Here is a 227,732-nt window from a genome sequence, read left to right on the forward strand (position 1 = left end):
CGCGCCGTCGGCGACGAACCCGACCAGGCCACGACCGGCCAGCGCGTCGCGCAGGGCACCCGCGTCCTCGACGGTCTCCACGAACTCCTCGGCCGCGGCGGTGTCGGCGGTCTCCCAGCGCAGCGCCCCGAGCACCGCGCGGGGCAGCACGACCGTCAGCGCGGCGGCCGCGGCCCGGCCGTCGATCCGGCGCCCACGGCCGGGCAGCGGGACCGACAGCTCGGCGACGACCGTGCCGTCGGGCCGGATGCGGACCGCGCTGCGGTCGAGCACCTCCTGGCCGCCCGCGTCGACCCGCAGGGTGCTGTGCTCCACGGCGCGGCGCAGGGCGCGGGCGAGGAACCCGCCGAGGGCACGCGCGCGGACGGCGCCGTGGTACAGGCCGGGCGGCAGTCCCGCGGTCCGGGCGGGCACGGTCACCCGCAGCCGCGACGGCGGCGCGAACGGGTCGGCCTGCACCGTCCGGATCTCGAGGTCGTAGCCGTCCTCACCCGTCCAGACGCCGGTGAGGCCCTTGTAGGAGCGGTACGAGGCTCCGTCGAGGTCCTGCAGCCGGTGGCCGAGCGTGGCGACGTCGCCACGCCGGCGGGGCGCGTCCGGGCGGTCGTGCGGGGTCATGCGGGGTTCCCTCCTCCACCGTCGTGGCGGCCACCCGCGGAGCCCGCCGGGCCCGGTCCGCGGCGGACCGGGCCCGGGCGCGGGTCAGCGCGCGGTGAACGCCTGGATCACCAGCTGGTCCCCGGGCGGGGTGGCGGCGCAGCCGGTGCCCTCCATCGGGACGAACAGCGAGTCGGTCTCGCCGGGCGGGTAGACGCGCAGGCCGCGCACGGCCGTCGGGCGGCAGGCCGCCTCGTCGAAGTTGCGCACGTTCACCACCCGCAGTGTCGCACCGGCGGTCCCGCCGGGGGCGAGGCGCACCGGGTCGCCGTGCCCGCCCTGCATCGCGGCGGCCGGGCCGATCTGGTGGCCGTCGTCGCCGCCGACGTAGGACACGCCGGGGAAGCCCCGCACGTAGCAGGTGCGGCCGCCCTGGTTGCGCAGCGTCAGCGTCACGTACGAGGAGCCCGCGGCGCCGCCGCCCGGGTCGGCCGCGACCGAGCCGGCGAGCTCGGAGGTGTGGCAGCGCTCGTCGCCGCCCGCCTCGGCGCCCCCGGTGCCGGTGTGGGTGCCACCGTTCCCGGCTCCCCCGGCCGATCCGGTGCCCCCGGCGTCGGACACCGGGGCGCTCGTCGTCGGCGCGGCGGCACTCGGGGTGGCGGAGCCACCGCCGGACCCGGCGGCCGCCGGCCAGTCTCCACCGCCCCCGCAGCCGGCGAGCACGGCGCCGCAGGCGGCGATGGTCACGGCCCAGCGGGCGGTGCGGTGCAGGACGTACCCGTCCATGTCAGTCCCCCGATCGTCATGGTGTGTACGTCTCCTCGGACGTATCGGCACGCAACCGGTTGCCCCGATCCTTCGTGATGCGAACGAGAGTTCACCCGTCCGTTCCCGACGGTCGCCCGGTCGGTACCGTCCTGCCCCGTGTTGTCGCGTATGTCCGGTATTCATCTGGCCCGTGGGGTCGCGATCGGCGTGGTCGAGACCATCCCGGGGGTCAGCGGCGGGACCATGGCGCTGGTCGTCGGGATCTACGAGCGCCTGATCGCCCAGGGGGCCCACCTCGTCGGCGCGGCCCGGGGGCTGCTCCCGGGCGCGGCGGGCGGTGACGTGGCGCCCCGCGAGGAGCTGCGACGGCTGGACTGGGGCCTGCTGCTGCCCGTCGCACTGGGCATGGTGCTGGCGGTCCTGGCGGCGTCGCAGGTGCTCCCGGGGCTGATCGAGGACCACCCCGTCGGCGCCCGGGCGGTGTTCCTGGGGATGGTCGCCGCGTCGGTGGCGGTCCCGCTGCGGATCACCGGGCGGCTGCGCGGGCCGCGCGAATGGGCGCTGGTCGTCGTCGCGTTCGTGGCGACGTTCGCGGTCAGCGCGCTCCCCCCGGCCGTCGGCGACGGCCGCCCGCCGATGCCGCTGGTCGGGCTGGCCGCGGCGGTCGCGGTGTGCGCACTGGTGCTGCCGGGCTTCTCCGGGTCGTTCCTGCTGCTGGTGTTCGGGCTCTACGAGCCGACCCTGCGCGCGGTGCGCGACCTCGACCTGGCCTACATCGCGGTGTTCGGGCTCGGCGCCGTGCTGGGGCTCGCGAGCTTCGTGTCGGTGCTGACCTGGCTGCTGGAGCACCACCGCCGCACCCTGATGGTGATCATGACCGGGGTGCTGCTGGGGGCGCTGCGGGCGCTGTGGCCCTGGCAGGACGACGCCCGCGGTGTCCTGGCGCCCGACCCGGGCTGGTGGTGGATGCTGCTGCCGGCCGCGGCCGGCGCCGCGGTCGTCCTGGCGATCATGGCCGTCGAGCGGCGGGTGGACGGGTCGGCGGCGCCGGCCGCCCCGGAGGACACCCCCGAGCGCGCCCCTGACCGGGCCGCGACCCGGGTCATGGACCGCGTCCCGGGCCCCGTCGCGGACCCGGGCGCGCACCGCGCCCTGGACCGGACCGTGGACGACGCCGACGTGACCCGCCCGATCCCCCGGGTGGAGCCGCCGCCGCGCCGCGACCGCTGAACGGCGGGCCCGGGATCCCGACGGCCGGGCGCCCGGTTCAGCGCTCCAGCCACTCCGGGCGTCCGGAGCCGCGCGGGACGAGCACCGTGCGGTACTCCCCCGGCGTCGCGCTCATCGTGACCTGGTCGGTCACCCCCTGGTAGTGCCCCAGCGGGGTCTGCGCGGTGAACGTCTCCGGGGCGGGGTAGGCGTGGCGCTCGCCGGTGCCCGCGACCTCGCGGGCGTAGCCGAGGTCGAGGACACCGAGCTCCAGCATCCAGAGCGCGGCCCGGGCCAGCGACACCTCCACCGCCCAGGAACCACCCTCCACCGCGCGGCGGCGCAGTGCCGCCGCGACCCCGGCGGCGGTCAGCCAGGACACGATGTAGTCGTTGACGACCAGGATCGGTGAGAGCCGGGGCGCCACCGTCGGGTCGGTGGCCGAGCCGCCCTCCAGGGTCATCATCCCGACCAGGGTGCCCGCGGACTGGTCGAACCCGACGCGGTGCGCCCACGGCCCGACCGGCCCGTGCAGGGTGTTCGAGGCGTGCACGATGCCGGGCCGCACCGCGGCGGCCTCCTCGGCGGACAGCCCGAGCCGGTCCAGGTAGCCGGGGCGGCGGTTGGCGTAGAACACGTCGGCGTCGGCGAGCAGCCCGCGCAGCAGCGCGGCGCCGTCGGCGGCGTGCGGGTCCACTGTGGCGGACCGGACGCCGACGTTCGCGGTGACGTAGGTGCTGTCGTGCTCGAACTCCGTGGGGCGCCAGATGTTGAGCACGTCCGCGCCGTGCAGGGCCAGTGCCCGGCCGGTCCCGGCGCCGGCGATGACGTGGCCCATCCCGAGCGCGCGCAGCCCGTCCAGCGGCAGGTCGGCGCGGCGGCGCTGCGGGAACGGCTCGGGCGGGGCGTCGCCGATGCGGCGCAGGGTGATCGGCGGGGTGCCGGCCAGCGCCGCGTGCTGCTCGGTCGCGAGCCACTCGGCGGGGGTGCGGGCCATCGGCATGACGATGCCGGCGTCGCTCGCGGCCGCCTCCAGCTCGGCGGCGTCCCACCGGGCGACCGCGTCGGCGACGCCGCTCTCGGGCACCCCGAGGAAGGTCTCGGCCCGGGCCCGCAGTGCCGGGTACGGGTTGAGCGGCATCACCCAGCGGTCGTCGCGGGTGCGGTGGAAGGAGAACCCGAGCGCCTGCGAGGTGATCGCCGGGCTGGCGGCGGGATGGCCGTTCACCAGCTCCCAGCGGCGGTCGTAGAACGGGCAGAGCCGGTGCGGGGCGCGGCGCACGTCGACGGTGACGTCCTGGCCGTCGCCGCCGCGGTCGCGGTGCATCGCGGCCATCCCGACCGACTTCGCGGCGAGCGCGACGGCCGCACCGCCGCCGAGGCGCAGCGCGCTGGGCACGACCGGGTCGGCGCCGACGAAACCGACCCGCCCGCCGGCGTCGGCGCCGCTCATCCCGACGCAGCCCAGCAGCCCGTCGAGGGCCGCGCCGGGGTCGAAGGCGTCGTCGGTGGCGGGGGACGCGACGTTCGCGAGGATGCGCTCGGCGGTGGCGTCGCCGGTCGTGGCGCCGGTGGTGCTCATGCGGTGGGTCCTTCCACGTGCCGGGCCCGCAGGTACTCGCCCACGGACTTGCCGATCTGGTCCACGCGCAGGTTGGCCGAGCCGCCCGAACCGAGCAGCCCGACGAGCACCAGGTGCACCGCGCGCAGGTGCGGGAACTCGTGGCGGACGATGCGGCCCTGTGCCTCGGGGAGCAGCGCGGCAGCCCGCTCGGTGGTCAGGGTGGCACGCAGCCACTCCCAGTGCGCGGGGTCGCGGCACCAGACGCCCACGCTGGCGTTGCCGCCCTTGTCCCCCGCCCGGGCCCACGCGTACTCGCCCAGCTCGGCGCGCGGGCCGGTCGGTGCGGGCAGGTCCGGCTCCGGGTGCACCGGCTGCGCGGTCTCCTCCGGGGTGGCGGTCCGGGTGGCGCGCGGGACCTCGACCCGGCCGCCGTCGTCGAGGACGGCGTGGTGGTCGAGCAGCGCGGACTCCAGCAGCGCGGGCCAGTACTCGATCCGCGGCCACGGCTGCGACGCCCGTGGCGCGTGCCCGTCGTGGTGGAAGCCGGGGAAGCCCTGCAGGTACAGCGACCCGACGGCCGGTGCGAACCGGAGCAGCGGTTCCTTCTCGCGGGCGGTCGCGATCACCCGGATCGGGACGGTCGCCGCCCACTGGGTCGGCGGGTCGACCGCGGCGACGCCGAGCGGGGTGACCTCGAGGGAGTCGACGTGCCCCTCCAGCGCGGCACGCAGCTGGGTGCGCAGCAGCTCCACCTTGCCCTCGACGTCCGGGGCGGTGCAGAACAGCATCGTGGAGATCTCGTAGCCGATCGGGGCGAACACCGCGACCTTCGCCGTGGGCGGCGGCGGGGACCCGGTGACGGGGCCGATCGCGACCCGGTCCGGGCCCTCCCGGCTCAGCCGCACGGTGTCGAGGTGCACGGTGACGTCGGGGTTCAGGTAGCGGGGGCCCTGGATCTCGTAGAGCAGCTGCGCGGTGACGGTGTCCACGGTGACGGTGCCGCCGTCGCGGGCGTGCTTGGTGATCACCGAGGAGCCGTCGGCGGCGACCTCGGCGATCGGGAAGCCGGGGCGCAGCATGCCGGGCACCGACCGGAACCCGGAGAAGTTGCCGCCGGTGGCGTGCGCGCCGCACTCGATGACGTGCCCGGCGGTGACCGCGCCGGCCAGCGCGTCGAACTCGTCGGGGCCCCAGCCGTGCCACCAGGCGGCCGGGCCGGCGGTGAGCGAGGCGTCGGTGACCCGCCCGGTCACGACGACGTCGGCGCCGGCGGCCAGCGCCGCGGCGATCCCGAAGCCGCCGAGGTAGGCGTTCGCGGCGATCGGGGCGAACCCCCAGTCCTTGAGCGGGGCGCCGGTGTCGAGATGCTCCAGCCCGTGGCCGTCGGTGTGGAAGTCGGCGAGCCGGTCGAACACCCCGTCCCCGGCGACGTGCGCGACCCGCAGCGGCAGCCCGGCCGCCGCGATCCGGCCGCGCAGCTCCTGCGCCATCCCGGCCGGGTCGAACCCGCCCGCGTTGGTGACGACCCGGATCCCGCGCCGGGCGATCTCGGGCAGGTGCGGGGTGAGCTGGTCCAGGGCGTAGGCGACGTAGCCGGGGCCGCCGCGCCCGGCGGCGGCGGCGAGCGCGGCGAGGGTGATCTCGGCGAGGTAGTCGCCCATCAGGACGTCCACCGGGTCACCGGCCATCGCCTCGTCGACGGCGGTGTACCGGTCGCCGAGGTAGCCGGAGACGTTCGCGATGCGCACGGGACGGGAGGCCATGCCGGTCACGCTAGGACGGCGGCCGGACCGGTGACCAGGACCGATGGATGCAGGCCGGCGTGACCTCTAGGGTCACGGTCCGTGGAGCTGTTCCATCTGCGGTACTTCCTCGCCGTCGCCGACGAGCTGAACCTGACCCGGGCGGCGGCCCGGCTGCACCTGGCCGCGTCGCCGTTGTCGCGACGGGTCCGCGACCTGGAGCGGGAGCTCGGCGCGCCGCTGTTCACCCGGTCCGCGCGCGGGATGGCGCTCACCGCGGCCGGACGCGCGCTGCTGCCGCGGGCCCGCGACATCGTGGCCCGGGTGGAGGCGCTGCCCGGCGCGCTGGCCGCCGCGGACGGGCACCCGGTCGTCGTGGTGGGGATGGCGCCGGACGTGACCGCGGCGGTCCGCGACGGGTTCCTGGAACGGCTGCGGGCCGCCCGCCCGGAGCTGGCGGTGCGGATCCGGCCGGGGACCAGCGCGGAGCTGGCCCGTGCGGTCGCCCGCCGCGAGCTGGACCTGGCGTTCCTGCACGGCGGGAGCGACGACCCCGCGCTGACCGTGCGGCGGGTGGACACCCGGCCGGCCGCCGTCGCCGTCGGGCACGGGCGCGGCTTCGACGACCGCACCGAGGTCCGCCTCGAGGAGCTGGCGGAGCTGCCGTACGTGTCCATCCGCTACGACGCCGCCCCGGCGGTCTACCGCGCCACCGGGGAGCTGCTCGCCCGGCACGGCGTGCACCGGCGGATCGAGCTCGACACCCACAACCCGGGCGACCTCACCCACGTCGTGGCGGCCGGGGAGGCGTTCACACTGGTCGGACTGGGGTCCGGCGCCACGCACAAGGCGTTCGTCGGGGAGCCGGTGCACGTGCTGCCGGTGACCGGGGCGCAGGTGCGGCTGGGCACCGACGCGGTGTGGCGCGGTGACCGGGCCGCCGACCCCGGCGACGTCGTCGGGGTGCTGGCGGCCGCGGCCGGGACGCCGAGGGGCCCCGTGGCGTGACGCCACCGGGCCCGCGACGCCCGGTCGGGAGGCTTCAGCCGGCCGCGGCTCCCCGCACCGAACCGATCAGGCACGCCCGTCCGGCCAGCCGCGGCGAGACGGCGGGGAAGCGCTCCAGCACGACGGGGTCGTGTCCCGGCACCACCAGGTACGGGGAGTCGGCGAGCTCGAGTGCCCGGTCGAACGCGGCGTGGGCGTGCGGCACCGAGTTCACGATCGGGAAGGCCCGGTCGAGCTCGATGTTCTCGGCGAAGTGCGCGGCGTCCGAGGCCAGCACCACCGGCCCGGCCGCGGTCGCCACCCGGACGATCTGCATGCCGGCGGTGTGCCCTCCCACCCGGTGCACCGACAGCCCGGGGGCGAGCTCGACGTCTCCGTCGACGAGGTCGACGCGTCCGGTCGTCGACGGGTCGGTGAGGAACCCCAGGTCGACCGCGGAGCACAGCCACTGCTCGCGGGTGAGCCGCTTCGCCCACGGCCCGGTCCAGTAGTCCAGCTCGTCGCGCTGGAGCACGAACCGGGCGTTCGGGTAGCGGGCCACCGTGCCGGTGTGGTCGTAGTGCAGATGGGTCAGGACCACGGTGTCGACCTCGGCCGGGTCGACACCGACCTCCCCCAGCAGCACGTGCGGGGCGGTCAGGTCCGCGGTGGAACCGACCAGGCTGCCCGGACGCTCCGGGTCGATGCCGGCGTCGACGAGGATCGTCCGGCCGACACCACGCACCAGCCACACGTAGTAGGCGGTCGGATGGGGCTCCGCCCAGTCCTCGGAGAAGCCGAGGAAGTGCTCCCCGCGCCGCGCCTCGCGGGAGGCGTAGCGCAGGGCGGTGACGGCGTACACCGGCGTCATCAGGCGGCGACCCTGTCCCGGACCGGGCGGGTGCCCAGCTCCGCGGTCGGCGTCCGGTAGTGGTCCGGGCCGGTGGCGACGGCGATGATGTTCAGCAGGCAGATCGCGGCGACGAAGCCGGCGACCGGGAGCCAGTTCGCGCCGTCCGGCCCGGCCAGTGCGGCGGCGATCGACGGGGCGAAGCCCGCGACGGCGAAGCCGATCTGGGTGCCGATGGCGGTGCCGGAGAGCCGGACCCGCGCCGGGAACATCTCGCCGTAGAACGACGGCCACACCCCACCGGTGGCGCTGTGCACCACCCCGAACATCAGCAACCCGACCACGAAGATCAGCACGTAGTTCCCGGTGGAGATCGCACCGAGATAGCCGAACATCAGCACCGCACACCCGACGGAGCCACCGATGAACACCGGCTTGCGACCGATCCGGTCGGCGAGCCGGGCGAACAACGGCAGGGCGAACAGGGCGAGGACGTTGGCGAGCACACCGACCCAGAGCATCGCGGAGCGGGACAGCCCCACGGTGTTGACCGCGTAGGACAACGCGTAGACCGTGAAGATCGTGCTGACCGTCGCGATGGTGGCGGCGGCGACCACGCGGACGACGCTGCCGAGGTGGTTGCGGCCGAGCTCGGCGAGCGGACTCACGCTCTCACCCTGCTCCTCGCGCTGCTGTTCGAAGACCGGGGTCTCGCGCAGGGAACGGCGGATGAACAACGCGACCAGCACCACGACGAAACTCAGCCAGAACGGCACCCGCCAGCCCCAGGACAGCAGGTCCTCCTCCGGCAGCAGCGCGATCGGCAGGAACACCGCCGTCGCGAGGATCTGCCCGAACTGTGTGCCGGACAGCGTGAAGCTCGTGTAGTAGGCGCGCTGGTGGTCCGGTGCGTGCTCCAGGGTCATCGAGTTCGCACCGGCCTGCTCGCCGCCTGCGGAGAAGCCCTGCAGCAGCCGCATCGCGACCAGGATGATCGGAGCCGCGACACCGATCGAGCCGTAGGACGGCAGGCAGCCGATCACGAACGTCGCGGTGCCCATGAGCATCACCGTCGCGACGAGCACGCGCTTGCGGCCGAACCGGTCACCGATGTGACCGAGCACGAAGGCCCCGAGCGGCCGGGCGAGGTAGCCGACACCGAAGGTCGCCAGCGCCAGCAGCGTGCCGGTGGCCGGGCTGGAGTCGGGGAAGAACACCTTGTTGAACACCAGCGCCGCGGCGGTGCCGTAGATGAAGAAGTCGTAGTACTCCAGGGCACTGCCGATCCACGCGGCCAGGGCGGCCCGTTTCGGCTGCGCCTGCGGCGCGCTCGGCGCGGCGGCGGACGGTTGCTGGCTCACGGTGGCTCCCGGCGTGTGCGACGTTGCAGGCACTGGTGTGGACGACGGCTCCCGGGCGGCGAGCCGCTCGCTTATGTACCGTCTGGTTACGTACCGAATAGTGAGTTGCGCAGCGACACCTGTCAAGAGCCGGAGGGACGCCGGTCCCGTCAGTCCTGTCCGACGCGGGCGGTCAGGTACTCCACCACCAGGTCACCGACCATGCGGCGGTAGTGCGCCCGGCGGGCCGGGTCCAGCAGGTCGCGGCCGAAGATGGCCGAGACGGTGTGCCGGTTGGCCACCCGGAACACGCAGAACGAGCTGATCAGCACGTGGACGTCGAAGGCGTCGACGTCGTCGCGGAACATGCCGGTCTCCCGGCCGCGGGCGAGGATCGGCTCCAGCACTCCGACCGCGGGCCCGGCCAGCCCCTCGCGCAACGGGGAGGACCGCAGGTGCTCGGCGTGGTGGATGTTCTCGATCGCCACCAGCCGGATGAAGTCCGGGTGCGCCTCGTGGTGGTCGAAGGTGAGCTCGGCGACCGCACGCACCGCCCGCGCCGGGTTGAGGTCCGACACCGACAGCTGCTGCTCCAGTGCCCGGATCCCGGCGTAGGCCCGTTCGAGAACGGCCAGGTAGAGGCCCTGCTTCGAGCCGAAGTAGTAGTAGAGCATCCGCTTGGTGGTCCGGGTGCGCGCGGCGATCTCGTCGACCCGCGCCCCGGCCAGTCCCCGGTCGGCGAACTCCGCGGTCGCCTCGTCCAGGATCTCGGTGCGGGTGCGCTCGGCGTCGCGCTGCCGGACGCCGTCCTCCGGTGCCGCTGCCACTGCGGTCCCCCTCCGCCGGTCCGCGCCGCCGGGATCCCGGCGGCGTCCCCGGACTCTACGGACCGCCGGCCGTCTCCCCTGGCCGATCCGTCCGCCGTCCGGTACAACTAACCGTACGGTACATAGATCCGAGGAGGGATCCGTGCGGAGCAGCAGCGAGACCCGGCGCGACACCGACGCCACCGGAACCGGCACACGGGTGCGGACGGGGCTGATCGGCGCCGGCATCGGTCCGTCGCTGTCGCCCGCCCTGCACGAGCGCGAGGGCGCCGCGCACGGCCTGGACCTGACCTACCGGCGCCTCGACCTCGACGTCCTCGGGGTCGCACCGGACGGCGTCGGCGACCTGCTCCGCCGGGCCCGCGCCCAGGGCCACGCGGGACTCAACATCACCCATCCCTGCAAGCAGCGCGTGATCGGCCACCTCGACGCCCTCGCCCCGGACGCCGCCGCCATCGGCGCGGTCAACACCGTCGTCATCGGCACGGACGGGTCGATGACCGGGCACAACACCGACTGGACCGGGTTCCGCGACGGCTGGCGGGCCGGGCTGCCCGGCGCCGCGACGGGCCGGGTCGTGCTGCTGGGTGCCGGGGGCGCCGGCGCCGCGGCCGCCTACGCCATGGCCCGCGAGGGCGTCGGCGTCCTGCAGGTCGTCGACGTCGACGGGGGCCGCGCCGCCGCCCTCGCCGCGTCGGTGACCCCGCACCTGGCCCCGGGCGCGCAGGCCACCGGCCACCCGTCGCCGGAGCTGGCCGCGCTGCTCCCCGGCGCCGACGGCCTCGTGCACGCCACACCGGTGGGGATGGCCGACCACCCCGGCCTGCCGTTCGACCCCGCGCTGCTCGCGACCCGCCCGTGGGTCGCCGAGATCGTCTACCGGCCGCTGGACACCGCGCTGCTGGGCGCCGCGCGCGCCGCGGGCTGCCGCACCGTCGACGGCGGCGCGATGGCCGTGCACCAGGCCGCGGAGGCGTTCCGGCTGTTCACCGGCGTCGCACCGGACCCGGCGCGGATGCTCGCCCACCTCGCCGAGCTGATCACCGCCGAGCAGGAGGCCGTCCGTGTCGCCTGAGACCGCACCCACCGGAACCGTGCCCACCGCAACCGTGCCCACCGGGACCGCTCGCCTGTCCCTGGCCACGGTCTGCCTGTCCGGCACGCTGGAGGACAAGCTCGCCGCCGCCGCGACCGCCGGGTTCGACGGCGTCGAGATCTTCGCGCCGGACCTGCTCGCCGACCCCGGGTCCCCGGCGGCGATCGGCGCCCGCTGCCGGGACCTGGGCCTGTCGGTGGACCTCTACCAGCCGCTGCGCGACATCGACTCGACCGACCCCGGCCGGTTCGCGGCGAACCTGCGCCGCGCGGACGCGACCTTCGAGGTCATGGCGGGGCTCGGCGCCGACACCGTGCTGGTGTGCTCCTCGGTGTCCCCCGACGCCGTCGACCCCGCCGCCGACGCCGACCTGCTCGCCGCCCAGCTGCACACCCTCGCCGCCCGCGCCCACGAGCGCGGGCTGCGCATCGCCTACGAGGCGCTCGCCTGGGGCAGGCACGTCGACACCTGGGACGCGTCCTGGGACGCCGTGCGCGCCGCCGACCACCCCGCGCTCGGCCTCTGCCTGGACTCCTTCCACGTCCTGGCCCGCGGCTCGGACCCGGCCCCGATCGCCGAGGTCCCCGGCGGGAAGCTGTTCTTCCTGCAGCTCGCCGACGCCCGGGAGCTGTCGATGGACGTGCTGTCCTGGAGCCGTCACCACCGGCTGTTCCCCGGTCAGGGCGGGTTCGACCTGCCCGCGTTCCTCGCCCCGGTGCTGGCGGCCGGGTACGGCGGGCCGCTGTCGCTGGAGGTGTTCAACGACGTCTTCCGCCAGTCCGACCCGGTCCGCACCGCCGTCGACGCCCGCCGATCGCTGATCGCCCTCGCCGAGGCCACCGCGCTGGCCGGTGCCGGGACCGACCCGGTCGCCACCGCGGCGCCGTCCCTCGACGGGACCGCGTTCGTCGAGCTGACCGCGGGCCCGGAGCTGGGCCGGGTGCTGCGTGCACTGGGGTTCAGCCGTACCGGGGTGCACCGCACCAAGCAGGTGGAGCGCTTCGAGCAGGGCGGTGCCCGGCTGCTCGTCAACGCGGCGGGCACCGGGTCCGGTGCGGTCGCGGCGATCGCCGTCGAGACCCCCGACCCGGACGCCTCCGCGCGCCGGGCCGCCCGGCTCTGTGCCTCCCCGGTCCCCCGCGCGACCGGGCCGGGGGAGGCCGAGTTCGCCGAGATCCCCGCACCGGACGGCACGGCGCTGTTCCTGTGCCGCACCTCCGGCGACGCGGGCCCGGACTCCACGCACGGCCCCGCCTGGCCGCACGACTTCGTCGGCGTCGACGAGGCGCCGGCCCCCGGGACCGGGATCACCGGGATCGACCACGTCGGCCTGACCCAGCCCTACGACGCGTTCGACGAGGCGGTGCTGTTCCACCGTGCCGTCCTCGGCCTGGACCCGGTCGGCGACGGGGAGTACGCGGCCCCGTTCGGGCTGGTCCGAAGCCGGGCGCTCGCCGACCCCCGGCGCCGGCTCCGGCTCGCGCTGACCGTGTCGGTGCTGCGTCGCGGGGACTGGAGCCCGGCCGTCGCCGACCCGCAGTACGTGGCCCTGGCCTGCGACGACGTGCTCGCCACCGCCGCCGCGGCACGGGCCGCCGGGGTGCCGCTGCTCGCGGTGCCCGCCAACTACCACGACGACCTGGCCGCCCGGCTCGACCTGCCCGCGGACACCGTCGCCGCCTACCGGGAGCTCGGGGTCCTGCACGACCGCGACGCGCACGGCGACTACCTGCAGGTCTGCACCGAGCTGCTCGGCGGACGGCTGTTCCTCGCCCTGGTGCAGCGCACCGGCACGCACGACGGGCACGGCTGGCCGGACGCCCCGGTCCGGATGGCGGCCCACCGCCGGTCCCGGCTCGCCCGTGGCTGAGCGGTCCCGCCGGCGTCGCGGCCGTCGTCGAGGAGGTCCCGGCCCCGCGCACGCCGCCCCGCTGCCGGCGACCTGATCGCCGGTCTCAGGTCGACTGCTCCGGCGACGGCTGCGCGGCCAGGCGCGCCGAGTAGATCGAGTACCCGTCGAGCCACCGGGCCACCGCGGTCGCCACCAGCGTCGCGGCGACCAGCGGGACGGCGATCCCGAACCCGGTGCCGGTCAGCTCCAGCACCAGCACGAGGCCGGCCAGCGGCGCCTGCATCCCGGCCCCGATCATCGCGGCCGCCCCGACCAGGGCGAACGTGCCGACCGGAGTGCCCGGCCACAGCGCCGACCAGGCCCCGCCGAGCGCGGCCCCGAGGACCGCGCCGGTGCACAGCGTCGGGGTGAACAGTCCGCCGGACGCGCCGCTGCCCAGGCACATCGCCGTCACCAGCGGCTTCAGCACGGCCAGCGCCGCGAACAGCAGCAGCGCCCCGCCGCCGAGGAAGGCCTGCTCGGCCAGGTCCGCGCCGTTGCCGTAGAGCTGCGGGAACGCCGGCCCGGCCACACCGAGCAGCCCGAACGCGACGACCGGGGCGGCGATCCGCCACCACGTCCGCCGGGGCCCGTGGTGCGACACGAACCCGATCAGCCGGACCCAGCCGGTCGCGAGCACCCCGATCAGCACGCCCGCGGGCACCGCCCACACCAGCAGCGACGGCGTCGTCGCCGGGACCGGGAGGCCGGGGTAGACCGGCCCGGCGGGCAGGTACAGCCAGGCGACGACGGTGGCGGTCGCGGTGCAGGCCAGCGCGGGCAGCACCACCGGCAGCCGCACGGTGCCGACGAGCACCTCGGCGGTGAACAGCGCCCCGCCCAGCGGCACGTCGTAGACGCAGGCCAGCCCGGCGCCCGCGCCGCAGGCGACCAGCAGCCGTCGCTGCTCGAGCGACAGCCCGCCCCAGCCGGCCAGGACCGCGCCCCACACCCCGCCCATCAGCTTGGGCGCGGCCTCCCGGCCGAGCGAGGCACCCAGCCCGACGACGATCTCCGACAGCGCCGCCGTGCCGGTGCTGCGGCGCACCCCGAGCCGCGCGTCCCCGGTCCAGATCGCGTCGTCGACGTCGGTGCGGCCGGGCACGAACCGGCGCAGCAGGTACCCGCCGACCCCGGCGACGAGCCCCGCCACCAGCAGCGGCCACACCCGCCCCCAGGTGTCGGCCCGCTCGACCGCCGCCTGGAACCCCTCCGCCGCCCCGGACCCCCAGGCCCACTCCGACACCGCGTGCAGCAGCGCCATCAGCACGATCCCGGACAGCCCGGCGGCGACCCCGGTCCCGACGAGCAGCAGCCAGAACCGGACGGTCAGCGGCGACGCACCGTCACCGGTGACGTTGGGCTGGTCGGTGGCGGCCCGTTTCGACCCGACGCGCGTCCGCAGGACGGGGGCGGGGACCCGGAGGCGCTCACTCGGTCGGCGTGACACGCCGCCATGATCCCCGCCCTGTCCGGACATTCGCCCGGCGGGCCGGTGCCGGCTCAGGCGAAGGCGTCCGGCGGCGGACAGGAACAGACCAGGTTCCGGTCGCCGTGGGCGCCGTCGATCCGGCGCACCGGAGGCCACACCTTGCGGTCGTGCACCCCCGGGGTGACCCCGGTCGGGTACGCGGCCAGCTCCCGCGGGTACGGGTGGTCCCACTTGTCGTCGGCCAGGCAGGCCGCGGTGTGCGGGGCGTTCCGCAGCGGGTTGTCCTCGGCGGGCCACTCCCCCGCGGCGACCCGGTCGATCTCGCCGCGGATCGACACCATCGCGGCGACGAACCGCTCGATCTCCGCGAGGTCCTCGGACTCGGTGGGCTCGACCATCAGCGTCCCGGCCACCGGGAAGGACATGGTCGGGGCGTGGATGCCGTGGTCGATGAGCCGCTTGGCGACGTCGTCGACGGTCACCCCGGTCTCCTTGGTCAGCGTGCGCAGGTCGAGGATGCACTCGTGGGCCACCGTGCCGTCGGCGCCCGCGTAGAGCACCGGGAAGTGCTCCCGCAGCCGGGTGGCGACGTAGTTGGCGGCCGCCACCGCGGTGAGCGTGGCGCGGCGCATCCCGTCCAGGCCCATCATCCGCAGGTAGGCCCAGGAGATCGGCAGGACGCCGGGCGAGCCGTGGCGGGCGGCGGACACCGGGCCGACGCCGCCGTCGGACCGGGGCGTGCGCCCGGGCAGGAACGGCGCCAGGTGCTCGGCCACCGCGACCGGGCCGACGCCGGGCCCGCCGCCGCCGTGCGGGATGCAGAAGGTCTTGTGCAGGTTGAGGTGGCTGACGTCGCCGCCGAAGGCCCCCGGGCGGGCGACCCCGACGAGCGCGTTGAGGTTGGCGCCGTCGACGTAGACCTGGCCGCCGGCGTCGTGCACGGCGGCGCACACGTCGCGGACCCCGGCCTCGTAGACGCCGTGCGTCGACGGGTAGGTGATCATCAGCGCGGCGAGCCGGTCGCCGTGCTCGGCGATCTTCGCGTGCAGGTCGTCGAGGTCGACGTCGCCGCCCGGTGCGGTCCCGACGACGACCACCCGCAGCCCGGCCATGACCGCCGAGGCGGCGTTGGTGCCGTGCGCGGAGGCCGGGATCAGGCAGACGTCGCGGTCGGTCGCCCCGCGGCTGCGGTGGTACGCGGCGATGGCGAGCAGCCCGGCGAGCTCGCCCTGGCTGCCCGCGTTGGGCTGCAGCGACACCGCGGCGTAGCCGGTGAGGTCGGCCAGCCAGGTCTCCAGCTGGTCGATCATCTCCCGGGTGCCGGCGGTGTCGGACTCCGGCGCGAGCGGGTGCAGGTCGGCGAACTGCGGCCAGGTCACCGCCTCCATCTCGGCGGCGGCGTTGAGCTTCATGGTGCACGAGCCCAGGGGGATCATCGTGCGGTCCAGCGCGAGGTCGGCGTCGGCGAGGCGGCGCAGCCAGCGCATCAGCGCGGTCTCGGACCGGAACTCGTGGAACGTCGGGTGCGTGAGGTACTCGCTCGCGCGGCGCAGGCCCGCGGGCAGCGCGTCGGCGGTGTCCCCGTCGAGCGCGGCCACGTCCACCCCGGTGACGCCGAACGCCGCCCACACCGCGTGCAGGTGCGCCACGGTGGTGATCTCCGAGGTGGCGACGCCGACCTCGTCGTCCGAGGCGCGGCGCAGCGCGATCCCGGCGTCGTGCGCGGCGGCGACGACGGCGTCGGCGCGGCCGGGGACGCGGGCGAGCACGGAGTCGAAGAACGCGTCGTGGACGATCTCCACCCCGCCCGAGCGCAGACCGGCGGCGAGCACCGCGGCCATCCGGTGGGTGCGGGTGGCGATGTCGCGCAGCCCGTCCGGGCCGTGGTGCACCCCGTAGCAGGCGGCCATGACCGCGAGCAGGACCTGCGCGGTGCAGATGTTGGAGGTGGCCTTCTCCCGGCGGATGTGCTGCTCGCGGGTCTGCAGCGCCAGCCGCAGGGCGTAGTGGCCGTCGGCGTCGCGGGAGACCCCGACCAGGCGTCCCGGCAGCTGACGGGCGTGGCGCTGCCCGACCGAGAGGTAGCCCGCGTGCGGGCCGCCGAAGCCGAGCGGCACCCCGAAGCGCTGGGTGGACCCGACCGCGGCGTCCGCGCCGAACTCCCCGGGCGGGGTGAGCAGGGTCAGGGCCAGCAGGTCCGCCGCGACGGCGACGAGTGCCCCGCGCCCGTGCGCGGCCTCGACCAGCGCCGACGGGTCGGCGACCCGGCCCGACGCGCCCGGGTAGGACAGCAGCACCCCGAAGAACTCGCCCTCGGGCAGCACGCCGTCGCCGAGGTCGGCGACGACCAGCTCGATGCCGAGCGGCTCGGCGCGGGTGCGCAGCACGTCCACGGTCTGTGTCACGGTGTCGGCGTCGACGACGAACCGCGGGCTGGTCGAGCGGTTGGCCCGGCGCAGCAGCGTCATCGCCTCGGCGGCGGCGGTGGCCTCGTCGAGCAACGAGGCGCCGGCGACCGGGAGCCCGGTCAGGTCGGACACCATGGTCTGGAAGGTCAGCAGGGCCTCGAGCCTGCCCTGGCTGATCTCGGGCTGGTACGGCGTGTACGCGGTGTACCAGGCCGGGTTCTCCAGCACGTTCCGGCGGATCACCGACGGGGTGCGGGTGCCGTGGTAGCCGTAGCCGATCATCGGGACGGTGACGGTGTTGCGCCCGGCCAGCTCGCGCAGCTCGGCCAGCATCTCGGCCTCGCCGACCGGCGCGGGCAGCGAGGCACCGACCGGTGCGTCGTCGCGGATGGTGTCGGGCAGCGCGCGGGCGGCGAGCGCGTCGAGGGAGTCGACGCCCAGCACCTCCAGCATCCGGGCCAGGTCATCGGGGCGGGGCCCGATGTGGCGCTCGGCGAACGGGAGCCCCCGCTCCAGCTCGGCGAGGGTGGGACGGTGCTCGGACGTCGGGCTCACGGCGCCTCCGGAGGTCGTCGGGCGGATCGGGGCAGGGCGACTGGCCCCTTCCCCTCTGTCCGTACCCGGAGACCGGGCGCCTGAGAGATTCACCGGAGGCTTCCGGCTTTCCCCGTCGGCGGACGGGCGCCCCGCGTGCGTGTGCGGCCCGTCGCTTTCCAGAGGCGCCTCGACCGCGCGGTCCGTGTGCCTGAGAGATTCCGGGAAGGGGTTGCTCCTTCGGCGCCCGGGCTCGTTCCCCGGGGCTCTCCCGCGCGGCGTCGACGACTACCGGGCCAGCCTACCTGCGTAGTTCTGCGGCGTCGCCGCCTGCGCCGGCTCGTCACACTTCCTGCCATGTCGAACACCAGCGCTCCGAACACCACCCCGGCCACCACCGCCGCGTTCCACACGCAGGCGATGCTGTCCTTCGGCGTGTCGCTCGCGGCCGTCGTCGTCGGAACCGTCTACCTGCCCGTCGACGGGTGGGTGAAGGCGTTCCTCGCCATCGCCGTGCTGTACGCGATCACCTCGGCGTTCACCCTGGCGAAGTGCGTCCGGGACCGGCAGGACAGCCTGACCGTGGTCAACCGGGTCGACCAGGCGCGGATGGAGAAGCTGCTGGCCGAGCACGACCCGTTCCGCGCCGTCGCGTAGGCCCGCCGGAGCGGGAGTCAGGAGATCGCGCGGCGTGCGCGGCGGCGGGCCAGCTCGTCCTCGGGGGCCTCGTCGACGGTGCCGCCGTCGGCCCGCTCGGCCGGGAAGTCCTTGATGACGCCGGAGATCTCGCGCATCGCCCCGGACACCGCGATCCCGAACACGCCCTGGCCGCCCTGCAGCAGGTCGACGACCTCCTCCGGGGAGGTGCACTCGTAGACGGTGGTGCCGTCGGAGAACAGGGTGATGCCGGCCAGGTCGCGGATCCCGCGCCGGCGCAGGTGCTCGACGGCGATCCGGATGTTCTGCAGCGAGACACCGGCGTCGAGCAGCCGCTTCACGATCTTGAGGACGAGGACGTCCTTGAAGGAGTACAGCCGCTGGCTGCCCGACCCGGCGGCGCCGCGGATCGACGGCACGACCAGCCCGGTGCGGGCCCAGTAGTCCAGCTGCCGGTAGGTGATGCCGACGACCTGACACGCGGTCGGCCCGCGGAAGCCGACCAGGCGGTCGGTCACCCCGTCGAGCCCCTCACCGACGAGCGGGTCCGGGAACAGCTCTCCCTGACCCGGCCCCTCGGGTGGTGGCGTCTGCACCGCGCGGTCTCCCTCGGTCGGGACCGTGGCCCTCCCCTACCATGTGACTCTGGGTAGTGGGTGAGTTCCACGGATGTCATCAGTCGTGATGACGGTAGGCCCAGTGGCCGAGGTGGTCAACGCGGCTCGCCGACCCGGGCGTACCGGACACCCGCCCGGGTTGCCGGGTACGGAGGGCGTACAGCCGCCGAACGGTCGGTGACGTCGGTGAACGGTCGGACCGCGGTCCATCCGGTTCCACCGCCGGGTGACGGCGGTGGTCACCCGGACGGGTCAGCCCGGCTGGGCCCCGCGGAAGTCCTCCGGCGACACGGAGTCGAGGAACTCGCGGAACTTCTCGACCTCGTCCTCCTGCTCGTCGGGGATGACCAGACCCGCCTCGGCGAGGACGCTCTCGTCGGCGTGCACCGGGACACCGGTCCGCAGCGCCAGCGCGATCGAGTCGCTCGGCCGCGCGGACACCGTGACGCCGCCGTCGAAGATCAGCTCGGCGTAGAAGGTGCCCTCCTGCAGGTCGGTCACCCGCACCTGCTCGAGCCGCCGCCCGAGTGCCCCGATGACGTCCTTGAGCAGGTCGTGGGTCAGCGGCCGGGCGGGCTTGACCCCCTGCTGCTCGAGGGCGATCGCCGTCGCCTCCACCGATCCGATCCAGATCGGGAGGTATCGGTCGCCGTTCGTCTCCCGCAGCAGCAGGATCGGCTGGTTCGCCGGAAGTTCGACCCGGACGCCCACGACGCGCATCTCGCTCATCAGCCCGCCTCCCCGGCCCTGTCGGGCCTGTCGGGCCGCCCGGGTGGACACGCCACCCCGGCCGCCCTGATCGCCTTGCTCGCCCTGACCCGTGCGGCGGACCCCGACGGGCTCCGTGTCGTTGTCACCGCACTGCCACCGACACCTGATGACGCTACACGGCGGTCCGCCCCGACGCGCGCCTCCGGACGGGGAGTGACGGGGTCCGTTCGACGATCGTCACACGCCCGTCGCGCACGGCGTGTCGGCTCGACACCCGCCGGCCCCCGTGCGCGCAGAAGGCCCGTCGCACCAGGGGGTACGGAAGCCCCCCGGCCGCGACGGGCCGGTCGTACGCGTGGGTCCGTGGGCGGCACCGGGGGCGCCGCCGCACGGAGCCGCGGTCAGCCCTGGGCGCCCGGCTCGCGGGGCCCGGTCAGGAAGACCAGCCGGAACTTGCCGATCTGCACCTCGTCGCCGTTGGCGAGCACCGCCGTGTCGACCGGCTCGCGGTTGACGTAGGTGCCGTTGAGGCTGCCGACGTCGACCACGACGAACTCACCCGCGTCGCGGCGGAACTCCGCGTGCCGCCGGGAGACGGTGACGTCGTCGAGGAAGATGTCGCTGTCGGGGTGCCGGCCGGCGCTGGTGGTCGGCACGTCCAGCAGGAAGCGCGAGCCGGCGTTCGGACCGCGCCGGACGACGAGCAGCGCCGACCCGGCGGGAAGCCCGTCGACACCCGAGACGGCGGGCTCGGCGGCCGGCTGCTCGACGTCGGCGAGGAAGTCCGCCCGGAAGACCGACGTGGTCTCCGGTGCGCGCTCCGGTGGCACGTCGCGCGGGTCGTTCGTGGTCACCTCGGGGACTCCTCCTCGCGGATGCGGTGCCCGGACGGCGTCCGGGCGGTCAGGGCTGTGCGGGGCCGGTGTCCCGGTCCCTTCCGGACGGCACGTCCAGGGAATGTGAACCTACCGGTCGGAGCGGCCGGGGCGATACGGAGGTCGGCGCGCCGTGCCGCGTGGTGCGGCGGGCGGGCCGGCTCAGGCGCCGTCGGACAGCTGGCGGTAGGCCTCGGCGTCGAGCAGACCGTCGAGCGAGGCCCCCTCGGCCAGGCGGATCTCGACGATCCACCCGTCGCCGTAGGGAGCGGAGTTCACCAGCTCCGGACCTGCGTCCAGCCCGTCGTTCACGGCGACGACCTCGCCGCCGACCGGGGCGTAGATGTCCGACACCGACTTGGTCGACTCGACCTCGCCCATGGCGTCGCCCGCGGCGAGGGTGTCGCCCACGGCCGGCAGCTGCACGAAGACGACGTCACCGAGCTGCGACTGGGCGTGGTCGGTGATGCCGACCCGGACCACCCCGTCCCCGCTGCGGCGCACCCACTCGTGGGCCTCGGTGTAGGACAGGTCCGACGGAATCTCCGAGCTCACGCCGGGGAGCCTATCCCCCGGCGCCGCCGTGATCGAACCGGGTCGACGGGGCCGGGACGCCCGGCGCCGGGCGCCGCATCGCCAGCCGGAACTGGACCAGGTAGAGCAGCCCGGACCACAGGTAGAGGGCCACGCCCCAGATGGCGAAGGCGTTCGCGACGACGCCGACCACGGCCTCGGCGGGCGAGGGACCGTCTCCGAGCAGGAGCAGCGGGAAGGCGTAGAGCAGGACGAAGGTGGCGGCCTTGCCGAGGTAGACGACCTCGAAGGGGCCGTAGCCGCGGTGGCGCAGCACGAACACGCAGACGGCGAGGACGACGTCGCGGGCCAGCAGGGCGACCACCGCCCACCACGGCACGATGTCGCGCGCGGCCAGCCCGACCAGCGCGGCCAGGATGTAGAGGCGGTCCACGGCCGGGTCGAGCATGGCGCCGAACCGGCTGAACTGGTCCAGGACGCGGGCGAGCTTGCCGTCGAGCCAGTCGGTGAACCCGCCGATCGCCAGCACCGCGACGGCCCAGCCGTCGGCCTCCGGGCCGAGCATCAGCCACAGGAACAGCGGTACCCCGGCCAGGCGCAGCATGCTGAGCGCGTTCGGGACGGTCCAGAGCCGGTCGTCGTCGGTGGGCGGGCCGACGGTGTCGTGCACCGAGTCCCGGACGGTGTCGCGCACCGTGTCCCGGACGGTGTCGCGGGCCTCGCGGACCGAGTCGGCGGCCTCGCGGGCGCTGCGGCGCACCGCTGCCGCCCGTCCGGTGTCGCTCTCCCCGCCCACACCGGGCACCCTAGTCGTCGGGTCGGGATGTGCGGGGCGCCCCGTCGGGGTGAGGATGGGGACATGACCGACACCAACATCTCCCTGCGCGACATCCAGGCCCCCCTCAAGCAGCAGTACCGCGACGACCCGGAGTCGGCGGTCATCACCCTGAAGGCGGACGGCGAGCTCGGCTCCGGTGTGGCGTGCAAGGTCTCGACCGGCCAGGCGATGGCCGAGGCGGGCCTGCACCCGGCCACCGGCGGCGACGGCACCCAGCTGTGCTCGGGCGACATGCTGCTGGAGGCGCTGGTGGCCTGTGCCGGGGTGACCCTGCGCGCGGTGGCCACCGCGCTGGAGCTCGAGGTGCTCGGCGCCGTGCGCGCCGAGGGCGACCTCGACTTCCGCGGCACCCTCGGCGTCGCGAAGGACGCCCCGGTCGGTTTCCGGGAGATCCGCCTGTCCTTCGACGTCGACATCCGCGACGGCGGCGCGCCCGCCGCCGAGGACAAGGTCGCGACCCTGGTGAAGCTGACCGAGCGGTACTGCGTCGTCCTGCAGACCATCCAGGGCAGCGCGACCACCTCGGTCGCGGTCAACCCGGCCGCCTGACCCGCCCGCAGCACGCCGGACGGCGACCACCCGGACACCGGGTGCGACCGCCGTCCGGCGTGCACCGGGCAGCGCCGAACGGCCGTAGGTCCTGGTCGGACCGGGTCTGCCGACCCCGGTCGCCCGCCGGTGGCGATCCGCTCGTCGCGCGTCACCGTCGGTTCGGCGCCCCACACGCTCCGAGGTCTCCGGTCCCCGCCGAGGGCCTCCGTACGGTTGATCCGTCCAGGAGTTCGTGACGGGGTGTGCCCGGCGCCGCGACGTGCGGCGGCGGGGGTGCGCGCGGCAGGTGAGACGTGATCAAACTGGCGGACGCGCTGACGTCCGGAGATCACGTGTGCGCGGTCCCGGACAGCACGGAGCACCTCGGCGAGCTCGCCGCCGCCTACGTCGCGCACGGTCTCGACCGGGGCGAGCGCATCCTCTACTTCGACGACGACGGCGCCGCCGACGTCCTGCTCCGCCGCCTCGTCGAGGACGGCGTCGAGGTCGACGACCCGCTGCGCCACGGCCAGCTGGAGATCCTGCCCCCCGAGCGGACCCGGCGCACCTTCCGCACCCCGCTGTCCGAGGTGCACGCCGGGATGTCCGGCGAGGTCGCCCGCTCCCGCGAGCTCGGCTGGAACGGCACCCGGATGACCGGCCAGATGCACTCGGTGCTCGAGGCGGGCGCCGCGGGCACTCTGCCCGAGTACGACGGCCTGCTGGCCCGGCTGGTCCGCGAGAGCGCGGGCGGGCTGACCGCGCTGTGCACCTACGACACCGAGCACTTCCCGGCCGAGCAGATCGACATCATGCGGGCGCTGCACCGCGACCACGTCCCCTGCTCCACCGCCTACGACGACGGCCTGCTCCGGATCGTGCGCCTCGGTACCGGCCACGCCCGGCTGGCCGGCGAGGTCGACCACAGCAACCGCTCGAAGATCACCTCGCTGCTGCACTCGGCACTGGACGCCGCGCTGCGGTCCGCGGACGCCTCCACCGACATCGGCCTGGACCTGGCCTCGGTGCGGTTCGTCGACGTCGCCACCGCGGTCGCGCTGGTGCACGCCGCCGAGGGCTTCCCGGCCACCCACCGCCTGGTGCTGCACCGGGTCCGGCCGCGGGTGCTGCGCGTGCTCGAACGCTGCGGCGCGGCCTTCTCCCCGCAGCTCGTGTTCGACGACCATCCCCCGGCCCCCGGGGTCGTGCACCCGGGAGGACAGCTCCGGTGAAGGTCAACCCCGCGCCCCGCCCGCCCGGCTTCCGGCACGCCCTCGTGCACGCCGACGACCCGGTCGAACTGCTCGCCGCCGTCGCCCCCGCCGCCCGGGCCGCGGCGCGGGACACCGGCGCCCGGATCGCGGTGGACCTGCCCGCGCCGCTGGAGCAGGCGCTGCACGACGAGCTCGGCGACGAGGTCGAGCTCGGCAGGCTCACCTCGCTGACCAGCTCGGCCCGGGAGTCCGGACAGACCGTCGCCGCCTGGCGGGCCCGGGAGCTGCGGGCGCTGACCTCCTCGGGCCGCCCGGTGTTCGTGGTGGGCGCGCACGACCCGGACCTCGACGGCGTCGACGGCGGGTTCTGGGTCGAGCTGGAGGCCGCGCTCAACATCTCCCTCGCGGGGCTGCCGGTCCTGCAGGTGTGCGCCTACCCCCGGCTGCCGCTGCACGGCGCGGTGGGCGAGTCGGCGGTGGCCAACCACCCGCTGCGGCTGCGCGCGTCCGGGCTCACCGAGAACCCGCGGCACCGCCCGCCCGCCGAGGTCCTCGCGGCCCTGCCGATCGCGCCGCCACACCTGCTCGGACCGCCGGACGTCACGTTGTCCTACAACACCTTCGAGCTGTCCCGGGTGCGCGACGCCGTCGAGGAGGCCGCCCGGGTGTGCCGGTTCGACCCCGTGCGCGGCGAGGACATGGTGCAGGCGGTCAACGAGGTCGCCACCAACGCGGTCGAGCACGGCTCCCCGGAGGCGGGGCTGTCGGTGTGGGCGCGCGACGGGGAGCTGGTCTGCGAGGTGCAGGACAGCGGGGCGATCGCGCTGCCGCTGATCGGGCTCGCGCCGCCGCACCCGTCGCAGGCACGGGGGCGCGGGACCTGGATCGCCCGGCAGCTCTGCGACAGCCTCCACGTGTGGCGGGCCCCGGACGGGACCCACGTCCGGCTGCTCTCCCGGGCCTGACGCAGATCTCACAATCCGGCCGTACCCGGATCCCACACCGTGGGCACTGCTGGGCTATCCTCGTCCCACGACACCACACGGAGACGCCGCCCGCCGTCCGTGTCGGTGCGGTTCCGTCGTGCCCGCTCCGCGATCCGAGGCCTCCCGCCCGGCGCGCCCCGGCTCCGTGCGGAGCCGATCGCGGGCCGCACGTCACGACCGATCCGGGGAAACGGCCATGTCCGACGATCACTGTCGATCCAGTGAGCAGAGCACTCCCACCTCCACCCCGCACGTGCGGGTGCTGGGCTCGTTCGGGCTGCGCGCGGGTGACCGCGCCGTCCCGCTGCCGGTCGACTCCCGTCGCCTGGTCGCCTACCTCGCCGTCCACCGGCGGCCGCAGCCGACCGCGGCGCTCGCCGCGACGCTGTGGCCCGGGGTCGGTCCCGTCCCCGCGGCCCGGCTGCTCGACGAGGCCGTCGCCGGCGTCGACGTACCGGGTCTGCTCGACGCCGACCACCTCGGCCGGCTGCAGCTCGGCGACGACGTGGTCGTCGATCTCACCGAGGCCATGCTGTTGATCCGCGGGCTGTCCGCGCCCAGCATGCTGCGCACCGTACGTGAGATCGGCGCGCCGGAGACCGCGCTGCTGGAGGCCGACATCCTCCCGTCGTGGACCGCGGCGTGGATCGCCGTGGAGCGCGAACGGTTCCGCCAGCTGCGCCTGTCCGCCCTGGAAGGGCTGGCCGGCACGCTCACCGCCGCCGACCGGCACGACGACGCCGTCGCCGTCGCGCGCCGGGCCGTCGTCACCGCGCCGAGCCGCGAGCGGTCGCGCCGCGCCCTGGTCGAGGCCCTGCTCGCCGGTGGGCAGGTCGCCGACGCGCTCGCCGAGTACGAGGAGTTCCAGCGGCTGCTCCGCAACAGCGTCGGCGCCACCCCGGACTCCGAGCTGGACCGCCTGCTCGCCCCGCTCGACGCGGGCTGGCCGCTCGGCCCGGGCCTGCACCGCCCGGCCCGGCGCTTCGCCGTGGGCATGCCCGGCACCGGCCGCGGCCCGCAGCGCTCGCGCCGGGTCGTCGCGGGGAGCCCGGCCAGCGGGCGCTGACCGGCCACACCGACGACGAGGGGGGCGCGACCCGGACGGTCGCGCCCCCCTCGTCGTGTGCGGTGGTCAGTGGAACTGCGGGCGGCGCTTCTCGCCGAACGCGGCGAGCCCCTCGGCACCCTCCGGACCCGCGGCGCAGGTCGCGATGGAGTCCGCCTCCGCCGCCAGTTGCTCGTCGAGCCCCCGGTCCCAGGTCGCGGTCAGGAGCCCGCGGATGCGGCCCAGCGCGGCCGTCGGTCCCTGGGCGAGCCGGTGCGCGACCGCGGCGGCCTCGTCGGCCACCCGGTCGTCGTCGACGACGGAGGCGAGCAGCCCCAGCTCGGCCAGCGTCCCGGCCTCGAGGACCTCGTCGGTGAGCAGGACCCGCCGCGCCCGCGCGGCGCCGATCAGCCGCGGCAGCGTCCAGGTCATCCCGCCGTCCGGGGAGAACCCGATCCCGGGGTAGGCCGGGCGCATCCGGGTCGAGGTCCCGCCGACGGCGAGGTCACAGGCCAGCGCGATGCTCATGCCCGCACCGGCGGCCCAGCCCGGCACCGCCGCGACCGTGGGCACCGGGGAGGCGGCCAGCGGGCGCAGCATGGAGTGGAAGGTGTCGGCGAGGCCGTGCACGTAGGCGTAGCGGTCCTCGGCCCCGGCGAAGGCCCGCACGTCACCGCCGGTGCAGAAGTTCTCGCCGTCGCCGTGCACCAGCACCGCTCCGGTCTCGGCCGGGTCGAGCGCCAGCAGCGCCTCGGTGACCTCGGCCATGGCGGGCCCGTCGAGGGTGCCGTGCCGGCCGGTGGAGACCCGGCAGCGCAGCACCCGCCCGTCGCGGGTGACGGCGGGCGCGCTCGTCGCGGCGCTCACGCGAGCGCCCGCAGCTTCGGCGCGACGTCCTCGGTGAACTGCGTCAGGAACCGGCGCTGGTCGTGCCCCGGTCCGTGCACGACGAGGTGGTTCAGGCCCGCGTCGAGGTAGGGCTTGATCTGCTCGACGGCCTCGTCGGGGTCCGACGCGACGATCCAGCGCTTGACCACCTGCTCGATCGGCAGCTCGTCGGCCAGGCGCTCCATCTCCTGCGAGGAGTCCACGGAGTTCTTCTGGTCGGCGGTCAGCGACAGCGGCGCCCAGAACCGGGTGTTCTCCCGCGCGGCGTCGGGGTCCCGGTCGTAGCTGATCTTGATCTCGATCATCTTGTCGATGGCGCCCGCGTCGCGGTCGGCCTTGCCCGCGCCCTCCTCGACGCCCGGGAGGAGCTTGTCGGTGTAGAGGTCCATGCCCTTGCCGGAGGTGCAGATGAACCCGTCGCCGAACCGGCCTGCGAACCGGGCTACCATCGGCCCCCCCGCGGCGACGTAGATCGGCACCGGCTGCTCGGGCCGGTCGTAGATCATGGCGTCGACGAAGGTGTAGTACTCGCCCTCGGTGCTGACCGACTCCTCGGTCCACAGCGCGCGCATCATCTTCACGGCCTCGCGCAGCCGGGCGAAGCGCTCCTTGAACTCGGGCCACTCCCGCCCGGACACCGCGATCTCGTTCAGCGCCTCGCCGGTGCCGACGCCGAGCGCGACCCGGTTGCCGGTGAGCAGCGCCATCGTGGCGAACTCCTGGGCCAGCACCGCCGGGTTGTAGCGGAACGTGGGGGTGAGCACGGAGGTGCCGATCTGCACCCGCTTCGTGCGCTCCCCCACCGCCGCCATCCAGGGCAGCGCGGCCGGGGCGTGCCCGCCCTCGTGCCGCCACGGCAGGAAGTGGTCCGACGCCCAGACGCTGTCGAGCCCGAGCTCCTCGGCCAGCACCGCGTACTCGACGAGGTCGCGGGGGCCGAACTGTTCGGCCGACGCCTTGTACCCGATCTTCAGATCCACGGATCCGTCCTTCTCGCGTGATCGCCCGGCGCCCGGTGTGCGGACGCCGTTGGTCCTGCAGGTCTTGCTACACCCCGGGGCCGTCCGGCGCAGCACCGCGGCGCCCGCGACACCCGGGCGGTGACCGGGACCACGCCACGGCCGGGCCCGGGCGCGGTCGGCGGTGCCGCGAGGTGAGTGCCGGGCGGGGCGCACGCGGCGGGGCTCGTACGATCGACGGCGTGTTCGACGCCTCCGACCCGGACGAGATCCCGCTCCCGCCCGAACCCGAGGACGACTACGGCGACGAACCCCCACCGGAGGACGCCTGGGCCGCCGCTCTCCCCGGGCCGGGCCGGCTGCCGGAGCCGGTCCCGGAGCGGGTGCACAGCAGCGACCCGCACGAGATCCTGCGCCGCGTCTTCGGCTACGACGCGTTCCGCGGCGAGCAGCAGGCGATCGTCGAGCAGGTCACCGGCGGCGGGGACGCGCTGGTGCTCATGCCGACCGGTGGCGGCAAGTCGCTGTGCTACCAGGTCCCGGCGCTGGCCCGGCCCGGGACCGGTGTGGTCGTCTCCCCGCTGATCGCGCTGATGCAGGACCAGGTCGACGCGCTGCGCGCGCTCGGGGTGCGGGCCGGGTTCCTGAACTCCACCCAGGACGCCGACGAACGCCGCCTCACCGAGCAGGAGTTCCTCGCCGGGGAGCTGGACCTGCTCTACCTCGCCCCCGAGCGGCTGCGTGTCGAGGCCACCGTGCGGCTGCTCGAACGCGGCCGGATCGCCCTGTTCGCGATCGACGAGGCGCACTGCGTCGCGCAGTGGGGGCACGACTTCCGGCCCGACTACCTGCTGCTCTCCGAGCTGCCGAAGCGCTGGCCGGACGTGCCGCGGATCGCGCTGACCGCGACCGCGACCGACGCGACCCGGACCGAGATCGCCCAGCGCCTGGAGCTGACCGATGCGCGCCATTTCGTGGCGAGCTTCGACCGGCCCAACATCGCGTACCGGATCGTCGCGAAGAACGAGCCGCGCCGCCAGCTGCTGGAGCTGCTGCGCGCCGAGCACGCCGGGGACGCGGGGATCGTCTACTGCCTCTCGCGGCGCAAGGTCGAGGAGACCGCGGAGTTCCTCACCGCGCAGGGGATCCGGGCACTGCCGTACCACGCGGGGCTCGACGCGTCGGTTCGCCGGGAGAACCAGTCCCGGTTCCTGCGCGAGGACGGCCTGGTCATGTGCGCGACGATCGCGTTCGGGATGGGCATCGACAAGCCCGACGTGCGGTTCGTCGCGCACCTGGACCTGCCCAAGTCCGTGGAGGGCTACTACCAGGAGACCGGCCGCGCCGGGCGCGACGGCGAGCCGTCCACGGCGTGGCTGGCCTACGGGCTCGCCGACGTCGTCCAGCAGCGGAAGATGATCGACGACGGCGAGGGCGACGCCGCGCACAAGCGGCGCCTGGCCCAGCACCTCGACGCGATGCTCGCGCTGTGCGAGACCACCGAGTGCCGCCGGGCCCAGCTGCTGCGCTACTTCGGGCAGAAGCCGGCGTCGGAGCGGTGCGGGAACTGCGACACCTGCCTGACACCGGTGTCCTCCTGGGACGGCACGGTCGCGGCGCAGAAGGTGCTCTCGACGGTGTGGCGGCTGAAGAACGAGCGCAACCAGGAGTTCGGCGCCGGGCAGGTCGTCGACATCCTGCTGGGCAAGCACACCCCGAAGGTCGACCAGCACCGCCACGACGAGCTGTCGGTGTTCGGGATCGGGACCGAGCTGAGCGACGCCGCGTGGCGCAACGTGCTGCGCCAGCTGGTGGCGCGGGGGCTGCTGACCGTCGGCGGGAACTACTCCACCCTGCGGTTCACCGACGAGTCCCCGGCCGCGATGCGTGGCGAGCAGAAGGTCATGCTGCGCTCCGAGCCGGAACGCGCGGCGCGGTCGTCGCGGTCGCGGGGCGGGTCGAAGCAGGCCGTGGAGATGCCGGCCGAGCTCGCGCCGGTGTTCGAGCGGCTCCGGGCCTGGCGGGCGGCGACGGCGAAGGAGCAGGGCGTCCCCGCCTACGTGATCTTCCACGACGCGACGCTGCGCGAGATCGCGACGCGGTCCCCCGCCGACCGGGCCGCGCTGGGCACGATCTCCGGGATCGGCGAGGGCAAGCTCGCGCGCTACGGCGACCAGGTGATCGACGTGCTGCACGGGGCCGACTCGTGACGCGCCCGCTGATCGGCATCACCTGCTACAGCGAGCGGGCCGACTACTGGATCATGCGCGACGACGACGTCGTGCTGGTCCCCCGCACCTACGTCGAGATGGTGCTGGCCGCGGGCGGGGTCCCGGTGCTGCTCGCCCCGGTGGACGGCGCCGAGGAGGCCGTCGACGCCCTCGACGGGCTCCTGCTCACCGGCGGCCAGGACGTCGACCCGGCCCGCTACGGGCAGGTGGCCGGCGCGCACACCGACACCCCGCGCACCGGGCGCGACGCCGCCGACGTGGCGGCGCTGCACCGGGCGCTCGGCCGCGGCATCCCGGTGCTGGGCGTGTGCCGCGGGCTGCAGCTGCTCAACGTGGCGCTCGGCGGCACGCTGCACCAGCACCTGCCCGACGTGGTCGGTGCACAGGTCGCCGGAGCGCACTCGGCCGGACCGGGGGTGTACGCGCCGGTGCCGGTGCTGACCGAGCCGGGGACCCGGGCCGCGGAGATCCTGGGTCCGGGCCCGGTGACGGTGCGCTGCCACCACCACCAGGGGGTGGACCGGGTCGCCCCCGGGCTGCGGGTGTCGGCCCGCGCCGGGGACGTCGTCGAGGCGCTGGAGTGGAGCGACCCGTCGGGCCGCGGCGGCACCGACGCGCCCTGGGTGGTCGGTGTCCAGTCCCATCCCGAGCGCGACGCCGACGACCTGCGACTGGCCGGTGCCCTGGTCGCCGCCGCCACGCGGGCCCGCAGCCGCGCCTTCCGCCCGGTCCGCCTCGCCGGCTGACCCGGATCCACACCCCCTGTCCGGTGTCCACACCTGCCGCAACGGATGTGCCGACCGGACAGGGGGTGCGGACGCGGGCAGTCGGTGTCCGCGATCGGGGCCAGACTCTGGGGTCATGACGGAGATGGGGACGAGGACGGGTGTCGACTGGAACGGCGAGCTGCTCGCGCAGCTGACGTTCCACTGGGAGACCGCACTGCGCCCGCGGCTGGCCGGGCTCACCGACGACGAGTACCACTGGGAGCCGGTGCCCGGCTGCTGGGGCGTGCGCCGACGCGGGGAGTCGGTGACCCCGCCGGGCGCCGGGTCCGGCGACTGGGTGATCGACTTCGCGTTCCCGACGCCGGAGCCGCCGCCGGTCACGACGATCGCGTGGCGGTTCGGACACCTCCTGGTCGGGGTGTTCGCGATGCGCTCGCACTCCCATTTCGGCGGGCCGGCCGTCGACTACGACTCCTACACCTACCCCGGTACCGCGGCGGCGGCCCTGGACGCCCTGGACACCGAGTACGCCCGCTGGACCGCCGGGGTCGCCGCGCTCGGCGCCGAGGGCCTCGCGCGACCGTGCGGACCGGCCGAGGGTCCCTACGCCGACGCGCCGCTCGCGACGCTGGTGCTGCACATCCACCGGGAGGCCATCCACCACGGCGCGGAGATCGCGCTGCTGCGCGATCTCCACCGGGCAGGCTGAGCCGGGCGCCGAGCCGGGCTCAGCCGGCCCGCCCGATCCGCTTGAGCACCGGGGGCAGGTCCCCGGAGTGGAGCACCCCGAGCCGCTGGGTGGCCCGGGTGATCGCGACGTAGAGGTCGTTGAGCCCGCGCGGGGACTCGTCGAGCATCTCCTGCGGCTCCACCACGACGACGGCGTCGAACTCGAGGCCCTTCGACGCCGCGACCGGCAGCACGACGACCGGTGCGTCCAGCTCGGACTCCCCCTCGGCGGGCTCGGTGGTGGTGAGCCCGGCGGCGTCGAGGACGGCGCGGACCCGGTCCAGGCGGCCCTGCGGCGTGAGGACGACGGTGCGCCCGTCCCCGACGGCGTCGCGCTCGGCGCGCACCCGCTCGGCCAGGACCCGGTCGCCGTCGGCCCCGGCGGGCAGCGCCGCCGCCCACGGCGGCACCCCGGTCGAGCGCACCGACGACGGCGGCTGCAGCGAGGCGTCGATCTCGGCGAGCACGTCGTCGGCGACGTCGGCGATCTCCGAGGGCGTCCGGTAGTTCACCGTCAGCTGCTCCAGGCGCCAGCGGCGTGCGACGAACGGTGACAGGACCTCGTCCCACGAGCCCGCGCCGCCGCGGTCACCGGTCTGGGCGATGTCCCCGACGAGGGTCATCGACCGGGCGGGGGCGCGACGCATGACCATCCGCCAGGCCATCGCCGACAGCTCCTGCGCCTCGTCGACGATGATGTGGCCGTAGGTCCACTCGCGGTCCGCGGCCGCCCGTTCGGCGGTGGAGTCGTAGCGGGAGACCTGCATGCGCTCGGCGAGCCGGTCGGCGTCGATGATGTCGGTGGCGCGCAGCAGCTCCGGGTCGAGGTCCTCCTCCAGGTCGAGTACGTCGAGCACGCCCTGGGCGTACTCGACCTCCTCGCGCAGCGCCGCGGCCTCGGCGGCGGCCTGGGCGGCGCCGTCGTCGCCGAGCAGTTCGGCGGCCTCGTCGAGCAGGGCGACGTCGGCCGGGGTCCAGCGCAGGTCCGGGGGCACGTCGGCGTCGGGCGCCGCGCGCTCCAGCAGGGCCCGCTCGGGCGCCGGGATCCGCCGGGCCACCGAGTTGAGCCGGCGGCGGTCGGCGAACAGGTCGGTGAGCAGCTGCTCGGGCGACAGCGTCGGCCAGAGCTCCTCGAGCTGCGTCGCGACCTCGGCGGACTCGGCGAGCTCGTCGCGGATGTCGTCGACGTCGCGCCGGTCCAGCAGGCCGGACTCGCCGCCGCCGACGCGGCGGGCGACCTGCTGGGCGAGCAGCCGCAGCAGCTCCTTGCGGAAGATGCGGCGGGCCTCGTTGTGCGGCTTGCGGGAGCGCCGGGCCCGGGTGCGGGCCTGGGCGACCGTGTCCCGGTCGAGGACGACCCGCTGCTGCTCCACGACGAGCTCGACCGGGGTCCGTGGCAGCTGCTGCCGGTCGCGCACCGCCGCGGCGATCACCGGCGCCATGTCGGCGCGGCCCTTCAGCTCGGCCGTCGCCGGGGACTCGGTGCGTCGCGCGTCCAGGCCGGGGAACAGCTGGGCGACGGTGCCGAGTACGACGCTGGTCTCCCCCAGCGAGGGCAGGACCTGGCCGATGTAGCGCAGGAACGTCGGGTTCGGCCCGACGACGAGCACGCCGCGCCGGGCGAGCCGGTCGCGGTGGGTGTAGAGCAGGTAGGCCGCGCGGTGCAGCGCCACCGCCGTCTTCCCGGTGCCGGGCCCGCCCTGCACGACCAGCACCCCGGACGGCTTCGACCGGATGATCCGGTCCTGCTCGCCCTGGATGGTGGCGACGATGTCGCCCATCCGCCCGGTGCGGGCCGAGGACACCGCCGCCAGCAGCGCGGCCTCGCTGGTGAGCCCCGAGCCCGAGCGGGCCCGCTCCGCCTCGGTCATCTCGGCCAGGTTGAGCGGCTCGTCGTCGACCGCGACGACCTGCCGCAGCCGGGTCCGCAGGTGCCTGCGCCGCCGCATCCCCTCGGGGTTCGCGGCGGTGGCGGTGTAGAACGGCCGGGCGGCGGGTGCCCGCCAGTCCATCAGCAGCGGCTCGTACTCGTTGTCCTCGTCGAGCAGGCCGATGCGGCCGACGTAGCGGATCTCGCCGTCGTCGGCGTCGAGCCGGCCGAAGGCCAGCCCGTGCTCGGCGGCACGCAGACCGGCGAGCCGGTCGGTGAGCATCTCCGCGGCGGCGTCGCGCTGGGTGATGGCCTGCGGGGTGCCGACGGTCTCCTCGCGCAGCGTGTCGGCCAGCCGGCGTGCGGTGTCGCGACGGCGGTCCTCGAGCTGCTCGTAGAGCATGGCCACGTAGGACTGTTCGTGGGCCAGCTCCGGGTCGACCGGCGCGGCGGGGTCGGCCGCGTCAGCCGGGGAGCCGGCAGCGGAAGTGGGTTCGGGCACGGCGCGGGGATCCTCCACCGGGGGGACGTACACGACACGTCCGCGCGGTGGCAGGACGAGCCTGTCGCCGACGGAGCGACTGACCAGGCTACCAGTGGTGCACGACCATCCGGTGAACGACGGACCGGGCATCGGACCTGCGCGGGGACGGCGGCGGGATCCGCCGTCCCCCGCCGTCCTGCACGGTCCGGCCCGGCGCGGTCAGCCGCGGACCCGCGGGGCCCGTCCGTGGGGCTGTTCCACCGGCTCCACCCACTCCGGGGTGGGGGTCGGCGCGGTGGCGGGGCCCTCGTCGTCGAGCGCGATGGGCTCGCCGTGGTGGCGCAGCCGCATCGGGGCGCCGTCGGTGAGCCGGTACTCGGTCTCCTCGGGGGTGATCGAGACCCGGATCCGGCGCCCCTGCCACTTCAGGCCGAACGAGATCCGCGACAGCGACGCCGGGAGGACCGGTGCGAACGACAGCCCGTCGGCCTCGCAGCGCATCCCGCCGAAGCCCAGCACGACCGCGGTCCAGGTCCCGGCCATCGACGCGATGTGCATGCCGTGGTCGGTGTTGCCCGCCAGGTCCTGCAGGTCGACCAGGGCGGCCTCGGCGAGGTACTGGTGGGCCAGCTCCAGGTGCCCGGTGCGGGCGGCCATCACCGACTGGGTGCACGCCGACAGCGACGAGTCCCGCACCGTGATCGCCTCGTAGTAGGCGAAGTTGCGGCGCTTCTGCTCCTCGGTGAACGCCTCCGGGAAGATCTGCATCGCCAGCACGAGGTCGGCCTGCTTGATGACCTGCTTGCGGTACAGGTCGAAGTAGGGGTAGTTCAGCAGCAGCGGGTACCGCTCGGCCGGGGTCTCCTCGAAGTTCCACCGCTGGTGGTCGGTGAAGCCCTCGGACTGCGGGTGCACGCCGAGGCGTTCGTCGAACGGGATGAACATCGCGCCGGCGGCGTCGCGCCAGGACGCGATCTCCTCGGAGTCCACCCCGAGCCGTGACGCCGACCGCGGGTGCTTCGCCGCGACCTCGGCGGCGTAGCGCAGGTTCTGCTGGGCCATCAGGTTGGTGTAGACGTTGTTGTCCGCGATCGAGGAGTACTCGTCGGGGCCGGTGACGCCGTCGATGCGGAAGTTGCCCGCCGAGTCGTGGCTGCCCAGCGAGCGCCACAGCCGCGCGGTCGCGACCAGCAGCTCCAGCCCGACCTCCAGCTCGAACTTGGTGTCGCCGGTGGCGTGCACGTGCCGCTTCACCGCGTCGGCGATGTCGGCGTTGATGTGGAACGCCGCGGTGCCCGCCGGCCAGTATCCGGAGCACTCGTGGCCGCGGATGGTGCGCCACGGGAACGCCGCGCCCTTGAGGCCGAGGGTCTCGGCGCGCTCGAAGGCCAGCGGCAGGATCGACTTGCGCCAGCGCAGCGCATCCGCCGCGGCCTCCGGGGCGACGAAGGACAGCACCTGCAGGCAGAACGTCTCGGTGTCCCAGAAGGTGTGGCCGTCGTAGCCGTCGGCGGTCAGCCCCTTGGCCGGGATGCAGCGGCGCTCGGCGCGGGCGCCGGCCTGCAGGATGTGGAAGGTCGCCAGCCGCACGGCCTGCTGCAGCTCGGCGTCGCCGTCGATCTCGACGTCGGCGGTGGCCCAGAAGTCGTCGAGGTAGTCGCGCTGCTCGGCGACCAGACCGTCCCAGCCGGTGTAGCGGGCGGCGGCGATGGCGGCGCGCACCTGGTCGTAGACGGCGGGCAGGCTGCGCCGCGAGGACCAGCCGTAGGCGAGGTACTTGACCACGCGCAGCGACTGGCCGGGCTTGACCCGGGCGATGACGGTGGTGCGGGCGAGGTCCTCGTTGGCGTCGGTGGACACCTGGACCCCGTCCGGGCCGAACACCTCGTGCTCCATCGCCGCGCCGCAGCGGAGCTCCGACTTGCGGGTGCGGTGCACCAGGGTGGCCCCGGCGTCACCGGCGCGGGACTGCTCGGGCTCCAGCACGTTGTCCAGCGCCGTGTCCAGACGCGGGTCGTCGGCGTCGCGGCCGGGCAGCTGCTCGTTGGCGACGAGCTCGGACTGCAGCACCAGCAGCGCGGCGTCACCGGCGGCGCCGCTGCCGTCGTTGCCGTTGCTGACCAGCTCGACCTCGTAGGAGATCGCGGCGACCGCACGCTGGGTCAGCGACACCATGCGGGTGGAGCGGACCCGGACCCGGCGCCCGGCCGGGGACTCCCACTCGACCTCGCGGTTCAGCGTGCCGGCCTGCATGTCCAGCACCCGCTCGTGCCGGTGCAGGGTGCCGTAGCGCAGGTCGAACGGCTCGTCGTCGACCAGCAGCCGGATCAGCTTGCCGTTGGTCGTGTTGATGATCGTCTGCCCGGACTCGGGGTAGCCGTAGCCGCCTTCGGCATACGGCAGCGGACGCACCTCGTAGAACGAGTTCAGGTAGGTGCCGGGCAGGACGTGCGGCTCACCCTCGTCGAGGTTGCCGCGCAGCCCGATGTGGCCGTTGGACAGCGCGAAGACCGACTCGGTCTGGCCCATCGCGTCCAGGTCGAGGCGCGGTTCGCGGACCACCCACGGCTCGACGGTGAAGGTGGGCAGGTGGTCGGGCTTCACGAACGCTCCAGCAGGTCGGCGAGATCGGTGACGACGACGTCCGCGCCGTGCTCACGCAGCGCGTCCGCCTGGTCGAGACGGTCGACGCCGACGACGGCGCCGAAGTCCCCCGCGTGGCCGGCCTGCACGCCGGCCAGCGCGTCCTCGAACACGACCGCGGCGGACCGGTCCACCCCGAGGTCGGCCGCGGCGGCGAGGAAGGTGTCGGGAGCGGGCTTGCCGGGCAGGCCGCGCTCGCGGGCGGTGACGCCGTCGACGCGGTGGTCGATGAAGGTCTCCAGCCCGGTGACCCGGAGGATCTGCTCCGCGTTCGCGCTGGAGGACACGACGGCGGTGGTGAGCCCGGCGTCCTTCACCGCCTCCAGGTAACGGCGCGACCCCGGGTAGACCTCGACGCCGTCGGTGCGGATCCGCTCCTGCACGAGGTCGTTCTTGCGGGTCGACAGGCCCCACAGGGTCCCGGTGTCCGCCGAATCGTCCGGGGACCCCTCGGGCAGCTCGATCCCGCGCGAGGCGAGGAAGCTGCGGGTCCCCTCGAGACGGGGCTTCCCGTCCACGTACGGACCGTAGTCGGCGTTGACGTCGAACGGGGTGTACCCGTCACCGTCGCGGGAACGGAGGTACTCGTCGAACATCTGCTTCCACGCCGCGGCGTGGACGCTCGCGGTGTCGGTGAGTACGCCGTCCAGGTCGAACAGGCACGCGCGTGTGCCCTCGGGCAGCCCCAGCATGGCGCGCACGCTATCCGGATCGATGAAGGTCCGTCGCCCCGGGCGGTGCACGCCACTCCCCCGCCGACGGGTGTCACACGACGGGCACGCCCAGCGGCAGGACCAACAGGACGAGCGGGACGCGGGCGGACCGCTCCGCCGGGTCCGCCGGATGGACCTCCACCCGGGCCGCGGGCCCGTCGGGGGCGTCCGGGTCCAGCCGCACGTGGACCGCGCCGCCCGCGCTGTGCGGCTCGATCTCCTCCTGCACCCCGCGGCGGACCGCGGCGAGCACCGACAGCGGCGGCACCGCCGACGACGGGTCGACACCGGCCCCGGACGGGTCGTCGAGCTCGGTGGTCAGCCGGGCGCCGAACCGGGTCCGTTCGATCTGCAGGTACGCCCGCACGGCGGCGAGCTCCTCGTCGAGCCGGATCGAGGGCTCCCCGGCCCGGTCCGCGGCCCGGGACAGGTCGGCGAAGCCGAGCAGCAGCTCCCGGGCCCGTGGCGGGTCGGTGCGCACCAGCGAGGCGATGGTGTTGAGGGTGTTGTAGACGAAGTGCTGCTCCAGCCGCCGCGACAGCGGCCCGTGCCAGGGGCCGTCCGGGGCGGCGGCCGGCGGCGCGGGGTCCACGGGGCCGGGCGGGACGGCGTCGCGGACCCGGATGCGGACGGTCTCGTCGGGGGCCGGGGCGCGGTGTGCGCCGGGCCGGGCCGGGCGGCTCTCGTCCGGTGGCGTGTCACCGGCGGGCCGGTCGGGGTCCGCGGTGCCGGCGCGGCCGGCGGGGCCCGGGTCGCGGGTGCCCGGCGGGGCGTCCCCGTCCCCGGACGCGGGCCGGGTGCCCGGTGCGGCCGCGGCACCGGTGCGGGGCAGGACGACGGTCTCCGGGCCGTGCCCGGGTGCCTGCCCGGTCCCGCGGCCCGGGCGGCGCAGCGCGACGGTCGGGCGGGCCGCCGAGGCCGCCCGGCGTGCCGCGTCGATCGCGCCGGCCAGGTCGTCGTCGTGCTCGGCGGGCGCCACCAGACCGCGCCAGGACGGCAGGGTGAGCCGTCCGGCGGCCGTCCGGCCCCGGTGCTCGACCGCCGCGACCAGGCCGGGGGCCAGCCAGCGGGCGTCGACGCCGATCCCGTCGGGCACCCCGAGCGGCGGGGTCCCGGTGGCGGGGACGCGCAGGACGGTGCGGGCGTCGACGTCGGCGGCGCCGATACCGACGCGGCCCACGTAGCGGGGCCCGTCGGGCTCGGGCAGCGCCAGCAGCACGGCACCGATCCGCTCCCGGCCCCCGCCGGGGCCCCCGGCGGGCACCCAGCCCGCGACGAGCACCTGCCGCTGGCGGCGCAGCGGCACGCGCAGCCAGTTCCGGGTGCGCCGCCCGGGCTGGTAGGGCAGGTCGAGCCGCTTGAGGTGCAGCCCGTCGAGGCCGTAGCGCTCCGCGGTCCGGACCACGAGGTCGGCCTCGTCGAGCCCGAACGAGGGCGGGACCAGGATCTTCGGCCCGGCCAGGTCGAGCGCCTCCAGCTCCGCGCGGCGCCGCCGGTAGGGCAGTTCCAGGGTGCGGCGGCCGTCGCAGAACAGCAGGTCGGTGACCACGTAGCCGACCGGGACCTCGGTCCGCAGGGCCGCGTCCGGGGACACCGTCGCGGTGCGGCGCAGCAGCGGGGCGCGCGACGGGCGGCCCGCCTCGTCGAGGGCGACGACGGTGCCGTCGAGCACCATGCCGCCCGGCGGGGCCTGCTCGCCGAGCACGGCGAGCTCGGGGAAGGACCCGGTCACGCTGCGTGCGGTGGAGGACAGCAGCCGGACGCGGCCGGGCCGGGCGTAGGCCACGCAGCGGTGGCCCTCCCAGGCGAACTCGACCGCCCAGCGGTCCGGGTCGCCCGCGTCGGTCAGCTCCCCCGCGGCGGGCAGCATCGGCGGGACGAGGTCGGGCATGGGCGCAGCAGGACCCGCGCCGGCGCGCGCCTGCCCGGCGCCGTGCGTCGCACCGCCCCCCACCACGGCATCCACGCTATCCCCCGCACGGGCGAGTGCGGGCGCCACCTCGGCGCTGCGGCGCCCGGTGTCGGGGGTGTCTGCGACGATCGGTCCCATCATGACGCTCACCGACCGGCTGCCGCGCTCCTCCGACCCCGCGAACCCCCCGGATCCCGCCGCGCTGGTGGACACCTTCGCCGAGTGGGCGTTCGACGAGCGCGGTCTGTCGCTGTACCCGGCGCAGGAGGAGGCGCTGCTGGAGCTGGTCACCGGCGCCAACGTGATCCTCTCGACGCCGACGGGCTCGGGGAAGTCGCTGGTCGCGATCGGCGCGCACGCCGCGGCGCTGGCCCGCGGTGAGCGCAGCTTCTACACCGCGCCGATCAAGGCGCTGGTCAGCGAGAAGTTCTTCGCGCTGTGCGAGGTGTTCGGCGCGGACAAGGTCGGCATGCTCACCGGCGACGCCGCGGTGAACGAGAAGGCGCCGATCATCTGCTGCACCGCGGAGATCCTGGCGAACCTCGCCCTGCGCGAGGGCCCCGGGACCGACGTCGGCTCGGTGATCATGGACGAGTTCCACTTCTACGCCGACCCGTCGCGCGGCTGGGCCTGGCAGGTGCCGATCGTCGAGCTGCCGCAGGCGCAGTTCCTGCTGATGAGCGCCACGCTGGGCGACACGTCGTTCTTCGCGGAGGACCTGACCCGGCGCACCGGGCGGGAGACCGCGGAGATCACCTCCGTGGAGCGGCCGGTGCCGCTGCACTTCCGCTACGTCGTCGAGCCGCTGCACGAGACGATCACCGAGCTGCTGTCGACGCGTGAGGCGCCGGTCTACGTCGTGCACTTCACCCAGCAGGCCGCCGTCGAACGGGCGCAGGCGCTGATGAGCGTCAACGTCACCTCCAAGGAGGACAAGGCCGCGATCGCCGAGACGATCGGGGCGTTCCGGTTCACCTCCGGCTTCGGCCGCACCCTGTCCCGCCTCGTGCGCCACGGGATCGGCGTGCACCACGCCGGCATGCTCCCCCGCTACCGGCGGCTGGTGGAGACCCTCGCCCAGGCCGGCCTGCTCAAGGTCATCTGCGGTACCGACACCCTCGGCGTCGGCATCAACGTGCCGATCCGCACGGTGCTGTTCACCGCCCTGTCCAAGTACGACGGGCGCCGCGTGCGCCCGCTCAAGGCCCGCGAGTTCCACCAGATCGCCGGCCGCGCCGGCCGGGCCGGGTACGACACCGTCGGCACCGTCGTCGCGCAGGCCCCCGAGCACGACATCGAGAACGCCAAGGCACTGGCCAAGGCGGGCGACGACCCGAAGAAGCGCCGCAAGGTACAGCGCAAGCAGCCGCCCGAGGGGTTCGTCGGCTGGTCGGAGACCTCGTTCGAGAAGCTGCAGCAGGCGCGTCCGGAGCCGCTGACCAGCCACTTCGAGGTCACCCACGCGATGCTGCTCAACGTGGTGTCGCGCGGCGGGGACACCTACGCCGCGATGGAGCACCTGCTCACCGACAACCACGAGCCCCGCAAGCGGCAGCTGAAGCACATGCTGCGGGCGATCGCGATCTACCGGGCGCTGCGCACCTCCGGCGTCGTCGAGCAGTACACCGTGGACGGTGCGACCCGTCCACGGGCGCGGGTGGTCGACGAGCTGCAGCTGGACTTCGCGCTCAACCAGCCGCTGTCGCCGTTCGCGCTCGCGGTGTTCGAGCTCCTCGACCGGGAGTCGCCGACCTACGCCCTCGACGTGCTCTCGGTGATCGAGTCGACCCTCGACGACCCCCGCCAGATCCTCGCCGCCCAGCAGAACAAGGCCCGCGGCGAGGCGATCGCGGCGATGAAGGCCGACGGCATCGAGTACGAGGAGCGGATGGCCCGCCTGGAGGAGGTCACCCACCCCAAGCCGCTGGACGAGATGCTGCACGCCGCGCTGGAGACCTACCGCCGCGGCGCACCGTGGGTCGCCGACGCCGTCCTGTCGCCGAAGTCGGTGGTCCGGGACATGAGCGAGCGGGCGATGACGTTCACCGAGTACGTCTCGCACTACCAGCTCGCCCGCTCCGAGGGCCTGGTGCTGCGCTACCTGGCCGACGCCTACCGGGCGCTGCGCCAGACCGTGCCCGAGCACGCCCGCACCGAGGAGCTCACCGACCTCGTGGAGTGGCTGGGCGAGCTGGTCCGCCAGACCGACTCCTCGCTGCTCGACGAGTGGGAGAAGCTCGCCGCCGGGGCGGGTGCCGACGGGGAGGTGCTGCCGCCGGGGGCCGAGGTCGCCGTCGCCACGCCGACCGGGGTCACCGGCAACGCCCGCGCGTTCCGGGTCATGGTGCGCAACGCGCTGTTCCGCCGGGTGGAGCTCGCGGCGATGGGCCGCTACGCCGAGCTGGGCGACCTCGACGCCGACGCCGGCTGGACCGCCGACCGCTGGCGGGACGCCCTGGCCCCCTACTTCGCGATCCACGACCGGATCGGCTTCGGGCCGGACGCGCGCGGGCCCGAGCTGTTCGACCTCACCGAGGAGACCGACCGCTGGCTGGTGCGCCAGGTCCTCGACGACCCGGCGGGCGACCGGGACTGGGCGATCACCGCCGAGGTGGACCTCGCCGCCTCGGACGAGGCCGGTGAGGCCGTCGTGTGGGTGACGGACGTGACCGACGGGTCGCCGGCCTGACCCGATCGGCCCGTCGCGGGACGTGGACGTAACCCGGTCGGCCCCACCGGGCGGGCCGGATCGGTTACGGTGTCCACCGATCACGAGGGAAGTCCCTCCCACCGGAGCGAACGGGGGCGGTGGATGCAGCAGGCCGACGTCGCCGCTGCTCGCGCCGACCACGGACGGGCGCTCGTCCCCGCAGCACTCCCCGACCCCGCCGACCTCGCCGGTCCCTGGGCCTCGGAGCTGGCCCGGCACTCGGTGCTGCCGGCCACCGAGCTCCGCCCGGTCCTCGACCGGGTGACCGCGCAGCTGCGGGAGGCCGCGCTGGCGGAGCGGTACGACCCGGCCCTCCCGGCGGCCGCCGGCGGGGACCTGGTGCGGGCGCGGATCCACCAGCCGGGCTGCCTGGAGATCGGGATGGAGCTGCTCGGGGCGCACCTGGAGCCGGCCGCGGACACCGCCGCCCGGGTCCGGCGGATCGCGGCCGTGCTGGCGGCGTTCGCCCGTGGGTTCACCGAGGCGACCCGCAGCCTGGTCCTCGCCGAGCACGAGCAGGTCACCCGGGCCGCGCTGGAGGCCCGCCGCGTCGCCGAGGAGGCCCGCCGCCGCTCGGACCTGCGGCTGCGGACCGTCGTCGACTCCGCAGCCGTCGGGATCGTGATCTTCGAGCCGGACGGGCGGCTCGTCGAGGTGAACGAGACCGCCGCCGTCATGACCGGGTACACGCCCGCCCATCTGCTGAGGATGCGGGTCACCGACTTCGTGTCCCGGGAGTCGGCGCCGGAGGTGTGGGCGGAGCGGCCTCGGCTGCTCGACGGCTCCCTGGACCGGCTCCGGGTGGTCCGCCCGGTCCGGCGCGCCGACGACAGCGACGTGTGGATCGACGCCGTGGTCACCCTGCTCGGCGGGGTCGGCGGTGAGGAGCAGCTGCTCGTCGCGGTGGTGTCCGACGTGACCGACCAGTTGCTGATGCAGGAGAGCCTGGCGCACCAGGCGTCGCACGACCCGCTGACCGGGCTGCCGAACCGGTCGCTGTTCTTCGAACGCCTGGGCGCCGCGATCGACGCGGGCTCCTCCGGTGCCCGCCCGGGGGTCTGCTACCTGGACCTGGACGGGTTCAAGGTCGTCAACGACACCCTGGGCCACCAGGCCGGGGACCGGCTGCTGCAGGTGCTGGCCGACCGGCTCCGGGGCGCGTTGGAGCCCGGCGGGCACCTCGTCGCGCGGATGGGCGGCGACGAGTTCGTCGTGCTGGTGCCGCGCACCGCCGACCGGGCCGAGCTGGAGGAGGTCGCGACCCGCGCGCTGGGGACCGTGCGCCGCCCGGTGCGCGTCGACGGCCGCGACATCGTGATCTCGGCGAGCGTCGGGGTGGTGCGCCACGACGGCGAGCTGGACACCGACGAGCTGATCGCCGCCGCCGACACCACCCTCTACTCGGCCAAGCGGGCCGGCCGCGGGCGCTACGTGCTCTACGACCGCGACCGGCACCGCGACGACGTCGCCCGCTTCGAGCTGTCCTCGCAGATGCCCGAGGCGCTGCGCCGCGACGACTTCGTGGTCGTCTACCAGCCCCTGGTGCGCCTGGCCGACGAGCAGACCATCGGGGTCGAGGCGCTGGTGCGCTGGCAGCGGCCCGACGGGCAGCTGCTGGGCCCGGACCGGTTCATCCCGCTCGCCGAGGAGACCGGGCTGGTCGTGCCGCTGGGCCGCCGGGTCCTCGACGAGGCGTGCCGGCAGGGCAGGGTCTGGGCCGACGCGTACCCGGACAGGCCGCTGACGATCAGTGTGAACGTCGCCGCCCGGCAGGTGACCGAGTCGGACCTGGTCGCCGACGTCGCGGCGACGCTGGAGCGCCACGACTGGCCGCCGGAGCTGCTGCAGGTCGAGCTGACCGAGTCCGACCTGATGGGCTCCCCCGGCCGGCCGCTGGCCACGCTGCGCGAGCTCGACCGGCTCGGCGTGAAGATCGCCATCGACGACTTCGGGACCGGTTACTCCAACCTCGCCTATCTGCGGCACCTGCCGGTGCACCGGCTCAAGCTGGCCGGGCACTTCCTGGCCGGGACCGCCGAGCGCGACGACGTCATCCTGCGCACGCTGATCTCGCTCGCCTCCGCGCTGGACCTGGAGGTCACCGCCGAGGCGGTGGAGACCCGGGAGCAGGCGGCGCGGCTGCGCGAGTACGGCTGTGCCAACGCGCAGGGCTGGTACTACGCACCCGCGGTCGTCGCGGAACGGGTCCCGGACCTGATCCGGGACCCGTTCCTGCGTGCCCTCTGAGCTCAGCCGTTGCGCTCGTCGCGCCAGGCGATCCAGTCCTTCAGCCGGGACAGGTCGTAGCCGCCCTGGCCGTCCTGGCCGACGGTGAACAGGCGCACCCCGGCGTCGTACAGGGCGGCGCCGTCGTCCTCCGGGGCGCCCTCGACGCCGACCGAGCGTTCGATCTCCGCCGGGTCGCGGCCGATGTCGCGGCAGTGCCCGTCGAGGATGCCGCTCTTGCGGGTGACGGTGTCGACGTCGCCGAAGCCGTGCCAGATGCCGGCGTGCTCGGCGGTGTAGCGCAGGGTCTTCTTCTCGCCCCCGCCGCCGATGAGGATCGGGATGTCGCGGGTCGGTGCCGGGTTGAGCGCCGACCAGCGGCTCCGGATGCGGGGCAGGGCCGCGGCCAGGTCGTTCAGCCTGCCGCCCGCGGTGCCGAACTCGTAGCCGTACTCGTCGTAGTCGCGCTGGAACCAGCCGGAGCCGATGCCCAGGATCAACCGGCCGTCGGAGATGTGGTCGACGGTGCGCGCCATGTCGGCGAGCAGCTCGGGGTTGCGGTAGCTGTTGCAGGTCACCAGGGCGCCGATCTCCACCCGGGAGGTCGCCTCCGCCCAGGCGCCGAGCATGGTCCAGCACTCGAAGTGCTTGCCGTCGGGCTCGCCGTAGAGCGGGAAGAAGTGGTCCCAGTTGAAGACGACGTCGACGCCGGCCTCCTCGGCGGCGGCCACGGTGCGGCGGATGTCGGCGTAGTCGGCGTGCTGGGGCTGCAGCTGCAGTCCGATGCGGACGGGACGGGGATCGGTCATGTCCCCATCCTGGCCCCGGCGGCCGGGCCCCGCAGGGCACCCGCGGGACCGGCGGGTCAGAGCCGGCGCAGCCCGGCCAGCACCCGGTCCATCAGCGCGACGCTCGGCCCGTCCTCCGCCGAGGACACACCGTGCACCACCAGGCGCCCCTCGGAGGCGAGGTCGTCGATGAGCACCCGGGCGACGCCCAGCGGCACCGCGGCGAGCGCCGCGACCTCCGACACCGACCGGGGCCGGGTGCACAGCCGCAGCACCGCGGCGCGCTCGACCGAATCGGCCCGCGGGACGGGGCCGGGGGCGGGCCGCACCGAGACCAGCGTCTCCAGCCGCAGCTCGGCGCGGACCCGGGTGCGGCCGCCGGTCATGACGTAGGGCCGGACCGGGGCGAACGCCGGGACCTGGAGCGGCGCGGCGTCCGGCTGCGCGGTGAGCCGGGGCGTCGGGTGCGGGGGCGCGGGCGGGGAGGACACGGGGCCCGCCGCCGCGGCCGGACGCCCCGGTCCCGGCTCGGGGCGGCCGGCGACCACGGGCAGCGGTGCGGTGTCGGCGGGCCCGGGCGTGCCGGTGTCGTCCTCCGGGACGCGACCGGTTCCGGCCGCCGCGGGGTCACCGGTCGCGGAGCCGCCCACCGCGGTGTCGTCGGCCGGGCGCCCGTCCGTCTCCGCGCGGGCCGCCGCACGGCGCGCCGCCCGCTCACGGCGGCTCAGCCGGGTGCGCTTCGCGGAGTGCCCGCCGAACCGGGCCCCGGTCACCCCGACCAGGTTCTCCGGCCCGGACCCCGGCTCCTCCGCCACGACGACGGGCTCCGGATCCGGCTCCGGCGGCCTGCCGTGCGGGTACTCCGGGTCGGGGGCGTGCCGGGACGGGGGCGCCCCGAACCGGGCCCCAGTGCGTCCGATCTCCGACCGTGCCATCCACCCTCCGCGCCTCGCGGCCGCGGCGGCCCGCGGGCGCCGCTGTCGTCCGTTCCGTCCCGCGGTGCGGTCGTCGTCACGATGCGCCACCGGGGAGCCACAGGGTGGCGCGGGACGGCTACCGCACCGTGTCGCCCGTGTCACATCCGTGTGACGCGACCCTGTCGGTGCAGGTCACGAGGACCGTGGTTCACCCGATCCGGCTAGCGGCGCAGCAGCGTGGTGAACGCGGCCAGCGCCTGCCCGGCGATCCGCTCGGCCGCGGGCACGACGCCGAGGAACGCGACGTAGCCGTGGATGAGACCGGGTCCGTCGACCTCGACGACCTCCACCCCGCCCGTGCGCAGCGCCACGGCCCAGTCGCGGCCCTCGTCGCGCAGCGGGTCGAACTCGGCAGTGGCGACCACGGCGGGCGCCAGCCCGGACGGGTCGGCGGGCGCGGCGGCCCCCAGCGGCGCGACCTCGGGGCCGGCCGGGGTGGGGCCGGACAGCAGTCTGTCCCAGAACCAGCGCATGTCCGCGGCGGTGAGGAAGTAGCCCTCACCGTTCTCCCGGTGCGACGGCGTCACCCCCTCCGGCGCGAGCGCCGGGTAGAACAACAGCTGGGCGGCCGGGCGCGGGCCGCCGCGGTCGCGGCAGCGCAGTGCCAGACCGGCGACCATGCTCGCCCCGGCGCTGTCGCCGGCCAGCCCGAGCCGCCGGCCCGGGAACCGGTCCGCGACGGCGAGCAGCGCGGCCCAGGCGTCGTCGAGCGGGGCGGGGTGCGGGTGCTCGGGCGCGAGCCGGTAGTCCACCGCGACGACGACCGCTCCGGTCGCATTCGCCACCCGCCGGCACACCGGGTCGTGGGTCTCCAGGTCCCCGACGACCCACCCGCCGCCGTGCAGGTAGAGCACCACGGCCGCGCCGTCGTCGCCCTCGGGGACGTAGGTGCGCAGCGGCACCGGGCCCCCCGGGCCGGGGACGGTGTCGTCGTCGACCCGGCCGACCTGCTCGGGGACGAACCCCGGACCGCGTCGGGCCAGGGCGAGCGACCGGTAGTGGGCCCGGGTGGCGACCGGGTCGCCGTCGCGGACCAGCGGCAGGGCCCCCGCCCCGGCGAGGGTGTCGAGCACGGTCCGGAACGCGGGGTCGAGCGCCATGGTCGTGACGCTAGCCGGTCCACGGGGGATGTGCAGACAGCATTGTTCTAGTACATTGCGAACAAGTTCGGATCACTCGACGAGAGGGACGTGATGACCACACCCGTCGCGCACACGAGCCGCCGCCGGCTCCTCGCCACCGCACCGGCCACCGCGCTGACCGTCGCGGGCCTGGCCACCCTGGTGGCGACCCAGCCGCCCGGCCGGACGCTCCCGAGCACCCTCGCGGTGGTCGTCGTGGGCCTGCTCGCGATCGGGCTGCCGCTGCTGCGGCTGCGCTCCGGGCGGCCCGACGTGGAGCGCCGCGCCGTCGGCACCGCCTGGGCCTTCGCCGTCATCGTGTGGTGGGTGCCCGGCACCCGGCTGGCTCCGCAGGTCCCGGGCTGGGCCTGGACCGCCGGCGTCCTGGCGGCGGTCGCCGCCGCCTACGGCATCGGGCACCTGCTGGCCGGACCGGACGCCCCGCGGCCGCCGGCGACCGGCAGCGCCCCGGCCGGTGCGGTGCGCACCCCGCTCGCACCCGGTGAGCGGTACCTGTGGGCCCGGACCGTGCTGTCCCGCCCCACCCTGGTCGTCGCGGCGGTGCTGCTCCTGGCGGCCGTCGCCCAGCTGCCGGCCGGCGGCAGCGCGGTGCTGGTCGTCGTGCTCGTCGCCGCCGCCCTCGTCTCGACCGCACTGACCGCCGTCGCCCGGGTCCGCGTCGACGGCGACGGGGTGCACGTCCGGCAGGCGCTGCTCGGACGACCGCTGGCCGAGGCACCGCTCGCCGAGGTCCGCGGCGCGCGATCGGAGCAGCTCGACCCGGAACGCTTCGGCTGGAACGAGTACGGCGTCCTGCGCCGGTCGCCGTCCGTGCTCGGCTACCGCGCCCGGCGGGCCGGGGAGGCGCTGGTGCTCGACCTCACCGACGACCGCCGGTTCGTCGTCACGGTGCCCGACGCGGCCACCGCGGCCGGGCTGGTCAACGCCGAGCTCGACCGTCGCGCCGGGCACGGCGCGGCCGGTGCCGCACCGTCGTGCTGATCCGGGTCGACCCGTCGTCGCCGGTGCCGCTCGGGGACCAGGTCGCGGCCTCGGTCCGCCGGGCGGTCGCCGACGGCCGGGCCGCCGCCGGGGACCGGCTGCCCCCGGCCCGCGAGGTCGCGGGCGCACTGGGGATCAACCTGCACACCGTGCTGCGCGGCTACCAGCAGCTGCGCGACGAGGGCCTGGTCGACCTGCGGCGCGGCCGCGGGGCCGTGCTCACCGAGCGGGCCACGGGTGGACGCGCCGAGCTGGAGCGCAAGGCCGGTGAGCTGGCCGAGCTCGCCCGGCGGCTCGGGCTCGACGAGTCCGACGCACTCGGCGCGGTGCGGGCGGCCTTCCGCTGACGCCGCGGCGCCGCCGTCAGCCGAGCGGGCTGCGCGGCAGCAGCCGGTCGGAGATGATCTTGCGCTGGATCTCGCTGGTCCCCTCGAAGATCGTGGTCAGCCGGGCGTCGCGCCAGTGTCGTTCCACCTGGTGCTCGGTGGTGTAGCCGTTGCCGCCGTGCAGCTGGATGCCGTCCGCGGTGACCTCGGCGGCCATCTCGGTGGCCAGCAGCTTGACCATCGCCGCCTCCCGCTCGCAGGGCTCGCCGAGGTCGAGCCGGTGCGCCACGTTCTGGTAGAAGGCGCGGGCCTGCTCGACCCGGGCGGCCATCGTCGCGAGGGTGAACCGGACGGCCTGGAAGTCGCCGATCGGGTGCTCGAACTGGTGGCGTCGCTGCAGGTAGCGCACGCAGTCCTCGACGGCGGCCCTGGCGAGCCCGACCGCCCGCGCGGCGGTGTGCACCCGGGCGATGTTCAGCCACGACTGGGCGTCGGCGAAGCCCTCGCCGCCGGCGCCGAGCTGGTTGCCGACCGGCACCCGCACGCCGTCGAACTCCAGGTCCCAGGTGACGAAGCCGTGGTAGCCGATCTTGTCGATCGGGCGGCCGGTGATCCCGGCGGGGAAGGTGTCGCGCTCCTTCTCCACGACGACCGTCGCCAGGCCCGCGGAGCGCTTCTCCCCCGGCGCAGGGTCGTCGGTGCGCACCAGCACCTGGATGAAGTCGGCGGCCTTGGCGTTGCCGGTCCAGCGCTTGTGCCCGGTGATCACGAACTCGTCGCCGTCGCGGACCGCGCGGGTCTCCACCCCGGCCAGGTCGGACCCGGCGTCGGGCTCGGACAGCGCGATCGCGCCGATCCACTGCCCGCGGGCCGACCGGCGCAGCAGCTCCGCACGGCGCTCCGGGTCGGTGACGGCGGTCCCGGCGCCCTGCGCGCGGGCGATGATCGACCCGACGCTCATCCACGCCCGCGCCAGCTCCTCGGCGACCATGCAGTACTCGAACGCTCCGAGGCCCAGCCCGCCGTGCTCACGGTCGACGGTGATGCCGAAGTAGCCCAGCTCGCCCATCTCGTCGAGCAGGTCGCGCGGGATCTCGCCCTTGCGCGGGTCCAGCTCGTCGGCGACGGGCAGCACCCGGGTCGCGGCGAACTCACGGGCCTGCTTCTGCAGCGCCTCGCGCTCGGGGGTGTGGTACGGCGCGGTCAGTACCGGGACAGGCGGCTCGAGAAGGTCGTCACTGGCCATGGGCGCAGTATCACCCGTCCCGGCCGTCCCCGCCCGGACGCGACCGGTCCGGCCCCGACCTTCGGCACAGGACCGCTGCGGCACGCATCGCCGCGTGCGCATGTCCGCACGGGGTGGGAGGGTCGGCCGCGGGCGGCGCGGCCCGACCCGTGGGGGCGCGGGATCGGTGTGGCCGCGACGCCGCCGCGCGGCCGCGACCGCGGTCCGCGCGTCCATGCAGGAGGGGAGCGCACCATGCCCGACAACCGCGTCGTCGTGTACAAGGGACCCGGCGAGGTCGCCGTCGAGTCGATCGACTACCCGAAGCTGGAGCTGCCCACCGACGTCGTCGACGGCCTCGGCATCGCGCGGAAGGCTCCGCACGCGGCGATCCTGAAGATCGTCACCACCAACATCTGCGGATCCGACCAGCACATGGTCCGCGGCCGCACCACCGCACCGGTCGGGCAGTCGCTCGGCCACGAGATCACCGGCGAGATCGTCGAGGTCGGCGACGACGTGCTGTTCGCGAAGGTCGGCGACATCTGCTCGGTGCCGTTCAACATCGCCTGCGGGCGCTGCCGGATGTGCAACGAGGGCAAGACCGGCGTCTGCCTCAACGTCAACCCGGCCCGTCCCGGCGCCGCCTACGGCTACGTCGACATGGGCGGCTGGATCGGCGGCCAGGCCGAGTACGTGATGGTGCCCTTCGCCGACTTCAACCTGCTGCGCTTCCCCGACCGCGACCAGGCGTTGGAGAAGATCCTCGACCTCACGATGCTGTCGGACATCTTCCCGACCGGCTACCACGGCGCGGTGACCGCCGGGGTCACCACCGGATCGACGGTCTACGTGGCCGGCGCCGGGCCGGTCGGGCTGGCCGCGGCACACGCCGCACAGCTGCTGGGGGCGGCGGCGGTCGTCGTCGGGGACATGATCCCCGAGCGGCTCGCGCAGGCGCGCAGCTTCGGCTGCGAGACGGTCGACCTGTCCGGCGACGGCACCCTGGCCGAGCAGCTGGAGCAGCTGCTCGGCGAGCCCGAGGTCGACGCCGCCGTCGACGCCGTCGGGTTCGAGGCCCGCGGGCACGGCCGCGACGCCGGGGAGGCGCCCGCGACCGTGCTGAACTCGGTCATGGAGGTGACCCGGGTCGGCGGCGCGCTCGGCATCCCGGGGCTCTACGTCACCGGCGACCCGGGTGCCGCCGACGACAAGGCCAAGGAGGGCACCCTCGGCGTGCGGATCGGGCTGGGCTGGGCGAAGTCGCACAGCCTCACCACCGGCCAGTGCCCGGTGAAGAAGTACAACCGGCAGCTGATGCAGGCGATCCTGTCCGACCGGGCGCAGATCGCGAAGGCGGTCAACGCGACCACGATCTCGCTGGACGACGCCCCGCGCGGCTACCAGGAGTTCGACGGCGGCGTGGCCCGCAAGTTCGTGATCGACCCGCACGGCAGCGTCGCGGCGTGAGACCGGCCGGGTCCGGTACCGCCGTCACGGTGCCGGACCCGGCTCACCCGCCCGCCCCGGCCGCGCGCCGGTAGAGCTCGGCGGCGGCGCGGGAGAAGCCGTCGGGCACCCCGGCGGCGGCGAACGCGTCGGCCGCCTCGTCCATCTCCCCCGCCCAGCGCCACGCCTTTCCCGCCATCCGCTCGCGGGCGCGGGCCAGCGCGGCGGCGTGGTCGATCCCGGCCCGGTCCAGCTCGGCGTGCAGGGCCCCGGTGACGCCGAACGCCGCGGCGGCCTCCTCCAGCGCCAGCCACAGCATGGGTGCCGCCTTGCTCTGCAGCGCGAAGCACGCCTTCAGCCCGCTCGCGGCGCCCAGGTCGGTCCCGGCGGTGCCGAGCACCCGGGCGTCGAACGGCCCCGGCTCGAACAGGGTGGCGGCGGTGTCCGCCCCGGGCCCGGACAGCCACAGCGTCGTGGTGCCGACCGTCCAGGCGGGCGGGCCGATGACGGCGCCGTCGCAGACGGTCGCGCGGTCGCCGAGCAGTGTCGCGATGCCGCGGACGGTGTCCGGGGACACCGCGTTGGCCTCGACGTAGAGCGGGCGGTCGGTGCGCCCGGCCAGCCCGGCGCCGACCAGGCCCGCGACCTCGCGCGCGGCGTGCGGCGGGCAGATCGACACGATCACGTCGGCCCGGGCGGCGAGGTCGGCGACGGTCGGCACCGCCTGCAGGTCGGCCAGCTCGGCGCGCTTGGCGGTGGCGTGCGAGCGCCCGGCGTCGGCCCAGATCACCGCGCCCGCGCGGGCCTTGAGCGCCGATCCGAGCGCGGCGCCCATCGCGCCGGGGTGCAGGACCCCGACCACCGGCCGGGTGGGCAGGGACACCGGCTGCGCGGACGGCGACGACATGGGGTGATGATGGCACCCCGCCCCACCCGTCGCGGCGGGCTCACCCCGTCCCGAGTGCGGCGGCCAGGTCGTCGAGCACCACGCGCGCGGCCTGCGGGCCCGCGTTGAGGAACCAGGTGTCGTCGTCGACGGCGGTGATGTGCCGGTCCCGGACCGCGCCGAGCGAGGCCCCGACCCCCTCGGTCAGCAGGGCCGGGGGCGGCGCGCCGGGAGCCGCGCCCTGGACGCCGTAGACGATCCGTCCGCCGTCGGCCAGGCCGAGCTCCTCGGTGGACAGGTCCCGCGAGGTGGCGGCAAAGCGCTGGCTCTGCGGCCGGGCGATCCCGGCCTCGGCGAGCAGGGAGCCGGGGAAGGAGCCGACGCCGAAGACCCGGACCCGGGTGGGCTGGATGCGCAGCAGCGACACCTCGACCGACCCGGCCCGCGCGCCGACGGCGCGGGCCCGCCCGGCGAGGTCGTCGACGAGTGCCTGCGCGGCACCGGCCCGGCCCAGCGCGGACCCGACGAGCAGCAGGTCGGTCCGCCAGTTCACCCCGTTGCCCCGGGTCATCACGGTGGGTGCGATCGCGGACAGCCGGGGGTGGAAGTCCGCCGCCCCGGCGACGTTGGCCAGGATCAGGTCCGGACGTGCCGCGGCGACCGCCTCGATCGCCGGGTCGGTGCGCAGGCCGACGTCGGCCATCGCCGCCAGCGCGGCCCGGTGCTGCGGGAACGCCGCGGTGAGGTAGGCCGGGACCATCGTGGCCGCCTCGGCCCGGGTGGACCCGACGGGGACGACGCCGAGGGACAGCAGCCCGTCGAGCTGCCCGGTGGAGATGACCACGATCCGCCGGGGCTCGGCCGGGATCGTCGTGGTGCCCATCTCGTGGGTGACGGTGCGCGGGAAGACACCGTCGGGTTCCGGCGAGCCCTGCCCGGCGGGCAGCACGGTGGGAGCACCCCCGTCCCCGCCCGCGGGGACGGGGGTCTCGGTGGCCCCGGCGCCGCAGCCGGCGAGCAGGACCAGGCACAGCGCGGCGACCGGGACACGGACCACGGCACGGACAGGGAAGGTGCGCCTCACCTGTGTATCCCAGCGGACAGGCGCCCGGCGCACAACGAGACGCCGGTCTCGACTGGCGTGTCGGGCGGGCGGGGCGGCACGGTCGACGCATGACCCCTGATCCACTGTTCACCGGCGACGCGGTCGGTGGCTGGCTCCAGCTGCCCTCCCCCGCCGTCGCCGAGATCGCCGGCTCCGTCGGGTTCGACCTGGTCTGCGTCGACACCCAGCACGGCCTGATCGGCGACGACACCGTCCTGGGCATGCTGCAGGCCCTGTCCGCGACGCGCACGCCGTCGCTGGTGCGGGTCCCCGGCCACGGCGCCGAGGGCATCGGGCGGGCCCTGGACCGGGGCGCCGACGGCGTGATCGTCCCGCTGGTCGACACCGCCGAGCAGGCCGCTGCGGCGGTCGCGGCGTGCCGCTACCCGCCGGACGGGGTCCGCAGCTTCGGGCCGGTCCGCCCCTCGTGGCAGGACCGCGACGTGTTCGCACCGCCGCGCACGGTGGTGATGGTGGAGACGGTCGCGGCCGTGGCGAACCTGGCCGACATCGTGGCCGTCGACGGTGTCGCGGCGGTGTTCGTCGGGCCGTCGGACCTGGCCCTGGCGCACGGGCTCCCGCTCGCCGCCCAGGGCGACGACGGCCCGGAGTCCGACCGGCACGCCGAGCTGGTCTCCGGGATCGCCGCGGTGTGCGCGGGGGCCGGGGTGCCGGTGGGGATCTACTGCGACTCCCCCGCACACGTGCGCCGCTTCCGGGGGCTGGGGTGCACCTTCACGATGCTCGCCGCCGAGCAGGCGATCCTGCGGTCGGCGCTGGCGGAGAAGCTGGCCGACGCCCGGCCCTGAGTCGTCAGCCCGCGGAGCGGTCGGGCGCAGCGGGACGGTCGGGCACAGCGGGACGGTCGGCCGGGGCGGTGCGGGCGGGCTCCCGGGCGTCGACCATCGTGAGCCCGGTGAGCCGGCCGGCCACCCCGCGGTGGCCGGTGCTGCGCCGGAGCCCGACCAGGCCCGCGATCCCCCACAGCAGCCCGAGCACGCCGAGCGCGCCTGACGGCCCGGACAGCAGCAGGAACCCCCCGGTGCCGAGCAGTACCCGGGCGAGGCGGCGCCCGCGGCCGGGGACGCCGCCGGGCAGCGCGGGCCGCAGCCGCACCGCCCGCTGGCCGACGGTGCCGCCGCGCCCCACCAGCGGTACCACCAGGAACACCAGCAGCGGCAGCCAGAACCCGAGGACGGTGTTCGCGGTGTCGAACCAGTCGGGCAGCGGCCCGCCGGTGTACCCGGTCAGCGCGGTCCCGGCGAGCAGCAGCGAGCCGAGCAGGGACCCGGTCACCCAGACCGCCGCCAGGTCGCAGAGGGCCCCGAGCAGCCGGCGCCCGGCCGTCACCGGGGCCGGCCGGTCGGGGTCGGCGCCGGCGTCCCACGAGCGGGGCCGCACCAGGGCCGCGGCGAGACCGCCGAGCAACGCGCCCGCGGTGTTGGCGATCAGGTCGTCGACGTCGGCGAGCCGGTAGGCGCACGGGAACAGGAACCAGTTGCCGGTGTACTGGGTGGCCTCGACGAGCAGGGACACCGCGAGCCCGGCGGCCACGGTGACCGGCAGCGAGCGGCGGAACACCCCGCGCAGGAACCAGCCCAGCGGCGCGAACAGCGCCACGTTGAGCACCACCTGCTGCACCGCGGCGTTCGCGAGCCAGGCCCGCACCCCGGTCGCGTCCTGGCGGGCGGCGATCCGGGTGATGTCGCCGACGAAGGCGAACGGCCGGGTCTGCAGCGAGTCCGCCGCGGTCCGCCCCGCGCAGAACGCCGCGTCGACCTGGGGCAGCGGGAGCAGGGTGTAGCCGAGGACCGCCAGCCCGTACACCGGGACGGCGACGAGGACGGCCAGCTCGCCGGGCCCGAAACGGCCGCGGCGGCGGTAGGTCAGCGCCACGGCGGGCACGAGCACGGCGAGCACCAGCGCCGACCCGAGCCCGATCGCGAGCACCCCGGGGATGATCCGGTCGTTCACGGTCGCCGACGTTAGCGACCGCCCGGGGTGCGCCCGGGGACCGAAACGGGTGGTTCAGCCCAGGACGTCGAGGATCTGCTGGGCGGCGAGGGTGGGGGTGAGCCCGCCGTCGCGGACCTCGGCGGTGAGCTTCGGGAGCCGCTCGGCCGTCGCCGGGTCGTGCAGCACCCGGTCCATGAGCCGGTCGCGCACCATCTGCCACATCCACTCGACCTGCTGGTCGGCGCGCCGGGTCGCGAGCTCGCCGCCGGAGTCGAGGGCCTCGCGGTGGGCGGTGACCTTCTCCCACACGGCGTCCAGGCCCTTCCCGGTCTGCGCGGAGCAGGACAGCACCGGGGTGCGCCAGTGCGCCGAGGTGGGGGTCATCATGTGCAGCGCGCCGGCGAGCTCGCGGGCCGCGGCGCGGGCGTCGCGCTCGTGCGGGCCGTCGGCCTTGTTCACGGCGACGACGTCGGCGAGCTCCAGGATGCCCTTCTTGATCCCCTGCAGCGCGTCGCCGGTGCGGGCGATGGTGAGGAACAGGAAGGTGTCGACCATCCCGGCGACGGCGGTCTCGGACTGGCCGACCCCGACGGTCTCGACGAGGACGACGTCGAACCCGGCGGCCTCCATGACCACCATCGTCTCCCGGGTGCGGCGGGCGACCCCGCCGAGCGTGCCCGCCGAGGGCGAGGGCCGCACGAACGCGTGCGGGTCGACGGCCAGGCGCGGCATCCGGGTCTTGTCACCCAGGATGGACCCGCGGGTACGGGTGGACGACGGGTCGACGGCGAGGACCGCCACCCGGTGGCCCCGGGAGGTGAGCGTGGAACCCATCGCCTCGATGAAGGTCGACTTCCCGACCCCGGGTACCCCGGAGATGCCGACCCGCACCGCGTGCCCGGCCTTGGGTGTCAGCTCCAGGAGCAGCTCCTGGGCGGCCCGCTGGTGGTCGGGCCTGCTGGACTCGACCAGGGTGATCGCCCGGGCGAGCAGGGTGCGGTCGCCGGCCAGGACACCGCGAGCGAGCTCCGCGGGGTCGGGGACGCGAGGGGCCATCGGCGGGACTCTCCTTGCGGGTCGGCGCCGCGCCCGGTGCGCGGGTGGGCGCACCGGGCGCGGCGACGGCGGCACGATGACGAGCCACCGTGACGGCGGCACCGTGACGGCGGCGGTGGCTCAGTCGGCGTAGACGCTGCCGGTCGGGGCGGACGAGTCCGGCTCGTCGTGGCCGAGCGCGGCGGCCAGCTTGCCGAGCAGGTCGACCGCGGCCTCGGCGATGACCGTGCCGGGCGGGAACACCGCGGCCGCGCCCATCTCCAGCAGCTCCGGCACGTCCGCGGGCGGGATGACCCCGCCGACGACGACCATGATGTCGTCGCGCCCCAGCTCGGCGAGCTCACGGCGCAGCTCCGGGACCAGCGTGAGGTGCCCGGCGGCCAGCGAGCTGGCGCCGATCACGTGCACGTCGGACTCGGCGGCCTGCTTGGCGACCTCGGCCGGGGTCTGGAACAGCGGCCCCACGTCGACGTCGAAGCCGATGTCGGCGAACGCGGTGGAGATGACCTTCTGGCCGCGGTCGTGGCCGTCCTGGCCCATCTTCGCGACCAGGATGCGGGGCTGGCGGCCCTCGTGGCCGGCGAACTCGGAGACGAGCTCGCGGGCGCGGTCGATCGCCGGGTTCTGCCCGGCCTCGGCGGAGTACACACCGGAGATGATGCGGATCTGTCCGGCGTGGCGCCCGAAGACCTTCTCGAGTGCGTCGGAGATCTCCCCGACCGTGGCCTGGTCGCGGGCCGCGTTCACGGCCAGCTGGAGCAGGTTCTCGTCGTCGGAGCGCGACGAGCCCTCGGCGATCTTCTCCGCGGCGCCGGTGAGCGCGCGCAGGGCCTCGTCGACGGCGCGGTCGTCGCGATCGGCACGCAGCCGGGCGAGCTTCTCGAGCTGCTCGCGGCGCACGTTCGCGTTGTCGACCTTGAGCACGTCGATCTGCTCGTCCGCCTCGACGACGTACTTGTTGACGCCGATGACCGGCTGGCGGCCGGAGTCGATCCGGGCCTGGGTGCGGGCCGCGGCCTCCTCGACGCGCATCTTCGGGATGCCGGCGTCGATGGCCTGGGCCATGCCGCCCGCCTTCTCCACCTCGTCGATGTGCGCCCACGCCCGCTTCGCGATGTCGTAGGTGAGCTTCTCGACGTAGTAGGAGCCGCCCCACGGGTCGACGACGTCGGTGGTGCCCGACTCCTGCTGCAGCAGCAGCTGGGTGTTGCGGGCGATCCGGGCGGAGAAGTCCGTCGGCAGCGCGAGGGCCTCGTCGAGCGCGTTGGTGTGCAGCGACTGGGTGTGCCCCTGGGTCGCGGCCATCGCCTCGATGCAGGTGCGGACGACGTTGTTGTAGACGTCCTGGGCGGTCAGCGACCAGCCGGAGGTCTGCGAGTGCGTCCGCAGCGACAGCGACTTGGCGCTCTGCGGCTCGAACCGGTTCACGAGTTTCGACCAGAGCAGGCGCGCGGCCCGCATCTTGGCGACCTCCATGAAGAAGTTCATGCCGATCGCCCAGAAGAAGCTCAGCCGCGGTGCGAACCTGTCGATGTCCAGGCCCGCGTCGACCCCGGCCCGCAGGTACTCCACGCCGTCGGCGAGGGTGTAGGCGAGCTCCAGGTCGTTGGTCGCCCCCGCCTCCTGGATGTGGTAGCCGGAGATGGAGATCGAGTTGAACTTCGGCATCTTCCGGCTGGTGAAGCTGAAGATGTCGGAGATGATCTGCATCGACGGCTGCGGCGGGTAGATGTAGGTGTTGCGGACCATGAACTCCTTCAGAATGTCGTTCTGAATGGTTCCGGTCAGCTTCTCGGGGCTCACACCCTGTTCCTCGGCCGCGACGATGTAGAGAGCCAGCACCGGGAGCACGGCGCCGTTCATCGTCATCGACACCGACATCCGGTCCAGCGGGATGCCGTCGAACAGCTGGCGCATGTCGAGGATCGAGTCGATCGCGACACCGGCCATACCGACGTCGCCGGAGACGCGGGGGTGGTCGGAGTCGTAGCCGCGGTGGGTGGCCAGGTCGAACGCGATCGACAGGCCCTTCTGCCCGGCCGCGAGGTTGCGCCGGTAGAACGCGTTGGACTCCGCGGCGGTGGAGAACCCGGCGTACTGGCGCACCGTCCACGGCTGGTTGGTGTACATCGTCGGGTACGGCCCGCGCAGGTACGGGGTGATGCCCGGATAGGTGTGCAGGAAGTCGACGCCGGCGAGGTCGTCGGCGGTGTAGAGCGGCTTGACGCCGATCCCCTCCGGCGCCTCCCAGACCTCGGCGGAGCCGGTCCAGGTGGTCGCGGGGGTGGTGTCGCCCAGGAGCGGCACGCCGGTGAAGTCGGGAATGCTCACTTCGAGCCCTCCAGGTGGGTGTACACGTCGTCGAGGACGGCGAGGGCGTCGCAGCCGGCGAACAGGTGACCGTCGACGCCGGGCACCTCGTCCTTCGGCTTCCCCGCGAGCAGGATGCGCGCCGCACCGGCCTCGCGCAGCGCGGCGGCGGTCTCGGCGGCCCGCTCGTCGTAGACCGTGTCCGAGGAGCAGAGCACCACGACCGGAGTGCCGTTCTTGCCGTAGGCGTCGACGACGTCGGCGGTGGAGTCGGTCGGGCCGGCGTCGACGGTGTCGACGCCACCGGCGGCCAGCAGGTTGCGGGTGAACCCGGCGCGGGCGGTGTAGACCGCGAGCGGGCCGAGGGTGGCGAGGAAGGCGGTGGGGCGCGAGCCCGTCTCGCCCAGCAGCGCGTCGGAGCGGTCCCGGTGGGCCTCGTAGGCCTCGGCGGGGCGGTAGAGCGGCAGCCCCCCGCGCTCGACGGCCGGCGGCAGCGGGGTGCGCTCGACCGGCTTCTCGTTCAGGTCGGGGAACTCCGAGACGCCGGTGAGGGGCGTCCTCCGCTTCGCGACGTCGGTCTCGCGGCGGGCGCGGACCTCGCCGACCCGCTCGGCGACCAGGCCGGAGTCGAGGGCGGCGACGGCGCCGCCCGCGGCCTCGATCTCGACGAAGAACTCCCAGGCGAGCCGGGCGAGGTCGTCGGTGAGGTGCTCGATGTACCAGGAGCCGCCGCCCGGGTCGATGACCCGCGCCAGGTGCGACTCCTCCACGAGCAGGTTCTGGGTGTTGCGGGCGATGCGGCGGGAGAACGGCTCGGCGACGCCGAGGGCGGCGTCGAAGGGCGGCACGGTGACCGCGTCGGCCCCGCCGACGCCCGCGGCGAACCCCGCGACGGTGCCGCGGAGCATGTTGACCCACGGGTCGCGGCGGGTGAACAGCGCCTCGGGGACGGTGGCGTGCTGGGTCTGCGGCACGTCGGTGACGCCGGAGGCCTCCAGCACCCGGGCCCACAGCCGCCGGCCGGCGCGCAGGGCGGCGATCGTCGGGAACTGCTGGGGGGTGGCGGCGTAGCGGAACTCGAGCAGCCGGGCCGCGTCGGCGACGGCGATCCCGGCCGCGTCGAGCGCCCGCAGGTAGGCGACGCCCGCGGCCAGGGACCAGCCCAGCTCCTGGGCGTCGGAGCCGCCCGCCTCGCGGATCACGGTCGCGTCGACGGTGATCGCGGTGACCTTGTCGAAGGTGCCGTGGACTCGGCGGGCGACCTCGACGACCGAGTCGACGTCCGGGCCGGACCCCGCACGGGCGCGCAGCCCGATCGGGTCCACGCCCAGCGAGCCGAGCAGCTCGGCGTCCTCGACGCCGTTGCGCGCGGCCAGGTCCAGGTAGGCGTGCGCGGCGGCGGCCTGCTCGGTCCCGGCGTCGAGGGCGACCCCGGCCAGGTCCAGGTGCACGCCCTCCAGGGCGCGCGCCAGGTCGGCGACGGCGACGCCGCCCTCGCCCACGCGCAGCCACACCGAGGTGACGCCGCACTCCAGGTCGGCCAGCACGGCCTCGCGGACGGCGGCCGGGTCGGTGCCGGCGTGGCGCTGGCGGATGTCCCAGCCGGTGGGGACGTGCCCGTCGGTGCGGGCGCCGCGGGTGAACGGCCACGACCCCGGCACCCCGGTGGGCGGCAGGTCGGTGGTGTCCTCGTCGGCGTAGAGCGGCGCGACACGGATGCCGTCGGGTGAGGTGCGGGTCAGGGTCTCGACCCCGGCACCGAGCTCGGCGTCCTCACCGATCCGGCCCGACCTGCGCACTACCGCGTCCGCGGCGGCGAGCCACTGGTCACGGGTGACCGGGTCGAAGCCGCCGGCCAGGACCAGCTCCTCGGGCTCCACCGGACCGTCCACGGCAGAGCCCTCCGGACCGGCTGCGCGGTCGGCCGCGCTGCGGTCACTGTCCGTCATCCGCTCTGTTCTCCTCACCGGCCCGCGGGGCGGCCTCGTTGCCCGCCGGATGGCGCCGTCGTCGACGCCACCGAAGTGCAGCGGAGTCTAGTGAGCCGGTGCCGCCGGGGGCATGCGCTGTGGCGAGGCGCGCACGGCCTGTGATGCACCCGACTGGCGCAACGGGACCGTCCGGGGGCATCGCGGCGTACGCCCGGCGGTTCCCCGCCGGTAGTCCTCATGGGTAGCCCCGGGCGGCCCCGGACGCCAGTCTGGGGCCGTGTCGACTCCCGGACCCGCACCCGCCGTCCCCGGGCTGACCCCGGTCGCCCGCGTCCACGTCCTGCTCGACCCGCCGCTGGAGGTCGGCCGGACCCCGTTCGGCCGGGAGCGGGAGATCCCCATCGTCGGCGGCACGGTCTCCGGACCCGGCCGCGACGGCGAGGGGCTGCACGGCGAGGTGCTCCGCGGCGGCGCCGACCGCCAGCGGGTGCTCGACGACGGCACCGCCGTGATCGACACCCGCTACACCGTGGCGCTGCGGTCGGGGCACCTGCTGCAGCTGGCGACGGCGGGCTACCGCACCGGTCCGGCCCCGGTCCTCGACGCACTGCTCGCCGGGGAGCCGGTCGACCCGGCCCGCTACTACTTCCGGGTCGTCGTCGACGCCCGGACCGCCGACCCGGACCTGGCCTGGCTCAACACCGCGGTGCTCGTCGGCTCCGCGGTCCGCACCGCCGACGCGGTCGCCTACGACGCCTACCTCGTGACCTGAGACGGGTGGGAACAACCGGGGGCGGGGGTGCATTGTGGTCGGCATGCCCCCCGTGACCCGAGGATTCGTCGGGCGCAGGCCGCGGGACCGGCGGCTGCCACCCGGCCAGTACGACGCCGGCGACCAGTGGCCGGTGCTGACCGCCGAACGCGCCCCCACCCTGGACACCGCCCGCTGGACCTTCCGCATCGACGGCCTCGTCCGGCGCCCGGTCGAGTGGACCTGGGACGAGATCCGCGCCCTGCCCCGCGAACGCTGGGACGGCGACATCCACTGCGTCACCACCTGGTCGAAGTTCGGGATGCGCTGGAGCGGGGTCGCGGTCGACACGCTGCTGGAGGCCGCGGGGCCGCTGCCGGAGGCGCGGTTCGCCGTCGCGCACTCGCACTCGGGCTACACCACCAACATGCCGCTGTCCGACCTCACCGGCGGCCGGGCGTGGCTGGCGTTCGAGGCGCAGGGTGCGCCGCTGACCCGCGAGCACGGCGGCCCGGCGCGGCTGCTGGTGCCGCACCTGTACTTCTGGAAGAGCGCGAAGTGGGTCGCCGGGCTGCGCCTGACCGCCGAGGACGAGCCCGGTTTCTGGGAGCGCAACGGCTACCACGACCGCGGCGACCCGTGGTCCGAGCAGCGCTTCCAGGGCGACTGACCGTGGACACCACCCCGGCCACCACCCCCCGCCGGACCCTGCGCTGGCAGGCCGCGACCGTGCTGTCGGTGCACGACGAGGCCCCGGGGGTGCGGACGTTCCGGCTCGGCCTGACCGAGCCCGCCACGCACCTGCCGGGCCAGTACTACGTGCTGCGCCTGACCGCCGAGGACGGCTACACCGCACAGCGCAGCTACTCGGTGGCCTCCGCTCCCGACGGGCGGCCCGAGATCGCGCTGACCGTCGAACGTCTCGACGACGGTGAGGTGTCGGAGTTCCTGCACGACGTCGCCGTCGTCGGGGACGTGCTGGAGGTCCGCGGCCCGGTCGGCGGCTGGTTCGCCTGGGACGGGGTCTCCCCCGCGCTGCTGGTCGGCGGCGGCTCCGGCCAGGTCCCGCTGGCCGCGATGCTGCGCCACGCCCGCGCCACCGGCCGTCCCGACCTGGTCCGGATGCTGGTCTCGGTCCGCACCCCCGACGACCTGTTCTACGGCGAGGAGCTCACCGGTCCCCCGGTCACCACGGTGTTCACCCGGACCGCCCCGCCCGGCGCGGCCCGCCCGGCGGGCCGGCTCACCCTCGACGACCTGGCCCCGCTGGTCCGCGGCGGGGAGACCGCGTTCGTGTGCGGCTCCCCCGCCTTCGCCGCCGCCGCGGCCGACCTGCTCGCCGCCGCCGGGGTCCCCGACCACGCCATCCGGATCGAGCAGTTCGGTCCGACCGGGGCCTGACCCTGCGGCCCGCCGCGGGGGTGCGGCAGGATGACGCCGCCCCGCCCGCGCACCGCAGGAGCCGACGATGACCGTCACCCCCGCCGAGACGTCGTTCCCGAGCGGCGGGCTGCGCTGTGCGGCCTGGTACCTCGCCCCGGTCGGCGACGCGCTCGCGAACGACCGCGGCCGCCCCTGTGTGGTCATGGCGCACGGCTTCGGCGCCACCCGCGACTCCGGGCTGCTGCCCTTCGCGCAGCGTTTCGCCGCCGCGGGCTGCGCGGTGCTCGTGTTCGACTACCGCGGGTTCGGCGCCTCCGACGGCACCGGCGATCCCCGCCTGGACCAGGACGTCCACCACGGCAGGCACCGCGCCGACTACCACGCCGCGATCGCGCACGCCCGCACGCTGCCCGGCGTCGACCCCGAGCGGATCGTGCTGTGGGGCAGCTCGTACTCCGGCGGCCACGTCGTCCCGGTCGCCGCCCGCGACGGCCAGGTCGCCGCGGTGATCTCCCAGGGTGCGGCGATGGACGGGACCGCCGCGCTGCTGGAGATCCTGCGCTACGCCGGACCCGGACAGCTGGCCCGCCTCACCGGGCACGGGCTGCGCGACGCCGCTGCCGGGCTGCTCGGACGCCCGCCGCACCGGATCGCGGTGTTCGGACCGCCCGGGTCGACCGCGGCGATCACCTCGCACGACGCCGAGAGCGGCTACTCCTCGATCACCGGGCCCGGGTTCCGCAACACCATGCGGGCCCGGGGCGCGCTGCGGATCCCGCTGAACCGCCCGGTGACGGCGGCGGCGCGGCTGCGGGCACCGATCCTCGTCGTCGTCGCGGCGCGGGACTCGATCGCGCCGCCGGCGTCGGTGCGCGCGGTGGCCGCGCGGGCCGGGGCGGGCTCGGAGGTCCTGGAGCTGCCGTGCGGGCACTTCGACATCTATCTCGGCGCGATGTTCGAGCGGTCCGTGACCGCACAGGTGGACTTCCTGCGCCGCACACTCGCCGTCGCCTGACTGGGCCGGACGGAGGACCCGCAGACCCCGACTGGGGCAGCACCGCCTGTGAGTGGCCACACTCCGTAGAACTGAGCACCTATCGCTTACTCGCTCGCCGTAACGGGCCCCCGCCCCCGTGGCGATGTCACGGGGGACCACGGCGGCCTCACCGGTCCGTACCCCTGAACCCACAGGGTGCTCCCCCGCCGGACCGGAGGAAGCGTTCCGTCGCCGTGTAGGGAGATGACGGCACGTGACGATGTCCCCGCCCCGCGCGGGGGTCGCCGTGGTGCGCCCGGCCCCGGCCGGTGCGCCCGCGCGACACCCGGACCGCCTGCACCGGTTCTTCGAGGCCACGGTCGCCCGGACCCCGCGGGCGGTCGCGCTGCAGGACGGCGGCCTGGAGCTGACCTACGCCGAGCTGGACGCGCGCGCCAACCAGCTCGCCCGCCACCTGGCCGGGCTCGGCGCGGGCCCGGGCCGGCGCGTCGGGATCCTGCTGCACCGGACCTGGCGGACCTACGCGGTACTGCTGGCGATCGGCAAGACCGGCGCCGCGTTCGTCCCGATCGACCCGGCGGCCCCGGTGGACCGGGTCGGCTACATCCGCGAGGACGCCGGGCTGGACCTGCTGGTCACCACCACGGACCTGGCGGGCGAGCTGCCCACGCCCGGGCTGGTGCTGCTCGACACCTGCGTCGACGCCGTCGCCGCGCTCCCCCGTCACCCGCTCGCCCCGGTCGCCCCGGACCCGGACCCGGCGCCGCTTGCCTACATCATCTACACCTCGGGCTCCAGCGGGCGCCCCAAGGGCGTCGCGATCGCCCACCCGAGCATCTGCAACTTCGTGCACGTCATCACCCGCGTCTACGACATCCGCCCGCACGACCGCGTCCACCAGGGCATGACGATCTCCTTCGACTTCTCGATCGAGGAGATCTGGCCGACCTTCGCGGCCGGGGCGACGCTCGTCGTCGGGCCGACGGACTCGCGCCGGATCGGCGCGGAGCTGGGCGACTTCCTCGCCGCCACCGGCGTCACCGTGCTGTGCTGCGTGCCGACCCTGCTGGCGACGATCCCGCGGGAGCTGCCCGCGCTGCGCACCCTGCTCGTCGGCGGCGAGGCCTGCCCGGCGGGCCTGGTGGAGCGCTGGGCGCGCCCCGGGCGGCGGATGCTCAACACCTACGGCCCCACCGAGACCACCGTGACCTGCACCTGGGGCGAGCTGCACCCGGGGAAGCCGGTCACGATCGGGCGTCCGGTACCCACCTACTCCGCGGTGATCCTCGACGACACCCTGCGCGAGGTCCCCCGCGGTGAGGTCGGCGAGCTCTGCATCGGCGGCCCCGGGGTCGGCATCGGCTACGTCAACCTGCCGGAGAAGACCGCCGACCGGTTCGTCCACCACCCCGCGGCGCCCGCGAACGGCGACGGGCGGCTCTACCGCACCGGTGACCTCGCCCGGTTCGACGACCACGGCGAGATCGTCTACCTGGGCCGCGCCGACGACGAGGTCAAGATCCGCGGGCACCGCGTCGACCTCGGCGAGATCGAGACCGTCGCGCTGGAGCACGCCGACGTGGGGAGCGCCGTGGCCGCGGTCGCGAGGACCGACGACGGCACGGGCGAGGAGCTGACCGTCTACGTCGTCCCGGCCACCGGGCCGGGTGGGCCGGTGGACCGGGCGGCGCTGCACGAGCTGCTGCGGACCCGGCTGCCCGAGTACATGGTGCCGGGCTACGTCGAGGTGCTCGACACGCTGCCGATGATGCCCAGCGGCAAGGTCGACCGGCCGCGGCTGCCTGCCCCGTCCGGGCCGCGGATCGTGGTGGCCCACGGCCCGCACGTCGAGCCCTCGACGGAGCTGGAGACCGCGGTCCGGGCGGTGCTCGCCGAGGTGCTGGCGCTCGACGCCGGCCAGGTCTCGGTCACCGCCGACTTCTTCGACGAGCTCGGCGGGCACTCGCTGCTCGCCGCCCGGCTGGTGACCCTGCTGCGCGAGCGCGGCGTCGGCCGCTCCCCCGCGGTCCGCGACCTGTACGAGCACCCGACGGTCCGCGGCCTGGCCGCGGCACTGGACCCCGACGCGTCGGACGACGGCGGCGACGGCTCCGTGCCCCCGCCGCCGCGCCCGGAGCCGCTGCGCCACTCCCGGCGCCGCTACTCGACCGCCGGGACCGCGCAGGGCGCCGCGTTGTTCGTGCTGATGCTGGTCATGACCCTGCCCGCGGCCGGTGTGTACGCCTGGCACGGCGGCCGGGTCGCCCCGGACGTGCTGGCCCAGCTCGCCCTCGGCGCCACCGCGATCTTCCTGCTGCAGCGCTGGCTGCTCGCCCCGCTCGCGGTGCGCGCGCTCACCGCCCGGGTCGCACCCGGCCGGTACCCCATGTGGGGACGGGTGCACCTGCGCCTGTGGGCCGCGGACCTGCTGCTGTCGATGTCGCCGCTGCCGGTGCTGTCCGGCGGCCCGCTGGCCCCCGCCTACCTGCGGATGCTCGGCGCCACCGTGGGTCGCGACGTGCACCTGGGCACCTCGGTGGTGTCGATGCCCGCGCTGCTGCGGATCGGCGACGGCGCCACCGTCGGCTACGGCGCCGCGCTGCGGCCCTGGACGCTGGCCGACGGCTGGGTGACCGTCGCCCCGATCGCGGTCGGCGAGGGCGCCCACGTCGGTGCCAGCGCGGTCGTCGAACCGGGTGCGGTGGTCGGTGCGGACGCCGTCGTCGGGGAGCAGTCCGCGCTCGCCGCGGACCAGGTGGTGCCGCCCGCCGAGCACTGGGCCGGGTCCCCCGCGGTGCCCGACGCCGCCGACGCCGCGGTCGCCGAGCTGACCGAACGCGGCCCGGCGCCGTCCTGGACGCGGCCGCAGCGGGCGGCCGCGCTGGCCGGGATCGTCGCGCTGGAGCTCGTGTCGCTGCTGGCGCTGGTCCCGGCGGTGCTGCTGGTGTGGTCGTCGCTGCTGCTGTTCGGCGACGGCCCCGCCCTGCTCGTCGCCGCCCTGGTCGGGCCGGTGTTCGTGGTGACGGTGTGCGTGCTGGTGGCCGTCGGCCGGTGGGCCGTCGCGCCCCGCACCGGGCCCGGGGTCTTCCCGGCGCGCTCCGCGCTGGGGCTGCGCAAGTGGTTCGGCGACAAGCTCCTCGAGATGAGCCTGACCTACACCAACTCGCTGTACTCGACGCTCTACACGGTCGGCTGGCTGCGGCTGCTCGGCGCCCGGATCGGGCGCGGCGCGGAGGTGTCCACCGCCTCGCACATCGACCCGGAGATGCTGACGATCTCCCAGGGCAGCTTCGTCGCGGACATGGCGAGCGTGGGCAGCGCGACGTTCCACAACGGCTGGATGGTCCGCCGTCCGACGCTGGTGGGGCGACGCGCGTTCGTCGGGAACGCCGCCGTCGTCCCGGCCGGGTCGACGCTCGGCGACGAGTCGCTGATCGGCGTCGCGACGGTGCCCCCGGCGTCGGGCGTGCCGCGCGACACCACCTGGCTGGGGTCCCCGGCGATGCACCTGCCGGTGCGCCAGGACTCCGGGGACCACCCGGAGTCGCTGACGTTCGCGCCCTCGCGGCGCCGCGTCGCCGAGCGGCTCGGCATCGAGTTCCTGCGGGCCACGCTGCCCGCCTCGGCGATCTCGGTGTCGATCTACCTGTTCCTGCAGGGGCTGTCCGACGTGGCCCGCACCGGCGCCGCGTGGCAGGTCGTGCTCGCGGCACCGGTGCTGGCGCTCGCCTCGGCGCTCGCGCTGGTCCTGCTGGTCGCAGCGGTGAAGTGGCTGGTCGTGGGCACCTACCGGCCGCGGACCGAACCGCTGTGGAGCCGGTTCGTGCGCCGCTCGGAGTTCGTCACCGGGCTCTACGAGGCCTCCGCGGTGCCCGGGCTGCTGAGCATGCTGTCCGGGACCCCCTTGCTGCCGCCGATGCTGCGGCTGCTCGGCGCCCGGATCGGGCGCCGGACCTGCGTGTCGACGACCTACCTCACCGAGTACGACCTGGTGGAGATCGGGGACGACGCCGTCGTCGGGCGGGACGTGTCGCTGCAGACCCACCTGTTCGAGGACCGGGTCATGAAGATGTCGACGGTGTCGGTCGCGGACGGTGCGTCGGTCGGGGACCGGGCGATCGTGCTCTACGACGCCGTGGTCGGCGCCGGGGCGCGGCTCGACCCGCTGTCACTGGTGATGAAGGGCGAGCACCTGCCGCCCGGCTCCCGGTACCGGGGCATCACCGCCCGCGCGGTGCCCGACGCCGCGCCCGCCGACGCGGCACCGGCCGTGCCGCCCGCCGTGCCGCCCGCCGCGGCGCCGGAGACCGTGGCCGGGACCGTGCGGATCGCGGCCGTCGACCCGGAGCGCACGATGGTCCTCACCCGGGTGCAGGGGGCCGACGACCCGGGCCGCACGCTGCTGATGCGCTCGGTCCTGGCCGGGCGCCAGGCCCCGCGCCGCGGCAGCACCGGCCGGCACCGCGCGGGGGCCGCCGGCTCGGCCGGGGCCCCCGGGACCGGGCCCGCCGGCGCCGGGCACAGCCGCCGTGCCCCCGCCGGGCCGGGCAGCACGCCCCGTGCGCGGCACCGCCGCGCCGCCGCGGGCGCCGACGACCGTGCCGGCGCGGGCGAGGGCGGGCCGGACCGCGGTCCGCGTTCCGCGGAACGCGGACCGACCACCGGAGCAGGCGCTGCCGCACGCGTCCCGGTCCCCGCGGCCCGCTCCGCGGGACCCACCGCACCGGCCCTCCCCGCCGTGCCGCCCCGGCCGGGACCGGGGACGGCCACGCCTGCGGTGCCGCAGCCGCGCGACCACCGTCCCGTCCGCTCCGGGCCGGGCCCGCGGTGAGCCTGTTCGGGCGGCTGCTCGGCGGCCGCGGCCCGGCCCCCTCCGGTGGCGACCGCCCGGTGGCGCTGGTCTACCGCGGACCGGCGTCGCGCCCGACGGGGTGCGCCGAGTCGGTGGCGGCGCTGCTGGCGTCCTCGCGGCACCGGTTCGACGTGCACTACACCGGCCCGCGCGAACGGCTCCCGCTCACCGCGGACACCCTCGCCCGCGCGACGCTCTACGCCCAGCCCGGCGGCGGCACCCTGTCCGCGGCATGGCGCACGATGCGACCCGCGGCCGGCCCGCTGCGCGACTGGGTCGGCGACGGCGGCCGCTACGTCGGGTTCTGCCTGGGCGGCTACCTGGCCGGGGCCACCCCCGGGTTCGGCCTGCTGCCCGGCGACACCGACCGCTGGATCGACTCCCCCGGCGCCACCGTCGGCCACGACGGCGACGCCCTGGTCCGGCTCGACTGGCGCGGCCGCGACCGCACCCTGTTCTTCCAGGACGGCCCGCACTTCCTGCTCGACTCCGGCACCGTCCTCGCCCGCTACCCCGACGGGCTCGTCGCCGCCGCCGTGACCTCGTTCGGGCACGGCCGGGTCGGCGTCGTCGGCCCGCATCCCGAGGCCGGACCCGACTGGTTCGCCGATGCCGGGCTGCACCCGGCCGACGCCCGCGACCTCGGGCACCAGCTGATCGACGAGGTTCTGACATGACCCGACCGCAGCCGCCCGGCAGCCACCGCCGCGGCGCCGACCGCCCCGCGCCGCCCCGGCCACCGGTGCCCGCCCTCGTCCCCGTACCGGGCACGCCCCGGCGGACCGGCACCCACCGCGCCCCGGAGGGACGGCCGGACGCCGCCACCCGGACCGCGAGCCGGCCGCGCCGGCCGTCCCCTCCGCCCGGCACCGCGCCCGGGAGGACCGTCGTCGTACCGGCCCCCCGCACCGCGGGTCCCCCGCCTGCCCCGTCGGTACCCGCGCGGACCCTGCGCACCGCGTCCGCACCACCGGACACCACGGAGACCACCACCGTGCTGCCGGCCACCACCCGGGCCACGCCCGCCCCGGACCCGGCTCCCCCGGCCGCGCCGGAGCCCGCGCCGCCCCGCGAGCGCGCCTCGCGCCTGCTCGGCGTCGACGCCACCCGCGGGGTCGCGCTGCTCGGCATCATCGCCGTGCACGCCCTCGTCGAGGCCACCGACGACGGCACCCCCACGGCCAGCTACCTCGTGTTCGGCGGCCGCTCCGCGGCGCTGTTCGCCGTCCTCGCCGGGGTCTCGTTCGCGTTCATGACCGGGCGCGCCCGGGTCCGCACCGGCCCCGACCTGCGCGCCACGGCGGCGATGCTCGCCACCCGCGCCGGTGTCCTCATGGTGCTGGCACTGGCCCTGAGCTGGACCGACCCGTCGATCGCGGCGCTCATCCTCCCCTACTACGCGATCGCGTTCCTGCTCGCGATACCGCTGGTCCCGCTGCCGACCCGGGTACTCGCGCCGCTCGCGGTGCTGCTGTGCCTCGGGGTGCCGGTCCTCTCGCACCTGGTGCGCCCGTTCCTGCCGGTGCCCGACCTCGGCAACCCCTCGGTGCTCGACCTCGTCACCGACCCCGGCGCGCTGCTGTCGGAGCTGACCCTGACCGGCGCCTACCCGGCGGTGGTCTGGCTCGCCTACATGGCGGTCGGGATCCTGGTCGGACGGCTGCGGCTCTCGGACCGGCGCACGGCGGCGGCGCTGCTGGCCGGCGGCGTCGTCGCGGCGACGGCGGCCACCGGGCTGTCGATGTGGCTGCTCGGCCCGGGCGGCGGGTACGCCGCGATCGCCGCGGTGAGCCCGCCGGGGATCCTCGACAGCGCGCCGACGATCGCCGACGCCGTCACCGGCTACCCCGACGGCGTCACCCCCACCTCGACGTGGTGGTGGCTCGCGACCGTCGCGCCGCACTCGGGCACGCCGCTCGACGTCGTCCAGACCACCGGGTCCGCGCTCGCCGTGCTCGGCGCGGTCCTGCTCCTGGCCTCGGTCACCGCCCGCGGCGCCGGGCCGCTGCTGGGGCACCTGCTGCGCCCGCTCGCCGCCGCCGGGTCGATGACGCTGACCCTCTACGTCGGCTCGATCCTGTTCATGAACTCCCCGCTCGACGACCTGGGCCCCTGGGAGGGCTACCTGTGGCAGGTCACCGTCGCGGTCGGGATCGGGCTGGCCTGGCGGCGCGCGGTCGGGCGCGGCCCCCTGGAGACCGCCGTGTCGGCGCCCGCGCACGCCGTCCGGGACCGGCTCCGCGGCCGGGCCCGCGATCGGGTGGCGTAGCCGGGCGGCGCCGCACGCCGGTCGCCGCCCGCGGGCACCACGGATAACCTCGCCGTCATGATCGACCTGACCCGGCGGCGCCGGGCCCTCGTCGGCGTCGCCGTCGTCCTGGCCGTGCTGGGGGGCTGCGCGGCCGGTGTGCCGCAGGTCGAGCGGGCGGCCCCGTGGCCGCAGCGCCCGGTCGTCGACGCGTCGCTGGACCTCGCCCCGGACCTGTCCTCGGCCACCGGTCGCCAGACCGTCCGCTTCACCCCCGACGCCCGGATCTGCGAGCTGGTCTTCCGGCTCTGGACCAACCGGCCGACCGTCGTCTCCGACGGCGGCTCGTCCCGGGTCACCGACGCGAGCGTCGACGGCACCCCGGTCACCCCGCGCACCGAGCAGGCGGGCGCCCCGGACGGCGCACCCGGCACGCTCGTCGAGCTGCCGCTGCCGTCCTGCGTCGACGCGGGCACCACCGTCACCGCGCAGCTCGGGTTCGCCCTCACCCTCGGCGAGGACTCCACCGAACGCATCGGGTACTCCCCGTCGGCGGGCACCGCCTGGCTCGGCAGCCCGCTGCCGGTGCTGGACTGGGTCCGCGGCCGCGGCTGGGTCCGCACCCCCGCCGTGCGGATGTCCGGCGAGACCGTCGTCGCCGAGGACTACCGGCTCGCCTCGCTCGCCGTCACCGCGGCGGCGGACCAGCAGGTCGTCGGGGTCGGGACGGCCACCGGCACCCGCGACGCCGGCGGCGGGCGGCTCACCCGCACCTTCGCCGCCGACGCGGTCCGCGACGTGGCGGTCGCCGTCGGCGCCTACGAGGTCACCGGGTCCACGGTCGGCGCCACGAGGGTGCACGTCGCGCTGCCCACCGCGGGCCGCGCCGGCGCCCGGCGCGGCGGTGAGCTCCGCGGCTCCGCGCAGGACTGGCAGGGCGAGGTCGCGCGGTTCCTCCCCGCCCTGGAACGGCTCCTGGGGCCCTACCCGTACCCGGACCTCTGGCTGACGGTCGTGCCCACCCAGAGCGACGGCGTCGAGTTCCCGACCCACCTGCAGTTCGGCGACGTCGACGACGCCACCCGCCCGTCCCTGGCCGCGCACGAGATCGCCCACTCCTGGTTCTACGCGCTGGTCGGCAACGACCAGGCCCGCGACCCGTGGCTGGACGAGGCGTTCACGACCTGGGCCCAGGCCCTGGTGGCCGACCAGCGCGACCTGTACCGGATCGGCAGCTTCGGGCCCGGCGACGTCGCGGGCCCGATCGGCGCCCCCATGTCGTTCTGGGACTCCCGCGGCGGGTTCACCGACCTCGTCGACGGCGTCTACGACCAGGGTGCCGCGGCGCTGTTCGCGGGTCGCGACGCCGTCGGCGCGCAGCGGTTCGACGCCGCGGTCCGCGCCTACGTCGAGGCGAACGCACACCGCGTCGCCGCCCCGGCCGACGTCGAACGGGCCTTCGCCGACCTGCCGCAGGTGCTCGACGTGCTGCGCCGCCACGGCGCCTTCGACCCGCGCACCGGCGGCTGAGCGCCTCCGCGGCGACCCGCGTGTCCAGGGCCACCGCGCCCGGTCCCCCACCGACCTTCTACTTACGGTAGAACTACTACTGGACGTAGAACTTCGCTCGGGAGGTCCGGATGGACGCGCTCGACCTGGCCCGCTGGCAGTTCGGGATCACCACGATCTACCACTTCCTGTTCGTGCCGCTGACCATCGGCCTGTCGGTGATCGTCGCGTCGCTGCAGACCGCCTGGTTCCGCACGGGCCGGGAGGAGTACCTGCGCGCCACGATGTTCTTCGGGAAGCTGTTCCTGATCAACTTCGCGATGGGCGTGGTCACCGGGATCGTGCAGGAGTTCCAGTTCGGGATGAACTGGAGCGCCTACTCCACCTTCGTCGGCGACGTGTTCGGCGCACCGCTGGCGATGGAGGCGCTCATCGCCTTCTTCCTGGAGTCCACCTTCATCGGGCTGTGGATCTTCGGATGGGACCGGCTGCGGAAGGGCGTGCACCTGGCCTGCATCTGGGCCGCGGCGATCGGGTCCAACCTCTCGGCGTACTTCATCCTCGCGGCGAACGCGTGGATGCGGAACCCGGTCGGCTACGAGGTCGACCGCGCCACCGGCCGGGCCCGGCTCACCGACATCGGCGCCGTGCTGACCAACCCGCAGGCCTGGTCGACCTACATCCACGTCGTCGCCGCGGCGTTCCTGATCGCGGGGCTGTTCGTCGCCGCGGTGAGCTCCTGGAAGCTGATGCGCGAACGCTGGAGCCGGCCCGGCGACCGGGCGCCGCACCCGAGCGAGCACACGCTGTTCCGGAAGACCCTGCGCACCGGGTTCCTCGTCACCCTCGTGGCCGGGGTGCTGGTCATCGCCTCCGGTGACCACCAGGCGAAGCTGGCCGCCACCTACGAGCCGATGAAGCTCGCCTCGGCCGAGGCGCTGTGGCAGACCGAGGAGTCGGCCGGGTTCTCGCTGTTCGCCGTCGGCGACGTCCAGGGCAGCCGCAACCACGTCAACGTGCAGATCCCCGGTGTCCTGAGCTTCCTGGCCACCGGCAGCCCGTGGGGTCCGGTGCAGGGCATCGAGAACGTGCAGGCGCAGTACGAGGCGCTCTACGGGCCCGGGGACTACCGGCCCAACATCGCCGTCCTCTACTGGGCGTTCCGGCTGATGATGGGCCTCGGCCTGGCCGGGGTCGCGGTCGCGACGGCCGGGCTCTGGCTGACCCGCGGCGGCCGGCTGCCCGGCTTCACCCGCGACGGCACACCGGCTCCGGCCGGGCGGCTGTCGCGGTGGGCCTACTGGGGTGTGGTCGCCGCGCTGCCCGCGGCGCTGGCGGGGAACATCGCCGGCTGGGTGCTGACCGAGATGGGCCGCCAGCCCTGGACGGTGCACGGCGAGCTGCTCACCGCGCAGAGCGTGTCCCCCGGCGTGAGCCTGGGCCAGGTCGCGTTCTCCCTGGCCGCGTTCACCGCGCTCTACGGGATCCTCGCCGTCGTCGAGGTGCGGCTGCTGTTCCGCTACGTCGCCGCCGGACCCGCCGCCCCCGCGGCCCCGCCCGGCCCCGCCGACGACGCCGACACCGACGCCGAGCGCCGCCCCGCGGCGTTCAGCTACTGACCCCGGAGGGACGACGATGGACCTGCCCACGATCTGGTTCCTGGCCGTGGCCGTGCTGTGGACCGGCTACCTGGTGCTCGAGGGGTTCGACTTCGGCGTCGGGATGCTGGTCCGCGTCCTGGGCCGTGACGCCGAGGACGACCGCGAGGCCGCCCTCGGCGCGATCGGCCCGGTGTGGGACGGCAACGAGGTGTGGCTGATCGCCGCCGTCGGCGCGATGTTCGCCGCGTTCCCCGCCTGGTACGCCGCCATGCTGTCGGGCCTCTACCTCCCGGTGCTGCTGGTCCTGCTGGGCCTGATCGTGCGCGGGGTCGGGCTGGAGTACCGGCACAAGCGCTCCGACGCGCCGTGGAAGGCCCGCTGGGACCTGCTGATCGGTCTCGGGTCGCTGGTGCCGGCGTTCGTGTGGGGCATGGTCCTCGCGAACCTGGTCCGTGGCCTGCCCACCGTGCTCAGCGCCCCGGGCAGCGGGCAGAACACCGTGGTCACCGCGTCGCTCGGGGACCTGCTGAACGGCTACGCGCTGCTCGGCGGCGTCGTCACCACGGCGCTGTTCCTGCTGCACGGCGCGGTGTTCCTGGCACTGAAGACCGACGGGCCGGTGCGGTACCGGGCGCGGCGGTTCGCGCTGCGCGCGGTGGCCCCGGTGCTGCTGGTGACCGTCGCGTTCCTGGTCGCGACGCTCGCGCTGCGCGAGCCGTCCTGGACCACCACGGTCGCCTGGGTCTCCGGCGCGGCCCTCGCCGCGGCCGGGGTGGCGCTGCTGGCCGGCCGCGAGGGGTGGGCGTTCACCGCCACCGCGCTCGCGATCGGCGGGCTGTCGGTCGTGCTGTTCGGCCAGCTGTACCCGACACTGCTGCCCTCGACGACCGACCCCGCGCACACCCTGACCGTCGCGAACGCGGCGTCCGCGCCGTACACGCTCGGCGTCATGTCCTGGATCGCGGCCGTGTTCCTGCCGCTGGTGCTCGGCTACCAGTCCTGGAGCTACTGGGTGTTCCGCCGCCGCCTCGGCGGGGCGCGGGTCGCCCCGGCCGGGACCTCCGACACCGGTGACACCGCGGTACCGGCCCCACGATGACGACCGTGTCCACCCCGTCCGCCACCGCCGGGGCGCCGCCCGCGGGCGGCCCGCCGGTCGACCCCCGGCTGCTGCGCACGGCGAGCGCGGTCCGGGTGCACCTGGCCGTCGCCGCGGTCTGCGGGGTCGCCGCGACCGGGCTGATCCTCGCCCAGGCCTGGCTGGTGTCGCGGGTGGTGGCCGGGGCGACGCCGTCGTTCGGCCTCGACGGCGCACGCACCGGGCCGGGCGCCGGGCTCGACACCCTGGCCTGGCTCGTCGGGGGCGTCGCCGTCGTCGCGGTGGCGCGGGCGTTGCTGTCCTACGGCGCGGAGTCCGCGGCGCTGCGCAGCGCCGCCCGCGCCAAGTCCCAGCTGAGGATGCAGCTCGTGCGCCGGCTCGCGCTCGCCGCACCGGACCCGCGGCGGTCCTCGGGTGAGATCGTCACCCTGGCCACCCGCGGCCTCGACGCCCTCGACGACTACTTCGCCCGCTACCTGCCCCAGCTGGTGCTCGCGGTGCTGGTCCCGGTCGCGGTGCTGGTCGTCGTCGCCGACGCGGACTGGATCTCCGCGGTCGTCATCGCGGTCACGCTGCCGCTGATCCCGCTGTTCATGGCCCTGGTCGGGATGCACACCCGGGCCCGCACCGACCGCCAGTGGCGGCTGCTGTCCCGTCTCGGCGGGCACTTCCTCGACGTCGTGCAGGGGCTGCCGACGCTCGCGCTGTTCCGCCGTGCGCAGGTCGTCGCGGGCAAGGTCCGGGAGACGACCGACGCCCACCGGCACGCCATGACCGGCACCCTGCGGGTCGCGTTCCTCTCCGCGTTCGTGCTGGAGGTCCTCGCGACGCTCGCCGTCGCCCTGGTCGCGGTCGAGGTCGGGCTGCGGCTGCTCTACGGGGACCTCGACTACGCCACCGCGCTGTTCGTGCTGGTCCTGGCCCCGGAGGCCTACCTGCCGCTGCGCGAGGTCGGTGCCCGGTTCCACGCCAGCATGGAGGGCGTCGCCGCGGCCCGGCAGGTGTTCGCCGAGCTGGACCGTCCGGCCGGCGGCGCGCCCGGCGGGACCGCACCGGTGCCGGCGGCCGACCCGGCGGGCCGCGGCCTGACCGTCGACGGGCTGCGGGTGCGCTACCCCGGCGCGGACGCCGACGCCGTCGCCGGGCTGTCGCTGGACCTCGCCCCCGGGGAGACGGTGCTGCTGCGCGGCCCGTCCGGGGCCGGGAAGTCCACCCTGCTCGGCGTGCTGCTCGGCATGGTCGCCCCGACCGGCGGCACCGTCACCGTGCACGGCCGCGACGGCACCGGCGCCGACCTCGCGGACCTGGACCTCGACGCCTGGCGCCGCGGGGTGACCTGGGTGCCGCAGCAGCCGCACCTGTTCGCCGACACCGTCGCCGCCAACGTCCGGCTCGGCGCCGGGCGGGACCACGCGGGCGTCACCGACGACGCCGTGCGGGCGGCCGCACGCCGGGCCGGGCTCGACGCCGTCGTCGCCCGGCTGCCGCACGGCTGGGACACCGTGCTCGGCGAGGGCGGCGCGCAGCTGTCGTCGGGCGAGCGGCAGCGGGTCGCGCTGGCCAGGGCGTTCCTGCGCGACGCCCCGCTGGTCCTGCTCGACGAGCCGACCGCGCACCTCGACCCCGACTCCGCCGACGCGGTCCGCACCGCGGCCGCCGAGCTGCTCCGCGGACGCACCGCGGTCGTCGTCGCGCACGACGCGGGCTGGGCCGAGCACACCGACCGCACCGTCACGATCACCCCGGTCGCGACCACACCCGCCGGAGGCCCGCGATGACCCCCTGGTCGCTCGCCCGCAGCGTGCTGGCACCCCGGCTGCGCGGCGTCGTCGGCGGGGCGCTGCTCGGCGCGCTCGCCACCGCCTGCGGCGCCGGGCTGCTGTCGCTGGCCGCCTGGCTGCTCGCCACCGCCGCCCAGCACCCGTCGGTGACGGCGCTGTCGGTCGCCGTCGTGCTGACCCGTGCCCTCGGCGTCGGACGGGGCGTGGCCCGCTACGCCGAGCGGCTGGTCGGGCACGACGCCGCGCTGCGCGCGCTGTCGGACATGCGCGGCCGCGTCTACGCCCGGCTCGCCGCCACCGAGCCGGTGCGCCGGTTCCGGTCCGGCGAGCTGGTCGCCCGGCTGGTCGGCGACACCGACTCGGTGCAGGACCTGGTGGTGCGCGGGGTGCTGCCGGTCGTCGCGGCCGGGGTCGCCGGGTCCGGTGCGGTGCTGCTCGCCACCGCGCTGTACGTCCCCGGCGGGGCGCTGCTCGCCGCCGGGCTGCTGCTCGCCGGGGTCGCGGTGCCCGCGCTGGCCGCGGCGCTGTCGCGGCGGCCCGCCGAGCGCGCCGGCGTCGCACGGGACCGGCTCGCCACCGCCCTCGTCGACCTGCTCGACGGGGGCCCGGAGCTGCTGGCCCACGGCGCGACCGGCCGCGCCGTCGACGCGGTCGCCCATGCCGACGCCGAGCTGACCCGCACCGCCCGCCGCGACGCCGCGCTGCTCGGCCTCGGCGCGGGGTCCGGCGCCCTGGTCGCCGGGCTCACCCTGGCCGGGACGCTGCTGCTGGGCGTCGCCGCCGTCGACGCCGGCGCCCTGGGCGCGGTCCCGCTGGCCGTGCTGGTGCTGACCGCGCTGGCCGCGTTCGAGATCGTGGCGCCGCTCCCGGCCGCCGCGGCGCGGCTCGCCGCGGTCCGCGCCGGGCTGGCCCGGCTGGTGCCGGTGCTCGACGCCGCACCCGCCGTCGTGCACCGCGACCCGGGGCCGGGGCCGCTGCCGCGCCGCGGTGACCTGCAGGTCCGCGGGCTCACCGCCGCCTGGCCCGGGCCGGGACCGGGCGGGCGCGGCCGCACCGTCCTGCACGGGGTGGACCTCGACGTCGGACGCGGGGAGGTCGTGGCGCTGGTCGGTGCCAGCGGGTCGGGCAAGTCGACGCTGGCCGCGGTGCTGTTCCGGTTCCTCGACCCGCGGGCGGGGTCGGTCCGGCTCGACGGGCACGACCTGGCCCTGCGCCCGCCCGACGAGGTCCGTGCGGTGGTCTCCGGGGTACCCGCCGACCCGCACGTGTTCGACTCGACGGTCCGGGAGAACCTGCGCCTGGCCGCCCCCGACGCCGACGACGCCCACCTCACCGACGTCCTGCGCCGGGTCGGGCTCGCCGGCCTGGCCCTCGACGACGAGGTCGGCGCGCACGGCGCGCGGCTCTCGGGCGGGATGCGCCGGCGGCTCGCGCTGGCCCGCGCACTGCTCGTCGACCCGGCGGTGCTGGTGCTCGACGAGCCCACCGCGCACCTCGACCCGGACACCCGCGACGCCGTCCTCGACGACCTGCTCGCCGCCGCGGCCGGCCGGGCCGTGCTGGTCATCACCCACGACCCGGCGGTGCTGCCGCGGGCCGACCGGGTGTACACGCTGCGCGACAAGATGGTTCGGCTGCGCAGCGGGGCTGCGTGCGGCCCTCGCGAACCGCGGCCCTACTCTGCTCCGAACGTCCGATAGCGGGCCCCGGCCGGCTCCGGGCGTTCGCGAGGTTCTCTCAGTCAGGTCACAGGAGGCCCCTGACACGCTGGGAGCACCTCGCCGGGACACCGTCCCGCGCAGGAGTGCAGGAGTCAGTACGAGCCCGCGCGCGCCACGGCATCCGCCCGGCGCCGCGTCCGGTCAGAACGTGAGGTCACCACCCCGTGCGAGCGTCACGCCGTCCCTCCCCGACGACGTCCGGACCGAGGTCCCCGTCGCGGACCCCCCGGTTCCGGCCCGGCCTGCGCCGGACCCCGGCCCTGGCCCTGCTGCTCGCGGGGGTCCTGGCCCTCGCCGCCTGCACCTCGGGGACCGGCGGCGACACCACCACCGGTGACACCGTGCCGTCGTCGGCGCTGGAGGCCTCCGCGAAGGCCGTCGACCTGAACGGCTGGCGCTGGGACAAGCAGCCGGGCCCGATGGAGATCGGGGTCACCCACACCCAGGACAGCCTCGACGACACCGAGCCCGCGCAGGCCCGCCAGCGCGGCGTCGACATCCTGTCGAGCCTCGGGCAGGAGTACCAGAACCACCACCTCATGGGCTTCGGCACGCTGAACCCCGAGCCCCGGCCCGGTGAGTTCGAGTGGGGCTCGCTGGACCGCCGGATGCAGCTCACCGAGGAGACCGGCGGCAAGGCGATGCTGACGCTGTGCTGCTCCCCGGACTGGATGAAGGGCGCGCCGCGCGACAGCGGCGACACCCGCTGGGACCGGCTCGAGAAGGCGCCGCTGCCCGAGCACTTCGCCGACTTCGCCAACCTGGCCAAGGAGGCCGTGCAGCGCTACCCGCAGGTCGACCGCGTCCTGGTGTGGAACGAGCTCAAGGGCTTCTACAACCAGGCCGAGAACCGCTGGGACTACGAGGGCTACACGAACTTCTACAACCAGGTCTACCAGGCCGTGAAGTCCGTCCGGCCCGACGTCCAGGTCGGGGGCCCGTACGTGGTGATGAGCAGCGTCCCGGTCGACTCGGGCGACGCCTCGGACATCCGCGGCCCCTGGGGCGCGCTCGACCAGCGGCCGCTGGACGTCCTGGACTACTGGCTGAAGAACAACGTCGGGGCGGACTTCATCGTCGTCGACGGCTCCACCACCAACCGCGGCCAGCAGGACGCGATCTCCCCGGTCGACGTCGGCGCCGAGAAGTTCTCGGTGATCGACCGCTGGATCCAGGAGCGGACGCAGCTCCCGATCTGGTGGGCCGAGTTCTACGCCAACGTCCCCGCGGACGCCCAGGCCGGCTTCGCCTCCCCCGCCAGCGCGGTCTCGACGATCGCCGCCCTGCAGGCGATGGCCCGCTCCGGCACCCAGGGCTCGCTGCTGTGGGGACCCGAGGGCAGCAACTCGCTCGAGTACTCCTCGCTGTGGACCCCCGCGACCGACGAGGCCGGCGGCCAGCCGACCCCGCTGACCGAGGCGTGGCGCTGGCTGGTGCCCAGGCTCCGTGAGGGCACCGTCGAGCTGGGCCGGGCGACCGACGGCTCGTCGCTGGGTGGTTTCCGCGCGGCGGACGGCTCGGTGCTGCTCGTGAACTTCTCCGCGGACGCCGTGCCGGTCTCCGGCCAGGACGACATCCCCGGCTGGGCGATCGTGCCGATGACCAGCAGTTCCTGACCCACCCACGACGACGGACGGGCCGGCACCGCAGCAGCGGAGCCGGCCCGTCCGTCGTGGCGGGGTCAGGCCTTCGGACCACCGGCCACGTAGATGACCTGGCCGCTGACGAACGACGAGCGCTCGTCGACGAAGAACGACACGGTCTGCGCGATGTCCTCGGGCGCGCCGGGACGCTGCACCGGGATCTCCTTGGCCCGGGCGGCCTTGAACTCCTCCCAGTCCACGCCGATGCGCTCGGCGGTCGCCTTGGTCATCTCCGAGGCGATGAAGCCGGGGGCGATGCAGTTCGCGGTGACGCCGAACTTGCCGAGCTCGATCGCGAGGGTCTTGGTGAAGCCCTGCATGCCGGCCTTCGCCGCGGAGTAGTTCGCCTGGCCGCGGTTGCCCAGCGCCGAGGTCGAGGAGAGGTTCACGACCCGGCCCCAGGCGGCGTCGACCATGTGCTTCTGCACCGCGCGGGTCATCAGGAACGCACCGCGCAGGTGCACGCCCATGACCGCGTCCCAGTCGTCGACGGTCATCTTGAACAGCAGGTTGTCCTTGGTGATACCGGCGTTGTTGATCAGCACCGTCGGGGCGCCGAGGCGCTCGGTGACCGCGTCGACGGCCGCGGCGACGGCCTGCTCGTCGGCGACGTTCGCACCGAACGCGGCCGCGGTCCCGCCGGCGGACTCGATGGCCTCGACGGTGGCCTTCGCGGCCGACTCCTCCAGGTCCAGCACCGCGACCTTGTGCCCGTCGGCGGCGAGCCGGATCGCGGTGGCGGCCCCGATGCCGCGGGCTCCACCGGTCACGACGGCGGTCCTCTGCTGCTGGGTCATGTCTCTCCTCGCTGATCGACGGTGATCTCCGGGTGTCTCCCGCCGCCGATCGTGTCACCACCTACCGCAGAGTCACATCGCGGCCCGTGCGACATCGCTCACCCCCGATCGGAGGCGTCGGGTGCACTAGCGTCGAGGTGTCCGTTCCCGACCAGGAAGGATTTTCATGGCCGTCGAGCGTTCCGAACCGACCTACCGGCTTGCTCTGCCGGAACCCACGACCTCGTTCGAGCAGGACGCGGAGTACTGCGTGCTGGACCTCGGGCAGGGGTGGACCGAGTACCGCTTCCACGACTACGACGAGCTCTTCAAGATCCCGGGCCTCTACGAGAAGCTGTTCTACGACATCCTGCAGTGCCAGTCCCCGGCCGTGGTGGCCGGTGCGCTGGCCGAGCAGCTCGACGCCGTCGGCGTCGACCCGTCCGGACTGCGGGTGCTCGACGTCGGCGCCGGCAACGGCATCGTCGCCGAGGAGCTGCGCGCCCGCGGCGTCGGCAAGGTGGTGGGGATCGACATCCTCCCCGAGGCCCGCGAGGCCGCCGAGCGGGACCGCCCGGGGGTCTACGACGACTACCACGTCGTGGACCTCACCGACCTGGACGACGAGACCACCGCGAACATCGCCGCGGGCGGTTTCGACGCCCTGACCTGCGTCGCGGCGCTCGGCTTCGGCGACATCCCGCCCGCGGCGTTCCGCGCCGCGTTCGACATGGTCGCGGTCGACGGCTTCGTCGCGATCACCCTGCGGGACGACTTCCTGAGCGACGGCGACACCTCCGGGTTCGCCGGCCTCATCTCCTCGCTGCTGGCGTCCGGCGAGCTCGAGGAGCTCGGGGCGACCGTCTACCGGCACCGGCTCGCGACCAGCCGCGACCCGCTGCTCTACCGGGCCGTCGTGGCCCGCAAGCGCCGCCCGCGCGGCTGACCCCGCGCGTTCGCACCGGTCCGCGACGTGTCGGCCGGTGCGAACGCGCCGCCGCGAGACCTTCCGGACATTCCGGGTTAGGTTAGCCTCGGTTATTGTCCCGATGTGCTTCGACGACTGATCCCCCTGCTGGCCCTCGTGGGCCTGCTCACCGCCTGTACGTCCGGCGGTCCCGGCCCGACGGCCGCCCCGTCCACCGCCGACGGCGCGTTCCCCGTCCGCATCGACAACGCCTTCGGCGCCGCGGAGATCCCCGCCCGCCCACAGCGGGTCATCGCCCTCGGCGTCACCGACGCCGACCCCGTCCTCGCCCTGGGTGTGACCCCGGTCGCGGTCGCCTCCTACACCTTCTACCAGGAGACCGGCGGGCTGGGCCCGTGGGCACGCGGGCTCGTGCAGGGCGAGGCACCGCAGGTGCTCACCGAGCCCGAGCCGAACCTGGAACGGATCGCCGCGCTGCGCCCGGACGTGATCATCGCGCTGTCCTCGGGCATCGACCAGGCCGCCTACGACCGGCTGACCGCGATCGCGCCGGTGGTCGCCCGTCCCGCGGGCTCCATCGCGTTCGGGGTGAGCCGCACCGACCAGATGCGCGCCGTCGCGACCGCGCTGGGGGAGACCGCTCGCGGTGAGGAGCTGGTCCGGACCGCCGACGCCGCGTTCGCCGACGCCGTCACCGCGCACCCGCAGTTCCGCGGGAAGGTCGGGGCGACGGTGCTGCCCTTCGACGGTACGTACGGCGCCTTCACCGCCGCCGACGCCCGTGGCCAGTTCATGACCGGTCTCGGCTTCGCGCAGCCACCGGCCATCGCCGAGCGCGACGACCGGCAGAGCTTCTACGTCGAGGTCTCCTCCGAGCAGGCCGGCCTGCTCGACGGCGACGTCCTGGTGATGCTGGCCGACGAGGGCGCCGCGAAGCAGCAGGTCGACTCCGACCCGGTCCTGCGCCAGGTCCCGGTCGTGGCCCGCGGCGACATGGTCGTCCCCGACGCCGACACCCGCGGCGCGATGACCTACAACTCCGTCCTGTCCGCGCCGTTCGCCCTGGAGCGGCTCGTCCCGCAGCTCGCGCAGAGGCTCGGTGGCTGATCCGGGTTAGGGTCGCCCCGTGAGCGTGATGGAGCGATTCCGACTGGACGGCAGGGTCGCCGTCGTCACCGGTGCCTCGTCGGGCCTCGGCGTGGCCTTCGCCGAGGGCCTCGCCGAGGCCGGCGCGGACCTCGTGCTGGGGGCGCGGCGGGCCGAGAAGCTGGCCGACACCGTGGCGCTGGTCGAGGCGGCCGGGCGGCGGGCGGTGGCCGTCGCCACCGACGTGGCGGAACCGGAGGACTGCCGGGCGCTGGCGCAGGCCGCCGTCGACGAGTTCGGCCGGCTCGACGTGCTGGTGAACAACGCCGGCGTCGGCACCGCGGTGCCCGCCCTGAAGGAGACCCCGGAGCAGTTCACCGGCGTCGTCGACGTGAATCTCAACGGCTCCTACTGGATGGCGCAGGCCTGCGCCGCCCACATGGCGCCCGGGTCGAGCATCGTCAACATCTCCTCGATCCTCGGGCTCACCACCGCGTCGCTGCCGCAGGCGGCCTACTCCGCGTCCAAGGCGGCGATCGTCGGCCTGACCCGGGACCTGGCCCAGCAGTGGACCGGACGCCGGGGCATCCGGGTCAACGCGGTCGCGCCCGGGTTCTTCGCCTCGGAGATGACCGACCAGTACCAGGACGGCTACCTGGAGCGGATGACCGAGCGGATCCCGATGGGCCGCAAGGGCGACCCGGAGGAGCTGACGGCGGCCGTGCTGTTCCTCGCCTCCGACGCCGGTGGCTACGTCACCGGCCAGACCTGGGCCGTCGACGGCGGCATCACGATCACCTGACCGGCCGGTCCGGTCCCGGGGGCGCCGTACGGCGTGCCCCCGGGACCTCCGCGCTCAGCTGCGGGGCACGTCGTCGGACTCCGGGGTCAGGCCGGAGGCGGGCACCAGGTTCCAGCGCTCCAGCGCCGCCCGGACCTGCTCGGCGGCGTCGACGTTGAGCGGGCCCGAGGTCCACAGGGCGTAGGGCAGGTTCAGGAACCGGTTCTCCCTCACCGCGGGCAGGTCGCGGGTGTCGGGACGGCTCCTGAGGACCGCGACCTTCTCGGCGAAGGTCTGCGGCGGGTAGTCGACGAACAGGAACGCGGCGGGCTGCGCCGTCGCGACCCGCTCCCACGAGACCGTGGTCCAGGTGTCGTCGACGTCGGAGAGCGCGTTGCGCGCCCCGGCCGCCTCCATGATCGCCTGCGGGGCGCCGAACCGGCCGCTGGAGAAGGGCGTGTCGGTGCCGCTGTCGAACAGGAACACCGTCGGCGGTGTCGCGGCCTCCGGCGCCCTCCCCAGCGCGTCGAGCCGGGTGTCGAGGTCGGCGACGACACGGTCGGCGTCGGCGGTGTGCCCGGTGATGGTGCCGAGGTTGTGCAGGTCGTCGCGCAGCGCCGTCCAGGGATCGACGATGCCGCGGGCGCTCTGCCCGTCGGCCTGGCGGCAGGACTCGGTCAGCACGTACGGGGCGATGCCCTGCTCCCGCAGGCGGGCCGGGGTGAGGTTCTTCTCCTCGCCGTAGCCGTAGTTCCAGCCGGCGACCATCACGTCGGGGTCGCGGGCCAGGACGGTCTCCAGCGTCGGGTACTCCGGCGCGGCCTGCGCCAGGCCGTCGACGGCGGCACCGTAGTGGCGGCGCAGCGTGTCGGCGTCGCGCTGCATGCTCGACACCGCGGTGACCCGGTCCTGGGCGCCGAGCGCCAGGACCATCGAGATCATGTTGCCGTCGTTGACGAACAGGCGCTGCGCCGGCGCCGGGAACTGCGCGGGGACACCGCAGTTCTGCACGGTGACCGTGCCGGCGGGGCCACCGGCTGCGGCGGGTGCCGGGGCGGGCGCCGAGCAGGCGGCGAGGGCGACCACCCCCGCGGCGAGGACGGCGGACAGGCGTGGCGGACGGGTCACGAGCTCTCCCTGAGCGAGTCGAACACGAGGCGGGACCGCCCGGTCACCGGATGCGTGACACGGGCGGCGGCGACCCCGAAGACCCGAGAGACGGTGTCGGGGTCGAGGTCGGACACGGCCGGGAGGGCCCGGCCGTCGTGCAGGACGACGAGGCGGTCGCACCAGCGGTCGGCCAGGTCGAGGTCGTGCAGGCTCACCACCACGGTCCGGCGCAGCGACCGGACCAGCTCCAGCAGGCCCAGTGCGTGCCGGACGTCGAGGTGGTTGGTGGGCTCGTCCAGCAGCAGGACACCGGCGTCCTGGGCGAGGCCGCGGGCGAGCAGCACCCGGCGCCGTTCACCGCCGGAGAGCCGGTCGACCGGGCGGTCGGCGAGCCCGTCGAGCTCGACCGCGGCCAGCGCCGCGGTGACCGCGGCCCGCTCGACCGCGTCGCCGCCCGCCCACGGCGGCCGGTGCGGCACCAGACCGAGCGCGACGACCTCCCCGGCGCACAGGTCGGGCGGCAGGTCCTCCTCCTGGCCGACGAACGCGATCCGCCGGGCCCGCTGCCGGGCCCGCAGCGCGGTCAGCGGGGTGCCGTCGAGCAGTACGCGCCCCGCGGCGGGCCCGCGGATCCCCGCGAGGGCGCGCAGCAGGGTGGACTTGCCGCTGCCGTTGGGCCCGACGACGCCGAGCACCTCCCCCGGCTCGACGGCGAGGTCGACCCCGGTCAGGACGGTGCGGCCGCCCAGTACGCAGGTGAGCCCCTCGGCACGCAGGCTCACGCCAGGCTCCCGGCGGTCCGGTAGCGGCGGCGGCCCATCAGGATCAGGAACACCGGGGCGCCGATCAGCCCGGTGACCACGCTCAGCGGCATCTCGGTGGGCCGCACCGCGATCCGGGCGGCGACGTCGACGACGAGCAGGAACAGCGCGCCGCCCAGCGCGGTCACCGGGAGCAGCACCCGGTGCCGGGACCCGACGAGCAGCCGGGCCAGGTGCGGCACGACCAGGCCGACAAAGCCGATCGCCCCGGACACCGCGACGAGCACGCCGACCGCGACCGCGCACACGGTGAACAGCGCGGTCCGGGCGGCGGTCACCGGCACGCCGAGTGCGGCCGCGGTGTCGGGCCCGGCGGTGAGCGCGTCGAGCCAGCCACTGAACGCCACGAGCAGCACCAGCAGGAGCGCCACCGTCACCGCGGGCACCGCGACCCGGCCCCACTGCGCCCCGGACAGGCTCCCCAGCAGCCAGAACAGCACGGACTGGGCGGCGGCCGGGTCGCCGGAGCGGAACACCAGGTAGCTCGCCGTCGCCGAGAACGCCGAGCCGAGCACGGTGCCGGTGAGGATCAGCCGGATCGGGGTGAGCCCGCCCTGGGCGACGGCGATCGCCCCGACCAGCGCTCCGGCCGCGAGGGCCCCGAGGAGTGCGCCGGTGAACAGCGCCCAGGTGCCGAGCGCACCCAGCACCCCGGTGGTGATGACGGCCGTGGCGCCGACGCTCGCGCCGGAGGACACCCCGAGCAGGTAGGGGTCGGCGAGCGGGTTGCGCACGAGGGTCTGCACCCCGGCGCCGGCGAGCGCGAGGCCCGCGCCGACGATCGCGGCGAGCAGCGAGCGCGGCATCCGCAGGTCCCGGACGATCGTCGAGACGGGGCCGGGCCGGTCGTGCAGCACCGCGTCGACGACCTTCGCGACGGGGAGGACCTCGGCGCCGAACGCGAGCGAGCCCACGAGCGCGACCGCCAGCAGTACGGCGAGTGCCGCGGTCACCGTCGCGGACCGCACCGCCCGTCGTTCCCACACCTGCACAGTTCATCATGTGGAGGCGCGGCCACGGCTGCGGGGAAGATCACCGACCGGGTCGGGGCCGTACCCGTAACGCGGCGGGCCGCGCCCCGACCGGACCGACGGCTCCGGTCCTCAGTCGAGCAGCACCGTGCGCAGGTCGAGGCGGCGCAGCACCCGGTCGACGGCGTGCGGGTCGACACCGGGCTCACGCCGCGCGGCCAGTACCTCGGTCCGGGCGGCGGCCAGCGCCGAGGCCTGGGCCTCGGCGAAGGCGGTACGGGCCTTCTTCACCGCCGCGATCCGGGACCGCTCCTCCTCCGAAGGCGTCTCCCCCGACAGCACCCGCTCCAGCCGCTCGACCCGCTCCCGCATCGCGGTGCCGACCTCTTCGGGCAGGCCCCGCACCGTGCGTTCGAACTCAAGCGTCGCGACGGCGGCGCGGCGCGCCCGCAGCACGATCTCGCGTTCGGCGCGCTCCTCGGCGTCGGCCTCGTCGTCGATGTCGAGGGCGCGGACCAGCATGCCGAGGGTGAAGCCGGGCACGAGCAGCGTCACGAACAGCACCGACACGGCGATGAGGACGAGCTGGTCGCGGGCGGGGAACGGCGCCCCGGACGCGGTCTGCACCGGCAGCGACAGCGCGAGGGCGAGCGTGGCGAGACCGCGCATGCCGCACCAGGACAACAGCACCGCCTCGCGTCCGGTGAGCGGCGCGGCGCCGGCCGCGGCGGCGTCGTCGGCGCTGCGGGACAGCAGCCGCCAGGCGACGACCATCCACAGCACCCGCACCGCGACGACGACCAGGCACACGACCGCCGCGTGCGCGAGCATCGCCGGCAGCTCGTCGCCCGCGGCGAGCACGACCTGGCGCAGGTCGAGCCCGATCAGGCCGAACGCGAGCCCGGTGACCAGCAGCTCGACGACGTTCCACAGCGAGGACTGGGTGAGCCGCTCGGCGGCCTCATCGGCGTCGGCCCCGGCGCGCAGCTGCAGCGCGAGCACGACGACGGCGATCACCCCGGAGGCGCCGAGCTCGTCGGCGGCCAGGTAGGTGGCGAACGGCAGGACCAGGGTGAGCGCGCTGCGCCCGGTGGCGTCGGTGAGCCTGCCGAGCACCCGGCGCGCCAGCCAGGCCACACCCAGTCCGATGAGGACCGCGCCGGCGGCGCCGAGCACGAACCGCAGGCCCAGCCCGAGCGGGCTCAGCTCGTCGCCGGAGACGGTCGCCAACACCGCGGCCTGGAACACGACCAGCGCGGTGGCGTCGTTGAACAGGCCCTCGCTCTGCAGCACCGCCACCACGCGGCGTGGGATCGGGACCTGCCCGGCGACGGCCTCGACGGCGACCGGGTCCGGTGGGGCGACCATCGCCCCGAGCGCGACGGCGGCGGTGAGCGCGAGCCCCGGCACGAGCAGCCAGACCGTCCCGGCGACCGCGGTGGCGGTGACCAGCACCAGGCCGACGGCGAGCAGCGCGATCGTCCGCCTGCGCGCCCGGAACAGCGCCCACGACGTGCGCTGCGCCGTGGCGAACAGCAGCGGCGGCAGGAACAGCGGCAGGATCAGCTCGGGGTCGATGACGAACGCGTCGGGCAGTCCGGGCAGCAGCGCGACGACCACGCCGAGGACCACCATCAGCGCGGGCCAGGGCAGCCGGAGCCGGTCCCCCACCCCCACCAGGACGACCGCGGCCACCATCAGCCCGACGAGCACGAGCAGCATCTCCACGGACCGACACCCTGCCCTCCCCGCCGCCGGACGGCAGCCGACGCGCCGTGCCAGGATCACGGCGAGACCCACCGCCACCGATCCGAGGAGGTCCGCCCCGTGCCCCGCAACCCCTACGACGAGCTGCCCCCGGTCCCGTCGTTCACCCTGACCAGCACCGACGTGAACGACGGCGCTGCGCTCGCCACCCCCCAGCTGTCCGGCATCTTCGGAGCGGGCGGCGAGGACGTCTCGCCGCAGCTGTCCTGGTCCGGCGCGCCGGAGGGGACGCAGTCCTACGCCGTCACCTGCTACGACCCGGACGCCCCGACCGTCGCCGGGTTCTGGCACTGGGCGGTGTTCGACGTGCCGGCCTCGGTGACCTCGCTGCCGTCGGGCGCCGGTGACGACACCGGGTCCGGCCTCCCCGAGGGCGCGGTCCAGCTGCCCAACGACGCGAGCCTGGCCCGCTACCTGGGCGCCGCGCCGCCGCCCGGGCACGGTCCGCACCGGTACTACTTCGTGGTGCACGCGGTCGACGTGCCCACGCTGGACGTGCCCGCCACCGCGACGCCCACGTTCCTGGCGTTCACCCTGTTCAGCCACACCGTCGGCCGCGCCGTCCTGGTCGGGACGCACGCGAACCTGAGCTGAGGCCCGCCGGCGTGGACACGGACGCGGAGCTGGACCGGCTGTACCGGGTCCCGCCGGAGGACTTCGTCGCCGCACGCGACGACGCCGCCGCCCGTGCCCGCGCCGACGCGGACACCGACGCGGCCCGGGAGATCGCCGCCGCCCGGCGGCCCACCCGGGCCGCGTGGCTGGCGAACCTGCTGGTCGACGACGCCCGCGACGAGGTCGAGGGGCTCCTGGCCCTGGCCCCGGTGCTCGCCCACGCCCAGCGCTCCCTCGACGGCGCGGCCCTGCGGGAGGTGTCCGCGCAGCGCAACCGGCTGGTCGGGGCGCTGGCCCGCCGGGCCGCGGCCCTCGGCCGCGCCGCGGGGGCCCGGGTGGGCCCCGGTGTGGAGCGCGACGTGCGGTGGGTGCTGGAGTCGGCGCTGGCCGACCCGGACCTGGCCGACCGGGTCCGGTCGGGGCGGCTGGAGCGCTACGAGCGGCACAGCGGCTTCGGGCCGCTCGGGGAGACGGGGTCCGCGGCTGCGGGCTTGACGCCGGACGCGGACGCTCCGCGGGGCGACCGGTCCCCGCAACCGGAGCGGGGCGGCCGGAGCCGGGACGGCGACGGGGAGCTCGCCGGGCGACGGCGCGACGCCCGGCGGGAGGCCGAGCACCGCGCCGCGCAGGAGCGGGAGCGACGCGAGGCCGAACGGCACGCGCAGGCGCTCGCCGAGGCCGAGAAGGCCGTCGAGACCGCCCGACTGGCCGCCCACGACGCCGGCCGCGAACGCGACGACGCCCGCGACCGCGCCGACCGGGCCGACGGGCGCCGCGACGACGCGCACCGCCGGGTGGACGAGCTGACCGCCGAACTGGAGCGCGCCCGCTCCGCCGCCGAGGAGGCCGACCGTGCCCGCGACGAGGCCGGCCGCGCCGCCCGCGACGCCGCGGGGCGGGCCGAGCGGGCCGAGGAGGACCTGGCCCGGGCCGAGGAGGCGCTGGACCGGCTGCGGTCGGACTGAGTCCCCTCCGCTCCGACACCCCGCGCCCGCCCGCCGGCCCGTGGCATCCTGACCCGGATCCGAGAACGAGGAGCCCCCGTGTCCGACGATCCCCGCCGTCACATCCGTGCCCCGCAGCAGATCAAGCACCTGAACGAGGACCTGCTCGCCCGGCGCGACCGTGGCGAGCTGCCGTTCGAGCTGCCCGTTCTGACCGTCCCCGGCCGGCGCAGCGGCACACCCCGGCACACGCCGCTGACGGTGTACGCGACCGGCGGGCAGCGGTTCGTCGTCGGCGGGTTCCCGGGCGCGGACTGGATCGTCAACGTCCGGGCCGCGGGCGGGCGGGCCACGCTGAGCACGGGGCCCGACGCCGACCCGGAGTCCGTCGTTCTGGTGGAGGTGCCGCCGGAGCAGGCGCGCCCGGTGCTGGAGGCCTGGCCGCAGGTCACCCCGGAGGGCGTCGGGATCATGGTGGAGAACGGGGTCGTCGCCGAGCCGACGCCCGAGGCGCTGGGTGCCCTGACCGGCATCTGCCCGGTGTTCCGCATCGACCCGGCCCGGTAGCCGTACGACGCCGGCGACCGCACGTGGCACGGTGACCGCCATGGACATCGGCATCGTCTTCCGGCCCGAGCTGCCCCCCGAGGAGCTGCCGGGCGTGGCCCGTGACGTCGAGGCCGCGGGGCTGGACTAGCTGTGGCTGTGGGAGGACTGCTTCCTGCACGGCGGGACCGCCACCGCGGCCGTCGCGCTGGCCCGCACCGACGCGCTGACCGTCGGGGTCGGGCTGTTCCCGGTACCGCTGCGGAACCCGGCGGTCGTCGCCATGGAGACCGCCTCGCTCGCCCGGCTGTTCCCGGGCCGCTACCTGCCGGTCCTCGGGCACGGCGTGCTCGACTGGATGGGCCAGGTCGGCAACCGGGTCGCCTCGCCGCTGACCCTGCTCGCCGAGCACACGACCGCGGTACGGGACCTGCTCGCCGGTCGCGAGGTCACCCGCTCCGGGCGCTACGTCTCCCTGGACCGGGTCCGGCTCGACCACCCGCCGACGACCGTCCCACCGGTGCTGGTCGGCGGGCGCGGGCCGCGCACCCTGCGGCTGGCCGGGGACCTCGCCGACGGGGTCCTGCTCGACTCGGGCCTGACCCCCGCCGACGTCCGGTCCTCGCTCGACGCGTGCGGCCCGGGCGGCGCCGCGGACGGGTTCCGGCGCATCGGCTACGTCGCGCTGCCGGAGCACCGGGCCGAGGTGGAGGCCGTCGTCCGGAGCCACGCCGCCGCCGGGCCGGACACCGTCGTCCTGGTCCCGCCGGCCGGCGCACCGGACCCGCGTCCCTGGCTGGAGGCCGTGGCCGCGGCCCGCAGGACGCTCACGCCGGAGCGGTGAACCCCGAGCGCAGCTCCCGCTTGCGGACCTTCCCGGTCGCCGTCCTGGGCAGCGGCTCGTCGGTCCACCGCACGTGCGCGGGCGCGGCGAACTCCCCCACCCGCGCGGCGACGGCGGCGCGGACGGCGTCGTCGTCGCGGGCCGCTCCGGGGCGGGCGCGGACCAGTGCGGCGACCTCCTCGCCCAGGCGCGGGTGCGGCACGCCGAGCACCGCCACCTCCAGCACCCCGTCGACGGTGTGGATCGCCGCCTCCACCTGCGCGGAGTACACGTTCTCCCCACCGCGCAGCACGACATCCTTCAACCGGTCCACGACGTACACCCAGCCGTCGGTCACGTGCCCCAGGTCGCCGGTGCGGAACCAGCCGTCGACGAACGCCTCGGCGTCGGCGTCTGGCCGGTTCCAGTAGCCGCGGACCACGTTCGGGCCGCGGAACCACAGCTCGCCGACCTCGCCGTCGCGCAGCGCCTCCCCGTCCGGGCCGGCGACCCGCAGCCGGGCCCCCGGCGCGGGCCGGCCGACCGAGTCGGGACGGGCCCGGTACTCCGACCCGGTGTTCGCGCAGATCGCCGAGGTCGTCTCGGTCAGGCCGTAGCCGTTCGCGGCCCCGGCGCCGAGGTCGCGCCCGATCCGCGCGACGAGCTCGGGCGGCACGGGTGCCCCGCCCATCCCGACCGTCCGCAACGACACGAGGTCGGCGGGGTCGGCGCCGTCGAGCAGCTCCGCCGTCGTCGACGGGACACCGTTGGAGCGGGTCAGCCGCTCGGACCGGACGACGGCCCGCGCCGCGACCGGGTCCCAGCGGTGCAGGGTCGCGAGCTTCGCCCCGCCGAGCACGGCGCCGACGAGTCCGTTGATGCCGGCGATGTGGAACATCGGGTACATCAGCAGCGTCCCCTGCTGCCCCGGCGGCGGTTCCACCCCGGAGTCGAGCGCGGTGGCGCGGGCCTGCAGCGCGACGTTGAGCAGGTTCGTCACGTGGTTGCGGTGGGTGCCGACCGCGCCCTTCGGTCGGCCGGTGGTGCCGGAGGTGTAGAGGATCGTCGCGTCGTCGTCCGGACCGGGCGCGGTGACCCCGACCGGGTCACCGGGGCCGTCGGTGCGCAGCCCGAGGTCCTCCCACCCGGTCACCGGACCGGGCGCGGGCGCGCCGCCCCCGCGGACCCGGACGACCGGCACCCCGGCGCCGCTCCCACCGCACAGGGCGGCGCACCGTTCCGGGTCGGCCACGACCAGCCCGGCACCGGAGTCGGCCACCGCCCACGCCAGCTCGGGTGCGCTCCACCAGGCGTTCAGCGGTACGACGACCAGCCCCGCGACCTGCGCGGCGAAGAAGACCACCGGCCACTCCGGCAGGTTCCGCATCGCGATCGCGACCCGGTCGCCGGGGCGCAGCCCGAACCGTCCGGTGAGCACGCGGGCCAGGTCGGCGACCAGGCTCCGGTGCTCGCCGTAGGTGCGACGCTCGCCGTGGTGGACGGTGAACGTGCGCTCCGGCCACGCCGCCGTCGCCGCCCACAGCTCGGCCAGGGTGTGCGGGCCACGCCGGTAGACCCGCATCGCGGCGCCGCGCACGTCGGCGTCGACCAGCTCGAACTCCCCACCGGGCGCGGTCAGTGCGGCGATCACCGGGCCGAGCCCGGTGGTCGCGGCGGTGTCGTCTCTCGGGGTGTCTCGCATCGGCGCACCTCCTCGTGCCCGTCCGTCCTACCCCGGCGGCCGCTCCGGCGGAAGCCGTGATCGTTCGCTCTCGACAACGATCGTGTCCCGACTCACCGCGCACCAGTACGCCTGTCCCATTTAGGCTCGGGTCGTGATCACACGGTGAGCCCCCGCCCGTCGCTGTCCGGATGGTGGCGCTGGCTGCTGCTCGCCGCGCTGACCGTGCTCGTGACCGCCGGGCTCGCCGCGGTCGACGTGCCCTCCCCCGCCCTGTTCGCCGGGCTGCTGGTCGCGACCGTCCTCGCCCTGACCGGGCTCGGCCCCGCCCGGGTCGCCCGCCCGGCGACGTCGGGTGCGCAGGCGGTCATCGGGGTCGTCATCGGCCTGCTCGCCCGCCCGGACACCCTGGCCGCGGTGGCAGCCGAGTGGCTGCCGGTCCTGCTGATCAGCCTCGCGACGCTGCTGGTCAGCATGGGGTCCGGTCTGCTCATGGGTCTGCAGCACGGGGTCACCCCGCTCACCGGGATGCTCGCGCAGACCGCGGGCGGCGCGTCCGGGCTGGTCGCGATCAGCCGCGAGCTGGGCGGCGACGAGCGCACCGTCGCCGTCATCCAGTACCTGCGGGTCGGGCTGGTCACCGCGACGATGCCGGTGGTCGCCGCGGTCGTCTACGGCGCCTCTCCCGGCGCGCCTGCCGCCGCGGTCACCGGCCCCGGCGCGCCGTGGTGGGTCGGGCTCGCGGTGACCGCGCTGTGCGTGGGCGTCGGTGTCCCGCTCGGGAAGCTCGCGCGGGTCCCTGCCGGGGCGCTGCTCGGGCCGATGGTGGTGGCGCTCGTCGTCAGCCTGGCCGGGTTCTCCTTCGCCGCCTCGGTGCCGCTGCCGCTCGTCGACGTCGCCTACGCCGTCATCGGCTGGCAGGCCGGGCTGCGCTTCACCCGGACCGCGCTCGGCACCGTCGCGCGGGTGCTGCCGCTGGCGACCGCGCTGATCCTGGGCGTCGTCGCGCTCTGCGCCGGACTGGGGCTGCTGCTGTCGCACTTCACCGGCATGACCCCGCTGGAGGGCTACCTCGCGACCACCCCGGGCGGGGTGTACGCGGTGCTGGCCACGGCGATCTCCTCCGGCGTGGACGTCACCTCGGTGGTCGCGGTGCAGGTGCTGCGGGTGATCCTGATGTTGCTGGTCGCGCCGTGGATCGCGCGGCTGGTCGGCCGGCGGCTCGGCCCGGGCGGCGCGGCCTGAGGCCCGCTCAGCGGACCCGCGCGACCCTCCCCGGCGGCGGCGCCGGGACCGCACCGGGGTGCAGCAGGGCGGCGATCGCCTCGACGCCGTCGACCAGGCGCGGACCGGCCCGCACCACGAACGACGCCGAGTCGATCGCGTGCACCGGGACACCGGCGGGCAGCCACGGCAGCGCCGCGCGGGCCTGGGCGAGCGCGTCGTCGAGGCCGAAGCCGCACGGCGCGACCAGCACGGCGTCGCACGGGGGCAGGCCGGCCGGGTCGACGGCGGTGCTGCGACCGCCCGGGGCGGCCGCCACCGGGACGCCACCGGCCGCGGTGACCAGGTCGGGCACCCAGTGCCCGGGCAGGAACGGCGGGTCGGTCCACTCCAGCACCAGCACCCGCGGCGCCGGGCGGCCCCGCACGGCGGCGGCGACGGCGTCGAGGCGCGCCGACAGGCCCGCGACCAGCGCCGCGGCCCGGTCCGGCACCCCGGCCGCGGCGCCGACCGCGGTCACGGTGTCGAGCACGTCGGCCAGCCGGTGCGGGTCCAGCGACAGCACCCGGGCCCGGGTCCCCAGCTCCTCCTGCACCTGCGCGACGGTCGAGCCGGGCAGCGCGCACACCGCGCACAGGTCCTGGGTGAGGATCAGCTGCGGGTCGGCGGCGCCGAGCCGGGCGCGGTGGACCTCGTACAGCGGCAGCCCGGCCGCGGCCCGCTCGCGGACGACGGCGTCGATCTCCCCCGGCGACGCGGCGCACGGCAGCGCGGAGTCGACGACCACCGGCACCCGGTCCCGGACGCCCACCGGGTCGTCGCACTCGAAGGTGACACCGACCAGGTCGGCGGCCAGGCCGAGCCGCCCGGCGATCTCGGTCCCGGCCGGGAGCAACGACGCGATCCGCACACCGCGGAACGGTAGGCGGTGGCGTGGGCCGCGGCGAGGAGGAAGGATCGCGGCATGACCGTGCACGAGCGCGCCGGGACCCCGGCCCGCCCCGAGGACCTCGTCGACGTCGACGCGCTGCTGGCCGCGTACGCCGCGACCCACCCCGACCCGTCGGTCGACGTGCAACGGGTCGCGTTCGGCACGTCCGGGCACCGCGGGTCGGCGTTCACCGCGACCTTCAACGACGACCACATCGCCGCCACCAGCCAGGCGATCGTCGAGTACCGGGCCGCGCAGGGCACCGACGGCCCGCTGTTCCTCGGGCGCGACAGCCACGCGCTGTCCGAGCCGGCCTGGCGCACCGCGGCCGAGGTGTTCGCCGCCAACGGGGTCGACGTCGTCGTCGACTCCCGGGACGGGCTGACCCCGACCCCGGCGATCTCGCACGCGATCCTCGTGACCAACGCCGGACGCGACGTCCGGCACCTCGCCGACGGCGTGGTCGTCACCCCCTCGCACAACCCGCCCGCCGACGGCGGCTTCAAGTACAACCCGCCGGACGGCGGCCCCGCCGGCACCGAGGCGACGTCCTGGATCGCCGACCGGGCCAACCAGCTGCTCGAGAACGGGCTCACGGAGGTGCGCCGCGCCCGCTTCGACGCGGCCGCCGCGCACCGCTACGACTACCTCGGCACCTACGTCGACCAGCTCGACCAGGTGCTCGACATGGCCGCGGTCCGCGACGCCGGCGTCACCATCGGCGCGGACCCGCTCGGCGGTGCCTCGGTCGACTACTGGGGCGTGATCGCGCAGCGCTGGGGCCTGGACCTGACCGTGGTGAACCCCGACGTCGACCCGGCCTTCGGGTTCATGACCCTGGACTGGGACGGGAAGATCCGGATGGACTGCAGCTCGCCGTACGCGATGGCGTCGCTGCGGGCCCGGATGGAGGCCGACCCGGCTCCCTTCACCATCGCCACCGGCAACGACGCCGACGCCGACCGGCACGGCATCGTCACCGCCGACGGCGGCCTGATGAACCCGAACCACTACCTCGCCGTCGCGATCGGCTACCTGTTCGCCCACCGCCCCGGCTGGCCCGCGGCCGCCGGGATCGGCAAGACCGCCGTCAGCTCGTCGATGATCGACCGGGTCGCCGGTGACCTCGGCCGCAGGCTGGTCGAGGTCCCCGTCGGGTTCAAGTGGTTCGTTCCCGGCCTGCGCTCGGGGGAGATCGGCTTCGGCGGCGAGGAGAGCGCGGGCGCGTCGTTCCTGCGCCGCGACGGCTCGCCGTGGAGCACCGACAAGGACGGCCTGCTGCTCGCCCTGCTGGCCTCGGAGATCACCGCGGTCACCGGGTCGACCCCCAGCGAGCACTACACCCGGCTCACCGAGCGGTTCGGCGCCCCCGCCTACGCCCGCACCGACGTCGCCTGCTCCCGGGAGGACAAGGCGGCGCTGTCCAAGCTGGACGCCGACGCCGTGACCGCCACCGAGCTCGCCGGGGACGCGATCACCGCGAAGCTCACCCGCGCCCCGGGCAACGACGCCGCGATCGGCGGGCTGAAGGTCGTCACCGACGCCGGGTGGTTCGCCGCCCGCCCCTCGGGCACCGAGGACGTGTACAAGGTCTACGCCGAGAGCTTCCGCGGGCCGGAGCACCTGACGCGCGTCCAGGACGAGGCGCGCGGCGTGGTCGCGGCGGCCCTGGAAGGATCGGGGGCGTGAGCAGCAAGCACGCACTCGGGTTCGGTATCGACATCGGCGGCTCCGGCATCAAGGGCGCCCCGGTGGATCTGCGCAAGGGCCAGCTGGCCGCGGACCGGGTGCGGATCCCGACGCCGCAGCCGTCCACGCCGGAGGCGGTCGCCGGGACCGTCAAGCAGATCCTCGACGAGTTCGACTGGCGGGACTCCTTCGGCTGCACGTTCCCCGCCGTCGTCCAGCACGGCGTGACCCGCACCGCGGCGAACGTGGACCGGTCCTGGATCGACTGCGACGCCGCCGCGGTCCTGCGCCGGGTCACCGGCCGGGACGCGCTGCTGGTCAACGACGCCGACGCCGCCGGCATCGCCGAGGCCGAGTTCGGCGCGGCCGCCGACCGTCATCACGGGCTCGTGCTCGTCGTGACCCTCGGGACCGGCATCGGGTCGGCGCTGGTCAACCACGGGAAGCTGGTGCCCAACACCGAGTTCGGGCACCTGGAGATCGACGGGTTCGACGCCGAGTCGCGCGCCGCCGACTCCGCCCGTGAGCGCGAGGACCTGGACTGGGAGGAGTGGGGCGGGCGGCTGCAGCGCTACTTCACCCACGTCGAGAACCTGCTGTGGCCGGACCTGATCGTGGTCGGCGGCGGGGTGAGCAAGAAGTTCGAGAAGTGGTCGCCCTACGTGCGGACCCGCACCGAGCTCGTCCCGGCCGGGCTGCTCAACGAGGCCGGGATCATCGGGGCAGCGCTGCTGGCGCACGGCTGACCTGCTCCCCCGGTGCCCGCGCGGCGGCCGGCCGCAGGACGACGCTGCGGTGCGACACCGCGCCGTGCAGGCGCAGCCGTTCCGACACCGGGTCGTGGCCGGGCGCGGACACGAGCACGGTGACCCACCCGTCGGCGCGGCCTCGGACGGCGAACCGGCCGTCCTCGGATCCGGCGGCGACGTCGACCTGCCCGCCGGTGTGGTCGACGACGGTCACCCGCGCCCGCGGCACCGGCCGGCCCGCGTCGTCGACGACCCGGCCGATCAGCGTCGGGACCGGGTGGGCGAGCAGCCGGGCGTCGGCGAGGGCGTCCGGGTGCGCGCCACCGACCGAGGCCTCGTCGGCGACGGCCTCGGCGATCCGGTGCTCCCGCTCGCGCTCGGCGTCCCCGGCCGCCTCCTCCGGCCCGGCCGCCTCGTGCCCGGCGGCGCGCCGGTCCCGCCACGCACCCAGCGCGACCAGCAGCGCACCGAACGCCCACCAGGCCAGCAGCCCGAGGACCGGCACGGTGATCGCGGTGGCGTCGAAGTAGAGGATGCCCCGCGCGGCGTCGATCGCCTGCCCGAGCGGCATGACGTGGTGCAGGACCTGGAAGAAGCCCGGCACCATCTCCTTCGGGATCGCCCCGCCCGAGGACGGGATCGACATCAGCACGAACAGGCCCATCGCGACGCCGGGCAGCGCGCGGCGCACGAACGGGGCCAGCCCGAACGTCGTCCAGGCGACGGCCTGGGACAGCAGGAACCCGACGACGAGCACGGCCGGGTGGAACGGGATCGCCTGGATCGCGGTGCCGATCGCCCAGCACACCACGGTGGCGAACAGGCCGAACCCGGCGAGCGCGGTCAGCTTGGTGCGCCGCGACAACGCGGTGGCCTGCATCATCATCATGACCGCGATGTAGCCGGAGATGTTGCAGGCCATCGCGATGTAGAACAGCGACGTGCCGAAGCCGTCACCGGGCGCGGTCGGTGCGAGGTCCACCATCCGCAGCGGCCCGCCGGACCCGGTGGACAGCGGCGCGAAGATCCCCTGCAGGACCTGGACGAGCTGCAGGCCGTCGGCGCGGGCGATGTAGAGCGTGTGGCCGGCCGGGTCGTACCCGGCGACGACGTCGCGGTGGAAGATCGCGTCCCGGATGTCGGCCGCGGCGGCGACCGGGGTGACGTCGAACCCGCCCGGCGACACCTGCGCCAGCTCGGCGGACACGGTCGCGGCGGCCTGCTGCCCGACGACCCCGACCGGGATGCCGTGCGGCGCCGGGGCGTGGAACGGCAGCAGGTAGAACAGCATGAATCCCAGCACGAAGAAGCCGGGGAACCACAGGGCCAGCGCCAGGTCCTTCGCCGTCCGCGAGCGCTCCGGTTCCTGCACCTGCTCCTGTGACACGCGTCCTCCGCTTGCGTCATGCAATAGTTTGCGGTGCTCACGAATGTACAAGCACACTGCAGTGACCGCACGACTGCACTCCCCGCACGTTTCGAGGGTGCGAGCCGCGCCGGGACCAGCGGGAGAGGTGGGACGGTCATGATCGGCGAGATGCTGACCGAGCGGGAGGCGCACTGCCACGGGCTGCGGGAGCGCAAGAAGGTGCGGACCCGCCGGGCGCTGCGCGCCGCGGCCCTGGAACGCGCGCGCACCCAGGGCCCGGACGCGTTCACCGTCGAGGAGATCTGCGCCGACGTCGACGTCGCGCCGCGCACGTTCTTCAACCACTTCCCGTCGAAGGACGCGGTACTCTTCGACTGGGACACCGCCTCCCTCGACGAGCTCGCCGCCGAGGTCCGCGCCCGGACCGAGACCTCCCCGCTCGAGGCGGCGACGGCGGTGCTCGCCGAGGTCACCGTGGCGCTGACGACCAGCCCGACCTGGCACGGGCAGATGGAGCTGCTGCGCACCCACCCCGAGCTGCACCCGCGGATCGCCCACGTCGGCCGGACCGTGGAGCAGACCGTCGCGCAGGCGCTCGCCGGACGCGACGGCGCCGACACCCCCGCGACGGCCCACCGGCTCGCCGCGGCCGCTGCGATGGCGGTGATGCAGGTCGCCGTCGCCGGCTGGCTGGCCGACCCGGCGGGCCCGCCGGCCCGCCGGGTCTACGGCGACGTGCTGGCGGCCGCCCGGGAGGCCTTCGCGGCACTGCCGGACTGAGCGCGCCCGGACTCAGGTGAGCGGCGGACCGTAGGTCAGCCGGACCACGCCGTTCTCGTAGGCCTCGGACTCGCGCAGCCGCAACGGCACCCGCGCGCCCTCGGCGAACAGTCGCAGCCCGGCCCCGAGCGACACCGGGTAGACGAACAGGTTGAGCGTGTCCACCAGGCCGTCGGCGAGCAGCGCACGGACCAGGGTGACGCTGCCGGAGACGTAGATGCCGCCGTCGGTCGCGTCCTTGAGCTGCCGGATCCGCGCCGGGTCGTACGGGCCGAGCACCCGCGAGTTCTCCCACTCCAGCGGGTCGGCCAGGGTGGAGGTGACGACGTGCTTGGGCGCGCCGTTGAAGAACGCGCCCCCGGACTCGACGTCGTGCCCGCGGGCCGACCAGGCCGGGTGGAACATCTCGTAGGTGTTCCGGCCGAGCAGGATCGCCGCGTCGGTCAGCCGGCCGATGGCCTCCCCCATCGCGTCGGTGAAGCCGTACTCCGCGGTCCAGGACGGGTCGGAGACGACCCCGTCGAGGCTGATGAACTCGTGCACGTCGATCGTGCCCACTGTGGTCTCCCGGGGTCGAGGCGAGGGGTCGTCGGCTACGACCGCAGACGCGTGGGGAACTCATCGGTTCCCCCTGCCGGTCACGCGAGGTCGGCGACGGTCGCCGCGGCGCCGCGGGACCACAGCGACTCCAGCGCCGAGCGGAACGCACCGGCGAACCGCTCGTCGGAGCCGAGGTCGCCGAACACCCCGCGGTGGGACAGGAACGACCCCGGGGTGTCCCGCTCGGCACGCGCGAGCGCGGTCATCTCCTCCGCCAGGCGGTCCTGCTGGGTGATCTCGCGCCCCTGCTCGTCGGCGCCCTCGGCATAGCGGCACCACCCGGCGACGACGGCCGCGGCCCGCTCGACCGGCCCGCCGGCGGCGAGCTGCTCCCGCACCACCGGCAGCAGGAAGATCGAGATCCGGTCGGAGCTGCCGTAGTTGATCCGCATCAGGGTGTCGGCGACGCCCGGGTTCGCGAACCGTTCCAGCAGGGTGTCCTTGTAGGCGTCGAGGTCGATGCCGGGCACCGGGCGCAGCGTCGGCGTGGCCTCGTCGTCCATGTAGCCGCGCAGGAACGCCGCGAACGTCGGGTCCTGGGCGACCTCGTGCACGTAGCGGTGCCCGGCGAGGTACCCGAGGTAGCCCAGCGCCTGGTGGGTGGCGTTGAGCAGGCGCAGCTTCATGAACTCGTAGGGGACGACGTCGTCGACGACCTGGACCCCGACCCGCTCGAACTCCGGGCGGCCCGCGGCGAAGTGGTCCTCGAGCACCCACTGGGTGAACGGTTCGCACACGACCGGCCAGCCGTCACGTAGCCCGAACCGCTCCGCGAGGGCCTCGCGGTCGGTGTCGGCGGTGGCCGGGGTGATCCGGTCGACCATCGAGTTCGGGAAGGTGATCGACTCCGCGACCCAGGCGCCCAGGTCGGCGTCGCGGAGCTGGGCGACGCCGGTGAACACCCGGCGGGCGACGTCGCCGTTGCCCTGCATGTTGTCGCAGCTCATGACCGTGAGCGGGCCGGTGCCGCGCTCCCGGCGGCGCGCCAGCGCCTCGACGACCAGCCCGAACGCCCCGGTCGGGGCGGAGCCGGCGGCCATCGCGTCGAGGTCGGCGCGGATGCCGGGGAAGTCCGGGTCGAACTCGCCGGTCTTCTGGTCGATCGCGTAGCCGCCCTCGGTGATCGTCAGCGAGACGATCCGGGTGTCGGGGTGCGCGATCCGCTCGATGGCGGCCTCGGGGTCGTCGGGGGCGTAGAGGTAGTCGACGAGCGACCCGACGACCCGGGGCGTCAGCGTCCCGTCGGCCTCCTTCAGCACGAGCGTGTACAGCCCGTCCTGGGACGCGAGCACGTCGCGCATCCGGTCGTCGGCGGCGAGCACCCCGACCCCGCAGATCCCCCACTCCGGCGCCCCGCCGGACGCGAGCAGCGCGTCGACGTACATCGCGAGGTGCGCGCGGTGGAAACCGCCGACGCCGATGTGGACGATCCCGCGGCCCACGGCGCCCCGGTCGTAGCCGGGGACCTCCACGCCCTCGATCCCGTCGGTCCAGATCCCGGTCTCGTCCAGCGAACGCATGGTCCCCCTCGCCACGTCCCCCGGCGCCCCACGGCGCCGTCGGGTGAGAGGCCGACCCTACCGCCCACGGTGTCCGACGCAAGCGCTTCCGCGAGCGGTTGCCGCGAACTGAACGCAGCACCAGCCCGGCCACTGCTGCAGCCTCGTGCGCTGCGTCAACTCGGAAGGATCGCTTGCGCTCATCGCAAGTCACGGCCTACGGTCGCCCGGTGACCGACCCCCGTGCCCCCCGGGCCGCCGACGACGCGGTGGCCGGGCGGGTGCGCGCCCTGCTGGAGCGCGACGGCTGGACCCAGCGCCGGTTCGCGGCCGCGGTCGGGCTGGAGGAGACCAAGCTGTCGAAGTCGCTCGCCGGGCGCCGCCGCTTCGCCGCCGACGAGCTCGTCCGCATCGCCGACGTCACCGGCGAGACCGTGGCCCGGCTGCTGCACGGCCGCGACGGAGCGCGCGCCCGGACCGCGGTCCCCACCGGGGCCGCCGCCGCGGCCGCCGAGCCCGACCCCGGCCGCGAGCCCGGCGGGACCCACGGCACCCGCGGCCGGATCCTCGACGCGGCGTGGGAACTGATCGCCGACCACGGTTACCACCGGGTCCGCACCGCCGACGTCGCGCGGGCGGCGGGCACCAGCCCGGCGGCGATCCACTACCACTTCCCCACCCGCTCGGAGCTGCTCGACTCCGCGCTGCGGCACAACGTGCGCCTCGCCTTCGACCGCCAGGTCGCCGAGCTCGACACGATCGCCGATCCGCACGACCGGCTGCTGCGGCTGATCGACCTCCAGCTCCCCGACGGCGCGCTGCTGGAGCGCGAGTGGTCGATCTGGATCCAGGTGTGGGCGGAGTCGGCGATCGACCCGGCCCGGCGCGAGCTGTACTGGGACGCCTACGACCGCTGGTTCCGCACCGTCGCCATGACCCTCGCCGAGGGCGCCGCCACCGGGGTCTTCGTCCCCGACGCCGGTGACGCCGCCCGCCGGCTCACCGCGCTGGTCGACGGCCTGGGCATCCAGGTCATGGCGCGTACCCCCGGCACCTCCGTCGCGCAGATGCGCGCGGACCTCGCCGCCTTCATCGACCGGGCCGTCCTCGCGGCACCGGCACGCACGGAGCGAACGGAGAACGGATGAACCGTGACGTCATCATCACCTGCGCGGTGACCGGGGCCGGGGACACGGTGGGCCGCAGCCCGCACGTGCCCGTCACCCCGGCCCGGATCGCCGCGGACGCGATCGCCGCGGCCCGGGCCGGCGCCGCCGTGGTGCACATCCACGTGCGCGACCCGGAGACCGGCAGCCCGTCGCGGGCGGTGGAGCTCTACCGCGAGACCGTGACCCTGATCCGGGACTCGGGCGTCGACGTCGTGCTCAACCTGACCGCGGGCATGGGCGGCGACCTGGTGATCGACGCCGAGGACCCGCTGAAGCCGATCGACGGCACCGACCTGGTCAACGCCCTGGAGCGGCTCCCGCACGTCGAGGAGCTGCTGCCCGACATCTGCACGCTGGACTGCGGCTCGCTCAACTTCGGCGAGGGCAACCAGCTCTACGTCTCCACCCCGGACATGCTGCGCACCGGCGCCAAGCGGGTCCAGGAGCTCGGTGTGAAGCCCGAGCTGGAGATCTTCGACACCGGCCAGCTGTGGTTCGCCACCGTACTGGTCGACGAGGGCCTCATCGACGCCCCGTCGCTGTTCCAGCTGTGCATGGGCATCCCCTACGGCGCCCCGGCCGACCCGGGCGTGCTGGCCGCGGAGGTGAACCTGCTCCCCGAGGGCGCGAACTTCGCCTCGTTCGCGATCGGGCGCGACCAGCTGCCGTGGGTGGCCCAGTCGGTGCTGGCCGGCGGGCACGCCCGCGTCGGGCTGGAGGACAACCTCTACCTCTCGCGCGGGGTGAAGGCGACCAACGAGCAGCTGACCGAGCGGGCGGTGGAGATCGTGCAGAACCTCGGCGCCTCGGTGGCGACGCCGGACCGCGCCCGCGAGATCCTCGGCCTGAAGGAGCGCACCGGTGCCTGAGCCGCGTCCCGTCACGGAGATCCGGACCGTCGCCTGCATCGGCGCCGGGGTGATCGGCGCCGGCTGGGCGGCGTACTTCCTGGCCCGCGGGCTGCGGGTCCGGGCCTGGGACCCCGCCCCGGACGCCGGGGAGAAGCTGCGCCGGGTGGTCGACGCCGCCTGGCCCGCGCTCACCGAGCTGGGCCTGACCGAGGGCGCCGACCGGGACGCGCTGACGGTGCACCCGACCGCGGCCGAGGCCGTCGCGGGAGCGGACTTCGTGCAGGAGAGCGCCCCGGAGGACCTGGAGCTCAAGCGCGCCCTGCTGGCCGAGCTGGCCGACGCCGCGGTCGCGGCCGGGCCGGACGTGGTGGTGGCGTCGTCGACCTCGGGGTTCCCGATGACCGACATGGCGACCACCGCGGCCGAGCCGGGCCGGCTCGTCGTCGGGCACCCGTTCAACCCGCCGTACCTGATCCCGCTGGTCGAGGTCGTCGGCGGCGAGAAGACCGAGGCCTGGGCGGCGTCACGGGCCGCGGACTTCTACCGGCACATCGGCAAGTCGGTGATCGAGATGGAGCGGGAGCTGCCCGGCTTCATCGCGAACCGGCTGCAGGAGGCGATCTGGCGCGAGGCGCTGCACATGGTCGCCGCGGGCGAGGCCACCCCGGAGGAGATCGACCGCTCGATCACCGACGGCCCGGGGCTGCGCTGGCCGGTGCACGGTCCCTGCCTGACCTTCCACCTGGCCGGTGGCCAGGGCGGGATGGCGCACATGCTGGACCACTTCGGACCGTCGCTGAAGGCACCGTGGACGCGTCTGGAGGCCCCGGAGCTGACCCGGGAGCTGCGCGACGACATGGTCGCCGGCGCCGAGGTCTCCGCCGGTGGGCGGCCGATGGCGGAGCTGGTCGCCGAGCGCGACCGGGCCGTCATCGCCGTCCGGCGTGCGGTCGCCGCGGCCCGCGCCGCCGGGGGCACCGGTGGATGAGCCGCTGCGGTACTCCGCCACCGTCCGTCCCGAGTGGATCGACTACAACGGGCACCTGTCCGAGCCGTACTACGTGCTGGTGTTCGGCGACGCGACGACCGCGCTGATGGACCGGGCCGGGATGGACCCCGGCTACCGCGCGGCCACCGGCCGCTCGCTCTACACCGTCGAGGCACACGTCCGCTATCTGCGCGAGATCGGCCCGGACGCGGCGCTGGAGGTGCGGACCCGGGTCCTCGGCCAGGACGCGAAGCGGCTGCGCCTGTGGCACGAGCTGTACGTCGACGGCCGCCTGCGGGCGACCGAGGAGCTGATGTGCCTGCACGTCGGCCCGGACGGGGCCGAGGCGTTCCCCACCGGCGTCGCCGCCGCCCTCGACGCGCTCGTCACACCCGGCGAGCCGGAGCACGCGGGCCGGTCGATCGCGGCCGTCGGCCGGGGGGAGGTGCACCGCCCCTCGACGTGACGTGACCGAGACCGCGGCCCCGGCACGACCGGGGCCCTCTGCGAGGAGACACGTTCATGATCAGCCCGACAGTGGCGCGCGGCGGGTTCTCCCGCCGCCGCCTGCTGGGCGGGGCGGCCGGTCTGGCCGCGGCCGCCGTGCTGGCCGGCTGCGGCGGACCGGCGGCGGCCCGCGAGGCCGGCGCCCCCCGTCGCGGCGGCGTCCTGCGGGTGGGGGTGACCGGCGGCGGGTCGTCGGACACCCTCGACCCGCACAGCCCCGCCACCAACCCGGACATCGCCCGCGTCGTCAGCCTCTACGAGCCGCTGCTGCGGTGGGACGACGACTACACGCTCCAGCCGGCCGTCGCCGCGTCGGTCCGGCCCGACCCCGGCGCCCGCAGCTGGACCGCGGTCATCCGGCCCGGTATCACCTTCCACGACGGGCGTCCGGTGACCCCCGACGACGTCGTCGCGACCTTCCGGCGGATCACCGACCCGGCCGACCCCAAGTCCGGTGCCGCCCAGCTGGAGACCCTCGACGACGTCGTCGTCGCCGGTGACGACCGGGTCCGGTTCCTGCTCTCCGAGCCCGGGCCGGTGTTCGACCAGTACCTGGCCGAGTACAGCGTCGGGATCGTCCCGGCCGACTTCTCGCTCGACCGTCCCGTCGGCACCGGGGCGTTCCGGTACCAGTCCTTCTCCCCCGGCCAGCAGAGCGTGTTCGTGCGACACGACGGCTACTGGCGTCCCGACCAGCCCTGGGTCGACCGCCTCGAGCTGATCAACTTCAGCGAGGAGGACGCCCGGATCAACGCGTTGCTGTCGGGCCAGGTCGACGCCATCGACCAGGTCCCGCTGTCGCTCACCGAGGTCGTCGGCGCCTACGACTCGATCTCCCTGCTCACCGCCGAGACCGGCAGCTGGCTGCCGTTCACGATGCGGGTCGACGTCGAACCGTTCGACGACGTCCGGGTGCGTCAGGCGCTGCGCCTGGCCACCGGCCGCGGCGAGATGCTCAGCCAGGTGCTGTCCGGCCAGGGGGCTCCCGCGGGCGACCTGTACGGCCGGTTCGACCCGGACTACCTCGACCCGCGCCGCGACCGGGACGTGGAACGGGCCCGCGACCTGCTCGCGGCGGCCGGGAAGCCGAACCTGTCGCTGGAGCTGGTGACCTCGCCGATCCAGGCGGGCTCGGTGGAGTCGGCGCAGGTGCTGGTCACCCAGGCCCGCGCGGCGGGCATCGACATCGGGCTGCGCCGGGTGGACACCTCCACCTTCTTCTCCGACCAGTACCTGCAGTGGGAGTTCGCGCAGAGCTTCTGGAACACCCGCAACTACCTGCCGCAGGCCGGGTCGTCGTCGCTGCCGGACTCGCCGTTCAACGAGACGCACTGGGACGACGCCGAGTACATCCGGATCGTCCGCCGGGCCCGCGCCGAGGTGGACACGGCCCGGCGCGGCGAGCTGGTCCGCCAGGCCCAGCGCATCGAGTACGACCGCGGCGGCTACCTCATCTGGGGATTCCCGAACCGGGTGGACGCCCACCAGAGCTACGTCGGCGGGCTCACGCCCAGCCGCACCGGCCTGTCGCTGTCCGGCTACGAGTTCCGGAAGGCATGGGTCGGCGCATGAGCCTCGTGACGAGAATGATCCTCCGGCGGCTGCTGGTGAGCGTCCTGGTCCTGTTCGTGGTGTCGCTGCTGGTCTTCGCGGCGACGCTGCTGCTGCCCGGCGACCCGGCGCGCGCCATCCTCGGTCAGCAGGCCACCCCGGAACGGGTCGCGGCGCTGACCCAGCAGCTGGGCCTGGACCGGCCGGTCTGGGAGCGCTACCTCGGCTGGCTGGGCGGCGTCCTCACCGGCGACCTCGGCTACTCCGCGGCCACCCAGGGACCGGTCACCGAGCTGCTCGGCGGCCGGATCGCGGCGTCCGGGGTGCTGCTCGTGCTCACCGCGGTCGTCGCCACCCCGGTCGCGCTGGCGCTGGGCGCCTGGGCCGCGGTCCGCCGCGGCACCCGCACCGACTCCGCGCTGTCGGGCAGCAGCCTGGTACTGGCCGCCCTGCCCGAGTTCGTCATCGGTGTGCTGCTGGTGGTGCTGTTCGCGACCTCGGTGCTGCAGGTCCTGCCGTCGGTCACGATCGCCCGGCCGGGCGAGCCGGTGTGGAGCCGCCCCGAGCAGCTCGTGCTGCCGGTGCTGACCCTGGCCCTGGTCGTGATCCCCTACGTCGTCCGGATGACCCGGGCGACGCTGTCGGAGACCTTCGAGACCGGGTTCGTGGAGATGGCCCGGCTCAAGGGCCTCCCCGAACGCACGGTGCTGCTGCGCCACGCCGTGCCGCACACCGTCGGGCCGGTCGCCCAGGTGCTGGCGCTGCAGCTGGCGTGGCTGGCCGGCGGCGTCGTGGTGGTCGAGTTCCTCTTCCGCTACCCCGGCATCGGGCAGGCGCTGATCGACGCCGTCAACAACCGCGACGTGCAGGTCGTCCAGGCGATCTCGATGCTGATCGCCGCGTTCTACGTCGTGGTCAACCTGGCCGCCGACGTCGCCGGGATCCTGGCCGACCCGCGGATCCGTACCGCCGGAGGTACCCGATGAGCGTCACCAGTCCCCCCGTCACCTCCGGCGCCGCGTCCGCACCGGCCGGACTCGTCCGGCGCACCTTCCGGCGCCGCCAGGCCCGGATCGGCGCAGCGCTGACCCTGGTCGTCGTCGCCGTCGCCCTGCTCGGGCCGACGCTCGGCCCTCTGCTGACCGGCTTCGGCGTCGACGACTTCGCCGGCCGCCCGTTCAGCTCGGACGGTGTCCTCGGCACCGACGACCTCGGGCGCGACGTGGTCGCCCGCTTCCTCGCGGGTGGTGGGCCGGTCCTGCTCTACGCGCTCGCCGCGACCGCGCTGGGCCTGGTCGGCGGTGCGGTCGCCGGCATGCTCGCCGGGTACTCCGGCGGCCGGCTCGACACCCTGATCATGCGGGGCGGCGACGTGCTGCTGTCGTTCCCGCAGCTGGTGCTGGCGCTGCTCGCGGTGGCCGTGCTCGGCTCATCCGGCTGGCTGCTGGTGCTGGTCATCGGGATCTCGCACATCCCCCGGGTGGCCCGGGTCGCGCGGCAGGCCACGCTGTCGGTCGCCGGGCAGGACTACGTGCTGGCCGCCCGGATGTACGGCGTCCCGCGCCGCCGGATCCTCGGCACCGAGATCCTGCCGAACATCACCGGCCCGCTGATGGTGGAGCTGGGCCTGCGGCTGACCTACTCGATCGGCTACATCGCCTCGCTGTCGTTCCTCGGTCTGGGCGTGCAGCCGCCGGCCGCGGACTGGGGTCTGCAGATCAACGAGAACCGGATCGCGCTGATCGTCGCCCCCTGGGGCGTCCTGCTGCCGGTGCTGGCCATCGCGGTCCTCACCGTCGGCACCAACATGATCACCGACGCCCTCGCCAAGGAGTCGGCCGACACCACCGGGGAGGGCGCATGACCGCCACCGCGACACCCACGATCGGCTGCACGGGCCTGCGCGTGTCCACCACCGGCGGGCGGGAGGTGCTGCACGGTGTCGACTACGCGGTCGCCCCGGGCGAGATCCTCGCGCTGGTCGGCGAGTCCGGCTCCGGGAAGACGACGGCGGCACTGGCCGCGCTCGGCCACTTCCGGACCGGGCTCGCGCACACCGGCGGCACCATGGCGTTCCACGGCCACACCGAGACCCACGAGGACCTGCTCACCCTCGACCCGGTCACGCTGCGCGGGGTCCGCGGCCGGCTGGTCAGCTACGTGCCGCAGGACCCGGCGCTGTCGCTGAACCCGTTGCTGCGGGTCGGCACCCAGGTCGCCGAGGTACTGGAGGCGCACTCCTGGGACGGCGACGTCACCGGCCGGGTCCGGGAGGTCCTCGCCGAGGTCGGCCTGCCCGACGACGACGCGTTCCTGGCCCGCTACCCGCACCAGCTCTCGGGCGGGCAGCAGCAGCGGGTCGGGATCGCGGCCGCGTTCGCGAACCGGCCCGACGTCGTCGTGCTCGACGAGCCGACGACCGGGCTCGACGTCACCACCCAGGACCTCGTCCTCGACACCGTGCGGGAGCTGGTGACCCGCTCGGGGACGGCGGCGCTCTACATCACCCACGACCTCGCCGTCGTCGCCGGGCTGGCCGACCGGGTCGCGGTCATGCAGTCCGGGGAGGTCGTCGAGACCGGGCCGGTGGCCCGGGTGCTCACCGCCCCCGAGCACCCGTACACGCGGGGCCTGATCGCCGCGGTGCCCGACCTGGACCGGCGTGTGGAGCGGACCCCGGTCCCGAGCGGCGACGCGGGCGGCGAGCCGGTGCTGCGGGTGTCCGGCGCCGGGAAGCGCTACGGCGCGACCACCGTCCTCGACGGGGTGGACCTGGAACTGTGGCCGGGCGAGTGCCTGATGCTGCTCGGCGAGTCCGGCTCGGGGAAGACCACGCTGGCCCGCGGGCTGTCCGGGCTGCTGCCGCTGGACGCGGGGACGCTGACGCTCAAGGGCGAGGAGCTGGCCACCCCGCGGTCCCACGCCCAGCTGCGCAGCGTGCAGTACGTGTTCCAGAGCCCGTTCGCGTCACTGAACCCGCGCCGGACCCTGGCCGGGTCGCTGGAGGTGCCGCTGCGCCACCTCACCGACGCCGACGCCGGCACCCGCCGGGCCCGGGTCCTGGACATGCTGCGCCAGGTACGACTCGACGAGTCGTTCGCGGCGCGCTACCCGGGGTCGCTCTCGGGCGGCGAGCGACAGCGTGCGGCCATCGCGCGGGCCCTGGTCACCGCACCGGACGTGCTCGTCTGCGACGAGGTCACCTCGGCGCTGGACGTGTCGGTGCAGGCCGCGATCCTGGACCTGCTCGCCCTGGTCCGCCGCGAGCTGGGCACGGCGATGGTGTTCGTGACCCACAACATCGCCCTGGCCCGCGAGGTGGCCGACCGGATCGCGGTGCTGCAGGGCGGCCGGATCGTCGAGCAGGGCACCGTCGAGGAGGTCCTGTCGAACCCCGCGAACGACTACACCCGCGAGCTGCTGGCGCACACGCCGTCGATGGCGGCGGTCCGATGAGCGGAGGGATGAAGGGCACCGTCGCGCCCGGGTACTCCGCCGTCGCGGACGCCTTCGCCGCGGTGCTCGCCGGGAGCCGCGCCGGCGTCGCGTTCTCGGTGGTCCGCGACGGGGAGGTGCTCGTCGAGCTGCACGGCGGGCTCGCCGACCCCGCCACCGGACGGCCCTGGGAGGCGGACACGGTCGCGGTGCTGTTCTCCGGCACCAAGGGTCTGACCGCGGCCGCCTGCGCGGCGGTGTCCGACCGGCTGGAGCCGGACGCTCCGGTGGCCCGGTACTGGCCGGAGTTCGCTGCGGGCGGCAAGGAGCGCGTGACCGTCGGCCAGGTGCTCTCGCACACCGTCGGGCTGCTGTACCCCGACCCCGAGCCGGTCGGGGACGACCGGTGGGACGACCGGGCGTGCGCCGCGGTGCTCGCCCGGCAGGAGCCGCTGTGGGAGCCGGGCACGGCGGTCGCCTACCACCCGACGACCTACGGGGCGATGACCGCGGAGCTGCTGGCGCGGGTCACCGGGCGGGACCCCCGTGCGGTCGTGCGCGACCTGGTCGCGCAGGTCCCCGGTGCCCGGGTGTTCCTGGGTGCGGCCCCACCGGGACCGGCGCGGATCGTGCGCGACCCGGACTACCGGATCTCGACGTTCCTCACCGACCCGCGGCGTCGACGACTCGTCGAACGGATGTACCGGATGCTGCTCGAGGAGCCGGACCTGCCGAACACGGGCGTCTACCACCGGTCCGGCGGGCTGGCCGGGGCCGGCCTGGCGAGCGCCCCGTCGATGGCCCGGTTCTACGCGGCGCTGTGCCCGTTGGGCCCGGCACCGGGGGCCTCCCCGGTACCGGCCGCGGCGCTGGCCCGGGCCACCCGGACCTGGTCCGAGGGGACCGACGCGGTCAACGACCGGCCGCTGCGGTTCGGCCTCGGCTTCGAGCTCGCCGACCCGATCGGGACCTACGGACCCGAGCCGGTCGCGTTCGGGCACTCCGGCGCGGGTGGCGGGCGGCACGGTGCCTGGCCCGAGCGGGGGCTCGGGTTCTCCTTCCTCACCAACGAGATGCGCGCCGAGGACGTCGACGACCGGGCGTCGAGCCTGCTGGCGGCGCTGCAGACCTGCGGGTGAGCTCCGACGCCGACGGGGCGCCCGCTGTGCGGACGCCCCCGTCGGTGTGGTCGTGGCGCGCTCAGGCGAAGTCGAGCACGTCCGCGGCGTCGAGGCGGGGCAGCCGCGGGTGCCAGGCGTCCGGGCCGGGGTGGCCCAGGTTCACCACGAGCAGCGCTCGGTGCCGGCCGCCGGGGAAGAACTCCTCGGTGACGGCGTCGGCGTCGAAGCCGGCCATCGGGCCGGTGGCGAGCCCGTGCGCGCGGGCGGCGAGCAGGACATAGCCGATCTGCAGCGAGGCGTTGAACCGCGCCATCGGCTCGCGGCCCGCACGGCCCTGGGACTCCAGGCCCTCGCGAAAGCCGGGCTTGACCGGGAACGTGGTGTCCGAGTGCTCGTGGAAGTCGAGGTCCGCGGCCAGGATCGCGATGACCGGGGCGGCCTCGGACTTGGCCCGGTTGCCCTCGGCGAGCAGCGGCAGCAGGCGCTGCTTCCCCTCGTCGCTGCGGACGAAGGTCACGCGCAGCGGCTGGGTGTTGGCCGCGGTCGGCGGCCACTGGGCCAGGTCCCACACCGCGCGGAGCGTCTCGTCGGTGACGGGCTCGTCGGTGAAGGTGTTGGCGGTGCGGGCCTCGGTGAACAGGGCGGCGCGGCCGGCCTCGTCGAGGTGGGGCAGGAGCACCGGGGAAGCGGTCTGGGCAGTCACAGAAGGTAGAGCGTTCAACGACCTCTCCGGTATTCCGCTCCGGGGATGATCCGGATCACCCGGTGGCGTGGACACCCCAGCGCAGGACCTGCGACTCGCCGGGGACGAGCTCGATCAGGTCGGTGCCCGAGTTCAGCGCGTCCGGCGGGCAGGTCATCGGCTCGACCGCGATCGCCCGCGACGGCGTCACCGCTCCGTCCGGGCCCTGGCGCGGGAAGTCCGACGGGGTGAAGACCTGCACCCAGCCGAACGCCGCGTCGGCCCACAGCTCGGTGCCGCCGCCGTCCCGGGACCCGACGCGGTGCCGGACCCGGCCGTCGGCACCGCCGTCCGGGCCGTCGCCGGGGGTGCAGCCGCCGAACGCGCTGTCCAGGACCAGCCCGGCGAGCCGGGTCCGGGAGACCGCGCCGTCCAGCGGCCGCGCCGGGCCGTCCGGGAGCTGGTCGCGCAGCGGCAGCTCGGTCCGGGCGGACAGGGTCAGCTCCAGCTCGTCGGTCGGCACGTCACCGACCCGCAGGTACGGGTGGAAGCCGAGGCCGAACGGGACGGGCGCGTCCCCGAGGTTCTCCACGACCGTGGTGACGGTGAGCCCGTCGCGGCCGACGGCGTAGGTCACCGTGACCCGCACCGGCTGCGGCCAGCCGGGCTGCACCGGCGCGACGGCGGTCAGCGTGATCCGGTCCCCCGCCCGCTCCACCGGGGTCCAGGGCACGTGCCGCAGCAGGCCGTGGATGGCGTTGCCGGCGTCCGGCTCGGTCAACGCGAGCTGCCTGCGGGTCCCGCGGTGGGTCCAGGCGCCGCCGCGGACCCGGTTCGGCCAGGGCGCGAGCACCGCGCCGGAGCCCTTCGGCGGGCGGGCCGTGGGCGGGTGCGGCTCGACCCGGACCCGGCCGCCCTGGGAGAACCCGGCCAGCGCCGCCCCGACCTCGTCGACCTCGGCCCGGGAGTCGCCGCTGACGATCACGAACCGTTCACCGCACGCGTCCACGTCGGTGAGTCTCCGTGATCGCTCCGCTCAGCCGGCCAGCGGGGTGGCGCGGGCGGCGTCGGCGTCGCCGACGACCTCGACCGGGGCGGGCGGCCCCAGCTCGGCGACGGTGAACCGGACGCCCGCGTCGCGGGCGAGCCCGACGACGTGCTCGTGGTGGGTGAACAGCAGCACCTGCGCGGTGGCGGCCAGCTCCCCCAGCACGGCGACGGCGGCGGCGCCGCGCTCGTCGTCGAAGGTCATGAGGACGTCGTCGAACACGACCGGCACCGTCGGCAGCCCGGCGGCGACCCGGTCGGCCTGCAGCTGCTCGATCCCGGCCAGCCGCAGCGCGAGGTGCACCTGGTCGGCGGTGCCCTCCGAGAGCCGGGTCGGGGCGAGCTCCTCGCCGTCGGCCCGCACCGCGACCAGGCTGCGTCCGGCGCCGCCCGCCTCCGCCGGGGGCCGCAGCGCGACGAACCGGCCGCCGGTGAGGCGTTCGAGCACCACCCCGGCGCGGACCAGCAGCGGGGAGGCGTGGCTGCGCTCGTAGGCCTCCAGCTCGCGACGCAGGATCTCGCGCTGCAGGTGCAGCACCAGGTAGCGCTCCGCGGCGTCGGCGACGCCGGCCAGCTCGGACTGGGCGCGGGCGTACAGCTCGGCGGCCCCCTCGGCCTCCTCCAGCTCGCGGCGCCGGGCCCGCAGCCCGCCCAGCTGCTCACGGACCTCGTCCTGCTCGGCCCCGAGCTCGCGCTCGTGGGCCTCGGCCCGGTCCAGCGCCTCGGTCAGCGCACCGGGCTCGGTGTCCGGGGCGGCGGCGACGAGCTCGTCCGCGTCGAGGTCGGGCGCCGCGGCGGCCAGCAGCCGCTCCTGCTCGGCGATGCGGGTGTCGAGCACGGCGACGTGCGCGCCGCGCTGCGCCGCGGCCTCCAGCCCGCCCGGCTCCGGGGCCTCGGTCAGCGCCAGCTCGACGGCGAGCCGGTCCAGCACCGCGGTGGCCGCGGCCGCGCTGCGGGCGGCGCGGGCGGCGTCGTCCTCGGCAGCGGTGATGCCGTCGTCGAGGTGGCCCGCCGACACCGCGGCCTTGGTGACCTCGCGGACGCGGTCGGCGAGCTCGCCGAGCCGGTCCACGGACGCGGTACCGGTCGGTGCGGGCTCCAGGTGCCGTTCCACCAGCGCGACGACCGCCCGGCCGTGGGCGGCGACGGCGCGCTCCAGGCGGCGGGCCTGTTCGTCGTCCTGGCGGGCGAGTGCTCCCGCGGTGCGCGCGTCGGCGACGGTGTCGCGGCGGGTGTCCCAGCCCGCGGGCTCCAGGTCGGTGGGCAGACCGGCGCCGCGCAGCGCGAACCGCCAGCGCTGGGTGGCCAGCTCCCGTTCGTGGCGGGCGGCGTCGGCCGCTCCCCCGGCGCGTTCGGCCTCGCTGCGCAGCCGGGCCAGCAGCACCCGCCGGTCGCGCGCGTGCTCGGCCTCGGTGGCGAGGTCGGCGGCGGCGACGAGCAGCACGTCCAGCGGGGCGCCGTCGCGTGGGCGCCCGGCCGCGGCGAGTGCGGAGCCCAGCGCCCGTTCCTGCACCTCGGCCTGGTCGCGCAGCCGGGCCAGGCGCTCGTCGGCGCGGGCGGCCTCGTCCTCGGCGCGGGCGGCCTCGGCCAGCGCGGCGACGACGGCGTCGGCGTCGTCCGGGTCCGGGACGGCGACGCCGTGCGCCCGCCACAGCGTCGCCCAGGCAGCGGCCGCGGCGGCGGTGCGCTCCCCGGCCGCGGCGGCGGCGGCCGCGGTGCGGGCGGCCTCGGCGTCGGCGGTGTCGAGCTCGGCGTCGCGGTGGGCCAGCTCGGCGACCCGGTCCGCGGAGGCGATCATGTCGTCGGCGACCCGGTCGGCCCCGGCGAGCGCGGCGGACAGCCTGCCCGCGGCCGCGGCGGCGCCGCCCGGCCCCGCGGCGAGCAGCTGCTCCAGCGCGGCGTCACGGGCGGCGCGGGCCGCGGCGAGCGCGTCCGCGCCGACCGGGCGGCCGTCGGCGGCCACCCCGTCGCGGGCGGCGCGGGCGCGGTGCGCGCGGTCCGCGGCGTCCGCGGCGGCCCGCTCGGCGCCGCGCTGGTCCTGCTCGGCGGTGCGCAGTGCGGCCCGCAGCTCCCGGACCTCGCGGCGCGGCGGGGCCAGCACACCGCGACCGTCGACGGCGGGGCCGTCGGAGGTGCCGCGGTACCCGGCCGCGACGAGCGCCTCGGCGCGCCGGCTGCGGGCGGCGTCGCCGTCGGCGACGGCGGCCCGGCACAGCGCGGCGGCCGACCCCTCGGCCTCGATCGCGCGGCGGACCTCGGCGACCCGGCCGACCCGGTCGGCGTCGAGACCGCCCGGGACGTCGGCCACCTCGCGGACCTCGGCGAGCGCGTCGGTGTGCAGCCGCTCCGCACGGGCCTGCTCGGCGATCGCCTCGGTGAGGCGGCGGGCGTGCTCGTCGAGGTCGCGGGCCCGGTCGGCCGGCAGGTGGACGGCGGCGAGCCGGTCGGCGGGGCTGCGCCCGTCCTCGGCGACCAGCCCGGCCAGCGCGGTCTCCGCGCGGCGGTGGGCCTCGGCGGCGTCGGCGCGCAGCCGGGCCGCCCGCTCGGCGTCGCCGCGGCGGGCCTGGGCGGCGGACTCCAGCTCGCGGACCCGGGTGGCGTCGGCGAGCAGGTCCTCGTCGAGGTCGAGCTCGGCGCGGCGGGCCCGCAACGCGTCGGCCGTGGCGCGGTGCTCGTCGCGGGCGGCCTCGGCCCCGGCCAGCGCGGCGGTGGCGCGGGTGTACTCGTCCAGCGAGGCCGCGTCGAGGGCGGCGCCGGTCGCGCACAGTGCGGCGCGTTCGGCGCGCAGCGCGGCCAGCTCCCGGGCCGGCTCCTGGCCGCGGACGGCCTGCCGGGCCCGGTCCGCCGCCCCCGCCGCCCCGCGACGGGTGCGGGTCAGCTCCGCGGCGCGGCGTTCCAGCCGGGCGATCTCCTCGGCCAGCGCCGTCACCTCACCGGCCCGCGATACCCGCTCCCCCACGGCCTTCTCGGTCTCGGTGAACCGCGCGAACGCCGCGCGCACCTCGACCGACCGGTTGCCCCGGTGGTCCTTGAACAGGGCGTCGGCCTCGGTGTCCAGCGCGGCGATCAGGGCGCGGGCGTCGCGGCCGCTGCGGGCGGTGAACACCAGCTCGGCGAGGTCCCCCTCCCCCGCGCACAGTGCCCGGCCGCCCTCGCGCAGCTCCTCGTGGCCGAGCCCGAACCCCTCCCGCCAGCGGCGCCGGGCGTCGGCACCGGACTCGCCCCAGGGCGGGTCGGCGACGGCGCCGGTGTCGTCGTGCAGGCCGCGGGTGGTGCGGCGCAGCACGGTCTCGGCCCCCGCGGCACCCGCACCGGCGACCCGGGCCGAGACGGCCAGCCGCGACGGGCCGACGGCGTAGGCGTGGCGCACCGGGCGGGGCATCCCCCACAGCAGGTCGGACAGGGCGTCGAGCAGGGTGGTCTTGCCGGCCTCGTTAGGTCCGGACACGATCGTCAGACCGTCGCCGAGGGTCAGCTCGCGGCCCTCGTAGGCGCCGTAGCGCTCCAGGACCAGCGTGCGCAGCCGGGCGGTCGTGCTCACGACCCGGCCATCCGGGCCAGCAGCTGCTGCTCGGCCTGGCGGGCCAGCGCGGCGAGGCGCTCGTCGTCGCGCAGGTCCAGCAGGCCCGCCTCGCGCAGCCGGCGGCCGACCTCGCGTTCCAGCGGGGCGGCGAGCTCGCGGATGCGGCCCGGGTCGGCGGCCAGACCGGCCGCGGCGGCGGACACCGCGGCGGTCAGCTCCGGGTCGACGGCGAGCGCCCCGGCGGGCGGGCGGGTGCGGTTGCGGACCTTCTCCAGCACCGCACCGCAGCGCTCGGCGAGCAGCTCCAGCTCGGTGCGGACCCCCTCGGCCGAGGTCAGGTCCGCGGCGGCGGCCCCGGCCCCGTGCAGCGTCACCTGGGCGACGACGGTGCGCGGCGCGGCGGCGGCGCACCGCTCGCGCAGCGCGGACTCGACGGCCTCGTAGACCTCGTCCGCGCCGCCGAGCCCGGTGATGTCGACCTCGACGAGCTCCCAGCGGGCGACGTCGAGGACCAGCGGGGTGACCGTCGCCCACCGCTCGGGCGCCGCGTCGACGAGCAGGGCGCCCTTCGCGCCGCGCTCCTGCGGGTGGCGGCCCTGCAGGTTCCCGGAGAACCAGGCCGGGTGCGGGCCGTCGCAGACGGCGCGCTGCTCGTGCACGTGGCCGAGGGCGAAGTACTCGTAGCCGCAGCCGGACAGGTCCTCGGGGCGGCAGGGGGCGTAGGTGTCGTGCCGGTCGTCGCCCTGCACCGAGGTGTGCAGCATGCCGACGTTGACCAGACCGGGGATCCGGTCGGGATAGGCGGGGACGAGGTTCTCCAGCACCGCGCGGCGGGCGAAGCCCTGGCCGTGCACGGCGAGGCCGAGGTCGTCGTCGACGACGGTCTCGGGCGCGTCCACCGAGAGCCGGTGGGTGTTGGGCGGCAGCCGCAGCGACCGGGTGATCTCGGACTCGGCGTCGTGGTTGCCGCTGATGAGGAACACCGGGATGCCCTCGTCGTGCAGCCGCGAGAGCTGCCGGACGAAGAACGCGCCGGTCGCGTAGTCCTTCCAGTCGCCGTCGTAGACGTCACCGGGCAGCACGAGCGCCTCGGCCCGGGAGTCGACGACCGCGTCGACGAGGTTCTCGCAGGCCCGCCGGGTCGCCGCGCGCAGCGTCGTGGCGAGCCCGGAGTCGCCGAGCCGCGACAGGCCGCGCAGCGGGCTGTCGAGGTGCAGGTCGGCGGCGTGCACGAAGCGCACGGAGGAACTCCCGGAGCGGTCGGGTACGGGGAACCGCCGAGTCTAGGACGGGGCCCCCACCGTTCCCCGTCGCGACACCGCCCGCCCGCTCACCGATGACGACGCCGCAGGTCAGGTGGGGCGGACCACACAGCGGCGCCGGTCACGTTCCGGTGTCCGGACGACGGCCGGTGGGTGGATCCTGGCCGTCCGATCCCGAGAGAGAGCCGCGAGGTCGAGCCCGATGATCCAGCTCTGCGAGCGCTGCTACGCCCCCGTCGACGCCGCGACCGAACGCGTCTACCGGTTGTCCCACATCGAGTCGGCCGACGCGGCAGGCGAGGTGACCTGGCGCGAGGCCGTCGTGCACGTCGCGGCGTGTGTCCCCGCGGGCACCGTCGTCCCGGCCGGGCGGTGGGCCGCGTGATCCGGGACGCGCTGTGCGAGCGCTGCCTCAACCCGATCGACCCGACCCGCGAGCCGTTGCGGATGCGCACCCACGGCGGGACCGCGGCCGACGGCGGACCGGCCCGCAGCTTCGTGCACGCCCTGCCGTGTGTGCGCCCGGACACCGGTGACTGGGACCGCGGGCGTCGCGGTCTCTCGCCGGCCGCGGTGCGGCACGCCGCGGCCCGCGCCGACCATCGCTGACCCGGCGCTCAGCCGTCCCGGCGGGGATCGCCCTCCTGGTAGACGTCCGGCACCCCGTCACCGTCGTCGTCGCGCGTCTCGACCTCCTGCAGACGCCGGTAGTGGGCGTTGCGGGAGCGCAGGACCACCGTCGCCAGCAGCGCCGCGAGCAGCGAGCCGCACAGCACCCCGATCTTGACGTGGTCGTCCTGCGGGGTGCCGGTCCCGAACGCGAGCTCACCGACCAGCAACGACACGGTGAAACCGATCCCGGCGAGCTGGGCGAGGCCGAGCAGGTCCCACCAGGAGAGGTCGTCGGACAGCTCGGCCCGGGTGAACCGCTGCACCAGCCAGGTCGAGCCGAGCACGCCCACGGTCTTGCCGGCCACCAGGCCGGCGACGATGCCGAGGGTGACGGTGTCGGCCAGGGCCGCGCCGAACCCACCGCCGTCACCGTCGCCGCCGACCACCGTGACTCCGGCGGCGAAGAACGCGAACACCGGCACCGCGAACCCGGCCGACAACGGGCGCCAGCGGTGCTCGAAGTGCTCCGACAGCGACACCCCGTGCACCCGGCGGCGCCCCAGGACCGGCACCGCGAAGCCGAGCAGTACACCGGCGACGGTGGCGTGCACCCCGGACTCGTGCACGAGCACCCAGGTGATCGCGGCGAGCGGCAGCAGCACCCACCAGGAGCGGATCCCGCGCTGCACCGCGAGGGTGAACAGCGCCAGCGGGACGAGGGCGCCGAGCAGGGCGGGCACCGACAGCCGGTCGGTGTAGAAGACCGCGATGATCGTGATGGCCAGCAGGTCGTCGACGACGGCGAGGGTCAGCAGGAAGGTCCGCAGCGCGGTGGGCAGGTGCGTCCCGATGACGGCGAGCACCGCGAGCGCGAACGCGATGTCGGTGGCGGTCGGGATCGCCCAGCCGACCAGCGCGTCGGGGTTCGCGAGGTTGATCGCGACATAGATCAGTGCGGGCGCCGCCATGCCGCCGACGGCCGCCGCGACCGGCAGCAGCGCCGTGCGCGGGTCGCGCAGGTCCCCGGCCAGGAACTCGCGTTTGAGCTCCAGCCCGACGACGAAGAAGAAGATCGCCAGCAGGCCGTCGGCGGCCCAGGTCGCGAGCGACAGGTCCAGATGCAGCGCGGCGGGGCCGACGGTGAACCCGGCGAGCGCGGTGTAGGCGTCGCGCCAGGGCGAGTTGGCGAACAGCAGCGCCGCCGCGGCCGCGATGACGAGCAGGACGCCGCCGACGGTCTCGGTGCGCAGCACGTCGGCGACGCGACGGGCCTGTGCCCACGAACCGCGGGAGAACAGGCGGCGGGGGGCGGGGGTGGTGTTCACGGGGCTCCGGGGAGGTCGGGAGGGCAGGGGGCAGCGCTCGCCGACCAGACTTCCCGGCACACCGGAACGGGACCTTAACGGTCCCGGGCCGCCGCGTCAGCCCGTTCGAGGCGCGCGCCACCTCCCGCGCCGGACGCCCGGGGGCGGCCCCCTCGTGCCGTCCCCGGGCGTCAGGATCGCGTCAGGACCCGGCCCGTCGGTGTCGCCGCGGGCGCACGATGACGCGATGAGCGACATCGCCGGGTGGGCGCTGATCCTGGTCTACCTCCTGCTGGCCGTGGCGGCGGCCAGGGCCGTGCTCGTGGGCCCGCGCCCTCAGCCCAGCGCGGCGGCGGCCGCGGCGAGACCGCGGATCCGCTCGACGTCGCCCGCGGCGACGGCGTCGGCCGGGGTGAGCCAGGAGCCCCCGACGCAGGAGACGTTGGGCAGGGCCAGGTAGCCCGGTGCCGAGTCGACGGTGATCCCACCGGTCGGACAGAACCGCAGGTCCGGCAGCGGCCCGGCGACCGACGCCAGGAACGGGCGCCCGCCCGCGGCCTCGGCGGGGAAGAACTTGCAGGCGGTGTGGCCGCGCTCGGCGACGGCCATCATCTCCGAGATCGTCGCGGTGCCGGGGAGGAAGTCCAGCCCGGAGTCCTCCATCGCGTCGAGCAGCCGCGGCGTCGCACCGGGGCTGACCAGGAAGCGGGCGCCCGCGTCGACCGAGGCGCGGACGTCGTCGGGGGTACGGACGGTCCCGGTGCCGACGACCGCGTCGGGCACCTCGGCCGCGATCCGGCGGACGGCCTCGAGCGCGGCCGGGGTCCGCAGGGTCACCTCGATGACCGGCAGCCCGCCGTCCACCAGGGCACGGGCGAGCGGGACGGCCGTCGCGGCGTCGTGCAGCACGACGACGGGGACGACGGGGGCCAGCTCCAGCAGCTTCTCGCTCATGGTTCCTCTCGGACGGGACGGTCTCTCAACCGGTCCCTCAGTGGGGCAGGACGACGGTCGCACCGGTGTCGGCGGGTCCGACCGCGGCGCGGAACGCCGCGAACAGCTCACGTCCGGTGCCCGTCGTCGGACCGGACGGGCCGGCGGGCCGGGCGGGCTCGCGGGCGTCGAACTCGTCGGCGTCGACCAGCAGGGACAGGGTGCCGTTCAGGGTGTCCAGGCGTACCAGGTCGCCGTCGCGCACGTTCCGCAGCGGTCCGCCCTGCGCGGCCTCCGGGGTGACGTGCAGCGCGGCGGGCACCTTGCCCGAGGCGCCGGACATGCGGCCGTCGGTGACGATCGCGACCTGGTGCCCGCGGTCCTGCAGCAGCCCCAGCGCGGGGGTCAGCTTGTGCAGCTCGGGCATGCCGTTGGCGCGCGGTCCCTGGTACCGGACGACGGCGACCAGGTCACGCCCGTCCAGCTCGCCCGCGGCGAACGCGGCCAGCAGGTCGTCCTGGTCGTCGAAGACCACGGCCGGCGCCTCGACGACGCGGTGGTCGGGCTCGACGGCGGAGGTCTTGACCACCGAGCGGCCCAGGTTGCCGTGCAGCACGCGCAGCCCGCCGTCCGGGGAGAACGGGTCGGCGACCGAGCGCAGCACCGACTTGTCCAGGCTCTCCGTGGTGCCCTCACGCCACACGAGGGTGTCCCCGTCGAGGAAGGGCTCGCGGGTGTAGCGGGACAGGCCGGGGCCGTCGACGGTGCGGACGTCGTCGTGGGCCAGGCCGTGGTCGAGCAGCTCGCGGATGAGCAACTGCATCCCGCCGGCGGCGTGGAAGTGGTTCACGTCCGCCGTGCCGTTGGGGTAGATCCGGGCCAGCAGCGGCACGACTGTGGACAGGTCCGAGAAGTCGTCCCAGGTGATCTGCACGCCCGCGGCGGCGGCCATCGCGACCAGGTGCATCGTGTGGTTGGTGGAGCCGCCGGTGGCCAGCAGCGCGACGATCCCGTTGACCACCGCCTTCTCGTCGACGACCGCACCCATCGCCTTCTCCGGGTCACCCGCGGCGTCGAGCGCGCGGCGGGCGACCTCGTCGGTCAGGGCGTCGCGCAGCGCGGTGCCGGGGTTGACGAACGACGACCCCGGCAGGTGCAGGCCCATGACCTCCATCAGTAGCTGGTTGGAGTTCGCGGTGCCGAAGAAGGTGCAGGTCCCCGGGCCGTGGTAGCTGGCCGACTCCGCCTCGAGCAGCTCGGCGCGGTCGGCCTCGCCCGCGGCGAACGCCTGCCGGACGCGGGCCTTCTCCTTGTTCGGCAGGCCCGAGGTCATCGGACCGGCGGGTGCGAGCAGCACCGGCAGGTGCCCGAAGGACAGCGCGCCCATCACCAGCCCGGGGACGATCTTGTCGCAGACCCCGAGCAGCACCGCGGCGTCGAACATGTCGTGGCTCAGCGCGACGGCGGTGGACAGGGCGATGACGTCGCGGGAGAACAGCGACAGCTCCATGCCGGCGCGGCCCTGGGTGATGCCGTCGCACATGGCGGGGACCCCGCCGGCGACCTGGGCGACCCCGCCCGCGGCACGGGCCGCGGCCTTGATCCGCCCGGGGTAGGTCTCGAACGGCTGGTGGGCCGAGAGCATGTCGTTGTAGGCGGTGACGATGCCGATGTTGCGGGCGGGCGACGCGGTGAGGGTCAGCTTGTCCGGCCCGCACGCGGCGACCGCGTGGGCGAGGTTGGCGCAGCCGAGGTCGGCGCGGCCGGGGCCGGCGGCGGGCCCCGCGGCGGCCGCCGCGCGGATGCGCTCGAGGTAGGCGGCGCGGGTGGTGGCCGAGCGGGCGGTGACCCGCCGGGTGACGGCGTCGACGACGGGGTGCAGCGGCACGGAGGCGGTCACGGTACGTCGATCTCCAGGTGGTGGGGTGCGTGGCGAACCGTTCGATAAGCACTCTACCGACTGACTTATGTACTCACAAGACGTTAGTGAGACCCGATCAGCGTTTCGCCAGGTCGAAGCCCTGTGGTTCACTGGACGAATGCGAGGACGCACCCCGACCAGCGCGCCCGCCACGGCGGGCGAGATCTTCCGGCTGGTCCGGGACGGCGTGGCCGGGACCCGGACCGAGATCGGTCGCGAGACCGGCCTGTCCCGGACCGCGGTCGCCGCGCGCGTCGACCGGCTGCTCGCCGACGGCCTGGTCACCGAGGTGGTCGGCGCCGCCGCGACCGGCGGTCGGCCCGCCGCGCGCCTGGAGTTCAACGCCGCGGGCGGCACCGTGCTGGCGCTGTCGGTCGGCGTCAGCCGGTCCAAGGCCGCCGTGTGCGACCTGTCCGGGGCCGTGCTGGCCGAGGAGGTCGTGGACATCCCCGCCTCCGCCGGGCCGGAGCACCTGCTCTCCGAGGCGGTCATCCGGCTGGAGAAGCTGCTGCTCACCGCCGGGGTCGACGACGCCACGATCCGCGGCATCGGGCTGTCGATCCCCGGCACCGTCGACGGCGCGCGCGGCTGGTCGGTGGGTGTCCCCGCGCTGCCCGGCTGGGAGCGGATCGCGCTGCCGCCGCTGCTCACCGCCCGCTTCCCCGCCCCGGTGCTGGTCGACAACGACGTGAACGTCATGGCCCTGGCCGAGCACGACGCCCACCCCGACGTCGACGACCTGCTGATGGTCAAGATCGGTTCCGGGGTCGGCGCCGGGCTCGTCTGCGGCGGGGTGCTGCAGCGCGGAGCCTGGGGCGCGGCCGGCGAGATCGGGCACACCCCGGTCCACGACGGGCCGGGCATCGGCTGCGGCTGCGGCAACATCGACTGCCTGGAGGTGCTGGCCTCGGGCCGCGCCCTGGTGCGCGACCTCGCCGAGTGCGGGCAGCCGGTCACCGCGATCGCCGACGTCGTCGCCCTGGTCAAGCAGGGCGACCCGGACGCGGTGCGGCTGGTACGCATCGCCGGGCGCCGGCTCGGCGAGGTCCTCGCCGCCGCGGTGAACCTGGTCAACCCCGCGCTGGTCGCGATCGGCGGGGACCTGGTCGGGGCGTTCGACCCGCTCGTCGCGGGCGTGCGGGAGGCGATCTACCGGCGCTCGATGGCCGCGGCCACCCAGAACCTGCGCATCGAGCCGGGCCTGCTCAGCGGGCGGTCGGGCGTGATGGGCTGCGCGATCCTGGTGCTCGACGAGGTGCTCTCCCCCGGCTCCGTCGACACCGCCCTGTCGGCCTGAGCCGCTCAGCGGTGCGGCGCGCGGAGCAGGTCGAACCGCATCGTGCGCGACAGCGTGAACCCCATCGCCTCGTAGAGCCGGATCGCGCCGCGGTTGTCCGCGGCCGCATGCAGCACCGGGCGCTCGCCGCGGGCGACGATCCCGGCGGCGACGGCGTCGACCAGGCGGCGGGCCAACCCCCGGCCCCGGAACTCCGGCGCGGTGCAGACAGCGCTGATCTCGGTCGCCCCGGCGGCGCCGTCGCCGCCGATGCGCATGCGCTCCCCCGCCATCGCGACCAGCCGGCCGTCGTGGCGGACGCCGAGGTAGCGGCCCAGCTCGGCGGTGCGCGCCAGCCAGGGCCCGGGCCGGGTACGACCGGTCAGCTCCGCCATCTCCGCACGGTCCGACGGCCCCAGCTCGACGAGGTCGTCCGCGGCCGCGCCCGGCACCGCGACGCCGTCCATCTGCACCCCGGGGAACGCGCGCAGCAGCTCCCAGCCCGCCGGGATCCGCGGCGGTCCGGCGGCGGCCCGCACCACCACGACCTCGCTGCCCGGCGCGCAGAGCGCCGCGAGGTCGGCCCAGTCCCCGGCGCTGCCGTGCCCGTCGGCGTCGAGCGGGAGCGCCGCGAACGGCGACACCTCCGGGTCGAAGCGCACCGCGGCACCACGGGTCGCGCCGAAGTCGGCCAGCCGCCCGCGCAGGGCGGAGGCCACCGGGTCGGTCAGGGCGGTGTCGAGGCGGGCGGCGGTGTCGGGCACGGCCGTCATCGTGCCCCGGCGCCCCGGCCACCCGGCGCAGGGGTCGGCTACCGTGCCCGCGCCCCCGGCCACCCGCCGCGGGATCCGTCCCGACCACGCCACCGACCACGCACCAGTACGTCCGGAGCTGCCATGTCCACCGTCGCCGACGCCTTCACCACCCGTCACGGGGCGGCCCCGACCGGGGTCTGGTTCGCCCCCGGGCGGGTCAACCTGATCGGCGAGCACACCGACTACAACGACGGCTTCGTGCTGCCCTTCGCGCTGCCGCACCGGGCCGTCGTCGCCGCGGCACCCGCGGCCGGGGGCCGCAGCCGGGTCCGGTCGGTGCAGGAGCCGGGCGCCCCGGTGGAGTTCTCCGCGGCCTCGGTGGTGCCCGGCGAGGTGCCCGGCTGGGCGGCCTACGTGGCCGGGACCTGCTGGGCGTTCCGCGAGGCCGGCTACCCGGTGGGCGAGGTGGAGCTGGAGCTGGACTCCGACGTGCCGGTCGGGGCCGGGCTGTCGTCGTCGGCGGCGGTGGAGTGCGCGGTCGGCGTCGCGCTCGCCGGGCTCGCCGGGGCCGACGTCGACCCGACCACGCTGGCCCGGATCGCGCGGCGCGCGGAGAACGAGTTCGTCGGCGCCCCCACCGGTGGCATGGACCAGATGGCCTCGATGCACGGGCGCACCGGCCGGCTGGTGTTCCTCGACACCCGCGGCGACACCGTCGAGCTGGTCCCCTTCGACCTGCCGGCGCACGACCTGGAGCTGCTGGTCGTCGACACCCGGGCGCCGCACGCACACGCCTCGGGCGAGTACGGCGCCCGGCGCGCCGACTGCGAGGCCGCGGCCGCCGCCCTCGGCGTCCCGGCCCTGCGGGACGCGGGCCCGGACGACCTGCCCCGGATCGCCGACGAGCGGATCCGGCGCCGGGCCCGGCACATCGTGACCGAGAACGCCCGGGTCGTCGAGACCGTGCGGCTGCTGTCGGGCGGCGCGGACCCGCGGGCGATCGGGCCGCTGCTCGACGCCTCGCACACCTCGATGCGTGACGACTTCGAGATCACCGTCCCACACGTCGACGTGGCCGTCGAGGCGGCCCGCGACGGCGGCGCGACCGGCGCGCGGATGACCGGCGGCGGCTTCGGCGGCTGCGTGATCGCGCTGGTCGAGGCCGACGGGGCGGCCGCGGTCACCGCATCGGTGCGGGAGGCCTTCGCACAGCGCGGCTGGGCCGAGCCGGTCGTGTTCCCGGGCACGCCGTCGGACGGGGCGGGCCGGCTGGCCTGACCGCCGTCCCTTCCGCCTTTCGCGAGCGGAACCGAATCGGTACAGTACGGAAGTGCCCCGTCACGCGGGCCCTGGCACCGCTCGACCCGCACCCGTTCGCTTACCGAGGAGACGGCTCGTGCCGCACCCCCTTCCCGTCATGGACCCCGCCGACGTCGTCGTGTTCGGCGGCACCGGCGATCTCGCGATGCGCAAGCTGCTGCCCGCGCTCTACCTCCGCGACCGCGACGGCCAGCTCGCCGACGACACCCGCATCGTCGCCGTGTCCCGATCCGGGCTCGACGACCCCGGCTACCGCGACAAGGTCGACTCCGAGCTGCGGCGCACCGCGCCGCGCTGGGCCGGCCCCGACGCCTGCGCCGACGACGCGCAGCACCACCGCTTCCTGGACCGGCTGCACCACGTGACCCTCGACGTCGCCGACGACGACTGGTCGCTGCTGTCGGGGCTGATCGGGGCGCCCTCCCCGGGGCGCACCCGGGTGCTCTACCTCGCCTCCGCCCCGCAGCTGTTCGGGCGGATCTGCGTCGGCAGCGCGGCCGCCGGCATCGTCGACGACCGCACCCGCGTCGTGCTGGAGAAGCCGCTGGGCACCGACCTGGCCTCGGCGCAGGCGATCAACGACGAGGTCGGCTCGGTCTTCGCCGAGGAGCAGATCTACCGGATCGACCACTACCTCGGGAAGGAGACGGTGCAGAACCTGCTGGTCCTGCGCTTCGGGAACTCCCTGTTCGAGCCGCTGTGGAACGCCTCGCAGATCGACCACGTGCAGATCACCGTCGCCGAGTCGATCGGCGTCGGGAACCGCGCCGACTACTACGACGGCTCCGGCGCGCTGCGCGACATGGTGCAGAACCACCTGCTGCAGCTGCTGTGCCTGGTCGCGATGGAGCCGCCGGCCAAGATCGACGGCGAGGGCGTGCGCGACGAGAAGCTCAAGGTCCTGCAGTCGCTGCGGCCGCTCGACGGCCCCGACGTCGTGCGCGACACCGTGCGTGGGCAGTACGCCGAGGGCCTCGTCGACGGCACCGCCGTGCCCGGCTACGCCACCGAGCTGGCCGAGTCCCGCGCCGGGACCCCACGCGAACGGGAGCGGTCCTCCACCGAGACCTTCGTGGCGCTGCGCGCCGAGGTCGCCAACTGGCGCTGGGCCGGTGTGCCGTTCTACCTGCGCACCGGCAAGCGACTGGCGACGCACGCGTCGGAGATCGTGGTGCAGTTCAAGCCGGTCCCGCACTCGATCTTCCCGGCGTTCGGCGAGGAGATCCCGGCCAACCGGCTCGTCCTGCGGCTGCAGCCCGACGAGGGCGTCCGCCTGCACATGACGGCCAAGCAGCCCGGCCCCGGCGGGATCCGCCCGATCCCGGCACCGCTGGACCTCAGCTTCGCCCGTACCTTCGGCGACCGGCTGCCCGACGCCTACGAGCGGCTGCTCATGGACGTGCTGCGCGGCAACCCGACACTGTTCATGCGCCGCGACGAGATCGAGGCCGCGTGGCGCTGGGCCGAGCCGATCCTGCGGACCTGGGAGGCCACCGACCAGCGGCCCCGCCCCTACACCGCGGGCAGCCACGGCCCGGCCTCGGCCACCGCGCTGATCGAGCGCGACGGCCGGGCCTGGCACGAGGACTACTGAGCCGGGTCAGCCCCCGATCCGCCCCAGGGCGAACGTGGTGGCGGCGGTGCGGTCGCTCGCGTAGCGGTAGTGGCCGGCGCCGCTCGCCCCGTTCTGGCAGAAGTTGTCGGTGGCGTTGCAGTAGGAGCGGATCGACGACGCGTAGGCCGACAGCGCGCCGCGCGAGCGCGGGAACACGCCGTTGCGGGCCGCGGAGTAGCTGCCGGTGTTGTAGCTCTCACGGCCGTTGAAGGTCGGGTCGCCGAACAGCACCACCGCCGGGATGCGGTCGGCTCCGGGCACGCCCCCGCCGGCCAGGGTGTCCCCGACGACCTGGGCGCCCTGCGAGTACCCGATCAGCACGAACCGGGTGGAGGGGCACTGCGCGGAGGTCGCCGCCAGCCTGCTGCGCAGCGCGGAGACCCCCTGGCGCACGCTGCTCGCGTAGTTGCCCAGCGACGCCGGGTAGACCAGGTCGTGGGTCCGGACGGTCTGTGCCGACCGCGACTGGATCGACGAGGCCTGCGGACCCGCGATGCTCCCGCCGCCCTGGGCCTCGGTGCTGCCGCGGACCCCGATCGTCTCGATCTGCGGGCACCCGGTCGGCGGGGCGGGCGCAGCGGCCGCCGTGGGCGCGGCGACGACACCGGCCAGCGCGATCCCGACCGCGGCCGCGATCCCGGTGACGACACTCCTGATGTGCACGCCTCTCCCCTTCCCACACGGATCCGATCCACCGATCGGGCGTGTCAAGTGGGCCATGCGCAGACGCATCGGATGATCTTTGCGCGGCGAGATCCCGGCTGCGCGCGGCGAGCGGGGGACGAACGGTCGGGCCTCAGCTCCGGCAGCGGTCCGAGCTGTAGAGGTGGGAGTCCGGGAAGTGCCGGGCCGCCAGCGCCTCCCCGACGATGATCACGGCGGTACGCTGGATCCCGGCCTCGTCGACGGCCTTGGGCATCTGCTCCAGGGTCCCCCGCAGCACGATCTCGTGCGCACGCGACGCGTGTGCCACCACCGCGGCCGGGCAGTCGCCGCCGTAGGAGGGGGCCAGGGCGTCGACGACCTCGGCGATCCGGTGCACGGCCAGGTGCAGCACCACGGTGCCGCCGGCGGCGCCCAGCTTGTCGAGTCCCTCGTTCTCCGGCATCGGGGTCGCGCGCGCGGCGATCCGGGTGAGGGTGACGGTCTGGGCGACCGTGGGGACGGTGAGCTCGCGGCCCAGCGCCGCGGCCGCCGCTGCGTAGGCGGGGACGCCGGGGCACACGTCGTAGGGCACGCCCTCGGCCTCCAGGCGGCGCATCTGCTCGGCCATCGCCGAGAACACCGACGGGTCCCCCGAGGCGAGGCGGGCGACGTCGAGCCCGTGCCGGTGCGCGCGCACCATCTCGCCCGTGATCTCGTCGAGCGTCATCAGCGCGGTGTCGACGGTGCGGGCGCCGGGCGGGCAGATCTCCAGCATCTCCGGCGGTACCAGGCTGCCCGCGTAGAGACAGACCGGCGCGGCCGCGATGAGGTCGCGGGCCCGCAGCGTCAGCAGGTCGACCGCACCGGGTCCGGCCCCGATGAAGTGCACCGTCACAGCTCGGTCCTCACAGCACGTTCCTCCAGCTCCACAGGGTCACGGGCATGGCGGGGCGCCATCCGTGGAAGCCGCCGACCGGGACGGCGCGGGCGACCTGCACCCGTACGAGGTCCCCTCCGTGGGCGGCGTGGGCGGCGGCCAGGGCCGCCTCGGTCTGGACGGTGACCGCGTTGGCGACCAGGCGACCGCCCGGGCCCAGCGCGGCCAGGCAGGCGTCGAGGACACCCTCGCGGGTCAGCCCGCCGCCGACGAACACGACGTCGGGCCGTTCCAGCCCGGCCAGTACGTCCGGCGCGGGACCGGTCACCACCCGCAGGCCGGGGACACCGAGCGCCGCGGCGTTGGCGGCGACCCGGTCGGCGCGCTCGGGGCGGGTCTCGACGGCGATCGCGCGGCACCGCGGGTGCGCCCGCATCCACTCGATGCCGATCGACCCGGACCCGGCGCCGATGTCCCACAGCAGCTCCCCCGCGCGCGGCGCGAGGTGGGCGAGGGTGACGGCGCGGACCTCGCGCTTGGTGAGCTGACCGTCGTGGTCGTAGCTGTCGTCGGGCAGGCCGGGCGTCTCCCCCGGCGGGACGAGCCCGGCGTCGGGGACGCACTCGATCGCGACGACGTTCAGCGCGTCCGCGTCGCCCCGCCAGGCCGCGGCGGTGGCGGACACCCGGCGCTCGTCGGGCGCGCCGAGCCGCTCCAGCACCGTCATCCGCGAGCCGCCCCATCCGGCGCCGTCGAGCAGCCCGGCGATCTCGGCGGGTGACCCGGCTCCGGCCGAGAGCACGACCAGCCGGGCGCCCGGGGCCAGCGCCCGGCGCAGCGCGTCGAGCGGGCGGCCGACGACGCTCAGCACCGCCACGTGCTCCGAGCCCCAGCCCAGTCGGGCGCAGGCCAGCGCCACCGACGACGGGTGGGTCAGCACCCGCAGCCGGTCCGGCCCGGCGACGCGGGCCAGCGTGGCGCCGATCCCGAAGAACATCGGGTCGCCGGAGGCGAGCACCGCGACGCGCCGGTCGGCGAGGGAGTCGAGGATCCCCGGCAACGCCGGGACCAACGGCGACGGCCACGCCCGCCGCTCCCCCGCCACGTCGGCGGGCAGCAGGTCGAGCTGGCGGGGCCCGCCGAGCAGCACCTCGGCGTCGCGCAGCGCGTCGCGGTGGGTCTCCGGCAGCCCGGCCCAGCCGTCGGCGCCGACCCCGACGACGGTGAGCGGGTCACCCACCGGTCTTGTCCGTGACCCCGGCGGCGTCGAAGGTGGCGACGTCGGCCATCGCCCGCGCCGCGCCCTGCAGCACCGGCAGCGCGAGCAGCGCGCCGGTGCCCTCGCCGAGGCGCATGTCGAGCTCCAGCAGCGGCGCGAGGCCGAGGTGGTCCAGGGCGAGCGCGCCGCCCGGCTCGGCGGAGCGGTGCCCGCCCAGGCAGTAGCCGACGACGTCCGGGGCGAACGCGGCGGCGACCAGGGCGGCGGAGCCGGCGATGACGCCGTCGAGCACCACCGGGACGCGCAGCGCGGCGGCGCCCAGGACGAACCCGGCCAGCCCCGCGTGCTCCAGCCCGCCGACGGCGGCGAGCACCCCGAGCGGGTCGGCCGGGTCGGGCCGGTGCAGCTCCAGGGCGCGGCGCACGACGTCGGTCTTGCGGGCCAGGGTCTCGTCGTCGACGCCGGTGCCGCGCCCGGTCGCGACGGCCGGCTCGGCGCCGGTGAACGCGCACACCAGCGCGGCCGCGGCGGTGGTGTTGGCGATGCCCATGTCCCCGGTGAGCAGGCAGCGGTTCCCGGCGGCGACCAGGTCGCGGGCGACCTCGACACCGTGCTCGAGCGCGGCGCGGGCCTGCTCGCGGGTCATGGCCGGGCCGGCGGTCATGTCGGCGGTGCCGCGGGCGACCTTGCGGGGCAGCAGGCCGGGCACCGGGTCGAGCTCGGCGGCCACCCCGACGTCGACGACGAGGACCTCCGCTCCGAGCTGGCGGGCGAACGCGTTCACCACCGCACCGCCCGCGGTGAAGTTCGCGACCATCTGTGCGGTGACCTCCTGCGGCCACGGGGTGACGCCCTGGGCGTGCACGCCGTGGTCGCCGGCGAAGATCGCGACGGCGGCCGGGGACGGCACCGGCGGCACCTCGGCCCCGGCGATCCCGGCGAGCGCGACGGCCACGTCCTCCACCCGGCCGAGCGCGCCGCGCGGCTTGGTCATCCGGTCGAGCCGGTCGCGGGCCGCGGCCCGGGCGACCCCGTCGACCGGAGCGACGGCGTCCACCGTGGACTCCAGCAGGGCGGTGGGCGTGGCGCCGGGCAGCCCGCGGGCGCCCCAGGTGTCCTGGTGCACCGCCCAGTCCAGCGGGCGCCGCCGGGCCCAGCCGTGCTGCTCCAGCTCGGGCCGGTCGGGGAAGGCGTCGACGTGGCCGACACACAGGTAGGCGACGACCTCGACGTGCGCGGGCAGCCCGAGCAGCGCGCCGAGCTCGGTGAGGCCGTCGTCGCCGAAGAACGACACCCAGCCGACCCCGAGGCCCTCGGCGCGGGCGGCCAGCCACAGGTTCTGCACCGCGAGCGCGGCGGAGTAGGGGCCCATCTCGGGGCGTTCGTGGCGGCCGAGGGTGTGCCGGCCGCCGCGGGTGGCGTCGGCGGTCACGACGACGTTCAGCGGGGTCTCGCGGATCGCCTCCACCCGGATCGCGCGCAGCGCCTCGGCGCGGGCGGCGGGCAGTGACGCGGCGTAACGGTCGCGCTGGGCGGAGACGAGGGCGTGCACGCGCTCGCGGACGCCCGCGTCGCGGACCAGGACGAAGTCCCAGGGCTGGGAGAACCCGACGCTCGGGGCGGCGTGCGCGGCCTGCAGGACGCGGGTGAGGACCTCGTCGTCGACCGGGTCGGGCCGGAAGCCGGTGCGGACGTCGCGGCGGGAGTGCAGGACGTCGTAGAAGTCCGTCACGTCGGCATTCCTCCTGCGGTACACGGCACGGCGACGGATGAGACGACCACACGTCCGTAGAGGTGGTCAACTGTCCCTCCGGGTCGGTCGGGCACCTCACACGTGCCGGATGGTGCATGCTCGACGACCGTGCTCTGCCCCTGCGGTACCGGCCGCCCCGAGGACACCTGCTGCGCCCCCGTGCTCGCCGGGCGCCCCGCCGCCACGGCGGAGGCGCTGATGCGCAGCCGCTACACCGCCTTCGTGCGGGGCGACCGTGCGTACCTGCTGGCGTCGTGGCACCCGTCGACACGGCCGCGACGGTTGCGGCTGGAGCCGGGGTCGGTGTGGACGGGGCTGGAGATCGTGGCGCGCTCGGGCGGGACGATGTTCTCCGCCGACGGGACCGTCGAGTTCCGGGCCCATCGGACGGACGGGGTGCTGGCCGAGCGCAGCCGGTTCGTCCGGGAGGACGGGCGGTGGTTCTACGTCGACGGGGACGTGGAGTAGGTAACGCCCCGTCCCCCCGCGACGACTCCGCGTGGACCGACGGGTGGGGGACGGTTGGCACGGCACAAGGAGCGCGGCCCGGACGGGCGGTTCGTGAAGGCGAGCACGGGCGTCGGCGCGTTGCTGTTGGCCCTGTGGCTCGCCGTGTCCGGCGGAGGCCTGGGCAGCGGCGCGGCCGGCGGGGTCGCCGGGTCGGGTTCGACGGCCGCGGCCGGTTCGTCAGGGTCCGGCGCATCAGCCCCGCGAAGCGTCCGGGCGAAGAACCGGAGCCAGGACGGCACGGCACGACGGCTGTCCCGCGCGGGGCGGGAGGTCCGCCGGCTCGACGGCGACGTCCGGACCGACTGCGCATCCGTGTCCTATGGACGCGTGCGCGACTTCTTCGCCGGGACCCCGTGTGTCGGGGTCGGCCGGGCGTCCTTCGAGGTGCGGGAGGGCGGCGCCCGGGTGGTGGTCGCCGTCGCCGCGGTCGAGATGCCAGAGACGGCCGACGCGATCGGGTTGAAGAGGCTCGTCGACACCTACGGCACCGGCAACGTCCGGGAGCTGCGGACACCGGATGGGGTGCGCTGGACGGGGCGCCACTACACGTCGGGACGCGACGACGTGACGGTCGTGAACGCCCAGGCCGAGCCGGTCGGTGCCTCGGCCGTGGCAGCGCGGCTCGCCGATGCGGTGGCCCGCGACGCCGCTCGGAACTGAGGCCCGGCCCCCGAGGTCGGCGAACGGCCTCACCACTGCGGCGACTGCACCGACCACGTCCGCGAACAACCCGGCTGGCACGTGGCCCGTGGCCCGGACGGGGTCACGACCACCAGTCCCACCGGACACACCTACCTCGCACCCGACCCACCGTGAGCCGCGTCGCGACTGTCGCCGGTGCGGCGACGCGGCTAGCGTGCCGGGACGTGGATCATTCCCCGCTCGGCGACGACCCCACCGGCGGACCGCTGGACGGCGTTCTGGTCGCCGACTTCTCCCGCGTCCTCGCCGGGCCCTACGCCACGATGATGCTGGCCGACCTCGGCGCGACGGTGATCAAGGTCGAGGGCCCGGGCGGCGACGACACCCGCACCTGGAAGCCGCCGATGCTCAGCGACCCCGAGCAGGGCGACATCTCCACCTACTACCTGTCGATCAACCGGAACAAGCGGTCCGTGGTGCTCGACCTGACCGACCCGGGCGACCTCGCGGCGGCACGCGAGCTGGCGCGACGGGCCGACGTCGTCGTCGAGAACTTCCGGCCGGGCGGCGCGGCGCGGTTCGGGCTGGACCACGACAGCGTCTCGGCCGGCAACCCCGGGGTCGTGTACTGCTCGATCACCGGGTTCGGCGCCCGCGGCGGCGCCCACCTGGCCGGCTACGACCTGCTCGTCCAGGCGGTGTCCGGGCTGATGAGCCTGACCGGCGACGTCGACGGGCCGCCGTTCCGCGCGGGGGTCGCGGTGTTCGACGTCCTCACCGGGCTCCACGCCGCACTCGCGGTCGGCGCGGCGCTGCGGCACCGCGAGCGGACCGGGCAGGGCCAGCTGCTGGAGACCAACCTGCTGTCGGTCGCGATGTCCACCCTGGTCAACCAGACGGAGGCCTACGTCGCCGCGGGCGCGGTCGGCCGCCGGATGGGCAACGCCCACCCCAGCGTCTTCCCGTACCAGCCGATGCCCACCGCGGACGGCGACCTCATCGTCATCGCCGGCAACGACGGCCAGTTCCGCAAGCTCGCGACCGTCCTCGGCGACCCGGCCATGGCCGAGGACCCGCGCTTCGCGACCATGTCCGACCGGATCGGCCACCGGGAGGAGATCGAGCAGCGGCTGCGCGCCCGCCTCGCCACCCGCACCGCCCAGGAGTGGTACGACGCGATCACCGCCGCCGGCGTGCCCTGCGGCCCGATCAACACCGTCGACGGCGGTGTCGCCCTCGCCGAGGAGCTCGGCCTCGACCCGGTCGTCCGGGCCGACGACGCCGCCGCGGTCCCGACCGTCCGCAACCCGGTCACCTGGTCGGCCACCCCACCGTCCTACCGCCGCTCTCCCCCGCCACTGGGCGCCGACTCCGCCGAGGTCCGTGCCTGGCTCGACCAGAACGGATAGCGCCACTCGCCATCGCCGGATAGTCTCGGTATCCACACAGCACCGTGACGAGGGAGTGGACCGATGGCGCCGTACACCCGCACGACCAACGAACCGGCCGACGGGCCGGTCGTCGTGTTCCTCATCGGCATGCGCTTCAACCGGCCCTGGAAGGTCCGGGCCTGGCTGCCGGTGGTGAGCGCGATGTCCGGGATGCTGCGCGAACTGGAGCGCGACCCCGCCCACGGGCTGCTCGGGACCCGCTCGGGGATCGGCCCCGGCGGGCCGTTCCTCGTGCAGTACTGGCGCGACCGCGAGTCCCTCTACGCCTACGCGAGCGACACCGCGGCGACGCACCGTCCGGCCTGGGCCGCGTTCAACCGCCGCGCCCGCCGCTACCCCGGCGCCGTCGGGATCTGGCACGAGACCTTCGTGGCCGGGCAGTTCGAGACGATCTACGGCGACATGCCGCCGTCGGGGCTGGCGAAGGCACTGGGCGTGCGGGAGATCGACGCCGTCACCGACGGCGGCCGCCGCCGGCTCGACGCGTCACGACACGCCGCCTGACGTCTCGTGTTGCGGGCCGTAACGGCCCACCGGAGGATCGGCCGATGAGTTCGGGGGCGCAGACGGCGAAGCGGCCGTCGCAGTGGGCGATCTGGTTCTTCGGGGCACTCGGCGGGATCCTGTGGGGGTACGACACGGGCGTCATCTCCGGGGCGATCCTGTTCATCCCCGACGACATCCCGCTGTCGTCGCTGGAACAGGGCACCGTGGTGTCCGGGCTGCTGGTCGGCGCGATGCTCGGGGCGGGCGTCTCCGGCACGCTCGCCGACACCCTCGGCCGGCGGCTGCTGATCCTGCTCGGCGGGATCGTGTTCGTCATCGGCACGCTGGGCGCCGCTCTCGGGGTGAACGTCGCGATGCTCGTCGGGTTCCGGTTCGTGATGGGCGTCGGCGTCGGCATCGTGTCGGTGGTCGTGCCGATGTACCTGTCCGAGCTGGCCCCGGCCCGCATCCGCGGGCGGCTGACGTCGCTGATGCAGCTGCTGGTGACCGTCGGGATCTTCCTGGCCTACGTCACCGACTTCGCCTTCGCCGGGTCCCGGGACTGGCGCTGGATGATCGGTCTCGGCGTGATCCCCGCGGTCGTCCTCGCCATCGGCATCTACACCCAGCCGGAGAGCCCCCGCTGGCTGGTCGCGCAGAAGCCCGACGGCGGCGAGGCGGACGCGCGGGTCGTCCTGGAGCGGCTGCGCGGCACCCCGGAGGCGGCCGAGGCCGAGCTGTCGGAGATCCGGGAGAGCGTGCGCTTCGAGCGGGAGAACACCGAGAAGGTCGCGATCGGGACGTTGTTCTCCCCGCGGCTGCGGCGGCTGACCCTCATCGGGATGCTGCTGGTCTTCTTCCAGAACTTCGTCGGCATCAACACGATCATCTACTACGCGCCGACCCTGCTCACCGACGTCGGCTTCGGGGCGACCGGCGCGATCGGCGCCAACGTGGGCATCGGCGCGGTGAACATGCTGATGACGCTGCCCGGGATGTGGCTGATCGACCGCGCCGGGCGACGCCCGTTGCTGCGCTGGGGCGCGGTCGGCATGTGCCTGGCGATGATCGTCCTGGCCGTCACCAACCTGGTCGGGCTGGAGCAGGGACCGCTGCTGCTCGGGCTGACGCTGGCCGGGATCGTCGTCTACATCGCCTCGTTCTCGATCTCCTGGGGCCCGGTGCAGTGGGTGCTGCTGCCGGAGCTGTTCCCGCTGCGGGTCCGCGCCGGCGCGGTCGCGTTCTGTGTGACGTTCAACTGGCTGTTCAACATGACCGTCGCGCTGCTGTTCCCGTCGCTGCTCGAGGCGTTCGGCGCGGGCTGGAACTTCCTGTTCTTCGCGGTGACGACGGCGGCCGCCTACGTCTACGCGACCCGGCTGCTGCCCGAGACGAAGGGCCGCAGCCTGGAGGAGATCGAGCGGGACCTGGCCCAGCCGGTCACGGCGAAGCCGGTGTGACCGGCGGGGTGTGCGCGGTGACCTCCGGGGCCTCGTGGCGGTACGGCTCCACCGCGACCGCGCACAGCTGACCGCTGCACCCCTGCGCGAAGCCCGACGTCCCCCGGTCGCGGGTCACGGCGTTCGGGTTGCCGTGCACGCAGAGGCCGTCGTCGCCGAGCTCGGGACGGTCCGGGTCGGGGCGCGGGTCCCACCACGCCCCGGTCGGCAGCTGGAGCACGCCGGGCCGGATGTCGTCGGTGACCCGCGCCGCGGCCAGGCAGGCGCCCCGGTCGTTGTGGAGGCGGACGACGTCGCCGTCGCCGATGCCGAGCCGGGCGGCGTCGTCGGGGTGGATGCGCACGACCTCGCGCCCGGACCGTTTCGACCCGGCCGAGTGGGCGCCGAAGTCGAGCTGGGAGTGCAGCCGGGTCGCCGGCTGGTTGGAGACCAGCCAGAACGGGTGCCGGTCGTCGGGGACCTCGGTCGGCTCGATCCACGCCGGGTGACCGGGGTGGTCGGGCAGCCCGAGCGCGGCGATCGGGCCGGACCCGACCTGGACGCGGCCGGACGCCGTCGGCAGCGGGTGCCGGGCGGGGTCTGCGCGGAAGCGGGCCAGCACCCCGCCGTCGTCGGGGCGCTGGGGCAGCTCCAGCTCGCCGCGCTCCCAGAACTCCTCGAACGACGGCGCGTCGAGCCCGCGGTCCGCCAGTCCCTTGCGGGTGCGGTCGTACATGTGGACCAGCCACTCGTGCGACGTCCGGCCCTCGGTGAAGGCCTCGCCGTGCCCGAGCCGCACGGCCAGGTCGGCGAGCACGTCGTAGTCGTCGCGGGCCTCGCCGTGCCGGGGCACCAGCTGCTTCATCGCGACGACGAGCGGGTCGGAGCTGGTGGCGCCGATGTCGTCGCGTTCGAGGGTCGTCGTGGACGGCAGCACGACGTCGGCGTGCCGCGCGGTGGCCGTCCACATCGGGTCGTGGACGACGAACGTGTCCAGCTCGGCGACCGCGCGCCGCATCCGGCGCAGGTCCTGATGGTGGTGGAACGGGTTGCCACCGGCCCACCACGCCATCCGCACGTGCGGGTAGGTGTGCCCGACGCCCTGGTAGGAGTAGGTCTGCCCCGGGTGCAGCAGCATGTCCGCGACCCGCGCGACCGGGATGAACGAGGTCACCGGGTTCGGCGCCCGGGAGAACGTGGGCACCGGCACCGCGTTGCGCGGGCGCCCGTAGTGCCCGAGCGACCCGAGGCCGTAGTTGAAGCCGCCGCCGGGCAGGCCGATCTGGCCGAGCACCGCGGCGAGCGCCGTCCCGCCCCAGACCGGCTGCTCGCCGTGCTCGGCGCGCTGCAGCGACTGCGCGACGGTCACCAGGGTGCGGCCGTGCGCGATCCGCCAGGCCAGCTCGCGGATCGTCGCCGCGGGGATGCCGGTGACGCCCTCGGCCCATCCGGCGTCGCGCGCCGGGGCGGCGAACAGGTACTCGCGCAGCCGGTCCCAGCCGTCGCAGTGCGAGGCGAGGAAGTCGGTGTCGGCCCGGCCCGCCTCCACGACGGTGTGCATGAGCGCCAGCATCAGCGCGACGTCGGTGCCGGGCCGGATCGGCAGCCAGGTGGCGTCGACCTCCTCCGGCAGATCCGGACGCAGCGGGCTGACCAGCACGAACACCGCGCCACGGTCGCGGGCGGCGCGCATGGCCCCGCGCTCGACGTGCCGGCTGACCCCGCCCGCGGCGATCGCGGAGTTCTTCAGCGCCATCCCGCCGAACGCGACGACGGTGTCGGTGTGCGCCGCGACCTGGTCCCAGGTCACCGCGTAGCGGGTCACCGCGTCGAAGGTGCCCAGCACGTGCGGCAGCACCACCTCGGCGGCGCCCCCGGAGTAGGTGTTGACCGAGCGGGTGTAGCCCCCGGTCAGCGCGAGGAACCGGTGCAGCTGGCCCTGGGCGTGGTGGAAGCGCCCGGCCGACGCCCAGCCGTAGGAGCCGCCGTAGACGGCCTCGTCGCCGTGGGTGGAGCGGACCCGGTGGGTCTCCTCCGCGAGCCGGTCGAGCACGGCCTCCCAGGACACGGTGCGGTAGCCGTCGCGCCCACGACCGGGGTCACGGCCCGGGCCGCGGTCCCACCAGCCGCGGCGCACCGCGGGCGCGGCGACCCGGGCGGCGTGCCCGACGGCCGCGGGGATGTTGTCCAGCACCGGGGACGGGTCCGGGTCGCCCGGGTGCGGGCGGACCCGCAGCCTGCTGCCGTCCCAGCGGGCGTGGAACACGCCCCAGTGCGCGCTGTGGGTCCTCACGTTCTCGGTCACCGCCGACCACCGTAACCCGCATGCGGGGGCCCGCATACGGGAAAGCCCGCCCCATGACGACGACCGCGGAACTGCTGACCGACCACGTCAGCCGGATCGACGAGCTCGTGCGCGAGGTGGTGGACGGCCTGTCCGAGGCCGACCTCGCCCGCCGCCCGGAGGGTGCGGACGGCCCCGGCAACCCGATCGGCTGGCTGGTGTGGCACCTGCTGCGGGTGCAGGACGACCACGTCGCCGAGGCGTTCGGGTCCGACCAGGTCTGGACCGGCGAGGGCTGGGCGCAGCGCTTCGGCCTGGACCTCGACGTCGCCGACACCGGGTTCGGGCACACGTCGTCGCAGGTCGACGTCGTGCGCACGACCGCGGACCTGCTGGCCGGCTACGGCGCGGCGGTGCACGAGCGCACCGTCGGGCACCTCGCGGGTCTCGCGGACGACGACCTGTCCCGCGTCCTGCCGCCCACCTGGGGGGAGAACGTGACCCTCGGGGAACGCCTGGTCAGCGTGGTCGGTGACGACCTCCAGCACGCCGGCCAGGCGGCCTACCTGCGCGGGCTGCTCGGAGTGTGATCCCGCCCGCCACCTAGGCTGGTCCCGATGGCCACCGCACCCGCACGCGTCCCCGACCTGACCGCACTCGCCCTGCTCCGTGACATCGCCTGCACCGGGAGCATGTCCGCCGCGGCCGAGGGGCTCGGGCTGACGGTGCAGGCCGCGTCCGCGCGGATCCGGGCCGCCGAGCAGCAGGTCGGGGGCCCGGTGCTCGAACGTGCACGCCGGGGGCGGCGGTCGAGCAGGCTCACCACCCGCGGGGTCCTGCTCGTGGAGTGGGCGGGCCCGCTGCTGGCAGCCGCGTCCGACCTGGACGTCGCGGTCGCGGCGCTGCGCGACGAGCCGGCCGGGGAGGACACCGTCGTCCTGGCCGCGAACCCGGTGGTCGCGGAGTGTCTGCTGCAGGCCTGGCTGGTCGAGCTGCGCGACGGTCCGGGCGGGCGGGTCGTGCTGCGCGACACGCCGGATCCGGCGGCGGCGGTCCGGTCCGGCGACGCGGCGGTCGGGGTGGTGTCCACGCCCGGTCCGCTGGAGGGCCTGCACGCGGCGACGGTGGGATCGGACCCGCTGGTGCTCGTCGTCGCCCCCGGCCACCCGTGGGCCGGGTCCGAGGGCGTCGACGCCGCGCAGCTGGCCGGTACCCCGCTGCTCACCCGTCCGCCCGGTGCAGGGGCCCGGCCCGCGCTGGAGGCCGTGCTCGACGCCGCCGGTGCCGGTGAGCCCGTGCCGCCGCGGCGCGAGTACGCCGCGGACGCCGCCCTGCGTGCGGCGGTCCGCGCCGGTGAGGGCCCCGCGGTGCTGGGGCGGGCGGTGGTCGGCGCCGACGTCGCGGCCGGGTCGCTGGTCGTCGTCGACGTCCGCGGTCTGGACCTGACCCGGGAGTTCCGCGCCGTCTGGCGGGAGGGCACCTCGCCCCGCGGCACCGCCCGTGACCTGCTGCGGATCGCCACCGGCGGCCGGATCCGCTGACCCGGCCGGACCCGACCCGGCTCAGCCGGCGACGACGGTGAGCAGCGCGTGCCCGGCCAGTGCGGCCGCGACGCCGACGACCGCACTCGCCGCCGCGTAGCCCACGGCGAGCGCGGTGCGGCCGCGTTCGAGCAGCGACAGCGTCTCCCAGCCGAAGGTGCTGTAGGTGGTGAACGCCCCGCAGAACCCGGTGCCGAGCAGCGCGGCGAACCCCGGCCCGAACAGCGGGGTCAGCGCCACCACGCCGCCGAGCACGAAGGACCCGGCCACGTTGATCACCCAGGTGCCCCACGGGAACGCCGAGGGCCTGCGCGCCTTCACCGCGGTGTCGACGAGGTAGCGCAGCGGCGCCCCGACGGCCGCACCGAGGGCGACGAGCAGCGCCGTCACCGGGCTCCGTCCCCGGCGAGCGCGCGGGTCAGGGTCGCGCCGAGCGCCGTCGCGGCGACGGCGAGCACCGGGGTGCCGACCATCAGCGCCGCCGACCCCGGCGAGCCGAACGCCGGCGCGGCGACGTCGACGGCGTAGGTGGAGAACGTCGTGTACCCGCCGAGCACCCCGACGCCCAGCGCCGGGCGGACGAGCGGGTGGGCCCGGAACCGCTCGGTGACCAGCACCATCAGCACCCCCATCAGCAGGCAGCCGGTGACGTTGATGAGCAGCGTCGTCCACGGGGCGGGCGGGCCGACGAGCCCGAGCAGCCGGCGCGCCTCGGCGCCCACCACCCCGCCGGCGGCGACCGCCGCGAGCACCGCGGGCCGGCCGGGCGCGCTCACCCGGCGGCCTCCGCCCGGGCGGCGCGGCGCGCCGTGGGCAGGCCGATCGCGGCGGCGACCAGGCAGGCCACCGCGCCCAGGGCGAGCCCGCCGCGACCGCCCCACTGCTCGCTGACCCAGCCGGCGACGGGGCCGCCGATCGGGGTGGACCCGAGGAAGGCCACCGACCACAGCGCCATCACCCGGCCCCGCATGTGCGGGGCCGAGGCCAGCTGCAGCGTCGAGTTGCCGCCGGCCATGAACGCGACGCTGGCCATCCCGACCAGCCCCATCGCGACCAGGGCGACCCACAGCGACGGCGCGACCGCGGCCAGGCCCAGGACCAGGCCGAACAACAGCGCGGTCCGCACCAGCATCGGCACCCCGGTACGTCCGTGCCCGGCGACGACGAGCCCCCCGACGACCGCGCCGACGCCCATGGCGCCGGTGAGCCAGCCGTAGGTGGCCGCGTCGCCGCCGAAGGTCTGCGAGGCCACCACCGGCAGCACCACCGGGAACTCGTAGGCCAGGCATCCGATCAGCGCCATCATCACCAGCGGCACCCGGAGCTCGGGGTTGTCGCGCACGTGGGCCAACCCCTCACGCAGCTGCCCGGGCGCCCGGGGCGCGGGAGCGGTGGGCATGAGCGCGGAGGTGTCCAGGCGCAGCAGCGAGGTCACGACGGCGACGAAGCTGACCGCGTTCACCGCGAAGCAGATGCCGGTCCCGCCCGCGACGATGACCAGCCCGGCGACGGCCGGTCCGACCGCGCGTGCGGCGTTGACCAGGACCGAGTTGAGGGTGACGGCGTTGCGCAGGTCCTCGGGCCCGACCAGCTCGTGCACGAAGGTCTGCCGGGCCGGGTTCTCGACGGCCTTGTTCAGCCCGAGCACCGCGGCCAGCACGTAGACGTGCCAGAGCGCGACGGTGCCGGTCAGGGTGAGCACGGCGAGTGCGGCGGCCTGCAGGCCCATCATCGTCTGCAGGCCGACCATCAGCCGTCGCCGGTCGAGGCGGTCCACCCACACCCCGGCGTAGGGGCCGAGGAGCAGGGTGGGCACGGTCTGCACGGCGACGACGGTGCCGAGCACAGCGGCGGACCCGGTCAGCTCGTACACCAGCCAGGACTGGGCGATCGACTGCATCCAGGTACCGACCAGCGAGATCGACTGGCCGCCGATCCAGAGCCGGTAGTTGTGACCGGACAGCGCGGCGAAGGTGCGGGCGAGTGCCCGGCGGGACGCCTGGTCCGGACCGGCGCTCACCGGGCGTCCCGCAGGGCCCTGGCGAGCGCGTCGAGCGCGGGCAGCGCGGCCCGCAGCCGTGCGGTGTGGTCGGAGGACAGGGCGTCGACGTGGGCGGCGAGCAGCCGGGTGCGTTCCTCGCGGCGTCGGCGGTGCTCGGCAGCACCGGCCTCGGTGACCGCGACGCGTACGGCGCGACCGTCGTCGGGGTCGGTGTCGCGGACGAGCAGCCCGGCGGCCTCCAGCTTGCCCGCCAGCCGCGACAGCATGGTGGGGTTGACGCCCTCGACGGCGGCGAGCTCCCCCATCCCGATCGGGCCGCGGACGGCGACGGTCCCGAGTACCGACAGGGCGCTGCGGGTGAGGTCGGAGCCGCGGGTGGCCCGGTCCAGGCCCCGGGCGATCCGGGCCAGGTCCGTGCGGAGCCGCGCCAGCGCGTCGGGGTCGAGGCCGCTCATGCACGCTCCATATGTTTGCCTGTCGGCAAGCATATACCCGCGCAACGATCCACGCCGGTCGCGGTCGGACGCGGCGGCGCGACGGTCAGGCGGGCGCGGCCTCCGGCTCGGCGGACCGCAGCCGGGACGCGAGCCGCTGCAGGTCGTCGCGGAGGCGGAACAGCTCGTCCATCGACATGCCGGTGGCCTTGATGACCTGGTCCTGCGCAGCGGCGGCGTGCTCGCGCAGCGCCTTGCCCTTCTCGGTCAGCGACACCTGCACGGTGCGCTCGTCGTCCGGGCGACGGGCGCGGGTGACCAGCCCGTGACCCTCCAGCCGGGTCAGCATCGGCGACAACGTGCCGCTGTCGAGGAACATCCGCTCGCCGAGCTCCCGCTGGGGCACCGTCTCCTCGGCCCACAGCACGAGCAGAACCGCGTACTGGCTGTAGGTCAGGCCGATGGAGTCGAGGATCGGGCGGTAGCACCCGGTCATCGCACGCGACGCCGAGTGGAGCGCGAAACAGAGCTGCTCGTCGAGCGCCAGCGGCGCAACGGTTCCGGGCTCGGTCATTCCCACAGGGTAAGCGCTCGATGTCGGGAGTTCATCCGAGCCCGCAGGATCGGCTCGGCACCGGGCACCCGCGAACCGGTCACGACGAGGAACGGGTCCGGGGTGCGACCACCCCCGAAGCGGTCGCACCCCGGACCCGGGGCCGACGGACCGGAAGGCTCCCCAGCGCCCGGTCCGTGCAGAAGTCCGTGTCGTTCTGTTGTGCACCCCGGATTCCCCGACCCTGCGCGCCTCAATCGCAAACAGCTACGGTTCACCCGCAGCGCCCAGTGTCGGCGCGCACCGTGACCCGGTCGCCGGTATCCCGCTGCGGCAACGGGGTGATGGCGGGTCGGTACGACGGCGGTACCGCGACCGCCCGTCAGCGCCGGCGGCCGGGTGGCGGGACGATCTCGGGAGCGGTCATGTCGGGCCTCCGTGCAAGGGTGGTCCCGGGGTGTCCGCACCCCGTCCGGCCCCCGGTTCGGCCGGGGCGGATACCCGGAATCGATGACGTCCGGAGGCGCCGTGCACGCGGTCCGCACCACCGCCCGGCTCCTGCTGGGCGCTTTCCTCGTCGCCGCGGGCGTCGCCCACCTGCTCGTCCCGGCCGAGTTCCTGGCCCAGGTGCCACCGTTCCTGCCCGCGCCCGGCGCGGTGGTGCTCGTGTCCGGGCTCATCGAGATCGCGGTCGGGGCCGCGGTGCTCCTCGCACCGGCCCGGCTGCGCCCGCACGCGGGGCTGGTCGCGGCGGCGCTGTTCGTGCTGGTGTTCCCCGGCAACGTGGCGCAGTACGTCACCGGCACCGATGCGTTCGGCCTCGACAGCGACGGCGCCCGCGCGACCCGGCTGCTCGTCCAGCCGCTGCTGGTGGTGTGGGCCCTCTGGGCGTGCGGCTCCGGCGCCCTGCTGCGGCGGGGCCGCCGCCGCAGCGCCTAGGAGGTCTGCACGGTCCGGGCGAGGATGCCCAGGGTCGCCTTGAGCGACGCCGCGGAGATCACCGGGAACAGGTCGGACTCGCGGTACCGCGGGTGGATGTCGGACCAGTCGCACCACGAGACGACCCGGGTGCCGCCGCCGTCGGCCTCGGCGACCGGCTCCAGCCGGTAGCCGTAGACGTGGCCGACCGGCGGGCGCATGACGCCCACGACGGTCCAGGAGATCTCGCGGTCGGGCACGTAGCTCGCGATGTGCACGGTGACGTCGTAGCGGCCCATCGGGCGGTCGCCGAGCGACTCGCGGTCCATGTGCACGACGAAGGTGTCCCCGGCCGCCGAGACCGGCCCGCCCTCGGCCGACATCAGCATCCCGGAGCTGTCGATGGCCACGTGCCCGCGCGGGTCACGGAGCACGGCGAAGATCTCGGACGGGCTCGCGTCGACGATGCGCGAGGTCTCGATCCGCGGGTCGCTCATGGACCCGATCATGCCCCGTCCCGGCCGGTCCGGCCGGGGACGGGGCACGACGGTGGCACGGTCAGGATGCGGGGCCGACCGGGAAGCGCAGGACGGCGCCGACGCCGTCGGTGAGCGTGACGTCGTCGCCGGGGTGGACCAGCACGACGGCCGCACCGGTCGCGACGGCGGCGCGGACCAGGACGTTCGCGGCCGGACCGGACAGCGTCGGGGTGTCGCCGACGAGCTCGTCGGCCTTCTCCCCCACCGCGGCCGGGTCGGAGCCGGCGACCAGTTCGGTGCCGGGCACCGCGGCCGGGTCGACCAGCAGGCTCTCGACGGCGTGCGCGCGGGTGGCCCCGGTGACCTCGCCGAGCCCGGTGACGGCCAGCCCGTCGCCGCGCCCGGACGCGGTCGCGAAGCTCGTGAGGGCCTCGCCGCGGCGGGTCTCGCGGACCTCGTCGGCCGCGGCACGGACGGTGTCGTCGACCTGCTCGGGCAGCGTGCCGCCGGTGTTCTCGATCTCGGCCATGATCCCGGCCGAGGCCGGCGGGAGCTCGTCGCGCAGGCGGGACCGGGACTCCGCGTCCCCGACGACGACGAGCAGGTCCGCGTTGCCGGCCCGGACGGACTTCTCGACCTGCTCGGCGACGGCCTGGGCGTTGCGCTTCCAGGTCTCCTCGACCCGGGCGTCCACGGTGCCCTCACCGGGGCCCGCGGTGCTCGCCTTGTGGACCGGGCCGCCCGAGTCGGTCGACACCTCGGAGACCGTGCCGTCCACACCGCGGACCCGGCCACCGGTCCGGTCGACCGCGACGACGACCGTCGCCACGTCCTCCCCCACCGCGCCGAGCACGCCCAGCAGGTCCGGGACCGCACCCCAGGCCGCGGTCCCCCGCTCGGGCGGGAACTCGGTGTGCCGGTCGAGCAGGACCCGCGCGGCGTCGGCGACGAGGACCCGGCCGGCCGTGCCGTCGGGGGCGTCGGCGGCTGTCACGGCCTCGTCGAGGACGGTGAGTGCCGACTCGTCGGCACCGTCGTCGGCCAGGCGCTCCCGCAGCTCGCGCCAGCGCAGGCGGTACTGCTCGGTGGCGTCGGCGGTGTCGTGCGTGGCGTCGAGCACGACGGTCGCGAAGGGACCGTCGCTGTCGTTCAGGGTTCGGATCCAGTCGGTACGCATCACCCGCCGCCTTCCCGGCACACCGGGCGGCAAACGTCGCGCCGGGTCAGGTCGACCAGGCCCCCGCGGCGTCGGCGAGGGCCTCGGCGACGCCGGCGGGCAGCGGCCCGTTCCCGCGGTCGGCGGCCGAGAGCGCGCCGGTGACCCGGCCGTCGTGGCGCAGCGCGACCGCGACGGCGACCGCCCCGGGCAGCAGGGCGCCGCTCGCGCCGCGTTCGAACCCGTCGGCACGGATCCGGGCGCAGGTGTCGAGGAGCGCGGCGGCGGCGCCGGGGTCGCCCTCGTGCGCGGCGAGCGCGACCCGCTTGCGTTGGGCCTGGCCGAGGTGGGCGAGCAGGACCCGGCCGGCGGCGGTGTCGGGCAGCGGCGCGCGGACCCGCGCCGACAGCGCCACGTCGAAACCCTCGTCGGCGCCCGCCCAGTCGAGGTAGACGGCGTCGTCGCCGATCCGGGCGGCGAGCAGCACCGGCAGCCCGGTGTGCCGGGCGAGCTGGTCGAGCGCCTCGTGCGGGATCGCCGGGACGGGTGGTTCCCCCGCCCTCGCCGCGAGCATCCAGGGCGCGGGGCCCAGGGTGTACCGACGGTCGCGCTCGTCGAGGTAGCCGGTGGCGACCAGACCGTCGACGAGCTTCTGCACCGACGACACCGGGGCTCCGACGCGGCGGGCCAGCGCCGACAGGGAGCTGCCGCCGGGCCGGCGGGCGGCGGCCTCCAGCAGACCGGCCACCCGGTCCACGGTCCGGTGGTGGTTACGCATATGGGTAAGCCTAGCTCGCAGGAGCGAGGAAAGTTAGCCATGCTCATGGAGAACGTGACGGCGAGCGAGCGGAAGGAGCACGACATGGGTGGCGCACTGGACGGGCTGCGGGTGATCGACCTGGCGTCGGTCGTCATGGGCCCGTACGCCTGCCAGATCCTGGGCGACCTGGGCGCGGAGGTGATCAAGATCGAGCCGCCGGCCGGGGACATGACCCGCCGCACCCTGCCGCAGCGCAACCCCGGGATGGGCGCGCTCGCGCTGAACGTGAACCGCAACAAGCGCTCGGTGGCGCTCGACCTCAAGACCGACGCCGGCCGCGCGGTGCTCGACGACCTGCTCGACACCGCCGACGTCCTCGTGACGAACATGCGCCCGGGTGCGCTGGACCGGCTCGGACTCGACCCCGGGCGGGTCGCCGAGCGCTTCCCGCGCCTGGTCCAGGTCCGCGCGCAGGGCTTCCGCAGCGACTCCGAGCTCGCCGACCGCGCCGCCTACGACGAGATCGTGCAGGCGTCGTCGGGGATGGTGGACCTGATGCGCCGGGCGACCGGCACCCCCTCCTACGCGCCGACGATCCTGGCCGACAAGGTCTGCGCGCTGACGATCGCCTATTCCGCGCTGGCCGCGGTGATCCACCAGCGGGCCACCGGCGAGGGGCAGCTGGTCGAGGTGCCGATGACCGACACGCTCCTCGCGTTCAACCTGGTGGAGCACCTGTCCGGGCACACCTTCGTGCCCGCGGAGGGCCCGACCGGGTTCAACCGGTCGATGGCCGCCGGGCACGAGGCCGTCGCGACGAAGGACGGATGGGCCTGCATCCTGCCCTACACCCCGCGCAACATCGCCGACTTCTTCACCGCGGCCGGCCGCGACGACCTCGCCGCCGACGAGCGGTTCGCCACCTCCCCCGCGATGGCCGCGCACCAGTCCGAGCTGTACGCGCTGATCGGCGAGCTGGCCCCCCGGCGCACCACCGACGAGTGGGCGCGGCTGTGCGCGCAGCACTCGATCCCGTTCGCGCCCGTCCTGGCCGTCGACGACGCCGAGACCGACCCCTACGTCACCGACGGCGGCCTGCTCACCGAGGCCGAGCACCCCACCGAGGGCCGCTACCGGTCCATCGGCTTCCCGGTCCGGTTCACCGCCACCCCGGGCGGGATGCGCACCCCGGCCCCCACGCTGGGCGCCGACGGCGCCGACGTGCTGCGCGAGCTGGGCCGCACCGACGACGAGATCGCCGCGCTGGTCGCCGACGGGGTGCTCGCCCGATGAGGGCCGCCGACGTCCTCGCCGCCGGGACCACCCCGCTGACCGCGCCCGCGTTCACGCCGGGATCGCACCGGTTCACCGACCGCGAGTACCTGAACGTCGTCTACCGCACCGATCCCGACGCGTTCCGTCGCGCGCTGCCCGAGCCGTTGGTGGCCGGGGAGCCGCTGGTCCGGTTCGAGGTCATGCACATGGGCGACGTCGACGGCTTCGGCCCCTACACCGAGTCCGGGCAGGCGCTGGCGTGCTCCTTCGACGGCGAGGACGGTGAGTACCTGCACGGCATGTGGCTGGACAACGCACCGGCGACCTTCGCCGGGCGCGAGCAGAGCGCCTACCCGAAGGCGTTCGGCACACCACGACTGGGCGTCGAGGACGGTGCGCTCGTCGGCACCCTGCACAAGGGCTCGCTGCCGGTGGCCGTCGCGACCATGGCCTACCAGCACACCGAGCTCGATCCGGCGGAGGCCGCCGCGCAGGTCGGCGTGCCGACCTTCATGGTCAAGCTCGTGCCGGGCCGATCCGGACCGGTCGACGCCCGGCTGGTCCGCACCCGGATCACCGACCTGACCGTGAAGCGGGCGTTCACCGGACCGGCCCGGCTGCAGCTGTTCGACCACGTCCTCGCGCCGCTGGCGGACCTGCCGGTGCGCGAGATCGTCTCCGCATCGCACGTGCTGACCGACCTCACGCTCGCGCCGATCACCACCGTGCACGACTACCTGGAGGAATCGTGAGGATCACCGAGATCGGTGCCGGCACCGTCGGCGTCTCCTGGACCGTGCTGCTGGCCGCGGCCGGACACGACGTCGTCGTCACCGACCCGCGGCCGGACCTGGCCGAGGTCGTCGACGCCGGTGTGCGCCGGTTCGGGTCGGCGGACCTGCTCGAGCGGGTCGCCTGCGAACCGGACCTCGCCCGCGCCGTGGCCGGTGCCGACGTCGTCCAGGAGCAGGGACCCGAGCGCCTGGAGGTGAAGCAGGACATCTGGGCGACCGCGGCCGCGCACGCCTCCGCCGGTGCGCTGCTGCTCAGCTCCACCTCGGGGATCCTGCCCACCGACGTCGCCGCCCGGCTCGACGACGCCGCCGCCGCCCGGTTGCTCGTCGCGCACCCGTTCAACCCGCCGCACGTCCTGCCGCTGGTGGAGCTCGTCGCCGGGAGGCGCACCGCGCGCGACAACGTCGCGCGGGCCGCGGAGTTCCTGCGCTCGGTGGGCAGGGACCCGGTCGAGATCCACAAGGAGGTGTACGGCTTCGTCGGCAACCGGCTGCAGTCGGCGCTGTTCCGCGAGGCCGTCTCCCTCGTCCGTGACGGTGTGGTCTCCCCCGCCGAGCTCGACCGCGTGGTCACCGGGGCGCTCGGTCCGCGCTGGGCGACCGGCGGACCGTTCCTGAGCTTCCACCTCGGCGGCGGCGACGGCGGCCTGCGCCACCTGCTGGAACACCTCGGCCCGGGGATGGCGCGCCGATGGGCCGACCTGGGGAACCCCACCCTCGACCCGGACACCGTCGAGGCGATCAGCAACGCCACCGAGGACGCCTACGGCCCCAGCCGCGAGGCCCTCACCACCGCACGCGACCGCGCCGAGACCTCCGTGCTCGCCGCCCGGTCGGAGATGGAGGAGTCATGACCGCACCGCTTCCCGCCGACCTCTTCGGCTACGTCGACCTGCTCGCCCCCGAGGAGCAGCAGATCCTCTCCCGGGTCCGCTCCTTCGCCGAGGAGCAGATCGCCCCGATCGCCGACGCCTGCTGGGACCGCGCGGAGTTCCCGCACGAGCTGCTCCCGGGGTTCGCCGAGCTCGACGTCGTCGGGCTGGCGCGGGAGTGGCCGGACCGGCCCGCCTACTCGCGGCTGCTCACCTCGTTCGTGTCGATGGAGCTGTCCCGCGTCGACCCGTCGATGGCGACCTTCTTCGGCGTGCACGCCGGGCTCGCGCTGACCTCGATCGACCTGTGCGGGTCGCAGGAGCAGAAGGACCGCTGGCTCCCTGCCATGCGCCGGATGGAGAAGATCGGCGCGTTCGCGCTGTCCGAGCCGCACGGCGGGTCCGACGTCGCGGGCGGGCTGGAGACCACTGCCCGCCGCGACGGCGACGAGTGGGTGCTGGACGGCGCCAAACGCTGGATCGGCAACGGGACCTTCGCCGACCTGGTGATCGTGTGGGCCCGCGACGTGGCGGACGACTCGGTCAAGGGCTTCGTCGTCGAGAAGAGCACGCCCGGGTTCACCGCCACCAAGATGGAGGGCAAGCTCGCGCTGCGCACCGTCCAGAACGCCGACCTCACCTTCGACGGCGTGCGCGTCCCGGAGGCGAACCGGCTGCCCGGCGCACAGACCTTCGCCGACACGAACCGGGTACTGCGGGTGACCCGTGGCGGCGTCGCCTGGAACGCGGTCGGCGCGATGGCGGGAGTCTTCGAGCTGGCCCGCGACTACGCGGTCGAGCGCGTCCAGTTCGGGCAGCCGATCGCGTCGTTCCAGCTGGTCCAGGACCACCTCGTCTCGATCCTGGGCGCCGTCGTCGCCTCGCTCGGGATGGCGGTCAGGGTCGCCCAGATGCAGGACGACGGCACCTTCCGCGACGAGCAGGCGGCCCTGGCCAAGCGACAGGCCACCCTGATGCTGCGCGACGCGGTCGCCCGGGCCCGGGAAGTGTTCGGCGGCAACGGGATCCTGCTGGAGAACAAGGTCGGCCGGTTCTTCAACGACGCGGAGGCCCTCTACTCCTACGAGGGCACCAAGGAGATCAACACCCTGGTCGTGGGACGCGCGGTCACCGGGATCGGGGCGTTCGTGGGACGGAGGCCCGCGAAGCACTGAGCACCGCCAGGGCGTCGCGCAGCGCCCGCAGCCCGGTGACGGCGGGGTCGTCACCGGGCAGCGCCGCGAGATGGGCGTCGACGCACTCCCGGTACAGGCCCGCCAGGTGGTCGGTCAGCAGGGTCCAGGCCGCCACCCGCTCGCCGAGCGCCCCGTCGCGCCACCGCAGGGCGGCCCGGGCCAGGTCGCGGTGGGCGCCGTCGTAGGAGGCGACGGCGTCGTCGTTGCGGCCGATCTCCCCGGTCGTGAGGGTGTGCAGGAACCGGACCGGGAACAGCACCGTCTTGGTGACCGCGCGCGGCCCGCGGGCCAGCAGTGCGGCCGGGTCGGCGACCCCGGCGATCCAGGCGTCGTCGACCCGCTCGACGAGGAACCCGGCCGAGCCGCGGACCAGCTCGTCGTGGCCGGGCGGGACGGCCCCGTCGCGGACGTCGGTGCCGTGGCGCAGCACGCCGGAGTCGAGCAGGTCGAGCCGGTCGACGGCGGGCAGGCGGGCCGGTCGGCGCCCGGTGCCGTGGCGCACGGTGTCCGGGTCGGCCCAGAACACCGAGAGCCGTTCGGCGAGCCCGTCGGTGCCCGCGGCCGCGTCCCGGGCCGCGGCGACGACGTCGTGCACCCGCGAGGCCGTGCCGCCGCCGGTCTCCCGCAGCACCAGGGCCAGGTCGACGTCGCTGACGGCGGGGGCGAACCCGCCGTGCGCGAGGCTGCCGAGCGTGTAGGCCGCCACCAGCTCGTCACCGAACTCGCGGCGGGCCGCGTCGGTCGCGGCGGCCAGCACCGCCTCGCCACGCTCGTCGTCCGCCACCGGTCCAGCCTGCCACGCGGGGCCGTCGGACGACCGCCGGACGAACCGGAGGGCCCACCCGTCCCACCGCGGGTTGCGCACCGCCGGCTCCCGGGGATGATCATCGCGTGCTCTACATCGGACCGGTGGAGATCCCCGGGTCGGACGACCACGAGGGGTTCGTCAGCGCGGACACCGCCGACGGCCGCGTGACGGGGATCTGGAGCGACGCACGCCGCGCCCCGGCCGTCGCCTACCGCGCGGCCTGCGAGTGCGGCTGGCGCGACGACGTGGCGTTCGTCCCGGACCGGCTCGGCCACTCCGCGGCGCTGCGCGCGTTCGTGGACCACCACTTCACCCCGGTCACCGGCTCCCCCGCGCTCGACCCGGTGCGGCACTTCCTGCCGGCCTGGGCCGCCGTCGTCGGCGCGCGGGAGCTCGCGCCAGCGATGGCCTGAACGACCGGTTCGTGCACCTGCGGCCGGTTGTCGGCAGACTGCGAGGATGTCCGCCCCACACCGCCACGCCGCCCCCGACGTCACCCGCTCCACCCCCGTCCTGGCCCTGCGGGTGCTCGCGACCGCGTCGGTCGTCGTCCTGGCCTGGCAGTTCGTGACCGCCGCCGGCCTGTTCACCGGCGGGGACGTCGGTCCGCACGGCACCGGCGCGATCGTGCTGCACGTCGTCACCGGGCTCGCCGCGGCGGCCGCGGTGTGGCTCCGTGTCGTCACCGCCGGCGCGTGGTGGCCGCCGGTCCTCGCCGCAGCGGTCTTCGCGTTCACCTTCGTCCAGGCGTGGTTCGGCGACATCCCGGGCCTGATCGTGCACGTGCCCGGGGCGATGGCACTCGTGGCCGGGTCGGTGTGGCTGGCCGCCTGGTCGTTCCTCCGGGCCGGCTGACCGGCCCGAACGGCCGGTGACGTGGGTCACCCGAACCACGTGGCCGCTCCGTCCGAACCCGACAGGGGCGGTCCGTCCGATTCGGCGCGCGCGATCACGACACCCCCCATACCCTCGACAGGACCCGGCCGGTCGCGCCCTCGGCCCCGACCGGGTCCGGACGCCGACGTCCGGCCGCTCACCACCCCAGGCGACCCGACGGGAGGCCGCGCGATGTTCGTGGAGACCGGGCAGGACCGGCGGCTCGAGCACGTCCCCACCCACCCGGACTGGGTCGCGGAGATCCGCCGCCGGGTCCGGGCCCACGTCGACGAGACCGTGCGGCTCCGGTGCGCCGAGCACGTGCACTCGATGCGCGGTGCGGACTTCGTCGCCGGGGTCCTGAGCGACTTCGTCGGCCGGGGCAAGTACCTGCGGTCGATGTTCGGCTACCTGGGCTGGCGGGCCGCCGCCCCGGACTCCCCCGCCGCGCTGGCGGCCGTGTCCGGGCTGGAGCTGCTGCACGCCTTCGCCCTGCTCCAGGACGACGTCATGGACCGTTCGCAGATGCGCCGCGGCCGCCCGACGGTGCACGTCCAGCTCGCCTCCTGGCACCGCGGCCAGGGCATGTCCGGCTGCCCGGACCGGTTCGGCGAGTCCGGCGCGGTGCTGCTGGGCGACCTGTGCCTGGTGTGGGCCGAGCAGGCGATGCGTGAGAGCGGGCTGCCGCGTGCGGTGCTCGAGCGCGGCTGGCCGCGCTACGACGAGATGCGCTCGGAGCTGGCGGTCGGACAGTTCGCCGACCTGCTCAACGAGGCCCGCCGCGTCCCCACCCTCGACGAGGTGATGGACGTGCTGCGCCGCAAGTCCGGCAACTACACCGTCCGGCGCCCGCTGGAGCTCGGCGCCGCGATGGCCGGGGCCGGACCGGAGCTGCTCGCGGCGCTCGGCGACTACGGGACGATGGTCGGCGAGGCCTTCCAGATGCGCGACGACGTGCTGGGCGTGTTCGGTACCGACGCCACCGGCAAGTCCGCGGGCGACGACCTGGCCGAGCGCAAGGCCACCAGCCTGGTCGTGCTGGCCCGCGAGGTCGCCGGACCTGCCACCCGGGGCGCCCTCGACGCGCTGCTGCACGGCTCGGACGAGGCCGACGGCCCGGTCGACGTCGCCGCGGCGCGGGTGGCGATCGAGTCGACCGGGGCCCGCCGCCGCATCGAGGAGCTCATCGCCACCCGGGTGCAGGGTGCGCTGCGGCTGGTCGACGGCGCGGTCGCCGACGGGGTGCTCGGCGACGACGTCGCCGCGGTGCTGCGCGCGATGGCCGTGCGCTGCACCGACCGGGTCTCCTGACCGGGGTCGCCCCCGCGAGTGGCTGTGGTGCAACAGGATGCGACCCGACGCGCCGTGCGACGCCGGCGGTCCTAGGCTCGCGGACATGGTCGACCGTTCCCCGTCCCGTCCCACCCGCCCCGGAACCGTCGGCCGTGCGGGCCTGCCCCGCGAGCAGGTCCCCTCGCACTTCGACGACGGCGCGGCCGACTACGACCGCCTGGTCGGGATGAACCCCGGCTACCACGACCACCTGCGCGCGTCCGCGGCCCGGATGCGGCTCCCCCGTGACGGCGCCGGGCTGCGTCTGCTCGACGCGGGCTGCGGCACCGGGGCCTCCACCGCGGCGCTGCTCGGTGTCGCCCCGCGCGCCGAGATCGTCGCCGTCGACGCCTCGGCCGGGATGCTCGAGCGCGCCCGCACCAAGCCGTGGCCGGCGTCGGTGCGGTTCGTGCACTCCACCGCCGAGGCCCTCGCCGAGAACGGGGTCGAGGGCCCGTTCGACGGGATCCTCGCCGCCTACCTGCTGCGCAACCTCGACGACCCGGACGCCCAGCTGCGCCGCTTCCACGACCTGCTGCGCCCGGGCGGGGTGCTCGCACTGCACGAGTACTCGGTCGCCGACTCCCCCCGCGCCCGGCTGTCCTGGCACGCGGTCTGCTGGGGGATCATCGTGCCGCTCGGCCGGATGACGACCGGCGAGACCGCGCTGTACCGGCACCTGTGGCGCAGCGTGAACACCTTCGACGGCATCGGCCGCCTGCGCGACCGGGTGCGCGCCGCCGGGTTCGACGCCGTGCACTCCGAGACCATGACCGGCTGGCAGAACGGCGTCGTGCACACCGTGCTCGGGACGCGGTCGTGACCGCCCGCCCGACCGACCCGCGCCGCGTCCGCCACGAACCCGCCGGTGGCCTCGGCGACGCCGGGCAGCTGGGGCGGCGGCCGCGGGCGGTCGTCGTCGGGGGCGGGATCGCCGGGTTGGCCGCGGCGACCGGGCTGGCCGAGCGCGGCGTCGTCGTCGAGGTGCTGGAGCGCGAGCCCTACCTCGGCGGCCGGGTCGGTGGCTGGTCGGAGGCCCTGCCCGACGGCACGCCGGTGTCGATGAGCCGCGGCTTCCACGCGTTCTTCCGGCAGTACTACAACCTGCGCGCGCTGCTGCGCCGCGGCGACCCCGGACTGGAGCGGCTGGTGCCGCTGGAGGACTACCCGCTCGTCGACGCCCGGGGGCGCCGGGACACCTTCCGCGGGTTGCCACGCACGCCCCCGTGGAACGCCGTGCTGTTCGCGCTGCGCAGCCCCACGTTCCGCCCGTCGGACCTGCTGCGGCTCGACGCCCGCGCCGCCGCGCCGCTGGCCGCGGTCAGCGTGCCCGGCATCTACGAGGCGATCGACCACCTCGACGCGCAGAGCTTCGTCGAATCGATCAACTTCCCGCCCGCGGCCCGGCACCTCGCGTTCGAGGTGTTCTCCCGCAGCTTCTTCGCGCCGCCGTCGACGATGTCGGCCGCCGAGCTGGCCACGATGTTCCACATCTATTTCCTCGGCTCCTCCGAGGGCCTGATGTTCGACGTGCCCGACGCCGGCTTCGACACCGCACTGTGGGAGCCGCTGCGTCACTACCTGACCGCCCGCGGTGCCACCTTCCGGACCGGTGTCACCGTGTCCTCGGTGGACCGTGTCGGCAGTGGACGGTTCCACGTGAATCATGACGGAGGCGGGAGCGAGGCCGACGCCGTCGTCCTGGCCACCGACGTGCGCGGGCTGCGCGACATCGTCGCCTCCTCCCCTGGGCTGGGCGACCCCGCGTCCGCCGTGGACGGACCGGACGCGCTCGCGCGCTGGCGCGACGACGTCGCCGCGCTGGGCAGCGCCCCACCGTTCCTCGTGCAGCGGCTCTGGCTCGACCGGCCCGTCGACGCGACCCGGCCGCCGTTCCTCGGCACCGGCGGGCTCGACCCGCTCGACAACGTCTCCGTGCTGGACCGCTACGAGCGCGACGCCGCGGGCTGGGCCGACCGGCACGGCGGGTCCGTCGTGGAGCTGCACGCCTACTCCGCGGCTCCGCCCCCGGGCGTCGACGACGACACCTGGACCGCCGACCTGCGCCGGCGCTCGGTCGCCCGGCTGCACGAGCTCTACCCGGAGACCGCCGACGCCGGGGTGGTCGGCGAGCTCGTGCAGTGGCGGGCGGACTGCCCGATGTTCGGCGTGGGCGACTTCGCGCGGCGGCCCACCGTCGCCACCCCGGTGCACGGCCTGGTGCTGGCCGGCGACGGCATCCGGATCGACCTGCCGGTCGCGCTCATGGAGCGCGCCGCGAGCACCGGCTGGCAGGCGGCGAACCGGCTGCTCGCCGGCTGGGGCCTGGCCGGCCACCCCCTCGAGACCGTCCCCACCAGCGGCCGCCTCGGTCCGCTGCGGCGCGCCGCCGAGTACGCGATGCGCACCTGACACCCGTCGAAGGACAACCACGTCATGACCCTGCTCTCCCGTCTCACCGCGCACTGGCCGTCCCACTGGCCGCTGCAGCCGCTGCCGTCGCAGAAGTGGGCGGCGCAGAAGCCGACCTACGCCGGCGCGGACCCGAAGCTGATCTCGGCCGCACTGGAGCGGGCGCAGGCGCGCCCGTCGGGGAACTGGTTCGTGGTCGCCGCGAGCCGGGAGGTCCGCGGCGACCGACCGCTCGGCGTGCGCATCGGCGGGGTCGAGCTCGTCGCGTGGCGGGAGGAGGACGGGACGGTGCGCGTGGGTCCCGGCGCCTGCCCGCACCTCGGTGCGCCGATGGCGCTGGCGGCCGTCGACTGCGGCGAGCTGGTGTGCCGCTGGCACGGGCTGCGCCTGGGCGCCCGGTCCGGCCCCGGCTGGGCGGTGCACCCCGTCCACGACGACGGGGTGCTCGTCTGGGCGCGGCTCGACGACGTCGGCGGTGAGGAGCCGACCGACGCCCCGGTCGTCCCGGCCCGCCCGGCCGGCGCGGTCCTCGACGCCGTGACCACCCTGGTCGGGGTGTGCGAGCCCGAGGACATCGTCGCCAACCGGCTCGACCCGTGGCACGGCGCCTGGTTCCACCCGTACTCCTTCCAGAAGCTGACGGTGGACTCCGCGCCCGCCGTCACCGACGTCGACGAGTCCGACGACCGCTTCCTGGTCACCGTCACCTTCAAGGTCGGTCCGGGGCTCGGCGTCCCGGTGCGGGCGGAGTTCGTGTGCCCGGAGCCGCGGACGGTCGTGATGCGCATCGTGGAGGGCGAGGGCGTCGGCTCGGTCGTCGAGACCCATGCGACCCCGCGCGGCACCGACCGCGACGGGCGGCCCCGGACCGCGGTGATCGAGGCCGTCGTGGCCGGGTCGGACCGGCCCGGGTTCTCCGTCGCCTCGAAGCTCGCCCCGGCGATCCGCCCGGCGATGGCCGCGGCCGCCACCCGGCTGTGGCGCGACGACCTCGACTACGCCGAACGCCGCTACGCGCTGCGCGCCCGGTAGGACCGTCGGCGCAGCACGGGGCCCGTGCGGTCGTCAGCCCACCGGCAGCCCGGCCGGCCCGGCCTTGCGCAGCTCCCGCGGAGGCGTCCCGAACCAGCGCCTCGACGCACGGGACAGCGCCGACTGCTCCGCCAGCCCGATCATCGCCGCGACCTGGGTGAACGGCAGGTCGGTCCGCAGGATCAGGCGCTCGGCGGTGTCCCGGCGGGCGTCGTCGACGACCTGCTCGAACGTCGTCCCCTCCACCGCGAGGTGACGCTGCAGGGTGCGGGGGTGGACCCGCAGCAGCCGGGCGACGGAGCCGATCCGCACCGGGCCCGACGCCAGCGACCGGTCGACGGCGGCCCGCACCCGGTCGGTGACGGTGCGCCCGGGCCGGTCGAAGTGGGTCTCCAGGTACTCGATGGCGATGGCCCGCACGGTCTCGTCGCCGCCGGCCAGCGGGCGCCGCACGAGGTCGGCGGGCACCCGCAGCACGGCGGCGGGCCGGTCGAAGCGGACCTCGGCGCCGAAGAACTCCCGGAAGCGGTCGGCGTCGGCGGGAGCGGTGTGCGGCAGGTGCACCGACCGCAGCCCGTAGGGCCCGCCCGACAGCAGCCCGACGATCCGGTGCAGCACCCCCACGCCGAGGTCGGCGACCTGCGGCGGAAGCGGATCGGTGCTGCCGTACTCCAGCCCGGTCACCCCGGCGACGCCCTCCGGGTCGGCGACGGCGCCGATCGTCAGCGCCGGGCTGTGCACGTAGAGGTAGCGCGAGGCGCAGTCGAGCGCGTCGCCGAGGGTCGCCGAGTTCTGGACGGCGACGGCGAGCGGCCCGAGGATCTCCGGGCCCTGCCGCTGCGCGAGGCGCAGGCCCAGGTCGCCGCACCCGAGCTCGGCGGCCGCGGTCTCCAGCACCCGGGCCACCGACCGGGTCGGGACCAGCGCGTCCGGGTCGGCCCCCTCGACGGCGTCGATCGGGATGCGGAACCGCGCGAACAGCTCCGCTCCGTCGCCGCCCAGCTCGCCGACCAGCGCGACGAGCCCCCGCAACGCCCTCGCCCGGGTGAGTGATCCGGTGCCCATGTCGTACGAGGGTAAGTTGTTGTCGCGCCGGGTCAAGTTACTCCGGGTAGGTTTGGGGCAGACTGGATCTCGGTCGAAGAGGTAGTCAGCGCGGACGCGCCCGATGAGGAGGACCACATGACGCAGGCCGGCACGACGCCCGCTCCGGACAGCACCGCCGTCGAGCACCGCGACGTGATCATCGTCGGAGCCGGGCTCTCCGGCATCGGCGCCGCGGCCCGGCTGCACCAGGAGCTGCCCGGCAAGGACTACGCGATCCTCGAGGGCCGCGAGAACATCGGCGGCACCTGGGACCTGTTCCGCTACCCGGGCATCCGCTCGGACTCGGACATGTTCACCCTGGCCTACCCGTTCCGGCCGTGGCGCGAGCCGAAGTCGATCGCCGACGGCGCCGACATCCGCCGCTACATCACCGAGACCGCCCGCGAGTACGGCGTGACCGAGCGGATCCGCTTCGGCACGAAGGTCGTCGGTGCGTCCTGGGACTCGGCCACCGCGCGGTGGACGGTGGACACCACCACCGCGCAGGGCCCGAAGCGCTACACCTGCTCGTTCCTGTTCATGTGCTCGGGCTACTACGACTACGACAAGGGCTTCCAGCCGGAGTTCCCGGGCCGGGAGGACTTCGCCGGCACCTGGGTGCACCCGCAGTTCTGGCCGGAGGACCTCGACTACACCGGCAAGAAGGTCGTCGTCATCGGGTCCGGCGCCACCGCCGTCACGCTGATCCCCTCGCTGGCCGCGAAGGCCGGACACGTCACGATGCTGCAGCGCTCGCCGTCGTACCTGACGGTGCTGCCCAGCAAGGACCCGGTCGCCGACCAGCTGCGCCGCTTCCTGCCCGCCCCGGTCGCGCACGCCATCCTGCGCCTGCAGTACGTGACGCTGACCCAGGCGTTCTACCAGCTCGCGCGACGCCGCCCGGAGCGTGTGAAGAAGGTGCTGCGCGGCCTCGCGCTGAAGTTCCTCAAGGACGAGTCCTACGTGGACAAGCACTTCACCCCGAGCTACGACCCGTGGGACCAGCGCCTGTGCGTCATCCCGGAGGGCGACTTCTACAAGTCGATCAACCGGGGTGAGGCCTCGGTCGTCACCGACCACATCGAGCGGATCACCGAGAAGGGCATCCGGCTCCGGTCGGGCGAGGAGCTGGAGGCCGACGTGATCGTCTCGGCGACCGGCCTGTCGCTGAGCCCGCTGGGCGGCATCACGATCCACGTCGACGGCGAGCAGGTCGACATCGGCAAGACCGTCACCTACCGCGGCCTGATGCTGTCGGGCCTGCCGAACCTGGCGTTCTGCATCGGCTACATCAACGCGTCCTGGACGCTGCGCGCCGACCTCGTCGCCCGCTACGTGCCCAGGCTGCTCGCACTGATGGACCGCGAGCGGATCGCCGTCGCCACGCCGGCGCCGACCGCGTCCCCGGACCGGCCGCTGCTCGACATCGAGTCGAACTACGTGAAGCGCTCGGAGCACCTGTTCCCGCGCCAGGGCCGCAAGGACCCGTGGCGGCTGCACCAGAACTTCTTCCTCGACGCCGTCGGGCTCGGCCGCGCCGACCTCAAGCGGGACATGATCCTCACCCCCGCCTCGGCGCTGGGGGCCCGCGACGCCCGCGTCCCCACCCCGACCGCGTCCGGAATCGCCGCGGACAGGGCCGCCACCCCGGCGACCGCTCAGCAGGAGGTGGCCTCCTGATGGCCCGCTCACCGTTCCGCTTCGCCGAGGGCACCGCCGTCGTCACCGGTGCCGCCGGTGGCATGGGCGAGCACGTGGCCCGCCTGCTCGCCGAGCGCGGCAGCGACCTCGTGCTCGTCGACCGCGACGGCGACCGGCTCGGCACCGTCGCGTCGGCGATCCGCGCGAAGCACCCCGGCCTGTCGGTGACCACCGAGACCGTCGACCTGGCCGACCGCGACGCCGTCGACGCACTGTCGAGCCGGATCCTCGCCGGTCACCCGGAGATCAGGCTGCTGGTCAACAACGCCGGCGTCGCGCTCGGCGGTGACTTCGCCCGGCTGACCCTCGACGAGTTCGACTGGGTCATGGACGTCAACTTCCGCGCCCCGGTGCGGCTGACCCACGCCCTGCTGCCCGCGCTGACCGCACGGCCCGGCGCGCACGTGGTCAACGTGTCCAGCCTGTTCGGTCTGATCGCCCCGCCCGGGCAGTCGGCGTACTCGTCGTCGAAGTTCGCGATCCGCGGCTTCTCCGAGGCGCTGCGCGCCGAGCTCGCCCAGGTCGGCACCACCGTCACCACGGTGCACCCGGGCGGCATCAGGACCGGGATCGCCGCCGGCGCCCGGGTCGGGGTCAACATCCCGGCCGAGGAGGCCGAGCGCGGCAAGAAGGACTTCGAGAAGCTGCTGACCTTCCCCGCGGAGAAGGCCGCCGAGCTGATCGTCGACGCGATCGCGAAGCGCCGCCCGCGGCTGCTCATCGGGATCAGCGCGAAGGTCCCGGACCTGCTGGCCCGGCTCGCCCCGGCGAACAGCATCCGGATCTTCGCGAAGCTGGTGGGCGCCTCCGGGAACGCGAAGGCGGCGCGCACGCGATGACCCTCCCGCAGACCCGCTTCGTCGACGTCGGCGGCACCCGGATCCGGGTCCGCGAGACCGGTGACCCCGCCGGTGAGCCGGTCCTGCTGCTGCACGGGATCGGCCGCAGCCTGGAGGACTGGGACCCGCAGCACGAGTTCCTGTCCCGGTACCGGGTGGTCGCGCTCGACCTGGCCGGGTTCGGCCACTCCGACCGGGTGCCCGGCCCGGCGACGCTGGAGAAGCTCGCCGACACCGCGCTCGCCACCCTCGACGCGCTCGGCGAGACCCGGCCGGCGCACGTCATGGGCAACTCGCTCGGCGGCGCCGTCGCGCTGCTGATCTCCACCCGGCACCCCGAGCGGGTCGTCTCCCTGGTGCTGGCCGACCCCGCCGGGTTCGGTGCCGAGGTGACCCCGGCGCTGCGGGTCATCGGGGTGCCGCTGCTGGGCCGGTTCCTGCTCGGCCACCTGGACGCCAGGGCGGCGCGACGCTCGGAGCGGTCCCTGTTCGTCGACGGCTCCCTGGTCACCGACGAGCGGGTCGCCCGCGCCGTGGAGATCGCGCGGCGGCCGGAGTTCGCCCGGACCTTCGCCGAGGTCGCGGCCGAGCTGGGCACCGTCCGCGGGGTCCGGCCGGGCTGGCGGCGCGCGCTGCTCGACGCGTTCGCCCGCGCCCCGAAGCCGACCCTGGTCGTGTGGGGTGAGCGGGACCTGATCCTGCCCGCGGCCCAGCTGCGCGCGGCGGGCCGGCTCCCACAGGTCACGACGCACGTGTTCGGCCGGGTGGGACACATGCCCCAGATCGAGGTGCCCGGCGCGTTCGCGACGCTGGCGTGCGATCACCTCGCCCGGGCGGGGCGGCGGACCAGCATCTCCAGCGACAGCCGCGCCGGCACCAGGTAGGGCAGGACCACGGCGGGCGGGCCGTGCACGGTCAGCCAGGTCCGGGTACCGGCCCCGGACGGCCGCACGCCGTGGTCCAGGCTCAGCCGCACCCGGTTCAGCGGGGAGGCACTGCCGCCGAGGGCGACGTCCCAGGCCCAGGTGCGGGCGCGCTCGTCGACCTCGGTGACCGCAAAGGACACCGTGACGCCGAGCGGGCCGCGGACCTGCCCGGTCACCCCGGGGCGTATCCGGTCCGCCGCGGTGTCGACACCGAGGATGTAGGGCGCCCACTCCGGCCAGCGGGCGGGCACGGCGTAGCGCTCCCAGACCTCGTCGGCGGGCTGCGGTCCGCGGGCGTGCAGTGTCAGGCGCATCGACGACGATCCTGACGGCTGCGCGCCCCCGCCGCGCGACGGGCCGGTTGCGGCCGTAGCGTCGGGTTCATGCGGATCGCCCCCTGGCTGGCCGCCCTGGTCACGCTCCCCCTGCTCGCCGCCTGCGGCACCGGCCCCAACCCGGTGACCAACGCGCTGTCCGGCGCCGAGGCCCCGGTCGCCGCGGCGGGCGCGGACCTGGTGCCGGTCACGGTGTCGGTGCCGCCCGGGGCCGCGACCGCCCCGTTCGACGAGCCCCGCGAGGCCCTCGTCCCGGCCGGGTGGACGGTGTCGGTCCTCGCCCGTGTCCCGAACGCCCGGCTGGCCGTCTGGACCCCGGACGGCGAGCTGCTCGTCTCGGTGCCCGACGACGGCCGGGTGCTGGCACTGTCGCGCACCGGTGAGCAGCGGCCGTTGCTCGACGGGCTCACCCAGCCGCACGGGCTCGCGTTCTCCCCGGACGGCGGCACCCTCTACGTCGCCGAGTCGAACCAGGTGTCGGCGTACGCCTGGGCCCGCGGCGCGGCGACCGGGCGGCGGGTCGTCGTCCCCGGCCTGCCCGATGCCAACTCCCCCGACCTGCGCGGCGCCTACGGCCACGAGCTGAAGTCGGTCACCGTCGGCCCGGACGGCGCGGTCTACGTCTCGGTCGGGTCGACCGGCAACATCTCGGTCGCCGACCGGGACGCCACACCCCCGCGCGCGTCGATCCTGCGGATGCCGCCCACCGGCGGGCCCGCCGCGCCGTTCGCGACCGGTGTCCGCAACGGCACCGGGCTGGCCACCGCGCCCGACGGCTCGGTCTGGACCGCGGTCAACGGCCGCGACAACGTGCCCTACCCCTACGACCGGCCCTACGGCGACGCCGGCGCCTCGTCGTTCGGGAAGGTCGTCGACGCCTACGTCACCGACCATCCGGCCGAGCCGCTGGCCCGGCTCACCCCGGGCCGCGAGCTGGGCTGGCCGTTCTGCAACCCGGACCCGGACACCGACCCGGGCGTCGCCGGCTCCGCGCAGGACTTCACCGACGTCGGTCTGGTCGCCGACGCCGAGCTGAACCCCGGCGGGCGCGCGATGGACTGTGCGGCGCTGGCCCCCGTGGAGCAGTCCTTCCCGGCGCACTCGGCACCGCTGGGGCTGTCGTTCACCGACGGGGTGCTGCCCGCGCCGTACGCGGCCGGGGCCCTGGCCGGGGTGCACGGCTCCTGGAACGCCGACCCGCCGAGGGCCCCCGAGGTGTCGTTCTTCCCCTGGCGGGACGGGCGCCTCGGCGCGCAGCAGACGCTGGTCGGCGGGTTCCAGGACCCGTCCGGAGCGCGCTGGGGCAGGCCGGTCGCGGCCGTCGCCGGGCCGGACGGCGCGGTCTACGTGACCGACGACGACGCCGGTGCGGTCTACCGGGTGGCCCCGCCCGGACGGTGAGCACCCGCCCGTGACCGGGACCGCAGTCGGCCCGGCCGCCCGCGGCGCCGGGGTAGGTTCACCCCGGTCACCCGAGGGCGGACGACCGGGGAGGGTACGGGCCGATGCGGATCGTGGACTGGGCCGGCGACGACGAGGGCGGCCCGGCGGTGGTCCTGCTCGACCAGCGCGCACTACCCGGCGCGACCGAGCACCTGTACCTGCGCACCGTCGACGAGCTGATCGAGGCGATCCGGTCGCTGGCCGTGCGCGGTGCCCCGAGCCTGGGCATCACCGGCGCCTTCGGGGTCGCGCTGGCCGCGCACCTGCACGGCACGGCGACGCCGGTCGCCGTCGCCGCGGTGCGGGCCGCGGCCGGGCGGATCGCCGTCGCCCGGCCCACCGCCGTCCCGCTGGGGCTGGGGGTGGCCCGGGCCCTGGAGGCGCTCGACGACGGCCCGGCCGCGGTGCTCGCGCAGGCCCGCGCCGTCGCCGCGGAGGCCGCGCGGGTCAACGCCGCGGCGACCGCCCGGGCCGCGGACCTGGCCCAGGAGCTGTGCCCGGACCGCCCGCTGCGGGCGCTGACGGTGTGCAACACGGGCCCGCTGGCCACCGGCGACGGCGGCACCGCGCTGGGGGCGGTCCTGCGGCTGCACGAGCGCGGCGCACTGGCCGAGGTGCTGGCGTGCGAGACGCGCCCGCTGCTGCAGGGCGCGCGGCTGACCGTCTGGGAGCTCGCCGCGGCCGGGGCGCCGCACCGGCTGTGCGTCGACTCGGCCGGACCCGCGGCGATCGCGTCCGGGCTGGTCGACGCGGTGTTCGTCGGTGCCGACCGGATCGCGGCCAACGGCGACGTCGCGAACAAGATCGGGACCTACATGCTGGCCTGCGCCGCGGCCCGGTCCGGGATCCCGTTCGTGGTGGTCGCGCCGGAGGAGACGATCGACCCGCACACCCCGACCGGGGCCGACATCGTCGTCGAGCAGCGGGGGGCCGAGGAGGTCCGTGAGCACGGCGGCACCCTGCTCACCCTGCCCGCGACCCCGGTCTACAACCCGGCGTTCGACGTGACGCCGTTCGACCTGGTGACCGCGATCGTCACCGAGGAGCGGGCGTGGGGACCGGGCTCGTCGCCCGCACCTTCGACCGCTGGGCCGCGAACCGTCCTCGCACCGCGCTGATCTCGGCGTCGGGCAGCAGCCGCGGCTCGCCGACGGCGCGGGCGCGCAGCCAGACGTCGCAGAGCCACTCCAGCTGGCGCGCGCCGTCGTAGGCGGCGCCGAGGGTGTCGCCGAGCACGAGCGTGCCGTGGTGGCCGAGGACGACGGCGGTGGACTCCCCCAGCGCCGCGAGCGCGTTCACGACCAGCTCACGGCTGCCGAACGGCGCGTACTCCGACACCCGCACGCCGTCGCCGAACATCGCGAGCTGGTAGTGCACGGCCGGGACGCGGTCGGACAGCGTCGACAGCGCGACCGCCGCCGGGGAGTGCGTGTGGACCACCGCGACGGTGCCGGGCCGGGCCTGCGCGGCCACGTGCAGCCCGAGTTCGCTGGTCGGCTCCCGGGTGCCGTCGACGACCGTGCCCTCCGCATCGACGAGCACGACGTCCGCGGCGGTCATCGTCTCGTAGTCCACACCGGACGGGGTGACCGCGATCAGGTCCCCGGTGCGCAGCGACAGGTTCCCCGAGGTGCCGACGACGAGTCCGTCGCGGACCATCCGGCGGGACCAGGTGCAGAGCAGCTCGCGGGCGGGGGTGTGGTCGTGGGGCACCCGGGCAGGATCCCACGCACACCCGACCGGGGGTCACACCTCCGGGTCGACCCGTGCCCGTCGGGGCGCGCCGGGTGCCGCCGGGACCGCAGGATCGTGCCACCGCGGACGCCGGGCTCGGCCGGGACGTCACGCGGAGGGCGGTAGGACCCCGACCGCGCCGGCCCCCGGCGCAGGAAGCGAGCACATCGTGAGGACCGCCCTGCGTGCCACCACCACCGCGGCGGGCGCCGTCGCCGCCGCACTCGCCCTGGCCGCCGTCACCGCCGGGACGGCGTCGGCGCAGCCCGCGCCGCCCGCCGAGCCGCCGCTGAGCCCCGCCGACCAGGCCGCCCAGTTCGCCTGCCTGCAGAAGTACCTGGACTTCGGGGCGCTGCCGGGGCAGTCGCTGGAGGACCCGGTGGCGTTCTCGCTGCTGGTCGCGAAGGCCGCCCAGGAGTGCGACGCGGTCCGGGCACCGGCCGCTCCCGCCGCCCCGGTCCCGGGGGCCTGACCGCGGGTCAGAGCAGGTCGCTGCGGCTGAGCACCCCGACCAGCACGTCCTCGGCGTCGACGACCGGGACGACCCGGAACCCGCGCCGGGACAGCAGGTCCTCGGCGTCGGTGAGCGGGTCGCCCGGGTGCACGACCTCGACGTCGCGGGTCATCACCTCCGAGACGGTGCGGGCCCGCAGCCGCCGCCCGCCGTCCAGGGAGCCGTGCATGAGGTCGGCCTCGGAGACGATGCCCAGCAGGTGGTCCCGGTCGTCGACGACCGGGACCGCGGTGAACCGGTAGGACAGCAGGACCTCGGCGGTCTCGTCGAGGGCCAGCTCCGGCGGGATCGCGACCAGCCCGCCGTCGGTCATCACGTCCGCGACCCGCAGCGACGACGTCGGCCGGCCGCCGATCCGGCCCGCACCGCGCGGCGCCATCGCCTCCGGCAGCGGCGCCACCGGCACGACACCGCCGATCCGGCGGGCGGTGCGGCGCAGCCGCCCACCGGAGTGCCGGTGCCGCAGCAGGTCGCTGCGGGTGATCACACCGACCAGGATGCCCTTGTCGACGACGGGCACCAGCCGCAGCTCGCCGTAGACCCGCATGCGGTGCGCGACGATCGAGACGTTCGTCGTCGGGAGCACCGACACGACCTGCTCGGTCATCGCGTCGCCGACGACGGCGTGCGGGTCGTCGCGGTGGCGCAGCACGTCGACCAGCGAGATCACCCCGACCAGGGAGAACCGCCGGTCGACCACGGGCAGGGCGGAGAACCGGGACTCCGCCATCCGCTCCTGCGCCCGGGCCAGCGGTGCGTCCGCCCAGATCGTGACGACGCGTTCGGTCATGACATCGCGGGCACGCACCACCATGGACGCACCGTAACCACGGCGACGGTGCGTCCGCCATCGCTCACCGTTCGAGGTGGCCGAACCGGTGCCGGGTGCGGCTGACCGCCTGCTCCCGCAGCACGGACGGCATCTCCCGGCGTCCGTCCAGCACCACCGGGGTGTCCACGACCGACGCGCCCACCTGGGCGGCGGCCGCCCGCAGACCGTCGGGCACGGTGCCCAGGGCCCGGATCCGCTCGCCCGCCACGGGGACGAGCCCGTCGCCGCCGTGCACCCCGCCCGGGACCTCGCCCGGCGGGACCCCCGGCCCGTGCAGTCGGACCGGGACCCCCGCGGTGGCCGCGGCGAGCAGCACCCGCAGGACGTCGGCGCGGGCGGCACCGGTGCCGCACCACAGCGTCGCCGACGGGGCGGGCCGGTAGCGGAACACGTTGGACTCCGCGGCCAGCCCGGTCGGGTCGTGCTCGATCCCGAACTCGGTGCCCCACGCGCGGGCGTCGGAGGCGGCGGCGCGGGCGAGGCGGTCACGGGCGGCCGGGTCGAGGTCGGCCGCCGCGGCCAGGACGCGGTCCGCGGCCGGGCCGGACGTCGGTCCCGGCCCGGGGAGGTCGCCGTCGTGCCAGGTACCGAACTGGGCGACGTAGTTGGGTCCGCCGGGCTTGGCGCCCGGGCCGAGCACCGAGCCCTTCCAGCCGCCGAAGGACTGGCGCTGCACGATCGCGCCGGTGATGTGCCGGTTGACGTAGGCGTTGCCGACCTCGACGCGGTCGAGCCAGTGCGCGATCTCGTCGGAGTCCAGGGAGTGGATGCCGCCGGTGAGGCCGAAGCCGGTGTCGTTCTGCCAGGCGATCGCCTCGTCCAGGTCGCGGGCTGCCATCAGGCCGAGCACCGGGCCGAAGCACTCGGTGCGGTGGAACCAGCTGCCCGGCGACACCCAGGCCCGCACGCCCGGTGTCCACACCGTCTCCGAGACCCGGCGCGGGCGCACCAGCCACCGCTCCCCCGGCTCCAGCGTGGTGAGCGCCCGGTGCAGCTTCGCCGAGGGCGCCTCGATGAGCGGGCCCATGGTCGTCGCGAGGTCGGTTCCCGGGCCGACGCGCAGGGTGGTGACAGCGTCGACGAGCTGGCGGCGCAGCCGCCTCCCGGTGGCCGAGCCGGTCGCGGCGGGGCCGACGAGGATGGCCAGCGACGCCGCGGAGCACTTCTGCCCGGCGTGCCCGAACGCCGAGCGCACGAGGTCGGCGACGGCGAGGTCCGGGTCGGCGGCGGGGGTGATGACCAGTGCGTTCTTGCCGCTGGTCTCGGCGACGAGGTTCAGGTCGGGCCGCCAGGACCGGAACAGCGCGGCGGTCTCCGACGAGCCGGTGAGCACGACGCGGTCGATCCCGGGGTGGGTGACGAGCCGGCGTCCGGCGTCGGCCTCGTCGGTGGGCAGCAGCTGCAGTGCCTCGCGCGGGATCCCGCCGCGGTGCAGCGCGGCCACGCCGGCCTCGGCGCACTCGCGGACCTGCGGGGCGGGCTTGAGCAGCACCGGGGCGCCCGCGGCGAGCGCGGCGAGGCAGCCGCCGAGCGGGATCGCGACCGGGAAGTTCCAGGGCGGGGTCACGACCACGACCCGGTCCGGGGTGAACGGGGCGCCGTCGAGCTCGGCGGCGCGCTCGGCGTAGTAGGCGGCGAAGTCGACGGCCTCGGAGATCTCGGGGTCGGCCTCGGCGACGGTCTTGCCCGCCTCGTGCAGCATCACCGACAGGAGCGTCCCGCGGGCGGCGGCCAGCGCGCGGGCGGCGCGGCGCAGCGTCGCGGCCCGCTCCGCGGCGGGGACGTCGCTCCAGCCGCAGGTGCGGGCGCGCTCGACCGCGGCGTCGACCGCGGCCGGGTCGGTGACGACGGGGACCTCGGTCCGCGCGACGGCGGTCGTCGCGGCGCGACGGGCCCACTCCCGGTTCGCGGGCAGTGACGGGTCGGTGTCGGGCTCGGCGCGGAACCCGGCGGGCACCGGGTCCCCGGGCAGCGGGCCGTCGGTCCCGACGGGTGCGGACACGGTGCGGTCCTGGGTGCGGCGCGGGGTGTCGGCGACGGCGTCGCGGTCGCGCACCGAGGCGAGGAACCGCTCCTGGTAGGTCGCCGGACCGCCCGAGCCGGGGGCGAACAGCGTGTACAGGTAGCCCTCCGGCGACGCGTTCTCCTCCAGCCGCCGGACCAGGTACGACACGGCGGTGTCGAAGTCGCCGCGGTGCACGACGGGGGTGTAGAGCACCAGCTGCGAACCCGGCCCGGACTCCGGCAGGTCGCCCGCGACGGCGTCGGCGAACGCGGGGGCCATGCCCTGCAGCATCTCCAGGTCCAGCTGGGCCCGGGCACCGCGGGCGTCGGCCAGCTCCAGGGCGAGCGCGACGTGGTGCAGGTGGTGCGACGCGACGCCCAGGCGCATCCCGTCGGCGTGCGGGCCGCCGATGCCGCGGTCGAGGAGCCGTACGTAGTTGGCGTCGACCTCGGCCTTGGTGGCGTAGGGCGCCTGCGGCCAGTCGTGCAGCTCGGCGTCGACCCGCTCCATCGCCAGGTTCGCGCCCTTGACCAGGCGGACCTTGATCGGCGCCCCGCCGGCGGCGGCACGGCGGACGGCGAACTCCCCGAGCTCGTCGAGCGCGGCGACGGAGTCGGGCAGGTAGGCCTGCAGGACGATCCCGGCGGGCAGGTCGTGGAACTCCGGGCGCGCCAGCAGCGTGGTGAACAACGCGACGGTGAGGTGGAGGTCCTTGTACTCCTCCATGTCGAGGTTCACGAACACGCCGTGCTCGCGGGCGGCCCGGTAGAGCGGCAGCAGCCGGTCCACGAGCAGGTCGCGGCTGCCCTCGAGGTCCCACGGCACGAGCTGGGCGACGACCGAGGACGCCTTCACCGACACGTGGTCGACGCCCGGCCGGCGCAGCAGCGCGATCGTGCGGGCGAGGCGCCGGTCCGCCTCGTCGTGGCCGAGGACCGCCTCGCCGAGCAGGTTGAGGTTCAGCCGGTGCCCGTCGCGCCGGGCCGCGGCGAGGCGGCGGTCCAGGCCGCGTCCGCCTGCGTCGACGATCAGGTGCCCGACCAGGCTGCGCAGCCGCGACCGCGCCGCGGGCACGACGACGTGCGGCAGCGCCGTCGCCAGCCGGCCGCCGGCCCGCAGCAGCAACCGGTCGGTGCCGGTGACGAACGCGGGCAGTGCGGCGCCCGCCCCGGCGAGCCGGGCCAGCTCACGGGCCGCGACCCGGTCGTCGGCGGGGCGGGCGACGCGGTCGACGAAGCGCAGCGTGAAGTCGACCCCGGCGGGGTCGTGCATCAGCGCGGCCAGCCGCTGCGTCGGGTCCGCTCCGCGGCCGGAGCCCGACGACGGTGCGGTACCGGTGCGCTCGGTCCAGCGGCGGACGCGCCCGACGGCGCGCCCGGTCAGCGCGTCGTCGAGGGCGGGGACGGGGTGGGTGGGGTGCACGCTCACCCGGCCAGTCTGGACCCACTGTCAGGACCGTGTCACGTCGACGGTGCTGACAATCCGGTGACGACCGCGGTCAGGACTCCGTGAGGTCGGTGCCGGGCAGGGGCCCGAGCAGGGCGAACGCGTCCAGATAGGGCTCGACGTCGCCGCGCTCGGTCCAGGCCCGCAGCTGCGCCGCCGACCGGCGGGTGACCAGGGCACGGGCCAGCTCGAAGTCCGGGGCCCGCACGACGACCGCGGCCCCCGCCTCGTCGCCCGCGGACACCCAGCGGCGGCCGTCACCGACCAGGGCGATCGGCGCCCGGTCCCCGACCGCGGCGGCGAACCGGCCCAGGAACGTGTCCATGACCGCGTAGAGGCCGGGGGTGTGCTGCCCGCCGGGCTCGCGCAGGGCACCGCGCAGGTCCTGCTCGTGGATGATCACGTCGCCGAGCGGGCGGGTGTTGTGGGCCGCCATCCAGTCGCGCAGCGGGCCGGTCAGCGACTCCCACTCCGCGACGAGTGCCGCCACGTCGTGGTCCCGCCGCGCCCGCACCTGCCGGTCCGTCCACTCCTCGTTGTGGTCGTCGGGCTCGTCGCCACGCACCACGTCCGCGCCCAGGCCGACCATGTGCGAGAACAGGTCGCGCACGGTCCAGTCCGGGCAGGACGGGACCGTCAGCTCCGCGCGCTCGGGCGGCAGGTCCCGCACCAGGTCGATGACCCGGCGTTGCGCCCGGGTCCACTCCTCGATCTCGTCGATACCGCTCACGGGCACCGATCCCACCACGACCGGGGCCCCTGTGCCGTCCCATGGGTGTTTTGCCTGGACCGAGCCCGGGCACCTGGGGATCATCGAACCGGACACGACGGCGACGACGGTCACGGCGACTCCGCCGGACGGCACCGCCGGCACCGGGAACCACCCGGTGCGTCGGTGAGGAGAGGACGAGCGTGAGCAGCCCACCCCCGTACCCGGGTCGCCCCGGGGACCCGCAGGACCCGCACAACCTGGACCAGCCGACGCAGCAGAACCAGCCCTACGGCGGCCAGCAGTACGGCGAGCAGCCCGGTCAGCAGTACGGCCGGCAGCCCGACGGGCAGCAGCCGCAGTACGGGGAGCAGCCCCCCGGCCAGCAGTACGGACAGCAGCCCTACGGACAGCAGCAGTACGGCGCGCAGGGCCACGACCCGGCCGCCTACCCGGACCGGCCGCCCGCCGGGGCGCCGGGGTGGCCGCAGGGCGGGGCGCCCACGACCCCGCCGCGCAACGGCATCGGGATCGCCGCGCTGGTGCTCGGCATCCTCGCCGTGCTGCTCGGGTTCTTCCTGGTCGGCGCCCTGTTCGGTGTCGTCGCGGTCGCGCTCGGCATCGTCGGGATCAGCCGGGCGTCCAAGGGCGCCGCGACCAACCGCGGGGTCGCGATCACCGGGCTCGTGCTCGGCCTGGTCGGCATCGTCATCGCGATCGCCGTCGTCGCCTTCGGTCTCAGCGTGTTCAACCAGGTCGGCGGGGACGAGTACGTCAGCTGCGTGCAGCAGGCGGGCACCGACCAGTCCGCGATCGCGCAGTGCCAGCAGGACTTCGAGGACCGCCTCCAGGGGCAGCTGGACCAGGACGGCAGCTGAGCCCGCGCCCGCGGGCCCCGTGGCCGGTCACCGGTCGCGCGGGCCCGCGGCGTGGAACGGGCCTCCCGCACCGAACACCAGCCGGGCGAACCGCTCCCCCATCCGCAGGTGCGCCTCGGGACACGGGTGCAGCCGGTCGGGCAGCGGCAGCTCGGCCGCGTCGGCGTCCCCGTAGAGCTCACGGCCGTCGAGGTGGGACAGCGCCGGATCCTGCGGGGTGCGGCCGGCCACGACCCGGGCGAGCTCCTCGCGGATCACCGACAGCGTCAGCTTCCCCGCCGCCACCTCGGCCGGGTCGCCGGTCGCGCGGAACCGCAGCCGCCCGTCGACGACCTCCGGCGCGCCCGGGCCCGGGGTGTGCTCGTGGATCGGGCACAGCACCGGGGAAACCACCAGCAGCGGGGTGTCGGGGTGCCCGTCGCGGATCGTGTCGAGGAACCCGTGCACGGCGGGCGCGAACGCCCGTCGGCGCATCAGGTCGGCGTTGACGACATTGATCCCGATCTTGACGCTGATCATGGCGGCGGGGGTGTCGCGCAGCGTGCGGGCGACGAACGGGTCCAGCATCGCGCTGCCGGAGAACCCCAGGTTGACCAGCTCGACCCCGGCGGTGCGGGCGGCGAGCGCGGGCCAGGTGGTGCTGGGCCCCGCGGCGTTGCTGCCCTGGCTGATCGAGCTGCCGTGGTGCAGCCACACCGGGCGCCCACCGGCCGGGACGACGGCGACCGGCGCGTCGGTGCGCAGCGCGACGACCTCGGTGATCTCGTTGTGCGGCAGCCAGATCTCCACGAGCGCGTCGCGGCCGGGCAGGGTGAACCGCACCGGACCGGGTGGGCCGTCGGTGACCGCGACCTCCCCCGTCGCCGGATCGGTCATCAGGAGCTTGCCGCCGGAGGTCGTGGCGCTGCCCGCCGGCCGGCCGTCGACGAGCAGGTCGTAGGCGCCGTCGGGCCGCAGCGGGGCACCGACGAGACCGATCCGGGTGCGCAGGGTCTCCAGCTCGACGGTCCGCGCGGCGGTGCGGAACACGACGCGCACCCCGGACGGCTGGCTCTGCGCGCCGGCCAGCTGCGGGTCGGTGTTGCGGGCGCGGGCGGGGGCGGGCAGCCGCTGCGGGAGCAGGCCCCGTTCGCCGTCGACGGCGTCGAGGACGCCGTGCAGCAGCTCGGGCCCGATCGCGGTGGTGATCACCCCGGCAGCCTGGCACGCGCGCGGCGCCGGTTCACCCGAGAATCGGACGGTGCTGATCGCCGCCGTCGTCCAGACCGTCGCGACCGCGCTGCTGGCCGGGATCGCCTGGACCGTGCAGGTGGTGGTCTACCCGGCGTTCGCGCTGGTCCCGGCCGGGTCGTGGGCCCGCTACCACGCCGCGCACAGCCGGGCGATCACGCTCGTCGTCGGTCCGCCGTGGGTCGCGCAGGGGCTCGCGACGGCGACGCTGCTGGTCCTCGCGCCCGGCGAGCCGCTGGTGTGGGTGGCCGCGGTGGCGGCCGCCACGGGTGTCGCGGTGACGCTGCCCGCGGTGTCGCTGCACGGCCGGCTCGACCCGGCCGCGCACCCGGGGGACCTGCGTCGGCTGCTGCGGGTCAACCTGGTCCGTGCGCTCGTGTGGTCGGCCGGGTCCGTGGTGGGGGTCCTGCTGACGACCGCCTCCGGCGCGTGACCCAGGATGACCGGGTGACTGCGACCGAGGACGAGCGCACGGCGGCCGACGACCGCGCGCACACCGGGGTGGAGCGCGTGCTGGTGATCGCCGCGCACCCCGACGACATCGACTTCTCCTGCAGCGGCACCGTCGCGGTGTGGACCGCGGCCGGGGTCGCGGTGACCTACTGCCTGGTGACCGACGGCGACGCGGGCGGCTTCGACCCGGCCGTGCCGCGCAGCGACATCGCGGGCATCCGCCGGGCCGAGCAGACCGCCGCGGCCGCCGAGGCCGGCGTCACCGACCTGGTGTTCCTCGGCCACCCCGACGGGCGGCTGACCGTCACCCTGGAGCTGCGCCGGGACCTGGCCCGGGTGATCCGGCAGGTCCGGCCGGACCGGGTCGTCGTCCCGCAGCCGGTGCGCGACCTGCGCAGCATGTACGGCAGCCACCCCGACCACACCGCGACCGGCGAGGCGGCCCTGTGCGCGGTCTACCCCGACGCGCGCAACCCCTACGCCTTCCCCGAGCTGGCCGAGGCCGGGTACGAGGCGCACACGGTCGGCGAGGTGTGGGTCATGGGTCCGGCCCCGGCCGACGACCCCGAGGGGGCACGACACGTCGACATCACCGACACGATCGACGTGAAGATCGCGGCGCTGCGCGCGCACGCGAGCCAGACCGCGCACATGACCGGCCTGGAGGACATGATCGGGCAGTGGTCCGGGTCGCTGGCGAAGCGGGCCGGGTTCCCGTCCGGGCGGCTGGTGGAGTCCTTCCACGCGCTCGACACGCGCTGAGACCCCCGGGCCCGGGTGGGCTCAGGCGGCGGCGCGGATGCGGACGTGGGTGCCCGCGTCGTCGCCCCAGACGTGCAGCAGGTCGCAGAGCTGGCGGGCGATCCAGATCCCGCGCCCGTGCGCGCGGCCCGCGTCCGGCGGGGCCAGGCCGGGCAGCGGGTCGGCGAGCCGGCCGCCGTCGTGGACCTCGCAGACGACATCCTGCTCGGGCGTCCACAGCATGAGCCGCGCCGTGTGCGTCCCGTGGTGGACGGCGTTCGTGGCGACCTCGTTCACCGCGACGACGACGTCCTCCGCGCGGCTGTCGGGGAACCCCTGGCCGCGCAGTGCCCCGTCGACGGCGCGGCGCACGTCGCGCAGCTGCGTGGCGTCGAACCGGAACTCCCGTGCGGGGGCGCCGAGCTCGGCGGGCACCGGGGCGCCGACGCCGTCGAGCAGCCGGCGCGGGTCGGCGTCGACGCCGGTCGGGACGGGTCTGCCGCCGTCGAGGACGAACGGGTGCGCGCGCCGCACGACCTCGGCGACGGGCCCGGGCAGGTCGGCCGGGAAGAAGCAGAGCAGCCGCAGCGGCAGGTCGGCCAGGGCGAGCGCCGCGGCCGCCTCGACCTCGCCCCGGTAGGCGCCGCGCGGGTCGTCGAGGTCCGCGGAGTGCTCGACGACGACGGCCACCGGCCCCGCGACGCCGCGGTGGCGGGCGCGCAGGACCCGGGCCAGGCGCGCCGCCTCGGTCTGGCCCGACGGGCCGTCGGGCCCGCAGTCGCGGCGCAGCCGCAGCAGACCGGCGACGGCGTCCGCGCCGAGGGCCTCGGCGACCCGGCCGCGCAGCGCGACCTCGGTGACCGGGCGGAGCAGGGTCGCCACCGACCCGCCCGCGGCGAGGGCGTCGAGCACGGTGTCGGCGAGCCGGTCGGTCAGGTCGTCGTCGCCGCCGTGCCGGCACAGGGCGTGCACCAGCCCGCTCACTCCGCCGCACCCCCGGCGAGGCCCAGCGCGTCGGCGGGGCAGAGGGCGTGCCGCTCGCGGGTGCTCATCTCCAGCTGCGGGGCGAACCCCGCACCGCAGCGTTCGAGCAGCCGGGCCACACCGGGGCGCAGGTTCACCAGCCGCAGCCGCACGCTGACCGGGAGCTCGTCGGCGGCGTGCACGAGGCCGACCGCACCGGCGACGTCGACGAACCGCAGCGCGGACAGGTCCGCGGTCAGCGTGCCCTCGCCGACGTCGCCGCGCACGACCCGGTCGATCAGCCTGGCCAGCACCCGGCGGACCTGGGGCCGGTTGGCGTGGTCGATCTCGCCGGCCAGCCGGACCCGGGCCGGGCCGATCTCGGTGACGCGCAGCAGGCTGTCGTCGTAGAGCGGGGCGGCGGTCAGCTCGGCGGGGTGCAGGCTGCGCATCGTCGCGATGAGCTCGTCGGGGTAGCGCAGGTGGTCGTAGACGCACAGCGCGCGCAGCGGGTGGTCGCGGACGGCGTCGTCGAGCCTGCGGTCGTACTCGTCGAGCACCTGTCCCCCGGGCCGGCGCAACCCGTGGTCCATCTGACCGCTGAAGCGCAGCCCGGCCCAGCCGTCGTCGAGGGCGGAGGTGATGTTCTGCTCCATCACCCCGGTCAGCTCGTCGAGCGGGGCGTGCAGGGCGGCGCGGGTGAAGTCGCCCGGGACGAGCTGGAACTGCCCGGACCGCAGCGGCCCGGTCACGTCGACGCCGTCGTCGGCCAGGCGGGACAGGACCAGCCCGGCGGTGTCGTCGTCGAAGTAGGCGACCCGCTCCCCCGCCGTGAGCCCCTCGGCCAGGAACGCGGCGACGTCCTCGGCGAGCTGCTCGTCGCTGACCGGCACGGTCAGCACGTGCCGGTGGGGATCCCGTACCGGTGCGGTCACACATCACCCCCGTCGTGGCGTCCCCGACGGCCCCCCGACAGGTGTGACGCTGCGTACACGATAAGTGATCACGGGTTCCACGGCGACCCGACGCTGTTGTTCAGGCGCGCCGAGGAGTAGAGTTAGCCGGACCGAACTCCGGTGTTCGGGGCGCACGGTGCGAGCAGGACGCCCGGGCGCCGATCAGGAGGTGGACGCCATGTTCCGAGCCGCTCCGCAGTCGCGGTCGACCGAGGTGCGCACGGTCGTGCTCGCCGGTGTGCTCATGGTGCTGCTGGCCGTCGCCACGATCGTCTCCGTGCCGCTGGCACCCACCGCCGTCACCCTGGTCCTGGCCGCCGCCGCGCTGGCCGTGCGGCCGCTGGTCGTCGCCCACGTGCGCCGCGGCGCCCGGGCCGAGCGGGTCGCCGCACACCGCTGAGGGCACCTACGGTGAGGTCCCGCGACCCGAGGAGCCCCATGACGACCGTCGGCGAGGCCGGCTGGCAGGTGCTGACAGCCCACGGCATCGACACCGTGTTCGGCAACCCCGGCTCGAACGAGCTGCCCTTTCTCGCGGCGATGCCCGACGGGGTGCGCTACGTACTCGGCCTGCACGAGGGTGCCGTTCTGGGCATGGCCGACGGCTACGCCCTGGCCACCGGCGGCCCGGCGCTGGTCAACCTGCACGCGGCGTCCGGGTCGGGCAACGCGATGGGCGCGCTCACCAACGCCGTCTACTCCCACTCCCCGCTCGTGCTGACCGCGGGCCAGCAGGTGCGGTCCACGGTCGGCCAGGAGGTCATGCTGACCAACGTGGACGCGGCCGCGCTGCCACGCCCGCTGGTCAAGTACGCCGCCGAGCCCGCGTCGGCCCAGGACGTACCGCGTGCGCTGTCCCAGGCGGTGCACACCGCGCTGCTGGCCCCCCGGGGGCCGGTCTACCTCTCGGTCCCCTACGACGACTGGTCCCGCGAGGCGGGCCCGGACGCCGCGCACCTGCCGTCCCGGCGTGCGACCGCCGCCGCCGAGCTCGGTGAGGCGGCGCTCTCCGAGCTGGCCGGGGCGCTGGCCGGGGCGGCGAACCCGGTGCTGGTGCTGGGCCCGCAGGTCGACGCGGACCGGGCCAACGACCACGCCGTCGCCCTCGCCGAGCGGCTCGCCTGCCCGGTCTGGATCGCACCGTCGGCGTCGCGGTGCCCGTTCCCGACCCGGCACCCGGCGTTCCGCGGGATCCTCCCGGCCTCGGTGCACGACGTGTCCGACCGGCTGGCCGGGCACGACGTCGTGCTCGTCGCGGGCGCGCCGGTGTTCCGCTACCACCAGTGGGTCCCCGGTGACCTGCTGCCGGCGGGCACCCGGCTGCTGCACCTGACCGCGGACCCGGCCGAGGCCGCACGGGCCCCGATGGGCGAGGCGTGGGTCGGCCCGGTCGGCCCGGCGCTGGCCGCGCTCGCCGGACGGGTGCCCGCCTCCGGGCGGGAGCCGCTGCCGCCCCGGTCCGGGCCGCCCGCACCGCGGGGCGCCGAGGATTACGTGCCGCCGCAGCAGCTGTTCGCGCTGGTCCGCGACGCGGCCCCGGCCGGGACCGTGCACGTCTGCGAGTCCACCTCGACCATCGACGACTTCGTCGCCCAGGCCGATCTCACCGAGCCGGGCAGCTACCTGTTCCCCGCCTCCGGCGGGCTGGGGTTCGGGCTGCCCGCCGCCGTCGGGGCGCAGCTGGCCCACGGCGAGGCGCGCCGGGTGGTCGCACTCGTCGGCGACGGGTCGGCCAACTACGGCATCACCGCGCTGTGGACGGCGGCGCAGTACCGGGTGCCGGTGGTCTTCGTGATCCTGAAGAACGGTACCTACGGTGCGCTGCGCGGCTTCGCGGGGCTGCTGGGCACCGGGGAGACACCGGGCCTGGACGTCCCCGGCCTGGACTTCGTGAAGATCTCCGAGGGCTACGGCGTCCCGGCGGTGTCGGTGTCCGACGCCGCGTCGGCGGCGGCCGCGCTGAAGGACGCGTTCGCCGCCGACGGGCCGCGGCTGGTCGAGGTCGTCACGGCCCCGGGCGTGGCGTAGGCGCCCATCCCGTCGCCGCTCACACCGTGGCCAGCGCGGCGTAGCGGCCCGCGTCGGCGAGCAGCTCGTCGTGGCTGCCGGACTCGACGATCCGGCCGTGGTCGACGACCGCGATCCGGTCGGCGTCGCGCACGGTCGACAGCCGGTGCGCGATGGTGATCGTCGTGCGGCCGTGGGCCAGCGCGTCGAACGCGGCCTGCACGGCCCGCTCGGTGCGGGTGTCCAGCGCGCTGGTGGCCTCGTCGAGGACCAGCACCTTCGGGTCGCGCAGCAGCGTCCGGGCGATGGCGATGCGCTGCTTCTCCCCGCCGGAGAAGCGGTGCCCGCGCGAGCCGACGACGGTGTCGTAGCCGTCCGGCAGGCCGGTGATCAGGTCGTGGACCTGTGCGGCGCGCGCGGCGGCCTCGATCTCGGCGTCGGTGGCGTCCGGACGGGCGTGGCGCAGGTTCTCCCGCACGGTGGCGTGCAGCAGGTAGGTGTCCTGCCCGACGACGCCGACGATCCGGGTGAGGTCGGCGGCGGCCATGTCCCGCAGGTCCACACCGTCGATGGTGACCCGGCCCGCGGTCGGGTCGTGCAGCCGCGCGACCAGCCCCGCCAGGGTGGTCTTGCCGGAGCCGGTCTCGCCGACCAGCGCCAGGGTGGTCCCGGCCGGGACGTCGAGGTCGATGCCGGCGACGGCGGCGGCGTCGCTACCCGGGTAGGCGAAGGTGACGCCCTCGAGGCGCACGTGCCCGCGGACGCGGTCGTGGTCCACCGCGACCGGGTGCTCCGGCTCCACGACGTCGACGGTCAGGTCCAGGTACTCGAAGATCCGGGCGAACAGCGCCAGCGACGCCACGATCTGGACCCCGACACTCAGCAGCCCCATGACCGGCCGGAACAACCCGCCCTGCAGCGCGGTGAACGCGACCAGGGTGCCGATGCTCATCGTCCCGGCCGCGAAGGGCAGGCCGGCGGCGAGGTAGATGACCGCCGGGACGGCGGCGAACACGACCTGGGTGACGGCCATCGTCCAGCGTCCGGCGAGCTGGGAGCGCAGCTCCAGCCCGATCAGGCGCGACGAGGAGTCGGTGAACCGCCGGGTCAGCTCCGGTCCGCTGCCGAGGGTCTTGGACAGGGCGACGCCGTCGACGGACAGGCTCTCCTCGACGGTGACGTTGAGGTCGGCCAGCTCCCGCTGCTGGGCGGCGGTGATCGCGCGGCGGGTGCGGGCGACCCGGCGGGTCAGCAGGATCGCCGGGGGCAGCACGACGAGCGAGACCAGGGTGAGCTGCCAGGACAGTGCGAGCATGGCGACCAGGGTCGCGACGGTGGTGGTCAGGTTGGACGCGACCGAGGTCGCGGTGTTCGTGACCACCGACTGCATGCCGCCGATGTCGTTGGTGATGCGCGACTGCACCTCACCGGTGCGGGTGCGGGTGAAGAAGGCCAGGCTCTGGCGCTGCAGGTGGGCGAAGACGCCGGTGCGCAGCCCGTGCATGACCTCCTGGCCGATGCGGGTGGAGATCCAGGTCTGGGCGACGCCGAGTGCGGCGGTGACCGCGGCGACCGCGACCATCCCGCCGGCGAGCCAGGCGAGCAGGGCGACGTCGCGCTGCGGCAGCGCCACGTCGATGACCTCGCGCAGCAGGAACGGCGAGGCCATCCCGACGATCGACGAGGCGACGATCGTCGCGACGACCACCGAGAGCGGGCCCCGGTGCGGGGCGAACAGGGCGCCGATGCGCCGTAGCGAGACCGCGCGGGCCTGTTCCTTCTCCTCCGGGGAGGAGGTGCGGGTGTCGGGCCGGCCGGGCCGGTTCGGGGGTCGGGGGTCCAAGGACTGCTCCTCACGATGTTGTGGCTACCTCACTATGAGGCAGCAACAGCATCGCTTGCTAGTCTGTTCCCGTGCCGGACCGGGACCAGACCAGGACCTCGCGCAGCGACCTCGTCGACACGTTCTGGTCGGTGGCGCGCTCGCTGCGCCACGCCTCGGCCGAGCGGCTGGCGGGCTGGGGTCTGACGCCGTCGCAGGCCCGGGCGCTCGGCACGCTCGTCCGTCACGGCGAGATGCGCCCGGGCACACTGGCCGGGCACCTGCGCATCACCCCGCGCTCGGCGACCGAGGTCGTCGACGCACTGGCCGGGCTCGGGATGGTCGAGCGGGCCACCGACCCGGCGGACCGGCGGGCGGTGCTGGTGCGGGTCACGGACAAGGGCGCGGCGACGACGCAGGCCGTGCGGGCCGCTCGGGCCGACGGCGCCGAGGCCCTGTTCGCCCGGCTGTCCGATGCCGACCGTCGCGAGCTGACCCGGATCCTCGGCGTCCTGCGCGACGGGACCGACGGGCACCACCCCTGCTGAGCGCCGTGGTCCGCCGCTCCCGGGCGCGGCCCGGTCGCCGGGCTCAGGGCCCGGTGGGGTCCGACCGGCCGTGCCCCGTCGGCGGCCGCGATCCCCGGTCGCGCGCGGCCCGGACCACGGCCCGCACCACCGTCCCGGCCGCCAGGACGACCGTCCCGGTGAGCACCGACACCGGGGGCAGCAGCACCGCCAGCAGCACGCAGCCGAGCAGCCCGGACCCCGACAGCGCCCGTCGCCACGGCCGGTCGCGGTGCAGGGTCAGCGCCGCGGCGTTCGCGACCGCGTAGTACAGCAGCACCGCGAACCCGGACAGGCCGATCGCGGTGACCGGGGCGGCGGTCAGGACCAGCAGCAGCACGACGGCGCCGGTGGCCAGCTCGGCGCGGTGCGGCACCGCGAACCGCGGGTGCACCGCGGCCAGCGCGACCGGCAGCTCCCGGTCGCGCGCCATCGCCAGCACGGTGCGGCCCACCCCGGCGACCAGTGCCAGCAGCACCCCGGCCGAGGCGAGGGCACCCCCGACCCGGACGAGCGGCGCCGTCGGGTCCCCGGCCGCGGTGGCCAGCGGCGCAGCGGAGGCCGCCAGTGCGTCCGGACCGGCGGCCCGCAGCGCCGCGACCGCGACGACGGCGTAGACCACCAGCACCAGGCCGAGCGCGAGCGGGATCGCCCGCGGGATGGTGCGGCCGGGGTCGCGCACCTCCTCCCCGAGGGTGGCGATGCGGGCGTAGCCGGCGAAGGCGAAGAACAGCAGCCCGGCCGCCTGCAGCACCGCGAGCGGACCGGCGCCGGCCCAGCCGTCGAACGGGGAGACGACGGCCGGCCGGGAGAACGCGGCGACGACCACCGCCGCCAGCACGGCGACGGTGCACACGACCAGCAGCCGGGTGACGAGCGCGGTGCGGGTGATGCCGCGCAGGTTGACCGCCACCATCGCGACGACGGCCGCCGCCGCGACCGCGCGGGCGTGTTCCGGCCACGCGTAGGAGCCCAGCGTCAGGGCCATCGCGGCGCACGAGGCGGTCTTGCCGGTGACGAACGCCCACCCGGCGAGGAACCCCCACGTCTCCCCCAGCCTGCGGCGCCCGTACACGTAGGCGCCGCCGGACTCCGGGTACCGGGCGGCGAGCCAGGCCGAGGACATCGCGTTCGCCGTCGCGATCGCCCCGGCCACCAGCAGCGCCGGGAGCAGCGCGGTCCCGGCGATCGCCGCGGCGGGCCCGAACACCGCGAACACCCCCGCACCGAGCATGGAGCCGACACCGAGGACGACGGCGTCACCGGTACCGAGCCGGCGCTGCGGGGTCGTGTGCACGTGCTCACCCTTCCCCGGCGTGCGACCGGCCGGTCGGCGGGGTACCCGGCGGCTCATGGGACAGACCGCGCACGACCGCCCGCTGACGTTCACCATCGGTCGCGAGGAGCTCGTCGTCCGGCAGCGGTACGAGGTGCTCAGCATCGTCAACGACATCCTGGTCGCGCTGTGGTTCGTGGTCGGCAGCGTGCTGTTCTTCCACGAGGCCACCACCTACGCGGGGACCTGGCTGTTCCTCGTCGGCTCGATCGAGCTGATGATCCGCCCGCTGATCCGGCTCGCGCGCCGGGTGCACCTGCGGCGGATCACCGGGGCGCCGCCGGAGGCGGGCCACGACTTCTGACCCGTCCCGCTCAGCCCACCCGCCGGGTGTCCCCGAGCAGACCGGGGAGCACCGCGACCCCGTCGACGACGTCGGTCGGCCCCGCCGCGCGGAGCTCGGCGCGGCCCTGCGCCCCGGTGAGCACCGCGACGACCCGCCCGGCCCGGGCGTTGCGACCGGCCTCGACGTCGAGCACGGTGTCCCCCGCTGTCAGCACCGCCGCCGGGTCGGCGACCCCGGTCAGCACCATCGCGCGCCGGATCATCGCCGGGTCGGGCCGTCCGGCCGCGACCTCCTCGGCACAGACCACGGCGTCGAGCTGCCCGGTGAAGCGCCCGGGGAGCGCGGCCAGCAGCGGGTCGGTGACCTGCCGGTCGAACCCGGTGGTCAGCACCACCGCGATCCCCGCCGCGCGCAGCGCGGCCAGCGCCTCGGGGACCCCGGGCAGCGGACGCGGCGGCGACGCGGCGTAGGCGTCGGCGAGACGGGCGACGAAGGCGTCGTGCAGGCCCTCGACGGCGCGGGCGTCGCGGACGCCGGTGAGCGCGCCGAGGGCCTCGCGCTTGTCGGCCCCCATCCAGCGGCGGATCGCGACGTCGTCGGCCGGATGCCCGGCGCGGGCGACGACGTCGGCGAGGACCCGGTAGACCGCTCCCCCCTCGTCGACGGTGGTCCCGGCGATGTCCAGTACGGCGAGGCGGATCACGTGTCGCTCCCGAGACGGCGGCGGACCAGCGCGGACAGCTGGTCGACCGCGACGATCAGCACCAGAACGACGAGGATGTGGGTGAGCATCTCGTCGAACCGGAACAGCTGGATGGACTGGTTGATGAGGAACCCGATGCCCCCGGCGCCGACCAGGCCCAGCACCAGAGACGAGCGGACGTTGACGTCGAAGCGGTAGAGCAGCAGCCCCACCAGCTGCGGGGTGACCGACGGCAGCAGCGCGTGCACGGCGACCTGCAGGCGTCCGGCGCCCGCGGACCGCAGCGCGGTGGGCGGGCCGGGGTCGGCGTCCTCGACGGTCTCGGCCCAGAGCTTGCCCATCACGCCGATGTTGTGCAGGACCAGCGCGAGCACCCCGGGGAACGGGCCGAGCCCGACCGCGGTGACGAAGACCAGTGCGAACACGACGTCGGGCACGGCACGCAGGAACGACAGCAGGCCGCGGGCGGCCTGGTAGGTGACCGGCCCGGGGGCGGTGCCGCGCGCGGCGGCCAGGGCGAGCACCAGCGCGAACGGGATCGACAGGGTGGTGCCGAGCAGCCCGATCCACAGGGTGACCAGGGCTCCCTGCAGACTCGGCCCCAGGACCGCCCAGGACAGGTCGGGCGGGACCGCCTCGGTGAGGAACTCGGCCATGCCGTCGGCGCCGCCGAGCAGTGTCGCGAACGACATCTCGGTGGTGCGCCAGGCGATGACGTGCACGACGAGCAGCACGACGACGACCGTCGCGGCCACGGCGAGGGTGCGTGGGTCGCGGCGGCGCGGCGGGACGGGGACGCGGCGGACGTCCGGTGCGGTGGTGGTCACGGTGCGGCCTCCAGGGCGGACGCCGGCTCACGGTGGTCGGCGGTGTCGGGATAGAGCGCGCGGACGTCGCCGCCGGGTGGTCCGTCGAGGACGACGTGCCCGGACCGCAGCCCGACGACGCGGTCGGCGTGCCGCGCGGCGAGGTCGGGCTGGTGCAGGACGGCGAGCACGGCGAGGTGCTCGGTGTGGGCGAGCTCGGCGAGCAGGCCGAGCACCTGCTCGGCGGCGGCCGGGTCGAGCGCGGACACCGGCTCGTCGGCGAGCAGGACCCTGGCGCGCTGACACAGTGCGCGGGCGACGGCGACCCGCTGCTGCTGCCCGCCGGACAGCGACCCGGCGCGGTCGTGGGCGCGTTCGGCGAGGCCGACGCGGTCCAGGCAGCCCATCGCCTCCTCCCGCAGCGCCCGCGGGAACAGGGCCGGGACCAGCGAGGACCGCAGCGGGAGCCGTCCCAGAGCGCCGGCGCAGACGTTGTCGAGCACGGTGCGCCGGGTGACGAGGTGGATCCGCTGGAAGACCAGGGCGACGTCGAGTCGTCCGCGCGGCCGGCCGCCGACGAGCACCCGGCCGAGGTGCGGGGTCAGCCCGGCGGCGGCGCGCAGCAGCGTCGACTTGCCCGAGCCGTTGGCGCCGAGGACGGCGAGCAGCTCCCCGGCGTGGACGTCGACGTCGACGCCGTGGAGGACCTCGCGGTCGCCGTAGCGCACCCGGGCGCCGCGGACCGCCAGCAGCGCGCTCACTGGACGTCCTTCTCGGTCAGGCCGAGCGTGCGGGCCAGCTCGAACAGCGGTGCGTAGGTGTCGCGGGTGACCGGGACGAGCTTCCCGGGCGGGGTGACGTCGAGCAGCGCGCCGATCTCCCCCACCGCCTGCGGGTCGAGGTTCAGCAGGGCGTCGGTGACGGCGGCCTTGAAGGCCGGGTCGAGGTTGCCGCGCACGGTCACCGGGTCGTTGGGGATCGGCGCGGAGGTCCAGACCCGGCGGAACCCGGCCGGGTCGAACGTCCCCGACGCGGTGGCCGAGGCCAGCTGCTGGGAGTTGATCTCGGCGGCGTCGACGGTGCCGTTGGTCAGCGCGAGCAGCGCCTCGGGGTGGCCGCCGGCGTAGTCGAGCCGGACGTCGGCGGGGGCGAGCCCGGCGTCGAGCAGTGCCTTGCGTGGGAGGGCGTCACCGGAGGTGGAGCCGACCGAGCCCAGGGCGAGGGTGCGGCCGCGCAGCTGGGCCACCGTGGTGACGTCGGAGTCGCGCGGCACCCAGATCCCGGCGGTGTAGGCGGACAGTTCCCCGGTCGAGGTGCCGAACGAGGCGACCGGCTCGGCCCCGGCGCGCTCGGACGCGAAGACGTAGCCGAGCGGGCCGAAGATCCCGATCTCCAGACGGTCGTTGCGCATGGCGAGGACCTCGGCCGCGTAGTCCTCGGTGACCTGCACCCGGACCGGGCAGCTCAGCCGGCGTTCGAGGGCGTCGCCGAGGATCTCCGCGGCGGGCACGAGCTTCGCCGGGTCCTCGAAGGGTTCGATGCCCATCCGGATCTGCCCGCCGGGGCAGGTGGGCGACCCGGCGACGGCGGGGCCGGACGGGCCGGCGCAGGCGGTGAGGGCGAGGCTCGCGGCCAGTGCGGCGACGGCGAGCAGGCGGGGGCGGCGCATGGGGGTCTCCCGTTTCAGAGGACGCGGTCGAGCACGGCCGGTGCGAGGCCGAACGCGGTGGTCATGCCGATGCCGGAGGTGACCGCGACGGCGGTCGTCGCCGGCGCGACCGGGCGGATCAGGAACTCGCCGGGGGCGTCGGCGTAGACGCCCCGCCAGCGGCGGACGACGTCGACGCCGGTCCCGAGCAGCGCCCGGGTCTCGGCGAGCAGCAGGTCGTCCAGGGTCTCGTCGGTCCAGGGCTCGGGTGTGCGGTCGTAGTGGTGGGTGTCGCCGACGACGAGGTCGCCGCCGGGCAGCTGGGTGAGCATGTGGTTGACGCCCGCGTCGAGCAGCTCCGGCCGCTCGGTGCGCCAGCGCTCGCGCAGCGCGGCGGCGCCCGCGGTGCCCGACAGGGCCGGGTAGCGCAGCATCGAGCTGCCGGTGAGCACGGCCGGCCCGATCGTGAGCGGGGTGCGCGGGCGGACCTGCAGCATCTGCAGGACGCAGCGCCGCAGGCCCGCGTCGTCGGCGAGGCCGGGGACGAGGCGGTCCAGGTCGTGACCGACGCAGAGGAGGACCCGGTGGGCCCGGAACTCCCCGCGCCCGGTGCGGACGACCACCGGGCCGTCGCCGCTCGCGTCCCCGATCCCGCCCGCCGCGGTCTCACCGGACCCGGCGCCGGCCCCGTCGATGCCGTGCACCGGGCAGCCGAAGTGGATCTCGGCACCGGGCCGGCCCGCGAGCCACGCCGCGATCGCCCCGGCCGCCCGGCGCTGCTCGACCCGCAGGTCACGCGGCAGGAACGCCCCGCCGTACAGGCCGTCGCGGGCGACCGGGACCCGGTCGACGACCTGCGCCGGGTCGAGCAGCTCCACGTCGTCACCCCGGATGGCCGCGAGCTCCTCGAGCGCGGCGCGCTCCTCGGCCGACCGGGCGACGACCACGGTGCCGCACTCGGCGACGCCGAACCCGGCCTCGGCACCCAGCCGCAACCAGGCGCCGCGGCCGCGGGTGGCGAACTCCAGCGCGTCGCCGGTCTGGGCGGTGAGGCAGCCGTGGCCGAAGTTGCGCACCGTGGCCCCGACGGCGTGCTCGTCGCGCTCGAGCACGGTCACGTCCAGGCCGCGCTCGACGGCCTCGACGGCGTGGGCGAGGCCGACGACGCCGGCCCCGACGATCAGGAGGTCACTCGTCCGGGTCACGGCGGCGACGGTGCCAGCCGGATGTCCCGGACCGCAATGACTTGTCGATACAAGTCGGAATCCGTTCACCTGCCCGACCGCTGGACGTCGTGCTCAGCGCCCTGGCACTTGTAGAGTCACCAGCCGTGGGGACCCCGTTGCACCGCACACTGGCCGACGAGCTGCGCGCCCGGATCCGCAGCGGCGCGATCGGTGTCGGCGAGGCGCTGCCGTCCGAGGCCGAGCTGTGCCGGGAGTTCTCGGCGTCGCGCGGCCCCGTCCGCCAGGCCCTGGCCGCCCTGCGCGACGAGGGCCTGATCGGCGGCGGGCAGGGCCGGCGCCCGGTGGTGCTCGACGCGGTACCCGCCCAGCCGTTCGAGTCGTTCCTGTCCTTCACCCGGCGTGCGGAGCTGACCGGCCACGTCCCGGGCCAGCGCCTGCACGAGATCGCGCTGCGGCACCCGTCGCCCGCGGTCGCGGCGGCGCTGGGCCTGGAGCCCGAGGACTACGCGGTCCAGTTGATCCGGCTGCGCCTGCTCGACGACCGTCCCGCGATGCTGGAGCGGATGACCTACGTGGAGAAGGTCGGGCGCGCCCTGCTCGACGCCGACCTCAACGCCGGGTCGATCTACGCCCTGCTCACCGGCCAGGGCGTCGACCTGCACGCGGCCCGGCACACCTTCGACGCCGTCGCCGCCGACGAGCTCGACGCGTCCCTGCTCGACGTCGAGGTCGGACACCCTCTGCTCCGCGAACGGCGGCTGACCCGGGACTCCGCCGGGGACGCCCTCGAGTGGTCGGAGGACCGCTACCGCCCGGACGTCGCGACCGTGACGGTGACGAACACCCGCAGCGGGCGGGGTGGGTTCGCGCGGGAGTGAGCGGGTGGGGTGGGGTCGCCCGCGCGTGGGCGGCGACGCGCACCCGCCGGCGACGGCGGTGCGGCCACCCCTGCCGCCACTGTCGCTGCCTCGTCGCTGCCTCTCCGACCCAGAGGTGCCCCTGTTCTGAAGTCGCTTACCGGGTAAGCGAATCGACACATCTCCCCTCCGGAGGCGGGAGGACGACCGCCCTGTCGATTCGGTTCATGCGATGAGCTGTTCCCGCAGACAGACCCCCGGAGTCGGATCCGCCGCAACCACCAGCGGCCGGCATCCTTCGACCGGAGAGGCCCGCACACACCCCGCCGCATGGACCGTCTCCGCAGACGTAGTGCTCCGGACCTCTTCGGGCGGGCGGCGGCGACGGCAGCGACCCGGCCCCACCGGACCGGCCCGCACCCGCGCCCGAGCGGACCCGTACCCGGCCCGGCCGGCGACCGGGAGCGACGTCAGGGACGCACGGCCTGGCGCGGCTCCGCACCCGGCGCACCGGCGGCGGCGAAGGCGTCGTCGAGCGCGTCGAGGGACCACGGGCCACCGGTCAGCTCGGCGAACGGGAACCGCGTGTGCTCCGCGACGAGGAACGCGACCGCGGCGGCGAGGTGGCGGGGGGCGTAGTTGTGCACGCCGACGACCGTGTGCAGCCCGCGGACCAGGCGTTCCGGGTCGAGTCCCACCGCGGGGCCGGGCGAGACCGACCCGGCGAGGACGGCGGTGCCGCCGACGTCGAGCGCATCGAGGCAGGCGCGCACGGCGGCGGGTGCGCCGGACAGCTCCAGCGCGACGTCGAACCCCCGTTCCGGCGGGGTCCCGACCGTGTCCGCTGCGCCGAAGCGGCGCGCCCGGGCGCGACGGTCGGCGTGCGGGTCGGCGACCACGACCTCGGCACCCGCGCAGGAGGCCATCGCCACCGCGGTCACACCGAGCATGCCCGCACCGGTCACCAGCACCCGCGATCCCGGTCCCGGCGAGCCCGCGGCGTCGAGGACCGCGGCGACCGTGGCCGTCGCGCACGAGGCGGGTGCGGCGACCTCGTCGGGCACCGCTGGGGGGACGACGACCGTCGCCGTGCCCGGGACGAGCAGGCAGTGGGTGGCGAACCCGCCGGTCAGCGGACGGGCATCGTCCAGCGGGGCGTGGCCGTACTTGTGCAGGTCGGCGCATTTCTGGGGGATCCCGCGACGGCAGCGGCGGCACTCCCCGCAGGACGCGGCGACCGAGAAGACGATCCGGTCGCCGGTCCGGACCGGTGCACCGTCGACGTGGCGCAGGCCCGGCGCCGTCGCGACGACCCGCCCGACCTGCTCGTGCCCGAGCACCCCCGGCACCGGCGACGAGCGATGGCCGCGGGTCGTGTGCAGGTCCGAACCGCACACCGTCGCCAGGTCGACCGCCACCAGGACCTCCCCCGGCCCCGGCTCGCCGAGCGCGGTCGTGACCAGGCGGAACGGGGCGCCGACACCGTCCCAGCGGGCGTAGCGGGCGGTCGTCACGGGAGCTGCCATGCCCGCGACGGTCGCACCACCTCGCCGGACCGTCCACCACCCTGTATGGACAAGTTGGTGAACGCACGGCGGCGCGGTTCGCCGGCAGCGGGCGGGGGTACGCCGCGCGGGCACCGCACGAACGACCCGGAGGCACCCCGATGTCCGACAGCACGCTCAGCAAGGACCCGACCGCGGACCCGGCGGAGCACGAGGCGTACTTCCCGTCGCCGTACTCGCTGGACGCCTACACCGCGCCGAGGACCGACTTCGACGGTCTCGCCACCGAGCGGAACGCCTGGTCCGGCGGCCGCTGGAAGGTGCTCGTGCTGGCCACCGACGAGCGCTACCTGCGCATGGGCAACGGCACCTTCTTCTCCACCGGCAACCACCCGGTGGAGACCCTGCTCCCCCTGCACCACGTCCTGGAGGCCGGGTTCGGCGTCGAGATCGCGACGCTCACCGGCAACCCGGCGAAGTTCGAGTGGTGGGCCTACCCCGGCGAGGACGAGGCGGTCGGCAGCGCCCGCGACAGGCTGCTCGCGCAGTGGCGGGCCCCGAAGTCGCTGGCCGAGGTCGTCGAGCGCGAGCTGGGCGAGGACTCGGACTACCTCGCGGTGTTCGTCCCCGGCGGGCACGGCGCGCTGTCCGGGCTGCCGTTCTCCACCGACGTCCGGGACACCCTGGAGTGGGCGATGCGCACCGACCGGCTCGTGGTGTCGCTGTGCCACGGGCCCGCCGCGTTCCTCTCGACCCGCATCGGCCGCGGCCGGTCGGTGTTCGAGGGCTACGAGATGTGCGTGTTCCCCGACGCGCTCGACGCCGGCGCCAACATCGACATCGGCTACCTGCCCGGCGAGATGCCCTGGCTGCTCGGCAAGGCCCTCCGGGACGAGGGCGTCCGTGTGGTCAACGACGACATGACCGGCCGCTGCACCACCGACCGCAACGTCATCACCGGCGACAGCCCCCTCGCCGCGAACGAGCTGGGTCGGCTCACCGCGACGGCGCTGCTGGAGCACGCGCGCCGCCGCGGCTGACCACGCGGCTCACCGCGCCGTACCACCGGCCGCGAGCCGCCACACCCGGTCGCGGCTGAACGGCTGGTGGTACGGCCGCACCCCCAGCGCCCGGCGGATCGCGTTCGCGACCGCGGGCGCGACCGGGTTGTAGGGCGCCTCGCTCATCGACTTCGCGCCGTAGGTGCCGAGCGCGTCGTGGGTGCGGGCGTACCGCACCTCGGTGTCCGGGACGTCGGCCATCTGCGGCACCCGGTAGGTGCGGAACACCGGGTTGAGGACCTCCCCGGACTCCCCCACGTACACCTCCTCGTAGAGCGCGCTGCCCAGCCCCATCGCGGCGCCGCCCTCGACCTGCCCGCGCAGCTGCTCGGGGTTCAGGACGGTGCCGGCGTCGACGGCCTGCACCGAGCGCAGCACGCGGACCTCGCCGGTCGCGGTGTCCACCGCGACGCGCACGCCGTGGCAGTTCGCGGTGATCGCCCGCGCGGTGCCGGGCTCCTCCCCCGTGGCCGCCAGCCCCGCGGGCGAGGACGCGGCGGCCAGGACGTCGTCGAGCGTCCACTCGCCGCCGGGCGCCGTGACCCCGGCCGCGTGCAGCTCCCCGCCGCCGGTCACGGTGAGGATCCGCTCCCGCAGCGCGGTCGCCGCGGCGTGCAGTGCCTTGCCCGCCACGGTGGTGCCCGCCGAGGCGAACGCCCCGGTGTCGTAGCCGCAGGCGTCGGTGTCGCCGTGGTGGGCGTCGACGCGGTCCGGGGTCGTGCCGAGCACGGTGGCGACGACCTGACGGTGGGTGGTCGTGGTGCCGTTGCCGAACTCGACGGTGCCGGCGCCGAGCCGGTAGCGCCCGCCGGGCAGCAACGTCACCGTGGTGGTGGCGGCGTGCCCGAACGGGGCCATCGTCGTCATCATGCCCAGGGCGACCCCTTCGCCGACCCGCCACGTCGGGCCGTCGGGGACCGGGTCGCCGGTGCCGTCGGCCAGGGCGTCCCGGACGAGGTCGAGGCACTGGTCCATGCCGTAGCTGGTCCAGTGCAGGTCGTGCTCCGGCTCGCCGTGGTGGGCGACGTGCAGCGGGTCCCCGGCGCGCACCATGTTGCGCCGGCGCAGCTCGAACGGGTCGAGGCCGGTGGCGATCGCGAGCTCGTCCATCGCGGACTCGACGGCGAACATCACCTGGCCCAGGCCGTAGCCGCGGAACGCGCCGCTGGGCACGTTGTGGGTGTAGACGACCTCGGCGTCGAGGTGCTTGACCGGGCAGTTGTAGACGCTGACCGACTCGGCGACGGAGTGGAACAGCACCCCGCGGGAGTGGTTGCCGTAGGCGCCGGTGTCGGACAGGACGTCGAGCTTCATCGCGGTGAGGCGGCCGTCGTCGTCGGCGCCGAGGGTGACCGCGACCCGCATCGGGTGGCGCAGCGCGGTCCTGATGAACTCCTCGGACCGGGTGAACTCGTGGACGACGGTACGCCCGGTCCGCAGCACGGCGAGCCCGACGAGGTCCTCGGCGAACATCTCCTGCTTGCCGCCGAACCCACCACCGACCCGCGCGGTGTGCACCCGGACCCGCTCCGGGTCGAGTCCGAGGACGCGGGCGAGCTCGCCGCGGGTGAGGAACGGGACCTGGGTGCCCGACCGGACGACGAGCCTGCCGTCGTCGTCGAGCGAGCCGATCGCGCCGTGGCACTCCAGCTGGGCGTGGGAGACCCGGCTGGTGCGCCAGGTGCCGGTGACGGTGTGCGCGGAGGCGCGCAGTGCGGCGTCGACGTCGCCGCCGTGCCCGCCGTGCAGGGCGAGCACGACGTTGCGCCCGGCGTCGTCGACGCGGTCGGCAGGCGTCCGGTCCGGGTGCACCGACGGCGCACCGGGCCGCCGCGCCGCCTCCGGGTCGAGCACGGCGGGCAGCACCTCGTAGTCGACGGCGACCAGCGCGCAGGCCGCCTCGGCCTGCGCCGGGGTCTGCGCGACGACGGCGGCGACCCGCTGCCCGACGTGGCGGACGACGTCGTCGAGCATCCGGGTGTCGTCCGGGTCGTCGGTGCGGTGCTCGTGCCGGGCGGTGGAGTAGCGCAGGTCCGGCACGTCGTGGTGGGTCAGCACCAGCGCGACGCCCGGTGCGGCTGCGGCCGCGGTGGTGTCGATCGACCGGATGCGGGCGTGGGCGTGCGGGGAGCCGAGGATCCGCAGGTGCAGGGCCCCGGTGAGGTCGGTGTCGAAGGTGAACGGCTCGCTGCCGGTGACGATGCGCTCCGCGGCCGGGGGCCGCGCCGAGCAGCAGACGGTGCCGGTGGTCCCGCCCGGGGCGCGCGGGGTGCAGCCGCCACGGACGCCGGTCTCGATCGCCTCCCGGATGCTGCGGTAGCCGGTGCAGCGGCACAGGTTGCCCTTCATCCGCCGCGGCAGGTCGTCGAGGTCGTCGGGGGTGAGCGCGGTGGCGGTGACGATCTGGCCGGCCGTGCAGAACCCGCACTGGAACCCGAACTTCTCGACGAACGCGGCCTGGACCGGGTGCAGCTCCCCGTCCGGCCCGGCCAGCCCGGCGACGGTGGTGACCCGCGCGCCGTCGAGGCGCTGGGCGGGGATCAGGCACGAGTGCACGGGCCGGTCGTCGAGCAGGACGGTGCAGGCGCCGCAGTCCCCGGCGTCGCACCCCTTCTTCACCTCGAGGTGCCCGTGCTCGCGCAGGAACGTGCGGGTGCACTGCCCCGGGGCGGGCTCCGCCTCCAGCTCGGTGTCGTTGACGTGCAGTTTCACGACAGCTCCTCCCGGATCTGCTCCAGCAGCACCACGCTGACACCGTGGCGCCAGTCCGCGGAACCGAGCGGGTCGGTGTACCAGCCGTCGACGGCGTCGACGTCGGCGCGCAACCGGTCCGCGTCGGGCACACCGGCCGGGTAGCGCAGGACGGTGGGCGCCTCGGTCGCGGCGGTGATCACGAACGTGGCGGCGCCGCCGTCCGGTGCGGTGTCGACCCGCCCGGTGAGCACGGCGCCGGAGCGGCCGAGCTCGGCGAGTGCGATCCTGCGGAAGGCGGTGCGGGCGCGGAGGGCGGCGCCGGGCAGCTCGACCGCGCGCAGGACCTCGCCGGGGCGCAGCGCGGTGGTGCCGTTGCCGGTGACGAGCGCCGCGACCGGGACGCGGTACTCCTCGCCGTCGGGGGTCCAGACGACGGCGAGCCCGTCGAGCGTCGCGGCGAGCGCGACCATCCCGGCGGCGGCGTAGGCGCGGCACACGTTCCCGCCGACGGTCGCGGTGTGCCAGATCTTCCACGACGCGAGCAGCGCGTGCGCGCACTCGGCGAACAGCGGGGTCCCGGTGCGCTCGCCGTACGTGGCGAGGTCGGCGATCGGGCAGGTCGCGGCGACCGACAGGCCGCCGTCGGGCAGGTCGGAGAGGGGTTCCCAGCCCATCGTGGTGAGGTCGACCAGGCCGGTGACGCCGGGCTGCGGCTCGGAGAACAGCCACGTCCCGCCGGCGAGGATCCGCTCCCCCGGCGCCAGCGCCAGGTCGGCGCGCTCGCGGGCGCGCCGGAACCCGGTGACGGTGTGCAGGTCCATCCGCTCACCCGGCCTTGGCCACGAGGGCGCGGTGCACGGCGGCGCACTCGGCGGCGACGGCGTCGGTGTCGACGGTGAGCACGGTGTCCCGTTCGACGACCGGGCGCCCGTGCACGAGCAGCAGCTCCAGCGGCGGCGGGGTGCCCAGGACGAGGGCGGCGACCGGGTCGGCGACGTCGCGGTGCCGGAACCCGTCGAGCCGCCACAGGGCGAGGTCGGCGAGCTTGCCGGTCTCGATCGACCCGATCTCGTCCTCGCGACCGAGCACCCGGGCACCGCCGAGCGTGCCGAGCTCCAGGGCCTCGCGCACCGACAGGGCACGGGGGCCGCCCGCGGCACGGGCGAACAGGACGGCGTGCTTGACGTCCTCCAGCAGGTGGGTGCCCTCGTTGGAGGCGGCGCCGTCGACGCCGATCCCGACCCGCGCGCCCGCGTCGACGAGGTCGCGGACCCGCGCGATGCCCGCGCCGAGACGGCCGTTGGAGGTGGGGCAGTGCGCGACGCCGGTGCCGGTCGCACCGATCGTCTTCACCGCGTCGTCGTCGAGGTGCACGGTGTGGGCGAACCACACGTCGGGCCCGGTCCAGCCCAGGTCGGCGACGTACTCGGTGGGGGTGGCACCGAAGCGCTCCCGGCAGTACGCCTCCTCGTCGTCGGTCTCGGCGAGGTGGGTGTGCAGCCGCACCCCGAGCTCGCGGGCCAGCGTCGCGGACTCGCGCATCAGCTCCGGCGTCACCGAGAACGGCGAGCAGGGGGCCAGCGCGATCCGCAGCATCGACCCCGGCGACGGGTCGTGCCAGCGGGCGACGGCGTCGGCGGAGGCGGCGAGGATCTCGTCGCGGTCGGAGACGACGTGGTCCGGCGGCAGCCCGCCCGCGCTGCGCCCGAGGTCCATCGAGCCGCGGGTCGGGTGGAACCGCAGCCCCACCTGCCGTGCGGCGCGGATCTCGGCGCCGAGCACGTCCCCGCCCTCGCGGGGGAAGACGTAGTGGTGGTCGGTCGTGGCGGTGCAGCCCGACAACGCGAGCGCGGACAGCGCGCCGGTGGCGCCGGTGTGCACGGCGTGCTCGTCGATGCCCGCCCACACCGGGTACAGCGTGGTCAGCCACTCGAACAGCGTGTGGTCGACGGCGAGCCCGCGGGTCACCCACTGGTAGAGGTGGTGGTGGGTGTTGACCAGGCCCGGGGTGAGCAGACAGCCGCGGGCGTCGACCCGGCGGTCGTAGGACCCCGCCGGGGCGGGACCGGGCCCGACGCCCGCGATCCGTTCCCCCTCGACGACGACGTGCCCGCCGGGGAGCTCCTCCCCGGTGACGGTGACGACGTGGGCACCCTCGATGGCGATCCGGTGTGCGGTCCGGCCGGCGCTCGGCTGCTGCATGGACCCAGTGCACCGCGCGCCGGTCACCGGGAGAAGGCACCGCCGTGACGAATCGGGGTCCCCCGCGGCGCACCGAGTTGTAGGTTTCTCCCATGCTGCTCTCGGAGCTCGTCGCACGCCCGGAGCTGCGGCTGCGGGTCCTGCACGGCTCGGCGGCCGACCTGGACCGGTCCGTGCGCTGGGTGTACCCGACCGACCTGCCCGACCCGTCGCGCTACCTGGGCGGCGGTGAGCTGGTCGTGTCCGGCCTGGTGTGGCGGCGGACGCCCGCGGACTCGGAGCGGTTCGTCGCGGCGGTCGCGCGGTCCGGGGCGGCGGCGCTGGTGGCCGGGGAGGCCGTGTTCGGCGACATCCCGGCCGACGTCGTCGACGCCTGCCGCCGCCACGACCTCGTGCTGGTCGCGGTGCCGGTGGACGTGTCGTTCGGCGCGGTGACCGAGGCGGTGATCGGGGCGCTGTCCGCGGCCCGCGGGGACCGGCTCGCCCACACCCTGGGCCGGCACCGGAGGCTGCTCGCCGCGTTCGCCGGCGGCGCGGAGCTGTCCGACCTCGCCACGGCGGTGTCGGCGGGCACCGGCCTGGTCTGCCGGGTGCTGACCGCGGCGGGCGGCCTGCTCGCCGGTCCGGCCCTGCCCGGGGCCGAGCGCGACGCCGTCGTCGCCGGGTTCCTGACCGCGGGCCGGTTGCCGGTGACCGTCCCGGCCGGGCCGGCGGGTGCGGCGCACCTGGTGGTGCCCGCGGCACCGGGGACGGCCCGGGCCACCGGCTGGCTGGTCGCGGCGCAGCTGCCGCCGGGCACGGCGCAGGCGGGGACCGACGCCGTCGACGCCGTCGGCGAGCTGGCCGCGATCGCCGCGCTGGACCGGTCCCGGCGCCGGGAGGGTGCTGCGGTGGCCCGTCCGATCGCCGACGACGCGCTGGCCCGGATCGCCGCCGACACCGGGGACCGCCCCGAGACCCGGGTGCGGCTGCGCCAGGCCGGGGTCGAGCCGGACGGGACCCTCGCCGTGGTCGTGCTGCGCGCCTCGGGCGTCGCGGACCCGGCCGACACCGCGCACACCGTGCTGCTCGACGCGCTGGTCGGCACCGGCCCGGCCGCGGTCGGCGTGCAGGGCGGCGACGCGGTCGCCGTCGTCGCGGTACCCGGGGCCCGGGACGCCCCGGACCCGGTGGAGCAGGTGCTCGCCGCGGTGCACCGGCTCGGACCGGGCCTGGCCGGCGGACGGCTCTCGGCCGGGGTGTCGCGGCCGTCGGCGGCGGACGCGCTGTCCGGTGCGCTCGCCGAGGCCGGGCACGCCGCGGGGCTGGCGGCGGGCCGGTCCGGCCCGGTGACCTCGGTGCGGGCCGGGGAGATCACCTCGCACGTCGCGCTGCTGGCCGGTGTCCCCGACGACGTGCGGCGCGGCTTCGCCGCCCAGGTCCTCGGCCCGGTGCTCGACCACGACGCGCGGTCGGGCACCGGGCTGCTGGAGACCCTGGAGGTCTTCCTCGACGAGTCCGGGTCGTGGAACCGGACCGCGGCCCGGCTGCACCTGCACGTCAACACCGTCCGGTACCGGATCGGCCGGGTGGCGGAGCTGACCGGGCGCGACCCGTCGTCGTTCGCCGACCGCGTCGACCTCTACCTGGCGCTGCGCTCGCGCTGACGGCGGCTCAGCCGGACACGAGGTCGTCGAAGCGGTGCCCGGCGACGGTCGCGACGGCGACGAGCGCGGCCGCGTGCTCCTGCGCCGGCGGGTGGGTGAGCCGGCGCCGCGCGGTCGCGAGCAGGGCGCCGCGGTCCCCGGCGTCGCGCAGGCACACGATCAGTGGGAAGCCGAACCGCTCCCGGTAGGCCGCGGCGAGCCGGCCGAGCTCGGCGCGGTCGTCGCCGTCGAGCAGGGCCAGACCGGCCCGGTCGCGCAGTGCCGCCGCGCCGGCGCCCGTGGTCGCGGTGCCCCCGTCGCGGGCGGACGCCGGCGCGGCGGAGCCGGTGCCCACCAGACCGCCCAGATCGGGGTAGTGGCCCATCAGCGCCCGCTGCTCCTCGGGCGGCGCGGCGAACAGCTCGTCCTGCACCGCGGCGCGCAGCGCCGTGGCGTCGGTGAAGGGGCCGCGGGCGTGCACCCGCCCGGGCACCGCGGTCGGGCCCTCGAACAGCCGCCCGAGGACCGCGGCGAACTCCCCGGCGTCGGCGGCGGCGAGCCGGTCGAAGGTCACGGTGTCCCCGCCGGCCGTCGCGGGGGCGGCGCCGCGGCGGCGCCCGGTGTGGAAGAACAGCAGGTTGAGCCCGATCGCGACGACGCTGCCCGCGGTGATCCCGGAGCCGAGCACGATGCCCGCCCACTGCGGCAGGGCCTGCGCCACGTCCGGCTGCACCGTCACGAACAGCGCGACCCCCAGCCCGGACCCCACCACGACGACGTTGCGGTGGTCGCGGAAGTCGACCCGCGACAGCGTCTGGATCCCGACGACGGCGACGGTCGCGAACATCGCCAGTGCCGCCCCGCCCAGCACCGGGTGCGGCACGGCCGCGACCAGCGCCCCGGCCTTCGGCACCAGCCCGATGAGGATCATGAAACCGCCCGCGGCGGCGACCACCCAGCGGCTGGAGACGCGGGTGAGCCGGACGAGGCCGACGTTCTCGGCGAAGCAGGTGTAGGGGAAGGAGTTGAGGACACCGCCCAGGGTGGTGGCGGCGCCGTCGGCGCGCAGGGCGCGGGCGACGTCGTCCGGCCCGACCTTCTTGTCCACGATCTCGCCGGTGGCGATCACGTCACCGGTCGTCTCGACCGCGGTGATCATCATGACGACGATCATCGACAGGATCGCGGCGATCGAGAACTGCGGCCAGCCGAAGTGGAACGGCGTGGTGACCCCGACCCAGTCCGACTCCCCCACCGCGGACAGGTCGACCAGACCGAACGGCACCGCGGCGAGCGTGCCGAGCACGAGCCCGGCCAGCACGGCGACCGTCGCGAGGAACCCGCGGAACATCCGCTGGATCAGCACGATCACCGCCAGCGTCCCGAGGGCGAGCCCGAGGTAGAGCGGGTTGCCGGGGTCGGGGGCGTTCGCGCCGCCGACGGCGTCGGTCGCGGCGACCGGCAGCAGCGCCAGCCCGATCACGGTGATCACCGTGCCGGTGACGACCGGGGGGAAGAACCGCAGCAGCCGCGCGACGTAGGGCGCGGCGAAGAAGGTGACCAGCCCGGCGACGATCACCGCGCCGTAGATGGTGGTGAGCCCGGCGGTGCCACCACCCGCGGCGAGCCCGATCGCGATCATCGGCGAGACCGCGGTGAACGTGACGCCCTGCAGCAGCGGCAGCCGCACCCCCATCCGGCCGATCCCGACCGACTGCAGGATCGAGGCGATGCCGCAGGTGAACAGGTCGGCGTTGATCAGGTGGATGAGCTGGCGCTCGTCGAGACCGATGGCGTTGGCGAGCAGGATCGGCACGACGACGGCACCGGCGTAGAACGCCAGCACGTGCTGCATGCCGTAGACGGCGAGCCGTCCGGCGGGCGGCACCCGGTCGACCGGGTGGACGGGGTGGGCGGGATCGGTGGTTCGGCCGGTGGATCGGCGCAGGCGCATCGGTGACCTCGATGGGAGCCGGAGGGTGTGACGGGGCAGGGCGCGCGGAGGGGGCCGGATTGCGACCTGCATCACCATGCGCCCGGGCCGGGACCGCCCGGCACCGCCGTCTCCGACGAACCCCGGCCCGCTCGTCGCGGGGCTTTCGTAGGTTCCGACAGTCGACCCGGACATCGGGCCCCCGGCGGGACACCGTTCGGAACCTCCCGGCAATCCCGTCGCAACCCGGGACCGGACACAATGCGGGGCATGCACCTCAGTCCGAGCGAGCGCGACAAGCTCCTGGTCCACGTCGCCGCCGACGTCGCCCGCAGGCGTCGCGAGCGGGGTCTGCGGATGAACTACCCGGAGTCGGTCGCGCTGATCACCGAGCACGTCCTGGAGGGCGCCCGCGACGGCCGCACCGTCAGCGAGCTGATGAGCAGCGGCCGTGAGGTCCTGACCCGCGACGACGTCCTCGACGGCGTCCCGGAGATGCTCGACTCGGTGCAGGTGGAGGCCACCTTCCCGGACGGCACGAAGCTCGTCACCGTCCACGGGCCGATCGCGTGATCCCCGGCGAGATCCTCGTCGGCACCGAGCCGGTCGAGCTGCACCCCGGCCGCCCCCGGCTGACGCTGACCGTGGTCAACGCCGCGGACCGCCCCGTGCAGGTCGGGTCGCACTACCACTTCGCCGCCGCGAACCCCGGACTGTCCTTCGACCGCGACGCCGCGTGGGGACACCGGCTCGACGTCCCCGCCGGGACGTCGGTGCGGTTCGAGCCCGGGGTGGAGCGCGAGGTGACGCTGGTGCCGATCGCCGGGGCGCGCCGGGTCCCCGGCCTGCGTCCCGAGCGGGCCGGCGCCCTCGACGAGCGGAGCTACGAGCAGTGAACATCGACCGCGCGCGCTACGCGGACCTGTACGGTCCCACCGTCGGGGACAGGGTCCGGCTCGCCGACACCGACCTGCTGATCGAGGTCACCGAGGACCGCTCGCGCGGCCCGGCGTCCGGCGACGAGGTCATGTTCGGCGGCGGCAAGGTGATCCGGGAGTCGATGGGGCAGGCGGCCGTCCTGGCCGCGGACTGTCCGGACCTGGTGATCACCGGCGCCGTCGTGCTCGACCACTGGGGCGTGGTGAAGGCCGACGTCGGGGTGAAGGACGGCCGGATCGTCGGCATCGGCAAGGCCGGCAACCCCGACACGATGGACGGGGTGGACCCGGCGCTGGTGATCGGGCCCGGCACCGAGGTGCTGGCGGGCAACGGACGCATCCTCACCGCCGGTGCGATCGACGCGCACGTGCACTTCATCTGCCCGCAGCTGGTCGAGACCGCGCTCGCGTCCGGGGTCACGACGCTGTTCGGCGGCGGCACCGGCCCGGTCGACGGGTCGAAGGCCACCACCGTCACGCCCGGCCCCTGGAACATCGGCCGGATGCTGCAGGCGATGGACCACCAGCCCGTGAACCTGCTGCTGATGGGCAAGGGCAACACGGTCTCGGCCGAGGCGCTGCACGAGCAGCTGCGCGCCGGGGCGGGCGGGTTCAAGCTGCACGAGGACTGGGGCACCACCCCGTCGGCGATCGACGCCTGTCTGCGGGTGTGCGAGGAGACCGGCGTGCAGGCCGCGATCCACACCGACACCCTCAACGAGGCCGGGTTCCTGCAGTCCACCCTGGCCGCGATCGACGGCCGCTCGATCAACGCCTTCCACACCGAGGGCGCCGGCGGCGGGCACGCCCCGGACATCATCGAGGTCGTCGGCACCTCGCACGTGCTGCCGTCGTCGACGAACCCGACCCGCCCGCACACCGTCAACACCCTCGACGAGCACCTCGACATGCTGATGGTGTGCCACCACCTGAACCCGTCGGTGCCCGAGGACCTGGCCTTCGCCGAGTCCCGCATCCGCCCGACGACGATCGCCGCCGAGGACGTGCTGCACGACCTGGGCGCGATCTCGATGATGTCGAGCGACTCGCAGGCGATGGGCCGGATCGGCGAGGTCGTCATCCGTACCTGGCAGACCGCACACGTCATGAAGGCCGCCCGCGGCCCGCTGCCCGGTGACTCCGAGCGGGCGGACAACCTGCGTGCGCAGCGCTACGTCGCGAAGTACACGATCAACCCCGCACTCGCCCACGGCGCCGCCGAGCACGTCGGGTCGGTCGAGGTCGGCAAGCTCGCCGACCTGGTGCTGTGGGAGCCGAAGTTCTTCGGGGTGCGGCCGGAGGTCGTCCTCAAGGGCGGCTTCGCGGTGTGGGCGCAGATGGGCGACGCGAACGCCTCCATCCCCACACCCGGCCCGGTCTACGGACGCCCGATGTTCGGCTACGCCCACACCCCCGCCGCGCTCGGCTCGCTCACCTTCATGGCGCCGTCCGCGCTGGAGGCGGGCGTTCCCGAGCGGCTCGGGCTGGCGACGCCCGCGGTGCCGGTGGCCGACACCCGCTCGGTGCGCAAGGCCGGGATGCTGCGCAACGACGCCACCCCGGACGTGCGCGTGGACCCGGACTCGTTCGAGGTGACGATCGACGGCGCCGTCGTCGAGCCCGCGCCGGTGAGCGAGCTGCCGATGGCGCAGCGGTACTTCCTGTTCTGATGGCGGGCCTCGCGTCGCTGGTGCTCGCCGACGCCCGGTTCCCCGGGGGCGGGCACGTGCACTCCGGCGGGCTGGAGGAGGCCGCCGAGCGGGGGCTGGTCACCGACGTCGCGTCGCTGCACGCGTTCCTGCGCGGGCGGCTGCGCACCGCGGGCCGGGTCGCGGCCTGCGCCGCCGCGGCCGCCGCGCACCCCGCGGGCCGGGACCGGCTCGGGGCGCTGGACGCGGCACTCGACGCGCGCACGCCGTCGCTCGCGCAGCGCGAGGCGTCGCGGGTGCAGGGGAAGGCGGCCCTGCGCGCGGCGCGGGCGGCGTGGCCGTCGCCGGAGCTCGACACGCTGGTCGCGGTCGACCGGCGGCCGCACCACCCGCTGCTCGTCGGCGTCGTCGTCGGCGTCGCCGGGGAGTCCCCGTCCGCCGCGGCCCGCTGCGTCGGCTACCTCGCCGTCTCCGGGCCCGCGTCGGCGGCGGTCCGGCTGCTCGGGCTGGACCCGTTCGCCGTCAACGCCGCGCTCGTCGCCCTGGACGACGACCTGGCCGTCGTCGTCGACGAGGCCGCGGCCCTCGCGGCGGGCGACCCCGCCGACCTCCCGGCGCCCGGCGCGCCGGTCCTCGACCTCATGGCCGAGTCCCACGTCCACCACCACCGCGAGAGGGTGCGTCTCTTTGCCTCCTGAGCAGAGCCCGCCGACCGGGCAGACCGGGCACGGCCACGGTCATGTGATCAGCTTCGACCCGACGGTCACCGACCACGACCACCACGCACCGGCCCCGGCCGGCGGGCGCGCGGTGCGGATCGGCATCGGAGGGCCGGTCGGGTCGGGCAAGACCGCGCTGGTCGCGGCGCTGGCCCGCAGCCTCGGCGAGCGGGTCCGCCTGGCCGTGGTCACCAACGACATCTACACCACCGAGGACGCGGACTTCCTGCGCCGCAACGCCGTGCTGCCGCCGGAGCGGGTCGAGGCCGTGCAGACCGGCTGCTGCCCGCACACCGCGATCCGCGACGACATCACCGCCAACCTCGACGCCGTCGAGCTGCTGGAGGAGCGCTTCGGCGACCTGGACCTGGTACTCGTGGAGTCCGGTGGGGACAACCTCACCGCGGTGTTCTCCCGCGGCCTGGTGGACCGGCAGATCTTCGTCGTCGACGTCGCGGGCGGGGACAAGGTGCCCCGCAAGGGCGGCCCCGGCGTCACCACCGCGGACCTGCTCGTGATCAACAAGACCGACCTGGCGCCGCTGGTCGGCGCGGACCTCGGGGTCATGACCGGCGACGCCGCACGCATCCGCGGCGAGCTGCCGGTGATCGCGCAGTCGCTGGTCGAGGACCCGGCCGCCGGCGACGTCGGTACCTGGGTGCTCGAGCAGGTCGCCGCGGTCCGGGCGAGCGTCTGAGGTGCTGGCCTGCGCGGAGCTCGTGGTCGTCGCGCGAGAGGGCCGGTCGGTCGTCACGACGCTGCGGGCGCAGTCCCCGCTGGCCCTGGTCCCCCGTCGTGGCGTCACCGGCGCGAGCCGGTCCGACGCCGTCGTGCACCTCGTGGGGTCGGCCTCGACCCCGCTGGCCGGCGACGACGTCACCCTCACCGTGACCGTCGGCGCGGGGGCGCACCTGACCCTGACCGGGGTCGCGGCGGCCGTCGCCCTGCCGGGTGGCCGCAGTGCCGACCGCGCGGCCCGGCCGAGCCGGACCGTGCTGCGCTGCAGCGTCGGCGACGGCGGGTCGCTGACCTACCTGCCGGAGCCGACCGTGGTGACCGGGCGGGCCCACCACGAGACCGTGCTCGACGTGGTGCTCGCCCCGACCGCCGCGTTGCGCGCCCGGGACCTGCTGGTCGCCGGCCGCACCGGGGAGCGGCCGGGCCGCTGCCGCGGGACCGTCCGGGTCACCGAGTGCAGTGCCGCCGGGAACGGTGCCGCCGGGAACGGTGCCGCGCCCGGCCGGCCGCTGCTGGTGCAGACCCAGGAGATCGGCGACCCGCTGCTCGACGCCTCCCCCGCCCACCTCGCCGGGCACCGGGTCCTGGGCACCGAGGTCCTGGTCGGGCCCGCCCGCGAGCAGGTCCCCGCGACCTGCGGGGACGGCTGGAGCCTGTCCCCGCTGCCGGGACGCGGGGCGCTCGCGACGGCCGTCGCGCACGACGCCGTCACCGCCGCCCGCCGCCTCGCCGAGGCGGTCCGCGCCGCCTCCTGAGCCGTCGGGTGACCGGCACCGGTGAGGGGCCGGGTGCCGCTCCCCCCACCGGTGGCGGTCACACCTGGGCCGGGAGCACGTGCTCGCCCGTCCGGTCGGTGCTCAGACACAGCGAGCACACGTAGGCGTCGTGCGCGGGGCAGGCCGCCATGTCCGGTCGTTCCAGGTCCTGACCGCACACGTGGCACGGCAGGGTGACGGCCGAGGGGTTGCCGTGCTCGTCGAGCATCGGCAGGTCGATGCCGTCGTCGGTGCGGCGCAGGTACCAGCGGCCCCGGGTGGCCAGCGCGATCACCGGGGGCAGCACCACCCCGAGCACGATCGCGACCAGCGGCGAGAACGGGGCGATCGCCTCGCCCAGCAGCCCGAAGAACGCCGCGATGGACAGCCCGCCCGCGACGACCACCGAGCCGAACCCGACCGGGTTGACCGCGTACAGCATGCCGCGGCGGAACTCCGGGACCTTCGGCGAGATGCCGAGCAGGTACTTGTTCACCACGATGTCGGTGGCGACCACGACGATCCAGGCGATGCCCATGTTGGCGTAGAACCCGAGGATCGCGTTGAGGAAGTCGAACATGTTCGCCTCCATCAGCACGAGCGCGATCACCAGGTTGACGCCGAGGAACACCAGCCGTCCGGGGTAGGTGCCGGTGACCCGGGTGAAGGAGTTGGTCCAGGCCAGCGAGCCGGAGTAGGCGTTGGTGACGTTGATCTTGATCTGGCTGATGACGACGAGCACCACGGCCAGGGTGATGGCCAGCCACGCGGGCATGAGCTCCTGGTAGATGGCCAGGAACTGGTGCACCGGCTCGTTGGCCACCGCCGCGCCGTCGGCCAGGTTCGCGATCAGGTAGACGGCCAGGAACAGCCCGACGACCTGCTTCGCCGCCCCGAACAGCACCCAGCCCGGTCCGGCGAGCAGCGTCGCGGCCCACCAGCGGCGGGCGTTCTCCGGGGTCCTGGGTGGCATGAACCGCAGGTAGTCGATCTGCTCGGCGATCTGGGCGATCAGCGACAGGCACACCCCGGCGGCGAGCATGACCGAGCCGAGACTCGGGGCGCCCGCGCCGTCCTCGCCCTGGTAGGCCAGGAACGTCGACACCGAGTCCGGGTGCGCCAGGAGCAGGTAGCCGAAGGGCAGCACCATCAGGACCAGCCACAGCGGCGTCGTCCACACCTGCAGCGTGGACAGCAGCGACATCCCGTACACCACCAGCGGGAAGATGATCACCGTGGACACGGCGTAGCCCGCCCACAGCGGCAGACCGAGGCCCAGCTCGAGTCCCTGGGCCATGATCGAGCCCTCGAGGGCGAAGAAGATGAAGGTGAAGGTCGCGAAGATGACGTTGGTCAGGACCGAGCCGTAGTAGCCGAAGCCGCTGCCGCGGGTGATCAGGTCCAGGTCCAGGTTGTAGCGGGCCGCGTAGTACGCCAGCGGCAGCCCGGTCGCGATGATCACCAGCGCGAACACGGCGATGCCCCACAGGGCGTTGACCGTGCCGTAGGCGATGCCGATGTTCGCGCCGATCGCGAAGTCGGCGAGGTAGGCGATCCCGCCGAGCGCGGTCACCCCGACGACGCCGGGCGACCACCGGCGGTAGCTGCGCGGCGCGAACCGCAGCGTGTAGTCCTCCAGCGTCTCGCGCGCGGCTCCCGCCGGCGCCGCCGCGGTCCGGTCCATCTCCTGCGTCATCGATGCCCCCACGGTGGCCGGGTCGGAGGACCACCGCTGAGGAATGCTGCGTTCCGCAACGACGGCGCCGGTTGCCGTCGGGTGACGACTGCGTGACACCGGCCCCGGACGATCCGGGCGCCGCGTGACGGCCGGCGGACCGGCCGGGACGACTGCGTGACGATCCGGGCACGACGGGTGCGTCCCCGCGCCGGACCGGCCACCGTTGTGGACGGGGTGGCCGGGGCGGACGGCGGCCCCGCGACGACGGTGGCGACGGGCGAGGGCGGGCGGGGACGCTGGGCGGTCGGTCAGGAGGGCGGGTGTTCCCACATCGTCGTGCGGAACAGATCCCAGAAGCCCAGCCGGCGGTAGACGGGGTGGCCGTCGTCGCTGGAGATCAGCAGCGACGGCAGCCCGGGCGCGGCCGCGCAGACGGCCGCGGTGACCGCCCCGCCGAACCCGCGGCCACGGTGCTCCGGCAGCACCGACACCCAGTCGACCTCGACCACGCCGTGGTGCACGCCCGCCCCGGCCGTCGCGACCGGTTCGTCGCCGGCGTACCCGACGACCAGGTGCAGCAGGTCCGCGGACCGCGGGTCCGCGACGGCCGGCCGCCCCACCTCGGCGAGGCCGTAACCGGCGACCAGCACGCGCTCGAAGTCGGCCGGGTCGGCGTCGGGCACCGTCCGGATCCGCAGACCCGGCGGGGGCGGCGGCAGCGGTCCCGGCGGGCGGAACATCAGCGGCGGATGGCCGACCCGCACCAGCCCGTACCCGCTCAGGTCGGGCAGCGCGAACAGCGAGAGCAGCACCCACCAGCGGTGCGGCGGGAAGAAGGCGGCCGCGTCGTCGAGCACCCGCCGCAGGTCGCCGGGGTCCGGCGGAGCGGTCAGGACGACCGCGTTGTCGTAGCCGAACGGGGACCCGGGGTCGGCCAGGACGGCACCGGCCACCCGTCGCGCCCGCCCTCCGGCGCGGGCCGCCATCGCGGTGGTCCGGTCGGCGTAGGCGTGCACGAACCGGCGCGCGAGGCTGTCCCCGACCGGGCTGTCCGGCTCCCAGCCGGTGGTGAGCGTCTCGGTGGTCATGCCGGGGATGGTCCGCCGGTCCCGCGTGCTCCGGCAGGGCCGTTCGGCCGGGTGACCCTTGACACCTCGCCGTCGCGAAACCAACACTGATGACACTTCGGAACGACGGTTCCGCATCGTGAAACTTCACGGACGAGTACGGAAGCAGGACCCATGCCGGACGACCTGACCCTCGACCGACTCAACACCGCCCCACCCGACGAGCTGCGCCCGGCCCTGCGTGCCTGCGCCACCTCGCCGGGGTGGGCGGACCGGCTGCTGGCCGGACGCCCGTACGGCAGCGTCGACGACGCCGTCGCAGCGGCGGAGAAGGCGGTCCTCGCCCTGGACAGCGCCGAGATCGACGCCGCGCTGGCCGGGCACCCCCGCATCGGCGAGCGCCCCGGCGGCGCCCATGCCGACGGTGCCGCGTTCTCGCGTTCCGAACAGTCCGGTGTGGACACCGGGGCGGACACCGCCGCCCGGCTCGCCGCCGGCAACGCCGCCTACGAGCAGCGCTTCGGCCACGTCTTCCTGATCCGGGCCGCCGGCCGCGACGCCGGGCAGATCCTCGCCGAGCTGGAGCGCAGGCTGGACAACGACCCGGCCGCCGAGCGCGCCGAGGCCGCCGGTCAGCTGGCCGAGATCACCGCCCTGCGGATGCGGCAGGTGCTGGCATGAGCAGCTTCTCCACCCACGTCCTCGACGCCGCGGCGGGCCGCCCGGCCACCGGCGTCCCGGTCACCCTGACCGGCGCGGACGGGACCGTGCTGGCGTCGGGCACCACCGACGGCGACGGCCGCTGGCGCGCCCCGGAGTCCGCCGCGCTCACCGCGGGGGTGCTGCACCGGATCACGTTCACGACGCCGAGCCCGTTCTTCCCGGAGGTGTCGATCGCGTTCCGCCCGGAGCGCACCGACCGCCACCACCACGTCCCGCTGCTGCTGTCGCCCTACTCCTACTCCACCTACCTCGGGAGCTGATCATGTCCGTCTCGGTCCACCTCGGCGACAACAAGTACGGCAAGGCGGAGGTCCGCGTGGTGCGGGTCGTGCGCGACACCGCCCGGCACGAGATCACCGACCTCAACGTGACCAGCCAGCTGCGGGGCGCCGCCCTGGAGAGCAGCTACCTGACCGGCGACAACTCCAAGGTCGTCGCCACCGACACCCAGAAGAACGTGGTGTACGCCTTCGCCTCCGAGCACGGGATCACCTCGCCCGAGGAGTTCCTGCTGCTGCTGGGCGACCACTTCACCGGCGAGTTCGACTGGATCACCGGCGGGCTCTGGCAGGCCGAGCTGTACGAGTGGGAGCGGATCGTCGTCGACGGCGCCGGGCACGACCACTCGTTCGTCCGGAAGGGCCGGGCCACCCGGCTGGCGACGGTGCAGAAGACCGGCGACGCCACCCACGTCACCGCCGGGCTGAAGGACCTCACCGTGCTCAAGTCCACCGGCAGCGAGTTCCACGGCTTCCCGCGCGACCGCTACACCACCCTGGTCGAGACCGACGACCGCATCCTCGCCACCTCGGTCACCGCGCGCTGGCGCTACCTGCCCGACGCCGTCGCCGCCGGGATCGACTTCAACGGCGCCTACGACGCGATCGGCGCGGCGATGCTGTCGGCGTTCGCCACCACCCACTCGCTCGCGCTGCAGCAGTCGCTCTACGAGATGGGCCGGGCCGCGATCGAGGCCTGCGACGGCGTCGCCGAGATCCGGTTCGCGATGCCCAACAAGCACCACTTCCTGTCCGACCTGTCGCCGTTCGGCCTCAAGAACCCGAACGAGGTCTTCCACGCCGCCGACCGCCCCTACGGCCTGATCGAGGGCACCGTCGTCCGCGACGGCGTGACCCCGGCGCCGGAGGCGTGGACCGACGTGCCGTCCTCCGTCTGACCCGCCACTCCCACCGAGGGGATCCGCCATGAGCACGGAACAGGCAGTACGTCCGGAGGACGAACGGCTCGGCATCGGGCCGACGCTCGGCTACGGCGTCCAGCACATCCTCGCGATGTTCGGGGGCGTGATCGCGGTACCGATCATCATCGGCGGTGCGGCCGGGCTCACCCCCGCGCAGAGCGCCGTGCTCGTCGCCTCCGGGCTGTTCGTCAGCGGGCTCGCCACCCTGCTGCAGACCCTCGGCCTGCCGTTCTTCGGATCGCAGCTGCCGCTGGTGCAGGGCACCTCGTTCGCGTCGGTGTCGACGATGATCGCGATCGTCGGCGACGACGGCACCGACGGCCTGCGCACCGTCTACGGCGCGGTGATCGTCGCGGCCGCGGTCGGGCTTCTCATCACCCCGTTCTTCGCCCGGGTGGTACGGCTGTTCCCGCCGGTGGTGACCGGGTCGATCATCACCGTGATCGGGCTGTCGCTGATGCCGGTGGCGACCGGCTGGATCACCGGCCGGGAGACCGTCACCGTGGGCGGGGCGACGGTGCCCAACCCCGAGTTCGCCGCGCTGCCCTCGATCGCGCTGGCCGGGTTCACCTTCCTGGTGGTGGTCGTCGCCGGGAAGATCGCGGTGCTCTCGCGGCTGTCGGTGCTGCTCGGGCTGCTGGTCGGGACCGTCGTCGCGCTGGTGGCGGGGCTGAGCGACTTCTCCGGGGTCGGCGGGGCGAGCGTCGCCGCGCTGCCCGCGCCGTTCGCGTTCGGCACCCCGCTGTTCACGGTCGGGGCGACCGTCTCGATGGTCATCGTGGTCCTGGTGATCATGGTGGAGACCACCGCCGACATCCTCGCGGTCGGCGAGGTCGTCGAGACCCGGGTCGACGCCCGCCGGGTCGGCGACGGGCTGCGCGCCGACATGGCCGCCTCGGTGGTCGCGCCGGTGTTCAACTCCTTCCCGGCGACGGCGTTCGCCCAGAACGTCGGGCTCGTCGCGCTGACCGGGATCCGGAGCCGGTTCGCCGTCGCCGCCGGTGGGCTGCTCCTGCTGGTGCTGGGGCTCTCGCCGATGGCGTCCGCGGTGTTCTCGGCGATCCCGCAGCCGGTGCTCGGCGGGGCGGGCATCGTGCTGTTCGGCACGGTCGCCGCCAGCGGGATCCGGACACTCGCCGCCGTCGAGTACCGCGGGACCAACAACATGGTGATCGTCGCGGCGTCGGTGGCGTTCGGCCTGGTCCCGGTGGTCTCGCCGGACTTCTGGGCGAACTTCCCGGACTGGTTCGCGACGATCTTCCACTCCGGCATCAGCTCGGCGGCGATCGTCGCGGTGCTGCTCAACCTGTTCTTCAACGTGTTCGCCCCCGGCCGGCCGTCGGCGCCGTCGGTCGTCGCGGCGGGCCCGCCGGTGCTGGTGCAGACCGGGGAGATCCGGATCCTGGCCTCGGGCGAGGTGCTGGGCCCGGAGTCCTACGAGCCGGTCACGGCGAAGCCGGGCACCCAGGTCAGGGACGACTGAGCGCCGCGGCATGATCGTCGTTCCGGCAGGGTCCGGTGTCGTCCGTGGCACGGATCCCTTCCGGGACGACGATCACCGCTGCCGGTCCGGGGCCGGTCACGCTGCGGCGGCCAGGACCTCACGGACACGGCGCACGACGAGCTCCGGTGCTCCGGTCAGGTCCGCCCAGGTGAACCGCAGCAGGACCCACCCGGCGGTGCCGAGCGCGTTGCCCTTGCGCCGGTCCGCGGCGAAGCGGTCGGCGCATGCGACGAGGAGCTCCCCATCCCCGGTTCCCGCGGGCACCCATGTGCCGGCAGTAGGCCGCGTGCAGCTCGGCGAAGCCGACGTGACGTTGCAGGGCGCGGTCGAGGAAGCGAGGTCCCGCCACCGGGGCGGCCTCGAGCACGGTGCACGTCGGCGGCTCGTCGAGCATCCGGTGCCAGAACGCGGCTGCGGGTCCGCTCAACGTCGCCCACGGACCCGCCCGGAGCGCCGCCGCTCGGACCCTGCTCTCGTGTCCCGGTCGGTGCCCGGCGACCAGGTAGACCCCGGGGTGTATCACGCACCATGCCCCGGTCGACGCCCGGCGGGCGACGGTGCGCCCCGGCCGGGCCCGTTCGCTCCGTTCCGGTGGCGATCGCGAACCGCATCCCCGTGGTGATCGAGGACTCGGAAGGGATCGGTGCCGGCAGTGGCACCGATCCCTTCCGGATCTCCGATCATGGTCGGGCCCGTCGGAGTCCGGCACCGTCGGCCGCGGTGTGGCCGACGCCGACAGGAGGCCCGGCCTCAGACCCCTGCGGCGTCCTGCCGGGCCAGCTCGGCCACCAGCGCGTCGGCCACGGACCGCAGCTTCGGCACGGCGGAGTCGAGGAGCGCGTCGGTCATCCGGGTCGTCGGGCCGGAGATGGACACCGCGGCGGGCAGCGGCCCGTCGAGCGCGACGGCGACGCACCGCACCCCCAGCTCCTGCTCGCCCTCGTCGACGGCGTACCCGGCGGCACGGACCTTGTCGAGCTCGGCGAAGTACTCCTCGGGCGAGGTGATCGTGTTGTCGGTGTGCCGCACGAAGTCGGTGTGCCGCAGCACCTCCCGTGCCCGCTCGACCGGCATCCGGGACAGCAGCGCCTTCCCGACGGCGGTGCAGTGCGGCGACACCCGTCGCCCGACCTCGGTGAACATCCGCATCGAGTGACGGCCGGGCTCCTGGGCGACGTAGACGACCTGGTTCCCCTCCAGCAGCGCCAGGTTGGCGCTCTCCCCCAGGTCGTCGACCAGGCCGGCGAGCCGCGGGCGCGCCCACATGCCCACCAGGCGTCCGGCGGTGTCGCCGAGGCGCACCAGGCGGGGGCCGAGGGCGTACTCGCGCGAGGACTGCTGGCGGACGTAGCCGCGCCCGGCCAGGGTCCGGACGAGCCGGTGGATGGTCGGCAGCGGGAGCCCGGAGGTGGCCGCGAGGTGGGACAGGCTGACCGTGCCGCCCGCGTCGGCCATCGCCTCCAGCAGGTCCACAGCCCGTTCCACGGACTGCACGGTCCCCGAGCGGGCGGGTGCCGCCGCGGCGACGTCCGCGGCGGCACCGACGCGACTGTCGGGATCGTTCTTCCGCATGACGGAAGTCTAGCCCTGCTCGGGCGGTGCGGCCGGGACCTCGGTGCCGCCGGGGGCGCCGGGCGCACCCGTCACCCGCTCCACCGAGCCGCGGCGCAGCAGCCTGCCGTGCGGCTCACCGGACACGTCGACGTCGCGGCCGCCCAGGACGGTGCGCCGGACCACGCCGGACAGCGACCGGCCGGCGTAGGCGCTCACCTTGTTCTTGTGGTGCAGCCGGTCCGGGTCCACGACGAAGGCGGCGTCGGGGGCGAAGACCGCGAGGTCGGCGTCGTAGCCGAGCGCGATCCGGCCCTTGGAACGCAGCCCGACCAGGTCGGCGGGCTTCGACGCCATCCACTGCACCACCTGCGCGAGCCCGATGCCGCGCCGGCGGGCCTCGCTCCACACCAGCGACAGCCCCAGCTGCAGCGACGACACCCCGCCCCAGGCGAGCCCGAAGTCCCCGGAGTCGAGCAACTTCAGCTCGGCGGTGCTGGGCGAGTGGTCGCTGACGATGCAGTCGATCGTCCCGTCGAGCAGCCCCTCCCACAGCAGTTCCCGGTTCGACGCCTCGCGGATCGGCGGGCAGCACTTGTGCGTGGTGGCGCCGTCGGGGATCTCCTCGGCGAACAGCGTCAGGTAGTGCGGGCAGGTCTCGGCGGTGATCCGGACGCCGTCGCGCCGCGCGGTCGCGATCATCGGGAGCGCGTCGGAGGAGGACACGTGCAGCACGTGCGCGCGCGCCCCGGTCCAGCGGGCCCGCTCGATGACCTCGGCGATCGCCAGGTTCTCCGCGCCGCGCGGGCGCGAGCGCAGGAAGGTGTCGTACTTCGCGCCGTGCGGGGTGGGGGCCTTCTCGATGGCCCGGGAGTCCTCGGCGTGCACGATCATGACGGCGTCGAAGGTGGCCAGCTCGGCCATGTCGCGTTCCATCTCGTCGGCGTCGAGCGGCGGGAACTCGTCGACGCCGGAGTGCAGCAGGAAGCACTTGAACCCGAAGACGCCCTCGTCGTGCAGGCCGCGCAGGTCACCGAGGTTGCCGGGCACGGCGCCGCCCCAGAACCCGACGTCGACGAACGCCTGGTGCTCGGCGACCTTGCGCTTCACCTCCAGCGCCGCGACGTCGACGGTCGGCGGGATCGAGTTCAGCGGCATGTCGACGATCGTGGTGACCCCGCCCGCCGCTGCGGCCCGGGTCGCCGAGGCGAAGCCCTCCCACTCGGTGCGGCCGGGCTCGTTGACGTGCACGTGGGTGTCGACGAGCCCGGGCAGCAGCACCTCGTCGTCGGCGAGGTCGACCACCCGGGCCCCGTCGAGGCCGTTGCCGAGCGGCTCGATGGCGACGATCCGCCCGCCGGTCACGCCGATCTCGCGGGGCTGCTCGCCCGCCGTGGTCATGATCCGCTTCCCGCGGACCACCAGGTCGTAGCTGGTCATGACATCTCCAGGGGGAATCCGGTGATCTTCTTGGTACGGGGTGCCGCGTAGGTACGGCTCGTCGAGGTGGTCAGGCCGAGCCGGACCAGCGACTCGGCGACGGTGACCGCGGCCTGCACCCCGTCGACGACGGGCACCCCCGTCTCGGCGCGCACCTTCGCATCCAGCCCGGCCATGCCGCCGCAGCCCAGGCAGATCACCTCGGCGTGGTCCTGCTCGACCGCGGCCCGGGCCTGCTCGACGATCGCGGCGACCGCACGGTCCGGGTCCTGCTCGAGCTCCAGCACCGCGAGCCCGGAGGCGCGCACCGAGGCGCAGCGCCGGTCCAGCCCGGCCAGCAGCAGGCGGTCGGAGATCAGCGGCACGGTGCGGTCCAGGGTGGTCACCACCGAGTAGCGGTGGCCGAGGTACATCGCGGTGGTCGCGGCGGCCTCGGTGATGTCGACGACGGGCACGTCGAGCATCTCCTGCAGACCCTCGCGGCCGTGCTCGCCGTAGCCGGCCTGGATCACCGCGTCGAACCGCTCGCCGGAGGCGGCGTAGCGCGCGACGGCGTCGGCGACCCCGACCGCGGCCAGGTAGCTCTCCAGGTTGCCCTCGACCGACTCGGCGCCGAACCGGGGCGTCAGCCCGACGATCTCGGTGCCCGGCGCCGCGACGGAGCGGGCGGAGGCGGCGATGGCCTCCGTCACCGACCCGGTGGTGTTGACGTTGACGACGACGACGCGCATCAGTGCCCCCCGGTCGGTGCGACGGCCAGCGACTCCCCGGGGACCGCGCGGTAGGTCCGTCCGCGCGGGGCGACGAGCACGGTCAGCAGCGCCGCGATCCCGGCGCCGAGGAACCAGCTGAACGGCGCGACCGGCTCCAGCGCGGGGACGAACCCGACGGCGACGGCGACCACCGCGGACGGCACGAACACCGCGACCGCGCGCCGGTTGATCCCGCCGCGGTAGTGGTAGGCGCCGGTGCTCGCCTCGGTGTAGAGCGCGGGGACGTCGATGCGTCCGCGCCGCACCAGCCAGTAGTCGGCCATCACGATCCCGAACAGCGGGCCGAGCAGCGCGCCGAGCACACCCAGGAAGTAGGTGATCACCACCGGGGAGTCGTACAGGTTCCAGGGCAGGATGATCAGACCGATCAGCGCGCTCACCACCCCGGCCCGGCGGAAGTCGAGCACCCGCGGGAACAGGTTCGACAGGGCGTAGCAGGGGGCCACGAAGTTCGCCATCAGGTTGACCGCGATCGTCAGGATCAGCAGCGCCGCGGAGGCGACCAGCAGCAGCGGGGTGTTGGGGATGGTGTTGACGACGTCGGCCGGGCTGGAGATCACCTGGCCGCCGATCCGCAGCTGGCCGCCCGCCAGCACCACGACGACGACACCGAAGAACATCGTGTTCGGCAGGATCCCCCAGAAGCTGCCACGCCGGACCGCTCCGGTGGACACCGCGCCGCGGGTGAAGTCGCAGAAGTTGAGGACGAAGGTGCCGTAGATCGCCGTCCACAGCGACGCCCCGGCGAGGATCTGGACCCACATCGCCCCGCCGGTCAGCGGCTCGGGCACCGACAGCGCGATGTCGCCACCGGTCTGCCACAGCACCCAGCCCGCGAGCACCGCGAGGGTCACCAGCACGATCGGGCCGGCGACGGCCTCGTAGCGGCGGATGCCGTCCATGCCGCGCAGCAGGATCGCCACCTGCACGACCCACAGGACGACGAAGCAGATCCAGCCCAGCACCGACAGCCCCAGGAACGACACCTGCTCCAGCGCACCGGCCGACGGCGCCACGGCCAGGACCATCACGACGAGCACCCGGGTGGCGAGGTAGGTCTGGATGCCGAACCAGGCGATCGCGACCGCGCCCCGGACCAGGGCCGGGAGCTGGGCACCGCGCACGCCGAAGGCGATCCGGCTCATCACCGGGAACGGCAGCCCGGTGCGGTAGCCCATGTACCCGGCGACGGTGAGCAGCACGAACAGCACCAGCGCGCCGATGCCGAGCGAGACCAGGATCTGCCAGGCGCCGAGGCCGAGCGCGAACAGGCCGAGCGCGAAGCCGTAGTTGCCCAGGCTGTGCACGTCGACGGCCCACAGGGTGAAGATGTTGTAGGCCTTCCACGACCGTCCCTCGACGGTGGTCGGCGCGAGGTCGCGGTTGTAGAGCCGGGGGCTCGGTGCGTCGGCGCCGTCCTGCGTGACGGGTACGGCGGCCACCCGCTCACCGGTCGGCGCTGCTGCGGATCGGTCGCTCGTTCCGGGTCCCGTCATCGGGGCCACCTCGGTTCCCACGTCGTGGCGCGTCCAACGTAACGCGCTGATTTCCGCGATGTGAAACGAATCTCTTACCTAGCGGAATCAAGTTATGGCGCCGGTCACGCGAGCGTCAAGGGGTCGCCGCCGACGGCGATGCTTGACAGCCCTCCGATGCCGTGGTCCGATTCACATCGCACAACGGAATCACTTTTCCGCATTGCGGAATGATCGGAGGCTCCGGTGACTGCCCTCTTCTGTTCCGGTGACGCGATGCGCGGCGGCCGGCTCCACCACAACGTGTCCGCCCACCCGTTCCTGGGCGGGGTCCGGACCGCTCCGCACTACCGCATGTACTCGGTACGCGACCAGTTCCCGGCCCTGCTGGAGGACCCCTCCGGCGGCGTGCCGCTGGCCGGGGAGATCTACGACGTCCCGCTCTCGGCGATCCGCACCGACTTCCTCCCCGACGAGCCGCCGGAGCTCGAGCTCACCGTCATCGAGCTCGACGACGGCCGCGACGTCCTCGCCGTCGGGCTGCGGCCCGGTGTGCTGGAGCGCCAGCGCGACGAGCTCACCGACATCACCGCCCACGGCGGGTGGCGGGCCTACCGGGGACTGCCCGAGCCCGCCTGAGGACCGAGGAGGCCCCTGAAGTGCGCTACACCGTCAACTGCTCCATCGTGTTCCCCGACCTGCCGCTGCTCGACCGGCCCGCGGCCGCCGCGGCGGCCGGCTTCGACGCCGTCGAGTTCTGGTGGCCGTTCACCGACTCCGTGCCCGGCGACCACGATGTCGACGCCTTCGTCACCGCCGTCGCCGACGCCGGCGTCACCCTCACCGGGCTCAACTTCACCGCGGGCGACATGCCCGCGGGCGAGCGCGGCATCCTGTCCGACCCGGCCCGCGCGAGCGAGTTCGCCGACAACGTCGCCGTCGCCGTCGGCATCGGCGAGCGGCTCGGCACGCTCGGCTTCAACGCCCTCCACGGCAACCGGCGCGACGACCTGGACCCGCGCGTCCAGGACGAGACCGCCGTCCGCAGCCTCGCACTGGCCGCCGACGCGGCCGCCCGCATCGGCGCGGTCGCGCTGCTCGAACCGGTCAGCGGCGTCGACGCCTACCCCCTGAAGACCGCCGACGACGCCGTCGCCGTGCTCGACCGGGTCGGGTCGCCGCACCTGCGGCTGCTGCTCGACGTCTACCACCTCGCTGTGAACGGCGACGACCCCGCGGCCGCGATCGACCGCCACGCCGACCGGATCGGCCACGTCCAGATCGCCGACGCCCCCGGCCGCGGCGAACCCGGCACCGGGGACCTGCCGATCGGCGACCTGCTCGCCCGGGTCGCCGCCGCCGGCTACGACGGCCCGGTCAGCCTCGAGTACAAGCCCGTCACCGCCGACCCGTTCGGCTGGCTGACCAGGGAAGGAGCCTCCGCATGAGCGCCATCGCCTTCGTCGGCCTCGGGATCATGGGCGGCCCGATGGCCCGCCACCTCGTGAAGGCCGGGCACGACGTCGTCGGCCACAACCGGAGCCCGGAGAAGGCCGAGGCCCTCGCCGCCGACGGCGGCCGGGCCGCCGCGACGGTCACCGAGGCGGTGACCGGCGCCGACGTGGTCGCGCTGATGCTGCCCGACTCCCCCGACGTCGTCGACGTCTGCACCCGGGACGGCGGCGTGTTCGACACCGCGGAGCCCGGCACCCTGGTGGTGGACTTCTCCACGATCCGCCCCGACGTCGCCCGTGACCTCGCCGCCCGCGCGGCCGAGCGCGGCCTGCGGATGCTCGACGCCCCGGTCTCCGGCGGCCAGGCGGGCGCCGAGAACGCCGCCCTGTCGATCATGGTCGGCGGGGAGGAGGCCGATGTGGCCGCCGCCCGCCCGCTGCTCGACGCCGTCGGGAGCACCGTCGTGCACGTCGGCCCGTCCGGGGCCGGGCAGACCGTGAAGGCCGCGAACCAGCTGATCGTCGCCGGGAACATCGCCCTGCTCGCCGAGGCGATCGAGTTCCTGCGTGCGCACGGCGCCGACCTCGACGCCGCCGTCCGTGTGCTCGGCGGCGGGCTCGCCGGATCGAAGGTTCTCGACCAGAAGGCCCCGAAGATGCTGGCCGGGGACTACGCCCCCGGCTTCCGGATCGACCTGCACCACAAGGACATGGGCATCGTCGCCGACTCCGCCCGCGAGGCCGGGGTGGTCGCCCCGGTGGCCGCGCTCGTCGCCCAGCTCGTCGCCGCCACCCGGGCCGCCGGAGACGGCGGCCTCGACCACTCCGCCCTGCACCGCACCGTCCGCCGCCTGAACGGGGAGTCGTCATGACCCGGATGACCGCGGCCGAGGCCGCCGTCCGCATCCTGGAGGCCGAGGGTGCCACGCAGGCGTTCGGCGTGCCGGGTGCGGCGATCAACCCCTTCTACGCCGCGATGCGCGCCCGCGGCACGATCGGCCACGTCCTGGCCCGCCACGTCGAGGGCGCCTCGCACATGGCCGAGGGCTTCACCCGCGCGCGCCCGGGGAACATCGGCGTCTGCATCGGCACCTCCGGCCCGGCGGGCACCGACATGGTGACCGGGCTGTACTCGGCGTCGGCGGACTCGATCCCGATCCTGGCGATCACCGGGCAGGCGCCGGTCGCGCGGCTGCACAAGGAGGACTTCCAGGCCGTCGACATCGCGGCCATCGCGGCACCGGTCACCAAGATGGCGATGACCGTGCGCGAGGCCGCGCAGGTGCCGGGCGCGTTCGCCCAGGCGTTCCACCTCATGCGGTCCGGCCGGCCCGGTCCCGTGCTGATCGACCTGCCGATCGACGTGCAGCAGACCGTCATCGACTTCGACCCCGACACCTACGCCCCGCTGCCGGTGCACCGCCCCGCGATGACCGGCCCGCAGGCGTCGCGGGTGCTGGACCTGCTCGCCGAGGGCGAACGGCCGCTGATCGTCGCGGGCGGCGGCATCGTCAACGCCGACGCCTCCGCCGAGCTCGTCGAGCTGGCCGAGATCCTCGGCGTCCCGGTCGTGCCGACCCTGATGGGCTGGGGCACGATCCCCGACGACCACCCGCTCGCCGCGGGGATGGTCGGGCTGCAGACCGCGCACCGCTACGGCAACGCCACCTTCCTGGCCTCCGACGTCGTCGTCGGGATCGGGAACCGCTGGGCTAACCGGCACACCGGTGGGCTGGACACCTACCGGCGCGGGCGCCGGTTCGTGCACGTCGACATCGAGCCCACCCAGATCGGGCGGGTGTTCGCCCCCGACTACGGCGTGGTCTCCGACGCCGGGGCCGCGCTGCGCGCCCTGCTGGCCGAGGCCCGCCGCCGCCGCGACGCCGGGACGCTGCCGGACCGCAGCGCGTGGGCGGAGTCGTGCCGCGAGCGGAAGGCGACGCTGCTGCGACGCACCGACTTCGGCTGCGTCCCCATCAAGCCGCAGCGGGTCTACCAGGAGATGAACCGGGTCTTCGGCCCGGAGACCCGCTACGTGACGACGATCGGGCTGTCCCAGATCGCGGCCGGCCAGTTCCTGCACGTCTACCGGCCCCGGCACTGGGTCAACTGCGGCCAGGCCGGACCGCTCGGCTGGACCATCCCGGCCGCGCTGGGCGCCGTCGTCGCCGACCCGTCGACCCCGGTCGTCGCGCTCTCGGGCGACTACGACTTCCAGTTCATGCTGGAGGAGCTCGCGGTCGGCGCCCAGTTCGGACTGCCCTATGTGCACGTCGTGGTCAACAACTCCTACCTGGGCCTGATCCGGCAGGCGCAGCGCGCGTTCGACATGGACTTCCAGGTCTCACTGGCCTTCGACAACATGCACGCCGACGAGGAGCTGACCGGGCTGCCCAAGGGCTACGGCGTCGACCACGTCCGCGTCGCGGAGGGGCTGGGCTGCGTGGGGCTGCGGGTCACCGAGCCCGACGAGATCGCCACGACCCTGCGCCGGGCGTCGCAGCTGGCCTCGGAGCACAAGGTGCCCGTCGTGGTCGAGGTGGTGCTGGAGCGGGTCACGAACATCGCGATGGGCACCGAGATCGACGCCGTCACCGAGTTCGAGGACCTCGCCGAGACCCCCGCCGACGCCCCGACCGCGCTGGCCCACCGCCGGTGAGCGCGATCCTGCTGGCCCCGGACAAGTTCAAGGGCTCGCTGGACGCCGCCGCCGTCGCCGACGCGCTCGCGGCCGGGATCGCCGACGTCGACCCGGGCCGTCCGGTGCGCCGCTGCCCGGTCGCCGACGGCGGCGAGGGCACCGTCGCCGCGGCGCTCGCCGCCGGGTGGGAGCCGGTCACGACCGCCGCGACCGGCCCCACCGGGGCTCCGCTGACGGCCGTCTGGGCCCGCGACGGCGTGTCCGCGCTGGTGGAGCTGGCCTCGACGGCCGGGCTCGCGGTCCTGCCCGACGGGGAACGTGCCCCGGGCGGCGCGGGCACCGAGGGGCTCGGCACCGTGCTCGCCGCGGTGCTCGACGCCGGGTGCACCGACGTCGTCGTCGGGCTCGGGGGCAGTGCCACCACCGACGGCGGCGCCGGGCTGCTGCGCGGGCTCGGCGCCCGGGTCCTGGACGCCGGTGGCGCCGAGGTCGGGCGGGGCGGCGCGGCGCTGGCCCGTGCCGACCGGCTCGACCTCGCCGGGCTGCACCCACGGCTGCGGGACCCGGCCGTACGGGTCCGGCTCGCCGCCGACGTCGACAACCCGCTGCTCGGCCCGCACGGCGCCGCGGCCGTCTACGGCCCGCAGAAGGGCGCCGACGCCGCCGGGGTCGCCGCGCTCGACGACGCGCTGGCCCGCTGGGTGCGGGTGCTCGCCGCCGCCACCGGCACCGACGCCGACACGCTCGCCGCGGCGCGCGGCGCCGGTGCCGCGGGCGGGGCGGGGCTCGCGCTGACCGCCGTCTGCGGGGCGCGCGTCGCACCCGGTGTCGGTACGGTCCTGGAGCTGACCGGCTTCGGCGACGAGCTGGCCGGCGCCGGTCTCGTCGTCACCGGGGAGGGCAGGCTGGACGCCCAGACCCTGCACGGCAAGGCCCCGGCCGGGGTCGCCGCCGCCGCCCGCGCGGCCGGGACCCCGGTCGTCGCCGTCGCCGGGCAGGTGACCCTCGGCCCAGTCGCGCTGCGGGCCGCGGGTTTCGTCGCGACCTACGCCCTCACCGACACCGCCCTCGACCACCGCGACGCGGTCGACCGCGCCGCCGAGCTGCTGCGTCTGCTCGGCGCCCGGATCGCCACCGACCACCCGTCCCCCACCCGCCCGATGATCAGGAGCAGACCGTGACCGACCCCTCGCTCATCGACCTCGCCTCCCGCGCGCTCGGCGGCTCGGTCGTCGCCGCGAACGACGAGTTCTTCGCCCAGCGCGAGAACCTCATCACCGCCGCCCCGCCCCGCTTCGACCCCGACGAGTTCGGTCTGAAGGGCAAGGTCTACGACGGCTGGGAGACCCGGCGCCGCCGCGAGCCCGGCCACGACTGGGCCCTGGTCCGCCTGGGCGCGCCGGGCGTGGTGGACCACGTCGTCGTCGACACCTCCTGGTTCAGGGGCAACTACCCGCCGGAGATCGCCGTCGAGGCGACCGCCGTCGACGGCCACCCCTCCCCCGACGAGCTGGAGAAGGCGCCCTGGCACGAGATCGTGCCGCGCTCGGCGTGCGCCGGGCACACCGCCAACGTCTATCCGGTGACCGACACCCGCCGGGCCACCCACCTGCGGCTGATCATGCACCCGGACGGCGGGATCGCCCGGTTCCGGGTGCTCGGCCGGGTGCTGCCCGACCCGCGTTTCCTCGAGGGCACCGTGGACCTGCTCGCGGCGGAGAACGGGGGCCACGTCACCGGCTGCTCCGACGAGTTCTACTCCTCCCCCGGCAACCTGCTGCTGCCCGGGAAGGCGCGGCACATGGGCGAGGGCTGGGAGAACGCGCGGCGCCGCGACGGCGGCAACGACTGGGTCGAGTTCGCGCTCGCCGCGGGCGGGGTCCCGCGGCACGTGGAGGTCGACACGACCTGGTTCGTCGGGAACGCGCCGGGCTGGGTCTCCATCAGCACCCGCGACGAGCGCACCGGCGGGTCGTGGACGGTGCTGCGCGACCGCGAGCGGGTGCAGCCCGACACCCGGCACCGGTTCCTGCTGCCCGGCGCCGCACCGGCCACCCACCTGCGTCTGGACGTGTTCCCCGACGGCGGGCTGTCCCGGCTGCGGTGCTGGGGCGAGCTCGACGAGGACGGCGCGGCCGCCGTGCGCCGCGCCCTCGACGCGGCGGGCTGACGGCCCCGGGGCCGGTCGGGTCAGGTACCGGCGGAGACCGGCCTGCCACCCGTGCGGTCGTCGCCGGCCCGGCGCGGTCCGGGCACGGTCCCGGCTCCGGCGGCGGTGTCGGCACGGGCCGCGGTCAGCGTCCGGACGGCGACCTCGGCGGAGGGGAAGGCGCTGCAGCGCTGCAGGACCTGGCGGGCGCGCAGCGGCAGCAGCTCCGCCCGGCCGCCGCACCCGGCCAGGTGCAGACGCACGCCGTCGGCACGCGAGCGGGCGACGACCGCACCGAGCCGCTCGGTGGCGGGCCCGTCGAAGGCGTTGACCCCGGAGAGGTCGACGACGACGTGACCCGGGGTCCGACCGCACCGCGCCTGCGCGTCGAGCATCCGCGCCAGCGCCTCCACTCCCGCACGGTCCAGCCGCCCGGACACCCGGACCAGCCGCACCCCCGGTCCCGCCGTCTCGACCGCCAGTCCGATCGCCGTCTGCCCCGCCACGTCCGCCTCCTCGCCGCGCCGGGCCCGCCCGGGCCCGGATACGCGCGGCCTTCCCGGTGCTCCGGGGTCTACACGCACACGGGCGGCTTGATCGATACCGTCGCCCGGTTCGGGGAAACCGGACCAATCCGGCCGCCCCGCGTGATATACATCACCTCGCGTGAGCCGCCGGCCTCCCACCGGCACGCACCCGCCTCGTCACGGGCCACGCACCCCGAGGACCCACCACCCGTCGCTGGGGAGCGGACGGGTGGTCACCCCGGCCGGGGCCGGCGGATTCGGGACCGCCGACCCCGGCCGACTCGGCCCCACCCACCACCGTCCGGGGCGGTCGCACGGCCCCGTCGAAGGTCAGGCCGGACGGTGCCCCGGCGCGGGTGCGGGCCTGCCGTGGGCACGCGGCAGGCGCGGCGGGACACCGGCCCGCTCGGCGGGGTGCAGCCGGTCCGCACCGATCGCGGGCCGGACCGGCACCGGGCGCAGCCGGCCACGCGCCGCGGCCGTGAGCACCTCGACGACGGCCTCGAACGACGGGTACCGCCCGTCGGGCAGCGGGAGGAGCTGCTGGCGGACCACGCCGCTCACCCCCCACGCCTCGGCCTCGGCGAGGACCTGCCAGCGGTGGGCGGGCCAGCGCAGACCGGCCAGCACGCGTCCGAGGTTCTCGCGCAGCCGCTCCAGGTCACCCGATGACACCGGCAGCGGGTCGACCGGCGACAGCGCGGTCCGGGCGGCCGGCACCGGCGTGGGGACCGGGCGCAGCGCGCGTCCCGGCACGGGGGGTGCGCTCACGCGGCCCACCCCGTCTCCAGCTCGGGCTGCTGCGCCCCGCTGCACGCCGGATCACCGTCGAGGTGCCGGTAGGAGAAGGCGGGCCTCTCCAGCGGGGTCGCGGGGTCGGAGTGCCGGAAGATCCGACAGACCGAGCCGTCCGCGACCGACGACCAGCATCGTTCGCAGATGCGGAGCCGGGGAGTGTTCTGCTGCACGATCCACCGCCTGGGGCGATTCCGGGACCCTGCCCGCCCGCCCCGTTCCGGTCGACGTCCGCAGGTCGGCAAGGTCATCTGCATCGAGTGTGGTGTACGACATATCGACGCGCCACTCGTGGGCGTGTACCGGCGTCCGCTCCGCGGAGCCGACGTTTGCGGCACGGGGCGCCCGGGAACTGTTCAGGTCCCCTCCGCGCGGTAGCGCTGCTCCAGCTCGCGGACCTCCCCGATCCCGGCGAGCTCGGCGAACGCGTCGAGGCCGCCGAGCCGGTCGATCAGCGACGCCGGGGTGCCCTCGGCCCGCAGCCGCTCCAGCAGCTCCCGCATCCCGGCCGTCGCCGCGAGCAGGGTGCCCACGGGGAACAGGACCAGGGCGAACCCGAGCTCGGCGAGCCGGTCGCGCGACAGCGGCGGGGTGCGGCCGCCCTCGGCCCAGTTGAACACCAGCCGGTGCCCGGCCAGCGCGGTCGCGACGGTCTCGATGTCGCGCTCGGACGTCGGCGCCTCCACGAACAGCAGGTCGGCGCCGGCGTCGGCGAACCGGCGGGCCCGCTCGATCGCCGCGTCCAGCCCGTCGACGGCGGCGGCGTCGGTCCGCGCGATCACCAGCAGGTCCGGGTCGGTGCGGGCGTCGACGGCGGCCCGCACCTTCGCGGCCATCTCCGCGGCGGGCACCACCTGCTTGCCCGCGAGGTGCCCGCACCGCTTGGGCATGACCTGGTCCTCCAGGTGCAGCGCGGCGACCCCGGCCCGCTCGTAGTCGCGGACGGTGCGGATGACGTTGAGCGGGTTGCCGTAGCCGGTGTCCGCGTCGGCGATGAGCGGCAGATCGACGGCGTCGGCCAGCCTGCCCGCGTGCGCGGCCATCTCCGCACCCCCGAGCAGGCCGACGTCGGGCCGGCCGAGCAGGCCGGCCGTCGTCCCGAACCCGGTCATGTAGACGACGTCGAACCCGGCCTGCTCGACCAGCCGCGCGGACAGCGCGTCGTAGGCGCCGGGGGCGAGCACCGGGGTGCCGGCGTCGAGCAGGGCACGCAGGCGCGCCCGGCGGTTCCCGGGTCGGCTGAGGAGGTCGGCCACGGCGGGGTCCCTTCGTCGAGCTGGATTGTGTACACGCGTCACCCCACTCTGCCCGTCATCCGGACGTAACAACAGGTGGAGCCTTGTGCGTGACCGGCGGCACTCGTAGGTTGCATGCAGCCCGACGCCGGAGGTGACGATGGTCGACACGACTCCCCGGCGCGCCTCCGAGCGCGCCCAGGCCGCGCTGCGCGAGGAGATCCTCACCGGCGCGCTGGCCGCGGGCGCCCACCTGGGGGAGGTCGAGCTCGCCGACCGCCTCGGGGTGTCGCGCACCCCGGTCCGCGAGGCGCTGTCCCGGCTCGCCGCGGAGGGACTGGTCGAGCTGCACCCGCACCGCGGTGCGCGGGTCGCCACGTTCTCCGAGGCCGACCTCGACGACATCTTCGGCGTCCGCACCGCGCTGGAGCCGCGGGCCACCGCGCTGGCCGCCGCCCGTGCGACGGCCGCCGACCTCGACGAGCTCGACGACCTCGCCGGCCGCATGCTCGCCGTCGGCGGGCCCGGCCCCGGGCAGGACCTCGACGCCCTGGTCGCCCTGAACCGGCGGTTCCACGCCCGGCTGCTCGAGATCGCCGACACCCCCGCGCTCGCCTCCGCGCTGGCCGGCGTGGTGCACGCACCGGTCGTGCTGCGCACCTTCCACACCTACGACGCGGCGTCGCTGGCCCGCAGCCTCGCCCACCACGCCGAGATCGTCGCCGCACTGCGCGCCGGGGACGGCGGCTGGGCCTCCGCGGTGATGGTCAGCCACATCGCCAACGCCCGCGCCGTGATGACCGGGGACCGCCGGTGACCGGGTCCGGGGCGGGACCGCACGGTGCGCCGTTCTCGGGCCGGGTCGGCTGGGGCGCGGCACCGGCCGTCGTCGTGGTGGACCTCGTTGCCGCCTACACCGAACCGGACGGGCCCTTCTTCCTCGGGGACGCCGCCACCGCGGAGCGCGTCACCGGCGGCTGCGACGCCGTGGTCGCCGCGGCCCGCGCGGGCGGGCACCCGGTCGTCTGGACCGTCGTGCGCTACGCCGCCGACCTCGCCGACGCCGGGTTCTTCGCCGCGAAGGTCCCCGCCCTGTCCTGCTTCGCCGAGGGCGCCCCCGGGGACTGGGGCCGGCTCGTCCTCGATCCGGCGCCGGGCGAGACGCTGCTGGCCAAGCAGCACGCGTCCGCCTTCGCCGGGACCTCGCTCGCCGCGACGCTGCGGGCCCGCGGGGTCGACACCGTCGTCGTCACGGGGGTGTCGACGTCGGGCTGCGTCCGCGCCACCGCCACCGACGCGCTCGCCGCCGGGTTCCGCCCGGTCGTCGTCGCCGGCGCCTGCGCCGACCGCGACGCCGGCGTCCACGCCCGCAACCTCGCCGACCTCGACGCCAAGTACGCCGACGTCGCCGACCTGCCCAGCACCGTCACACAGCTGTCCACCCCGGAGGTCTGAGTGCACTACGGCGTCTTCATCCCGAACGCGACCAACGGCTACATCCTGTCCACCGGCAGCCCGCAGTACCGGCCGAGCTTCGCCCACAACGTGGCGATCACCCAGGAGGCCGAGCGCCAGGGCCTCGACTTCGTGCTCTCGATGATGAAGCACCGCGGGGCGGGCGGGCCGAGCGACTTCTGGGGCGAGTGCCTGGAGTCGTTCACCCTGTTCGGCGGGCTCGCCGCGGTGACCGAGCGGATCGGGCTCTACCCGTCGGTGACCACGCTGGCCACCCACCCGATCATGGCCGCCCGGATGGTCGCGACGATCGACGAGATCTCCGGCGGACGCTGCGGGCTCAACATCGTGACCGGCTGGAACAAGCCCGAGTACACGCAGATGGGGCTGTGGCCCGGCGACGAGTACTTCGAACGCCGCTACGCCTACGCCGCCGAGTACGTCCGGGCGCTGCGGGCACTGTGGAGCGAGGGGACCGCGACCTTCTCCGGCGAGTTCTTCTCCTTCGACGACGCCGACATGCGCCCCAAGCCGCTGCACACGCCGACGATCGTCTGCGCGGGCCAGTCGCCGGCGGGCCAGGCGTTCACCGCCGAGCACGGCGACCGGAACTTCATCATGGCCGAGCGCTCGAAGGTCGGGGACATCGCCGCCGGGGTGCGCCGGCTCGGCGACGAGGCGGGCCGCGACGTCGGCACCTACGCGCTGTACTGCATCATCGCCGAGGAGACCGACGACGAGGCCGACCGGCTGTGCGCGCACATCGTCGAGAACGCCGACCTCGAGGCGATCAGCTACATGACCACCGGGGCGTCGCTGGACACCAACCCGGACGGCACCTCGGCCCAGCTGCTGGCGTCGCTGGAGCGCCCCGCCTCGGAGGGGAACATGGCGTTCCTGTCACTGCCGGTGGTGAAGGGCTCCTACGAGCGGGTCGCGGCTCAGCTCGACGAGATCGCCGCGACCACCGGCATCGACGGGGCGCTGCTCACCTGGCCCGACTTCGTCGACGGCGTCACCAAGTTCGGCGAGCGCGTGAAGCCGCTGCTGCGGGAGGCCGCCCAGCCCGCCACGGCCTGAGGAGTCCCCACTCACGGTGCGTGAGGGGGGTTGTCCCCACTGCCCGTTCTGGTGCGAGCCGGAACCATCGGGGGGTGTGACCGACACCCGGCCCGCGCCGCGCTCCGACTTCTCCGACCGGCTCCGGCATCCCGTTCCGCACCTGTTCGTCTACGCGTTCGCGATCGTCCCGGCGATCGCGCTCGTCGCCGCGGTCCCGCTCGCGTGGGGCTGGGGTCTGACCTGGCTCGACGCCGGCCTCGCACTCGGCCTCTACGTCGTGTCCATGCTGGGGGTGACCGTCGGTTTCCACCGCTACTTCACCCACGGGTCGTTCACCGCGAACCGGCCCCTGAGGATCGCGCTCGCCGTCGCGGGCAGCCTCGCCGTCCAGGGGCCGGTCCGGCACTGGGTGGCCGACCACCGCCGTCACCACGCCTACGCCGACGCCGAGGGCGACCCGCACTCGCCGTGGCGCTACGGCACCTCCCCCGCCGCGCTGGTCCGCGGCTTCTGGCACGCCCACATGGGCTGGATCTTCGACCGGTCGCTGACCGACCAGCGCCGCTTCGCCCCGGACCTGCTCGCCGACCCCGACATCGACCGGGTCCACCGCGGCTTCACCGTCCTGACGATCCTGTCCGTGTTCGGGCCCGGCGTCGTCGGCGGCCTGGTGACCTGGTCCTGGTGGGGCGCGTTCACCGCGTTCTTCTGGGCAGGGCTGGTCCGGGTCGCGGTGTCGCACCACGTCGCGTGGTCGACCAACTCGATCTGCCACCTCGTCGGTGAGCGGCCGTACCGGGCCCGGGACCGCTCCACCAACGTCTGGCTGCTCGCCGTCCCGAGCATGGGCGAGTCCTGGCACAACCTGCACCACGCCGATCCCACCTCGGCCCGGCACGGCGTCGGCCGCGGCGAGATCGACATCTCGGCCGGGACGATCCGGCTGTTCGAGAAGCTCGGGTGGGCGTGGAACGTCCGCTGGCCGACCGAGAAGCGGCTGGCGAAGCTGGCCGCCCGGCCGGACGAGGCGGCCGCCGCCTGAGCCCGGCCCCGGGGGTCCCGCTCAGCGGGGTCCCGGGACGGCGGGCACGACGTGCACGGCACCCCGGGACCGCACGCGGCACCGGTCGCCGGGGTGCGGCACCCGGTCCGTCCCGGCCCGCACCCGCAGCAGGGTGCCCAGGTCCGGGACCCGCCCGTCGAGCAGCACGGTGACCAGCACGGCGTCGCCGACGAAGTCGACGGTGCCGACCCGGGCGGGCGCGCCGGGACCGTCGGCGCCGGCCAGCTCCAGCTCCTCGGGGCGCAGCACCGCCACCAGCGGTGCCGCCGGGACGTCCGCGGTGCGGCAGGGGGCGGCGCCCAGCGCGGTCGTGACCGTGCCGTCCTCCACCCGGGCGGGCAGCAGCACCGCGTCGCCGACGAACCCGGCGACCCGGGCCGAGGCGGGGGCGGCGTAGAGCTCGCGCGGCGGTGCGGTCTGCTCCAGGCGGCCGTCGTGCAGGACGGCGACGCGGTCGCTGACCGCCAGCGCCTCCCGCCGGTCGTGGGTGATGAGCACCCCGGTGGCGTCCGCGGCCCGCAGCGCCGCGACGACCTCCCCACGGACCTGCTCGCGCAGCCCGGCGTCGAGCGCGGAGAACGGCTCGTCGAGCAGCACCACCCGGGGGTCCGGCGCGAGCGCCCGGGCCAGGGCGACCCGGCGGCGCTCCCCGCCGGACAGGGCGTGTGGCAGCCGGTCGGCCTCGGCGGTCAGGCCGACCAGCGCCAGCAGCTCCGCGACGCGCCCGCGCGCGGCGGCGGCCGGGCGCCGGCCGGGCCCGCGACGCAGCCCGAACCCGACGTTGCCGGCCACGGTCAGGTGCGCGAACAGCGCCCCCTCCTGCGGGACGAGCCCGACCCGGCGCCGCTCCGGCGCGACGGCGGTGACGTCGTCGCCGTCGAGGTGCACCGTCCCGGCCGAGGGCCGGTGCAGCCCGGCGACCACCCGCAGCAGCGTCGTCTTCCCGCTGCCCGACGCGCCGAGCACCGACACCAGCTCACCCGGCGCGACGTCGAGGTCGATCCCGTGCAGCACCGGGTCCCGGCCGTAGCCCGCCCGCACCCCGCGCACCGACAACCCGGTCCTCATCGTCCTCCTCCCGGCCCGCCCGCGGTGGCCCGGACCAGCAGCGCCGCGGGGACGCAGGCCAGCAGCAGCAGCGCCAGCGCCGCCGGGGCGGCGGCACCGTAGGCCCCGAGCGAGGTCTGCGACCACAACCGGGTGGCCAGGGTGTCGATCCCGGTCGGGCGCAGCATGAGCGTCGCCGGGAGCTCCTTCATCGCCGTCACCGCCACGAGCAGCCCGCCGGCGGCCACCCCGGTCGCGGCCTGCGGCGCCGTCACCGACCACCAGGTCGACCACGGCGTCCGGCCGAGGGTGCGGGCGACCTCCTCGGCCTCGACCGGCACCCGCTCGACCGCCGTGCGGGTCGCTCCGAGCGCCTTGGGCAGGAACAGGATCGCGTACCCGAACACCAACACCGCCGCGGTCTGGTAGAGCGCCGGGACCAGCGCGAGAGACAGGAACACCAGGGCCAGCCCGACGACCACCCCGGGCAGCCCCTGCCCGAGGTAGGCCACCGACTCGGTCGTGGAGACCGCGCGGGACCGGTACCGGGCCGCGAGCACCCCGACCGGCAGCGCCATCGCCACCGCCAGCAGCGCGGCCGCGCCGGACAGCAGCAGCGTCCACCCGGCGGCGACGGCCAGCCGCGGCAGGTCGGCGTCCACCCCGCCGGCGGCGACGACCCGGCCGACCAGC

The 227,732-nt window shown here is 75.4% G+C and carries 207 protein-coding genes and 1 riboswitch (2 of these 208 cut by a window edge); of the genes, 110 read left to right on the plus strand and 97 right to left on the minus strand.

Annotation, left to right across the window (positions count from 1 at the left end; translation table 11 throughout):
• Together KPF22_RS15715 and KPF22_RS15720 are read right to left on the minus strand one after the other, a co-directional pair.
• Window positions 1–618, minus strand: partial view of an ABC-ATPase domain-containing protein gene (locus tag KPF22_RS15715; protein ID WP_224402506.1) — the start only. 1,086 nt of this gene lie to the left of the window's left edge; only the first 618 of its 1,704 coding nucleotides appear in the window; its start codon is at window positions 616–618; its stop codon lies off the left edge, out of view.
• 84 nt (window positions 619–702) lie between these two features.
• Entirely contained in the window at window positions 703–1,383 is a 681-nt protein-coding gene (locus KPF22_RS15720; protein ID WP_208820327.1) for a DUF4232 domain-containing protein, read from the minus strand.
• Window positions 1,384–1,521: 138 nt separating this feature from the next.
• Between KPF22_RS15720 and KPF22_RS15725 the strand changes: the two genes are divergently transcribed.
• Complete coding sequence (locus KPF22_RS15725; RefSeq protein ID WP_224402507.1) at window positions 1,522–2,595, plus strand: DUF368 domain-containing protein; 1,074 nt, start codon at window positions 1,522–1,524, stop codon at window positions 2,593–2,595.
• 37 nt (window positions 2,596–2,632) lie between these two features.
• Here the strand turns inward: KPF22_RS15725 and KPF22_RS15730 are convergent, their stop codons facing one another.
• Window positions 2,633–4,156 carry a CoA transferase gene (locus KPF22_RS15730; RefSeq protein WP_224402508.1) on the minus strand — a complete coding sequence of 508 codons (1,524 nt, stop codon included), beginning with the start codon at window positions 4,154–4,156 and terminating at the stop codon, window positions 2,633–2,635.
• Entirely contained in the window at window positions 4,153–5,901 is a 1,749-nt protein-coding gene (locus KPF22_RS15735; RefSeq protein WP_224402509.1) for an acyclic terpene utilization AtuA family protein, read from the minus strand. Before KPF22_RS15735 ends, KPF22_RS15730 begins: the two co-directional genes overlap by 4 nt.
• 81 nt (window positions 5,902–5,982) lie before the next feature.
• Between KPF22_RS15735 and KPF22_RS15740 the strand changes: the two genes are divergently transcribed.
• Window positions 5,983–6,888 (plus strand): LysR family transcriptional regulator, encoded by a 906-nt coding sequence (locus KPF22_RS15740; RefSeq protein ID WP_224402510.1) that lies wholly within the window; start codon window positions 5,983–5,985, stop codon window positions 6,886–6,888.
• A 34-nt stretch (window positions 6,889–6,922) separates the two neighbouring features.
• Here KPF22_RS15740 and KPF22_RS15745 read toward each other — a convergent pair whose 3' ends face one another.
• From KPF22_RS15745 to KPF22_RS15755, 3 genes are all read right to left on the minus strand, one after another.
• Window positions 6,923–7,738, minus strand: coding sequence for an N-acyl homoserine lactonase family protein (locus tag KPF22_RS15745; protein WP_224402511.1), 816 nt, complete (start codon window positions 7,736–7,738; stop codon window positions 6,923–6,925).
• Window positions 7,738–9,078 (minus strand): MFS transporter, encoded by a 1,341-nt coding sequence (locus KPF22_RS15750; protein WP_224402512.1) that lies wholly within the window; start codon window positions 9,076–9,078, stop codon window positions 7,738–7,740. The genes KPF22_RS15745 and KPF22_RS15750 overlap by 1 nt, the downstream gene beginning before the upstream one ends.
• Before the next feature lie 149 nt (window positions 9,079–9,227).
• Window positions 9,228–9,884: a TetR family transcriptional regulator gene (locus KPF22_RS15755; protein WP_073574895.1), complete on the minus strand. Its 657-nt coding sequence runs from the start codon at window positions 9,882–9,884 to the stop codon at window positions 9,228–9,230.
• A 142-nt stretch (window positions 9,885–10,026) separates the two neighbouring features.
• Between KPF22_RS15755 and KPF22_RS15760 the strand changes: the two genes are divergently transcribed.
• Together KPF22_RS15760 and KPF22_RS15765 are read left to right on the plus strand one after the other, a co-directional pair.
• The gene (locus tag KPF22_RS15760; protein WP_308010408.1) at window positions 10,027–10,959 is read left to right on the plus strand and encodes a shikimate dehydrogenase; all 933 of its coding nucleotides are present in this window, start codon (window positions 10,027–10,029) and stop codon (window positions 10,957–10,959) included.
• Between the two features lie 19 nt (window positions 10,960–10,978).
• Entirely contained in the window at window positions 10,979–12,850 is a 1,872-nt protein-coding gene (locus KPF22_RS15765; protein WP_224402513.1) for a sugar phosphate isomerase/epimerase and 4-hydroxyphenylpyruvate domain-containing protein, read from the plus strand.
• Window positions 12,851–12,935: 85 nt separating this feature from the next.
• On the opposite strand, the gene KPF22_RS15770 is transcribed toward KPF22_RS15765, so the two are convergent.
• Together KPF22_RS15770 and gcvP are read right to left on the minus strand one after the other, a co-directional pair.
• Window positions 12,936–14,321: a chloride channel protein gene (locus KPF22_RS15770; RefSeq protein WP_224402514.1), complete on the minus strand. Its 1,386-nt coding sequence runs from the start codon at window positions 14,319–14,321 to the stop codon at window positions 12,936–12,938.
• Between the two features lie 53 nt (window positions 14,322–14,374).
• Complete coding sequence (gene gcvP, locus KPF22_RS15775) at window positions 14,375–17,266, minus strand: aminomethyl-transferring glycine dehydrogenase (RefSeq protein ID WP_208820319.1); 2,892 nt, start codon at window positions 17,264–17,266, stop codon at window positions 14,375–14,377.
• 168 nt (window positions 17,267–17,434) lie between these two features.
• A riboswitch (glycine riboswitch) is annotated at window positions 17,435–17,529 on the minus strand.
• A gap of 73 nt (window positions 17,530–17,602) precedes the next feature.
• Between gcvP and KPF22_RS15780 the strand changes: the two genes are divergently transcribed.
• Complete coding sequence (locus KPF22_RS15780; RefSeq protein ID WP_062394965.1) at window positions 17,603–17,902, plus strand: YiaA/YiaB family inner membrane protein; 300 nt, start codon at window positions 17,603–17,605, stop codon at window positions 17,900–17,902.
• A 17-nt stretch (window positions 17,903–17,919) separates the two neighbouring features.
• Here KPF22_RS15780 and KPF22_RS15785 read toward each other — a convergent pair whose 3' ends face one another.
• The 5 genes from KPF22_RS15785 to KPF22_RS15805 all read right to left on the minus strand — a co-directional run bounded on the left by KPF22_RS15785 (window position 17,920) and on the right by KPF22_RS15805 (window position 21,435).
• Window positions 17,920–18,498 carry a MerR family transcriptional regulator gene (locus KPF22_RS15785; RefSeq protein ID WP_208623102.1) on the minus strand — a complete coding sequence of 193 codons (579 nt, stop codon included), beginning with the start codon at window positions 18,496–18,498 and terminating at the stop codon, window positions 17,920–17,922.
• 273 nt (window positions 18,499–18,771) lie between these two features.
• Complete coding sequence (locus KPF22_RS15790) at window positions 18,772–19,248, minus strand: bifunctional nuclease family protein (protein ID WP_010224693.1); 477 nt, start codon at window positions 19,246–19,248, stop codon at window positions 18,772–18,774.
• Window positions 19,249–19,631: 383 nt separating this feature from the next.
• Window positions 19,632–20,084, minus strand: a complete 453-nt coding sequence (garA, locus tag KPF22_RS15795) for a glycogen accumulation regulator GarA (RefSeq protein WP_062394962.1) — start codon at window positions 20,082–20,084, stop codon at window positions 19,632–19,634.
• Between the two features lie 183 nt (window positions 20,085–20,267).
• The gene (gene gcvH / locus KPF22_RS15800; protein WP_062394959.1) at window positions 20,268–20,660 is read right to left on the minus strand and encodes a glycine cleavage system protein GcvH; all 393 of its coding nucleotides are present in this window, start codon (window positions 20,658–20,660) and stop codon (window positions 20,268–20,270) included.
• A 10-nt stretch (window positions 20,661–20,670) separates the two neighbouring features.
• A complete protein-coding gene (locus KPF22_RS15805) occupies window positions 20,671–21,435 on the minus strand; it encodes a CDP-alcohol phosphatidyltransferase family protein (protein WP_208820318.1) in 765 nt (254 codons plus the stop codon).
• A gap of 63 nt (window positions 21,436–21,498) precedes the next feature.
• On the opposite strand from KPF22_RS15805, the gene KPF22_RS15810 reads away from it, so the two are divergent.
• The 4 genes from KPF22_RS15810 (at window position 21,499) to KPF22_RS15825 (ending at window position 25,274) form a co-directional block, all read left to right on the plus strand.
• Window positions 21,499–22,026, plus strand: a complete 528-nt coding sequence (locus tag KPF22_RS15810; protein ID WP_062394956.1) for an OsmC family protein — start codon at window positions 21,499–21,501, stop codon at window positions 22,024–22,026.
• Between the two features lie 296 nt (window positions 22,027–22,322).
• Window positions 22,323–23,240, plus strand: coding sequence for an MEDS domain-containing protein (locus KPF22_RS15815; RefSeq protein WP_208820317.1), 918 nt, complete (start codon window positions 22,323–22,325; stop codon window positions 23,238–23,240).
• A complete protein-coding gene (locus tag KPF22_RS33175) occupies window positions 23,237–24,187 on the plus strand; it encodes an ATP-binding protein (protein ID WP_224402515.1) in 951 nt (316 codons plus the stop codon). Before KPF22_RS15815 ends, KPF22_RS33175 begins: the two co-directional genes overlap by 4 nt.
• 217 nt (window positions 24,188–24,404) lie before the next feature.
• Window positions 24,405–25,274, plus strand: coding sequence for a BTAD domain-containing putative transcriptional regulator (locus tag KPF22_RS15825; protein ID WP_224402516.1), 870 nt, complete (start codon window positions 24,405–24,407; stop codon window positions 25,272–25,274).
• Window positions 25,275–25,340: 66 nt separating this feature from the next.
• On the opposite strand, the gene KPF22_RS15830 is transcribed toward KPF22_RS15825, so the two are convergent.
• Together KPF22_RS15830 and fgd are read right to left on the minus strand one after the other, a co-directional pair.
• A complete protein-coding gene (locus KPF22_RS15830; RefSeq protein ID WP_224402517.1) occupies window positions 25,341–26,120 on the minus strand; it encodes an enoyl-CoA hydratase/isomerase family protein in 780 nt (259 codons plus the stop codon).
• Window positions 26,117–27,121, minus strand: a complete 1,005-nt coding sequence (gene fgd / locus KPF22_RS15835) for a glucose-6-phosphate dehydrogenase (coenzyme-F420) (protein ID WP_208820313.1) — start codon at window positions 27,119–27,121, stop codon at window positions 26,117–26,119. Before fgd ends, KPF22_RS15830 begins: the two co-directional genes overlap by 4 nt.
• Window positions 27,122–27,483: 362 nt before the next feature.
• On the opposite strand from fgd, the gene recQ reads away from it, so the two are divergent.
• From recQ to KPF22_RS15850, 3 genes are all read left to right on the plus strand, one after another.
• Window positions 27,484–29,310 carry a DNA helicase RecQ gene (gene recQ / locus KPF22_RS15840; RefSeq protein WP_224402956.1) on the plus strand — a complete coding sequence of 609 codons (1,827 nt, stop codon included), beginning with the start codon at window positions 27,484–27,486 and terminating at the stop codon, window positions 29,308–29,310.
• Window positions 29,307–30,077, plus strand: a complete 771-nt coding sequence (locus KPF22_RS15845) for a gamma-glutamyl-gamma-aminobutyrate hydrolase family protein (RefSeq protein ID WP_208820311.1) — start codon at window positions 29,307–29,309, stop codon at window positions 30,075–30,077. Before recQ ends, KPF22_RS15845 begins: the two co-directional genes overlap by 4 nt.
• Before the next feature lie 115 nt (window positions 30,078–30,192).
• Window positions 30,193–30,768 (plus strand): DinB family protein, encoded by a 576-nt coding sequence (locus KPF22_RS15850; RefSeq protein ID WP_224402518.1) that lies wholly within the window; start codon window positions 30,193–30,195, stop codon window positions 30,766–30,768.
• Window positions 30,769–30,787: 19 nt separating this feature from the next.
• Here KPF22_RS15850 and KPF22_RS15855 read toward each other — a convergent pair whose 3' ends face one another.
• The 4 genes from KPF22_RS15855 to KPF22_RS15870 form a co-directional block, all read right to left on the minus strand.
• A complete protein-coding gene (locus tag KPF22_RS15855) occupies window positions 30,788–33,061 on the minus strand; it encodes an ATP-binding domain-containing protein (protein ID WP_208820360.1) in 2,274 nt (757 codons plus the stop codon).
• Between the two features lie 300 nt (window positions 33,062–33,361).
• Window positions 33,362–35,746 (minus strand): glycoside hydrolase family 65 protein, encoded by a 2,385-nt coding sequence (locus tag KPF22_RS15860; RefSeq protein WP_208820309.1) that lies wholly within the window; start codon window positions 35,744–35,746, stop codon window positions 33,362–33,364.
• Complete coding sequence (locus KPF22_RS15865; protein ID WP_062394933.1) at window positions 35,743–36,477, minus strand: beta-phosphoglucomutase family hydrolase; 735 nt, start codon at window positions 36,475–36,477, stop codon at window positions 35,743–35,745. The genes KPF22_RS15860 and KPF22_RS15865 overlap by 4 nt, the downstream gene beginning before the upstream one ends.
• Before the next feature lie 73 nt (window positions 36,478–36,550).
• Window positions 36,551–38,389, minus strand: coding sequence for a histidine kinase (locus KPF22_RS15870; protein WP_224402519.1), 1,839 nt, complete (start codon window positions 38,387–38,389; stop codon window positions 36,551–36,553).
• A 160-nt stretch (window positions 38,390–38,549) separates the two neighbouring features.
• On the opposite strand from KPF22_RS15870, the gene KPF22_RS15875 reads away from it, so the two are divergent.
• Entirely contained in the window at window positions 38,550–41,099 is a 2,550-nt protein-coding gene (locus KPF22_RS15875; RefSeq protein WP_224402520.1) for an RNA helicase, read from the plus strand.
• Between the two features lie 123 nt (window positions 41,100–41,222).
• Window positions 41,223–43,367, plus strand: coding sequence for a bifunctional diguanylate cyclase/phosphodiesterase (locus tag KPF22_RS15880; RefSeq protein ID WP_224402521.1), 2,145 nt, complete (start codon window positions 41,223–41,225; stop codon window positions 43,365–43,367).
• A 2-nt stretch (window positions 43,368–43,369) separates the two neighbouring features.
• On the opposite strand, the gene KPF22_RS15885 is transcribed toward KPF22_RS15880, so the two are convergent.
• From KPF22_RS15885 to KPF22_RS15895, 3 genes are all read right to left on the minus strand, one after another.
• Entirely contained in the window at window positions 43,370–44,155 is a 786-nt protein-coding gene (locus KPF22_RS15885) for an LLM class F420-dependent oxidoreductase (protein WP_208820301.1), read from the minus strand.
• A 56-nt stretch (window positions 44,156–44,211) separates the two neighbouring features.
• Complete coding sequence (locus KPF22_RS15890) at window positions 44,212–45,069, minus strand: DUF742 domain-containing protein (protein ID WP_224402522.1); 858 nt, start codon at window positions 45,067–45,069, stop codon at window positions 44,212–44,214.
• A 203-nt stretch (window positions 45,070–45,272) separates the two neighbouring features.
• The gene (locus tag KPF22_RS15895; RefSeq protein WP_208820297.1) at window positions 45,273–46,211 is read right to left on the minus strand and encodes an alpha/beta hydrolase; all 939 of its coding nucleotides are present in this window, start codon (window positions 46,209–46,211) and stop codon (window positions 45,273–45,275) included.
• Window positions 46,212–46,304: 93 nt separating this feature from the next.
• On the opposite strand from KPF22_RS15895, the gene KPF22_RS15900 reads away from it, so the two are divergent.
• The gene (locus tag KPF22_RS15900; RefSeq protein WP_224402523.1) at window positions 46,305–47,234 is read left to right on the plus strand and encodes a hypothetical protein; all 930 of its coding nucleotides are present in this window, start codon (window positions 46,305–46,307) and stop codon (window positions 47,232–47,234) included.
• Window positions 47,228–47,581, plus strand: a complete 354-nt coding sequence (locus tag KPF22_RS15905; RefSeq protein ID WP_062394920.1) for a GntR family transcriptional regulator — start codon at window positions 47,228–47,230, stop codon at window positions 47,579–47,581. Before KPF22_RS15900 ends, KPF22_RS15905 begins: the two co-directional genes overlap by 7 nt.
• Window positions 47,582–47,597: 16 nt before the next feature.
• Here the strand turns inward: KPF22_RS15905 and KPF22_RS15910 are convergent, their stop codons facing one another.
• Window positions 47,598–48,806 (minus strand): acyl-CoA dehydrogenase family protein, encoded by a 1,209-nt coding sequence (locus KPF22_RS15910; RefSeq protein WP_073574915.1) that lies wholly within the window; start codon window positions 48,804–48,806, stop codon window positions 47,598–47,600.
• 234 nt (window positions 48,807–49,040) lie between these two features.
• Between KPF22_RS15910 and fdhA the strand changes: the two genes are divergently transcribed.
• Window positions 49,041–50,255 carry a formaldehyde dehydrogenase, glutathione-independent gene (fdhA, locus tag KPF22_RS15915; protein ID WP_224402524.1) on the plus strand — a complete coding sequence of 405 codons (1,215 nt, stop codon included), beginning with the start codon at window positions 49,041–49,043 and terminating at the stop codon, window positions 50,253–50,255.
• Window positions 50,256–50,298: 43 nt separating this feature from the next.
• Here the strand turns inward: fdhA and KPF22_RS15920 are convergent, their stop codons facing one another.
• The gene (locus KPF22_RS15920) at window positions 50,299–51,141 is read right to left on the minus strand and encodes an NAD(P)-dependent oxidoreductase (RefSeq protein WP_224402525.1); all 843 of its coding nucleotides are present in this window, start codon (window positions 51,139–51,141) and stop codon (window positions 50,299–50,301) included.
• Window positions 51,142–51,181: 40 nt separating this feature from the next.
• Window positions 51,182–52,204 (minus strand): ABC transporter substrate-binding protein, encoded by a 1,023-nt coding sequence (locus KPF22_RS15925; protein ID WP_224402526.1) that lies wholly within the window; start codon window positions 52,202–52,204, stop codon window positions 51,182–51,184.
• An 89-nt stretch (window positions 52,205–52,293) separates the two neighbouring features.
• On the opposite strand from KPF22_RS15925, the gene KPF22_RS15930 reads away from it, so the two are divergent.
• Window positions 52,294–53,034: an HpcH/HpaI aldolase/citrate lyase family protein gene (locus tag KPF22_RS15930; RefSeq protein ID WP_224402527.1), complete on the plus strand. Its 741-nt coding sequence runs from the start codon at window positions 52,294–52,296 to the stop codon at window positions 53,032–53,034.
• Window positions 53,035–53,038: 4 nt separating this feature from the next.
• Here KPF22_RS15930 and KPF22_RS15935 read toward each other — a convergent pair whose 3' ends face one another.
• From KPF22_RS15935 to KPF22_RS15950, 4 genes are all read right to left on the minus strand, one after another.
• On the minus strand, window positions 53,039–54,199 hold the full coding sequence (locus KPF22_RS15935) for a VanZ family protein (protein ID WP_224402528.1): 1,161 nt from the start codon (window positions 54,197–54,199) through the stop codon (window positions 53,039–53,041).
• Window positions 54,200–54,253: 54 nt separating this feature from the next.
• Window positions 54,254–55,237: a methylmalonyl Co-A mutase-associated GTPase MeaB gene (gene meaB, locus KPF22_RS15940; RefSeq protein ID WP_208820283.1), complete on the minus strand. Its 984-nt coding sequence runs from the start codon at window positions 55,235–55,237 to the stop codon at window positions 54,254–54,256.
• Between the two features lie 120 nt (window positions 55,238–55,357).
• A complete protein-coding gene (gene scpA / locus KPF22_RS15945) occupies window positions 55,358–57,568 on the minus strand; it encodes a methylmalonyl-CoA mutase (protein WP_224402529.1) in 2,211 nt (736 codons plus the stop codon).
• Window positions 57,565–59,496 carry a methylmalonyl-CoA mutase family protein gene (locus tag KPF22_RS15950; protein WP_224402530.1) on the minus strand — a complete coding sequence of 644 codons (1,932 nt, stop codon included), beginning with the start codon at window positions 59,494–59,496 and terminating at the stop codon, window positions 57,565–57,567. The genes scpA and KPF22_RS15950 overlap by 4 nt, the downstream gene beginning before the upstream one ends.
• 259 nt (window positions 59,497–59,755) lie before the next feature.
• On the opposite strand from KPF22_RS15950, the gene KPF22_RS15955 reads away from it, so the two are divergent.
• From KPF22_RS15955 to KPF22_RS16020, 13 genes are all read left to right on the plus strand, one after another.
• Window positions 59,756–60,250: a DUF3237 domain-containing protein gene (locus tag KPF22_RS15955; protein WP_073574920.1), complete on the plus strand. Its 495-nt coding sequence runs from the start codon at window positions 59,756–59,758 to the stop codon at window positions 60,248–60,250.
• A gap of 43 nt (window positions 60,251–60,293) precedes the next feature.
• A complete protein-coding gene (locus KPF22_RS15960) occupies window positions 60,294–60,899 on the plus strand; it encodes a sulfite oxidase-like oxidoreductase (RefSeq protein ID WP_178373839.1) in 606 nt (201 codons plus the stop codon).
• A 2-nt stretch (window positions 60,900–60,901) separates the two neighbouring features.
• Complete coding sequence (locus KPF22_RS32705) at window positions 60,902–61,630, plus strand: FAD-binding oxidoreductase (protein WP_208820275.1); 729 nt, start codon at window positions 60,902–60,904, stop codon at window positions 61,628–61,630.
• Between the two features lie 67 nt (window positions 61,631–61,697).
• Window positions 61,698–62,627 (plus strand): alpha/beta hydrolase, encoded by a 930-nt coding sequence (locus KPF22_RS15975; protein WP_224402531.1) that lies wholly within the window; start codon window positions 61,698–61,700, stop codon window positions 62,625–62,627.
• Window positions 62,628–62,868: 241 nt separating this feature from the next.
• A complete protein-coding gene (locus KPF22_RS15980; protein WP_224402957.1) occupies window positions 62,869–67,440 on the plus strand; it encodes a Pls/PosA family non-ribosomal peptide synthetase in 4,572 nt (1,523 codons plus the stop codon).
• Window positions 67,437–68,138 carry a BPL-N domain-containing protein gene (locus KPF22_RS15985; protein WP_224402532.1) on the plus strand — a complete coding sequence of 234 codons (702 nt, stop codon included), beginning with the start codon at window positions 67,437–67,439 and terminating at the stop codon, window positions 68,136–68,138. The genes KPF22_RS15980 and KPF22_RS15985 overlap by 4 nt, the downstream gene beginning before the upstream one ends.
• Complete coding sequence (locus tag KPF22_RS15990; protein WP_305080333.1) at window positions 68,135–69,730, plus strand: heparan-alpha-glucosaminide N-acetyltransferase domain-containing protein; 1,596 nt, start codon at window positions 68,135–68,137, stop codon at window positions 69,728–69,730. The genes KPF22_RS15985 and KPF22_RS15990 overlap by 4 nt, the downstream gene beginning before the upstream one ends.
• A 57-nt stretch (window positions 69,731–69,787) precedes the next feature.
• Window positions 69,788–71,239 carry a M1 family aminopeptidase gene (locus tag KPF22_RS15995; RefSeq protein WP_224402533.1) on the plus strand — a complete coding sequence of 484 codons (1,452 nt, stop codon included), beginning with the start codon at window positions 69,788–69,790 and terminating at the stop codon, window positions 71,237–71,239.
• A gap of 110 nt (window positions 71,240–71,349) precedes the next feature.
• Window positions 71,350–72,837, plus strand: a complete 1,488-nt coding sequence (locus KPF22_RS16000) for a cytochrome ubiquinol oxidase subunit I (RefSeq protein WP_224402534.1) — start codon at window positions 71,350–71,352, stop codon at window positions 72,835–72,837.
• Window positions 72,838–72,853: 16 nt separating this feature from the next.
• Window positions 72,854–73,918 carry a cytochrome d ubiquinol oxidase subunit II gene (gene cydB / locus KPF22_RS16005; RefSeq protein WP_224402535.1) on the plus strand — a complete coding sequence of 355 codons (1,065 nt, stop codon included), beginning with the start codon at window positions 72,854–72,856 and terminating at the stop codon, window positions 73,916–73,918.
• Between the two features lie 5 nt (window positions 73,919–73,923).
• On the plus strand, window positions 73,924–75,696 hold the full coding sequence (cydD, locus tag KPF22_RS16010) for a thiol reductant ABC exporter subunit CydD (protein ID WP_224402536.1): 1,773 nt from the start codon (window positions 73,924–73,926) through the stop codon (window positions 75,694–75,696).
• Entirely contained in the window at window positions 75,693–77,399 is a 1,707-nt protein-coding gene (cydC, locus tag KPF22_RS16015) for a thiol reductant ABC exporter subunit CydC (protein WP_224402537.1), read from the plus strand. The genes cydD and cydC overlap by 4 nt, the downstream gene beginning before the upstream one ends.
• Before the next feature lie 185 nt (window positions 77,400–77,584).
• Entirely contained in the window at window positions 77,585–79,036 is a 1,452-nt protein-coding gene (locus KPF22_RS16020) for a hypothetical protein (protein ID WP_208824031.1), read from the plus strand.
• Between the two features lie 65 nt (window positions 79,037–79,101).
• On the opposite strand, the gene fabG is transcribed toward KPF22_RS16020, so the two are convergent.
• Entirely contained in the window at window positions 79,102–79,860 is a 759-nt protein-coding gene (fabG, locus tag KPF22_RS16025) for a 3-oxoacyl-ACP reductase FabG (protein WP_178373846.1), read from the minus strand.
• A 166-nt stretch (window positions 79,861–80,026) separates the two neighbouring features.
• On the opposite strand from fabG, the gene KPF22_RS16030 reads away from it, so the two are divergent.
• The 3 genes from KPF22_RS16030 to KPF22_RS16040 all read left to right on the plus strand — a co-directional run bounded on the left by KPF22_RS16030 (window position 80,027) and on the right by KPF22_RS16040 (window position 82,655).
• Entirely contained in the window at window positions 80,027–80,785 is a 759-nt protein-coding gene (locus KPF22_RS16030) for a class I SAM-dependent methyltransferase (RefSeq protein ID WP_208824033.1), read from the plus strand.
• A gap of 273 nt (window positions 80,786–81,058) precedes the next feature.
• On the plus strand, window positions 81,059–81,874 hold the full coding sequence (locus KPF22_RS16035; RefSeq protein WP_374107507.1) for an iron-siderophore ABC transporter substrate-binding protein: 816 nt from the start codon (window positions 81,059–81,061) through the stop codon (window positions 81,872–81,874).
• A gap of 19 nt (window positions 81,875–81,893) precedes the next feature.
• Window positions 81,894–82,655: an SDR family NAD(P)-dependent oxidoreductase gene (locus tag KPF22_RS16040; RefSeq protein ID WP_224402538.1), complete on the plus strand. Its 762-nt coding sequence runs from the start codon at window positions 81,894–81,896 to the stop codon at window positions 82,653–82,655.
• A gap of 54 nt (window positions 82,656–82,709) precedes the next feature.
• Here the strand turns inward: KPF22_RS16040 and KPF22_RS16045 are convergent, their stop codons facing one another.
• The 4 genes from KPF22_RS16045 to KPF22_RS16060 all read right to left on the minus strand — a co-directional run bounded on the left by KPF22_RS16045 (window position 82,710) and on the right by KPF22_RS16060 (window position 87,258).
• Window positions 82,710–83,762: an ABC transporter substrate-binding protein gene (locus KPF22_RS16045; RefSeq protein ID WP_224402539.1), complete on the minus strand. Its 1,053-nt coding sequence runs from the start codon at window positions 83,760–83,762 to the stop codon at window positions 82,710–82,712.
• Window positions 83,759–84,526 (minus strand): ABC transporter ATP-binding protein, encoded by a 768-nt coding sequence (locus KPF22_RS16050; RefSeq protein WP_208824039.1) that lies wholly within the window; start codon window positions 84,524–84,526, stop codon window positions 83,759–83,761. The genes KPF22_RS16045 and KPF22_RS16050 overlap by 4 nt, the downstream gene beginning before the upstream one ends.
• A complete protein-coding gene (locus KPF22_RS16055) occupies window positions 84,523–85,518 on the minus strand; it encodes an iron ABC transporter permease (RefSeq protein WP_224402540.1) in 996 nt (331 codons plus the stop codon). The genes KPF22_RS16050 and KPF22_RS16055 overlap by 4 nt, the downstream gene beginning before the upstream one ends.
• Before the next feature lie 150 nt (window positions 85,519–85,668).
• A complete protein-coding gene (locus KPF22_RS16060; RefSeq protein ID WP_224402959.1) occupies window positions 85,669–87,258 on the minus strand; it encodes a Na+/H+ antiporter in 1,590 nt (529 codons plus the stop codon).
• A 105-nt stretch (window positions 87,259–87,363) separates the two neighbouring features.
• On the opposite strand from KPF22_RS16060, the gene KPF22_RS16065 reads away from it, so the two are divergent.
• From KPF22_RS16065 to KPF22_RS16075, 3 genes are all read left to right on the plus strand, one after another.
• The gene (locus tag KPF22_RS16065) at window positions 87,364–87,897 is read left to right on the plus strand and encodes a YbhB/YbcL family Raf kinase inhibitor-like protein (RefSeq protein ID WP_062394868.1); all 534 of its coding nucleotides are present in this window, start codon (window positions 87,364–87,366) and stop codon (window positions 87,895–87,897) included.
• A gap of 11 nt (window positions 87,898–87,908) precedes the next feature.
• Window positions 87,909–88,883: a hypothetical protein gene (locus tag KPF22_RS16070; protein WP_224402541.1), complete on the plus strand. Its 975-nt coding sequence runs from the start codon at window positions 87,909–87,911 to the stop codon at window positions 88,881–88,883.
• Between the two features lie 78 nt (window positions 88,884–88,961).
• On the plus strand, window positions 88,962–89,429 hold the full coding sequence (locus KPF22_RS16075; protein WP_224402542.1) for a nitroreductase/quinone reductase family protein: 468 nt from the start codon (window positions 88,962–88,964) through the stop codon (window positions 89,427–89,429).
• 126 nt (window positions 89,430–89,555) lie between these two features.
• Here the strand turns inward: KPF22_RS16075 and KPF22_RS16080 are convergent, their stop codons facing one another.
• Entirely contained in the window at window positions 89,556–89,693 is a 138-nt protein-coding gene (locus KPF22_RS16080; RefSeq protein ID WP_224402543.1) for a hypothetical protein, read from the minus strand.
• Here KPF22_RS16080 and KPF22_RS16085 point away from each other — a divergent pair.
• Window positions 89,653–90,252: an LLM class flavin-dependent oxidoreductase gene (locus tag KPF22_RS16085; protein ID WP_255624854.1), complete on the plus strand. Its 600-nt coding sequence runs from the start codon at window positions 89,653–89,655 to the stop codon at window positions 90,250–90,252. The two genes, KPF22_RS16080 and KPF22_RS16085, sit on opposite strands and share 41 nt — an antisense overlap.
• Here the strand turns inward: KPF22_RS16085 and KPF22_RS16090 are convergent.
• Window positions 90,236–91,933 carry a class I adenylate-forming enzyme family protein gene (locus KPF22_RS16090; protein ID WP_224402544.1) on the minus strand — a complete coding sequence of 566 codons (1,698 nt, stop codon included), beginning with the start codon at window positions 91,931–91,933 and terminating at the stop codon, window positions 90,236–90,238. The two genes, KPF22_RS16085 and KPF22_RS16090, sit on opposite strands and share 17 nt — an antisense overlap.
• A 144-nt stretch (window positions 91,934–92,077) precedes the next feature.
• Here KPF22_RS16090 and KPF22_RS16095 point away from each other — a divergent pair, with 144 nt between their 5' ends.
• Entirely contained in the window at window positions 92,078–93,157 is a 1,080-nt protein-coding gene (locus KPF22_RS16095; protein ID WP_224402545.1) for an AbrB family transcriptional regulator, read from the plus strand.
• Between the two features lie 7 nt (window positions 93,158–93,164).
• Here the strand turns inward: KPF22_RS16095 and KPF22_RS16100 are convergent, their stop codons facing one another.
• Entirely contained in the window at window positions 93,165–94,046 is an 882-nt protein-coding gene (locus KPF22_RS16100; protein ID WP_208824047.1) for an ABC transporter substrate-binding protein, read from the minus strand.
• A gap of 54 nt (window positions 94,047–94,100) precedes the next feature.
• Here KPF22_RS16100 and pgm point away from each other — a divergent pair, with 54 nt between their 5' ends.
• Window positions 94,101–95,756, plus strand: coding sequence for a phosphoglucomutase (alpha-D-glucose-1,6-bisphosphate-dependent) (gene pgm, locus KPF22_RS16105; protein WP_224402546.1), 1,656 nt, complete (start codon window positions 94,101–94,103; stop codon window positions 95,754–95,756).
• Window positions 95,753–96,502, plus strand: coding sequence for a polyphosphate--glucose phosphotransferase (gene ppgK / locus KPF22_RS16110; protein WP_224402547.1), 750 nt, complete (start codon window positions 95,753–95,755; stop codon window positions 96,500–96,502). Before pgm ends, ppgK begins: the two co-directional genes overlap by 4 nt.
• Here ppgK and KPF22_RS33180 read toward each other — a convergent pair.
• Window positions 96,471–97,892 (minus strand): carboxypeptidase regulatory-like domain-containing protein, encoded by a 1,422-nt coding sequence (locus KPF22_RS33180; protein ID WP_224402548.1) that lies wholly within the window; start codon window positions 97,890–97,892, stop codon window positions 96,471–96,473. The two genes, ppgK and KPF22_RS33180, sit on opposite strands and share 32 nt — an antisense overlap.
• A gap of 138 nt (window positions 97,893–98,030) precedes the next feature.
• On the opposite strand from KPF22_RS33180, the gene KPF22_RS16120 reads away from it, so the two are divergent.
• Window positions 98,031–98,654 (plus strand): TetR/AcrR family transcriptional regulator, encoded by a 624-nt coding sequence (locus KPF22_RS16120; protein WP_224402549.1) that lies wholly within the window; start codon window positions 98,031–98,033, stop codon window positions 98,652–98,654.
• Window positions 98,655–98,666: 12 nt separating this feature from the next.
• Here the strand turns inward: KPF22_RS16120 and KPF22_RS16125 are convergent, their stop codons facing one another.
• A complete protein-coding gene (locus tag KPF22_RS16125) occupies window positions 98,667–99,212 on the minus strand; it encodes a dihydrofolate reductase family protein (protein ID WP_062402989.1) in 546 nt (181 codons plus the stop codon).
• Window positions 99,213–99,292: 80 nt separating this feature from the next.
• Window positions 99,293–100,774 (minus strand): mannitol dehydrogenase family protein, encoded by a 1,482-nt coding sequence (locus tag KPF22_RS16130; protein WP_224402550.1) that lies wholly within the window; start codon window positions 100,772–100,774, stop codon window positions 99,293–99,295.
• A gap of 209 nt (window positions 100,775–100,983) precedes the next feature.
• On the opposite strand from KPF22_RS16130, the gene KPF22_RS16135 reads away from it, so the two are divergent.
• From KPF22_RS16135 to KPF22_RS16175, 9 genes are read left to right on the plus strand one after another with little or no spacing between them, the layout of a single operon-like run.
• Window positions 100,984–101,901: a TetR/AcrR family transcriptional regulator gene (locus KPF22_RS16135; RefSeq protein WP_224402551.1), complete on the plus strand. Its 918-nt coding sequence runs from the start codon at window positions 100,984–100,986 to the stop codon at window positions 101,899–101,901.
• Entirely contained in the window at window positions 101,898–102,791 is an 894-nt protein-coding gene (locus KPF22_RS16140; protein ID WP_224402552.1) for a 3-keto-5-aminohexanoate cleavage protein, read from the plus strand. Before KPF22_RS16135 ends, KPF22_RS16140 begins: the two co-directional genes overlap by 4 nt.
• Window positions 102,784–103,761 carry a 3-hydroxyacyl-CoA dehydrogenase NAD-binding domain-containing protein gene (locus KPF22_RS16145; protein WP_224402553.1) on the plus strand — a complete coding sequence of 326 codons (978 nt, stop codon included), beginning with the start codon at window positions 102,784–102,786 and terminating at the stop codon, window positions 103,759–103,761. Before KPF22_RS16140 ends, KPF22_RS16145 begins: the two co-directional genes overlap by 8 nt.
• Window positions 103,754–104,227, plus strand: a complete 474-nt coding sequence (locus KPF22_RS16150) for a thioesterase family protein (protein ID WP_224402554.1) — start codon at window positions 103,754–103,756, stop codon at window positions 104,225–104,227. The genes KPF22_RS16145 and KPF22_RS16150 overlap by 8 nt, the downstream gene beginning before the upstream one ends.
• Before the next feature lie 56 nt (window positions 104,228–104,283).
• Window positions 104,284–105,840 carry an ABC transporter substrate-binding protein gene (locus KPF22_RS16155; protein ID WP_208824071.1) on the plus strand — a complete coding sequence of 519 codons (1,557 nt, stop codon included), beginning with the start codon at window positions 104,284–104,286 and terminating at the stop codon, window positions 105,838–105,840.
• A 5-nt stretch (window positions 105,841–105,845) separates the two neighbouring features.
• Window positions 105,846–106,805, plus strand: coding sequence for an ABC transporter permease (locus KPF22_RS16160; protein WP_208824090.1), 960 nt, complete (start codon window positions 105,846–105,848; stop codon window positions 106,803–106,805).
• A complete protein-coding gene (locus KPF22_RS16165; RefSeq protein ID WP_224402555.1) occupies window positions 106,802–107,683 on the plus strand; it encodes an ABC transporter permease in 882 nt (293 codons plus the stop codon). The genes KPF22_RS16160 and KPF22_RS16165 overlap by 4 nt, the downstream gene beginning before the upstream one ends.
• The gene (locus KPF22_RS16170; protein ID WP_224402556.1) at window positions 107,680–109,275 is read left to right on the plus strand and encodes an ABC transporter ATP-binding protein; all 1,596 of its coding nucleotides are present in this window, start codon (window positions 107,680–107,682) and stop codon (window positions 109,273–109,275) included. Before KPF22_RS16165 ends, KPF22_RS16170 begins: the two co-directional genes overlap by 4 nt.
• Window positions 109,272–110,393, plus strand: coding sequence for a serine hydrolase domain-containing protein (locus KPF22_RS16175; protein ID WP_224402557.1), 1,122 nt, complete (start codon window positions 109,272–109,274; stop codon window positions 110,391–110,393). Before KPF22_RS16170 ends, KPF22_RS16175 begins: the two co-directional genes overlap by 4 nt.
• Before the next feature lie 61 nt (window positions 110,394–110,454).
• Here the strand turns inward: KPF22_RS16175 and KPF22_RS16180 are convergent, their stop codons facing one another.
• The 4 genes from KPF22_RS16180 to KPF22_RS16195 form a co-directional block, all read right to left on the minus strand.
• Window positions 110,455–111,054 carry a malonic semialdehyde reductase gene (locus tag KPF22_RS16180; protein WP_224402558.1) on the minus strand — a complete coding sequence of 200 codons (600 nt, stop codon included), beginning with the start codon at window positions 111,052–111,054 and terminating at the stop codon, window positions 110,455–110,457.
• A 79-nt stretch (window positions 111,055–111,133) separates the two neighbouring features.
• On the minus strand, window positions 111,134–112,066 hold the full coding sequence (locus tag KPF22_RS16185; RefSeq protein ID WP_073574956.1) for an aldose 1-epimerase family protein: 933 nt from the start codon (window positions 112,064–112,066) through the stop codon (window positions 111,134–111,136).
• A 27-nt stretch (window positions 112,067–112,093) separates the two neighbouring features.
• The gene (locus KPF22_RS32710) at window positions 112,094–115,645 is read right to left on the minus strand and encodes an AAA family ATPase (RefSeq protein ID WP_308010410.1); all 3,552 of its coding nucleotides are present in this window, start codon (window positions 115,643–115,645) and stop codon (window positions 112,094–112,096) included.
• Complete coding sequence (locus KPF22_RS16195) at window positions 115,642–116,868, minus strand: DNA repair exonuclease (RefSeq protein ID WP_208824082.1); 1,227 nt, start codon at window positions 116,866–116,868, stop codon at window positions 115,642–115,644. Before KPF22_RS16195 ends, KPF22_RS32710 begins: the two co-directional genes overlap by 4 nt.
• Window positions 116,869–117,091: 223 nt before the next feature.
• Between KPF22_RS16195 and KPF22_RS16200 the strand changes: the two genes are divergently transcribed.
• Complete coding sequence (locus KPF22_RS16200; protein ID WP_062394822.1) at window positions 117,092–117,274, plus strand: hypothetical protein; 183 nt, start codon at window positions 117,092–117,094, stop codon at window positions 117,272–117,274.
• Window positions 117,271–117,498 (plus strand): hypothetical protein, encoded by a 228-nt coding sequence (locus tag KPF22_RS16205; protein WP_179759914.1) that lies wholly within the window; start codon window positions 117,271–117,273, stop codon window positions 117,496–117,498. Before KPF22_RS16200 ends, KPF22_RS16205 begins: the two co-directional genes overlap by 4 nt.
• An 8-nt stretch (window positions 117,499–117,506) precedes the next feature.
• Here KPF22_RS16205 and nhaA read toward each other — a convergent pair whose 3' ends face one another.
• From nhaA to edd, 3 genes are all read right to left on the minus strand, one after another.
• A complete protein-coding gene (nhaA, locus tag KPF22_RS16210; RefSeq protein WP_224402559.1) occupies window positions 117,507–118,826 on the minus strand; it encodes a Na+/H+ antiporter NhaA in 1,320 nt (439 codons plus the stop codon).
• Between the two features lie 315 nt (window positions 118,827–119,141).
• The gene (gene eda / locus KPF22_RS16215; RefSeq protein WP_224402560.1) at window positions 119,142–119,759 is read right to left on the minus strand and encodes a bifunctional 4-hydroxy-2-oxoglutarate aldolase/2-dehydro-3-deoxy-phosphogluconate aldolase; all 618 of its coding nucleotides are present in this window, start codon (window positions 119,757–119,759) and stop codon (window positions 119,142–119,144) included.
• A 37-nt stretch (window positions 119,760–119,796) separates the two neighbouring features.
• Window positions 119,797–121,638 carry a phosphogluconate dehydratase gene (gene edd / locus KPF22_RS16220; RefSeq protein WP_224402561.1) on the minus strand — a complete coding sequence of 614 codons (1,842 nt, stop codon included), beginning with the start codon at window positions 121,636–121,638 and terminating at the stop codon, window positions 119,797–119,799.
• Window positions 121,639–121,777: 139 nt separating this feature from the next.
• Here edd and KPF22_RS16225 point away from each other — a divergent pair, with 139 nt between their 5' ends.
• Window positions 121,778–122,956 carry an ROK family transcriptional regulator gene (locus KPF22_RS16225; RefSeq protein ID WP_100877827.1) on the plus strand — a complete coding sequence of 393 codons (1,179 nt, stop codon included), beginning with the start codon at window positions 121,778–121,780 and terminating at the stop codon, window positions 122,954–122,956.
• 5 nt (window positions 122,957–122,961) lie between these two features.
• On the opposite strand, the gene KPF22_RS16230 is transcribed toward KPF22_RS16225, so the two are convergent.
• The gene (locus KPF22_RS16230) at window positions 122,962–123,699 is read right to left on the minus strand and encodes a GNAT family N-acetyltransferase (protein WP_224402562.1); all 738 of its coding nucleotides are present in this window, start codon (window positions 123,697–123,699) and stop codon (window positions 122,962–122,964) included.
• 132 nt (window positions 123,700–123,831) lie between these two features.
• Between KPF22_RS16230 and galK the strand changes: the two genes are divergently transcribed.
• Window positions 123,832–124,968: a galactokinase gene (gene galK / locus KPF22_RS16235; RefSeq protein ID WP_224402563.1), complete on the plus strand. Its 1,137-nt coding sequence runs from the start codon at window positions 123,832–123,834 to the stop codon at window positions 124,966–124,968.
• Between the two features lie 139 nt (window positions 124,969–125,107).
• Entirely contained in the window at window positions 125,108–126,604 is a 1,497-nt protein-coding gene (gene zwf, locus KPF22_RS16240; RefSeq protein ID WP_224402564.1) for a glucose-6-phosphate dehydrogenase, read from the plus strand.
• A gap of 6 nt (window positions 126,605–126,610) precedes the next feature.
• On the opposite strand, the gene KPF22_RS16245 is transcribed toward zwf, so the two are convergent.
• The 4 genes from KPF22_RS16245 to cobT all read right to left on the minus strand — a co-directional run bounded on the left by KPF22_RS16245 (window position 126,611) and on the right by cobT (window position 131,098).
• Window positions 126,611–127,288 (minus strand): cutinase family protein, encoded by a 678-nt coding sequence (locus tag KPF22_RS16245; RefSeq protein WP_208825454.1) that lies wholly within the window; start codon window positions 127,286–127,288, stop codon window positions 126,611–126,613.
• Between the two features lie 133 nt (window positions 127,289–127,421).
• On the minus strand, window positions 127,422–128,165 hold the full coding sequence (gene cobM / locus KPF22_RS16250) for a precorrin-4 C(11)-methyltransferase (RefSeq protein ID WP_208825452.1): 744 nt from the start codon (window positions 128,163–128,165) through the stop codon (window positions 127,422–127,424).
• A 10-nt stretch (window positions 128,166–128,175) separates the two neighbouring features.
• On the minus strand, window positions 128,176–129,387 hold the full coding sequence (gene cbiE, locus KPF22_RS16255; protein ID WP_224402565.1) for a precorrin-6y C5,15-methyltransferase (decarboxylating) subunit CbiE: 1,212 nt from the start codon (window positions 129,385–129,387) through the stop codon (window positions 128,176–128,178).
• Complete coding sequence (cobT, locus tag KPF22_RS33185) at window positions 129,380–131,098, minus strand: nicotinate-nucleotide--dimethylbenzimidazole phosphoribosyltransferase (protein ID WP_308010411.1); 1,719 nt, start codon at window positions 131,096–131,098, stop codon at window positions 129,380–129,382. The genes cbiE and cobT overlap by 8 nt, the downstream gene beginning before the upstream one ends.
• 129 nt (window positions 131,099–131,227) lie before the next feature.
• On the opposite strand from cobT, the gene KPF22_RS16270 reads away from it, so the two are divergent.
• The 5 genes from KPF22_RS16270 (at window position 131,228) to KPF22_RS16290 (ending at window position 135,668) form a co-directional block, all read left to right on the plus strand.
• Window positions 131,228–131,587: a YchJ family metal-binding protein gene (locus KPF22_RS16270; protein ID WP_224402566.1), complete on the plus strand. Its 360-nt coding sequence runs from the start codon at window positions 131,228–131,230 to the stop codon at window positions 131,585–131,587.
• Window positions 131,588–131,641: 54 nt separating this feature from the next.
• Window positions 131,642–132,289 (plus strand): hypothetical protein, encoded by a 648-nt coding sequence (locus tag KPF22_RS16275; RefSeq protein WP_224402567.1) that lies wholly within the window; start codon window positions 131,642–131,644, stop codon window positions 132,287–132,289.
• A 206-nt stretch (window positions 132,290–132,495) separates the two neighbouring features.
• Entirely contained in the window at window positions 132,496–133,680 is a 1,185-nt protein-coding gene (locus tag KPF22_RS16280; RefSeq protein ID WP_224402568.1) for a CaiB/BaiF CoA-transferase family protein, read from the plus strand.
• Between the two features lie 63 nt (window positions 133,681–133,743).
• Window positions 133,744–134,226, plus strand: coding sequence for a DUF4188 domain-containing protein (locus KPF22_RS16285; RefSeq protein WP_208825442.1), 483 nt, complete (start codon window positions 133,744–133,746; stop codon window positions 134,224–134,226).
• Between the two features lie 44 nt (window positions 134,227–134,270).
• Window positions 134,271–135,668: a sugar porter family MFS transporter gene (locus tag KPF22_RS16290; RefSeq protein WP_224402569.1), complete on the plus strand. Its 1,398-nt coding sequence runs from the start codon at window positions 134,271–134,273 to the stop codon at window positions 135,666–135,668.
• On the opposite strand, the gene KPF22_RS16295 is transcribed toward KPF22_RS16290, so the two are convergent.
• The gene (locus KPF22_RS16295) at window positions 135,649–137,952 is read right to left on the minus strand and encodes a molybdopterin-dependent oxidoreductase (RefSeq protein WP_224402570.1); all 2,304 of its coding nucleotides are present in this window, start codon (window positions 137,950–137,952) and stop codon (window positions 135,649–135,651) included. The two genes, KPF22_RS16290 and KPF22_RS16295, sit on opposite strands and share 20 nt — an antisense overlap.
• A 53-nt stretch (window positions 137,953–138,005) precedes the next feature.
• Here KPF22_RS16295 and KPF22_RS16300 point away from each other — a divergent pair, with 53 nt between their 5' ends.
• Together KPF22_RS16300 and KPF22_RS16305 are read left to right on the plus strand one after the other, a co-directional pair.
• Window positions 138,006–138,521, plus strand: a complete 516-nt coding sequence (locus KPF22_RS16300) for a DUF664 domain-containing protein (RefSeq protein WP_224402571.1) — start codon at window positions 138,006–138,008, stop codon at window positions 138,519–138,521.
• A 27-nt stretch (window positions 138,522–138,548) separates the two neighbouring features.
• A complete protein-coding gene (locus KPF22_RS16305) occupies window positions 138,549–139,472 on the plus strand; it encodes a LysR family transcriptional regulator (protein WP_224402572.1) in 924 nt (307 codons plus the stop codon).
• A gap of 21 nt (window positions 139,473–139,493) precedes the next feature.
• Here KPF22_RS16305 and crcB read toward each other — a convergent pair whose 3' ends face one another.
• From crcB to KPF22_RS16330, 5 genes are all read right to left on the minus strand, one after another.
• Window positions 139,494–139,862, minus strand: a complete 369-nt coding sequence (gene crcB, locus KPF22_RS16310) for a fluoride efflux transporter CrcB (RefSeq protein WP_224402573.1) — start codon at window positions 139,860–139,862, stop codon at window positions 139,494–139,496.
• Window positions 139,859–140,248 (minus strand): CrcB family protein, encoded by a 390-nt coding sequence (locus KPF22_RS16315; protein WP_224402574.1) that lies wholly within the window; start codon window positions 140,246–140,248, stop codon window positions 139,859–139,861. The genes crcB and KPF22_RS16315 overlap by 4 nt, the downstream gene beginning before the upstream one ends.
• Complete coding sequence (locus KPF22_RS16320) at window positions 140,245–141,492, minus strand: MFS transporter (RefSeq protein WP_208825432.1); 1,248 nt, start codon at window positions 141,490–141,492, stop codon at window positions 140,245–140,247. The genes KPF22_RS16315 and KPF22_RS16320 overlap by 4 nt, the downstream gene beginning before the upstream one ends.
• On the minus strand, window positions 141,489–141,929 hold the full coding sequence (locus KPF22_RS16325; protein ID WP_224402575.1) for a MarR family winged helix-turn-helix transcriptional regulator: 441 nt from the start codon (window positions 141,927–141,929) through the stop codon (window positions 141,489–141,491). The genes KPF22_RS16320 and KPF22_RS16325 overlap by 4 nt, the downstream gene beginning before the upstream one ends.
• Window positions 141,930–142,014: 85 nt before the next feature.
• Window positions 142,015–142,482: a MarR family winged helix-turn-helix transcriptional regulator gene (locus KPF22_RS16330; protein WP_208825428.1), complete on the minus strand. Its 468-nt coding sequence runs from the start codon at window positions 142,480–142,482 to the stop codon at window positions 142,015–142,017.
• Between the two features lie 489 nt (window positions 142,483–142,971).
• Between KPF22_RS16330 and KPF22_RS16335 the strand changes: the two genes are divergently transcribed.
• The gene (locus KPF22_RS16335) at window positions 142,972–143,400 is read left to right on the plus strand and encodes a hypothetical protein (RefSeq protein ID WP_224402576.1); all 429 of its coding nucleotides are present in this window, start codon (window positions 142,972–142,974) and stop codon (window positions 143,398–143,400) included.
• On the opposite strand, the gene KPF22_RS16340 is transcribed toward KPF22_RS16335, so the two are convergent.
• The 3 genes from KPF22_RS16340 to KPF22_RS16350 all read right to left on the minus strand — a co-directional run bounded on the left by KPF22_RS16340 (window position 143,397) and on the right by KPF22_RS16350 (window position 145,792).
• A complete protein-coding gene (locus KPF22_RS16340) occupies window positions 143,397–143,876 on the minus strand; it encodes an SRPBCC family protein (RefSeq protein WP_208825424.1) in 480 nt (159 codons plus the stop codon). The two genes, KPF22_RS16335 and KPF22_RS16340, sit on opposite strands and share 4 nt — an antisense overlap.
• A gap of 61 nt (window positions 143,877–143,937) precedes the next feature.
• Window positions 143,938–145,035: a hypothetical protein gene (locus KPF22_RS16345; protein WP_224402577.1), complete on the minus strand. Its 1,098-nt coding sequence runs from the start codon at window positions 145,033–145,035 to the stop codon at window positions 143,938–143,940.
• A 46-nt stretch (window positions 145,036–145,081) separates the two neighbouring features.
• Window positions 145,082–145,792 (minus strand): IclR family transcriptional regulator, encoded by a 711-nt coding sequence (locus KPF22_RS16350; RefSeq protein ID WP_208825419.1) that lies wholly within the window; start codon window positions 145,790–145,792, stop codon window positions 145,082–145,084.
• A gap of 84 nt (window positions 145,793–145,876) precedes the next feature.
• Between KPF22_RS16350 and KPF22_RS16355 the strand changes: the two genes are divergently transcribed.
• The 4 genes from KPF22_RS16355 to KPF22_RS16370 are packed head-to-tail and all read left to right on the plus strand — an operon-like array spanning window position 145,877 to window position 149,890.
• Window positions 145,877–147,067, plus strand: a complete 1,191-nt coding sequence (locus tag KPF22_RS16355) for a CaiB/BaiF CoA-transferase family protein (RefSeq protein ID WP_224402962.1) — start codon at window positions 145,877–145,879, stop codon at window positions 147,065–147,067.
• Window positions 147,064–147,801 carry an acetoacetate decarboxylase gene (locus tag KPF22_RS16360; protein WP_208825417.1) on the plus strand — a complete coding sequence of 246 codons (738 nt, stop codon included), beginning with the start codon at window positions 147,064–147,066 and terminating at the stop codon, window positions 147,799–147,801. The genes KPF22_RS16355 and KPF22_RS16360 overlap by 4 nt, the downstream gene beginning before the upstream one ends.
• Window positions 147,798–148,697, plus strand: a complete 900-nt coding sequence (locus KPF22_RS16365; RefSeq protein WP_224402578.1) for a 3-hydroxyacyl-CoA dehydrogenase NAD-binding domain-containing protein — start codon at window positions 147,798–147,800, stop codon at window positions 148,695–148,697. Before KPF22_RS16360 ends, KPF22_RS16365 begins: the two co-directional genes overlap by 4 nt.
• Window positions 148,694–149,890, plus strand: coding sequence for an acyl-CoA dehydrogenase family protein (locus KPF22_RS16370; RefSeq protein ID WP_224402579.1), 1,197 nt, complete (start codon window positions 148,694–148,696; stop codon window positions 149,888–149,890). Before KPF22_RS16365 ends, KPF22_RS16370 begins: the two co-directional genes overlap by 4 nt.
• On the opposite strand, the gene KPF22_RS16375 is transcribed toward KPF22_RS16370, so the two are convergent.
• Window positions 149,844–150,695, minus strand: a complete 852-nt coding sequence (locus KPF22_RS16375) for a hypothetical protein (RefSeq protein WP_224402580.1) — start codon at window positions 150,693–150,695, stop codon at window positions 149,844–149,846. The genes KPF22_RS16370 and KPF22_RS16375 overlap by 47 nt on opposite strands.
• Before the next feature lie 107 nt (window positions 150,696–150,802).
• Here KPF22_RS16375 and KPF22_RS16380 point away from each other — a divergent pair, with 107 nt between their 5' ends.
• From KPF22_RS16380 to KPF22_RS16405, 6 genes are all read left to right on the plus strand, one after another.
• Entirely contained in the window at window positions 150,803–151,132 is a 330-nt protein-coding gene (locus KPF22_RS16380) for a hypothetical protein (protein WP_208825409.1), read from the plus strand.
• A 46-nt stretch (window positions 151,133–151,178) separates the two neighbouring features.
• Complete coding sequence (locus tag KPF22_RS16385; RefSeq protein ID WP_224402581.1) at window positions 151,179–151,574, plus strand: hypothetical protein; 396 nt, start codon at window positions 151,179–151,181, stop codon at window positions 151,572–151,574.
• A gap of 213 nt (window positions 151,575–151,787) precedes the next feature.
• On the plus strand, window positions 151,788–152,906 hold the full coding sequence (locus tag KPF22_RS16390; protein WP_224402582.1) for a polyprenyl synthetase family protein: 1,119 nt from the start codon (window positions 151,788–151,790) through the stop codon (window positions 152,904–152,906).
• A gap of 85 nt (window positions 152,907–152,991) precedes the next feature.
• Entirely contained in the window at window positions 152,992–153,750 is a 759-nt protein-coding gene (locus KPF22_RS16395) for a class I SAM-dependent methyltransferase (RefSeq protein ID WP_224402583.1), read from the plus strand.
• Window positions 153,747–155,339: an FAD-dependent oxidoreductase gene (locus KPF22_RS16400; protein ID WP_208825620.1), complete on the plus strand. Its 1,593-nt coding sequence runs from the start codon at window positions 153,747–153,749 to the stop codon at window positions 155,337–155,339. Before KPF22_RS16395 ends, KPF22_RS16400 begins: the two co-directional genes overlap by 4 nt.
• Before the next feature lie 24 nt (window positions 155,340–155,363).
• Complete coding sequence (locus KPF22_RS16405) at window positions 155,364–156,371, plus strand: DUF5914 domain-containing protein (RefSeq protein ID WP_224402584.1); 1,008 nt, start codon at window positions 155,364–155,366, stop codon at window positions 156,369–156,371.
• Between the two features lie 33 nt (window positions 156,372–156,404).
• On the opposite strand, the gene KPF22_RS16410 is transcribed toward KPF22_RS16405, so the two are convergent.
• The gene (locus KPF22_RS16410) at window positions 156,405–157,436 is read right to left on the minus strand and encodes an AraC family transcriptional regulator (protein WP_179759946.1); all 1,032 of its coding nucleotides are present in this window, start codon (window positions 157,434–157,436) and stop codon (window positions 156,405–156,407) included.
• A gap of 117 nt (window positions 157,437–157,553) precedes the next feature.
• On the opposite strand from KPF22_RS16410, the gene KPF22_RS16415 reads away from it, so the two are divergent.
• The 3 genes from KPF22_RS16415 to KPF22_RS16425 are packed head-to-tail and all read left to right on the plus strand — an operon-like array spanning window position 157,554 to window position 160,881.
• Window positions 157,554–159,137 carry an NAD(P)/FAD-dependent oxidoreductase gene (locus KPF22_RS16415; protein WP_224402585.1) on the plus strand — a complete coding sequence of 528 codons (1,584 nt, stop codon included), beginning with the start codon at window positions 157,554–157,556 and terminating at the stop codon, window positions 159,135–159,137.
• Window positions 159,137–159,997 (plus strand): SDR family oxidoreductase, encoded by an 861-nt coding sequence (locus KPF22_RS16420; protein ID WP_224402586.1) that lies wholly within the window; start codon window positions 159,137–159,139, stop codon window positions 159,995–159,997. Before KPF22_RS16415 ends, KPF22_RS16420 begins: the two co-directional genes overlap by 1 nt.
• On the plus strand, window positions 159,994–160,881 hold the full coding sequence (locus tag KPF22_RS16425) for an alpha/beta fold hydrolase (protein WP_208825609.1): 888 nt from the start codon (window positions 159,994–159,996) through the stop codon (window positions 160,879–160,881). The genes KPF22_RS16420 and KPF22_RS16425 overlap by 4 nt, the downstream gene beginning before the upstream one ends.
• On the opposite strand, the gene KPF22_RS16430 is transcribed toward KPF22_RS16425, so the two are convergent.
• On the minus strand, window positions 160,818–161,237 hold the full coding sequence (locus KPF22_RS16430; protein WP_224402587.1) for an SRPBCC family protein: 420 nt from the start codon (window positions 161,235–161,237) through the stop codon (window positions 160,818–160,820). The two genes, KPF22_RS16425 and KPF22_RS16430, sit on opposite strands and share 64 nt — an antisense overlap.
• Before the next feature lie 69 nt (window positions 161,238–161,306).
• On the opposite strand from KPF22_RS16430, the gene KPF22_RS16435 reads away from it, so the two are divergent.
• Window positions 161,307–162,659, plus strand: a complete 1,353-nt coding sequence (locus KPF22_RS16435; protein ID WP_073575002.1) for a sorbosone dehydrogenase family protein — start codon at window positions 161,307–161,309, stop codon at window positions 162,657–162,659.
• Between the two features lie 104 nt (window positions 162,660–162,763).
• On the plus strand, window positions 162,764–163,819 hold the full coding sequence (gene mtnA / locus KPF22_RS16440; protein WP_224402588.1) for an S-methyl-5-thioribose-1-phosphate isomerase: 1,056 nt from the start codon (window positions 162,764–162,766) through the stop codon (window positions 163,817–163,819).
• Here mtnA and KPF22_RS16445 read toward each other — a convergent pair.
• Complete coding sequence (locus tag KPF22_RS16445) at window positions 163,737–164,414, minus strand: class II aldolase/adducin family protein (protein WP_224402589.1); 678 nt, start codon at window positions 164,412–164,414, stop codon at window positions 163,737–163,739. The two genes, mtnA and KPF22_RS16445, sit on opposite strands and share 83 nt — an antisense overlap.
• 190 nt (window positions 164,415–164,604) lie before the next feature.
• Between KPF22_RS16445 and KPF22_RS16450 the strand changes: the two genes are divergently transcribed.
• Complete coding sequence (locus KPF22_RS16450; RefSeq protein ID WP_224402590.1) at window positions 164,605–164,907, plus strand: hypothetical protein; 303 nt, start codon at window positions 164,605–164,607, stop codon at window positions 164,905–164,907.
• Between the two features lie 7 nt (window positions 164,908–164,914).
• Here KPF22_RS16450 and KPF22_RS16455 read toward each other — a convergent pair whose 3' ends face one another.
• The 3 genes from KPF22_RS16455 to KPF22_RS16465 all read right to left on the minus strand — a co-directional run bounded on the left by KPF22_RS16455 (window position 164,915) and on the right by KPF22_RS16465 (window position 169,962).
• On the minus strand, window positions 164,915–165,763 hold the full coding sequence (locus KPF22_RS16455) for an HPP family protein (RefSeq protein WP_224402591.1): 849 nt from the start codon (window positions 165,761–165,763) through the stop codon (window positions 164,915–164,917).
• Window positions 165,764–165,803: 40 nt separating this feature from the next.
• A complete protein-coding gene (locus KPF22_RS16460) occupies window positions 165,804–169,214 on the minus strand; it encodes a bifunctional proline dehydrogenase/L-glutamate gamma-semialdehyde dehydrogenase (protein WP_224402592.1) in 3,411 nt (1,136 codons plus the stop codon).
• Between the two features lie 70 nt (window positions 169,215–169,284).
• Window positions 169,285–169,962, minus strand: a complete 678-nt coding sequence (locus KPF22_RS16465) for a maleylpyruvate isomerase family mycothiol-dependent enzyme (protein ID WP_224402593.1) — start codon at window positions 169,960–169,962, stop codon at window positions 169,285–169,287.
• 182 nt (window positions 169,963–170,144) lie between these two features.
• Between KPF22_RS16465 and KPF22_RS32715 the strand changes: the two genes are divergently transcribed.
• A complete protein-coding gene (locus KPF22_RS32715; protein ID WP_308010413.1) occupies window positions 170,145–170,819 on the plus strand; it encodes a hypothetical protein in 675 nt (224 codons plus the stop codon).
• Window positions 170,820–170,846: 27 nt separating this feature from the next.
• On the opposite strand, the gene KPF22_RS16480 is transcribed toward KPF22_RS32715, so the two are convergent.
• Window positions 170,847–172,010 carry an SGNH/GDSL hydrolase family protein gene (locus KPF22_RS16480; RefSeq protein WP_224402595.1) on the minus strand — a complete coding sequence of 388 codons (1,164 nt, stop codon included), beginning with the start codon at window positions 172,008–172,010 and terminating at the stop codon, window positions 170,847–170,849.
• Window positions 172,011–172,059: 49 nt separating this feature from the next.
• On the opposite strand from KPF22_RS16480, the gene KPF22_RS16485 reads away from it, so the two are divergent.
• Window positions 172,060–172,482, plus strand: a complete 423-nt coding sequence (locus tag KPF22_RS16485) for a hypothetical protein (protein WP_224402596.1) — start codon at window positions 172,060–172,062, stop codon at window positions 172,480–172,482.
• Between the two features lie 14 nt (window positions 172,483–172,496).
• Complete coding sequence (locus KPF22_RS16490; RefSeq protein WP_224402597.1) at window positions 172,497–173,264, plus strand: PIG-L deacetylase family protein; 768 nt, start codon at window positions 172,497–172,499, stop codon at window positions 173,262–173,264.
• Window positions 173,265–173,285: 21 nt separating this feature from the next.
• Here the strand turns inward: KPF22_RS16490 and KPF22_RS16495 are convergent, their stop codons facing one another.
• Window positions 173,286–174,227 carry an ATP-binding protein gene (locus KPF22_RS16495; protein WP_224402598.1) on the minus strand — a complete coding sequence of 314 codons (942 nt, stop codon included), beginning with the start codon at window positions 174,225–174,227 and terminating at the stop codon, window positions 173,286–173,288.
• The gene (locus KPF22_RS16500) at window positions 174,224–175,141 is read right to left on the minus strand and encodes an MEDS domain-containing protein (protein WP_224402599.1); all 918 of its coding nucleotides are present in this window, start codon (window positions 175,139–175,141) and stop codon (window positions 174,224–174,226) included. The genes KPF22_RS16495 and KPF22_RS16500 overlap by 4 nt, the downstream gene beginning before the upstream one ends.
• Window positions 175,142–175,340: 199 nt before the next feature.
• On the opposite strand from KPF22_RS16500, the gene KPF22_RS16505 reads away from it, so the two are divergent.
• A complete protein-coding gene (locus tag KPF22_RS16505; protein WP_208825571.1) occupies window positions 175,341–175,562 on the plus strand; it encodes a hypothetical protein in 222 nt (73 codons plus the stop codon).
• A gap of 38 nt (window positions 175,563–175,600) precedes the next feature.
• On the plus strand, window positions 175,601–177,190 hold the full coding sequence (gene mdlC, locus KPF22_RS16510) for a benzoylformate decarboxylase (protein WP_224402600.1): 1,590 nt from the start codon (window positions 175,601–175,603) through the stop codon (window positions 177,188–177,190).
• A gap of 19 nt (window positions 177,191–177,209) precedes the next feature.
• On the opposite strand, the gene KPF22_RS16515 is transcribed toward mdlC, so the two are convergent.
• Window positions 177,210–179,012 carry an ABC transporter ATP-binding protein gene (locus KPF22_RS16515; protein ID WP_305080334.1) on the minus strand — a complete coding sequence of 601 codons (1,803 nt, stop codon included), beginning with the start codon at window positions 179,010–179,012 and terminating at the stop codon, window positions 177,210–177,212.
• A 71-nt stretch (window positions 179,013–179,083) separates the two neighbouring features.
• Here KPF22_RS16515 and KPF22_RS33190 point away from each other — a divergent pair, with 71 nt between their 5' ends.
• Window positions 179,084–179,539, plus strand: coding sequence for a MarR family winged helix-turn-helix transcriptional regulator (locus KPF22_RS33190; protein WP_208825562.1), 456 nt, complete (start codon window positions 179,084–179,086; stop codon window positions 179,537–179,539).
• 43 nt (window positions 179,540–179,582) lie between these two features.
• Here KPF22_RS33190 and KPF22_RS16525 read toward each other — a convergent pair whose 3' ends face one another.
• On the minus strand, window positions 179,583–180,854 hold the full coding sequence (locus KPF22_RS16525; RefSeq protein ID WP_224402601.1) for an APC family permease: 1,272 nt from the start codon (window positions 180,852–180,854) through the stop codon (window positions 179,583–179,585).
• A gap of 55 nt (window positions 180,855–180,909) precedes the next feature.
• Here KPF22_RS16525 and KPF22_RS16530 point away from each other — a divergent pair, with 55 nt between their 5' ends.
• Window positions 180,910–181,197, plus strand: a complete 288-nt coding sequence (locus KPF22_RS16530; protein WP_224402602.1) for a YrhK family protein — start codon at window positions 180,910–180,912, stop codon at window positions 181,195–181,197.
• Window positions 181,198–181,207: 10 nt separating this feature from the next.
• Here the strand turns inward: KPF22_RS16530 and KPF22_RS16535 are convergent, their stop codons facing one another.
• From KPF22_RS16535 to KPF22_RS16555, 5 genes are read right to left on the minus strand one after another with little or no spacing between them, the layout of a single operon-like run.
• The gene (locus KPF22_RS16535) at window positions 181,208–181,882 is read right to left on the minus strand and encodes a phosphonatase-like hydrolase (RefSeq protein WP_224402603.1); all 675 of its coding nucleotides are present in this window, start codon (window positions 181,880–181,882) and stop codon (window positions 181,208–181,210) included.
• Window positions 181,879–182,709, minus strand: a complete 831-nt coding sequence (gene phnE / locus KPF22_RS16540) for a phosphonate ABC transporter, permease protein PhnE (protein ID WP_224402604.1) — start codon at window positions 182,707–182,709, stop codon at window positions 181,879–181,881. Before phnE ends, KPF22_RS16535 begins: the two co-directional genes overlap by 4 nt.
• Window positions 182,706–183,449, minus strand: a complete 744-nt coding sequence (locus tag KPF22_RS16545; RefSeq protein ID WP_224402605.1) for a phosphonate ABC transporter ATP-binding protein — start codon at window positions 183,447–183,449, stop codon at window positions 182,706–182,708. The genes phnE and KPF22_RS16545 overlap by 4 nt, the downstream gene beginning before the upstream one ends.
• Window positions 183,446–184,357, minus strand: coding sequence for a phosphate/phosphite/phosphonate ABC transporter substrate-binding protein (locus KPF22_RS16550; RefSeq protein WP_208825547.1), 912 nt, complete (start codon window positions 184,355–184,357; stop codon window positions 183,446–183,448). The genes KPF22_RS16545 and KPF22_RS16550 overlap by 4 nt, the downstream gene beginning before the upstream one ends.
• Window positions 184,358–184,371: 14 nt before the next feature.
• Entirely contained in the window at window positions 184,372–185,541 is a 1,170-nt protein-coding gene (locus KPF22_RS16555; RefSeq protein ID WP_224402606.1) for a TIGR03364 family FAD-dependent oxidoreductase, read from the minus strand.
• Between the two features lie 125 nt (window positions 185,542–185,666).
• Between KPF22_RS16555 and KPF22_RS16560 the strand changes: the two genes are divergently transcribed.
• On the plus strand, window positions 185,667–186,401 hold the full coding sequence (locus KPF22_RS16560) for a GntR family transcriptional regulator (protein ID WP_224402607.1): 735 nt from the start codon (window positions 185,667–185,669) through the stop codon (window positions 186,399–186,401).
• 449 nt (window positions 186,402–186,850) lie between these two features.
• Here KPF22_RS16560 and KPF22_RS16565 read toward each other — a convergent pair whose 3' ends face one another.
• Complete coding sequence (locus tag KPF22_RS16565) at window positions 186,851–187,906, minus strand: alcohol dehydrogenase catalytic domain-containing protein (RefSeq protein ID WP_208825273.1); 1,056 nt, start codon at window positions 187,904–187,906, stop codon at window positions 186,851–186,853.
• A 140-nt stretch (window positions 187,907–188,046) separates the two neighbouring features.
• On the opposite strand from KPF22_RS16565, the gene hchA reads away from it, so the two are divergent.
• Complete coding sequence (gene hchA, locus KPF22_RS16570) at window positions 188,047–188,925, plus strand: glyoxalase III HchA (protein ID WP_208825271.1); 879 nt, start codon at window positions 188,047–188,049, stop codon at window positions 188,923–188,925.
• A gap of 9 nt (window positions 188,926–188,934) precedes the next feature.
• Here the strand turns inward: hchA and KPF22_RS16575 are convergent, their stop codons facing one another.
• The 3 genes from KPF22_RS16575 to KPF22_RS16585 are packed head-to-tail and all read right to left on the minus strand — an operon-like array spanning window position 188,935 to window position 193,842.
• The gene (locus KPF22_RS16575) at window positions 188,935–191,658 is read right to left on the minus strand and encodes a molybdopterin-dependent oxidoreductase (protein WP_224402608.1); all 2,724 of its coding nucleotides are present in this window, start codon (window positions 191,656–191,658) and stop codon (window positions 188,935–188,937) included.
• Entirely contained in the window at window positions 191,655–192,461 is an 807-nt protein-coding gene (locus tag KPF22_RS16580; RefSeq protein ID WP_224402609.1) for an FAD binding domain-containing protein, read from the minus strand. Before KPF22_RS16580 ends, KPF22_RS16575 begins: the two co-directional genes overlap by 4 nt.
• A 4-nt stretch (window positions 192,462–192,465) precedes the next feature.
• Window positions 192,466–193,842: an 8-oxoguanine deaminase gene (locus KPF22_RS16585; RefSeq protein ID WP_224402610.1), complete on the minus strand. Its 1,377-nt coding sequence runs from the start codon at window positions 193,840–193,842 to the stop codon at window positions 192,466–192,468.
• Window positions 193,843–193,934: 92 nt separating this feature from the next.
• Between KPF22_RS16585 and KPF22_RS16590 the strand changes: the two genes are divergently transcribed.
• A complete protein-coding gene (locus KPF22_RS16590; RefSeq protein WP_224402611.1) occupies window positions 193,935–195,488 on the plus strand; it encodes a PucR family transcriptional regulator ligand-binding domain-containing protein in 1,554 nt (517 codons plus the stop codon).
• Between the two features lie 7 nt (window positions 195,489–195,495).
• Here KPF22_RS16590 and KPF22_RS16595 read toward each other — a convergent pair whose 3' ends face one another.
• Window positions 195,496–197,421 (minus strand): solute carrier family 23 protein, encoded by a 1,926-nt coding sequence (locus KPF22_RS16595; protein WP_224402612.1) that lies wholly within the window; start codon window positions 197,419–197,421, stop codon window positions 195,496–195,498.
• 249 nt (window positions 197,422–197,670) lie between these two features.
• Here KPF22_RS16595 and KPF22_RS16600 point away from each other — a divergent pair, with 249 nt between their 5' ends.
• Genes KPF22_RS16600 through KPF22_RS16625 form a run of 6 tightly spaced genes read left to right on the plus strand, consistent with a single transcriptional unit; the run spans window position 197,671 to window position 202,199 of the window.
• Window positions 197,671–197,973: an urease subunit gamma gene (locus tag KPF22_RS16600; RefSeq protein WP_020622559.1), complete on the plus strand. Its 303-nt coding sequence runs from the start codon at window positions 197,671–197,673 to the stop codon at window positions 197,971–197,973.
• Window positions 197,970–198,296: an urease subunit beta gene (locus KPF22_RS16605; RefSeq protein ID WP_208825258.1), complete on the plus strand. Its 327-nt coding sequence runs from the start codon at window positions 197,970–197,972 to the stop codon at window positions 198,294–198,296. Before KPF22_RS16600 ends, KPF22_RS16605 begins: the two co-directional genes overlap by 4 nt.
• Window positions 198,293–200,008 (plus strand): urease subunit alpha, encoded by a 1,716-nt coding sequence (locus tag KPF22_RS16610; protein WP_224402613.1) that lies wholly within the window; start codon window positions 198,293–198,295, stop codon window positions 200,006–200,008. The genes KPF22_RS16605 and KPF22_RS16610 overlap by 4 nt, the downstream gene beginning before the upstream one ends.
• Entirely contained in the window at window positions 200,008–200,685 is a 678-nt protein-coding gene (locus KPF22_RS16615) for an urease accessory protein UreF (RefSeq protein WP_208825253.1), read from the plus strand. Before KPF22_RS16610 ends, KPF22_RS16615 begins: the two co-directional genes overlap by 1 nt.
• Entirely contained in the window at window positions 200,675–201,403 is a 729-nt protein-coding gene (gene ureG / locus KPF22_RS16620) for an urease accessory protein UreG (protein ID WP_224402614.1), read from the plus strand. Before KPF22_RS16615 ends, ureG begins: the two co-directional genes overlap by 11 nt.
• Window position 201,404: 1 nt before the next feature.
• Window positions 201,405–202,199 carry an urease accessory protein UreD gene (locus KPF22_RS16625; RefSeq protein ID WP_224402615.1) on the plus strand — a complete coding sequence of 265 codons (795 nt, stop codon included), beginning with the start codon at window positions 201,405–201,407 and terminating at the stop codon, window positions 202,197–202,199.
• Window positions 202,200–202,257: 58 nt separating this feature from the next.
• Here the strand turns inward: KPF22_RS16625 and KPF22_RS16630 are convergent, their stop codons facing one another.
• Window positions 202,258–203,895: a cytosine permease gene (locus KPF22_RS16630; RefSeq protein WP_224402616.1), complete on the minus strand. Its 1,638-nt coding sequence runs from the start codon at window positions 203,893–203,895 to the stop codon at window positions 202,258–202,260.
• A 290-nt stretch (window positions 203,896–204,185) separates the two neighbouring features.
• Window positions 204,186–204,965, minus strand: coding sequence for a GNAT family N-acetyltransferase (locus KPF22_RS16635; RefSeq protein ID WP_208825246.1), 780 nt, complete (start codon window positions 204,963–204,965; stop codon window positions 204,186–204,188).
• Window positions 204,966–205,118: 153 nt separating this feature from the next.
• On the opposite strand from KPF22_RS16635, the gene uraD reads away from it, so the two are divergent.
• The 4 genes from uraD to KPF22_RS16655 are packed head-to-tail and all read left to right on the plus strand — an operon-like array spanning window position 205,119 to window position 208,351.
• Complete coding sequence (uraD, locus tag KPF22_RS16640) at window positions 205,119–205,625, plus strand: 2-oxo-4-hydroxy-4-carboxy-5-ureidoimidazoline decarboxylase (RefSeq protein ID WP_208825243.1); 507 nt, start codon at window positions 205,119–205,121, stop codon at window positions 205,623–205,625.
• Window positions 205,622–205,927 carry a hydroxyisourate hydrolase gene (locus tag KPF22_RS16645; RefSeq protein ID WP_208825241.1) on the plus strand — a complete coding sequence of 102 codons (306 nt, stop codon included), beginning with the start codon at window positions 205,622–205,624 and terminating at the stop codon, window positions 205,925–205,927. The genes uraD and KPF22_RS16645 overlap by 4 nt, the downstream gene beginning before the upstream one ends.
• 2 nt (window positions 205,928–205,929) lie before the next feature.
• Complete coding sequence (gene pucL / locus KPF22_RS16650; RefSeq protein ID WP_208825239.1) at window positions 205,930–206,844, plus strand: factor-independent urate hydroxylase; 915 nt, start codon at window positions 205,930–205,932, stop codon at window positions 206,842–206,844.
• 28 nt (window positions 206,845–206,872) lie between these two features.
• Entirely contained in the window at window positions 206,873–208,351 is a 1,479-nt protein-coding gene (locus KPF22_RS16655; RefSeq protein WP_208825237.1) for a nucleobase:cation symporter-2 family protein, read from the plus strand.
• Window positions 208,352–208,447: 96 nt separating this feature from the next.
• On the opposite strand, the gene KPF22_RS16660 is transcribed toward KPF22_RS16655, so the two are convergent.
• The 5 genes from KPF22_RS16660 to KPF22_RS16680 all read right to left on the minus strand — a co-directional run bounded on the left by KPF22_RS16660 (window position 208,448) and on the right by KPF22_RS16680 (window position 213,578).
• On the minus strand, window positions 208,448–208,636 hold the full coding sequence (locus KPF22_RS16660; RefSeq protein ID WP_224402617.1) for a hypothetical protein: 189 nt from the start codon (window positions 208,634–208,636) through the stop codon (window positions 208,448–208,450).
• A 486-nt stretch (window positions 208,637–209,122) separates the two neighbouring features.
• On the minus strand, window positions 209,123–209,944 hold the full coding sequence (locus KPF22_RS16665) for an IclR family transcriptional regulator (protein WP_208825233.1): 822 nt from the start codon (window positions 209,942–209,944) through the stop codon (window positions 209,123–209,125).
• 9 nt (window positions 209,945–209,953) lie between these two features.
• Window positions 209,954–211,363: an allantoinase AllB gene (gene allB, locus KPF22_RS16670; protein ID WP_224402618.1), complete on the minus strand. Its 1,410-nt coding sequence runs from the start codon at window positions 211,361–211,363 to the stop codon at window positions 209,954–209,956.
• Complete coding sequence (locus tag KPF22_RS16675; protein ID WP_224402619.1) at window positions 211,360–212,094, minus strand: aspartate/glutamate racemase family protein; 735 nt, start codon at window positions 212,092–212,094, stop codon at window positions 211,360–211,362. The genes allB and KPF22_RS16675 overlap by 4 nt, the downstream gene beginning before the upstream one ends.
• On the minus strand, window positions 212,094–213,578 hold the full coding sequence (locus KPF22_RS16680; RefSeq protein WP_224402620.1) for an NCS1 family nucleobase:cation symporter-1: 1,485 nt from the start codon (window positions 213,576–213,578) through the stop codon (window positions 212,094–212,096). Before KPF22_RS16680 ends, KPF22_RS16675 begins: the two co-directional genes overlap by 1 nt.
• Window positions 213,579–213,857: 279 nt before the next feature.
• Between KPF22_RS16680 and KPF22_RS16685 the strand changes: the two genes are divergently transcribed.
• Genes KPF22_RS16685 through alc form a run of 6 tightly spaced genes read left to right on the plus strand, consistent with a single transcriptional unit; the run spans window position 213,858 to window position 219,876 of the window.
• Window positions 213,858–214,250: an amidase gene (locus tag KPF22_RS16685; protein WP_208825226.1), complete on the plus strand. Its 393-nt coding sequence runs from the start codon at window positions 213,858–213,860 to the stop codon at window positions 214,248–214,250.
• 20 nt (window positions 214,251–214,270) lie between these two features.
• Window positions 214,271–215,059, plus strand: a complete 789-nt coding sequence (locus tag KPF22_RS16690) for a hydroxypyruvate isomerase family protein (RefSeq protein ID WP_224402621.1) — start codon at window positions 214,271–214,273, stop codon at window positions 215,057–215,059.
• Complete coding sequence (locus KPF22_RS16695; RefSeq protein ID WP_255624771.1) at window positions 215,056–215,937, plus strand: NAD(P)-dependent oxidoreductase; 882 nt, start codon at window positions 215,056–215,058, stop codon at window positions 215,935–215,937. The genes KPF22_RS16690 and KPF22_RS16695 overlap by 4 nt, the downstream gene beginning before the upstream one ends.
• On the plus strand, window positions 215,934–217,724 hold the full coding sequence (gene gcl / locus KPF22_RS16700) for a glyoxylate carboligase (protein ID WP_208825220.1): 1,791 nt from the start codon (window positions 215,934–215,936) through the stop codon (window positions 217,722–217,724). The genes KPF22_RS16695 and gcl overlap by 4 nt, the downstream gene beginning before the upstream one ends.
• Window positions 217,721–218,887 carry a glycerate kinase gene (locus KPF22_RS16705; RefSeq protein ID WP_224402622.1) on the plus strand — a complete coding sequence of 389 codons (1,167 nt, stop codon included), beginning with the start codon at window positions 217,721–217,723 and terminating at the stop codon, window positions 218,885–218,887. The genes gcl and KPF22_RS16705 overlap by 4 nt, the downstream gene beginning before the upstream one ends.
• Window positions 218,884–219,876 carry an allantoicase gene (gene alc, locus KPF22_RS16710; RefSeq protein WP_179759984.1) on the plus strand — a complete coding sequence of 331 codons (993 nt, stop codon included), beginning with the start codon at window positions 218,884–218,886 and terminating at the stop codon, window positions 219,874–219,876. Before KPF22_RS16705 ends, alc begins: the two co-directional genes overlap by 4 nt.
• Window positions 219,877–219,896: 20 nt before the next feature.
• On the opposite strand, the gene KPF22_RS16715 is transcribed toward alc, so the two are convergent.
• From KPF22_RS16715 to KPF22_RS16730, 4 genes are all read right to left on the minus strand, one after another.
• Complete coding sequence (locus KPF22_RS16715; RefSeq protein ID WP_208825213.1) at window positions 219,897–220,361, minus strand: sodium-independent anion transporter; 465 nt, start codon at window positions 220,359–220,361, stop codon at window positions 219,897–219,899.
• 351 nt (window positions 220,362–220,712) lie between these two features.
• Window positions 220,713–221,153, minus strand: a complete 441-nt coding sequence (locus KPF22_RS16720) for a hypothetical protein (protein ID WP_208825211.1) — start codon at window positions 221,151–221,153, stop codon at window positions 220,713–220,715.
• Window positions 221,150–221,350, minus strand: coding sequence for a hypothetical protein (locus tag KPF22_RS16725; RefSeq protein ID WP_062394657.1), 201 nt, complete (start codon window positions 221,348–221,350; stop codon window positions 221,150–221,152). The genes KPF22_RS16720 and KPF22_RS16725 overlap by 4 nt, the downstream gene beginning before the upstream one ends.
• A gap of 183 nt (window positions 221,351–221,533) precedes the next feature.
• Window positions 221,534–222,433, minus strand: a complete 900-nt coding sequence (locus tag KPF22_RS16730) for an oxaloacetate decarboxylase (protein ID WP_208823616.1) — start codon at window positions 222,431–222,433, stop codon at window positions 221,534–221,536.
• A gap of 139 nt (window positions 222,434–222,572) precedes the next feature.
• Between KPF22_RS16730 and KPF22_RS16735 the strand changes: the two genes are divergently transcribed.
• From KPF22_RS16735 to KPF22_RS16750, 4 genes are all read left to right on the plus strand, one after another.
• Window positions 222,573–223,229 carry a GntR family transcriptional regulator gene (locus tag KPF22_RS16735; protein ID WP_062402948.1) on the plus strand — a complete coding sequence of 219 codons (657 nt, stop codon included), beginning with the start codon at window positions 222,573–222,575 and terminating at the stop codon, window positions 223,227–223,229.
• Complete coding sequence (locus KPF22_RS16740; protein ID WP_224402623.1) at window positions 223,226–223,867, plus strand: isochorismatase family protein; 642 nt, start codon at window positions 223,226–223,228, stop codon at window positions 223,865–223,867. Before KPF22_RS16735 ends, KPF22_RS16740 begins: the two co-directional genes overlap by 4 nt.
• Window positions 223,868–224,947: an LLM class flavin-dependent oxidoreductase gene (locus KPF22_RS16745; RefSeq protein ID WP_208823614.1), complete on the plus strand. Its 1,080-nt coding sequence runs from the start codon at window positions 223,868–223,870 to the stop codon at window positions 224,945–224,947.
• Window positions 224,948–225,023: 76 nt separating this feature from the next.
• Window positions 225,024–225,971 carry an acyl-CoA desaturase gene (locus KPF22_RS16750; protein WP_374107495.1) on the plus strand — a complete coding sequence of 316 codons (948 nt, stop codon included), beginning with the start codon at window positions 225,024–225,026 and terminating at the stop codon, window positions 225,969–225,971.
• 21 nt (window positions 225,972–225,992) lie between these two features.
• On the opposite strand, the gene KPF22_RS16755 is transcribed toward KPF22_RS16750, so the two are convergent.
• Together KPF22_RS16755 and KPF22_RS16760 are read right to left on the minus strand one after the other, a co-directional pair.
• Window positions 225,993–227,060 (minus strand): ABC transporter ATP-binding protein, encoded by a 1,068-nt coding sequence (locus tag KPF22_RS16755; protein WP_224402624.1) that lies wholly within the window; start codon window positions 227,058–227,060, stop codon window positions 225,993–225,995.
• On the minus strand, window positions 227,057–227,732 hold the 3' end of the coding sequence (locus KPF22_RS16760; protein WP_224402625.1) for an iron ABC transporter permease. Its footprint extends 914 nt past the window's final position; the window shows 676 of its 1,590 coding nt (coding positions 915–1,590); its start codon lies off the right edge, out of view — the gene reads right to left on this strand; its stop codon occupies window positions 227,057–227,059. Before KPF22_RS16760 ends, KPF22_RS16755 begins: the two co-directional genes overlap by 4 nt.

Source organism: Pseudonocardia sp. ICBG1034 (assembly GCF_020131375.1).
In the GTDB taxonomy this organism is placed as follows: Bacteria; Actinomycetota; Actinomycetes; order Mycobacteriales; family Pseudonocardiaceae; genus Pseudonocardia; species Pseudonocardia alni.

What these genes read in the sequence shown, in the direction of transcription:
- hchA (WP_208825271.1), top strand. Translation starts at nt 188,047, where the DNA reads ATGTCCGACAGCACGCTCAGCAAGGACCCGACCGCGGACCCGGCGGAG.
- KPF22_RS16505 (WP_208825571.1), top strand. Translation starts at nt 175,341, where the DNA reads ATGTTCCGAGCCGCTCCGCAGTCGCGGTCGACCGAGGTGCGCACGGTC.
- KPF22_RS16350 (WP_208825419.1), bottom strand. Translation starts at nt 145,792, where the DNA reads ATGCGTAACCACCACCGGACCGTGGACCGGGTGGCCGGTCTGCTGGAG.
- KPF22_RS16170 (WP_224402556.1), top strand. Translation starts at nt 107,680, where the DNA reads ATGACCGCCACCGCGACACCCACGATCGGCTGCACGGGCCTGCGCGTG.
- KPF22_RS16665 (WP_208825233.1), bottom strand. Translation starts at nt 209,944, where the DNA reads ATGCGGAAGAACGATCCCGACAGTCGCGTCGGTGCCGCCGCGGACGTC.
- KPF22_RS16345 (WP_224402577.1), bottom strand. Translation starts at nt 145,035, where the DNA reads ATGCGTACCGACTGGATCCGAACCCTGAACGACAGCGACGGTCCCTTC.
- KPF22_RS16290 (WP_224402569.1), top strand. Translation starts at nt 134,271, where the DNA reads ATGAGTTCGGGGGCGCAGACGGCGAAGCGGCCGTCGCAGTGGGCGATC.
- KPF22_RS16635 (WP_208825246.1), bottom strand. Translation starts at nt 204,965, where the DNA reads ATGACCACCGAGACGCTCACCACCGGCTGGGAGCCGGACAGCCCGGTC.
- eda (WP_224402560.1), bottom strand. Translation starts at nt 119,759, where the DNA reads ATGAGCGAGAAGCTGCTGGAGCTGGCCCCCGTCGTCCCCGTCGTCGTG.
- fabG (WP_178373846.1), bottom strand. Translation starts at nt 79,860, where the DNA reads ATGACCCAGCAGCAGAGGACCGCCGTCGTGACCGGTGGAGCCCGCGGC.
- KPF22_RS15885 (WP_208820301.1), bottom strand. Translation starts at nt 44,155, where the DNA reads ATGACCGATCCCCGTCCCGTCCGCATCGGACTGCAGCTGCAGCCCCAG.
- KPF22_RS16595 (WP_224402612.1), bottom strand. Translation starts at nt 197,421, where the DNA reads ATGCGCCTGCGCCGATCCACCGGCCGAACCACCGATCCCGCCCACCCC.
- KPF22_RS16120 (WP_224402549.1), top strand. Translation starts at nt 98,031, where the DNA reads ATGATCGGCGAGATGCTGACCGAGCGGGAGGCGCACTGCCACGGGCTG.
- KPF22_RS15890 (WP_224402522.1), bottom strand. Translation starts at nt 45,069, where the DNA reads ATGGCACGGTCGGAGATCGGACGCACTGGGGCCCGGTTCGGGGCGCCC.
- KPF22_RS16585 (WP_224402610.1), bottom strand. Translation starts at nt 193,842, where the DNA reads ATGCAGCAGCCGAGCGCCGGCCGGACCGCACACCGGATCGCCATCGAG.
- KPF22_RS16565 (WP_208825273.1), bottom strand. Translation starts at nt 187,906, where the DNA reads ATGGCAGCTCCCGTGACGACCGCCCGCTACGCCCGCTGGGACGGTGTC.
- KPF22_RS16415 (WP_224402585.1), top strand. Translation starts at nt 157,554, where the DNA reads ATGACGCAGGCCGGCACGACGCCCGCTCCGGACAGCACCGCCGTCGAG.
- uraD (WP_208825243.1), top strand. Translation starts at nt 205,119, where the DNA reads ATGCCGGACGACCTGACCCTCGACCGACTCAACACCGCCCCACCCGAC.
- KPF22_RS15870 (WP_224402519.1), bottom strand. Translation starts at nt 38,389, where the DNA reads ATGCCCGACCTCGTCCCGCCGATGCTGCCCGCCGCGGGGGAGCTGACC.
- KPF22_RS15850 (WP_224402518.1), top strand. Translation starts at nt 30,193, where the DNA reads ATGACGGAGATGGGGACGAGGACGGGTGTCGACTGGAACGGCGAGCTG.
- KPF22_RS15895 (WP_208820297.1), bottom strand. Translation starts at nt 46,211, where the DNA reads ATGGCGCTCGACCCCGCGTTCCGGACCGTGCTCGACACCCTCGCCGGG.
- KPF22_RS15990 (WP_305080333.1), top strand. Translation starts at nt 68,135, where the DNA reads ATGACCCGACCGCAGCCGCCCGGCAGCCACCGCCGCGGCGCCGACCGC.
- KPF22_RS16225 (WP_100877827.1), top strand. Translation starts at nt 121,778, where the DNA reads ATGCGAGGACGCACCCCGACCAGCGCGCCCGCCACGGCGGGCGAGATC.
- KPF22_RS16675 (WP_224402619.1), bottom strand. Translation starts at nt 212,094, where the DNA reads ATGCGCGTCGTCGTCGTCAACGTCAACACCACCGGGTCGGTGACGGAG.
- KPF22_RS16615 (WP_208825253.1), top strand. Translation starts at nt 200,008, where the DNA reads ATGGCGGGCCTCGCGTCGCTGGTGCTCGCCGACGCCCGGTTCCCCGGG.
- KPF22_RS16580 (WP_224402609.1), bottom strand. Translation starts at nt 192,461, where the DNA reads ATGGACCTGCACACCGTCACCGGGTTCCGGCGCGCCCGCGAGCGCGCC.
- KPF22_RS16655 (WP_208825237.1), top strand. Translation starts at nt 206,873, where the DNA reads ATGAGCACGGAACAGGCAGTACGTCCGGAGGACGAACGGCTCGGCATC.
- KPF22_RS16355 (WP_224402962.1), top strand. Translation starts at nt 145,877, where the DNA reads ATGGGTGGCGCACTGGACGGGCTGCGGGTGATCGACCTGGCGTCGGTC.
- KPF22_RS16370 (WP_224402579.1), top strand. Translation starts at nt 148,694, where the DNA reads ATGACCGCACCGCTTCCCGCCGACCTCTTCGGCTACGTCGACCTGCTC.
- KPF22_RS16590 (WP_224402611.1), top strand. Translation starts at nt 193,935, where the DNA reads ATGCTGCTCTCGGAGCTCGTCGCACGCCCGGAGCTGCGGCTGCGGGTC.
- KPF22_RS15995 (WP_224402533.1), top strand. Translation starts at nt 69,788, where the DNA reads ATGATCGACCTGACCCGGCGGCGCCGGGCCCTCGTCGGCGTCGCCGTC.
- KPF22_RS16080 (WP_224402543.1), bottom strand. Translation starts at nt 89,693, where the DNA reads ATGGCGACGACCGCCGGGTTCCGCAGCGGTACCGGGAACAGCCCGACC.
- KPF22_RS15825 (WP_224402516.1), top strand. Translation starts at nt 24,405, where the DNA reads ATGTCCGACGATCACTGTCGATCCAGTGAGCAGAGCACTCCCACCTCC.
- KPF22_RS16395 (WP_224402583.1), top strand. Translation starts at nt 152,992, where the DNA reads ATGGTCGACCGTTCCCCGTCCCGTCCCACCCGCCCCGGAACCGTCGGC.
- fdhA (WP_224402524.1), top strand. Translation starts at nt 49,041, where the DNA reads ATGCCCGACAACCGCGTCGTCGTGTACAAGGGACCCGGCGAGGTCGCC.
- KPF22_RS16340 (WP_208825424.1), bottom strand. Translation starts at nt 143,876, where the DNA reads ATGAGCGACCCGCGGATCGAGACCTCGCGCATCGTCGACGCGAGCCCG.
- KPF22_RS15960 (WP_178373839.1), top strand. Translation starts at nt 60,294, where the DNA reads ATGCCCCCCGTGACCCGAGGATTCGTCGGGCGCAGGCCGCGGGACCGG.
- KPF22_RS16130 (WP_224402550.1), bottom strand. Translation starts at nt 100,774, where the DNA reads ATGCGTTCGCTGGACGAGACCGGGATCTGGACCGACGGGATCGAGGGC.
- KPF22_RS16325 (WP_224402575.1), bottom strand. Translation starts at nt 141,929, where the DNA reads ATGAGCGGCCTCGACCCCGACGCGCTGGCGCGGCTCCGCACGGACCTG.
- KPF22_RS15790 (WP_010224693.1), bottom strand. Translation starts at nt 19,248, where the DNA reads ATGAGCGAGATGCGCGTCGTGGGCGTCCGGGTCGAACTTCCGGCGAAC.
- KPF22_RS15730 (WP_224402508.1), bottom strand. Translation starts at nt 4,156, where the DNA reads ATGAGCACCACCGGCGCCACGACCGGCGACGCCACCGCCGAGCGCATC.
- KPF22_RS15865 (WP_062394933.1), bottom strand. Translation starts at nt 36,477, where the DNA reads ATGCTGGGGCTGCCCGAGGGCACACGCGCGTGCCTGTTCGACCTGGAC.
- KPF22_RS16175 (WP_224402557.1), top strand. Translation starts at nt 109,272, where the DNA reads ATGAGCGGAGGGATGAAGGGCACCGTCGCGCCCGGGTACTCCGCCGTC.
- KPF22_RS16630 (WP_224402616.1), bottom strand. Translation starts at nt 203,895, where the DNA reads ATGACGCAGGAGATGGACCGGACCGCGGCGGCGCCGGCGGGAGCCGCG.
- gcl (WP_208825220.1), top strand. Translation starts at nt 215,934, where the DNA reads ATGACCCGGATGACCGCGGCCGAGGCCGCCGTCCGCATCCTGGAGGCC.
- KPF22_RS15880 (WP_224402521.1), top strand. Translation starts at nt 41,223, where the DNA reads ATGCAGCAGGCCGACGTCGCCGCTGCTCGCGCCGACCACGGACGGGCG.
- KPF22_RS15980 (WP_224402957.1), top strand. Translation starts at nt 62,869, where the DNA reads ATGTCCCCGCCCCGCGCGGGGGTCGCCGTGGTGCGCCCGGCCCCGGCC.
- KPF22_RS16550 (WP_208825547.1), bottom strand. Translation starts at nt 184,357, where the DNA reads ATGCGCCGCCCCCGCCTGCTCGCCGTCGCCGCACTGGCCGCGAGCCTC.
- KPF22_RS15780 (WP_062394965.1), top strand. Translation starts at nt 17,603, where the DNA reads ATGTCGAACACCAGCGCTCCGAACACCACCCCGGCCACCACCGCCGCG.
- mdlC (WP_224402600.1), top strand. Translation starts at nt 175,601, where the DNA reads ATGACGACCGTCGGCGAGGCCGGCTGGCAGGTGCTGACAGCCCACGGC.
- KPF22_RS16435 (WP_073575002.1), top strand. Translation starts at nt 161,307, where the DNA reads ATGCGGATCGCCCCCTGGCTGGCCGCCCTGGTCACGCTCCCCCTGCTC.
- KPF22_RS16360 (WP_208825417.1), top strand. Translation starts at nt 147,064, where the DNA reads ATGAGGGCCGCCGACGTCCTCGCCGCCGGGACCACCCCGCTGACCGCG.
- KPF22_RS16060 (WP_224402959.1), bottom strand. Translation starts at nt 87,258, where the DNA reads ATGCTGCTCGTGCTCGTCGGGCTGATGGTGGCCGCGGTCGTCCTGGTG.
- KPF22_RS15745 (WP_224402511.1), bottom strand. Translation starts at nt 7,738, where the DNA reads ATGACGCCGGTGTACGCCGTCACCGCCCTGCGCTACGCCTCCCGCGAG.
- KPF22_RS15900 (WP_224402523.1), top strand. Translation starts at nt 46,305, where the DNA reads ATGACCACACCCGTCGCGCACACGAGCCGCCGCCGGCTCCTCGCCACC.
- KPF22_RS16030 (WP_208824033.1), top strand. Translation starts at nt 80,027, where the DNA reads ATGGCCGTCGAGCGTTCCGAACCGACCTACCGGCTTGCTCTGCCGGAA.
- KPF22_RS16405 (WP_224402584.1), top strand. Translation starts at nt 155,364, where the DNA reads ATGACCCTGCTCTCCCGTCTCACCGCGCACTGGCCGTCCCACTGGCCG.
- KPF22_RS16385 (WP_224402581.1), top strand. Translation starts at nt 151,179, where the DNA reads ATGTCCGCCCCACACCGCCACGCCGCCCCCGACGTCACCCGCTCCACC.
- KPF22_RS15910 (WP_073574915.1), bottom strand. Translation starts at nt 48,806, where the DNA reads ATGGCCAGTGACGACCTTCTCGAGCCGCCTGTCCCGGTACTGACCGCG.
- KPF22_RS15855 (WP_208820360.1), bottom strand. Translation starts at nt 33,061, where the DNA reads ATGCTCTACGAGCAGCTCGAGGACCGCCGTCGCGACACCGCACGCCGG.
- KPF22_RS16140 (WP_224402552.1), top strand. Translation starts at nt 101,898, where the DNA reads ATGAACCGTGACGTCATCATCACCTGCGCGGTGACCGGGGCCGGGGAC.
- pgm (WP_224402546.1), top strand. Translation starts at nt 94,101, where the DNA reads ATGACCGTGCACGAGCGCGCCGGGACCCCGGCCCGCCCCGAGGACCTC.
- KPF22_RS16390 (WP_224402582.1), top strand. Translation starts at nt 151,788, where the DNA reads ATGTTCGTGGAGACCGGGCAGGACCGGCGGCTCGAGCACGTCCCCACC.
- KPF22_RS16285 (WP_208825442.1), top strand. Translation starts at nt 133,744, where the DNA reads ATGGCGCCGTACACCCGCACGACCAACGAACCGGCCGACGGGCCGGTC.
- KPF22_RS16735 (WP_062402948.1), top strand. Translation starts at nt 222,573, where the DNA reads ATGGTCGACACGACTCCCCGGCGCGCCTCCGAGCGCGCCCAGGCCGCG.
- KPF22_RS16090 (WP_224402544.1), bottom strand. Translation starts at nt 91,933, where the DNA reads ATGCGAGACACCCCGAGAGACGACACCGCCGCGACCACCGGGCTCGGC.
- KPF22_RS15810 (WP_062394956.1), top strand. Translation starts at nt 21,499, where the DNA reads ATGACCGACACCAACATCTCCCTGCGCGACATCCAGGCCCCCCTCAAG.
- KPF22_RS16755 (WP_224402624.1), bottom strand. Translation starts at nt 227,060, where the DNA reads ATGAGGACCGGGTTGTCGGTGCGCGGGGTGCGGGCGGGCTACGGCCGG.
- allB (WP_224402618.1), bottom strand. Translation starts at nt 211,363, where the DNA reads ATGACCAGCTACGACCTGGTGGTCCGCGGGAAGCGGATCATGACCACG.
- KPF22_RS16530 (WP_224402602.1), top strand. Translation starts at nt 180,910, where the DNA reads ATGGGACAGACCGCGCACGACCGCCCGCTGACGTTCACCATCGGTCGC.
- KPF22_RS15735 (WP_224402509.1), bottom strand. Translation starts at nt 5,901, where the DNA reads ATGGCCTCCCGTCCCGTGCGCATCGCGAACGTCTCCGGCTACCTCGGC.
- KPF22_RS15720 (WP_208820327.1), bottom strand. Translation starts at nt 1,383, where the DNA reads ATGGACGGGTACGTCCTGCACCGCACCGCCCGCTGGGCCGTGACCATC.
- pucL (WP_208825239.1), top strand. Translation starts at nt 205,930, where the DNA reads ATGTCCGTCTCGGTCCACCTCGGCGACAACAAGTACGGCAAGGCGGAG.
- KPF22_RS16455 (WP_224402591.1), bottom strand. Translation starts at nt 165,763, where the DNA reads ATGGTGGTGCGTGCCCGCGATGTCATGACCGAACGCGTCGTCACGATC.
- KPF22_RS16600 (WP_020622559.1), top strand. Translation starts at nt 197,671, where the DNA reads ATGCACCTCAGTCCGAGCGAGCGCGACAAGCTCCTGGTCCACGTCGCC.
- cydC (WP_224402537.1), top strand. Translation starts at nt 75,693, where the DNA reads ATGACCCCCTGGTCGCTCGCCCGCAGCGTGCTGGCACCCCGGCTGCGC.
- KPF22_RS16420 (WP_224402586.1), top strand. Translation starts at nt 159,137, where the DNA reads ATGGCCCGCTCACCGTTCCGCTTCGCCGAGGGCACCGCCGTCGTCACC.
- KPF22_RS16330 (WP_208825428.1), bottom strand. Translation starts at nt 142,482, where the DNA reads ATGACCGAGCCCGGAACCGTTGCGCCGCTGGCGCTCGACGAGCAGCTC.
- KPF22_RS16695 (WP_255624771.1), top strand. Translation starts at nt 215,056, where the DNA reads ATGAGCGCCATCGCCTTCGTCGGCCTCGGGATCATGGGCGGCCCGATG.
- KPF22_RS16165 (WP_224402555.1), top strand. Translation starts at nt 106,802, where the DNA reads ATGAGCGTCACCAGTCCCCCCGTCACCTCCGGCGCCGCGTCCGCACCG.
- KPF22_RS15930 (WP_224402527.1), top strand. Translation starts at nt 52,294, where the DNA reads ATGACCCCTGATCCACTGTTCACCGGCGACGCGGTCGGTGGCTGGCTC.
- meaB (WP_208820283.1), bottom strand. Translation starts at nt 55,237, where the DNA reads ATGGCCCCTCGCGTCCCCGACCCCGCGGAGCTCGCTCGCGGTGTCCTG.
- KPF22_RS16425 (WP_208825609.1), top strand. Translation starts at nt 159,994, where the DNA reads ATGACCCTCCCGCAGACCCGCTTCGTCGACGTCGGCGGCACCCGGATC.
- KPF22_RS16410 (WP_179759946.1), bottom strand. Translation starts at nt 157,436, where the DNA reads ATGGGCACCGGATCACTCACCCGGGCGAGGGCGTTGCGGGGGCTCGTC.
- KPF22_RS15975 (WP_224402531.1), top strand. Translation starts at nt 61,698, where the DNA reads ATGACCGTCACCCCCGCCGAGACGTCGTTCCCGAGCGGCGGGCTGCGC.
- cydB (WP_224402535.1), top strand. Translation starts at nt 72,854, where the DNA reads ATGGACCTGCCCACGATCTGGTTCCTGGCCGTGGCCGTGCTGTGGACC.
- KPF22_RS16645 (WP_208825241.1), top strand. Translation starts at nt 205,622, where the DNA reads ATGAGCAGCTTCTCCACCCACGTCCTCGACGCCGCGGCGGGCCGCCCG.
- KPF22_RS16335 (WP_224402576.1), top strand. Translation starts at nt 142,972, where the DNA reads ATGACGTCCGGAGGCGCCGTGCACGCGGTCCGCACCACCGCCCGGCTC.
- KPF22_RS15875 (WP_224402520.1), top strand. Translation starts at nt 38,550, where the DNA reads ATGACGCTCACCGACCGGCTGCCGCGCTCCTCCGACCCCGCGAACCCC.
- KPF22_RS16305 (WP_224402572.1), top strand. Translation starts at nt 138,549, where the DNA reads ATGGCCACCGCACCCGCACGCGTCCCCGACCTGACCGCACTCGCCCTG.
- galK (WP_224402563.1), top strand. Translation starts at nt 123,832, where the DNA reads ATGTCCACCGTCGCCGACGCCTTCACCACCCGTCACGGGGCGGCCCCG.
- KPF22_RS15920 (WP_224402525.1), bottom strand. Translation starts at nt 51,141, where the DNA reads ATGTCGTCGCCGTCCGCGCAGCCGGTGTCCCTGCCCACCCGGCCGGTG.
- zwf (WP_224402564.1), top strand. Translation starts at nt 125,108, where the DNA reads ATGGACCCCGCCGACGTCGTCGTGTTCGGCGGCACCGGCGATCTCGCG.
- KPF22_RS16155 (WP_208824071.1), top strand. Translation starts at nt 104,284, where the DNA reads ATGATCAGCCCGACAGTGGCGCGCGGCGGGTTCTCCCGCCGCCGCCTG.
- KPF22_RS16300 (WP_224402571.1), top strand. Translation starts at nt 138,006, where the DNA reads ATGACGACGACCGCGGAACTGCTGACCGACCACGTCAGCCGGATCGAC.
- KPF22_RS16200 (WP_062394822.1), top strand. Translation starts at nt 117,092, where the DNA reads ATGATCCAGCTCTGCGAGCGCTGCTACGCCCCCGTCGACGCCGCGACC.
- KPF22_RS16000 (WP_224402534.1), top strand. Translation starts at nt 71,350, where the DNA reads ATGGACGCGCTCGACCTGGCCCGCTGGCAGTTCGGGATCACCACGATC.
- KPF22_RS16430 (WP_224402587.1), bottom strand. Translation starts at nt 161,237, where the DNA reads ATGCGCCTGACACTGCACGCCCGCGGACCGCAGCCCGCCGACGAGGTC.
- mtnA (WP_224402588.1), top strand. Translation starts at nt 162,764, where the DNA reads ATGCGGATCGTGGACTGGGCCGGCGACGACGAGGGCGGCCCGGCGGTG.
- KPF22_RS15950 (WP_224402530.1), bottom strand. Translation starts at nt 59,496, where the DNA reads ATGACGGACAGTGACCGCAGCGCGGCCGACCGCGCAGCCGGTCCGGAG.